General features: G+C 36.1%; 226 protein-coding genes, 5 tRNA genes and 1 pseudogene (2 of these 232 only partly in view). 99 read left to right on the forward strand and 133 right to left on the reverse strand.

Annotated features, from left to right (window positions below):
- The 9 genes from ACY2RS_RS00275 to ACY2RS_RS00315 form a co-directional block, all read right to left on the reverse strand.
- Nucleotides 1-289, reverse strand: the 5' end (the start) of a protein-coding gene (locus ACY2RS_RS00275; RefSeq protein ID WP_490096597.1) for a sulfotransferase family protein. It extends 731 nt beyond the left edge of the window; the window shows 289 of its 1,020 coding nt (coding positions 1-289); the start codon lies at nt 287-289; its stop codon lies beyond the left edge, outside the window.
- A 9-nt stretch (nt 290-298) separates the two neighbouring features.
- Nucleotides 299-943 (reverse strand): sulfotransferase family 2 domain-containing protein, encoded by a 645-nt coding sequence (locus ACY2RS_RS00280; RefSeq protein WP_490096598.1) that lies wholly within the window; start codon nt 941-943, stop codon nt 299-301.
- 52 nt (nt 944-995) lie between these two features.
- Entirely contained in the window at nt 996-2,276 is a 1,281-nt protein-coding gene (locus ACY2RS_RS00285) for an ABC transporter ATP-binding protein (RefSeq protein ID WP_490096599.1), read from the reverse strand.
- Between the two features lie 9 nt (nt 2,277-2,285).
- Nucleotides 2,286-3,017 carry a sulfotransferase domain-containing protein gene (locus ACY2RS_RS00290; RefSeq protein WP_490096600.1) on the reverse strand — a complete coding sequence of 244 codons (732 nt, stop codon included), beginning with the start codon at nt 3,015-3,017 and terminating at the stop codon, nt 2,286-2,288.
- Between the two features lie 198 nt (nt 3,018-3,215).
- Nucleotides 3,216-4,079 carry an ABC transporter permease gene (locus ACY2RS_RS00295; RefSeq protein ID WP_490096601.1) on the reverse strand — a complete coding sequence of 288 codons (864 nt, stop codon included), beginning with the start codon at nt 4,077-4,079 and terminating at the stop codon, nt 3,216-3,218.
- A 60-nt stretch (nt 4,080-4,139) separates the two neighbouring features.
- On the reverse strand, nt 4,140-5,120 hold the full coding sequence (locus ACY2RS_RS00300) for an SDR family oxidoreductase (RefSeq protein WP_490096602.1): 981 nt from the start codon (nt 5,118-5,120) through the stop codon (nt 4,140-4,142).
- A complete protein-coding gene (locus tag ACY2RS_RS00305) occupies nt 5,120-6,406 on the reverse strand; it encodes a nucleotide sugar dehydrogenase (protein ID WP_490096603.1) in 1,287 nt (428 codons plus the stop codon). The genes ACY2RS_RS00300 and ACY2RS_RS00305 overlap by 1 nt, the downstream gene beginning before the upstream one ends.
- Nucleotides 6,407-6,561: 155 nt before the next feature.
- On the reverse strand, nt 6,562-9,021 hold the full coding sequence (locus tag ACY2RS_RS00310) for an exopolysaccharide transport family protein (protein ID WP_490096604.1): 2,460 nt from the start codon (nt 9,019-9,021) through the stop codon (nt 6,562-6,564).
- Entirely contained in the window at nt 9,021-9,815 is a 795-nt protein-coding gene (locus ACY2RS_RS00315) for a polysaccharide biosynthesis/export family protein (protein WP_490096605.1), read from the reverse strand. The genes ACY2RS_RS00310 and ACY2RS_RS00315 overlap by 1 nt, the downstream gene beginning before the upstream one ends.
- A gap of 107 nt (nt 9,816-9,922) precedes the next feature.
- Between ACY2RS_RS00315 and abc-f the strand changes: the two genes are divergently transcribed.
- The 3 genes from abc-f (at nt 9,923) to ACY2RS_RS00330 (ending at nt 13,390) form a co-directional block, all read left to right on the forward strand.
- Entirely contained in the window at nt 9,923-11,791 is a 1,869-nt protein-coding gene (abc-f, locus tag ACY2RS_RS00320; protein ID WP_490096606.1) for a ribosomal protection-like ABC-F family protein, read from the forward strand.
- On the forward strand, nt 11,791-12,561 hold the full coding sequence (locus ACY2RS_RS00325) for an O-methyltransferase (protein ID WP_490096607.1): 771 nt from the start codon (nt 11,791-11,793) through the stop codon (nt 12,559-12,561). Before abc-f ends, ACY2RS_RS00325 begins: the two co-directional genes overlap by 1 nt.
- Nucleotides 12,562-12,703: 142 nt before the next feature.
- On the forward strand, nt 12,704-13,390 hold the full coding sequence (locus tag ACY2RS_RS00330) for an ABC transporter ATP-binding protein (protein ID WP_490096608.1): 687 nt from the start codon (nt 12,704-12,706) through the stop codon (nt 13,388-13,390).
- 193 nt (nt 13,391-13,583) lie between these two features.
- Here the strand turns inward: ACY2RS_RS00330 and ACY2RS_RS00335 are convergent, their stop codons facing one another.
- On the reverse strand, nt 13,584-14,534 hold the full coding sequence (locus ACY2RS_RS00335) for a calcium/sodium antiporter (protein ID WP_490096609.1): 951 nt from the start codon (nt 14,532-14,534) through the stop codon (nt 13,584-13,586).
- A 254-nt stretch (nt 14,535-14,788) separates the two neighbouring features.
- On the opposite strand from ACY2RS_RS00335, the gene ACY2RS_RS00340 reads away from it, so the two are divergent.
- The 4 genes from ACY2RS_RS00340 (at nt 14,789) to ACY2RS_RS00355 (ending at nt 19,021) form a co-directional block, all read left to right on the forward strand.
- Nucleotides 14,789-15,436 carry a hypothetical protein gene (locus ACY2RS_RS00340; protein ID WP_490096610.1) on the forward strand — a complete coding sequence of 216 codons (648 nt, stop codon included), beginning with the start codon at nt 14,789-14,791 and terminating at the stop codon, nt 15,434-15,436.
- A 3-nt stretch (nt 15,437-15,439) separates the two neighbouring features.
- Complete coding sequence (locus ACY2RS_RS00345) at nt 15,440-15,796, forward strand: BlaI/MecI/CopY family transcriptional regulator (protein WP_490096611.1); 357 nt, start codon at nt 15,440-15,442, stop codon at nt 15,794-15,796.
- 4 nt (nt 15,797-15,800) lie between these two features.
- The gene (locus tag ACY2RS_RS00350; RefSeq protein ID WP_490096612.1) at nt 15,801-18,761 is read left to right on the forward strand and encodes a M56 family metallopeptidase; all 2,961 of its coding nucleotides are present in this window, start codon (nt 15,801-15,803) and stop codon (nt 18,759-18,761) included.
- Nucleotides 18,762-18,868: 107 nt separating this feature from the next.
- Nucleotides 18,869-19,021 (forward strand): SsrA-binding protein, encoded by a 153-nt coding sequence (locus tag ACY2RS_RS00355; protein ID WP_490096613.1) that lies wholly within the window; start codon nt 18,869-18,871, stop codon nt 19,019-19,021.
- A gap of 84 nt (nt 19,022-19,105) precedes the next feature.
- Here the strand turns inward: ACY2RS_RS00355 and ACY2RS_RS00360 are convergent, their stop codons facing one another.
- The 7 genes from ACY2RS_RS00360 to ACY2RS_RS00390 form a co-directional block, all read right to left on the reverse strand.
- Complete coding sequence (locus ACY2RS_RS00360; protein WP_490097085.1) at nt 19,106-19,618, reverse strand: adenine phosphoribosyltransferase; 513 nt, start codon at nt 19,616-19,618, stop codon at nt 19,106-19,108.
- 303 nt (nt 19,619-19,921) lie between these two features.
- A complete protein-coding gene (locus ACY2RS_RS00365; RefSeq protein ID WP_490096614.1) occupies nt 19,922-20,188 on the reverse strand; it encodes a hypothetical protein in 267 nt (88 codons plus the stop codon).
- Between the two features lie 52 nt (nt 20,189-20,240).
- Complete coding sequence (locus tag ACY2RS_RS00370) at nt 20,241-22,370, reverse strand: c-type cytochrome domain-containing protein (RefSeq protein WP_490096615.1); 2,130 nt, start codon at nt 22,368-22,370, stop codon at nt 20,241-20,243.
- Nucleotides 22,367-23,152 carry a chitobiase/beta-hexosaminidase C-terminal domain-containing protein gene (locus ACY2RS_RS00375; RefSeq protein WP_490096616.1) on the reverse strand — a complete coding sequence of 262 codons (786 nt, stop codon included), beginning with the start codon at nt 23,150-23,152 and terminating at the stop codon, nt 22,367-22,369. Before ACY2RS_RS00375 ends, ACY2RS_RS00370 begins: the two co-directional genes overlap by 4 nt.
- Nucleotides 23,149-24,192 (reverse strand): NHL repeat-containing protein, encoded by a 1,044-nt coding sequence (locus tag ACY2RS_RS00380; RefSeq protein WP_490096617.1) that lies wholly within the window; start codon nt 24,190-24,192, stop codon nt 23,149-23,151. The genes ACY2RS_RS00375 and ACY2RS_RS00380 overlap by 4 nt, the downstream gene beginning before the upstream one ends.
- A 1-nt stretch (nt 24,193) precedes the next feature.
- Entirely contained in the window at nt 24,194-25,651 is a 1,458-nt protein-coding gene (locus ACY2RS_RS00385) for a DUF1501 domain-containing protein (RefSeq protein ID WP_490096618.1), read from the reverse strand.
- A gap of 4 nt (nt 25,652-25,655) precedes the next feature.
- On the reverse strand, nt 25,656-28,007 hold the full coding sequence (locus ACY2RS_RS00390; RefSeq protein WP_490096619.1) for a PSD1 and planctomycete cytochrome C domain-containing protein: 2,352 nt from the start codon (nt 28,005-28,007) through the stop codon (nt 25,656-25,658).
- Nucleotides 28,008-28,181: 174 nt separating this feature from the next.
- Between ACY2RS_RS00390 and ACY2RS_RS00395 the strand changes: the two genes are divergently transcribed.
- On the forward strand, nt 28,182-31,907 hold the full coding sequence (locus ACY2RS_RS00395; RefSeq protein WP_490096620.1) for a metallophosphoesterase: 3,726 nt from the start codon (nt 28,182-28,184) through the stop codon (nt 31,905-31,907).
- A 213-nt stretch (nt 31,908-32,120) separates the two neighbouring features.
- Here ACY2RS_RS00395 and ACY2RS_RS00400 read toward each other — a convergent pair.
- From ACY2RS_RS00400 to ACY2RS_RS00440, 9 genes are all read right to left on the reverse strand, one after another.
- Nucleotides 32,121-32,194, reverse strand: a tRNA-Arg gene (locus ACY2RS_RS00400).
- A 125-nt stretch (nt 32,195-32,319) separates the two neighbouring features.
- Nucleotides 32,320-33,231, reverse strand: a complete 912-nt coding sequence (locus tag ACY2RS_RS00405; RefSeq protein ID WP_490096621.1) for a M57 family metalloprotease — start codon at nt 33,229-33,231, stop codon at nt 32,320-32,322.
- 348 nt (nt 33,232-33,579) lie between these two features.
- Nucleotides 33,580-33,858 (reverse strand): ATP-dependent Clp protease adaptor ClpS, encoded by a 279-nt coding sequence (locus ACY2RS_RS00410; RefSeq protein ID WP_490096622.1) that lies wholly within the window; start codon nt 33,856-33,858, stop codon nt 33,580-33,582.
- Nucleotides 33,859-33,916: 58 nt separating this feature from the next.
- Nucleotides 33,917-34,747 carry a 50S ribosomal protein L11 methyltransferase gene (prmA, locus tag ACY2RS_RS00415; protein ID WP_490096623.1) on the reverse strand — a complete coding sequence of 277 codons (831 nt, stop codon included), beginning with the start codon at nt 34,745-34,747 and terminating at the stop codon, nt 33,917-33,919.
- An 18-nt stretch (nt 34,748-34,765) separates the two neighbouring features.
- Nucleotides 34,766-35,515 (reverse strand): triose-phosphate isomerase, encoded by a 750-nt coding sequence (gene tpiA / locus ACY2RS_RS00420; protein WP_490096624.1) that lies wholly within the window; start codon nt 35,513-35,515, stop codon nt 34,766-34,768.
- 10 nt (nt 35,516-35,525) lie between these two features.
- Nucleotides 35,526-36,023, reverse strand: coding sequence for a TlpA family protein disulfide reductase (locus ACY2RS_RS00425; RefSeq protein WP_490096625.1), 498 nt, complete (start codon nt 36,021-36,023; stop codon nt 35,526-35,528).
- A 328-nt stretch (nt 36,024-36,351) separates the two neighbouring features.
- Nucleotides 36,352-37,425 carry an ABC transporter permease gene (locus ACY2RS_RS00430; RefSeq protein ID WP_490096626.1) on the reverse strand — a complete coding sequence of 358 codons (1,074 nt, stop codon included), beginning with the start codon at nt 37,423-37,425 and terminating at the stop codon, nt 36,352-36,354.
- Nucleotides 37,426-37,428: 3 nt separating this feature from the next.
- A complete protein-coding gene (locus ACY2RS_RS00435) occupies nt 37,429-39,090 on the reverse strand; it encodes a BT_3928 family protein (protein ID WP_490096627.1) in 1,662 nt (553 codons plus the stop codon).
- Nucleotides 39,091-39,110: 20 nt separating this feature from the next.
- Nucleotides 39,111-39,647, reverse strand: a complete 537-nt coding sequence (locus tag ACY2RS_RS00440; RefSeq protein ID WP_490096628.1) for a DUF1599 domain-containing protein — start codon at nt 39,645-39,647, stop codon at nt 39,111-39,113.
- A 106-nt stretch (nt 39,648-39,753) separates the two neighbouring features.
- Between ACY2RS_RS00440 and folP the strand changes: the two genes are divergently transcribed.
- From folP to ACY2RS_RS00455, 3 genes are read left to right on the forward strand one after another with little or no spacing between them, the layout of a single operon-like run.
- The gene (gene folP / locus ACY2RS_RS00445) at nt 39,754-40,533 is read left to right on the forward strand and encodes a dihydropteroate synthase (RefSeq protein WP_490097086.1); all 780 of its coding nucleotides are present in this window, start codon (nt 39,754-39,756) and stop codon (nt 40,531-40,533) included.
- A gap of 45 nt (nt 40,534-40,578) precedes the next feature.
- On the forward strand, nt 40,579-41,358 hold the full coding sequence (locus tag ACY2RS_RS00450; protein WP_490096629.1) for a diadenylate cyclase: 780 nt from the start codon (nt 40,579-40,581) through the stop codon (nt 41,356-41,358).
- A 12-nt stretch (nt 41,359-41,370) separates the two neighbouring features.
- Nucleotides 41,371-42,222, forward strand: coding sequence for a hypothetical protein (locus ACY2RS_RS00455; protein ID WP_490096630.1), 852 nt, complete (start codon nt 41,371-41,373; stop codon nt 42,220-42,222).
- On the opposite strand, the gene ACY2RS_RS00460 is transcribed toward ACY2RS_RS00455, so the two are convergent.
- Nucleotides 42,186-43,946 carry an ABC transporter ATP-binding protein gene (locus ACY2RS_RS00460; protein ID WP_490096631.1) on the reverse strand — a complete coding sequence of 587 codons (1,761 nt, stop codon included), beginning with the start codon at nt 43,944-43,946 and terminating at the stop codon, nt 42,186-42,188. The two genes, ACY2RS_RS00455 and ACY2RS_RS00460, sit on opposite strands and share 37 nt — an antisense overlap.
- 15 nt (nt 43,947-43,961) lie before the next feature.
- Entirely contained in the window at nt 43,962-44,708 is a 747-nt protein-coding gene (gene truA, locus ACY2RS_RS00465) for a tRNA pseudouridine(38-40) synthase TruA (protein WP_490096632.1), read from the reverse strand.
- 126 nt (nt 44,709-44,834) lie between these two features.
- On the opposite strand from truA, the gene ACY2RS_RS00470 reads away from it, so the two are divergent.
- Nucleotides 44,835-45,326: a metallophosphoesterase family protein gene (locus ACY2RS_RS00470; RefSeq protein WP_490096633.1), complete on the forward strand. Its 492-nt coding sequence runs from the start codon at nt 44,835-44,837 to the stop codon at nt 45,324-45,326.
- Nucleotides 45,327-45,384: 58 nt separating this feature from the next.
- Here ACY2RS_RS00470 and ACY2RS_RS00475 read toward each other — a convergent pair whose 3' ends face one another.
- Nucleotides 45,385-45,795 carry a DUF4293 domain-containing protein gene (locus ACY2RS_RS00475; protein ID WP_490096634.1) on the reverse strand — a complete coding sequence of 137 codons (411 nt, stop codon included), beginning with the start codon at nt 45,793-45,795 and terminating at the stop codon, nt 45,385-45,387.
- 196 nt (nt 45,796-45,991) lie between these two features.
- Between ACY2RS_RS00475 and rho the strand changes: the two genes are divergently transcribed.
- Nucleotides 45,992-47,641: a transcription termination factor Rho gene (gene rho, locus ACY2RS_RS00480; RefSeq protein WP_490096635.1), complete on the forward strand. Its 1,650-nt coding sequence runs from the start codon at nt 45,992-45,994 to the stop codon at nt 47,639-47,641.
- 312 nt (nt 47,642-47,953) lie between these two features.
- On the opposite strand, the gene ACY2RS_RS00485 is transcribed toward rho, so the two are convergent.
- On the reverse strand, nt 47,954-48,775 hold the full coding sequence (locus ACY2RS_RS00485) for a T9SS type A sorting domain-containing protein (protein ID WP_490096636.1): 822 nt from the start codon (nt 48,773-48,775) through the stop codon (nt 47,954-47,956).
- 132 nt (nt 48,776-48,907) lie between these two features.
- Here ACY2RS_RS00485 and ACY2RS_RS00490 point away from each other — a divergent pair, with 132 nt between their 5' ends.
- Nucleotides 48,908-50,674: a M14 family metallopeptidase gene (locus ACY2RS_RS00490; RefSeq protein WP_490096637.1), complete on the forward strand. Its 1,767-nt coding sequence runs from the start codon at nt 48,908-48,910 to the stop codon at nt 50,672-50,674.
- Here ACY2RS_RS00490 and ACY2RS_RS00495 read toward each other — a convergent pair.
- Entirely contained in the window at nt 50,642-51,265 is a 624-nt protein-coding gene (locus ACY2RS_RS00495; protein ID WP_490096638.1) for an NUDIX hydrolase, read from the reverse strand. The genes ACY2RS_RS00490 and ACY2RS_RS00495 overlap by 33 nt on opposite strands.
- Nucleotides 51,266-51,273: 8 nt before the next feature.
- Between ACY2RS_RS00495 and pyrE the strand changes: the two genes are divergently transcribed.
- A complete protein-coding gene (gene pyrE / locus ACY2RS_RS00500; RefSeq protein ID WP_490096639.1) occupies nt 51,274-51,918 on the forward strand; it encodes an orotate phosphoribosyltransferase in 645 nt (214 codons plus the stop codon).
- Nucleotides 51,919-51,940: 22 nt separating this feature from the next.
- Nucleotides 51,941-52,333, forward strand: a complete 393-nt coding sequence (locus ACY2RS_RS00505) for an SRPBCC family protein (RefSeq protein ID WP_490096640.1) — start codon at nt 51,941-51,943, stop codon at nt 52,331-52,333.
- Here the strand turns inward: ACY2RS_RS00505 and ACY2RS_RS00510 are convergent.
- Nucleotides 52,330-53,061 (reverse strand): biotin--[acetyl-CoA-carboxylase] ligase, encoded by a 732-nt coding sequence (locus ACY2RS_RS00510; protein WP_490096641.1) that lies wholly within the window; start codon nt 53,059-53,061, stop codon nt 52,330-52,332. The two genes, ACY2RS_RS00505 and ACY2RS_RS00510, sit on opposite strands and share 4 nt — an antisense overlap.
- An 84-nt stretch (nt 53,062-53,145) precedes the next feature.
- Between ACY2RS_RS00510 and rsfS the strand changes: the two genes are divergently transcribed.
- From rsfS to ACY2RS_RS00540, 6 genes are all read left to right on the forward strand, one after another.
- Nucleotides 53,146-53,517 (forward strand): ribosome silencing factor, encoded by a 372-nt coding sequence (rsfS, locus tag ACY2RS_RS00515; RefSeq protein ID WP_490096642.1) that lies wholly within the window; start codon nt 53,146-53,148, stop codon nt 53,515-53,517.
- 17 nt (nt 53,518-53,534) lie between these two features.
- Complete coding sequence (gene ftsH, locus ACY2RS_RS00520) at nt 53,535-55,544, forward strand: ATP-dependent zinc metalloprotease FtsH (RefSeq protein WP_490096643.1); 2,010 nt, start codon at nt 53,535-53,537, stop codon at nt 55,542-55,544.
- Nucleotides 55,545-55,654: 110 nt separating this feature from the next.
- Nucleotides 55,655-56,269, forward strand: a complete 615-nt coding sequence (locus ACY2RS_RS00525; RefSeq protein WP_490096644.1) for an LUD domain-containing protein — start codon at nt 55,655-55,657, stop codon at nt 56,267-56,269.
- A gap of 11 nt (nt 56,270-56,280) precedes the next feature.
- Complete coding sequence (locus ACY2RS_RS00530) at nt 56,281-57,084, forward strand: phosphatidate cytidylyltransferase (RefSeq protein WP_490096645.1); 804 nt, start codon at nt 56,281-56,283, stop codon at nt 57,082-57,084.
- The gene (locus tag ACY2RS_RS00535; RefSeq protein ID WP_490096646.1) at nt 57,074-57,724 is read left to right on the forward strand and encodes a phosphatidylserine decarboxylase family protein; all 651 of its coding nucleotides are present in this window, start codon (nt 57,074-57,076) and stop codon (nt 57,722-57,724) included. Before ACY2RS_RS00530 ends, ACY2RS_RS00535 begins: the two co-directional genes overlap by 11 nt.
- Nucleotides 57,725-57,739: 15 nt before the next feature.
- Nucleotides 57,740-58,012, forward strand: coding sequence for an acyl-CoA-binding protein (locus tag ACY2RS_RS00540; protein WP_490096647.1), 273 nt, complete (start codon nt 57,740-57,742; stop codon nt 58,010-58,012).
- Between the two features lie 172 nt (nt 58,013-58,184).
- Here ACY2RS_RS00540 and ACY2RS_RS00545 read toward each other — a convergent pair whose 3' ends face one another.
- Nucleotides 58,185-60,818, reverse strand: a complete 2,634-nt coding sequence (locus tag ACY2RS_RS00545; protein ID WP_490096648.1) for a valine--tRNA ligase — start codon at nt 60,816-60,818, stop codon at nt 58,185-58,187.
- A gap of 133 nt (nt 60,819-60,951) precedes the next feature.
- Between ACY2RS_RS00545 and ACY2RS_RS00550 the strand changes: the two genes are divergently transcribed.
- Entirely contained in the window at nt 60,952-61,350 is a 399-nt protein-coding gene (locus ACY2RS_RS00550; protein WP_490096649.1) for a DUF1573 domain-containing protein, read from the forward strand.
- A 53-nt stretch (nt 61,351-61,403) separates the two neighbouring features.
- Here the strand turns inward: ACY2RS_RS00550 and ACY2RS_RS00555 are convergent, their stop codons facing one another.
- Nucleotides 61,404-62,756, reverse strand: coding sequence for a retropepsin-like aspartic protease (locus tag ACY2RS_RS00555; RefSeq protein ID WP_490096650.1), 1,353 nt, complete (start codon nt 62,754-62,756; stop codon nt 61,404-61,406).
- A gap of 94 nt (nt 62,757-62,850) precedes the next feature.
- Here ACY2RS_RS00555 and ACY2RS_RS00560 point away from each other — a divergent pair, with 94 nt between their 5' ends.
- The 7 genes from ACY2RS_RS00560 to ACY2RS_RS00590 all read left to right on the forward strand — a co-directional run bounded on the left by ACY2RS_RS00560 (nt 62,851) and on the right by ACY2RS_RS00590 (nt 70,852).
- A complete protein-coding gene (locus tag ACY2RS_RS00560; RefSeq protein ID WP_490096651.1) occupies nt 62,851-64,041 on the forward strand; it encodes a pyridoxal phosphate-dependent aminotransferase in 1,191 nt (396 codons plus the stop codon).
- Nucleotides 64,041-65,054 carry a UDP-N-acetylmuramate dehydrogenase gene (gene murB, locus ACY2RS_RS00565; RefSeq protein WP_490096652.1) on the forward strand — a complete coding sequence of 338 codons (1,014 nt, stop codon included), beginning with the start codon at nt 64,041-64,043 and terminating at the stop codon, nt 65,052-65,054. Before ACY2RS_RS00560 ends, murB begins: the two co-directional genes overlap by 1 nt.
- A 272-nt stretch (nt 65,055-65,326) precedes the next feature.
- Nucleotides 65,327-65,704: a hypothetical protein gene (locus ACY2RS_RS00570; protein ID WP_490096653.1), complete on the forward strand. Its 378-nt coding sequence runs from the start codon at nt 65,327-65,329 to the stop codon at nt 65,702-65,704.
- 18 nt (nt 65,705-65,722) lie between these two features.
- Entirely contained in the window at nt 65,723-66,295 is a 573-nt protein-coding gene (locus tag ACY2RS_RS00575) for a cob(I)yrinic acid a,c-diamide adenosyltransferase (RefSeq protein ID WP_490096654.1), read from the forward strand.
- Nucleotides 66,296-66,506: 211 nt separating this feature from the next.
- Complete coding sequence (locus ACY2RS_RS00580) at nt 66,507-66,728, forward strand: DUF2795 domain-containing protein (protein WP_008272287.1); 222 nt, start codon at nt 66,507-66,509, stop codon at nt 66,726-66,728.
- 180 nt (nt 66,729-66,908) lie between these two features.
- Nucleotides 66,909-70,268: a preprotein translocase subunit SecA gene (gene secA / locus ACY2RS_RS00585; RefSeq protein ID WP_490096655.1), complete on the forward strand. Its 3,360-nt coding sequence runs from the start codon at nt 66,909-66,911 to the stop codon at nt 70,266-70,268.
- A 101-nt stretch (nt 70,269-70,369) separates the two neighbouring features.
- A complete protein-coding gene (locus tag ACY2RS_RS00590; RefSeq protein ID WP_490096656.1) occupies nt 70,370-70,852 on the forward strand; it encodes a DUF4199 domain-containing protein in 483 nt (160 codons plus the stop codon).
- Nucleotides 70,853-70,908: 56 nt separating this feature from the next.
- Here ACY2RS_RS00590 and ACY2RS_RS00595 read toward each other — a convergent pair whose 3' ends face one another.
- The 3 genes from ACY2RS_RS00595 to ACY2RS_RS00605 are packed head-to-tail and all read right to left on the reverse strand — an operon-like array spanning nt 70,909 to nt 73,448.
- Nucleotides 70,909-72,390, reverse strand: coding sequence for a hypothetical protein (locus tag ACY2RS_RS00595; RefSeq protein ID WP_490096657.1), 1,482 nt, complete (start codon nt 72,388-72,390; stop codon nt 70,909-70,911).
- A complete protein-coding gene (locus ACY2RS_RS00600; protein WP_490096658.1) occupies nt 72,362-72,970 on the reverse strand; it encodes a hypothetical protein in 609 nt (202 codons plus the stop codon). Before ACY2RS_RS00600 ends, ACY2RS_RS00595 begins: the two co-directional genes overlap by 29 nt.
- Nucleotides 72,954-73,448, reverse strand: a complete 495-nt coding sequence (locus ACY2RS_RS00605; protein WP_490096659.1) for an RNA polymerase sigma factor — start codon at nt 73,446-73,448, stop codon at nt 72,954-72,956. The genes ACY2RS_RS00600 and ACY2RS_RS00605 overlap by 17 nt, the downstream gene beginning before the upstream one ends.
- Nucleotides 73,449-73,625: 177 nt before the next feature.
- Here ACY2RS_RS00605 and ACY2RS_RS00610 point away from each other — a divergent pair, with 177 nt between their 5' ends.
- On the forward strand, nt 73,626-74,738 hold the full coding sequence (locus ACY2RS_RS00610) for a T9SS type A sorting domain-containing protein (protein ID WP_490096660.1): 1,113 nt from the start codon (nt 73,626-73,628) through the stop codon (nt 74,736-74,738).
- A gap of 76 nt (nt 74,739-74,814) precedes the next feature.
- Here ACY2RS_RS00610 and ACY2RS_RS00615 read toward each other — a convergent pair whose 3' ends face one another.
- Nucleotides 74,815-75,243 carry an Ohr family peroxiredoxin gene (locus ACY2RS_RS00615; RefSeq protein WP_490096661.1) on the reverse strand — a complete coding sequence of 143 codons (429 nt, stop codon included), beginning with the start codon at nt 75,241-75,243 and terminating at the stop codon, nt 74,815-74,817.
- Nucleotides 75,244-75,334: 91 nt separating this feature from the next.
- Here ACY2RS_RS00615 and meaB point away from each other — a divergent pair, with 91 nt between their 5' ends.
- Both meaB and ACY2RS_RS00625 read left to right on the forward strand, forming a co-directional pair.
- The gene (gene meaB / locus ACY2RS_RS00620) at nt 75,335-76,429 is read left to right on the forward strand and encodes a methylmalonyl Co-A mutase-associated GTPase MeaB (RefSeq protein WP_490096662.1); all 1,095 of its coding nucleotides are present in this window, start codon (nt 75,335-75,337) and stop codon (nt 76,427-76,429) included.
- A gap of 20 nt (nt 76,430-76,449) precedes the next feature.
- Nucleotides 76,450-76,875, forward strand: a complete 426-nt coding sequence (locus tag ACY2RS_RS00625) for a hypothetical protein (RefSeq protein WP_490096663.1) — start codon at nt 76,450-76,452, stop codon at nt 76,873-76,875.
- A 19-nt stretch (nt 76,876-76,894) separates the two neighbouring features.
- On the opposite strand, the gene ACY2RS_RS00630 is transcribed toward ACY2RS_RS00625, so the two are convergent.
- From ACY2RS_RS00630 to tgt, 6 genes are all read right to left on the reverse strand, one after another.
- Entirely contained in the window at nt 76,895-78,154 is a 1,260-nt protein-coding gene (locus ACY2RS_RS00630; protein ID WP_490096664.1) for an asparagine synthetase B, read from the reverse strand.
- 199 nt (nt 78,155-78,353) lie between these two features.
- The gene (gene dnaB, locus ACY2RS_RS00635; protein WP_490096665.1) at nt 78,354-79,904 is read right to left on the reverse strand and encodes a replicative DNA helicase; all 1,551 of its coding nucleotides are present in this window, start codon (nt 79,902-79,904) and stop codon (nt 78,354-78,356) included.
- A gap of 167 nt (nt 79,905-80,071) precedes the next feature.
- The gene (locus ACY2RS_RS00640; RefSeq protein WP_490096666.1) at nt 80,072-81,025 is read right to left on the reverse strand and encodes an acetyl-CoA carboxylase carboxyltransferase subunit alpha; all 954 of its coding nucleotides are present in this window, start codon (nt 81,023-81,025) and stop codon (nt 80,072-80,074) included.
- A gap of 59 nt (nt 81,026-81,084) precedes the next feature.
- The gene (locus ACY2RS_RS00645) at nt 81,085-81,993 is read right to left on the reverse strand and encodes a DMT family transporter (protein WP_490096667.1); all 909 of its coding nucleotides are present in this window, start codon (nt 81,991-81,993) and stop codon (nt 81,085-81,087) included.
- On the reverse strand, nt 81,980-83,059 hold the full coding sequence (locus tag ACY2RS_RS00650; RefSeq protein WP_490096668.1) for an LptF/LptG family permease: 1,080 nt from the start codon (nt 83,057-83,059) through the stop codon (nt 81,980-81,982). The genes ACY2RS_RS00645 and ACY2RS_RS00650 overlap by 14 nt, the downstream gene beginning before the upstream one ends.
- Before the next feature lie 201 nt (nt 83,060-83,260).
- The gene (gene tgt / locus ACY2RS_RS00655) at nt 83,261-84,391 is read right to left on the reverse strand and encodes a tRNA guanosine(34) transglycosylase Tgt (protein ID WP_490096669.1); all 1,131 of its coding nucleotides are present in this window, start codon (nt 84,389-84,391) and stop codon (nt 83,261-83,263) included.
- A gap of 308 nt (nt 84,392-84,699) precedes the next feature.
- Between tgt and ACY2RS_RS00660 the strand changes: the two genes are divergently transcribed.
- On the forward strand, nt 84,700-85,545 hold the full coding sequence (locus ACY2RS_RS00660; protein ID WP_490097087.1) for a transketolase: 846 nt from the start codon (nt 84,700-84,702) through the stop codon (nt 85,543-85,545).
- A gap of 56 nt (nt 85,546-85,601) precedes the next feature.
- A complete protein-coding gene (locus ACY2RS_RS00665) occupies nt 85,602-86,555 on the forward strand; it encodes a transketolase family protein (RefSeq protein WP_490096670.1) in 954 nt (317 codons plus the stop codon).
- An 89-nt stretch (nt 86,556-86,644) separates the two neighbouring features.
- On the opposite strand, the gene ACY2RS_RS00670 is transcribed toward ACY2RS_RS00665, so the two are convergent.
- On the reverse strand, nt 86,645-87,580 hold the full coding sequence (locus ACY2RS_RS00670; RefSeq protein ID WP_490096671.1) for an FKBP-type peptidyl-prolyl cis-trans isomerase: 936 nt from the start codon (nt 87,578-87,580) through the stop codon (nt 86,645-86,647).
- Nucleotides 87,581-87,660: 80 nt separating this feature from the next.
- Between ACY2RS_RS00670 and ACY2RS_RS00675 the strand changes: the two genes are divergently transcribed.
- Nucleotides 87,661-88,032, forward strand: coding sequence for an RNA-binding S4 domain-containing protein (locus ACY2RS_RS00675; RefSeq protein ID WP_490096672.1), 372 nt, complete (start codon nt 87,661-87,663; stop codon nt 88,030-88,032).
- A gap of 50 nt (nt 88,033-88,082) precedes the next feature.
- On the forward strand, nt 88,083-88,586 hold the full coding sequence (locus tag ACY2RS_RS00680; RefSeq protein WP_490096673.1) for a phosphoribosyltransferase family protein: 504 nt from the start codon (nt 88,083-88,085) through the stop codon (nt 88,584-88,586).
- On the opposite strand, the gene ACY2RS_RS00685 is transcribed toward ACY2RS_RS00680, so the two are convergent.
- Nucleotides 88,578-89,099 carry a shikimate kinase gene (locus tag ACY2RS_RS00685; RefSeq protein WP_490096674.1) on the reverse strand — a complete coding sequence of 174 codons (522 nt, stop codon included), beginning with the start codon at nt 89,097-89,099 and terminating at the stop codon, nt 88,578-88,580. The genes ACY2RS_RS00680 and ACY2RS_RS00685 overlap by 9 nt on opposite strands.
- Nucleotides 89,100-89,258: 159 nt before the next feature.
- Here ACY2RS_RS00685 and ACY2RS_RS00690 point away from each other — a divergent pair.
- The 9 genes from ACY2RS_RS00690 to ACY2RS_RS00730 all read left to right on the forward strand — a co-directional run bounded on the left by ACY2RS_RS00690 (nt 89,259) and on the right by ACY2RS_RS00730 (nt 95,275).
- Nucleotides 89,259-89,331 (forward strand) — tRNA-Lys (locus ACY2RS_RS00690).
- A 69-nt stretch (nt 89,332-89,400) separates the two neighbouring features.
- Nucleotides 89,401-89,483, forward strand: a tRNA-Leu gene (locus tag ACY2RS_RS00695).
- Nucleotides 89,484-89,646: 163 nt separating this feature from the next.
- A complete protein-coding gene (locus tag ACY2RS_RS00700) occupies nt 89,647-90,558 on the forward strand; it encodes a MerR family transcriptional regulator (protein WP_490096675.1) in 912 nt (303 codons plus the stop codon).
- 61 nt (nt 90,559-90,619) lie between these two features.
- Nucleotides 90,620-92,086 carry a phytoene desaturase family protein gene (locus tag ACY2RS_RS00705; protein ID WP_490096676.1) on the forward strand — a complete coding sequence of 489 codons (1,467 nt, stop codon included), beginning with the start codon at nt 90,620-90,622 and terminating at the stop codon, nt 92,084-92,086.
- A complete protein-coding gene (locus tag ACY2RS_RS00710) occupies nt 92,083-92,925 on the forward strand; it encodes a phytoene/squalene synthase family protein (protein ID WP_490096677.1) in 843 nt (280 codons plus the stop codon). The genes ACY2RS_RS00705 and ACY2RS_RS00710 overlap by 4 nt, the downstream gene beginning before the upstream one ends.
- 30 nt (nt 92,926-92,955) lie before the next feature.
- Entirely contained in the window at nt 92,956-93,405 is a 450-nt protein-coding gene (locus tag ACY2RS_RS00715; RefSeq protein WP_490096678.1) for a sterol desaturase family protein, read from the forward strand.
- Nucleotides 93,406-93,408: 3 nt separating this feature from the next.
- Nucleotides 93,409-94,110 carry a lycopene cyclase domain-containing protein gene (locus tag ACY2RS_RS00720; protein ID WP_490096679.1) on the forward strand — a complete coding sequence of 234 codons (702 nt, stop codon included), beginning with the start codon at nt 93,409-93,411 and terminating at the stop codon, nt 94,108-94,110.
- A gap of 18 nt (nt 94,111-94,128) precedes the next feature.
- Complete coding sequence (locus ACY2RS_RS00725) at nt 94,129-94,731, forward strand: LysE family translocator (protein WP_490096680.1); 603 nt, start codon at nt 94,129-94,131, stop codon at nt 94,729-94,731.
- Between the two features lie 43 nt (nt 94,732-94,774).
- Complete coding sequence (locus ACY2RS_RS00730) at nt 94,775-95,275, forward strand: DUF1761 domain-containing protein (RefSeq protein ID WP_490096681.1); 501 nt, start codon at nt 94,775-94,777, stop codon at nt 95,273-95,275.
- A 24-nt stretch (nt 95,276-95,299) separates the two neighbouring features.
- Here the strand turns inward: ACY2RS_RS00730 and ACY2RS_RS00735 are convergent, their stop codons facing one another.
- From ACY2RS_RS00735 to ACY2RS_RS00745, 3 genes are all read right to left on the reverse strand, one after another.
- Complete coding sequence (locus ACY2RS_RS00735; RefSeq protein ID WP_490096682.1) at nt 95,300-96,385, reverse strand: hypothetical protein; 1,086 nt, start codon at nt 96,383-96,385, stop codon at nt 95,300-95,302.
- Nucleotides 96,386-96,525: 140 nt separating this feature from the next.
- The gene (locus tag ACY2RS_RS00740) at nt 96,526-97,077 is read right to left on the reverse strand and encodes a TlpA family protein disulfide reductase (protein ID WP_490096683.1); all 552 of its coding nucleotides are present in this window, start codon (nt 97,075-97,077) and stop codon (nt 96,526-96,528) included.
- Nucleotides 97,078-97,177: 100 nt separating this feature from the next.
- Complete coding sequence (locus tag ACY2RS_RS00745) at nt 97,178-98,089, reverse strand: anti-sigma factor domain-containing protein (RefSeq protein ID WP_490096684.1); 912 nt, start codon at nt 98,087-98,089, stop codon at nt 97,178-97,180.
- Nucleotides 98,090-98,352: 263 nt separating this feature from the next.
- Between ACY2RS_RS00745 and ACY2RS_RS00750 the strand changes: the two genes are divergently transcribed.
- The 5 genes from ACY2RS_RS00750 to ACY2RS_RS00770 all read left to right on the forward strand — a co-directional run bounded on the left by ACY2RS_RS00750 (nt 98,353) and on the right by ACY2RS_RS00770 (nt 104,969).
- Nucleotides 98,353-99,516 carry a T9SS type A sorting domain-containing protein gene (locus ACY2RS_RS00750; RefSeq protein WP_490096685.1) on the forward strand — a complete coding sequence of 388 codons (1,164 nt, stop codon included), beginning with the start codon at nt 98,353-98,355 and terminating at the stop codon, nt 99,514-99,516.
- A gap of 12 nt (nt 99,517-99,528) precedes the next feature.
- The gene (locus tag ACY2RS_RS00755; protein WP_490096686.1) at nt 99,529-100,209 is read left to right on the forward strand and encodes a hypothetical protein; all 681 of its coding nucleotides are present in this window, start codon (nt 99,529-99,531) and stop codon (nt 100,207-100,209) included.
- A 43-nt stretch (nt 100,210-100,252) separates the two neighbouring features.
- Nucleotides 100,253-100,855: a Riean_0653 family protein gene (locus ACY2RS_RS00760; protein ID WP_490096687.1), complete on the forward strand. Its 603-nt coding sequence runs from the start codon at nt 100,253-100,255 to the stop codon at nt 100,853-100,855.
- A gap of 54 nt (nt 100,856-100,909) precedes the next feature.
- Nucleotides 100,910-101,563: a hypothetical protein gene (locus ACY2RS_RS00765; RefSeq protein ID WP_490096688.1), complete on the forward strand. Its 654-nt coding sequence runs from the start codon at nt 100,910-100,912 to the stop codon at nt 101,561-101,563.
- A gap of 283 nt (nt 101,564-101,846) precedes the next feature.
- Nucleotides 101,847-104,969 carry a hypothetical protein gene (locus ACY2RS_RS00770; protein WP_490096689.1) on the forward strand — a complete coding sequence of 1,041 codons (3,123 nt, stop codon included), beginning with the start codon at nt 101,847-101,849 and terminating at the stop codon, nt 104,967-104,969.
- Nucleotides 104,970-105,031: 62 nt separating this feature from the next.
- Here the strand turns inward: ACY2RS_RS00770 and ACY2RS_RS00775 are convergent, their stop codons facing one another.
- From ACY2RS_RS00775 to ACY2RS_RS00795, 5 genes are all read right to left on the reverse strand, one after another.
- Nucleotides 105,032-107,302: an aconitate hydratase gene (locus ACY2RS_RS00775; protein ID WP_490096690.1), complete on the reverse strand. Its 2,271-nt coding sequence runs from the start codon at nt 107,300-107,302 to the stop codon at nt 105,032-105,034.
- A gap of 232 nt (nt 107,303-107,534) precedes the next feature.
- The gene (locus ACY2RS_RS00780; protein WP_490096691.1) at nt 107,535-108,488 is read right to left on the reverse strand and encodes an AAA family ATPase; all 954 of its coding nucleotides are present in this window, start codon (nt 108,486-108,488) and stop codon (nt 107,535-107,537) included.
- A gap of 235 nt (nt 108,489-108,723) precedes the next feature.
- Nucleotides 108,724-110,178 (reverse strand): peptidylprolyl isomerase, encoded by a 1,455-nt coding sequence (locus ACY2RS_RS00785; RefSeq protein WP_490096692.1) that lies wholly within the window; start codon nt 110,176-110,178, stop codon nt 108,724-108,726.
- Entirely contained in the window at nt 110,156-111,010 is an 855-nt protein-coding gene (locus ACY2RS_RS00790; protein WP_490096693.1) for a peptidyl-prolyl cis-trans isomerase, read from the reverse strand. The genes ACY2RS_RS00785 and ACY2RS_RS00790 overlap by 23 nt, the downstream gene beginning before the upstream one ends.
- Before the next feature lie 2 nt (nt 111,011-111,012).
- Nucleotides 111,013-112,971, reverse strand: coding sequence for a peptidylprolyl isomerase (locus ACY2RS_RS00795; protein WP_490096694.1), 1,959 nt, complete (start codon nt 112,969-112,971; stop codon nt 111,013-111,015).
- A gap of 262 nt (nt 112,972-113,233) precedes the next feature.
- On the opposite strand from ACY2RS_RS00795, the gene ACY2RS_RS00800 reads away from it, so the two are divergent.
- The gene (locus ACY2RS_RS00800; protein ID WP_490096695.1) at nt 113,234-113,476 is read left to right on the forward strand and encodes a hypothetical protein; all 243 of its coding nucleotides are present in this window, start codon (nt 113,234-113,236) and stop codon (nt 113,474-113,476) included.
- 1 nt (nt 113,477) lies between these two features.
- Here ACY2RS_RS00800 and ACY2RS_RS00805 read toward each other — a convergent pair whose 3' ends face one another.
- A complete protein-coding gene (locus tag ACY2RS_RS00805) occupies nt 113,478-114,107 on the reverse strand; it encodes a 7-carboxy-7-deazaguanine synthase QueE (protein WP_490096696.1) in 630 nt (209 codons plus the stop codon).
- A gap of 59 nt (nt 114,108-114,166) precedes the next feature.
- Complete coding sequence (locus ACY2RS_RS00810; RefSeq protein ID WP_490096697.1) at nt 114,167-114,658, reverse strand: RidA family protein; 492 nt, start codon at nt 114,656-114,658, stop codon at nt 114,167-114,169.
- An 84-nt stretch (nt 114,659-114,742) separates the two neighbouring features.
- Between ACY2RS_RS00810 and ACY2RS_RS00815 the strand changes: the two genes are divergently transcribed.
- The 4 genes from ACY2RS_RS00815 (at nt 114,743) to ACY2RS_RS00830 (ending at nt 118,639) form a co-directional block, all read left to right on the forward strand.
- Nucleotides 114,743-116,269, forward strand: coding sequence for a helicase HerA-like domain-containing protein (locus ACY2RS_RS00815; protein ID WP_490096698.1), 1,527 nt, complete (start codon nt 114,743-114,745; stop codon nt 116,267-116,269).
- Nucleotides 116,270-116,519: 250 nt separating this feature from the next.
- Complete coding sequence (locus ACY2RS_RS00820) at nt 116,520-117,080, forward strand: hypothetical protein (protein WP_490096699.1); 561 nt, start codon at nt 116,520-116,522, stop codon at nt 117,078-117,080.
- An 84-nt stretch (nt 117,081-117,164) separates the two neighbouring features.
- Nucleotides 117,165-117,587, forward strand: coding sequence for a VOC family protein (locus tag ACY2RS_RS00825; protein WP_490096700.1), 423 nt, complete (start codon nt 117,165-117,167; stop codon nt 117,585-117,587).
- On the forward strand, nt 117,587-118,639 hold the full coding sequence (locus ACY2RS_RS00830; protein WP_490096701.1) for an AI-2E family transporter: 1,053 nt from the start codon (nt 117,587-117,589) through the stop codon (nt 118,637-118,639). Before ACY2RS_RS00825 ends, ACY2RS_RS00830 begins: the two co-directional genes overlap by 1 nt.
- Before the next feature lies 1 nt (nt 118,640).
- On the opposite strand, the gene ACY2RS_RS00835 is transcribed toward ACY2RS_RS00830, so the two are convergent.
- On the reverse strand, nt 118,641-119,330 hold the full coding sequence (locus ACY2RS_RS00835; protein ID WP_490096702.1) for a LytR/AlgR family response regulator transcription factor: 690 nt from the start codon (nt 119,328-119,330) through the stop codon (nt 118,641-118,643).
- A 6-nt stretch (nt 119,331-119,336) separates the two neighbouring features.
- Nucleotides 119,337-120,383, reverse strand: coding sequence for a sensor histidine kinase (locus ACY2RS_RS00840; protein WP_490096703.1), 1,047 nt, complete (start codon nt 120,381-120,383; stop codon nt 119,337-119,339).
- A 213-nt stretch (nt 120,384-120,596) separates the two neighbouring features.
- On the opposite strand from ACY2RS_RS00840, the gene ACY2RS_RS00845 reads away from it, so the two are divergent.
- Nucleotides 120,597-120,953, forward strand: coding sequence for a MotA/TolQ/ExbB proton channel family protein (locus ACY2RS_RS00845; RefSeq protein WP_490096704.1), 357 nt, complete (start codon nt 120,597-120,599; stop codon nt 120,951-120,953).
- Between the two features lie 2 nt (nt 120,954-120,955).
- On the forward strand, nt 120,956-122,209 hold the full coding sequence (locus ACY2RS_RS00850) for a serine hydrolase domain-containing protein (RefSeq protein ID WP_490096705.1): 1,254 nt from the start codon (nt 120,956-120,958) through the stop codon (nt 122,207-122,209).
- A gap of 70 nt (nt 122,210-122,279) precedes the next feature.
- Here ACY2RS_RS00850 and ACY2RS_RS00855 read toward each other — a convergent pair whose 3' ends face one another.
- The 3 genes and pseudogenes from ACY2RS_RS00855 to ffh form a co-directional block, all read right to left on the reverse strand.
- A complete protein-coding gene (locus ACY2RS_RS00855) occupies nt 122,280-123,167 on the reverse strand; it encodes a bifunctional 5,10-methylenetetrahydrofolate dehydrogenase/5,10-methenyltetrahydrofolate cyclohydrolase (RefSeq protein ID WP_490096706.1) in 888 nt (295 codons plus the stop codon).
- A gap of 37 nt (nt 123,168-123,204) precedes the next feature.
- Nucleotides 123,205-123,573, reverse strand: a pseudogene (locus ACY2RS_RS00860) (four helix bundle protein).
- A gap of 81 nt (nt 123,574-123,654) precedes the next feature.
- A complete protein-coding gene (gene ffh, locus ACY2RS_RS00865; RefSeq protein WP_490096707.1) occupies nt 123,655-124,983 on the reverse strand; it encodes a signal recognition particle protein in 1,329 nt (442 codons plus the stop codon).
- A 188-nt stretch (nt 124,984-125,171) separates the two neighbouring features.
- Between ffh and ACY2RS_RS00870 the strand changes: the two genes are divergently transcribed.
- From ACY2RS_RS00870 to ACY2RS_RS00885, 4 genes are all read left to right on the forward strand, one after another.
- Complete coding sequence (locus tag ACY2RS_RS00870) at nt 125,172-126,476, forward strand: metal-dependent hydrolase family protein (RefSeq protein ID WP_490096708.1); 1,305 nt, start codon at nt 125,172-125,174, stop codon at nt 126,474-126,476.
- Nucleotides 126,477-126,646: 170 nt separating this feature from the next.
- A complete protein-coding gene (locus ACY2RS_RS00875; protein ID WP_490096709.1) occupies nt 126,647-127,156 on the forward strand; it encodes an RNA polymerase sigma factor in 510 nt (169 codons plus the stop codon).
- Between the two features lie 53 nt (nt 127,157-127,209).
- On the forward strand, nt 127,210-128,118 hold the full coding sequence (locus tag ACY2RS_RS00880) for a FecR family protein (protein WP_490096710.1): 909 nt from the start codon (nt 127,210-127,212) through the stop codon (nt 128,116-128,118).
- Nucleotides 128,084-130,666 carry a TonB-dependent receptor plug domain-containing protein gene (locus ACY2RS_RS00885; RefSeq protein WP_490096711.1) on the forward strand — a complete coding sequence of 861 codons (2,583 nt, stop codon included), beginning with the start codon at nt 128,084-128,086 and terminating at the stop codon, nt 130,664-130,666. Before ACY2RS_RS00880 ends, ACY2RS_RS00885 begins: the two co-directional genes overlap by 35 nt.
- A gap of 298 nt (nt 130,667-130,964) precedes the next feature.
- Here ACY2RS_RS00885 and argS read toward each other — a convergent pair whose 3' ends face one another.
- The gene (gene argS / locus ACY2RS_RS00890; protein ID WP_490097088.1) at nt 130,965-132,734 is read right to left on the reverse strand and encodes an arginine--tRNA ligase; all 1,770 of its coding nucleotides are present in this window, start codon (nt 132,732-132,734) and stop codon (nt 130,965-130,967) included.
- 96 nt (nt 132,735-132,830) lie between these two features.
- Between argS and ACY2RS_RS00895 the strand changes: the two genes are divergently transcribed.
- The 3 genes from ACY2RS_RS00895 to ACY2RS_RS00905 all read left to right on the forward strand — a co-directional run bounded on the left by ACY2RS_RS00895 (nt 132,831) and on the right by ACY2RS_RS00905 (nt 135,609).
- On the forward strand, nt 132,831-133,202 hold the full coding sequence (locus ACY2RS_RS00895; RefSeq protein ID WP_490096712.1) for a VOC family protein: 372 nt from the start codon (nt 132,831-132,833) through the stop codon (nt 133,200-133,202).
- Nucleotide 133,203: 1 nt separating this feature from the next.
- On the forward strand, nt 133,204-133,635 hold the full coding sequence (locus ACY2RS_RS00900; protein WP_490096713.1) for a hypothetical protein: 432 nt from the start codon (nt 133,204-133,206) through the stop codon (nt 133,633-133,635).
- Between the two features lie 186 nt (nt 133,636-133,821).
- Entirely contained in the window at nt 133,822-135,609 is a 1,788-nt protein-coding gene (locus ACY2RS_RS00905; protein ID WP_490096714.1) for a hypothetical protein, read from the forward strand.
- A 49-nt stretch (nt 135,610-135,658) separates the two neighbouring features.
- Here the strand turns inward: ACY2RS_RS00905 and ACY2RS_RS00910 are convergent, their stop codons facing one another.
- Nucleotides 135,659-135,829, reverse strand: a complete 171-nt coding sequence (locus ACY2RS_RS00910) for a hypothetical protein (protein WP_490096715.1) — start codon at nt 135,827-135,829, stop codon at nt 135,659-135,661.
- Nucleotides 135,830-136,097: 268 nt separating this feature from the next.
- Here ACY2RS_RS00910 and ACY2RS_RS00915 point away from each other — a divergent pair, with 268 nt between their 5' ends.
- Together ACY2RS_RS00915 and ACY2RS_RS00920 are read left to right on the forward strand one after the other, a co-directional pair.
- A complete protein-coding gene (locus ACY2RS_RS00915) occupies nt 136,098-137,522 on the forward strand; it encodes an SDR family oxidoreductase (RefSeq protein ID WP_490096716.1) in 1,425 nt (474 codons plus the stop codon).
- A gap of 108 nt (nt 137,523-137,630) precedes the next feature.
- On the forward strand, nt 137,631-138,014 hold the full coding sequence (locus ACY2RS_RS00920; RefSeq protein WP_490096717.1) for a group III truncated hemoglobin: 384 nt from the start codon (nt 137,631-137,633) through the stop codon (nt 138,012-138,014).
- A 101-nt stretch (nt 138,015-138,115) separates the two neighbouring features.
- On the opposite strand, the gene ctlX is transcribed toward ACY2RS_RS00920, so the two are convergent.
- The 39 genes from ctlX to rpsL all read right to left on the reverse strand — a co-directional run bounded on the left by ctlX (nt 138,116) and on the right by rpsL (nt 163,109).
- Entirely contained in the window at nt 138,116-139,060 is a 945-nt protein-coding gene (ctlX, locus tag ACY2RS_RS00925; RefSeq protein ID WP_490096718.1) for a citrulline utilization hydrolase CtlX, read from the reverse strand.
- A gap of 85 nt (nt 139,061-139,145) precedes the next feature.
- Nucleotides 139,146-139,958, reverse strand: coding sequence for a transporter (locus ACY2RS_RS00930; RefSeq protein ID WP_490096719.1), 813 nt, complete (start codon nt 139,956-139,958; stop codon nt 139,146-139,148).
- A 55-nt stretch (nt 139,959-140,013) separates the two neighbouring features.
- Nucleotides 140,014-140,928 carry a dimethylarginine dimethylaminohydrolase family protein gene (locus tag ACY2RS_RS00935; RefSeq protein WP_490096720.1) on the reverse strand — a complete coding sequence of 305 codons (915 nt, stop codon included), beginning with the start codon at nt 140,926-140,928 and terminating at the stop codon, nt 140,014-140,016.
- A 66-nt stretch (nt 140,929-140,994) separates the two neighbouring features.
- Nucleotides 140,995-142,281 carry a citrate synthase gene (locus ACY2RS_RS00940; protein ID WP_490096721.1) on the reverse strand — a complete coding sequence of 429 codons (1,287 nt, stop codon included), beginning with the start codon at nt 142,279-142,281 and terminating at the stop codon, nt 140,995-140,997.
- Nucleotides 142,282-142,569: 288 nt separating this feature from the next.
- Complete coding sequence (gene eno, locus ACY2RS_RS00945) at nt 142,570-143,856, reverse strand: phosphopyruvate hydratase (protein WP_490096722.1); 1,287 nt, start codon at nt 143,854-143,856, stop codon at nt 142,570-142,572.
- Nucleotides 143,857-143,885: 29 nt separating this feature from the next.
- Nucleotides 143,886-144,401: a DcrB/PsbP domain-containing protein gene (locus tag ACY2RS_RS00950; protein WP_490096723.1), complete on the reverse strand. Its 516-nt coding sequence runs from the start codon at nt 144,399-144,401 to the stop codon at nt 143,886-143,888.
- Nucleotides 144,402-144,489: 88 nt separating this feature from the next.
- Nucleotides 144,490-145,596, reverse strand: a complete 1,107-nt coding sequence (gene carA, locus ACY2RS_RS00955) for a glutamine-hydrolyzing carbamoyl-phosphate synthase small subunit (protein WP_490096724.1) — start codon at nt 145,594-145,596, stop codon at nt 144,490-144,492.
- 183 nt (nt 145,597-145,779) lie between these two features.
- A complete protein-coding gene (rplQ, locus tag ACY2RS_RS00960; RefSeq protein WP_490096725.1) occupies nt 145,780-146,256 on the reverse strand; it encodes a 50S ribosomal protein L17 in 477 nt (158 codons plus the stop codon).
- Nucleotides 146,257-146,346: 90 nt separating this feature from the next.
- On the reverse strand, nt 146,347-147,339 hold the full coding sequence (locus tag ACY2RS_RS00965) for a DNA-directed RNA polymerase subunit alpha (RefSeq protein ID WP_490096726.1): 993 nt from the start codon (nt 147,337-147,339) through the stop codon (nt 146,347-146,349).
- Nucleotides 147,340-147,361: 22 nt separating this feature from the next.
- Entirely contained in the window at nt 147,362-147,967 is a 606-nt protein-coding gene (gene rpsD / locus ACY2RS_RS00970; RefSeq protein WP_490096727.1) for a 30S ribosomal protein S4, read from the reverse strand.
- Between the two features lie 199 nt (nt 147,968-148,166).
- Nucleotides 148,167-148,565: a 30S ribosomal protein S11 gene (rpsK, locus tag ACY2RS_RS00975; RefSeq protein ID WP_490096728.1), complete on the reverse strand. Its 399-nt coding sequence runs from the start codon at nt 148,563-148,565 to the stop codon at nt 148,167-148,169.
- Between the two features lie 11 nt (nt 148,566-148,576).
- Nucleotides 148,577-148,951 carry a 30S ribosomal protein S13 gene (gene rpsM / locus ACY2RS_RS00980; protein WP_490096729.1) on the reverse strand — a complete coding sequence of 125 codons (375 nt, stop codon included), beginning with the start codon at nt 148,949-148,951 and terminating at the stop codon, nt 148,577-148,579.
- 3 nt (nt 148,952-148,954) lie between these two features.
- Nucleotides 148,955-149,071 carry a type B 50S ribosomal protein L36 gene (ykgO, locus tag ACY2RS_RS00985; protein ID WP_114676954.1) on the reverse strand — a complete coding sequence of 39 codons (117 nt, stop codon included), beginning with the start codon at nt 149,069-149,071 and terminating at the stop codon, nt 148,955-148,957.
- A 12-nt stretch (nt 149,072-149,083) separates the two neighbouring features.
- Complete coding sequence (gene infA / locus ACY2RS_RS00990; protein ID WP_068589225.1) at nt 149,084-149,299, reverse strand: translation initiation factor IF-1; 216 nt, start codon at nt 149,297-149,299, stop codon at nt 149,084-149,086.
- 2 nt (nt 149,300-149,301) lie between these two features.
- Nucleotides 149,302-150,636 carry a preprotein translocase subunit SecY gene (gene secY, locus ACY2RS_RS00995; RefSeq protein WP_490096730.1) on the reverse strand — a complete coding sequence of 445 codons (1,335 nt, stop codon included), beginning with the start codon at nt 150,634-150,636 and terminating at the stop codon, nt 149,302-149,304.
- Between the two features lie 12 nt (nt 150,637-150,648).
- Nucleotides 150,649-151,101 (reverse strand): 50S ribosomal protein L15, encoded by a 453-nt coding sequence (gene rplO / locus ACY2RS_RS01000; RefSeq protein ID WP_490096731.1) that lies wholly within the window; start codon nt 151,099-151,101, stop codon nt 150,649-150,651.
- A gap of 11 nt (nt 151,102-151,112) precedes the next feature.
- Entirely contained in the window at nt 151,113-151,292 is a 180-nt protein-coding gene (gene rpmD / locus ACY2RS_RS01005; RefSeq protein WP_490096732.1) for a 50S ribosomal protein L30, read from the reverse strand.
- An 11-nt stretch (nt 151,293-151,303) separates the two neighbouring features.
- Complete coding sequence (gene rpsE / locus ACY2RS_RS01010; RefSeq protein WP_490096733.1) at nt 151,304-151,828, reverse strand: 30S ribosomal protein S5; 525 nt, start codon at nt 151,826-151,828, stop codon at nt 151,304-151,306.
- Between the two features lie 5 nt (nt 151,829-151,833).
- The gene (gene rplR, locus ACY2RS_RS01015; RefSeq protein WP_490096734.1) at nt 151,834-152,190 is read right to left on the reverse strand and encodes a 50S ribosomal protein L18; all 357 of its coding nucleotides are present in this window, start codon (nt 152,188-152,190) and stop codon (nt 151,834-151,836) included.
- A gap of 14 nt (nt 152,191-152,204) precedes the next feature.
- On the reverse strand, nt 152,205-152,747 hold the full coding sequence (gene rplF / locus ACY2RS_RS01020) for a 50S ribosomal protein L6 (RefSeq protein ID WP_490096735.1): 543 nt from the start codon (nt 152,745-152,747) through the stop codon (nt 152,205-152,207).
- 19 nt (nt 152,748-152,766) lie between these two features.
- Nucleotides 152,767-153,168 (reverse strand): 30S ribosomal protein S8, encoded by a 402-nt coding sequence (rpsH, locus tag ACY2RS_RS01025; protein WP_490096736.1) that lies wholly within the window; start codon nt 153,166-153,168, stop codon nt 152,767-152,769.
- A 92-nt stretch (nt 153,169-153,260) separates the two neighbouring features.
- Nucleotides 153,261-153,530 carry a 30S ribosomal protein S14 gene (rpsN, locus tag ACY2RS_RS01030; RefSeq protein WP_298239217.1) on the reverse strand — a complete coding sequence of 90 codons (270 nt, stop codon included), beginning with the start codon at nt 153,528-153,530 and terminating at the stop codon, nt 153,261-153,263.
- Between the two features lies 1 nt (nt 153,531).
- Nucleotides 153,532-154,083: a 50S ribosomal protein L5 gene (gene rplE, locus ACY2RS_RS01035; protein WP_490096737.1), complete on the reverse strand. Its 552-nt coding sequence runs from the start codon at nt 154,081-154,083 to the stop codon at nt 153,532-153,534.
- 2 nt (nt 154,084-154,085) lie between these two features.
- On the reverse strand, nt 154,086-154,400 hold the full coding sequence (gene rplX / locus ACY2RS_RS01040) for a 50S ribosomal protein L24 (protein ID WP_490096738.1): 315 nt from the start codon (nt 154,398-154,400) through the stop codon (nt 154,086-154,088).
- A gap of 13 nt (nt 154,401-154,413) precedes the next feature.
- Complete coding sequence (gene rplN / locus ACY2RS_RS01045) at nt 154,414-154,782, reverse strand: 50S ribosomal protein L14 (RefSeq protein ID WP_490096739.1); 369 nt, start codon at nt 154,780-154,782, stop codon at nt 154,414-154,416.
- A gap of 3 nt (nt 154,783-154,785) precedes the next feature.
- The gene (gene rpsQ, locus ACY2RS_RS01050; protein ID WP_151675189.1) at nt 154,786-155,049 is read right to left on the reverse strand and encodes a 30S ribosomal protein S17; all 264 of its coding nucleotides are present in this window, start codon (nt 155,047-155,049) and stop codon (nt 154,786-154,788) included.
- A gap of 15 nt (nt 155,050-155,064) precedes the next feature.
- Nucleotides 155,065-155,256: a 50S ribosomal protein L29 gene (gene rpmC / locus ACY2RS_RS01055; RefSeq protein WP_490096740.1), complete on the reverse strand. Its 192-nt coding sequence runs from the start codon at nt 155,254-155,256 to the stop codon at nt 155,065-155,067.
- A 16-nt stretch (nt 155,257-155,272) separates the two neighbouring features.
- Nucleotides 155,273-155,692 (reverse strand): 50S ribosomal protein L16, encoded by a 420-nt coding sequence (gene rplP, locus ACY2RS_RS01060; RefSeq protein ID WP_490096741.1) that lies wholly within the window; start codon nt 155,690-155,692, stop codon nt 155,273-155,275.
- Nucleotides 155,693-155,712: 20 nt separating this feature from the next.
- The gene (rpsC, locus tag ACY2RS_RS01065; protein WP_490096742.1) at nt 155,713-156,441 is read right to left on the reverse strand and encodes a 30S ribosomal protein S3; all 729 of its coding nucleotides are present in this window, start codon (nt 156,439-156,441) and stop codon (nt 155,713-155,715) included.
- 7 nt (nt 156,442-156,448) lie between these two features.
- Nucleotides 156,449-156,856 carry a 50S ribosomal protein L22 gene (gene rplV / locus ACY2RS_RS01070; RefSeq protein WP_490096743.1) on the reverse strand — a complete coding sequence of 136 codons (408 nt, stop codon included), beginning with the start codon at nt 156,854-156,856 and terminating at the stop codon, nt 156,449-156,451.
- A gap of 6 nt (nt 156,857-156,862) precedes the next feature.
- On the reverse strand, nt 156,863-157,141 hold the full coding sequence (rpsS, locus tag ACY2RS_RS01075; protein ID WP_490096744.1) for a 30S ribosomal protein S19: 279 nt from the start codon (nt 157,139-157,141) through the stop codon (nt 156,863-156,865).
- A 3-nt stretch (nt 157,142-157,144) separates the two neighbouring features.
- Nucleotides 157,145-157,969: a 50S ribosomal protein L2 gene (gene rplB, locus ACY2RS_RS01080; protein WP_490096745.1), complete on the reverse strand. Its 825-nt coding sequence runs from the start codon at nt 157,967-157,969 to the stop codon at nt 157,145-157,147.
- Nucleotides 157,970-157,994: 25 nt separating this feature from the next.
- A complete protein-coding gene (rplW, locus tag ACY2RS_RS01085; protein WP_490096746.1) occupies nt 157,995-158,288 on the reverse strand; it encodes a 50S ribosomal protein L23 in 294 nt (97 codons plus the stop codon).
- Nucleotides 158,289-158,295: 7 nt separating this feature from the next.
- The gene (gene rplD / locus ACY2RS_RS01090) at nt 158,296-158,925 is read right to left on the reverse strand and encodes a 50S ribosomal protein L4 (protein ID WP_490096747.1); all 630 of its coding nucleotides are present in this window, start codon (nt 158,923-158,925) and stop codon (nt 158,296-158,298) included.
- Entirely contained in the window at nt 158,925-159,536 is a 612-nt protein-coding gene (gene rplC / locus ACY2RS_RS01095; protein WP_490096748.1) for a 50S ribosomal protein L3, read from the reverse strand. The genes rplD and rplC overlap by 1 nt, the downstream gene beginning before the upstream one ends.
- A 249-nt stretch (nt 159,537-159,785) precedes the next feature.
- Nucleotides 159,786-160,091 (reverse strand): 30S ribosomal protein S10, encoded by a 306-nt coding sequence (gene rpsJ / locus ACY2RS_RS01100; RefSeq protein WP_007094989.1) that lies wholly within the window; start codon nt 160,089-160,091, stop codon nt 159,786-159,788.
- A 10-nt stretch (nt 160,092-160,101) separates the two neighbouring features.
- Nucleotides 160,102-162,228, reverse strand: a complete 2,127-nt coding sequence (gene fusA, locus ACY2RS_RS01105; RefSeq protein ID WP_490096749.1) for an elongation factor G — start codon at nt 162,226-162,228, stop codon at nt 160,102-160,104.
- A gap of 5 nt (nt 162,229-162,233) precedes the next feature.
- The gene (gene rpsG / locus ACY2RS_RS01110; RefSeq protein ID WP_490096750.1) at nt 162,234-162,710 is read right to left on the reverse strand and encodes a 30S ribosomal protein S7; all 477 of its coding nucleotides are present in this window, start codon (nt 162,708-162,710) and stop codon (nt 162,234-162,236) included.
- A 24-nt stretch (nt 162,711-162,734) separates the two neighbouring features.
- Nucleotides 162,735-163,109: a 30S ribosomal protein S12 gene (gene rpsL, locus ACY2RS_RS01115; protein ID WP_151675177.1), complete on the reverse strand. Its 375-nt coding sequence runs from the start codon at nt 163,107-163,109 to the stop codon at nt 162,735-162,737.
- Nucleotides 163,110-163,291: 182 nt separating this feature from the next.
- On the opposite strand from rpsL, the gene ACY2RS_RS01120 reads away from it, so the two are divergent.
- From ACY2RS_RS01120 to rlmB, 5 genes are all read left to right on the forward strand, one after another.
- Entirely contained in the window at nt 163,292-164,986 is a 1,695-nt protein-coding gene (locus tag ACY2RS_RS01120; RefSeq protein ID WP_490096751.1) for a POTRA domain-containing protein, read from the forward strand.
- A 119-nt stretch (nt 164,987-165,105) separates the two neighbouring features.
- The gene (locus tag ACY2RS_RS01125; protein ID WP_490096752.1) at nt 165,106-168,363 is read left to right on the forward strand and encodes a SusC/RagA family TonB-linked outer membrane protein; all 3,258 of its coding nucleotides are present in this window, start codon (nt 165,106-165,108) and stop codon (nt 168,361-168,363) included.
- A gap of 79 nt (nt 168,364-168,442) precedes the next feature.
- Nucleotides 168,443-170,053 carry a SusD/RagB family nutrient-binding outer membrane lipoprotein gene (locus ACY2RS_RS01130; protein ID WP_490096753.1) on the forward strand — a complete coding sequence of 537 codons (1,611 nt, stop codon included), beginning with the start codon at nt 168,443-168,445 and terminating at the stop codon, nt 170,051-170,053.
- Between the two features lie 25 nt (nt 170,054-170,078).
- Nucleotides 170,079-170,654, forward strand: a complete 576-nt coding sequence (locus ACY2RS_RS01135; protein WP_490096754.1) for a hypothetical protein — start codon at nt 170,079-170,081, stop codon at nt 170,652-170,654.
- Between the two features lie 70 nt (nt 170,655-170,724).
- The gene (rlmB, locus tag ACY2RS_RS01140; protein WP_490096755.1) at nt 170,725-171,462 is read left to right on the forward strand and encodes a 23S rRNA (guanosine(2251)-2'-O)-methyltransferase RlmB; all 738 of its coding nucleotides are present in this window, start codon (nt 170,725-170,727) and stop codon (nt 171,460-171,462) included.
- Here rlmB and ACY2RS_RS01145 read toward each other — a convergent pair.
- Nucleotides 171,455-172,216 (reverse strand): rhomboid family intramembrane serine protease, encoded by a 762-nt coding sequence (locus ACY2RS_RS01145; protein ID WP_490096756.1) that lies wholly within the window; start codon nt 172,214-172,216, stop codon nt 171,455-171,457. The genes rlmB and ACY2RS_RS01145 overlap by 8 nt on opposite strands.
- A gap of 86 nt (nt 172,217-172,302) precedes the next feature.
- Between ACY2RS_RS01145 and ACY2RS_RS01150 the strand changes: the two genes are divergently transcribed.
- The gene (locus ACY2RS_RS01150; protein WP_490096757.1) at nt 172,303-173,601 is read left to right on the forward strand and encodes a replication-associated recombination protein A; all 1,299 of its coding nucleotides are present in this window, start codon (nt 172,303-172,305) and stop codon (nt 173,599-173,601) included.
- Here the strand turns inward: ACY2RS_RS01150 and ACY2RS_RS01155 are convergent.
- From ACY2RS_RS01155 to radC, 7 genes are all read right to left on the reverse strand, one after another.
- Complete coding sequence (locus tag ACY2RS_RS01155) at nt 173,598-174,407, reverse strand: hypothetical protein (protein WP_490096758.1); 810 nt, start codon at nt 174,405-174,407, stop codon at nt 173,598-173,600. The genes ACY2RS_RS01150 and ACY2RS_RS01155 overlap by 4 nt on opposite strands.
- Nucleotides 174,404-175,822: a DUF5723 family protein gene (locus ACY2RS_RS01160; protein WP_490096759.1), complete on the reverse strand. Its 1,419-nt coding sequence runs from the start codon at nt 175,820-175,822 to the stop codon at nt 174,404-174,406. Before ACY2RS_RS01160 ends, ACY2RS_RS01155 begins: the two co-directional genes overlap by 4 nt.
- A 12-nt stretch (nt 175,823-175,834) precedes the next feature.
- Complete coding sequence (locus ACY2RS_RS01165) at nt 175,835-176,383, reverse strand: hypothetical protein (RefSeq protein WP_490096760.1); 549 nt, start codon at nt 176,381-176,383, stop codon at nt 175,835-175,837.
- Nucleotides 176,384-176,449: 66 nt separating this feature from the next.
- Nucleotides 176,450-177,139 carry a YjjG family noncanonical pyrimidine nucleotidase gene (locus tag ACY2RS_RS01170; RefSeq protein ID WP_490096761.1) on the reverse strand — a complete coding sequence of 230 codons (690 nt, stop codon included), beginning with the start codon at nt 177,137-177,139 and terminating at the stop codon, nt 176,450-176,452.
- Complete coding sequence (locus ACY2RS_RS01175; protein WP_490096762.1) at nt 177,136-178,422, reverse strand: polysaccharide deacetylase family protein; 1,287 nt, start codon at nt 178,420-178,422, stop codon at nt 177,136-177,138. The genes ACY2RS_RS01170 and ACY2RS_RS01175 overlap by 4 nt, the downstream gene beginning before the upstream one ends.
- 71 nt (nt 178,423-178,493) lie before the next feature.
- Nucleotides 178,494-179,654 (reverse strand): PAS domain-containing sensor histidine kinase, encoded by a 1,161-nt coding sequence (locus ACY2RS_RS01180; RefSeq protein ID WP_490096763.1) that lies wholly within the window; start codon nt 179,652-179,654, stop codon nt 178,494-178,496.
- 24 nt (nt 179,655-179,678) lie between these two features.
- Nucleotides 179,679-180,380, reverse strand: coding sequence for a RadC family protein (radC, locus tag ACY2RS_RS01185; protein ID WP_490096764.1), 702 nt, complete (start codon nt 180,378-180,380; stop codon nt 179,679-179,681).
- Between the two features lie 108 nt (nt 180,381-180,488).
- Here radC and ACY2RS_RS01190 point away from each other — a divergent pair, with 108 nt between their 5' ends.
- The 3 genes from ACY2RS_RS01190 (at nt 180,489) to ACY2RS_RS01200 (ending at nt 183,521) form a co-directional block, all read left to right on the forward strand.
- Complete coding sequence (locus ACY2RS_RS01190) at nt 180,489-180,932, forward strand: DUF1569 domain-containing protein (RefSeq protein ID WP_490096765.1); 444 nt, start codon at nt 180,489-180,491, stop codon at nt 180,930-180,932.
- A 441-nt stretch (nt 180,933-181,373) separates the two neighbouring features.
- On the forward strand, nt 181,374-181,979 hold the full coding sequence (locus ACY2RS_RS01195) for an FMN-binding negative transcriptional regulator (protein ID WP_490096766.1): 606 nt from the start codon (nt 181,374-181,376) through the stop codon (nt 181,977-181,979).
- Nucleotides 181,980-182,087: 108 nt separating this feature from the next.
- A complete protein-coding gene (locus ACY2RS_RS01200) occupies nt 182,088-183,521 on the forward strand; it encodes a choice-of-anchor B family protein (protein WP_490096767.1) in 1,434 nt (477 codons plus the stop codon).
- 50 nt (nt 183,522-183,571) lie between these two features.
- On the opposite strand, the gene ACY2RS_RS01205 is transcribed toward ACY2RS_RS01200, so the two are convergent.
- The 6 genes from ACY2RS_RS01205 to ACY2RS_RS01230 form a co-directional block, all read right to left on the reverse strand.
- Entirely contained in the window at nt 183,572-184,927 is a 1,356-nt protein-coding gene (locus ACY2RS_RS01205; protein ID WP_490096768.1) for a UDP-N-acetylmuramate--L-alanine ligase, read from the reverse strand.
- 96 nt (nt 184,928-185,023) lie between these two features.
- Nucleotides 185,024-185,980 (reverse strand): tetratricopeptide repeat protein, encoded by a 957-nt coding sequence (locus ACY2RS_RS01210; protein ID WP_490096769.1) that lies wholly within the window; start codon nt 185,978-185,980, stop codon nt 185,024-185,026.
- 43 nt (nt 185,981-186,023) lie between these two features.
- Complete coding sequence (locus tag ACY2RS_RS01215; RefSeq protein WP_490096770.1) at nt 186,024-186,578, reverse strand: DUF4136 domain-containing protein; 555 nt, start codon at nt 186,576-186,578, stop codon at nt 186,024-186,026.
- Nucleotides 186,579-186,618: 40 nt separating this feature from the next.
- Entirely contained in the window at nt 186,619-188,538 is a 1,920-nt protein-coding gene (locus ACY2RS_RS01220; protein ID WP_490096771.1) for a T9SS type A sorting domain-containing protein, read from the reverse strand.
- 75 nt (nt 188,539-188,613) lie between these two features.
- Entirely contained in the window at nt 188,614-189,627 is a 1,014-nt protein-coding gene (gene obgE / locus ACY2RS_RS01225) for a GTPase ObgE (protein WP_490096772.1), read from the reverse strand.
- Nucleotides 189,628-189,699: 72 nt separating this feature from the next.
- On the reverse strand, nt 189,700-190,272 hold the full coding sequence (locus ACY2RS_RS01230; RefSeq protein ID WP_490096773.1) for an adenylate kinase: 573 nt from the start codon (nt 190,270-190,272) through the stop codon (nt 189,700-189,702).
- A 687-nt stretch (nt 190,273-190,959) separates the two neighbouring features.
- On the opposite strand from ACY2RS_RS01230, the gene ACY2RS_RS01235 reads away from it, so the two are divergent.
- The 9 genes from ACY2RS_RS01235 (at nt 190,960) to ACY2RS_RS01275 (ending at nt 197,959) form a co-directional block, all read left to right on the forward strand.
- The gene (locus ACY2RS_RS01235) at nt 190,960-192,117 is read left to right on the forward strand and encodes a 5-(carboxyamino)imidazole ribonucleotide synthase (RefSeq protein WP_490096774.1); all 1,158 of its coding nucleotides are present in this window, start codon (nt 190,960-190,962) and stop codon (nt 192,115-192,117) included.
- A 3-nt stretch (nt 192,118-192,120) separates the two neighbouring features.
- Nucleotides 192,121-192,612, forward strand: coding sequence for a 5-(carboxyamino)imidazole ribonucleotide mutase (gene purE, locus ACY2RS_RS01240; protein WP_490096775.1), 492 nt, complete (start codon nt 192,121-192,123; stop codon nt 192,610-192,612).
- A gap of 115 nt (nt 192,613-192,727) precedes the next feature.
- Entirely contained in the window at nt 192,728-193,078 is a 351-nt protein-coding gene (locus ACY2RS_RS01245; RefSeq protein ID WP_490096776.1) for a GIY-YIG nuclease family protein, read from the forward strand.
- Between the two features lie 5 nt (nt 193,079-193,083).
- Nucleotides 193,084-195,123, forward strand: a complete 2,040-nt coding sequence (locus ACY2RS_RS01250) for a M3 family metallopeptidase (protein WP_490096777.1) — start codon at nt 193,084-193,086, stop codon at nt 195,121-195,123.
- 1 nt (nt 195,124) lies between these two features.
- Nucleotides 195,125-195,562: a hypothetical protein gene (locus ACY2RS_RS01255; protein ID WP_490096778.1), complete on the forward strand. Its 438-nt coding sequence runs from the start codon at nt 195,125-195,127 to the stop codon at nt 195,560-195,562.
- Between the two features lie 91 nt (nt 195,563-195,653).
- Nucleotides 195,654-196,157, forward strand: a complete 504-nt coding sequence (locus ACY2RS_RS01260; RefSeq protein ID WP_490096779.1) for a GbsR/MarR family transcriptional regulator — start codon at nt 195,654-195,656, stop codon at nt 196,155-196,157.
- Between the two features lie 95 nt (nt 196,158-196,252).
- Entirely contained in the window at nt 196,253-196,570 is a 318-nt protein-coding gene (locus ACY2RS_RS01265; RefSeq protein ID WP_490096780.1) for a hypothetical protein, read from the forward strand.
- Between the two features lies 1 nt (nt 196,571).
- Complete coding sequence (locus ACY2RS_RS01270) at nt 196,572-197,495, forward strand: TIGR01777 family oxidoreductase (RefSeq protein ID WP_490096781.1); 924 nt, start codon at nt 196,572-196,574, stop codon at nt 197,493-197,495.
- The gene (locus ACY2RS_RS01275; RefSeq protein WP_490096782.1) at nt 197,492-197,959 is read left to right on the forward strand and encodes an SRPBCC family protein; all 468 of its coding nucleotides are present in this window, start codon (nt 197,492-197,494) and stop codon (nt 197,957-197,959) included. The genes ACY2RS_RS01270 and ACY2RS_RS01275 overlap by 4 nt, the downstream gene beginning before the upstream one ends.
- Nucleotides 197,960-198,063: 104 nt before the next feature.
- Here ACY2RS_RS01275 and ACY2RS_RS01280 read toward each other — a convergent pair whose 3' ends face one another.
- Nucleotides 198,064-199,509, reverse strand: coding sequence for a M20/M25/M40 family metallo-hydrolase (locus tag ACY2RS_RS01280; RefSeq protein ID WP_490096783.1), 1,446 nt, complete (start codon nt 199,507-199,509; stop codon nt 198,064-198,066).
- A gap of 133 nt (nt 199,510-199,642) precedes the next feature.
- Here ACY2RS_RS01280 and ACY2RS_RS01285 point away from each other — a divergent pair, with 133 nt between their 5' ends.
- Both ACY2RS_RS01285 and ACY2RS_RS01290 read left to right on the forward strand, forming a co-directional pair.
- Nucleotides 199,643-200,194 (forward strand): sigma-70 family RNA polymerase sigma factor, encoded by a 552-nt coding sequence (locus ACY2RS_RS01285; protein WP_490096784.1) that lies wholly within the window; start codon nt 199,643-199,645, stop codon nt 200,192-200,194.
- Between the two features lie 8 nt (nt 200,195-200,202).
- On the forward strand, nt 200,203-200,445 hold the full coding sequence (locus tag ACY2RS_RS01290) for a glycine dehydrogenase (protein WP_490096785.1): 243 nt from the start codon (nt 200,203-200,205) through the stop codon (nt 200,443-200,445).
- On the opposite strand, the gene ACY2RS_RS01295 is transcribed toward ACY2RS_RS01290, so the two are convergent.
- Entirely contained in the window at nt 200,422-201,180 is a 759-nt protein-coding gene (locus ACY2RS_RS01295; protein ID WP_490097089.1) for a UbiA family prenyltransferase, read from the reverse strand. The genes ACY2RS_RS01290 and ACY2RS_RS01295 overlap by 24 nt on opposite strands.
- A 325-nt stretch (nt 201,181-201,505) precedes the next feature.
- Here ACY2RS_RS01295 and gcvP point away from each other — a divergent pair, with 325 nt between their 5' ends.
- From gcvP to ACY2RS_RS01330, 7 genes are all read left to right on the forward strand, one after another.
- Complete coding sequence (gcvP, locus tag ACY2RS_RS01300) at nt 201,506-204,355, forward strand: aminomethyl-transferring glycine dehydrogenase (protein ID WP_490096786.1); 2,850 nt, start codon at nt 201,506-201,508, stop codon at nt 204,353-204,355.
- A gap of 158 nt (nt 204,356-204,513) precedes the next feature.
- The gene (locus ACY2RS_RS01305; RefSeq protein WP_490096787.1) at nt 204,514-205,572 is read left to right on the forward strand and encodes a 3-oxoacyl-ACP synthase III family protein; all 1,059 of its coding nucleotides are present in this window, start codon (nt 204,514-204,516) and stop codon (nt 205,570-205,572) included.
- Nucleotides 205,573-205,574: 2 nt separating this feature from the next.
- Nucleotides 205,575-206,096, forward strand: a complete 522-nt coding sequence (locus ACY2RS_RS01310) for a class I SAM-dependent methyltransferase (protein ID WP_490096788.1) — start codon at nt 205,575-205,577, stop codon at nt 206,094-206,096.
- On the forward strand, nt 206,093-206,941 hold the full coding sequence (locus ACY2RS_RS01315; protein ID WP_490096789.1) for a glycosyltransferase family 2 protein: 849 nt from the start codon (nt 206,093-206,095) through the stop codon (nt 206,939-206,941). Before ACY2RS_RS01310 ends, ACY2RS_RS01315 begins: the two co-directional genes overlap by 4 nt.
- 28 nt (nt 206,942-206,969) lie before the next feature.
- Nucleotides 206,970-208,088, forward strand: a complete 1,119-nt coding sequence (locus ACY2RS_RS01320; RefSeq protein WP_490096790.1) for an alkaline phosphatase — start codon at nt 206,970-206,972, stop codon at nt 208,086-208,088.
- Nucleotides 208,089-208,153: 65 nt separating this feature from the next.
- Nucleotides 208,154-208,894: an MlaE family ABC transporter permease gene (locus tag ACY2RS_RS01325; RefSeq protein ID WP_490096791.1), complete on the forward strand. Its 741-nt coding sequence runs from the start codon at nt 208,154-208,156 to the stop codon at nt 208,892-208,894.
- A complete protein-coding gene (locus ACY2RS_RS01330) occupies nt 208,891-209,658 on the forward strand; it encodes an ABC transporter ATP-binding protein (RefSeq protein ID WP_490096792.1) in 768 nt (255 codons plus the stop codon). The genes ACY2RS_RS01325 and ACY2RS_RS01330 overlap by 4 nt, the downstream gene beginning before the upstream one ends.
- Here the strand turns inward: ACY2RS_RS01330 and ACY2RS_RS01335 are convergent.
- The 10 genes from ACY2RS_RS01335 to porU form a co-directional block, all read right to left on the reverse strand.
- The gene (locus tag ACY2RS_RS01335; RefSeq protein ID WP_490096793.1) at nt 209,655-211,106 is read right to left on the reverse strand and encodes a DUF389 domain-containing protein; all 1,452 of its coding nucleotides are present in this window, start codon (nt 211,104-211,106) and stop codon (nt 209,655-209,657) included. The two genes, ACY2RS_RS01330 and ACY2RS_RS01335, sit on opposite strands and share 4 nt — an antisense overlap.
- A gap of 10 nt (nt 211,107-211,116) precedes the next feature.
- Entirely contained in the window at nt 211,117-212,187 is a 1,071-nt protein-coding gene (locus tag ACY2RS_RS01340; RefSeq protein ID WP_490096794.1) for a mannose-1-phosphate guanylyltransferase, read from the reverse strand.
- Nucleotides 212,188-212,190: 3 nt separating this feature from the next.
- Entirely contained in the window at nt 212,191-212,787 is a 597-nt protein-coding gene (locus tag ACY2RS_RS01345; protein ID WP_490096795.1) for a SprT-like domain-containing protein, read from the reverse strand.
- A 3-nt stretch (nt 212,788-212,790) separates the two neighbouring features.
- Complete coding sequence (locus ACY2RS_RS01350; RefSeq protein WP_490096796.1) at nt 212,791-213,474, reverse strand: SDR family NAD(P)-dependent oxidoreductase; 684 nt, start codon at nt 213,472-213,474, stop codon at nt 212,791-212,793.
- On the reverse strand, nt 213,471-213,977 hold the full coding sequence (locus tag ACY2RS_RS01355) for a hypothetical protein (protein ID WP_490096797.1): 507 nt from the start codon (nt 213,975-213,977) through the stop codon (nt 213,471-213,473). Before ACY2RS_RS01355 ends, ACY2RS_RS01350 begins: the two co-directional genes overlap by 4 nt.
- A gap of 89 nt (nt 213,978-214,066) precedes the next feature.
- Nucleotides 214,067-215,671 carry a pyruvate dehydrogenase complex dihydrolipoamide acetyltransferase gene (locus ACY2RS_RS01360; RefSeq protein WP_490096798.1) on the reverse strand — a complete coding sequence of 535 codons (1,605 nt, stop codon included), beginning with the start codon at nt 215,669-215,671 and terminating at the stop codon, nt 214,067-214,069.
- Nucleotides 215,672-215,674: 3 nt separating this feature from the next.
- A complete protein-coding gene (pdhA, locus tag ACY2RS_RS01365; protein WP_490096799.1) occupies nt 215,675-216,673 on the reverse strand; it encodes a pyruvate dehydrogenase (acetyl-transferring) E1 component subunit alpha in 999 nt (332 codons plus the stop codon).
- A gap of 126 nt (nt 216,674-216,799) precedes the next feature.
- A complete protein-coding gene (locus ACY2RS_RS01370) occupies nt 216,800-217,285 on the reverse strand; it encodes a cytidine deaminase (RefSeq protein WP_490096800.1) in 486 nt (161 codons plus the stop codon).
- Nucleotides 217,286-217,392: 107 nt separating this feature from the next.
- Nucleotides 217,393-218,550, reverse strand: a complete 1,158-nt coding sequence (porV, locus tag ACY2RS_RS01375; RefSeq protein WP_490096801.1) for a type IX secretion system outer membrane channel protein PorV — start codon at nt 218,548-218,550, stop codon at nt 217,393-217,395.
- A gap of 37 nt (nt 218,551-218,587) precedes the next feature.
- Complete coding sequence (gene porU / locus ACY2RS_RS01380; protein WP_490096802.1) at nt 218,588-222,469, reverse strand: type IX secretion system sortase PorU; 3,882 nt, start codon at nt 222,467-222,469, stop codon at nt 218,588-218,590.
- 218 nt (nt 222,470-222,687) lie between these two features.
- Here porU and gldJ point away from each other — a divergent pair, with 218 nt between their 5' ends.
- A complete protein-coding gene (gldJ, locus tag ACY2RS_RS01385; protein WP_490096803.1) occupies nt 222,688-224,370 on the forward strand; it encodes a gliding motility lipoprotein GldJ in 1,683 nt (560 codons plus the stop codon).
- Nucleotides 224,371-224,445: 75 nt separating this feature from the next.
- Entirely contained in the window at nt 224,446-225,732 is a 1,287-nt protein-coding gene (locus ACY2RS_RS01390; protein WP_490096804.1) for a UDP-N-acetylmuramoyl-tripeptide--D-alanyl-D-alanine ligase, read from the forward strand.
- Between the two features lie 11 nt (nt 225,733-225,743).
- Here ACY2RS_RS01390 and ACY2RS_RS01395 read toward each other — a convergent pair whose 3' ends face one another.
- Complete coding sequence (locus tag ACY2RS_RS01395) at nt 225,744-226,808, reverse strand: YncE family protein (RefSeq protein ID WP_490096805.1); 1,065 nt, start codon at nt 226,806-226,808, stop codon at nt 225,744-225,746.
- Between the two features lie 76 nt (nt 226,809-226,884).
- Nucleotides 226,885-227,229, reverse strand: coding sequence for a pyruvate kinase (locus ACY2RS_RS01400; protein ID WP_490096806.1), 345 nt, complete (start codon nt 227,227-227,229; stop codon nt 226,885-226,887).
- Nucleotides 227,230-227,520: 291 nt separating this feature from the next.
- On the opposite strand from ACY2RS_RS01400, the gene ACY2RS_RS01405 reads away from it, so the two are divergent.
- The 3 genes from ACY2RS_RS01405 to ACY2RS_RS01415 all read left to right on the forward strand — a co-directional run bounded on the left by ACY2RS_RS01405 (nt 227,521) and on the right by ACY2RS_RS01415 (nt 227,969).
- Nucleotides 227,521-227,595, forward strand: a tRNA-Val gene (locus tag ACY2RS_RS01405).
- A gap of 37 nt (nt 227,596-227,632) precedes the next feature.
- Nucleotides 227,633-227,878 (forward strand): GIY-YIG nuclease family protein, encoded by a 246-nt coding sequence (locus ACY2RS_RS01410; RefSeq protein WP_490096807.1) that lies wholly within the window; start codon nt 227,633-227,635, stop codon nt 227,876-227,878.
- Nucleotides 227,873-227,969, forward strand: a tRNA-Leu gene (locus tag ACY2RS_RS01415). Before ACY2RS_RS01410 ends, ACY2RS_RS01415 begins: the two co-directional genes overlap by 6 nt.
- Nucleotides 227,970-228,024: 55 nt before the next feature.
- On the opposite strand, the gene ACY2RS_RS01420 is transcribed toward ACY2RS_RS01415, so the two are convergent.
- The 3 genes in view from ACY2RS_RS01420 to ACY2RS_RS01430 are tightly spaced (at most 57 nt apart) and all read right to left on the reverse strand, a layout consistent with a single transcriptional unit that may run on beyond the window.
- Entirely contained in the window at nt 228,025-229,197 is a 1,173-nt protein-coding gene (locus ACY2RS_RS01420; RefSeq protein WP_490096808.1) for a bifunctional folylpolyglutamate synthase/dihydrofolate synthase, read from the reverse strand.
- A gap of 57 nt (nt 229,198-229,254) precedes the next feature.
- The gene (locus tag ACY2RS_RS01425; RefSeq protein ID WP_490096809.1) at nt 229,255-229,947 is read right to left on the reverse strand and encodes a hypothetical protein; all 693 of its coding nucleotides are present in this window, start codon (nt 229,945-229,947) and stop codon (nt 229,255-229,257) included.
- A gap of 21 nt (nt 229,948-229,968) precedes the next feature.
- Nucleotides 229,969-230,686 carry the 3' end of a T9SS type A sorting domain-containing protein gene (locus ACY2RS_RS01430; RefSeq protein WP_490096810.1) on the reverse strand. It continues 1,769 nt past the right edge of the window, so 718 of the gene's 2,487 nt are visible here — the last part of the coding sequence; its start codon lies beyond the right edge, outside the window; its stop codon occupies nt 229,969-229,971.

Consider the following 230,686-nt stretch of genomic DNA (forward strand, 5'->3'; position numbering starts at 1 on the left):
ATTGATGGCCCTCAAACAAGGGAGTATATAATGATAAAAGAAACTGTTTAAAGTCTTTTCTAAAATGATACGATGGGTTCTTTTCTAAATAATCTACAAAAGCTTTATGCGCCATTTTTGCATCGAAGCGACCAGAAACCAAATCGGGTTTTATTGCTTGCGCAAAATGTAACATTGCCCAATGTTCACTTGTAGTATTTACATTTTCTGCATTAGAAAGTAATCTCTGAAGATATGTGGATCCACTTCGTGGTTGAGATATAATAAAAACAAGTGCTTCTTCTTTCATAAATACATTTTAGTTTTTCTGAAATGTATAAGCTCCATGCGCTATTTCGAAGGAGAATTTATCAGCTACTTTTTGAATAAGTTCATCATCATAATAGATAGAATAATGATTTCTTTTGGATTGATTCCTTTTTGGCAGTGCCTCATAAGGGATATCAATTAAAGCACATAATTTTTTAAAGTCTTCATCTAGATGCTCAAATCGAATTACAAAATCTAAGGCATCGTGACTCGAAGTATCTTTCTTTTTGAATAGAAAAAATCTTTTGGAAGGAGCATTCACTTTCGTAAAATGACTAAAAGTTGGTACTGTATCTAATAATTCTAAGAAGCCATCTCTATTCCACTCTGTAACTCCTCTATGAGGGGAGAAAAAATAGGATATCATCATATCCCAGGGATTTCTAATCGTTGCAAATTTAAAAAGTGACGGATACATCTCCTTGCTAATAGCAGTTTTATAATCACTTAATGTAGAATGCTTCTCTAAAGAAGGGTACTCAATATTTCTTACTTCAAAACGCTCTTTACCATCTTGATGCGCTCCTAAAATTACAAGTTCATCATCGGAATACTTTTGCAAAATATTTTGGATACTATTCCCTCCTGTCTTTGGGATATGGATAAACAAGAATTTTTTTTGAATAGAAATCATAATAATCTAATTAAGCGTGCTTTTTTAGGGTTAAAAATCGTTTGCGAACGATTTAATTAATCTTCCAATCAATTTTGGGTGCAACCACTCCAGGAAGCACTGTAGCATAAATGGTTCCAGAATCTGAAATTTTAAGTACATCAAAACTAAGCACTTTCGTTGCAAACAACAAATGTTTCACCTCAGGTATCCCAGCTTGTAATTGTATACGATAGGTTCCTTGGTTTAGCAAATAGGCAGGAATTATTACTTCATAATGATACTCTCCGGGTTTTTTATCTGTCATCTCATATAAATGTGAGCTAGATGAAAAAACAATGATGTCCTTTTCATTAAATAGTTTAAAGCTCATTCTCATGTTTCTGATGGGCTCTAACACCTCTGTATCAATAAAAACATGAATAGATTGATCGTCTGTAAAAGAACCAATTATCTCACCAGCACTATTTTTTGTTGTAATACTTTTTAGTTTGAATTCTTCACAACCTGGCGCATCTTTGACATCCCAAGAGATGTGTTTGGTACTTCCAGACATCTCATCTTCATTTTTAAGGTAATGTTTAAGACAAGCATCTACATCGCCTTCAAAAGCTATGGATCCATGCTCCATTACCAAACCACGAGAACACAATTTTTTTACACTTGCCATATTATGACTTACAAACAAAACAGTTCTTCCTTCACTTGAAGAAATATCTTTCATTTTCCCAATGGCCTTTTTTTGAAAGTCGGCATCTCCTACAGCTAGTACTTCATCAATCACTAATATATCTGGTTCTAAGTGTGCGGCAACAGCAAAAGCAAGACGAACAGTCATACCACTACTGTATCTTTTTGTGGGAGTATCAATATACATTTCACAGCCTGAGAACTCAATAATCTCGTCTATTTTTGATGTTATCTCAGCTTTTGTCATTCCCAAAACAGCACCATTTAAATAAATGTTTTCACGACCTGTTAATTCGGGATGAAATCCAGTTCCTACTTCTAGAAGGGAAGCAATTCTACCATTAAATTTAATAGTTCCAGTTGTGGGGCTCGTAACTTGTGATAAAAGCTTTAACAAGGTAGATTTTCCTGCACCGTTTTTACCAATGATTCCTATTACATCTCCTTCATTAAGCTCGAAGTTGATATTTTTTAATGCCCAAACATATGAAGCAGATGTTTTTTTGCTTCTATCATTAACAGCACCAATTTTTAAATAAGGATCTTCTTTACCGCGAATGCGATGCCAAAATCTATTAAGGTCATGTTTTAACGAGCCAGAACCAACCAATCCCAATCGGTATTGCTTAGATACATTCTCTACTTTTAATATTACCTTACTCATTTGTTACTTTTATAATTCGTATCCCATTCTAAGAATATCTTCGCCCATTTCTTCTTTAAAGATACGTTGTTCTTCTTGAGACATTTCATCTTTATACCTACCCACTTTTGCCTTATTAAAATGCAACGCATTTAAAATTGCATTAGGATTGTCTTTGTTATACTTTAATAACACCTTTGAAACAAGTTCTTTTGATGGATTTATTTTTAAATAAGAACACACTTTTTTTACTGTTTCTTCTGGAAATAAATATAAATCTTCATATTTAATTGTCAGTGTGTTTTTGCTCTTCTTATAAGCATCATAGACCCCTACCCAATCTTTAACATTTAAAAAAGCATCTTTAAAGTTTACCATCTCTGCAAAAGTATGCGACTCTCCTTTTGCTAAAATTTTATTTCCATGATCAACAGCAGACAATAATACATCTCTTGGATCTCTATGAATGTATACAGTTTTCAAAAGCCCAATTGACATAAAAAACTTCTGAGCAAATGTTGGAGCATTATGCGTTTTTATCGCAAATGCGCCATCCTTTTTACCAATTTTAATTAAGCGCCTGGCTATTTTAAAATCAAGATGCTCTATATTATTATTTTGCCATCGTAAGATAGCATCTAATGAATAGTTCTTGGTGATCTCTCTTGCATCACTTCCTCCACATTCAATCAGTAAATCGTTGATGATATTATAAATATATGCACTTCCAGATTTTTGCATCCCTGCCGAAACTATTAACATCTCAACTTAAAATTAAACAGGATATTTATAAAACATCCTTTATTATTACACACGAGTACTTCAATAAAAAACAATTATTAAATGTATCAATTATTAGTTATTATAACTAATCAAAGCCACCTTGGCTACGGTCTCCCTTATAAAAAAGTGTCGTTTTCTAACATTTCAGAAAAAAAAATCAACCCTATTAAAATATCATTATACGGTATCTATAAATGTCTTTTCAGTTCTATTAAATAAAATGAGCCCGATAAAAAAGACAACAAAGGTGATTCCGCAAATCATGAAAAAGGAAGCCCATTCGAACACTAACATTTCAGTAGCAAATAAACTACGTCTAAATCCTTCAATTAAATATGCTATGGGGTTATAATCTACAATCCAGCTATACTCGGCAGCTTTTTCTTTTATTTCTCTCATTGGATATGGCACCGCAGACACATACATTAACAACTGCATTACAAAACCCACTAAAATAGATACATCTCTATATTTTGTGGTCATGGTTGAGAGTATCATACCAAACCCTAATCCCATCACAGCCATTAAAATGACATATACAGGAAAGAGCAATAAATTAGCATCTGGAGTTATGGTTGCTCCTGTGCTAAAAACGTAGTAAAGGTAAAACCCTAGAATAATTAAACATTGAATTCCAAAACGCACTAAATTTGATATCACTTTTGAGAGCGGCACAATAAATCTTGGGAAATACACCTTTCCAAATAGCCCCGCATTAGCTCTAAAGGTTCCTGAAGTAGTAACCAAACAGGTTCTAAAATAGTTCCAAGCAGTAATTCCTGAAAGGTTAAAAAGAAAAGAAGGAATAGGATCTGTTTTAATTTCTGCAATATTATTAAAAACTAAGGTGAAAATTACAGAAGTAAATAAAGGTTGTATAAAAAACCAAAGAGGCCCTAAAACAGTTTGCTTGTAAACTGTTACTATATCTCGTTTTACAAACAAAACCAATAAGTCTCTATACCGCCAAATCTCTTTAAAATTTAAATCTATAAGAGGTCTTTTTGAGGATATTTCATATAACCATTCTTCTTGTTTCATAGATTAAGTCTTAGCGTTTTTAGAGCATTATCCTCAGACTAAAGATATCACATTTAGAGGTTATGCTATAAAATGTTCCCAGGTAACTTTTAACCCATCTTGTAATGAAAATAATGGATCATAGCTTAAGAGTTTTCTTGCTTTCGATATATCTGCTAGAGAGTCTTTAACATCACCTTGTCTTGGTGGCCCATAAACAGCAGCCAGCTTTTTATTAGATACTTCCTGTAATGAATCCCACAAATTGTTTAATCCAATTCTATCTCCAAAAGCAATATTAAATACTTCGTTTACTGCAGCATCTTCTGCAAAGAAAGAACGAATATTTGCCTGTACTGCATTCTCCACATAGGTGAAATCGCGTGTCTGTGTTCCATCACCATTAATTGTTGGAGCCTTTTCATCTACCAATGCCTGCATAAATAATGGAATTACTGCTGCATAAGCTCCTGTCGGGCTTTGCTTTGGTCCGAAAACATTAAAGTAACGCAATCCAATAGTGGCCGTTCCATAGGTTTTATGAAACACATCTGCATAAATTTCATTCACCAATTTAGTGACTGCATATGGCGAAATTGGCTTACCAATATTCGCTTCTACTTTAGGAAGTGCTTTGCTGTCACCATAGGTAGAACTAGAGGCTGCGTATACAAGTCTCTTTACAGAACTACTCTCATTTTGTGCGACCAACATATTTAAAAATCCACTTACGTTTACTTCATTAGATGTAATTGGATTATTGATAGATCTCGGCACCGAACCTAGTGCGGCTTGATGAGAAACATAGTCAATTCCGTCCATTGCTTTTTTACAGGTCTCTAAATCACGTATATCCCCTTCCATAAACTCAAAGGATGGATGATTTTTAAAAGCTGAAATATTAGCCATATGGCCCGTTGCTAGATTATCCAAAACACGAACTTTTTTCGCACCGTATTTTAATAAGTAGGCTGTAATATTGCTTCCAATAAAACCAGCACCACCTGTGATTAAAAATTGTAGTTTAGATAAATCTGCTGTATGATAGGGAGTTGTAAACATTATAACCTTCCGTCTGTTTTATGTGATGGGTAAAATGATTTTACATCAAATACCACTGCATTTTTTGCGCTATATTTTGTTAGATCAAAATTTTGAAACTCTTCATGAGATACTGCAAGAATAATCGCATCATACGATTCTTTCAATGTATCCTGATGAGTATGAAGAGAAAGATCAAACTCTCTAGAAACCTCTTCTTGGTTTGCCCAAGGGTCGTAGACATCAACACCTAAGTTAAATTTCTTAAGTTCGTCTATGACATCTATTACCTTACTGTTTCTTATATCTGGGCAATTTTCTTTAAACGTGATGCCCATTACCAACACATTTCCATTTTTGACTTTAGCGTCCTTCTTAATCATTAATTTAATGACTTCACTGGCAACATAAGCGCCCATTCCGTCATTCATTCTTCTACCTGCTAAAATAATTTCTGGATTATACCCTTCTTCCAATGCTTTTTGCGCAAGATAATAAGGGTCAACACCTATACAATGTCCTCCAACCAAACCAGGTGAAAATTTTATAAAATTCCACTTAGTTCCGGCCGCTTCTAATACATCTTGTGTATTGATATCTAACAATCTAAATATTTTTGAAAGCTCATTTACAAAGGCAATATTGATGTCTCTTTGAGAGTTTTCAATAACCTTAGCTGCCTCAGCAACTTTTATAGTAGGTGCTAAGTGTGTTCCTGCAGTAATTACCTTTTTATATAGATCATCTACATACCTTGCAATTTCTGGTGTAGAACCTGAAGTAACCTTTAATATTTTTGTAACCGTGTGCTTTTTATCTCCTGGATTGATTCGCTCTGGCGAATACCCAGCGAAGAAATCTTGGTTAAACTTCATTCTAGATACTTTTTCTAGAATTGGCACACAAACATCTTCTGTAACACCAGGATATACTGTAGATTCATAAATCACTACATCTCCATCTTTTAAAACGGCTCCCACAGTTTCACTCGCTTTCACTAGGGGTGTTAATACTGGTTGGTTGTATTTATTAGTAGGGGTTGGCACGGTTACTATAAAAACAGTAGCGTCGGCAATTTCTTTAGTATCTGCAGTCACTACAAGACCAGCATTAGCAGAGCCTTTTAATGCCTTTTTTAATTCATCATCACTTATTTCTAAGGTATGATCTTTTCCAGATTTTAATTCTAAAATACGTTGCTCATTGATGTCAAGACCAATTACTTTAAATTTTTCTGCAAAGGCAACAGCTAAAGGCAGGCCTACATAACCTAAACCTATGATTGCAATCGTTGGATTTTCTTTCATATTATATAAAAACAAGTCTTAAATTACTTGTGAAGCATCTTTCGCTTTTAACGGGGCAAAATTAAGCCTTTTAATTAAAATATTTGAACTAAATTCTAATTATAAAATTTTAATTAAAACAGGATTGATGCATTACATTTCCGAAGCAAAAGTACTCAACTTCGCTTCTTAAAAATCTTTTGCCATAAGCGCTTTAAAAATGAAGGGGTTTCTTCATTTTCATGGTAGCCATTTCCATAGGATCCATAGCCATATCCGTACCCATAGCCATATCCGTACCCATAACCATACTTGGCTTTGTCTTCAAAAAAATTGAGCACAAAACTAATATTGCTTATTTCTCCTTTTTTATATTTTTCGTTAATAAGTGAGAACATTCCTTTCTTAGTATAATTTTGACGTACCATATAGATGGTTGCATCTGCAAACTTGACAAGCTCCAAAGAATCTGAAACAAGACCTAGCGGCGGAGAATCCAAAACAATATAATCATATCTATCTTTTAACTCATTGATCAGCATTTCCATCTGATCACTGATTAATAGCTCTGATGGATTTGGAGGAATCGTACCAGAAGTAATAATATCTAGGTTATTTACGTGGGTTTTTTGTATTACTTCGTCCAAATTTTTATCTCTGATAAGATAATTCACAACACCCACTTCATTTTTAATATCAAAATCACCAAATATTTTCGGTTTTCTTAAATCAAGACCAAGAAGTACAGTCTTTTTTTCACTCAATGCGAATACAGATGCAATATTAATAGAACAAAATGTCTTTCCTTCACCACTTACAGAAGATGTTACTAATACTGTTTTTGCCCCTTCAATACCTTGTTTCTTATAAAAAAATTGTAGGCTCGAACGAATGGCTCTAAATGATTCAGCTATAGAAGATTTAGGTTTTGTTAAAACTGCCAAGTTATTTTTAACTGTGCTCTTTCCAACGGCACCTAGAATTGGTATTTTAGAAAGGCTTTCTATGTCTTTTACAGTATCTATTTTATTATTGAAGAATGATTTTATAAAAACAAGAACAAATGGAATCAAAAATCCAAAAAGCAAAGCCATCATATAGTTTAGCTGCGTATTAGGACCAATTTTACCTCCTCCGGTATCTTTTGCATAATCTATAACAAGCACATCACTCACATTAGCAGCCTTCACCAACTTAGCCTCACTTAGCTTAGACAGAAACAAGTTATATGTACCTTGATTTATGTTATACCTTCGTTCAATTTTAAGAAGCTCTTGTTGTTCTTTTGGCAATTTACTTATCTTATAGTCATAGGAGCTTATGTCGCTATTAATACGTGATAATTCTCTAGAAATTAAACCCTTTGTCGAGCTAATGTTTTCTAACAAAACTCTTTTTATTGCATTTATTTGCCTATCCAAATCGGCAAACACAGGAGCGCCATCTTTAAAAGAATACTCCATGTTTTTTCTTTGTTCTGCCAAAGAAACAATTTTAGAAACACTTGAAGAAATACTTGATTCTGTGATCCCAGCAACAGAAGGTGCAGGAACCTCTCTATAATCTGTTCTTTTATTTAAATAAGCTTCTAAGGTGTTATAATAATCTAACTCACGCTCTTTTACTTGCTTTTTTACATCTAATACACTTAGTTTGTTTTTGATCTCAGTACCTTCTTGTTTAAGATCGTATATTTTTGTTTTATTTCTAAATTCGTCTAGTTCTTTTTCTACGTCACGAATATCATCCGATTTTTCTTCTAGACTATTATTTATAAAGTCTATTGTTTTAGTAGCAAACAAGTTTTTTTGATTTAGCATGTTATCGCTTAACACCATAACAGATGTATTCAAAAAATCGACCAACTTATTCTTATTATGGCCATTCATTCTCATTGTAAACACAGAGGAACCTTTAGACTCTGGGACCACATACACACTAATTCCCTTTACTGTAGCATCAAAATCTGAAAAGGAAATAAAAAATTCTTTACCAGGTTTTACCTTAACAGCAGGATTTAGAAAAAAAGTGCCATGAAAAAAAGGCAACTCAATTTTCTGACCTATATTAAACGTCTTTTTAAATGCTTCTTGTTGTCGATAGAGTACACTTCGCTCCTTTGTAGCATAATTAAACAAGGAAACATTTCCATCTTTAAATGTAGTTTCTAAGGTAAAAGACACACTATCCAGAAAAACAACCTTCATATCCTTGTACAGGAGCTGTGGTTTGTCTTTTTCGGTTTCAATTAAAAAAGGAGTTTTCTTGTAGGCATCTATCATTTGATACTCACCTTGTTTTTTATACTTAAGGTAGTATTGCATTTTTTCAACCACCTGCTCATTGTGAGATCTAGATTTTAAAGTGATAATAGCTGTATTCACTTTATCTGTAGTACCTCCCCAGTTAAAAGTTAAACTCGTATTGGTAGTAAAAAATGGATTTTGATCGTCTTTTATAGACACCAAATTTGTCATCGTATAGACTGTTTGCTTTCTAACATTTATATAGTAAGCTATGCCTAAACCAATTGCTAATGTGATTAAAAACAAAGGCCAATGCGCCAATAATTTGTACAAAAAACCTTTAAAATCAAAAGTAGATTGTGCTTCATGTATGTCAAATTCGTCGCTCATTATAACCTAATAAATAATAAAATAGTTGTTGTTAACGCTGTGACAACAGATAAAATAGTTGTGAAAGATTGTAACCCTGTAGTTCCAGTTCCAATAGATTTTTGAGGTAATGGATTAATTAAAATTAAATCATTAGGCTGCACATAATAGTAGGGAGAACTCATGGCATCAATAGAGGTTAAATCTATGTGATGAATTTTTTGCCCTAAAGGATATTGTCGTATAATAACAATATTCTCTCTATCACCTGTTACTGTAATATCGCCATTGTTTGCAATAGCCTCCATTAAAGTAACCTGATCTCTGTAAATAATACTAGAGCCCGTTCTATTTATTTCTCCATTTATAGTATATCGAATACCCGCAAGTTTTACCGTTACAAAAATATTAGCCTCTTCTTTAAAATAATCTCTTTTTAAACGACTCTCAATATCTTTTCTCACCTCTTCAACAGTATAACCCAATACTGGAATCTCTCCTAAACTTGGCATTCTAATATTTCCGTGAGGGTCCACTACAAAACCATCGTAGTACAAACGTTGTTCTCCAGTGGCATCTAAATTAGATTCTGCAACAGGATTAAAAATACCCACTGTATTTTGATCTAAGGCTTTTATTCGAATACTCAAAAGATCGTTGACTTGAAGTCGATACGGCTCCTGCATTTTACGAATAGACACTAAGCTATCTTCTGAAATATTATTTTCTTGTAAATACGTTAATTTCTTGGTAGATATACAAGATGTGGCACTTACCAAAGCTAAGAATAGTAGTAGCACGTAGGAAAATTTCATATGTATAGGGGGTTGTTAAAGAGCAAATATAGCGTAAGCAGGACAATTATAAAATATATTTCATTTTAAGTAATCAAAAACACCGTAATTTGCACAAAAAACATCCTGTGAACTACCTTTCTGTTGAACAAATTGCAAAATCGTATGGCGAACGTGTCTTATTTAAAGACATCTCTTTTGGTATTAATCAAGGCCAAAAAATTGGTTTTGTAGCAAAAAATGGAACGGGAAAAACATCCCTTCTCAACATTCTTTCTGGGACAGATGCTCCAGATAAAGGAAATGTAGTTTTTAGAAAAAACCTAAAAGTTGCCTTCCTCTCTCAAGAACCAAATCTAGATCCAACTTTAAGTATAGAGGAAACCATTTTTGCTAGTGACAACCCTATCTTAAACATCATTGCAAACTACGAGAAAGCTATTTTAAACCCAGATGATACAGAAAACTACCAAGCTGCTTTTGATGCAATGGATTCACACAATGCTTGGGATTTTGAAACACGCTACAAACAAATTCTTTTTAAACTAAAACTAGAAGATCTCAACCAGAAAATTGGAAATTTAAGTGGCGGACAAAAGAAACGGCTCGCCCTTGCCAACGCTCTTTTAACCCAACCCGATTTACTGGTCATGGATGAGCCTACCAACCACTTAGATCTTGAAATGATTGAATGGCTGGAAGCCTTATTTGCCAAAGAAAATTTCACCTTATTCATGGTGACACACGACCGTTATTTTTTAGAACGTGTCTGTAATGAAATTGTAGAACTCGATGAAGGAAATCTCTACAGCTACAAAGGAAACTACAGCTATTACCTAAACAAAAGAGAAGCTAGAATAGAAACAGAAACTACCGAAACTGGCAAAGCAAAACAACTCTACAAAAAAGAACTAGAGTGGATGCGTCGCCAACCCAAAGCGCGTACCACCAAAAGCAAATCTAGAATGGACGACTTTAGTGAAATTAGAGCCCGAGCACACAAACGCCGCAACGATCACGAGGTACAACTTGAGCTCAATATGGAACGCCTGGGCACCAAAGTAGTCGAGATTCATAAAATATCGAAAGCCTTTGAAGGAAAACAACTCTTCGATAAATTTGAATACAACTTCTTACGTGGAGAACGCGTGGGCATTATTGGTAAAAACGGAACTGGAAAATCTACCTTCCTAAATATCATGACGGGAGCTTTACAACCCGATGCTGGTAAAGTTGTAATTGGCGATACTGTAAAGTTTGGCTACTACACCCAAAAAGGAATAAACATCAAAGAAGGGCAAAAAGTAATTGATGTTATTCGAGAATTTGGAGATTATATTCCGCTAAAAAAAGGGCGTCAAATAAGTGCACAACAACTTCTTGAACGCTTTTTGTTTGATCGTAAAAAACAATACGATTTTGTAGACAAACTAAGCGGAGGGGAACGAAAAAGACTGTATTTATGTACCGTACTTATCCAAAATCCTAATTTTTTAATCCTCGATGAACCTACAAACGATCTTGATATTGTCACCCTAAATGTACTCGAAAGCTTTCTGCTAGATTTTCCAGGCTGCTTAATTGTAGTAAGTCACGACAGGTATTTCATGGATAAAATTGTAGATCACTTATTTGTGTTTCAAGGCAATGCCGAAATATTAGATTTCCCTGGTAATTATAGTGATTACAGAATTTATGAGGACAGTAAAATTTCAGAAAAAAGAAATACAGAAACCCCAAAAACTGAAAAGAAAAACTGGAAAGCAGACGAGTCTAAAGCCAAACTAAGCTACCAAGAACAAAAAGAACATAGCAGATTAGAAAAAGATATTGCTAAGCTAGAACGCGAACGGGAAGCATTACAGGCAAAATTTGCGACCGAAAATTGGGATACAGATGAGATTAACAAGCAATCCAAACGCTTGCAAGAAATGATAGATGCTATCGAAGAAAAAGAAATGCGCTGGTTTGAATTGTCTGAAAAACTAGAAGGATAGTGTTATACCAAATAACATCGTACCTAAAATTTCTACTTCGCTCCACCAACCAACATGGAGTCCACTCCCCTTTTGTGTACGATTTACTCACCAAATGCATTTATAAAAAACAAGAAATCCCACCTGCACTACATCGTTTCAAAAAACGCTTCAGCAATAGTATTGAAACCATCAAAATCACAGATTTTGGTTCAGGGTCACGCGTGTTTAAAAGCAATACTAGAAATATTAAAGACATCGCCAAACATGCGGGCATTAGCAAAAAAAGACAACATTTATTGTTTAAAATAACAAAGTACTTAGGAGCTTCGGAAATATTAGAGCTTGGCACTTCTTTAGGTATCGCTACTGCTGCACTCTCCTTGGCAAATCCAAAAGGGCATATTACCACAGTAGAAGGCTGCCCGAATACCGCAGCAGTTGCTACAAAAGGTTTTGAAGTATTTGAATTAAACAACATAAACCTCATCAATCAAAAGTTTGAAGATTTTTTTGCTGCTCCAGCTTTTCAGAAAAAATTCGATCTTGTGTATGTAGATGGCAATCATAGTAAAAAAAATACCCTAGACTATTTTAACAAACTACTTTCTAATGTTCATAACAATACGCTTCTTATTTTTGATGATATTTATTGGAGCCAAGCCATGACAGAGGCTTGGGAAGAAATTTGCACACATCCAGAGGTAACTATAAGCATTGATAGTTTTTATTGGGGACTGGTGTTTTTTAGAAAAGAACAGGAAAAGCAACATTTTACGCTACGTATGTAACATAGTAGGCCTCGCTGCGTCTTATGCACTGAGTGTAATTTAAGTGCGCTAATTTGTGATAGGTTTAACACCCTAACAAATACATAAAGCAGTTACGAATACTAAAATTTCGGCTATATTTATACCATAACCAATAAGACACATGAGTTTAGTTATCGACATTAAAGGAATACGAAGAGATTTCCCATTAGGACAAGAAATTGTAAAAGTGCTAAAAGGTATTGATTTGCAAATTGAAAAGGGTGAATACGTTGCTTTAATGGGACCTTCAGGTTCTGGAAAATCTACACTAATGAATTTACTAGGTTGTCTTGATACGCCTACTGCAGGTTCGTACCTTCTTAACGGACAAGATGTAAGCAACATGACAGATGACGAGCTCGCGGAGATACGCAACAAAGAAATTGGTTTTGTATTTCAGACCTTTAATTTATTACCTAGAACTACGGCATTAGACAATGTAGCACTTCCTATGGTATATGCAGGGTCTTCAAAATCGCAACGCAACAAAAGAGCCGAAGAAGTCCTTACCGATGTTGGATTAGCAGACCGTATGGATCACAGACCCAATCAACTTTCTGGGGGTCAAAGACAGCGTGTAGCAGTTGGAAGAGCTCTCGTAAACAAACCTTCTATCATTTTGGCCGATGAGCCAACTGGAAACTTAGATTCTAAAACCTCTTTAGAAATCATGGCACTTTTTGATGCCATTCACGCACAAGGCAATACCGTAATTCTCGTAACGCATGAAGAAGAAGTTGCGCAACACGCGCATCGTGTTATTAGGCTTCGAGATGGTATGATAGAAAGTGATATTAGAAATAAATAGTGAGTAGTGAGTAGTGAGTAGTAAAAAAAAAATCACAAACACTTCGACTCCCGAAACTTCGGGACAGTGTGACAACTAAATACAATTTTTGGAATTCGGACACTTTGCTATTATTACTTCTTACAGCGAAGTGGTCTAACATCTATCAATGAGCGCAGCGAATGGTCTAACAGCGAAGCGGTCTATCTTCTATTTACCCTAAAAACGCCAAACTAATAAAAGCACAATAGGCTACCACAATAATAAGACCTTTTACACGTCCTATCTCAAAACGTTTGGGCAAGAATGCTAAGGGTATTAATACGGCAGCAAAGCCTAGCATCCACCAAATATCATTACTGAGTATTTTCTCACTATTGACAACAATAGGCTGAATAATGGCTGTAATTCCTAACACAGAAGCAATATTAAATATGTTGGATCCTATTAAGTTTCCTAAAGACAAGGCCTTTTCTTTCTTAAGCGCAGCAATAACAGACGCTGCCAATTCTGGAACACTCGTACCTACCGCAATCATGGTCACAGAGATAACGCGCTCACTCACACCTAAGGCAGTTGCTAAATCTATAGCACCATCTACTAGCCATTTACTTCCAAAATACAAGGCAGCGGCACCAATGAGTAACCAAATAATAATTTTAAAATTAGAAACCTGAGCAAGTGCATCGTCCACCTCATCTGACACCACAGCTTTTGTACTTTTTCTTGCTCTTTGGATTAAGAGTACTAAATACACCACTAACATACCCACCAAAGCAAACCCTTCTAAAGAAGAAATTTCGTTGCCACTTTTGAGTATAAAATACAAGCCAACCGAAAGTAACATCATCACTGGCCAGTTAAACTTATAAAAATCTTTGTCGATTGTTAAGGGAGCAATGATAGCGGTAACTCCCAATACCAAACCAATGTTGGCAATATTAGACCCAATGACGTTTCCTAAAGAAATATCACTAAAGCCATCCATAGCGGCTTGGATACTTACCAATAATTCGGGTGCCGAGGTCGCAAAAGAAACAACCGTTAACCCAATAATCATTTTAGAAAGTTTCAGCTTAAAAGAGAGTCCGACTGCAGCTCTCACCAAGAACTCACCACCTACTACCAATAGTGCTAATCCAATAAAAATAAACAATACGCTCATAGAAAATAGATAAGCTGCGAATATACCAATCGAATTACGAATTACGAATCACGAACACCGAATTCTTTCCACAAGAACAAAAAAAGATATTAAAAATGCTTACTGCCAACTGAAACTGTTTACTGATTACTACGCTTTTTTTCACTTCGGAAATACTAAACAACTGAATATTTAGTTGTATAACTGAAAAAATAGTTGTATAACTAGAAAATACGTTATATATTTACATCTCATCAATCATCAAAATAACAATTATGAAAATCAACACCTTATTTTTTGCACTCCTTCTTAGCAGTTTTTGCTTAGCACAAATGCCAGCTCCCAAAGAAATTAAAATGACATCAGAATACCTTTCTGAAAATCCAGACATTAGTGATCTCATGTTTTTTAAAGGGATAGAATTCTACAAACTGAAATTTAAAGGAGATCATTTAAAAGGAGCAACTTTTAAAGTTACTGCCAAAGAAATTTGGAATGGTAAACTCAAAAAAGAAACACTCATCACCAATTCGGCTGAAATCGATATTCCAGAATTTGCTCAAATTCAAAACAACGAATTTAGTATGAAGGTAATTTCTGAACTTACGGCAGATAACGAATTAAAAATGTCCTTCAAATTTCCGAGGTATGGAAGAGAGCTTAAATTTAAAGCTACTAAAAGTGAAGACTATAGTTTGCGAAATATCCCAGAAGCAACAGCAGCTCCAATACTCCTAGATGAAACCTTCTATTTATTTGCTTACATCCTGCCTTATGAAAAAGACGGCGCCAAGTATTGGTGTGCGTTAGAAAATAGCGGAAAAGACATCGAAAACTGGGGAAAAGAGTTTAATATAAAGCACTATCTTGTGTTAGAAATGACCTTCGAATCTCCTAAAAACATAGCATCTAAAACAAAATAAGAAATGGAAAAACTAACTAACAAAGAAGAAGAAATCATGCAAGTGCTTTGGCAATTAGAAAAAGCCTTTGTGAAAGAAATCGTTGCCGCACTTCCAGAAGAAAGTCATTACAACACCATTTCTACCATCGTGCGTGGTTTAGAAGAAAAAGGCTATGTGGCCCATACTGCCTTTGGAAAAACACATCAGTATTATCCTGCTATTACCAAAGAAACTTATGCTAACAAATTTTTAAATCTTGCATCACAGCGATTTTTTAACAATAGTTACAAAAGTATGGTGTCTTTCTTTGCAAAAGAACAAAAAATTAGTGCCGAAGAACTACGTGAAATATTAGAAATTATAGAGCAGAAAAAATAAGCAGATGGAAGCATTTATATACCTTTCAAAATCCATGGCCATACTCTCTATTTTCTATGGAGTATATGTATTATTTTTTAGAAAAGACACTTTATTTAAAGCCAAGAGACATTTCTTTTTAGCGGGTATTATAGCTGCTATTATTTTACCCTTTGTAACATTTACTAAAACTATCTACATAGAAAAGGCGAGTCTTCCGGCAGTAGATTTTGAAATGACGGACCTCATACCGATTGCACAAACTACCGCTGCAACTCCATTAGAAACCCCGCTTAATTGGTGGCTTGTTTTATATGCTGTTTATACCATAGGACTTTTGGTATTGCTCATTCGTTTTTGCATCCAACTTCTCTCTTTGCAAAAGGTATTAAAACATGCAACAAGTACAACAGTTGGAAACTATCATTTTGTAGAGACCCAAGATCATATTTCGCCTTTCTCCTTTTTTAAATACATCGTTTACAATCCAAATCAACATAGCAGAGAAGAATTAGAGATGATTTTAAAACATGAAAAAATTCATGCTTCCCAATGGCATTCTATAGACATTCTAGCAGCTAATTTGCTTAGAGCCATGCAATGGATCAATCCTTTTTCTTGGTTATACAAGAAAAGTTTAGAGGAGAACCTGGAATTTATTGCTGACCAAGAAACCATCACACAAGTAGCATCAAAAAAACAATACCAGTTAACGCTCGTAAAGAATTCATCACCTTTAGCAGCACCTGCGTTAACGACTCAATTTTATCAATCATTCATCAAAAAACGAATCATTATGTTAAACAAAAGCAATTCACAAAAACGAAACACCTGGAAGCTAACTTTTGTGCTTCCACTACTCTGCATCTTTCTTTGGAGCTTTAATGTAGTAGAAGAAATAAAGTACATAGAACCAGAAACAACAACTTCTAAACTAGGAGTAAAACTAACTATTTTACCAACATACACAGATGCAGAATTAGATCAACTAGAAACCTATTTTAGAGATAGCGCCCCGGTAGAAATGAAAATAAGCAACCGAAAGCGAGATGCAAATGGTCACATCATTGCCTTCGATTTCCAGACCAAATTTGAAGGACAAGACACCTTTTACACACGCTTCTCTCAAGTGACAAAAGATGAAGACCCTAGCAGCAGTTATAACGGACATTCCCTTCAGTACCATAATGGCGCAGTGCATATTTCTGAAATAGGCCCAAAAGCCACCAGTTTTAAAATAACAAAAGATAGGATTTCTTTCATCGATGAAAGATTTGTGACACCTATGTCTCCACTACCAAATGATAAACATGATGCCATAATAATCACTTCGGAAATTTCCGAAGACCAATTAAATGCTATTGAAAAACAACTTGAGGCTCAATCTGAAGTCTTTGAAATTGTATTTAAAGACAGAAAAAGAAATGCTGCTGGAGAGCTTGTTGAATTAAGCATTGATACAAAATATGAGGGGCAACCACGCTTTTATAAGAATGTCACCTATGGAGATGCTGAAGACAATAAGACCATTAGTACTTTGAAACTTCAAGTTATAGACCAGCAATTACACTTTGGAAATGAGGATGGTTCTATGCTCCATAAAATTACTCCAGAAGGTGTGGTGGCATTAGCATTTCAGAAAAAAGAAAACATTACTCATAAGGAGCTTCAAATAGGAGAAAACCCATTATATCTTATGAATGGAAAAGAGTACTTTAAGAAAGACTTACCAGCAAACACTAATTTTGAGGTTGCTGATGGTATAGAGATATTATATCCTAAGGAAGCCATAAAAAAATACGGAAACAAAGGAAAAGACGGTGTCTTTATTTTTAAAGGAATTACAACATTTACAAAAGATGAAGTAATACAGGAAACCAACAATCCAAATCAAATAACCGCAAACATCACAAAAACATCACCTCCAGCCGTGTTTAAAAAAATCAAGCAAGAGCTCCTAGATTTCTATGGAGTAGAGCTACGTTATATTGACCAGCGCAATGAAAAGGGAGAAATTAATAACTTAGAGTTTTACTTTTTTCAAGATGATAAAGAAATTGGCACACTTGGTTTAGGTTTGTATGACCCAGCACCTATTGAAACCTCAACGTTTTACTACACAAAAAACGGACGCTTTAATTTTTGGAACACTACAAAACACGAAAAACTAAAACAAAGACAAGCGTCAAGAAATCAATATAGTGAAGAGTATCTTAAAAGCATGGAAGCCAGAGTACCCTCAAGCTTTAATTTTAGAATTACTAATAACACTTCAGATAAAGAATTAGAGAAAATCAAAGTGATGCTCAAAGAAAAACTTGACATTACTTTTGAATACCAGGTAAAAAGAAACAGTTCCAGCAAAATAATAGCCATTAGCCTTAGTCATAAAGACCAAGATGGTAATACTGGCAGTTACAATAGAAGTGGGAGTTCTCCCATTAAGGAAGTAAATTTCTTCAAAAACAAACAAGGCATTGGGTACGCAGATATGCCCTATCAAAATAACGAGATACAAGAAATTGAAGAAGTTGAAGAAGAAATCAAAGAAGAAAGAATTCAAGAAATTAGAGAATTAAAAGAAATACAGGAAGAAAGAGAAGAAGAAGTTGTTAAAATGAAGGAGAAACAAATCAAGGAAAAAAAGGAGCTAAAGGAAAAACAGAAACAACTTCACAAAATGCAACACAACATCCAAAACACACAACAAAATACAGTACAAAGCTATTATCATCTAGAAACTGGATCTCATCATGCTGGAAATCTTTATATCAATAAGGACACTAGTGATGGAGATTTATTAAACCTTAAAAAAGATCTGCTTGAAAAAGGAATCACGTTTAAATTTAAACGTGTAAAAAGAAATAGCAAGGGAGAGTTAACCCGAATTAAAATACTTATCGAAAATTCAAAAACGGGTAAACAAAGTATCCATGCCACTGCAGAAGATGACCAACCCATTGAAGAAATTGTGATTGTATTATAGAGAATAACAAAAATTATCTGGTTGAGCGGATTCGAAACCTGTTTGCTAAAAGTAAGTTTAGTTCTCGACTGCGCTCGAACAGACACTAAATTTAGTACTTTTACAAAGTGAAACAATCTATTTTTAAAACACTCGCCAAGATTAATAAAGCTATACTTCCTAGCTTTACTAAACAACGATTAGATTTGGCTAAAGCTTCCAAAATACAATTGGCTATTTTTGGATATAAGTTATGGGTGACTAAAAATGCCTTAGATTGAAAACAAACATGATCCCGATAGCTATCGGGATGAAAATCTGAACCTACCAGCACGAAGTGCGTCCTACTCACTACCAACTACCGACTAATAATGCAGTATTGCCTTTACTGGATACGGCTGTAGTTTTTCTGCCCCTTTTAAAAAATCTAGTTCCATTAAAAAGTTGCATTGTACAATGGTACCTCCTAATGCTTCGATGAGCTTACAAACAGCACTTGCAGTACCTCCGGTAGCCAGCACATCGTCATGCACCAACACACGATCTCCTTTTTGAATGGCATCCTTATGAATCTCTAAACTATCAGTTCCATATTCGAGTTGGTAACTTTCTGACAGTGTTTCATAAGGTAATTTTCCAGGCTTACGAACGGGTACAAATCCAGCGCCTAATTGTTGCGCTAGGGTATTTCCGAAGAAAAAACCACGTGCTTCGACACCAACAACTTTATCTATTGCTTGTTCTCCTACTAATACTAATAATTGCTCTAGACAAGCTTGCGAAGCTTTTGGGCTTGCTAATAAAGGTGTAATATCTTTAAAAACAATACCCGGTTTTGGAAAGTCTATGATGTCCCGAATATACTCTTCTATGTGTATCATTAAAATAAATGAATTAAAAAACTGTTTGAAAAGTAGTTACTAGAAATCTGTCTGGTTGAGCGCTCCCGAAGCTTCGGGAGCGCTCGAACGGACATCTAGAGTTGCTTTACAAACAGTCTATTTGTGTTCGGTATAATTCTTTACTTGAAGCTCTCGCTTATCATTGCCATAATCGCTAACACAGCACATACTGCTACTGTTCCGATAACTAATCCACCTACTCCCATAGTATTATTTTTTTAAGTATTAATAAAGCACTAAAATAATTGATTCTTGCAAATTCTCAAGCAATGCTTCTAATTATTTTTGAACAGCAGGAACATCTTCGGCTGTATCTGCAACGTTTCGCCATTTTAAATACCCACGTAGCATGAGTAAAAAATTGATCCCGTGCATCACAGCCAAAAACCACAGAGATGCCATCACACATACAATGGTTGCCAATACTTGCCCAACCGCCATGACAGAATAGCCTTTAATACTTTTACGATTTAGCAACTCGAAAGCCACAAGAATAAGAATGGCTGAAGCAATTTCAATTACTGTTTTTGGGAATTCAAAAGTCATATAGGTGGTTTTAAAATATATACATCACATCAAACAAGATACAACTATTGTATTACCAAAGATAGATTTCATCCACAAAAAGCCAAGAAGGATTCCCAGCACTTGGGTGCCAGTCTGGGAGTTTTTTATGGTTCTTAATATGTACTTTATAATATCGCGCTTTGGTTTTTGGTAACCTAAGGGTCACTTTTTTAGATTCCACATCTCCTCCTTCGCCTTCTCTAGAAACGGCAATAGCTCCTATTTTTTTGAATCCTCCATTTTTAGTATTTGACGCATACACTACAAAGTCTGTTGGATATAAAATCCAACTTCCAACATCTTCAATACTACTAAAAGAGATGTTCTGTATATTCTTTTGTTCCACAACATCTATTGTGGTAACGAGATCTGTACCAAAATACCCAGTCCAATTACCATCTTTAAAATCTAAGCTACCCTCTTCTAAATCGAATAGTTTATTAGCATCTGGATAGCGCTCATCTGGGCCCTGCTGTACCGAAAAATTAGTGACTTTATGCTGCACTCTTGCATACTCTCTAGCTAACACCTCACTAGGCAACCAGCCTTCTTTAAAAGCTGCTACTTTGAGTGTTTTTGAGGCGTCAAGAACCAAGGTTTCCTTAAAAAGTTGTGAGGTGCTATCGGGAGTTTTCCCATCGAGGGTATAACGTAGCACTACATCTTTAATTCTACTCTTTGCAGCCACATGTATGGTGTCAAGAAATAAAGTCTTCGGAGGACTAATCTCTGGCATTTCAAGTCTACTCTCTTTTACAAAACCATCTACAATACTGTGTTGTATAGCAACACCATGTGTCGCTTCAAGTTCTAAGGCAGTTACTTTGTCTACTCCAGTTTGCCATGCATATATTTTTTTTGGTTGTATTTCACTTAACAAATCCCGAAGGCCGTCATTAGTAATGGCAGTATTGTAAACATTTAAAACCTCTAAATTTGTTAGTTTTTTTAGGTTGATAATGCCAATATCTGTAAGTTTCGGACTATTGACACGCAGTGATTTCAGGTTTTCAAACTTCTTAAAAACGGCCGTCATATCATCTGTGATGGGAGCATTACCAAAATCTAATTCTACGATTTGTTCGGCTAAATCTTTAAGTTGTGATACAGTTTGACTCGTAGGAGTCCTTCCTAGGTATTTTACATTGAGTGCGCCTTTACCTGGCACCAATGGCAACACTCTAAAATCAGCTGCCTTAACACTTTCAATAGTTTCTTGCGATGCTTTGGCAATCACAACTTCGTTAAAGACTAAATAGTCTTTGAGCCTCTTTCGTAAATTATCATTTGTCGCAACTCCTTCGGCATAGTTTTTAAAATCGGCTCCATTGTTAATCCAATGACCCAGCAACCAAATTTCATCTTTGGTGAGCTGTTCTTTTCCTTCTGGGGGCATGTGTTCCTCATTGGTAATGGGAAGCAACAATCTCGAATACAATAAACTTTCCGAAGCATTTCCAGGAAGCACACTAGCACCATGCTCACCTCCCTTTAAAATAGCGGCTTCTGTAAGTAGTGACAACTCCCCTTTTTGTTTGCTATTGTTATGACATTGCACACATTTTTTATCCAAAATCTTTACCACAACGTCTTGGTAAAGTCTCAAACTATCGACCACTTCAATCGTTTTTTCTTGTTCTGGGGCTATAGCATATTGGGTTAAAAAAGTATCTCCATGTGTAAGTACAGATCCAAAGTGACCAGCTACACTTATACAAATGAGCGACCCAATAAACAAAGGCAAGAATACTTTATGGCTATCAAAAGCAGGTTTCAGACTCATTAAAAAAAGTACACATGTCAAAACCGCTGTGCCAATTCCAGTGTAAAAATGCAGGTCTAAGGTTTCTGCTTCATAGCCGCCTTCTAAAGACAAGAAATATCCAATAAAACAAGTAATAATTGCAAACACGGCTGTAAATCCTAGCAGGTTTCTAATCACTGCATGCGGATATGATTTCTGAAACCTTCCTAATACATCTAGAAAGAATGTCACTACCAAAGCCCCAATAGGTAAGTGCAATACCAGCGGATGAAACCTTCCTAAAAACAAAATAAATCGAGGAGCTTCCTCTGTTCTAATGGCATATAAAGTAGCCATACCAAAAAGAAAAAGAATCACTAGAAAGATGCTTTTGTATAATTGATTTGGTTCTTTCATTCGTTAAAAATCCATTCGTCCATAAATAACCACGCCTTTAATCCGGCACCGGGATGCCATGCTGGGAGTTGTGTTGTGTTGTGTACCTCCAAGGCAATTGACTGCACGTCACGTTGCAATGGAATGTGAACATCATCTATTTTTTTTAGTTCTTTCTCTACTATCTTCGGAAATGTTAGATGTATGGTATCTGTTTTGTTAACAATAGCAGTAATGGCTTCTGGAGGGAAAATCCAAGATTTTGTATCTATTAAATAGCCAATTTTTAAACTCTTTAAAAACCTAGGAGTTTCAAAATAAGCATTTGCCTTAACAACTGTATCAAATCCTTGCCATTGGGTATCTCTAAAATGAGTACTGCCTTTTTTATGATTTAATAAAGTCAGCTCACCAACTCCAGGATACGAAGCATGTGCTTTTGTATTCCAATCAATACTTGTAGGTACAATTCCCTTTTTGTACAATTTTACTTCTGAGATACTACTGGGAGCAAAGTCTGGATGAAAAGCTCTAAATAAGTACACACCTGCTTTTTGTGTAGTAAAATGATCTGTATATCTTATAGATTCTTGGGTAGGTATTGTGCTATCGTTAGTATAAAAAATAGCTGCATTTTCTAGGCGCAAAGCAGCTGTTACTTTTGCTGAATTTTCAATAATAGTAGTTGTTGCACTTATTCTAGGCGCTACCAATGAAATCTCCTTGTCTTGCACATAAACGCTCTTCTCTTTTTTTGCACATCCTACAAGCAACAAGATGAAAAGTACTACTACCGTTCTCATACGCGTGTCAATTTTGTAGGATAGCTTTGCCCAGAATTCCATTGCGCTACATATAGATTATCATCATCATCTACACAAACATCATGCGGATGCTGAAACAAACGTATGGTTTGGTATAATTCGTCCAATTTTTTATTTTTATAGGAAGGCGCTGTTGCTCCTGGGCAAGAAACCACTTCATTGTTTTTATTCATGATGAGCACAAATCCTGAGGCTTCATGAGCTGCATTTTTAGAACGCAACACCGCAAAATAAAGATCCTTTTTATGAATCACCGGACGACAAATTAATGCCCCTGGCACCGAAATCGTTTCTAAAAATTCTCCCTGCAAACTAAATCGCTTTAATTGATTCATCTCTCTTGCCGAAACTAATAACGACAGGTTTGCAGCATCTCTATTATCGTAACAAATTCCATGTGCATTTAAAAACTGCCCGTCTTCTTGTCCTTGCCCACCAAAGACATTGAGCAATTCTCCTTTATGATTGTAATGAATGATGTGTTGTTTCCCATAGCCATCGGCAACATAAATATCGCCACTTTCTGTGACGGCTGTCTCTGTAGGTTTATAAGACTCCTTAGTATCGTACACTAAAGTTTCCGAAGGAACATCCAACGTCATTACTACTTTACCATCGATAGTCGTTTTAATCACTTGATGGCGTTCATAATCTGTAATCAACAAGAAATCTTCTCCGTTTTCTTTAACTAAAGTAAGTCCGTGGGCCCCTGGATACTCGGTTCCCCAAGTTTCTATGAGCTTCCCCGACTTGTCATACACAATGACATTGTTCTTGGTATGATTGGTAAGTAGCACAATACGACCTTTAGAGTCTTGCACCATTTCGTGACAATCTTTAACCGGCGTTTGTTTTGGGTTCAAATTTCCCCAATTAAGATCTACTTTATACCTATGGCTGTTATGCCCTACAATAATATCTTTAGTACCACTTACCGAAAAAGCACCACTATACATAGGTAAGGACACCAAACCTAAGGCGGCAAAAGACGATTGTTTCAAGAATTTTCTTCTGCTCATCTTAACTTAAGATATCGTTAACCACATGTCCAGAAACATCGGTGAGTCTAAATCTTCTTCCTTGGTGTTTGTAGGTAAACTTGGTATGGTCTATCCCCATCAAGTGCATCATGGTAGCCTGTAAATCATGCACATGCACAGGATCTTTTACAATATTATACCCAAAATCGTCGGTTTCACCATAGGTAAATCCTGGTTTCACACCGCCACCTGCCATAAACATGGTAAAGCATTTTGGGTGGTGGTCTCTTCCGTAATTGGTTTCAGTGAGCGTACCTTGGCTGTAATTGGTGCGTCCAAATTCGCCTCCCCAAACAACTAAGGTATCTTCTAATAAACCACGTTGTTTTAAATCCATAATCAAAGCCGCTGTGGCTTGATCAATATCTTTGGCTTGCTTTTCTATTTGCGATGGTAGGTTTTCATGTTGGTCCCATCCCATATGGTAGAGCTGCACAAAACGCACATCTTTTTCTACCAAGCGTCTTGCCAATAAACAATTGGCGGCATAGGTTCCTGGTACGGCAGCATCTGCGCCATACATCTGTAAAATATGATCGGGTTCACCCTCAATATCCATGGTATCTGGAACAGAGGTTTGCATTCTGTAAGCCATTTCGTACTGTGCGATTCTACTATTTATTTCAGGATCTCCAAATTCTCGTTCTTGTTGTTCATTGAGCTCTGCTAAATGGTCTAACATTTTTCTTCGCTCAGAACGTGTCATGCCTTCTGGGTCTTTTAGATACAATACTGGATCTTTTCCAGAACGAAATTGCACGCCTTGGTGTAGAGAACTTAAAAAACCATTTCCCCAAAGTCTCGAATATAGAGGTTGCGCTAAGGGTCTTCCTGTTCCTCTTGATAACAATACACTAAAGGTAGGTAGGTTATTATTTAAACTTCCCAGTCCATAACTCATCCAGGAGCCAATACTAGGCCTCCCCGCTTGCTGAGATCCCGTTTGAAAAAAAGTAATCGCTGGATCATGGTTAATCGCCTCGGTATGCATCGATTTAACGAAACACAATTCATCTACAATCTTAGCGGTATACGGCATTAAGCTACTCACCCATGCTCTAGACTCCCCGTATTGCTTAAATTCATAGCTACTTCCCACCAATGGAAAAGATGCTTGCCCAGAAGTCATTCCTGTAAGACGTTGTCCTTTTCGTACAGAGTCTGGCAAATCTTGTCCGCGCATTTTAGTGAGTAATGGTTTGTAATCAAACAACTCTAACTGCGAAGGCCCGCCGCTCTGAAACAAATAAATGACACGCTTTGCTTTGGGCGCAAAGTGCGGGAGGTTCATTCCTTTTAAAGGAGAATCTGCAGCCTCTACAATAGATGAAAAAGGATCTAACATCGAAGCCGTTGCCAAGCCTCCAATTCCCAAACCGAGCTTTTTGATAAATTCTCTTCGAGTATTATTTAAAAAATGTTTTCCTAATTCTTCCATGAATTTATCCTTTTACAATGGCTTCATCTAGATTAAAAATAAGGCTTGTAAGCATACTAAAAGCATATAATTTTTCTTCGGAAATGTTAGTAGCATTCATCTCTTTAGGTGTTTCAAAAGAAGGTTTCTTTGTCTCGTCATAACCTGCAATCGCATTGTCTAAGTACATAGTGAGATTTTCTATTTCCGAAGCAGAAGGCATACGCGATGTAATTTTTCTAAAAATGGTTTGAATACGCGCCGTATCTGTTCCTTCGATAGCTAATACTTGGGTCGCAAGTGCATTTGAAGCTTCTAGTAATTGCGGATCATTAAGCATGACCAAAGCCTGCAAAGGTGTGCTAGTTTTTTGTCTTTCTACGGTACAATAATCTCGGGTAGCCGCATCAAAAGTCATCATTGCTGGAGGTGGCACGGTTCGCTTCCAGAAGGTGTATAAGCTTCTTCTGTAAAGATTATCGCCAGTATCCATGATGTATTCGGTAAGTCCTTGTCCTGAGGTGGTTTCTGCCCAAAGTCCTGGCGGCTGATACGGTTTCACACTAGGTCCTCCAATTTTTTCAACTAACAATCCGCTTGCTGCCAAGGCATTATCGCGAATCATCTCTGCCGATAATTTTTCTCTAGAACTTCTAGCTAACCATTTGTTATAAGGGTCGATTTCTAAGAGCTCGGTAGTGGTTTTAGAAGTTTGCTGATAGGTGTTAGAGAGTACCAGTCGCTTCATCATTTTCTTCACATCCCAGCCTTCTTCTCTAAAGGTAATGGCCAACCAATCTAATAATTCTGGATGCGAAGGTAAGGCACCTTGATTCCCAAAATCGGAACTCGAAGCAACAATACCCGTTCCAAAAACCTGCTGCCATAACCTATTGACTGCGACTCTAGCTGTAAGGGTGTTTTTATCATCAAAAAGCCATTTTGTAAGCCCTAAACGATCTTTTTCAAACCCATCAAAAGACAATACCGCATTGGGTGTTCCCGATTGTACCTCTTCTCCATGCGCATCATAAGCACCTCGTTTTAAAACATAAGTCTTACGGTCGGGCTTGTCGTCTTTCATTACCATCAAACTCACCTCGGCAATAGAATCTGGCATATTGATAAAGGAAACCAATTCATCAATTTCTTTTCGGGTAATTTTTACATTGGGTTTCGGTATTTCTCCATAATCCATACGCCCCTTTTCATTTACCTTATTGAAGAAGCCATAAAAACTAAAATACTCTTTTTGAGAAATAGGGTCGTATTTATGATCATGACATTGGGCACACTCCATGGTTAATCCCAACATGGATTTTGATACGGTATTGGTCCTGTCTAGCACGTATTCTACGCGATACTCTTCATCAATAACTCCTCCCTCTTGGGTGATTTTATGGTTTCTATTAAAGCCAGTTGCTATGATTTGTTCTAAACTAGCATCTGGCAATAAATCTCCTGCCAATTGCCAGGTTACAAAATCATCATACGGCATATTTTTATCAAAAGCGTTGATCACCCAATCACGCCATGGCCACATCACACGTTCTAAATCGTCTTGATATCCATGCGTGTCAGAATACCTTGCAATGTCTAACCAACTGGAAGTCATATGCTCTGCATATTGTTTAGAATTCAATAAACTATCTACAACTTTTTCGTAAGCCTTCGGACTCGTATTTGCTAGAAATGCGTCGAGTGCTTCTATACTTGGGGGTAATCCAGTAAGATCAAAATAAACGCGACGTAATAATTTTTCTTTGGAGGCTCTTTCTGAGGCAGATAGACCTTTACTTTCTAATTTTTTTACAACAAAATTATCTATTTCATTGGCAGCTAGGCTGGTGTTTGTTATTTCAGGAACTTTATGCTTTACTGGAGCTACAAATGCCCAGTGATCTTTCCAGACAGCGCCCTGAGCAATCCATTTGGTGAGCACTTCTTTCTCATAGCTATTGAGGCTCAAATTAGAATCCTCTGGAGGCATGAGTCTTTGTGTATCCTGTTCATGAATTCTCTCTACTAACAAACTAGCTAACGTATCACCTGGAACTATGGCAAATTTATCTTTGTTTACACCAATGGCAGCATAGGCGCCTGCTTTGGTATCTAATCTTAAATTAGCTTCACGTGTACCTTCGTCTGGACCGTGACATAGGTAACATCTATCTGACAGGATAGGTTTTACATCAAAAATATAATCTATTTGCTCGGGAATTACTTTATCTTCTAAGCTACTTTCTGCTGCGGAGTCTAGCGCGACATAGTCTTTTTTATCCTCTTTTGTTAGGTATTTTACAAATAGTACCAAGAAAAAAGGGATCATGAAGTACAATAACGTAACGTAAAATCGATGTTGCTTTTTCTTTTCCAAAGTATGAGTGTGAGATTTTCTTCCAAATTTAAGAATCTCATTGCTATATCTTCAAAAAAATCATTATAAAAATAATATCATGTATCAAAAACTATTTTCAATGTTAAAGTACTTCTAGCAAAGGCATAAAAGTGCTTTAATTTTCATACTTTAGCTATAAATTGACCAAAAAAGATGACTCATAAATTAGTCTTTACACTGTTAGCGCTTCTCGTTCTAGAATCTTGCGCTACCTATGCCCCACAATATACTTCTGAACAAGAAAAAACTTCACAAAGAGATGAAGCAGCTATTGCACATAGTTTCTATTTAATTGGAGATGCAGGAAACTCGCCTTTAGGAGAAACCTCTGTGGCTTTGGAAGCTTTTAAAGAAGCTTTAAGTAAGGCACCAGAAAATAGTACCGCTATTTTTTTAGGAGACAATATTTATGAAAAAGGACTTCCAAAAAAGAACCACGAAGATCGAGCTTTTGCAGAACACCAACTCAATGTTCAAACGGGCACTACTAAAAACTTTAAAGGGCAAACTATTTTTATTCCTGGAAATCACGATTGGTATACCGATGGCGTGGAAGGGCTTAAACGACAAGAAAAATACATCGAAAAAGCATTAGGAAAAGACACCTTTCTTCCTGAAAACGGATGTCCGATAGAGAAAATTCATATTTCTGAAGACATCGAACTTATCCTTATCGATAGTCAGTGGTACTTAACAAATTGGGACAAACACCCAACTATTAATGACGATTGCGAGATTAAAACCAGACATCATTTTTTTGATGAATACAGCAGCCTTATCAAAAAGGCAAGAGGCAAAACTACCATTGTTGCATTACACCACCCTATGTATACCAATGGCCCACATGGAGGGCAATATGCTGCAAAAACACATTTAATTCCGCCAGTAGCAGGAACTGTTTTTAACGTATTAAGAGAAACTACAGGAGTGAATGCTAGTGACTTGCAAAACAAGCGTTACAACGAGTTCAAGAAGCGTTTGGTAACGATTTCTCAAGAAAACAAGAAAGTAGTTTTTGTGTCGGGACATGAGCACAGTTTGCAATATATCATAGAAGACAATTTACATCAAATTGTGAGCGGATCAGGGTCTAAAATTTCTCCAACTCGAAATATTGGTGGTGGGCAGTTTTCTTATGGAGCTCCGGGATATGCTCGATTGGATGTATATCAAGATGGTTCTTCTACTGTGCAATTTTTTGCTACATCAAAAAACAAATTGGTTTTTGAAACCGATGTGTTCTCACCAAATAGTCCTGAGAAAACAGCAGACTACCCTCTAACATTTCCGAAGGAAGTAACAGCTTCTATCTACACTGAAGAAGAGACAGACAAATCTGGGTTCTATCGTTTTTTATGGGGAGATCGCTATCGAAATGCCTACAGCACGCCCGTAACCGCTCCAACGGTGAGATTAGACACCTTATATGGCGGATTAAAAGTAGTACGAAAAGGAGGTGGAAACCAGTCCAAATCCTTACGTCTAGAAGATAAGAACGGAACCCAATATGTTATGCGAGCGCTTCGTAAAAATGCAGTGCAATACCTACAAGCAGTGATGTTTAAAGACCAGTACATCAAAGGTCAATACGACAATACCGCAACAGAGGACTTAATCTTAGATGTTTTTGCCGGGGCACACCCTTATGCTCCTTTTGTTATCGGAAAATTAGCAGATGGCGCAGCGGTGTATCATACCAATCCGACTTTGTATTACATCCCAAAACAAGAAGTAATTGGAGCTTATAATGATGAATTTGGTGATGCTTTATACATGATAGAAGAGCATACTTCTGAAGGGCATAGTGATTTGGCAAGTTTTGGATACAAAGACAAGATTATAAGTACCGATGATGTGATTAAAAAACTACATAAAGACGAAGACATTATCGTAGATGAAGCCGCCTATATTCGTGCGCGTTTGTTTGATATGCTTATTGGAGATTGGGACAGGCATCAAGATCAATGGCGCTGGATCGAGTTTAAAGAAGATGGTAAAAAAGTCTACCGCCCTTTGCCCAGAGATAGAGACCAAGCCTTTTCAATAATGAGTGACGGGTTTCTTCTCGGCGCAGCAGTAACCATTGCACCTGCTACAAGATTGCTTAGAAAATATAATGACGACCTATTAGACATGAAGGGAGTAAATGTAGAACCGTATCCATTAGACATGGAATTTATTCAAAGGTCTACTAAAGAGGTTTGGGATGCCCAAGCAAAAATGATTCAAGAAGGAGTCACAGATGCTGTTATTGAAGATGCCTTTTTAGAATTTCCAGAAGAAGTAAGAGACCATAACATTTCAGAAATAAAAGCAAAATTAAAAGCACGTCGTGGAAATCTTCAAAAAATGGCGGACCGATATTATAGTCTTGTCAATAAATTTGCAGTTCTTAAAGGCACCAATAAAGATGATTGGTTTGACATAGAACGACTTCCAAACGGTGAGACTAAAGTTACTGCCTACCGCATAAAAAAGGGTAAGAAAGATGATATCTTTCATGAGCGCACGTATACTAGTGACGAAACTAAAGAAATTTGGATCTACGCTTTAGATGATGATGATACGTTTCATGTGTTTGGTGAAGGCACAAAAAAACATATTAAAGTACGCCTTATTGGAGGACAAAACAATGACACCTATACCATAGAGAATGGCAAGGCAATAAAGATGTACGATTACAAGTCTAAAAAGAACACATTTACCACCAATAAAGGGACTAGAAAACTCACCGACGACTATGAAACGAATGTATATGACTACAAAAAACTAAAAAACAACCTCAATCAAATCATCCCAACCATAGGCTCGAATCCAGATGACGGACTTAAAATTGGTGTTACTGACATTTATATTACAAACGGCTTTGAGCGCAATCCTTTTACTAGCTTACACGCTATATCTGCTGCCTATTATTTTGCTACTTCTGGATTTGAGGCGAGTTACAAAGGGGTTTTTGCAAATGTATTCGGAAATTTGAATCTCGGTATTGACGCCCATTTTAACAGTCCGAATTACGCCGTTAACTTTTTTGGCTTCGGAAATACTACACCCAACCCTAATGTGTTAGAAAACGACGGATTGGATGTGGACCTAGACTACAACAGAGTGAAGATAAGACAACTAAAAGTAATGCCCTCTCTTAGTTGGAATGGTGATTTAGGCGCTACGATCACGGCAGGTATTTTTTACGAATCAAATGAAGTAGAGCGCACTAGTGGTCGTTTTTTGGATGATGTTTTAAATACAGCCACTACCAATACTGCACTAAACGAAAGTGTTTTTGACAAGCAAGACTTTTATGGCGTAGAAGCTTCCTATCATTTTGAAAACAAAGACAACAAAGCCTTCCCAACCATGGGCATGCAATTTCGATTGGATACAGGATATAAAAACAATGTGAGTACTAGCAAAGGATTTGGTTATGTGATTCCGCAATTAGGGTTTGATTATAAATTGATTCCAAGCGGTCAGCTGGTGTTAGCAACCAACCTAAAAGGACATTTTAATTTGGGTGATGGTTTTGAGTTTTACCAAGGAGCCACTCTAGGAGCAAATACCGGCTTAAGAGGCTACAGAAACGAACGTTTTACTGGTAAAAGTGCCTTTGTACAAACCACCGATGTGCGTTGGAATTTATTAGACTTAAAAACTGCCATATTACCAATTAGTCTAGGTATTTATGGAGGAGCCGATTATGGTCGTATATGGATTGATGATGGGTTGGCTTTAGACCCTATGTTCAATGAAGACCGATGGAACACTTCTTTTGGTGGTGGACTCTTTGTAAACATGACCAACATTATTGCCGCTAACATTTCAGCATTTAATAGCGATGATGGACTGCGTATTGGATTTAAGCTTGGGTTTGGGTTTTAATTTTTTCACTAATCACTTACAAAAGCTTTGGCTTTTGACGTTCTAAAGACAGGATTACAGATCCTTTGAGATCACGCCTTACAATGAAAAGTAAACATCGCTGAAAAAGCGATGTACTTTTTTTGTTCCTAATCACTTACAAAAGCTTTGGCTTTTGACGTTCTTAGAAACAAAAAAAGTCTGCATGTAAACATGCAGACTTTTCGCTCTAAGTGACCTCGACAGGATTCAAACCTGTAACCTCTTGAGCCGTAATCAAGTGCGCTATTCAGTTGCGCCACGAGGCCTTGTAAAACAAACTGTGTTGTTTTGGGGTGCAAATATAAATAAATAGATCATACCAATCCTAGTAAATTATATAAAAAAATCGCCTTCTTTTCAGGAGGCGATTTTAATTCTCAATTAAACTCAATTAATAAATAGCCCTTAATGCTATTATATCATTATTATTAAACTCTCCATCTTCATTATTGCTAAAACAAGCTAGCATTACAGAAGTTGGATCGTATCCAGAAGGAGTACCATTTACATAATTGGCACCTACACCAGCGGTTCCTTCATTGGTGTTTTGACCACAGCTTTGGCGACTAAACCAATCGGTATGTCTAAATCCAACAGAGTGTCCTATTTCATGCGTAATTACATGTTCTACAACGTTTGTATTGTAGCCATTTAAACCGTAAATCTGTACAAATTTATTGGGACGTCCATTACTTGGAAAACCAGCACTTCCTCCAGCACCACCCTGGTTTGGGTTATGATACACTACCATATCTTTAGTCTGGTAGTTAGTTCCAAAGGTTAGCGTAAAACTAATGGAAACACCACTTAAACGGTTGTAATTATTTACCGCCCATTGTAAAGCAGTTCTTTCTTTATTTGAAAGTCCAAATCCGCCACCACCAGTGTAACCAATAATAGAAATATTTCTACCTTGGCTTACTAGGTTGTTGGTGACATATTGCCTTCCAAGCGCCGCCATTTGGCCTAGCTCTTCTAGAGTAACCACCATATCATCTTCAATAAAAATTCTTTTTTCACTGCTGCCATCAGGAAAATAAAAGTCTTTGTACTCAACATGGGCTGGATTCATTTGAGCACTTCGTACCATATCAATAATTTCTTGAGGTACTTGTTCACTTACAAAACTTTCTGCACCGGCAAAAGATTGACCATTTTCAGTAATGTTGGGTGGTACGGGAACATCTTCTTGAATCAAATTTGTCTCAACTGATTCTGTTTCTAAGGAGTTTTCTCTTTGACAAGAGCTTACTACAAGTGAGATTGCTGCGGCCCCTAAGAGCACTAATTTCAATTTTTTCATAATTATGAGGAGTTAATTAATAATTATCACAAATTTAAGTTAATTTTTATTAAATACTTAATTAAAATATGTTAAAATTAAATATTTCTTAATAATTAACTAATTAACATAGCAATATGATAATGAAAAAATTAACAATAGTTTATTAAAACCCTTAGAAAACTTAAGAAAACTTTGGTATTATCCCGGTAAAAAGCATCTTAATTTTGCGACAGCAGTTTTATTAAATAAACAGAAATTTAGAAAATGAAAAGGTTTGAAGAAGGAAGCAAATTAGTCATTGCTATGATCATTATTCTCATAGCAGGCATGTTAATTTCTGGAATGTTTTTTAATTGGTAAGTTCTATTAGTGAATCTCTGCACTAAGGCCTGCATCCAACAACATACTGCAACGTGTTTTTAGCTCTTCATAAGGCCCCGTTTTTACCGTACACTTTCCTTTGTAATGTACAATTATAGAACATTGTTCTGCTTGTTCAGGGGTATGATCACAAGCATAGATCAGTACATTAATAACATGATCAAAAGTATTCACCTCATCATTGAATAAGACGATTTGGTTTTCGATTACCTCTTGCTCGAGTACCGCAACCTCTTCTTCTGTTTGTTCTTTGGTAAAATTCACAACCTAAAAAATAAATTCAAAACTAATTTACACGTAATCAATTGAATATCAAAAATTTCTACAAAATAAATTTTGCAGCTACCCAATTGTTTTGTTCTTTATTTCCAACGAAGGTAAATCCCAATTTATTGCAAGCATCTGTTATAATTGGCAAATCATCTGTGTAAAATCCGCTTAAGTACAATTCGCCATCAGGCAATAAACTTTCTTTGTATATCGCCATATCATTCAACAAAATATTTCTATTGATATTCGCAATAACAGTGTGGTATTTATTTTTTGGAATTGCAGTTGCATCACCTAAAGATACTGAAATATTTGTACATCCATTACGTGTTACGTTTTCTTCACTGTTCTCAACGCACCAAGCATCTATATCGATAGCGTCTAAGGCAGTAGCTCCTCGCATTTCGGCTAAAATTGCCAATACTGCAGTACCACAACCCATATCCAACACCGTTTTATTAGTATAGTCATTCTCTAAAATATGCTGCATCATCATAAATGTAGTTTCATGATGCCCAGTACCAAATGACATTTTGGGTTCTATTACAATTTCAAATTCGCAATGGTATGGTGAGTGAAAAGGAGCCCGTACTGCACAGGTTTCATCCACCACGATCGGATCAAAATTCTTTTCCCATTCTGCATTCCAATTTACCTGGGCTATTTCTTTTTGCTGAAATGTGATCTCAAACTCAGATGAACCTAACACATGGATATCTTCTAAAATTTCCGAAGACCACATATCCTTTTGGATATAAGCTTTCACACCTGTTTCATGCTCCACAAAACTCTCAAAACCTGCATAACCCAACTCAGCTATTAAAATTTCGGTGCCCGGTTGCAAGGGTGTAATGGTAAAACTGTATTCTATATATACTGACATATTGTGTATGAAAGACGTTTAAAATGCATTAATAATTGCCATGAAATCTGCTGCCTTTAAAGCGGCTCCGCCAATAAGGCCCCCATCGACATCTTCTTTCCCAAAAATTTCTTTGGCATTGGCAGGTTTTACGCTTCCGCCATATAAAATTGAAACGCCTTCAGAAACATCTGCATCATACACGTCTTTTAAACTATTTCTAACAAAAGCATGCATTTCTTGGGCTTGTTCTGGGCTTGCAGTCTCCCCTGTTCCAATAGCCCAAACTGGTTCATAAGCTAAAATCACATTGTTCCAGTTTTCTTTTTGTATATGAAAAATACCTTCTTGTAATTGATTTTTCACCACATCAAAATGACTCCCCGCTTTTCTATCTTCTAGTTCTTCTCCAAAACAAAAAATGATGGTCATTTCATTTTCTAGTGCTGTATTCACTTTAGCAGCTAAGATTTCATTAGTCTCCCAAAACATAGCGCGACGCTCACTGTGACCCAAAATAACAGTATCTACACCTACTCCTTTTAGCATCTTTGCAGATATTTCGCCGGTAAAAGCTCCTTTCTCTGCTTGGTGCATGTTTTGAGCAGCTACCAAAATTTCTGTATCTAACAATGCCTGATTGGCACTTTGCAAGTTGGTTAAAGGCGGTGCAACAATTACAGCTACATCATCTGGCATTTCTTGCTCTTTTAATGCATCTAACAATTGATAGGTCTCTGCGATATCGCAATTCATTTTCCAATTTCCTGCTACTATGTTTTTTCTCATGGTGTATATATTACTCAATTATCCTTTTTAAGGATTCTTGGATTCTAAAATCGTTTAATGTTTCGGCCCGGTATAAGGTAATCACTCCTTTTTTATCAACCACCATATAACGGGGTATCCAATCTAAATCTATGGCTTTTCCAAAGGTACCTTTCCAACCCGAAGATACAAAGTAATGATCTCCTTCTAATTGGTATTTTTTAATGCCTCGCTTCCATGCCTTTTCACTTCTGTCTAGGGATAAAAACAAGAAGGTGACTTTTGGATTATCTTTTTGTAATTGTTTTAGCGTAGGCATTCCTTCAATACAATCTCTGCACCAACTTGCCCATACATCTATTAATAATACTTCTCCGTTATGGGCTTCTAAAATACTTGAGAAGCGCTGTTCATTTCCGTTTGGAGAAAGAAAAACATCTTCCATTGCTTCTTGAGGAAACGCTACCAAATCTTGACCTTTTGAGCAGCTTACCGTTAGTAAAAGCACTAAAATAGAAATGTATTTCATTTTTAAACAATTAAATATAATCCTTCTTAAAACATCTCCTCCCAACCTCCTCTTCTAGGAGGAGGATCTAAAAAGTCTCCCTTTCAGGGGCAAATTCCTATAATGTGGCAATAACAAATGTATCATCGTGAATTTTCATTTTCCTCGCCCTTCCGCGTGTCGCAGGAGCTTTAGCGGAGGCGCAAAGGGTTTGAAAATTCACTAAATTAAGAAAAAACCACCCTTTAGTCCCGAAGCTTCGGGAGGGTAAAAGTTTTTGCTTAGATTTTTGCCACTAACTGAAAAATCTCCCTTCAAGGGAAAGTTAAAGGGATGTTTTTTCAATTAACTATCCTCTAATTTTTGGATCCAGCCAACCATATAAAATATCTACAAAGATATTGATTAGTATGAACAAGCTCGCTATTACAATCACAGTTCCCATAATAACTGGCAGGTCACTTTTATTTAGGGCATCTACAATCTCTTTCCCTACACCATTCCATCCAAAAATAAACTCCACAAACACAGCTCCTGCTAACATGGAAGCAAACCATCCAGAAATTGCTGTCACCACAGGATTTAATGAATTTTTCAAGGCATGTTTTCGTATCACTGCCCCCATAGAGAGTCCTTTGGCTTTGGCTGTAGTGATGTAATCCTGATTTAAAACTTCTAATAATGAATTTCGCATTAACTGGCTCACTACCGCCAATGGACGAATTCCCAACACAACAGCGGGTAATATTAAATTCTTCCATTGAATGTAAGTGCCATTCCCAAAATCGTCTACTTCATACAAACTTCCAGTCATTTGTAGTCCGCTGTACTCATGCCATAAAAAACCAAAGATCCAAGCAAATAAGATTGCGCTAAAAAAAGAAGGTACACTCATCCCTAATGTACTTACCAATTGTATTAACCTATCCACCCAACGGTCTTTAAACAGCACCGATGTAACACCCAATAAAACTCCCAAAAACATAGCAATTACGATAGAAGATACTGCCAACACAACAGTATTAGGCAAGGTTTCTGCGATAACAGCACTTACTTTTTTCCCACTTTTTTGAAACGATTCTCGTAAATACGGAAATTTTAAAACGGCGCTAACATTTCCGAAGTCGAACAAAGCAATGGCATTGTATTTCTTTGGAGCTTGAAAAGTGTAATCTGAAGCAGTTTTACTATGAAAAGAAAGTGGAGAAAGATCGTTGAGATATAACAGATACTGTTTTGCAATAGGTCTGTCTAGACCATACTTCTTCTTCACAGCTGCTACCTGCTCGGCATTTTGATTTTGCCCCAACATCATTTTTGCGGGATCATCGGGCAGCAAAGTAAACAACATAAAAATAACGGTAACCACGCCAAAAAGGGTGAGGATAGCATATCCTAGTTTTTTAAGTGTGTACCCAATCAAAATTTATTGTTTTATGTCCTTCATAGAAAGTACCTTGTACTCAAAATCTTCACCAAACAATAGCTTTGCGTATTCCTCTACGGTTTGGGTAAAGCCAGCTTCTACTCGTCTCTCATTTACTTTTTCAGGATTTTCTATAGGCCAAATAAAAGGCCCTTGTCCTGCATAGCTCATACCTTGTGTTCCATAGACTTGAGGCTTGTCATTTTCCATTAAAAAGCGATCTTCCATCATTGCTACCAACCTAAAAGGCAACTCACCAGCTTTACCTGCTTTTTTGACCAATGGCAAATAGGTCTCAATTTTATCTGAATGCTGTAATACCGACCAAGCCACCATATTTGTAGGCTCACCAACTACTGACTTACCTGGATATCCTTTGGTGTTAAAATAGTCTGAAATAAATTTTATGTTAGCCGCATCAACCACATTTTGCATTTCCCATAAACTATCGTTTGAAGCGCTTTGTCCTTGTTGTAATAACTTTCTATAGCGCTGGTCTAACTCGCCAATACTATCTAGTTTCTTTTTTAAAGAGAAGTCTAAGGTTGGATTAGCACCTTCAAGAGTTTTAAGTTCCAACAAGTCTAGATCATTCCAATGCAATTTCTGCATGATGGTTCCCTTTTCGAGTCTCATGATACTTGGATTGCTACGAATGATGGTTTTAAGGGCAGTCATATCACAGAAATAAAACTTAAAATTAAGATCGTATTTGGCTGTAAGTATTTCGGTTTCTTCAGTAGAAGAGGCTGACATTCCAATGACTTTATACCCATTTTTAATGGCCTTATTGGTAGCTTCTCGAACAGCAATAAAGCCATCATTTTCTGCCACATCTAGGTTGTATGCAATCACTACCACTAGGTTTTCTTCTTCCAATAATTCTAGCGTGTAATCATTCCCATCTCGCTCAATACTAAAATCATGAATTGGTGGCTCGTATCCTTTTTGAACTACATTGGTTTCTACACCCAACAACTCACCATCTACTTTGGGGTCTTCTCCCATGTTAGTGACAATCTTTTCTTGACCATTTACATTAAACTTCCAGTTGTATTCATACACTGCCTTTGGTGCATCTGGTGGCGTTTCCATGCCTTCCTTTATATTGTTTCCTACCTTGTACGCTCTAAAGTCTACCACAGGCAAATGCTGCAATACATGATAGCCCAACCAAAGACATAAAATCAAGGACACAAACACTATAATACTGCGCACACCAGCTGTAAAGAACGGTTGTAGATATTTTTTACCTGCAAACAAAAATAAAATAAGAACAAGCAACACAACGTCCTTAGTAAATGACTCCCAAGGCGTTAACTTTAAGGCATCTCCAAAACATCCACAATCTGTTACTTTATTAAAATACGCCGAATAAAATGTAAGAAAGGTGAAAAACACGATCATAAGCAGCAAGCTCCATAGTGTAAATTTCCTGGCATATCCAATAATAAGCATGACCCCTAACACCACTTCAAATATCACCACTAAAACAGCAATACCCAGGGCAAAGGGTTCTAAAAAAGGAAGGTTTAACACTTCTGACGCAAAGTAATCGCCCAGCTTGAAAGAAAAACCAACGGGATCATTTAGTTTTATTAATCCGCTTATTATAAATAAGATTCCTACAAATATTCTGGAAACTCCTACTAGTACTTTCATAGACTTAAAATTTCTTTTTATTATGCTTCTAGATGAATCATCGCAAAGACCGCATAGTTAATCATATCCTGATAATTAGCATCAATACCTTCACTCACCAATGTTTTGCCTTGATTGTCTTCAATTTGTTTGACACGTAATAGCTTTTGTAAAATCAAATCGGTTAAACTGCTTACACGCATGTCTCTCCAAGCCTCACCATAATCATGGTTTTTATCTAACATCAATTGTTTGGTGACTGCAATTTTTTCATCGTACAAAGTAATGGCTTCTTCTAAAGACATATCTGGCTGCTCAACCACTCCTTTATCCAATTGTACTAATGCCATGATGCTATAATTGATAATTCCAATAAATTCGCTTACTTGACCTTCATCTACTCGTTGCTCTTTATTTTGCTGCAAACCACGTATGCGCTGCGCTTTTATAAAGATTTGATCTGTTAAAGAAGGCAGTCTCAAGATACGCCAAGCGCTTCCATAATCTTTCATTTTATTCATAAAGAGCGTTCTACACGTCTCAATCACGTCATTATATTGTTTGGAAGTATCTGCCATATTATGTGTAAGATTTTGCGTAAATTTCGGGTAAATAAATCAATTTAAAAAATTGCAAACAATCAACTGTAAAGGTACGCTAATTGACTTGTCTACGCCAAAGGTGATGGGCATAATTAATGTAACACCAGATAGTTTTTATGATGGTGGTGTTAGTACTTCGGAAATGTTAGTACTCGAACAGGCTTCCCGTATGTTACAAGATGGTGCTACCTTTTTGGATATTGGCGGGTATAGTTCAAGACCTGATGCTACAGATATTTCAGAACAAGAAGAAATAGATCGTGTGGCTCCAGCCATTAGTGCTATCGTTAGGAAATTTCCGAAGGCAAACATATCCATAGACACCTTTAGATGCAAGGTTGCCAAAGAAGCCATTGCTGCTGGAGCTTGCATGGTTAACGACATTAGCGCCGGAAAACTTGATAGTTCCATGTTGGGTGTTGTGGCTACCGCACAAGTTCCCTACATCATGATGCATATGACAGGTACGCCTCAAACTATGAAATCGCTTACCGCATATGAAAATATCACAAAAGAAGTATTGTTTTATTTCTCTGAACGTCTTGCTGCAGCGCGAAGTTTTAACATAAACGACCTCATTGTAGACCCTGGCTTCGGATTTGCAAAAACTACAAAACAAAACTTTGAACTATTACAACATCTAGAACTTTTTGACACGCTTGGTGTACCATTATTGGCAGGAATTTCGAGAAAATCTATGATTTATAAAACCCTAGATGTTTCGGCAAAAGAAGCACTAAACGGCACCACCGCACTGCATATGGTTGCCTTAGAAAAAGGAGCTTCTATACTAAGAGTGCACGATGTAAAAGAAGCGGTTGAATGCATTCAACTGCATGAACAACTCAAGTTATACACTTAAATAAAATTTAATCCTACATTTACATAACCAACTAAGACAGACCTTTTGGATTTATTTGAACTCACAGATTTTAGAATTATAGATGCTATAGACATACTCTTGGTAGCTGCACTTTTATACTACTTGTATCGATTGGTAAAAGGCACTGTAGCCATTAATATTTTTATAGGGATTGTTATTATTTATGGTATTTGGTGGCTTACAGACTTACTAGAAATGGAGCTGCTAAGTAAAATCTTAGGTGGCTTTTTGGGTGTTGGTATGTTTGCCTTGATTGTGGTTTTTCAACAAGAAATTAGAAAATTTTTATTGATGCTTGGTTCCACCAATTTTAAAGCCAATCGTATTTTTAGGCAGTTTAAGTCCATTTCAAGCGATGCTATCGCTACTACAGATATGACTCCCATTATTGCTGCCTGCAAGAACATGAGTGCCAGTAAAACGGGAGCACTTATTGTTATTAAAAGAAATAACAGCTTAGAGTTTGTAAAATCAAGTGGTGACGAAATGAATGTAGCGGTCAACCAACCTATTTTAGAAAGTATTTTTTACAAAAACAGTCCCTTACATGATGGCGCTATGCTTATTGAAGGTAACACCATTACAGCAACGCGTGTGATATTACCCGTGTCTAATGACAAGAAAATACCGCTACGCTTTGGTCTTAGACACAGAGCTGCGGTCGGAGTGAGTGAAAAAAGTGACGCCGTTTGTTTGGTTGTCAGTGAAGAAAGCGGACAAATATCGTATCTTAAAGACGGAGATTTTGTGCTATTTGAAACCTTAGAAGAACTCACCGAAATTATCAATAAAGATTTAAGCTAATCCCAATATGTTATGAATTGTAAGAATTGCAATCAGCCCTTAAGTCCAGACGACAAATTTTGCAGCAAATGTGGTGGAAAAATTGTAGACGAAGTTATCTCCTACGCCTATGTTGCCAACGATTTTAGCAACCGTTTTTTAAACATTGAAAACAATTTAATTGCAAGGACGTTTAAAGACATGTTTCGAGATCCAAAAAAAGTAATTGATGGGTACATCAATGGGGTTAGAAAAAGGCACCTTAATTTTGCAAATTATCTAGCCTTAGCCTTATCTATATCTGGGGTACAATTATTTTTAATGAAGAAGTTTTTTACAAATAACATGGATATGTCTTGGATGATTGCTGCAGATAATCCCGCTGCAAATATGGAAGGCAGTTCTTATATGAATGCAATGTTCGAGTATCAAGGTATTTTATATCTTCTTATCATCCCAATTTATGCTCTTATTGCTAAGATTGTATTTCTTAACAAGAAAGAATACACCTATCTCCACCAAAATATCATTGCAGGATACACACAATCACATTTAAGCGTCTTCTTATTTGTACCCACAATTCTTTGTTTAGCACTAGGAATGAACTTTTTTAAATTCAGTTACTTCTTTGCCTATCCAGCTATGGTATGCTACTTTGCATATGTATATAAGAAAGTGTTTCAATTATCATTAAAACAAATCATTCTAAAAACACTACTTTTCTTGTTGATTGGAAGTGTTATTTATATAGGGACATCGATTTTGGTATTCATCATTATGCTTGCAACGGGAGCTGTAGATTTAAAAGATTTTGCACCACCACCTAAAGAAACAAAGGAAGTAATAAGTTATATTGCTTCTTCGGTTGCGAATTGGACTTCATAAAGACTGCGATAATATCCATCTTCTTTCGTAAGCAATTCTTGGTGGCTGCCAGACTCAACAATCTTTCCAGCATCCATCACCAAAATTTTATCTGCCTTTTTTACGGTAGCCAATCGGTGTGCAATCACGATAGATGTTCTGTCTTTGGTTATTTTCTCGGTAGCCGTTTGAATCATTTCTTCAGAGTAACTATCTACCGAAGAGGTGGCCTCATCTAAAATTAGAATTCCAGGATTGCTTACATAGGCTCTTAAAAAAGCAATTAATTGTCGCTGCCCAGAGGAGAGCATCACACCGCGTTCTTTTACGTTGTATTGAAACTTTCCTGGTAATGAGTCAATAAATTTCTCCACTCCAATTTGTTTGGCAGCTTCTGCTATTTCTGCTTCGGAAATGTTAGTGCCATTTAAACTGATATTATTAAAAATAGTATCTGCAAAGAGGAATACATCTTGCAAGACCACAGCAATCTGTCCTCGTAATGAAGCTAAGGTATAGTCCTTTATTGAAACCCCATCAATCAAAATTTCACCTCCATTGATTTCATAAAAGCGATTCAATAAGTTAATAATGGTTGATTTACCAGCTCCTGTAGCACCTACAATTGCGATGGTTTCTCCAGGCTGTACACTAAACGAAATATCTTTTATGACATCTTCTCCTTCTACATAACCAAAACGAACATTTCTAAATTCGATAGCTCCTTTGGGATTTTTCAATTCCTTAGTACCGGTATTTACGATATGCGACTCGGTATCTAAAATTTCAAAAACACGATTGGCGGCCACCATTCCCATTTGTAGCGTATTGAACTTATCCGCAATTTGACGCAAAGGCCTAAACAACATTTGTGATAATTCGATAAAGGCTACAATAAGTCCGAGGGTAATTATGCCATTTTCTGCAGCATTTAAGCCTCCAAACCATACCAGTAAACCTATAGCCACAGAGGATGCCATCTCTGCAATAGGAAAAAAGATCGAGTTATACCAAACCGTTTTTATCCATGCTTTTTTATGCTTCTCATTAATGGCATGAAACTGTTTGTACTCGGTATCTTCTCTGGCAAAAATTTGAACGATCTTCATTCCAGTAATTCGCTCTTGTACAAAAGAATTTAAGTTTGCTACCTGCGCTCTTACTTCTTCAAAAGCAACTTTCATGGCACGTTGAAAGATTCGCGTAGCAATAAGAATAATAGGTAAAATAGTAAATACAATGAGAGACAAGCGCCAGCTTTGATACAACATAAAGCCTGCAATAGCTCCCATTTTAAGCAAATCTGCAATGATCATAAACAAACCCTGACTAAAAATACTCGAAATGGTTTCTATATCATTTACAGCACGCGTAGTCAATCTACCCACGGCACTCGTATCGTAATACTGCATTTTAAAGCGCATCATCAAGCTAAAGAGCTTTACACGCATGTCTTTTACCACATGTTGCCCCAACCAATTTGCGTAAAAGATAAAAGCAAATTGAAAAATCACTTCTAACACCAACACCCCGAACATTATACAAACAAAAAACACAAGTCCTTCTCCATCTTGAGGCACAATTGATTCATCTATAGTGCGCTGTAAAAAATAGGGACGTAATACTGCCAAAGCAGACATTACAATAGCTGCACATGCTACGAAATAAAAAATAAGACGATAGGCATTGGTAAACGCCAACAACCGTCTAAACAATTTAAAATCGAATGCTTTTCCTGAAGCCATGTTTTGTTTAAAATATTATGGGTTAAAAATGGTACTTGGATACACCACTTCTGTTAAATACAACCCTTTTGCTGGGGCAGAGGCTCCCGCCTTTCTCCTGTCTTTTGATGCTAAAATACTGGCAACTTCAGCGACTGTAATTTTCTCGAATCCTACATCTAGCAAAGTACCAACAATAGCACGCACCATATTACGTAAAAAGCGATCTGCTCTAATATGAAAAACCAAACTGTTCTCTTGTTGTTCCCAGATGGCTTTGTGCACGGTACAATAATACGTTTTTACATCTGTATTTGATCTAGAAAAGCATTGAAAATCTTGATGACCCAATAGCAATTCTGCAGCTTCATTCATCAATGCTAGATTAGGCGTTTGATAAAGCTGATGCGCTAGATCGATACGAAAAGGATCTTTTCGTAAAGAGACGTGATATTGGTAGGCACGTTCTGTTGCATGAAACCTAGCATGAGCATCTGCTGTAACAGCATAGATTTTTACTACTGAAATATCCTTGGGTAACAATGCATTTAGTCTGTATGCAGTTTCTTCACAATCTCCTAAAGTATCGATATCAAAATGTGCGAATAATTGCTTTGCATGCACGCCAGCATCTGTCCTTCCTGCTCCCATGACCGTGATGGGTACTCTTAAAAAAGTACGCATTGCCTCTTCCAAAACTTCTTGTACAGCCAAGGCATTAGGCTGTCGTTGCCAGCCGCAATACTGAGTTCCAAAATAGGCTATTTCAATAAAATATCGCACGTTGCATTTTTTCACAAAGGTACACGTAAATACCTTTCTGCATAAAAATTCAGTTCCTTCTTCTTGGATACTTGCTGAAATTTTAATGGATTAAACGTATTTTTGAACCACTAAAATTTCCGATAGGTGACCAAGATATTATTACTAAGTGATACCCACAGCCATATAGATGATACCATCTTGAAATATGTGAAACAAGCAGATGAAGTATGGCATGCAGGCGACATAGGCGACCTAACCGTAACCGACGCTATTGCGGCACTAAAGCCACTGCGCGCGGTGTATGGTAATATTGATGATGATAAGGCAAGAGCGACATTTCCGTTAGACTTACACTTTATGTGCGAAGAAGTTGCCGTGTACATTACACATATTGGTGGCTATCCTGGCCGCTACAACAAAAGAATTAGAGAAACTATTTATGCCAATCCGCCCAAGTTATTTATTACAGGCCACTCTCATATATTAAAAGTAATGCCTTGCAAAAAAACGGGCTTATTACACATGAACCCTGGGGCTATTGGCAAACATGGTTTTCATCAGGTACGCACCATGTTGCGTTTTGTTATCGATGGAGCTAGCATTAAGGATCTTGAAGTTATTGAATTAAAGCGATAAAAAAAGACCTCAAAGTTGGCATACTTTGAGGTCTCGCACTAATAATACTAAGTTCGTGTTATCGTAAACGATCTACAGATTTTACGAGATCTTCATCCTTTTTGATGGCTTTATTGGCCATCACTAAAAAAACGATAGAAATGATAGGAAGTAACACCCCAATACCCTTCTCAGAAACCAATGTTTCTCCGGATACGCTTAGTGATCTGTAAACGAAAACTCCCAGTAATACAAAATTTAATATGATATTTAAACGATTTAACACAAACTGTGTTTGTCGTTTTTTAAAAGTCAAAATAGCAATAATAGTAAGTGCAATAGAACCAAATATCAACCCAAAAACCAAAGGTTCCTGGTTGCTAATTACGGTAGCACCTTCTTCATTTGTCACAACAGGAAACCAAATATACAATCCAGCCATCACGAGGGCAGCTAAGATAAGATATACAGTTTGTATGCGTTGTAACATTAGATTTATAATACAATGATGAAGCAAAAATAAGGTTTCTTTTTAAAAATTGTAGGTAAGAATTTAATTTATTGTTGTATACTTGCAATATCAATTCGTAACCATTTCAATCTAGGTTACTTATCTTCAAATTATTTTCAAACACAAATCTTTCTCAAAAGATTTTCCTCATTTTAATCATATTATCATTCTCTAGATGTTAGAAATTTCAGAATTAAAAGCAAAAAAGCTACCTGAATTACAGGAATTAGCAAAAACCCTAAAAGTTCCTAAATTCAGAACTTTAAAAAAATTAGACTTGGTCTATCAAATTTTAGATTACCAAGCAGCCAACCCAAATGCTGTAAAAGCTGTTGTTGTTGAAGAAACTAAAGCCACGCCTGCTGCGCCTAAAAAGCAAGAAAGAGCACCCCGTCAACCTAAAGAGCAACAAGCTCCAAAAGAGAACAAGGCACCACAAAAACAACAACATCGTACTAAGAACGAAGAGAAGTCAAACGCTAACGAAGACAAGCGTCCTCAAGAAAATCGTTCGAAAGACAACAAGCCGCAACACAAAAACAACAAAAACGACAACCGCCAAAACAACGACAATCGTCAAAATAATGATAACCGTCAAAAAGGTGGAAATGATGCTAAAAAACAGCATCGCGATAACAAACAAAAACACGACAACCGTAATAACGGAAATAAAGACAGTCGTAACAGATACAAAGAACCAGACTTTGAGTTTGATGGTATCATAGAAAGTGAAGGTGTTTTAGACATTATGCAAGACGGCTACGGTTTCTTGCGCTCTAGTGACTACAACTACTTATCTTCTCCAGATGATATTTATGTATCTCAATCTCAAATAAGATTGTTTGGTTTAAAAAGCGGTGATACCGTTTTAGGAGAAGTTCGCCCTCCAAAAGAAGGTGAAAAGTACTTCCCACTTATTAAAGTAAACAAGATTAATGGACAAAACCCAAATGTGGTTCGCGACAGAATTGCTTTTGAACACTTAACACCATTATTCCCTCAAGAAAAATTTAATATTGCTGACAAGCAACCTACTATTTCTACACGTATTATCGACCTGTTCTCTCCAATTGGAAAAGGACAACGTGGTATGATTGTAGCACAACCAAAAACGGGTAAAACAATGTTGTTAAAAGACATTGCCAATGGTATTGCTGCCAATCACCCAGAAGTATATCAAATGATACTACTAATTGATGAGCGTCCAGAAGAAGTTACTGACATGCAACGTAATGTGCAAGGAGAAGTAATTGCTTCTACCTTTGATAAAGAACCTTCTGAGCACGTACGTATTGCAAATCTTGTGATTGACAAAGCAAAGCGTTTGGTAGAATGTGGTCATGATGTAGTGATCTTATTAGATTCTATTACGCGTTTGGCAAGAGCCTACAACACGGTACAACCAGCCAGTGGTAAAATACTTTCTGGAGGTGTAGATGCTAATGCATTAAACAAACCAAAACGTTTCTTTGGAGCTGCACGTAACATCGAAAATGGTGGTTCATTAAGTATCATTGCAACAGCATTAACAGAAACAGGTTCCAAAATGGACGAAGTAATCTTTGAAGAATTTAAAGGTACTGGTAACATGGAACTTCAGTTGGATAGAAAAATATCAAACCGTCGTATCTTCCCTGCTGTTGATTTAACATCATCTAGTACTCGTAGAGATGATCTATTGTTAGACGATAAGACCATACAACGTATGTGGGTATTGCGTAAATACCTAGCAGATATGAATCCTGTAGAAGCTATGGAGTTTATTAACGACCGAATCAAGCAAACGAGAAACAATGATGAGTTCTTAATATCTATGAACGGATAAGACGCTAAGACTAGCGTATTTAAACATAGAATCCCAAAAAACCTTACTACGTTTCAGTAGTAAGGTTTTTTTGTTTTATCATAAGGAGGATAGGAATCAACTAATAAATAGCTAATTGCTTACAAATAAGTACTCAAATAGTGTTGGACATTATAAACATTAGAATTGTACATAAAGCAGAACTCAAGTACTATTTTATATTCAACATTCTATCTTAAAAAAAAGTTTAGGGTATAATAGTTAATGAAATAGTAAACAAAAAAAAGCCTCGCAAATGCGAGGCTTTCCTAAAATTATATATAAGTTATATAATTATTTTTTTACAACTTTCGTAGTTAAAGAACCAGCGTTAGTTTCGATGTTTAAGATGTAAACACCTGTTGCAAGATCAGCAATGTTTAATTGACCGTTCTCGATACGAACTCCTGTGTTTTTTCCTAATACATCAAATAAAGATACATTTTCTAATTCAACGTTTCCAGGAACAGAGATGTTTAAAACATCAGTTGCAGGGTTTGGAGAAACAGATACTGCATCAGCAAGGTTATCGTTAACAGATAAAAGCTCATCAACAGTTAATGTTAAGAAAAATTGAGCATCTGGAAAACCAATAGAGTTTGCAGTTACGTAATCTGGTACAGCACAAGTTTCAGACTTAATCCAAGACTCTTTACCTTCTGTGTTACCAGCAGCACCACCAATGAACATAGCATCACCCGGATCTACAACTTCCATGAAGATAGCTTCAGTACCGGCAGGAATAGAGATAGGAGCATCAAAATCGAATTCTAAAGCACCAGGTGCTACGAAGTCAGACTCTACCTCTACTGTTTGAGAACCTAATAAAGTTAAATCAAACTCATCAAAGAAAGCTGGTCCAGCGTATACATTTACTGTAACTTCACCACCATTTAAAGATTGAATTCCGAAAGATCCAGAAAAGATTCCTTGATCACCATCTGGTACAGAAAACTCAGATAAAGTAAAGTTTCTACCCCAGTTGTTATCAGATCCACAACCTACAGCGTTGGTTCCAGTAACAGTAGTGTCACCATCATTGTTATTTAGTGTAATTTGTGCAAAAGAAAAAGCAGTGAACAAAAGCGCACCAGCTAATAATGTAATTTTTTTCATAATTGAAATTTTTAAAAGTTAAATAAAGTTTAATTTTGAAACACAAATATAGAAAAGCAATCCAAACAACACACATGTTTTTTAAAAAAAATGGTATTTAGCATCTTTTTAGGACAAACTACATCTTCTACTATGAAAAACGTAATATTAATTATCCGCATCATTATAAGTATAACAATAACAGGTTGTCATCAACAAAAAAAAGAAAAAGCAACCCCCACAGACTTTACAACATTATTCGAGAGATCTCAGGGTATGGAGACCCCAGAGTATGCCGCAGTGATTCAATACTACAAAAATCTTTCAAATGCTTACCCTTCAATTTCAATTACAGAAGAAGACGTAACTGACAGTGGATTTCCGTTGCATGTTGTTTATTTTGGAGAAAACGGCAAAGAAATTTCTAACATTTCCGAAGCAAAAGAAAAAAATAAAAACATTTTACTCATTAATAATGGTATACACCCCGGAGAAAGTGATGGAATTGACGCCTCTATGTTGTTATTAAGAGATCTTGCTCAAGGTACCATTTCAGCACCAAAAAATACCATTATCGCAGTGATTCCTGTGTACAACATAGGTGGTGCGTTAAATAGAAACAGTACTTCACGCACTAACCAAGAAGGTCCAAAAGCTTACGGTTTTAGGGGAAATGCTAGAAATTATGACCTCAACAGAGATTTTATTAAAACGGATACTAAAAATGCAAAAGCCTTCTCTAAGATCTTTAGAGCTCTTGATCCGCAACTTTTTATAGACAATCACGTAAGTAATGGTGCCGATTACCAATATACCCTCACCCACTTATTTACACAACACAACAAATTGGGAGGAGACGCAGGTAGTTATCTTCACAATACACTCATGACTCAATTGCAAGATTCATTGGCTGCAAAACAATGGGACATTACACCTTATGTAAATGTTTTTAACAGGCAACCAGAAAAAGGATTCTCGCAGTTTATGGATTCTCCCAGATATTCTACGGGCTATACTACATTATACAACACCTTAGGAATGATGGTAGAAACTCACATGCTCAAACCTTACAAACAGCGTGTAGAAGGGACCTATGAGTTGATGAAAAGTTTTATCGCCATTGTAGATGCAGATGCTAAAAATATTCATGACATACACATCACCGCTAAGACAAGATTCACAAAAGGAGACCAGTACCCTATACAATGGACCATAGACAGTACAAAAACTCAAACGTTACAATTTAAAGGGTATGAGGGCACTATGATTCCTAGTGAAGTAACTGGTAGCATGCGACTTAAATTTGACCATAACAAACCTTTTACAAAACCAACCACCTATTACAACACCTTTAAACCAAGTAAAAAAATAACAATTCCAGCATATTACGCAATTCCTAGAGGACATTGGCATATCGTTGAACGCTTGCAACTGAATAAGATCAAATTATCTGAAATACAAAACGACACTACCCTTGCAGCGCAAGTTTATTACATAAAAGATTTTAATAGCAGACAAAATCCTTATGAGGGCCATTACCTTCATTACAATACTCAAGTTACTAGCAAACAAGAGGATGTAACGTTATATAAAGGAGACTATTTAGTAGCTACAGCGCAAGAAGGGATACGTTATATCTTAGAAACATTAGAGCCTGAAGCAATAGACTCTTTCTTTAACTGGAATTTCTTCGACACCGTATTACAACAAAAAGAAGGGTTCTCTCCCTATGTATGGGAAGACAAAGCAGCACAGTTATTACAAGAAAACCCATCACTCAAAACAACTTTTGATAGTATCAAAAAAGCTGATAAAAGTTTTAATAACAACTGGTACAGACAACTAGATTGGCTGCACAAAAACTCACCAAATTATGAGAAGGCACATTTAAGATATCCTATCGTTAGGGTGGGTGGTTAAGTATTCTTTTGGAAATAAAAGTTTAATGTTTTCGTAAGATTCTTTGAGCGCTTTTTGCGTTTTTTCGAAATTTTTCCAGCGTACTTTGGTAATGTCTTCTTCTGCTTGAGGAACTAAATCTCCTTTGTAGTTAGAAAACATTTCATACCAGTAAGTAACTTTTAGTTTAAACTTGTCGTTACGCTTAAATACGTGGTAGGTTTTGGTAATAAACTTTCGCACCTCAAGATGTTGCACTCCTGTTTCTTCTTGAGTTTCTCGAACAGCAGCTTCTTGATAACTCTCCCCTTTTTCTACCTTTCCTTTTGGTAAATCCCATTTGCCATTTCGTCGTATAAACAAAATTTCTTCTTTTGCATTAAACACCATGCCACCCCCAGCTTCAACAACGGGTATTTTTTTTAACAAAAACCGTTCGAGCTTTTCTTCATTCTTATGATATAAATTCACATACAACAAAGAACCCTCATTAATTTGATGGATTAGTTTTTTAAACTTCACATCTTTTAGTGGAATGGTCTTGTAATGCTTTCCAATTTTTTTCTTGGTAGACAAAATTATTGGCACGTCATTGACGAAAACTTTATACATTTGCAGCTATGATATTAAATAAGGAGACCGCCCAAAAGACAGCCGAATTATTATTGCAAATTAATGCAATAAAATTACAACCACAAGAACCTTTTACATGGGCATCGGGATGGAAGTCTCCTATCTACTGTGACAATCGCATAACACTCTCGTATCCAGTTATTAGAAATTTTTTGAGAGAACACATTGCCTCGCAAATAGAAACATTGTACGGAAAACCAGATATAATCGCTGGTGTAGCGACTGGCGCAATAGGTATTGGAATGCTGGTTGCAGACTACCTCAACCTACCATTTTGTTATATACGCCCTGAAGCAAAAAAACACGGGAGACAAAACAAAATAGAAGGTGTTGTACAAGAAAATCAGACTGTAGTAATTGTTGAAGACCTAATAAGCACTGGAAAAAGTAGCTTACTAGCGGTAGAAGCATTACGAGAAGCCAACCTAAATGTAAAAGGGATGTTGGCTATCTTTTCTTACGGCTTTCCAGTTGCTGAAGAAAACTTCGACAATGCTAACGTAACACTCAACACCTTGAGCAACTATGAGCATTTATTGCTCAATGCAGAAAAATCAAACTATATTACCGCTTCAGAAAAAGACTTGCTAAGTGCCTGGAGAGAAAATCCAGCAACTTGGACTGGCAAATAATTAAGACCTAAAAAAAACCTACATGGAATTAAACAGCAAAAAAGTAATCGTACAAAAATCTGCAGCCGACCTATGTGCTCACCTTAGTGAGGTTAAAAATTTCGAGCAATTAATGCCAGACAACATCAGTAAATTTGAAGTGATTCGTGAAGATGCCTTTATTTTTGCTTTAAAAGGAATGCCAGAAATTGCCCTAGAGGTAAAAGAAGTTGTAGCTCCTTACAAAGTAACCTTAGGTGCTATAAGCGATAAAATCCCGTTTACTTTGGTTGGCCATATCGATGTTATAGACGACAACTCCTCTGCCATTGAATTATTATTTCAAGGAGATTTTAATCCCATGATGGCAATGATGGTCAAAGGACCTGTAACAAAATTTATTGACACACTTTCAACAAATCTTGAATCTGCTTAATAACAATACTGAATTTCTTTTAGGTTATATTGTAGTACTTGTTCCTCCTCATCTTCAAGAATCAACAAGCCATTTTCGGTAACCCCTTTTATCATTGCATTAAAGGGACCTTTTTCTTTTGTTGAGAAGACTGCTACTTTATTTAATCGAAATAAGTTTCGATTATAGGCTTCAAAAACAGCATCGAATTCTTGTTGTTCTATTTGCAGTAATCGTTTTTCAAGATGCTCTAGAAGTATTGTTAGCACTTCGGAAATTTTAAATACCTGTCCACTTGATAAGTGCATCGAAGTTGCATTAGGCAGCCTTGTAAAGGATGGTTCGTTTACATTTAATCCTATACCAATTACAGAAGTATCTAAATGCATTCCGCGTGCTGAATTTTCAATTAAAATACCACAGCATTTTTTATCACGTGACATAATGTCGTTAGGCCATTTTATGGTGACTTCAGGAATTTTTTGGTCCACTAACATTTCAGAAACCGCCAAAGAAACCGCCATGGAAGCATACCATTGTTGCGAAATAGAAAGATTTTTAAATCGCTTAAACACACTAAAAGTCAAGCTCTTACCTTGTTGAGATTGCCATTTTGCCTCCAACTGCCCACGACCTTTGGTTTGACTATCGGTTACCACCACAGTGCCATCTGCCAGCACACAAGTCTTTGCCAAATCTTTTAAGTACGAATTGGTAGATGGGGTGGCACTAAGTTTGATTATCTTCACAGGTGACAATTTAAGATTTTATTATAGATGCATGCGCTTATTAACAAACAAAAAGTAATAACTTTGCAGAAACGAAACGTTTGAATGACTAAGAAAGAAAAAAACACAGATCTTCTTATTACAAATATCATTAGAGGGATTGAAGAGGTAAAAGGACAAGACATCGAAATTCTTGACCTAAGAGAAATTGAAAATACAGTTACAGACTATTTTGTAATTTGTAATGGTACATCCAACACACAAGTAAATGCTATTGTAAGCTCCGTTCAGAAAACCGTTAGCAAAGCTATTAAAGAAAAAGCTTGGCATATTGAAGGTAGCGACAACTCTGAATGGATCTTAATGGATTATGTACATGTTGTAGTTCACGTTTTCCAAAAACACATTAGAGATTTTTATGACATTGAAGGCCTTTGGGGCGACGCAAAGTCAGTAAAAATTGAAACTTCTCATTAAAAAAATTTAACAGCCACATGGCAGACGATACAAAAAATTCTAAAGACAAAAAGGACAAAAAACCTGACTTAAAGAAACCTAAGTTTAGCCCGTATTGGATATACGGAGCTATTTTTGTGATTTTTCTTGGCCTTCAACTTTCTGGAGGTAGTAGCTGGTCTCAAGTTAAAAAAACGAGTCAAGCCGAATTTGAAAACTTCTTAAAACAAGGAGATGTTCAAAAAGTAGAGATTGTAAATAAAAAAGTAGCTAAGGTGTATTTAACACAAGAAGCTAAGTCACAAGATGTGCATTTAAAAAACAAGCCCAAAGGATTTTTAGCTCCAGGTCCAAACGACCCAAACTACGAATTTGAATTTGGTGATCTTCAAAATTTTGAAAACAACTTTCAACAAATAAAAAAAGACAACAGTCTTAACACCCAAATTATCTGGAACACCGAGTCTAATCTTTGGGGAGAAGTAATTGTTGGATTATTACCATTTATTGTCATTATCGGAATCTGGATCTTCATCATGAGACGTATGTCTGGTGGTGCTGGCGGTGGTGGTGCCGGGGGTCAAATTTTTAACATTGGAAAATCAAAAGCCAAGTTATTTGACGAAAAAATAGACGTCAAGACATCCTTTAAAGATGTAGCTGGATTAGAAGGTGCTAAAGAAGAAGTACAAGAAATTGTAGACTTCTTAAAAAATCCAGAGAAATATACTTCTCTTGGTGGAAAAATACCAAAAGGAGCATTGTTAGTAGGACCCCCTGGGACAGGTAAAACATTGTTAGCTCGTGCTGTAGCCGGAGAAGCTAAAGTACCTTTTTTCTCACTGTCTGGATCTGACTTTGTAGAGATGTTTGTGGGAGTTGGAGCTTCAAGAGTACGTGATTTATTTAAACAAGCCAAAGAGAAATCGCCATCGATTATCTTTATAGATGAAATTGACGCTATTGGTCGTGCTCGTGGAAAAAGTAATTTTTCTGGTTCTAATGACGAACGCGAAAACACACTCAACCAATTACTAACAGAAATGGATGGTTTTGGAACACAAACCAACGTCATTGTAATTGCCGCAACCAACCGTGCAGATGTATTAGATAAAGCCTTAATGCGTGCGGGTCGTTTTGATAGACAGATATATGTTGATCTTCCAGACGTTAGAGAACGTAAAGAAATTTTTGAAGTACACTTACGTCCATTGAAAAAAGAAGAAGGTTTAGATACCGATTTCTTATCAAAACAAACACCAGGTTTCTCTGGAGCAGATATTGCCAATGTGTGTAATGAAGCTGCCTTGATCGCTGCTAGAAAAGAGAAAAAAGCAGTAGGAAAACAAGACTTCTTAGATGCAGTAGATAGAATTGTTGGTGGATTAGAAAAGAAAAACAAGATCATCACTCCTGCAGAAAAAGAAGCAATTGCCTTCCACGAAGCTGGACACGCAACAGTAAGCTGGATGCTTGAACATGCAGCACCCTTAGTAAAAGTAACTATTGTACCGAGAGGGCAATCTCTAGGAGCTGCCTGGTATTTGCCAGAAGAACGTTTAATTGTCCGTCCAGAACAAATGCTTGATGAAATGTGTGCTACCTTAGGAGGTAGAGCTGCAGAAAAAGTAATCTTTAATAAAATATCTACCGGAGCATTGAGTGACCTTGAAAAAGTCACCAAACAAGCACGTGCTATGGTTACAGTTTACGGACTTAATGACAAGGTTGGAAATCTTACCTATTACGATTCTAGCGGTCAGTCTGAGTATAATTTCAGCAAACCTTACAGTGAAAAAACAGCCGAACTTATCGATAAGGAAATTTCAAACCTTATTGAGACACAATACCAACGTGCTTTAGATTTACTAGAGTTGCATAAAGACAAACTTACCGAACTTGCGAATGTCCTTCTAGACAAAGAGGTAATCTTTAAAGACAATCTTGAAGTTATCTTTGGAAAAAGACCCTTTGAGAAACTTACTAGAGAAGAACAATCTAAAGAAACTGAAAATCCAAAAGAAGACACTGAAGTTCCAACAAATTAAGTAACTCCCTTTGAAATAGCAGCCCAAAGATTAGTCTTGTTGGTTTTCTATGACGAGATTTTTACTATCTTTGAGTGTCATAGAAGTTAAACTCCTCCTAAAACCTGCACATGAGTCTATTTAAAAGACTTTTAAAAGGAAATATCAATCCCCAAAGCAAGCCTAAACAAAAAGGTAAAAGTAGCGAGCGCGGAAAATATTACCCAGAAGATGCCCTTCCCATTGACGAAAAGTTTACTTACAACTTTAAAAAAAATGGAGGAAAATTTTTATACTGCATAGACGCCCAAGAAATCAACGAGGCATTTGATAATATCCTTTTAGAAAATGATTGGTACGAAAAAGAAGTTTTTTGTATTAACAAAATGCTCTCTGAAAAATTTGATGGATACAATTTAAGTTTCTCCAAAAAGACATCGGCCACTTTTTTCTTAACTACTTGCGAATCGTTAGTTGCCAATAATGGCTCCATACTGCTTTCTTCAAATCAAATAAAAGAAAAGAAGTTACATGAACTCCCAGCAAACATTGTCATTTTTGCTACAACCAGTCAGTTTGTTGAAAATATAAGTGAAGGGTTACGTATCATAAAAAATACAGGCGGTAAATTTATACCAAGTAATATTACCACCATTCAAGACTTCGAAACCGAAAAAGAAAAGGATTTTATGAGCTATGGAAGTAGCACAAAAAACCTATATTTGCTGCTTCTAGAAGACCTATAGAAGCCAACCATATGAGAGAAATTATTGTACGAACTATTTCGGGGATTGTCTATATCCTTATCGTTATTTTTTCGATGTACACCTCTCGTGAACTCTTCATGGGGCTCTTTCTACTACTAGGATTACTCACACTCAATGAATTCAAAAAACTCATTCAACTTAAGTCGGTTATACCCTATTTACTACTACCAATAGCCTTGTATTTTTTAAGTTATACTATATCTGAAATATTAATAGTCTATGTGTATTTAGGTATCTCCCTACTAGTTTCATTGTTGTTAGCAAGAGATTTATTTGTTGTTGACAAACCTCACATTTTTAAAAAACAAAATTACATCCCTGCCCTATTTTACCTTATTAGTGGCTTTGTGTTCTTAACACTCATCCCTTTTTCTAAAGGCACATTTTTGCCCGAAATCATTGTAGGTATCTTTGTGCTAATTTGGACGAATGACACCTGTGCCTTTGTGTTTGGAAAATCGTTCGGGAAACGCAAGCTCTTTGAGCGCATCTCTCCAAAAAAGACAGTTGAAGGGTTTTTAGGCGGACTCATTGGCGCTATCGTTGCAGGATTTATTATCTTTAAGGTAACAAACATATACAATCTCCCAATTTGGCTCTCATTAGCTGTTATCGCTTCATTATTTGGAACCATTGGAGACTTAATACAATCAAAATACAAACGCGCAGCGGGTGTAAAAGATAGCGGAGCAATCATGCCAGGTCATGGTGGCGTATACGACAGACTGGATAGTATTTTATACGCCAGCCCATTTATTTATGCATTTTTAGAAATTGTAACACATGTTTCATAAAGAAGGTCACAAAATCATTTTAATCACATTATTTCTAGTGGTAGCCATAAGTTTGGCTTCAGATTATTTTATAGAGAACAACTATTTGCGCAGTGCTATTATGATTGTTGCTATAGTTATGCTTGTATTGGTATTACAATTTTTCAGAAACCCAAAAAGAGACTTTGCAATTAACGAATCACATGTACTATCACCCGTAGATGGAAAGGTTGTGGTTATTGAAGAGGTTTTTGAGAAAGAATTTTTTAATGAAAAAAGATTACAGGTATCTGTATTTATGTCACCCATAAATGTTCACGTTACTAGATATCCAGTGGCTGGAGATGTTGTTTTTAGCAAATACCATCCGGGTAAGTTCTTAGTAGCTTGGCATCCAAAATCTAGCGAAGAAAACGAACGTACTACCGTGGTTGTGAATTCTAAAAAATTCGGAAATGTCCTGCATCGTCAAATTGCAGGTGCTCTAGCAAGACGTATTGTAAATTACGCCAAAGAAGGACAGCAAGTAACACAAGCAAGCGACAGTGGATTTATTAAATTTGGATCTCGTGTGGATGTATTTTTACCCATTGGCACAAAACTTGAAGTAGGGCTCAACGATGTTGTAAAAGGAGGCATCTCTGTTTTAGCATCAAAATAACCAAACAAACATGTAATGACTTCTCAGGAAATAGACATAGCATTTAAAAAAGCTGTTGAAAGTGTAAATAACCATCAGGAACCCTTTCCAGCAGATGTATTGCTGAAACTTTACGCATACTACAAAAGAGCCACAAATTCGCCTTATAACCCAGAGAACAGTAGCAAGAAGAAACTAATAGCAGCCTTTAAAACAAACGCCCTTTTCCAAACACAGCACCTCACAGAAAATGAGGCAAAACAAGCCTATATAGAGACTGCAACTCATTACTTTTTGTATAGGAAGTAATCTTTGGTCATTAGAGGGTGGTAGGACGCCTTTGGCTTGTAGTTTGTAGAAGGTAGTATTTTTGACTTTTTAAATAGCCTTTAGCCTTTAGTCTTTGGTCTTTGGTAAAAATGTGAAATACTACAAAACATAAACATATAAACACTTAAACTTCTAAACCTATAAACTCATTTCAACTAAGACTTTTCAACGAAGCTTCAATAGTTTCAATCTTAGCTAAGGCATCTGCTTCTTTCTTACGCTCATTTGCCACAACTTGCTCTGGAGCACCGCTTACAAATTTTTCATTTTTGAGCTTCCCTTGAACACTTCTTAAGAAACCTTGGGTGTATTTTAACTCTTCTTGAAGTTTCGCAATCTCCTCTTCTACATTAATAGCACCTTCCATTGGAATAAAATACTCATTAGATTTTACTCTAAAAGTCAAAGCACCATCTACTGCTGCAGTAACTGTAGTCATTTCACTAATATTTCCGAGCTTCATAATTACCGAATCAAATTGCGTATTTGCCTTTTCTGCATCTAGCACAGAAAGTGCTATCGCATCTTTAAAAGCAATGTTCTTCTCTTTTCTGACGGTTCTAATTCCAGACACTACTTCTGAAGCAAAATCGAAATTAGACAGCAATTCTTTATCAATTGTACTCGTTTTTGGCCAGTGGTTTACGATCAATGCTTCTTCTGGAGTTCTGTCAGCAATTGTATGCCATAATTCTTCTGTCAAGAAAGGCATAAACGGATGTAGCATACGTAAATTATCTTCAAAAATGGCAATCACTGAATTATAAGTATGTCTGTCGATTGGCGCCTGATAAGCAGGTTTTACAATCTCCAACAACCAACCACAGAAATCATCCCAAACTAGCTTATAAGTTGCCATTAAAGCATCGCTTATTCTGTATTTGCTGTAATGATCTTCAATTTCTACCAATGTTTCTTGTAATCGAGACTGATACCAAGCTATCGCTATTTTTGACGATTCAGGCTGTGGTATCGTTGCATCGATATCCCAAGACTGTGTCAATTTAAAGGCATTCCATATTTTGTTTGAAAATCCTTTTCCTTGCTGACAGAGCGCTTCATCAAACATCAAATCATTCCCAGCTGCAGCACTTAACAACAAACCAACACGAACTCCATCTGCACTGTAGTCATCAATCAACTTCAAAGCATCTGGAGAATTTCCAAGAGACTTACTCATCTTTCGGCGTTGCTTGTCGCGTACCAACCCTGTTAGATATACATTTTTAAACGGACGTTTTCCTGTGTACTCATAACCAGCAATAATCATACGTGCTACCCAGAAAAACAAGATATCGGGTCCGGTCACCAAATCATTGGTTGGATAATAATACTTAAATTCTTCATTTTCTGGATTGTTTAATCCATCAAATACACTCATAGGCCACAACCAAGAAGAAAACCAAGTATCTAATGCATCAGCATCTTGGCGCAAATCTTCTGCCTTCAAGTCAGCACTACCTGTTTTTTCTTTCGCTAACACCACAGCGTCTTCTAATGTTTCCGCTACCACAAAATCCTCTTTACCATCTCCATAGAAATAGGCAGGAATTTGTTGGCCCCACCATAACTGACGCGAAATGTTCCAATCGCGAATATTGGTCATCCAATGACGATAGGTATTTTCAAATTTCTTTGGATGTAATACTACATCATCTTCCTCCAATACAGCTTTAATGGCAGGCTTTACTAAGTCTTCCATTTTCAAGAACCACTGGTCACTCAAACGTGGCTCGATAACCGCTTTAGTACGTTCACTGGTTCCAACCTTATTTAAGTGTTGCTCTGTTTTAAGCAAAGCACCCATGGCTTCCAGTTCTGCGGAAATTTCCTTTCGTACTACAAAACGATCTTTACCTTCATAGTGCATTCCAAAACTATTTAAGCTAGCATCTTCATGGAAAATATCTATCACCTCAAGTTGGTGTTTATCTCCTAGTACTTTATCATTTTCATCATGTGCAGGTGTTACTTTTAAGCAACCTGTACCAAACTCAACATCCACATAGGAATCTTCAATAATTGGAATTACTCTATTACAAATAGGTACAATTGCCTTTTTCCCTTTTAAATGAGTAAATCGCTCATCCTCTGGGTTGATACAGATGGCTGTATCTCCAAAAATAGTTTCAGGACGTGTTGTTGCAATGGTAAGCGTTTCATCACTGCCTTCTATTTTATAGGCAATGTAATATAAGTTTCCTTGCTTTTCAACATGGTTTACCTCTTCATCACTCAAGGTAGTTTTAGCCTCAGGATCCCAATTTACCATACGGTACCCGCGGTAAATCAATCCTTTATTATACAGATCCACAAAACTCTTGATCACTTGTTTAGACATAGCAGGATCAAGGGTAAACTTTGTACGTTCCCAATCACATGAAGCACCTAATTTCTTTAATTGTTCTAGTATTACACCACCATACTCCTCGGTCCAATCCCAAGCGTGTTTTAAAAATTCTTCACGAGTTAAATCAGATTTCTCAATACCTTGTTCTTTAAGTCTTGCCACTACTTTTGCTTCGGTAGCAATACTTGCGTGATCTGTACCAGGCACCCAACAAGCATTTAAGCCTTTTAAACGCGCACGACGAATGAGTACATCCTGTATGGTATTGTTTAACATATGCCCCATATGCAGTACACCTGTCACGTTTGGAGGCGGAATTACAATAGTGTATGGTTCACGTTCATCTACTTCGCTATGGAAGTAATTGTGCTCCATCCAGTACTGGTACCACTTTTCTTCAACGTTTTGTGCAATATAGGCTCCTGCTTGGTTCATTTTGGTATCATTTTTGAAATAAGAATGCAAAAGTAGGGATATCTCTAGTATTATGAAATGTTTAATGTGTATAACTTAACTTGTATAGTGTACTAAAGTTACTTAAATTAGCAAACCCTTAAATTTAAACGATATGAAAAAAATAGTATTAATTGCATTGGTAAGTCTTATTGGATATGCCGCAAATGCTCAGGCAAAAATCAGTTTCAAAAATGAAACTGTAGATTATGGTAAAATAGAAAAAGGAAGTGATGGAGTTCGTGTATTCGAATTTACAAACACAGGAGATGCACCACTTATCGTAACTGATGTTAAGTCTAGCTGTGGATGTACTGTACCAAAGAAACCTAAGGGTCCTATTGCAGCTGGAGCTACTGGAACTATTGAAGTAAAATACGATACCAATAGAGTGGGTCCTATTAGAAAGACAGTAACTGTATATTCTAACGCAGACGAGCCTATTAAAGCACTAAAAATAAAAGGTGAGGTCTTAAAACCTGGCGCTAGTGTTTTAGAAAAAACAGAAAAATAAAAACAATCTCAATTGTATTAAAAGCCGGTTTACTTTGTAAATCGGCTTTTTCATTATAGTACTTTTTCTAGCATAAAATCTGTTACTAGCAGTTTATCTCCACGTTCATATGCCACTTTAATTTTACGTCCTTCTCTACTACTCAGCAATGCGATAAGCTCATATAGTTTGTATTTATAGCAAAACTCCCCATTAATTTTAATAATACCATCTCCAACTTTTAACCCTGCTCTTTCAGCAGGCGAATCGGGTCTAATTTCAGCAATTACTACTTTTGGAGCGGTAAGTAGAGAATAAACTGGATCAACAAGAATAGAAGACTGTCCAGGATACGTATTTGACCCAGGTTTTGAAATAGAAATACTTTCACTTCGAATATCCTGAAGTTCTTTTACTTGAATAGAACCATCATAACTAAGGGTAAGTCCGCTTAAATTATAATAAAAAGGTTTTTTATAATTGCGATTCCTTTTAAGCGTCATCTGCTTCTCTTGGTAATTCATAGTGACCGTAAACCGCTTTAAAATTTCGCCCCCAATACTCCCTTTTCGATTCTTAAAAAATGCTACGGCATCTAACATTTCAACATCTGGAAACGCTACCGTTACATCACGAAACTCAAAAGCATTCATCTTAACTGTATTCATTTTGGACCGTTTCCCATAAATACTTCCACTAATACTTAAGCCCAAAAAATCATTAAAGTAATTTTTAGGGGTTTCTTCCATATATCCCTCCTCTTCAAATAACCAAAGCGCATCACTTGAACCAGAATCTACCAACAACCGTGTAGGTTTCTGTTCGTCTCCAATCATGGCTTCGATATAGGGTTTATTATTAAAAAAATCTAAGTCAAAATCCTGACACTTTCTACAGGGTTTCTTCTGAAATTTTAGAGGATCATAAAAGGTTAGTTTTTTCGAAGTATAGTTTGTCTTTACGACAAAATCTTTAAAAAATTGATAGCCCAAAATCCCGTGAATAGGTACTCCCATTCTTGTAGAGAAATCAAACTGCTCTTCAAAAACTACATAAATATCATGATCGCGATCTATCGCTTTTCCTACTTTAATGGTATTTGCATTACTTTTTAAAGCCTTTACTTCAAGTAAACCGCCTAGACCTCTAAGCGAAATAGGAGTTGCATTCTTAATGGCAATAGAATCTTTGGTTGTCACACCAAACAACAAGGTGTTACTCACGCCAGTATCTAATAAAAAGGATAATGAAACACCATTTAATTCTAGGGGTACCACAACCAGATTATTCACCAATTCAAAAGAAACTACACTTTTCTTTTTACCATCTTCTAGTTGAAACTGCGCCTTTACAAATTGCGGAAACAATAGCAATAAAACAATCATAAAAGACATAAAAAAAGAAATGGAAGTAGCGGTATTTTTCATTCTTTTCAATTTAAAAAAAAATCCACAAACCAAGGGCTACAATGCTGTATTTATAAACTATTTTTTGCAACTTTGTCATTCAAAAAATATTGTTATGCCAAGAATATCAACCAAAGGGCAGCACATGCCTGAGTCACCTATAAGAAAACTGGTACCTTTTGCCGAAAAAGCTTACAAAGCCAACAAAAAAGTATACCATCTTAATATTGGTCAGCCAGACATAAAAAGTCCGCAAATAGCTATGGATGCAGTAGCATCACACTCTCTGGATATTTTGGCATACACAAGATCTGAAGGTTCTGAAGCATACCGCTCAAAAATTGCTGCCTATTACCAGCGCAATAACATCATGGTAGACCACAATGAGATTATTGTCACTACTGGAGGTAGCGAAGCACTTCTATTTGCCATGGGTAGCATAGCAGATGCAGGCGATGAGATTATCATACCTGAGCCATTTTACGCCAACTATAACGGTTTTGCAACAGCTTCTGGTGTAAAGATTGTTCCCGTTATTTCTAAAATAGAAGACAATTTTGCGTTGCCTAATATTTCAGAATTTGAAAAACTAATTACTCCAAAAACCAAAGCCATTCTTATTTGTAATCCTGGAAATCCAACTGGATACTTATACTCAAAAGAAGAAATTCAGACCCTTGCTCAAATTGTAAAAAAACACGATCTGTTTTTAGTGGCCGATGAAGTATACAGAGAATTTGCATACGACAACCTAAAGCACTATTCTATTCTCGAAGAACCAGGTATGGAAGACTACGGGATCATTATCGACTCTGTATCGAAACGTTACAGTATGTGTGGTGCACGAATTGGTTGCTTGGTTACAAAAAACAAACAAGTTATAAGCACCGCTTTAAAATTTGCACAGGCGCGATTGAGTCCGCCAACCTTTGCGCAAATTGCCAGTGAAGCGGCATTAGAAACACCACAATCATATTTCGACGAAGTGATTGTAGAATATAAAGACCGTCGTGATACTTTGATTGAAAAATTAGAAGAAATTCCTGGTGTTACTGTTGGACATCCAAAAGGAGCATTTTATTGCATTGCGCAGCTTCCTATTAAAAATAGTGATGCTTTTGCCCAATGGCTTTTAGAAGAATTTGACGTAGACGGAGAAACCATTATGGTAGCTCCAGCTGCTGGATTTTATTCTTCTCCTGGCGTTGGATTAAACCAAATTCGTATTGCCTATGTGCTAAATAAAGAGAGTCTCTTAAAGGCTGTCTCGATTTTAAAACAAGCATTAGCAGTATACAAAGACTAATGCAGATACAAGAACACATTTCATTAAAGGCCTTCAATACCTTTGGCATTGAAAGCACGGCACGTTATTTTGTTTCTGTAACAACAATACGGGAGCTTCAAGAGGTGTTAGCACTCCCCGACTATCCTGAGAAATTTTTATTAGGTGGTGGAAGCAATATGCTACTCACAGGACCTATAGATGCGCTCGTCATTCATCTTCATTTACAGGGAATTTCAGTAACACATGAAACAGAAGATCACATTGAGCTCTCCTGTATGGCTGGAGAAAATTGGCACGAATTTGTCATGTATTGCATAGCTCATAATTATGGCGGTATCGAAAACATGTCATTGATTCCAGGAAATGTTGGTACTGCGCCCATACAAAACATTGGGGCCTATGGGGTAGAGTTAAAAGATGTATTTCTGAAATGTGACGCCATCGAAATTGCATCTGGAAAAGAAGTTTCCTTCTCAAATTCCGATTGTAATTTTGGCTACCGAAACTCTATTTTTAAGACCACTCATAAAGGAGAATACGTCATCACTAATGTCACCTTCAAGCTGAGCAAAAAAAACCACGAACTACATACTGGCTATGGCGCTATTAAAGATCAGTTAGCCACCAAAAACATTAGTAATCCCTCCATAAAAGATGTAAGTGATGCAGTGATTGCTATACGCCAATCAAAACTTCCTGATCCCAAAGAATTAGGGAACAGTGGTAGCTTTTTTAAAAACCCTATTGTAGACAGCGAAACGTTTAGAACTTTTAAAACGGCCTTCCCAGAAGCACCGTATTACGAGGTCTCTAACACCGAATTTAAAATTCCGGCAGGATGGCTCATAGAACAAGCAGGCTTTAAAGGAAAACGTTTTGGAGACGCTGGTGTTCATAAAAATCAAGCCTTGGTGTTGGTGAACTACGGAAATGCTAGTGGAAATGAAATATGGGAACTTGCCCTTAAAATTCAAGAAAAAGTTCGCAAAGACTTTGGTATTTTAATCGAACCAGAAGTAAATATCTTCTAAATTTCCTTCTAACAGCGAAGCGATCTAACATCTAGCAGCGTTAGCGGTCTGCCTACTTTTTTTAACACAACAGTGAGTTGTTTCTCACAAAAAATCCTTGTATTTTCACAGTATGGAATCTCTAGACTTTAGCAATCCGTTTTTACTCATTTTTGGTGGGCTCGTTTTATTGATAGTCCTTTATTTTTGGAACAAACAAAACCAACATAGTTTGCGCAAAAGAAAGAACAAATCCTTTAGAGAACGCTATCAAGAACGTAAAAAAGCTGAACATGAAAACAAGTTATAACATGAAAAATTATTGGATAGCATTCGTTTTTTTAGCAAGCAGCACGATGGTGTTTGGACAGTCTTTTCAAGGCAGTAAGAGTATATCGAGTCATTTTAACACGACCAACATACCATCCATACCAACACAAGATTTTAGTGTGGCTTTTACCAAAAAATCTGGAAACTCTTTTTACGTATACAATGAAGCTACGGGTCTTAATGATACGTTTACTGAATACAGAAACCAATACGCATACACTAGATCAACCCTCGTGTTTAGCAATCAATTTAGAAGTATTAAAGTAGATTCTTTTAATCCGTACGGGGTTGACAATCCTGGAGCCGCTATTGTGACAGGACTTTTACAATTATTATTTTAACACCTGCAGCATAACGCCATGAAAATATATACAAAAACTGGTGATGCCGGTACTACTGCCCTATTTGGTGGTACCCGCGTACCCAAACACCACATTCGCATTGAAAGTTACGGAACCGTAGATGAACTCAACTCACATATCGGACTCATAAGAGACCAAAAGGTGGATCCACGTACTTCGGAAATATTAGTGCACATTCAAAATAAGTTATTTACCGTAGGTGCTATTTTAGCGACACCTCCGGAGAAAGAAATTCTTAAAAATGGAAAGGAACGACTTAATATTCCTAAAATTTCCGAAGAAGAAATAGCGCTTTTAGAAACCGAAATTGATTATATGAATGAAGCGCTTCCTCCCATGACACATTTTGTATTACCGGGAGGACACCCAACGGTGTCATATTGTCACATAGCACGTTGTGTGTGCCGCAGAGCCGAACGAATCGCGACGCTTTTAGACGAGCAAGAAGCGATCGATCCAAGGGTTTTAAAGTACCTAAACAGACTATCTGACTACCTTTTTGTGCTGGCACGAAAGTTGTCACATGAGTTGCAAGCAGACGAAGTAAAATGGATACCAGAGAAATTATAAGTAGATCCAAAACTAACTTGCTTAGAAACAGCTACAACAAATTAAAATCTTAGGTTTTATTTAACAATTGGAGCTTAAAAATAATAATCGCAAATAATTGATTTTTAATTAGTTGCAAACGTTCTTAGAAATACAGCTTAAATAATTTGTTTTTTCCTTGACTTTTTCGACTAAAAAATTATTTTTGCACAAAATTAAAACATAGTAATATATGTACTGGACATTAGAATTAGCGTCGTATTTAAGTGACGCGCCTTGGCCGGCAACAAAAGATGAGTTGATTGACTACGCGATCCGTACTGGAGCTCCATTAGAAGTAGTAGAAAATTTACAAGCCATAGAAGATGAGGGAGACTCTTATGACTCTATTGAAGAAATCTGGCCAGATTATCCTACAGATGAAGACTATCTGTGGAACGAAGACGAATATTAAGACAAACGTTTTATATAACGTTATTATAAAACAGGCTTACTGTTATACGTACGCTATTTAAAAGTCTCTGTTTTCAGGGACTTTTTTAGGTTATAGGTATGTCGCCATACCGCAACAATAACCTAATCACACAACAAGAAATAAAACATATAGCGCTAGACGCTGCAGAATATAAGACACATGGGATTTTTAGACAACGTATTAAAGGTATTTGTAGGAGACAAATCCAAAAAAGATATTGGAGACATACAACCGTATGTAAAGGAAGTAAAATCGCACGAAGCTGCACTTGAAAAATTAAGTATCGATGAGCTACGTGCAAAGAGTGATACTTTTAGAGCCATTATCAAAGAGGATCAAAAAGAAGTACAAGCTAAGATTGATGCACTTCAAGTAGCTGCAAATAAAGAAGATGATATTGACAAGAAAGAAGATATCTACAACGAAATAGATGCCTTAAAAGATGAGCGCTATGCCATCGAGAAGGAAACGCTCAATAAAATCTTAGGAGAAGCCTTTGCTGTCATGAAAGAAACTGCAAAGCGTTTTAAAAACAACGAAACACTTCGCGTTACTGCAACTGCCTATGACCGTGAACTATCTGGAGAAAAAGACTATGTAACCCTAGACGGAGATCACGCCATCTGGAAAAACTCTTGGGATGCAGCTGGAAAGCAAATTACTTGGGACATGGTACACTATGATGTACAATTGATTGGTGGTGTTGCATTACATCAAGGAAAAGTAGCAGAAATGCAAACGGGTGAAGGTAAAACATTGGTAGCAACCTTACCGGTATACTTAAATGCCCTTGCTCAAAATGGAGTACACGTAGTAACGGTGAACGATTACTTAGCAAAACGTGATAGCGCATGGATGGCACCTATTTTTCAATTCCATGGCATGACTATAGATTGTATCGATAATCATAAGCCAAATAGTGCTTCAAGACGAGAGGCATACAACAGTGATATCACCTACGGTACGAATAACGAATTTGGTTTCGATTACCTGCGTGATAACATGGCACACAAGCCAGAAGATTTGGTACAACGTCCACATCACTACGCAATTGTCGATGAGGTAGATAGTGTATTAATTGATGATGCGAGAACGCCATTAATTATCTCGGGACCTGTTCCACAAGGAGATCGTCATGAGTTTAATGAATTAAAGCCAAAAATTGCAGACATTGTTGCTGTGCAGCAAAAATACCTTACTGGTGTATTGGCAGAGGCTAAAAAATTAATCAAAGAAGGAGATCTTAAAGAAGGTGGTTTCAAATTACTTCGTGTGTATCGTGGTATTCCAAAAAACAAAGCCTTAATTAAGTTCTTATCGGAAGAAGGGGTAAAACAAATTCTGCAAAAAACAGAAAACACGTACATGGCAGACAACAATCGTGAAATGCCAAAGGTAGATGCAGAGTTGTACTATGTTATTGAAGAGAAAAACAACCAAATAGAACTTACAGACAAAGGTGTAGATTACCTTTCTGGACCAGACAATCCAGATTTCTTTGTAATGCCAGAAATGGGGACTGAGATTGCCAAAATTGAAGCGCAAGGACTATCTAGTGAAGAGGAAGCAAATCTTAAAGAAGAATTGTTTAGAGACTTTGGTATTAAAAGTGAGCGTATTCATACGTTGAGTCAGTTACTTAAGGCGTACTCGTTATTCGAAAAAGACACCCAATATGTGGTGATGGATAACAAAGTTATGATTGTAGATGAGCAAACTGGACGTATCATGGATGGTCGTCGTTATAGCGATGGATTACACCAAGCCATTGAAGCCAAAGAAAATGTAAAGATTGAGGCAATGACTCAAACCTTTGCAACAGTTACCTTACAGAATTACTTTAGAATGTACCGCAAACTAAGTGGTATGACAGGTACTGCTGTAACAGAAGCAGGAGAACTTTGGGAAATCTACAAGTTGGATGTGGTAGAGATACCTACCAACCGCCCTATTGCCCGTCACGATCGCGAGGACAAAATTTATAAAACAAAAAGAGAGAAATACAATGCTGTTATTGATGAAGTAACAGAACTATCTGCCCAAGGAAGACCGGTATTGATTGGTACTACCTCTGTAGAAATCTCTGAATTATTAAGTCGTATGTTGAGCATTAGAAAGGTACCACATAATACCTTAAATGCTAAGATGCACAAAAGTGAAGCAGATATTGTTGCCGAAGCTGGTAATGCTGGCGTGGTAACTATTGCTACCAACATGGCAGGTCGTGGTACCGATATTAAACTAAGTGATGCTGTAAAAGCTGCTGGAGGTTTAGCCATTGTAGGTACAGAGCGTCATGACTCTAGACGTGTAGACAGACAGTTACGTGGTCGTTCTGGTCGTCAGGGAGATCCAGGTAGCTCACAGTTCTATGTATCGCTAGAAGACAACTTAATGCGTTTGTTTGGTAGTGAAAGAATTGCTAAGATGATGGATAGAATGGGACTAAAAGAAGGAGAAGTAATACAACACTCTATGATTTCTAAGTCTATTGAACGTGCGCAGAAAAAAGTAGAGGAAAATAACTTTGGTATTCGTAAGCGTTTGCTTGAGTATGATGATATCATGAACGCTCAGCGTGAGGTTATCTATAAACGAAGATATAATGCTTTGTTTGGTGATAGACTACGTGTAGATATTGCCAACATGATTTATGATACTGCAGAAATCATTGCAGAAACAAACAAAGGTGCTCAAGATTTCAAAAACTTTGAGTTTGAGTTAATTCGTTATTTCTCGATGAGTGCTCCTATTACTCAAGATGAGTTTGGTAAGCTAAGTGCCCAGGAAATTGCTGGAAAAGTTTACAAAGCTGCCTATAGTCATTATCAAGATAAAATGACTAAAAATGCAGCAATGGCATTTCCAGTGATTCAAAATGTATATGAAAATCATAAAGATCAATACAAACGCATCTTGGTGCCATTTACAGATGGTGTAAAAACATTAAATGTTGCTACAGATCTTGAAAAAGCATATGAAACCCAAGGAACAGAATTGATAAAAGATTTTGAGAAAAACATTTCGTTAGCCATTATAGACGATTCTTGGAAGACGCATTTACGTAAAATGGATGAGTTAAAGCAATCGGTACAATTAGCTGTACATGAGCAAAAAGACCCTTTATTAATTTACAAGTTTGAAGCTTTTGAGTTGTTTAAGAAAATGGTTGAAAACGTAAATAAAGATGTATTATCATTCTTATTTAAAGGGGAGTTACCACAAGAAAACCAGCAACAAATTCAAGAAGCTCGTGAGGTAAAGCGTAAAGAAAACCTAAGTGAGCAGAAAGATGAGATTCAAAATTTAGACGAACGCTCTATGCAATCAAGAGCAGCTGGACAAACACAACCGCAGCAACAACAAATTACGGAGACCATTACGCGTGAAATGCCAAAAATTGGTAGAAACGATAAAGTGACTATCAAGCATGTTATGAGTGGAGAAAGTAAAGAGGTGAAATACAAACAAGCCCTGCCTTTAATTACCAAGGGAGAATGGGTGTTGGTTAATGACTAATACTTAAAAGGTATCTGATAAGAAAACCCAAAGGCTACTGCTTTTGGGTTTTTTTATATCTTTAAAGTTGCTATTTTTCTGAAATTTTAAACCAACCAATTATGTTTAGTAAAATTAAAATAGAATTTAAATGGGCAATCATCTTTACAGTATTGACCTTAGCATGGATGCTATTAGAAAAAACACTAGGCTGGCATGATGAAAAAATTGCCGATCATTGGTGGCTTACGCTTTTCTTTATGCCTTTTGCTGTGGCAATGTATGTATTAGCCATTCGTGAAAAACGAAGACGCATCTTTGATTTTAAAATGTCTTGGAAACAAGGGTTTATAAGTGGTGTTACTTTGGCAGTTTTTATAGCTTTATTGTCGCCTGTTGCGCAATACATAACCCATAATTACATTACGCCAGAGTTTTTTGAAACGGTAAAGAATTATTCTGTAACCAATAACTTAATGACTATTGAGGCTGCTAATGACTATTTTAATTTTAATAGTTATTTAATGCAATCCTTTTTTGGAACGTTACTAAGTGGTATTGTAGTATCGGCTATTGCAGCCTTTTTCTTGAAGAGAAACGAATAGGTTTTGAAGATTGGGGATGAATGAAAGGGATCTGGGTTTCTAAAATTTCCGAAGTACTATTGCAAAATTAAATTGCTATACTCTGCATTTACTAAGAAGTTTCTGCTTTTGGTATTGCTTTTATTAAATCCTTTTGCCAAGACACGCTGTCCTTGATTGCTTGTGTTAATTTGCAATGATTTTGGATATTTCATGGTAGACTTTTTACCATTAAACAAAAACGAAAAAGAGGTATTTGGTAACGACACTGCCGCATCTGTATTACGCAATACAAGCTCTAATTGTTTAAAATCGCTATCCACTTTTCCAATAATTAAGGCACCAAAAGAACCCGTTACAAAGGCTTCCTTACCAATTCTACCCACACGCACATCGCTTGAATTTGCGTTGAGCTGAATACTCTCTGCAGTTTCAATATCACATTTATCTACAAACTTTACATATAGAGTTCCATACTGCCAATCTTTTACCACCACAGGCGCATAAGAAGCATTGATGAGGGTTTGCCCCCCATCAATACGTTCTGCTGTAAACGGTGTGTGATTTAATGTTGCTTTTACATTAAATGCATCTGCCATTTTTATTTCTCCATGACGTACATTAATTTCTGTCTTGGTGTCTTTTGGCATTTTAATAATAATCGTTCTTTTTGCCGCTGGTGTTTTCTTAGCGTTGTTGTTGGTAATAATGGTTTTGGTATTTCCATTTTCATCAACAACAGTCGTTTTAGAATACGAAGATCCATTAGCACCGTTCACACTGCGCTCTATTATTTTACCCATTTCTTCCATTTGCTTTCCGAAGTCTTCTCCAAAGTTTTCTCCAAACTGCTCTCCCCAGGCTTCCATTTCTTTTCCAAATTGCTCGCCCCATGCTTCCATGTCTTCTCCAAACTTCTCACCCCATGCTTCCATTTTTGCTTCCCATTCTGGACCAAAACGCTCTTCGTATTCTTGCTCTAGTTTTTTACCCCAAGCTTCCATATCTCTTTCAAAGTCTTCTCCAAAGTTTGCATCCATTTGTGCTTCAAACTTTTTCATGTATCCTTCTTCATCTTTCTTGTATTCTTCGTAATCGAAATCTACGGCACCTACACTGCGCATAATAGTTTCGGTAAATTCTGGCGAACTCACAGAGGTAATTACAGGTGTTAGTGCATTTTCAAGTAAGGGTCCCAAGAAATCTAGGTTTCCTAAAGATTCTAGACTAGATAGATTGTTTCCATTCCAATTACCTCTAGCATTAGAACTAATTACTACACTCTTAGAATTTCCAAGTACTTCAAAATTCCAGTTATCAAAAAGTTCTTGCTTTTGTTCTTTAGTAAGGTCATCTCCTTCTATAAAAGCTTCTACTTCTACTTTGTCTTTGTTCCAGGTTTCAAAAATAACATTGGTGTGTGACGTATTCACCGTTACAACCATATCATCACCTGCCTTGTAAGACTCTACAAATTTTTCTTGAGAAAAACCTGTAGCAACTACTACGAGCGCTAGGGCTGCAGATAGCTTATGCTTCAATACTGCTAATGTTTTCATTTGTTTGATTTTTTAGTTCTTTTAATTTTGTTTTTAACTTCATTAATAGCTCTAATCTCATCTTAAGGTTATCGACTAGTGCTGTGATGGTTTCTTCTGTAGGACCTACTTCAGTAAGTTCAGCATTTAAGCTCTCATACTCTTCGGTAAGTACTTTTAATTGTTGCATGTATCCGTCAATGACATCTTTATTATCTGTAGTGATTTCTAGAGATGCTAATTGTACATTAATACCTATCATGTAATAATCCTCAACACGTTTTAAATCTGGAGAGATATCTGCCAGACGCAATTGCTTTTCGTTTTTTGTTGGTTGCGTGGTAGGAGTACTTTCAACAAGTGAATCTTCCCCGTTATTTTTTGAAAATTGGTGATAGCCAAACATACTAACTGCTATAAATGCAATAGCAACAGCAGCAATTTTCATCCAAAAAATAAGTGGCCTTTGGGTTTGGGCCGTATCTTCCTCTGTACCAAAAGCAGCTTGCAAACGGGCTTCAAAACGTGCTTCATGTCCTACTGGTAATGAGGGCTCTTGCGATGGTTTCCCCTTCATGAGTTCTCTAATATCCTGTGCCATATTGTAGGTGTTTTAATTGTTGTTTTAATTGTATTTTACCACGATGTAAATTGGTTCTAGAAGCACTTTCTGTAATATCAAGAACTTGCGCAATTTCTTGATGATCATAGCCTTCTAATAAAAACAATTTTACTACCGACTTATAATTTGGACTTAACTTCTCTATTGCTCCATGAATCTCTTCCATGGTAGTGCCATCTTCTACTGCCCAATCGGTATCTTCTTCATCTTCAATACGTAATGTCTCGTCATTTATCTCCTCTAGATGCGCTTTTTTCTTTTTTAATGCATCTAAGCAAGTATTAATTACAATACGTTTTAACCAAGCTCCAAATGTAACATCACCCTTAAATTGTTCAATTTTTTTAAATGCTTTTATAAAGGCAACTTGCATGGCATCTTCGGCCTCGGCTGTGTTTTTCAAATACCTACTCGCTACGATAAACATACCATCACAGTATTGTTTATAGAGGGCCATCTGGGCTCTAGGATTTTGTGCTCTGCACTGTTCAACAAGTAATGAATTTGACACGTATGCTGATGGTTTTTTTTAGTGGTCGTTTAAGAGACGACAATTTAACAAGGCTGTTTCAGAAAAAATGATTTTTTTAGAAATAAATAGTATATTGGAGTAAATTCCTGAAAACCAACGGTTATGAAAAAAACTACATCATCTTCAATAGTATACCTTTTACTTGCGTACTTTATTTACACTACTTCTGTCTATGCCTTCACTTTTGGTGGAAATGACACTTGCAACACTGCCTTAGAAATTGTCTGTGGCGAAAGTTTAAATGGAACCACTTTAGATAAAACAGATACCAATGGCGTAAGTGGGCCCGATGCTTTTTACAAATTTACAGAGACTGCAACAGAAGCAAGGGACGTAACTTTTTCTGTGTGCACAGGATTTAATTATGATACCTATATGCGTGTGTATACAAGCTGTACTCTTACCAATCCATTAGAAAATGATGATACTTGTGATTTAGGTTCCGAAATCATTTTAACTACTACTCCGGGTACCACCTATTATATTGCTATTGAAGGATTTAATGGCGACACAGGAAATTTCACCTTAACAGCTGCCTGCGAAGGCCCTGCTATGCCACCACCAAATGATAATTTGATTAATGCAATAGATATTTCCAACAACGGTCAGGGATTATCCTATTATGCTGAAAACGTAGATACACCAAATGCTACAGAAGAGGGTGGAAATCCCATAAATTGTACACTAGATGGTTTTAATGGAGTTTGGTATACCTTTTATTCTTTTGAAGAAACAGGGAGAATAAACGCATCTATCCTTTCACCTAATGGAGTTCAAGCTGTTATTTTATTTGAGTCTCCTATTGCATCACCCACTATAAATGAACTTACGCGAATTGATGATCAACAAAACCCTTGCTTTACAGGTAACAATGCACAAGCAGGAACTGTTCCAGAGATGTATTATTTCGTATTTGTAACCAACTCTGGAAATATCACAGATATTTCGATAGATCAAGCCATACTTGGTGTTGAAAATTCTTTATTTGAAACATTTTCTTTTTCTCCTAATCCAACTTCGGAAATTTTAAACCTCAAAAATACGATCGCTATAGACCAAATTAGCATTAAGAATATGTTAGGAACAACAGTTTTAGAAACTACTATTAATGCAACGCAAGCCACTATCAGTACAGAACATCTTAGCAGCGGCACTTATATTTTAACCGCTACTGTAGAAGGAGTGCATTCTCATTATCAGTTGATCAAAAAATAATTGTTTCTAATATTTCAGAAAAACAAAACCCCAAACTTTTATAAGCTTGGGTTTTTTACTATGTGGAATTCACTATTTATTCATCCAGTAACAAATTAAGTGTAACTGTTATGTTATCTCTCGTTGCTTTTGAAAAAGGGCACATTTCATGCGCTTCGTTTACCAATTGCTCGCCAGTTTCATGGTCTACTCCAGGAACATAACAATCTAAAGTTGCCTCTAAAAAGAAACCATCTTCATCTTTGCAAAAACCAATCGTTGCATCTACACTAATTTTTGTAGCATCTATGTCTAATTTATGAATTCCAGCAACTGCTTGCAAGGCGCCTCCAAAACAGGCTGCATAGGCAGCGCCAAAAAGTTGTTCAGGATTAGTGCCTGTACCACCATCGCCACCCATACCTTTAGGTACAGACAATGGCATATCTATAGGTCCACCTTCACTTTGCACATGTCCTGCTCTTCCTCCTGTAGCGTTGGTAGTTGCTTCATATAATGTCTTCATGATCTATTTTTTAAGGTTATTCTGTTCAATATACAGCGCAAAAATGAGTTTCGAAAAATAGAATGTCATAAATTTGTCATAAATTCACTTTGTGAACAAGAAAGGAAAACATAGTAGCGCATTACACGAAAAAAAAGGTATTGAACAACCCAAAACCTTAAGTACAGACGCTGCCGAAAAACTAAAAAAAGCACGCAAACAAAAGCTAACCATTCCTGACTTAATTACACAGCTCCTTGCTGGAAACAAAACAGCATTAAGTAGAGCGATCACCATTATTGAAAGTACCGCCACCAAACACCAATTGCAATCCAAACAACTTATTGAAGGTTGTTTACCCCATGCAAATAAGTCAGTTCGAATTGGTATCACGGGTGTCCCTGGGGTTGGAAAAAGCACCTTTATCGAACAGTTTGGAACCTTATTAACCCAACAAGGTCATTGTGTTGCTGTCTTAGCTGTAGACCCAAGTAGTAGCTTAAGTAAAGGAAGTATTTTAGGGGACAAAACCAGAATGGAAGCTTTGGTGAAAAACGAACATGCGTTTATTAGACCTTCTGCTAGTGGAGATTCACTTGGAGGCGTTGCTAGAAAAACGAGAGAAGCTATTATTTTATGCGAAGCTGCTGGCTACACACATATCATTATAGAAACTGTTGGTGTAGGGCAAAGTGAAACTGCAGTACATTCTATGACAGATTTTTTCTTGTTATTAAAATTAGCTGGTGCGGGTGACGAATTACAAGGAATTAAGAGAGGCATTATGGAAATGGCAGATGCTATTTTAATTAACAAAGCAGATGGTGAGAATGTAAAGGCTGCCAAATTAGCCAAAACAGCATTTAATAGAGCCTTGCATCTCTACCCTCCAAAAGACAATGGTTGGATTCCAAAAACAATTACCTGTAGCGCACTTCAAAACGAAGGAGTCATGGATGCATTGAACCTTATAGAAGTTTACATAACACAGATGAAAGAAACAGGGCATTTCAGAAGCAAAAGAAATGAACAACAACAGTTTTGGATGCTACAAACCATAGAAAACACCTTGAAGAATGATTTTTATAAAAACCCAGAAATAAAAAAACTATTAAGAACACTCTCCAAAAAAATTGAAAGCAATACGATGTCTCCTTTTGAAGCAGCAGACATACTCATTAATGCTCACAAGGGTAGCGTTTTATAATTTTTTATACTTTTATAGCTATGGTATCCCCAGAACATCATCATATTGATAGCCACTTTATGCTAACTAACATAATTACAAGCAAAATTGCTATGGTCTATATTTACAACAAAAATATAGTTGTAGTGGAGGTAAAAAGTGGTATAAAGCTTTCTTACCTAGTAGGTGCTTCTTTACTCTTAAAGGGATTAGCAGTGTTAAAAAATCGCCCTTGGGTTTATATTTCAAATCGCGTCAACAGCTACTCTGTCGTACCTACAGATTATGATTACCTTCATAGAATAAAAACCCTAAAAGGGCTTAGTATTGTTACAAAAGAAAGTGTGATTAATTCTAATCCTCCAATAGAAGAAGTATTTTGCAAAAAACCATTTAAGCTTTCATCAGACTTAAATGACTCTATGATATGGGCAAAAAATGCGCTTAATGGCACGTTTGTTCTTTAACTCCATACTTAAATTTATATCAGGTTTTCTGCTTTTTCTTTTTCGCAGCTGGAAATAACACATTATTTAAAATCAAACGATAGCCTGGCGATTGCGGATGTAATGCCAATTCGGTTTTAGCATCACCAACGCGATGTTGGTAATCTTCTGGATCATGACCTCCGTAAAAAGTAAAGAAGCCTTTTCCTTTGATACCATGAATATAGCGAGCTTCTCCACTTGCTTTATGCTCTCCCATTACCAATACATTCGATTTAATAAGATCTCTTTTGTAGCTAGTTGTTTGACCCATAAAGCCTTTCACTAAAGATGTATGATTTTGCACTAACATACACGGAATTGGATCCCACTTAGCAGAATAATCCATTAATGAGAAATAATCTGTCTCTTTTCGAACTTTACGCTTCGTAGTCATATCAATAGAAGAAAACTCATAGACCATTGGGCTACGTTCCAAGATGTAATTCTTAAAAGCAAAGGTTTTTTTAAAATCAATTTTGTTTTGGTAATTGGCATCGCTAGCATCACCATCAAACATAGGTTCACATATATCAACTCCCTCGGCAGAAAGCGCAATATCAAAGCTATCAGTAGCACTACACATAGCAAACATAAAACCACCTCCTACGACATAGTCTCTAATTTTTAAAGCGACATCTCTTTTTTCTTCGGAAACTTTAGCATACCCTAATTTTGCTGCCAATGCCTCCGATTTCTTTTTTTCTTCTATATACCAAGGTGCCGAACGATAAGCTCTGTAAAATTTACCATATTGCCCTGTAAAATCTTCATGATGGAGGTGCAACCAATCATACAATAACAGCTCATCACCTAACACCTCTTCATCATAAATGGTTTCGTAGGGTATTTCAGCATAGGTCAATACCATCGTTACTGCATCATCCCAAGGCTGATTTCCTTTTGGAGAGTAGACCGCAATTTTAGGCGCTTTTTCTAAGACAACAGCCTCCATATTTTGAGAAGGACTACTAATTTCTTCAAGAATCTGAGCCGCTTTAGACTCGCTAATTACTTCGAATGAAACCCCTCTTATCTGACATTCTTTACGAATTTCATCACTATCTGGCAGTAAAAAAGAACCGCCTCTATAGTTGAGCAACCATTTTGCTTTTACTTTCTTTTCTAGGGTCCAATAGGTAATACCATAGGCTTTTAAATGCTCTTTCTGAGAATCGGCATCCATTGGGATTAAAATATAAGAGGCATAGCTTTGTATGCTAAAAAGAAATAAAAACAATAGGGTAAGAAACTTCGTCATAGTGTAAATATAACGACAAAATGTAAGCCAAAGTTTAGGAAGACTGAAAGAGTTTGAAATTTTAGAGGAAAGACCGTTCGCTTCGCTCTCAAATAGAGGCTAGACCGCTTGCTCCATCGCTAAGGCTTCGACAGGCTCAGCCTGACAAAACATCTTTGAAACTTTGGAGCTTTAGAGCTTTGCTACTTTAGAGCTTCCATTAAAAAGGAACATCATCTTCAGGAGGTAATGGATCGTTATTAAACGAGCTTCCAAAAGCGTCTTCTGCAGACGGGAAATTAGATGTTTTAAACGTGTCATCGTTAGCAGCCGCATTCATACTTGATGCAATTTCATTGCTAAATGGGAAGGTATCTAAATTTTCAAACTTACCTAAATGCCCAACAAACTTTAAACGAATTTCATCTAAGCCACCATTACGGTGTTTTGCCACAATAAATTCACCTTGTCCAGCGGTTGGCGTGTGCTCATCATCATCCCATTCTTCTATTTTGTAGTATTCGGGACGGTAAATAAAAGAAACAATATCTGCATCCTGCTCAATCGCTCCAGATTCACGAAGGTCACTCAACAAAGGTCTTTTACTTCCACCACGTGTTTCTACGGCACGAGATAACTGTGATAATGCAATTACTGGTACATTTAATTCTTTAGCTAAAGCCTTTAAGTTTCTAGAAATGGTAGAAATTTCTTGTTCACGATTTCCTCCATTTTTTCCTCCACCCGCTGTCATTAACTGTAAGTAATCAATCATGATCATTTTAACACCATGTTGCGAAGCAAGTCTTCTTGCTTTTGCACGTAAATCGAAAATAGAGAGCGATGGCGTATCATCTATAAACAAAGGAGCCTTTTCTAATCCTTTAACTTTTACGTTTAATTGCTCCCATTCGTGCTTCTCTAAATTTCCGGTACGTAATTTTTCCGAAGACAAACCTGTTTCAGAAGAAATAAGACGCGTAATTAATTGTACAGAAGACATCTCACAAGAGAAGAATGCTACAGGAACATTATGTTCTACAGCCATATTACGAGCCATTGATAATGTCAAGGCAGTTTTACCCATACCAGGACGAGCTGCAATAATAATTAAATCACTCGGCTGCCATCCAGAAGTAAGTTTATCTAATTCTGTAAATCCAGAAGGAATTCCAGAAAGGCCTTCTCTATTGGCAATTTCTTCAATTTTCTTCTTTGCCTGTATTACCAAATCTTGAGCCGTCTCACTAGAACGTTTAATATTTCCTTGGGTAATATCGTAAAGTTTGCTCTCTGCGGTGTCTAATAGATCAAAAACATCGGTTGTTTCGTCGTAGGAGTCTTCAATAATTTCGTTTGAAATTTTAATCAAACTACGCTGTATATATTTTTGAAGAATGATACGTGCATGAAACTCAATATGCGCCGAAGAAGATACTTTTTGAGTAAGCTGAATCAAGTAAAACTCACCTCCTGCTTTCTCAAGCATTTGCATTTTCTTTAACTGCTGCGAAACGGTTAATAAGTCGACAGGCTGACTATCAACGAACAAGGTATTAATGGCTTCAAAAATATATTGATGCGCCTCTTTGTAGAATACATCGGGATTCAAAATATCAATAACCTCATCTACTCCCTTTTTATCAATCATCATCGCTCCAAGCACAACTTCCTCTAAATCAGTTGCTTGTGGCGGTATCTTGCCTTTCTCCAAGTTAATTACTTGTCCGGGGCGTTTTTTATAAGGAGAGTTTGGCTGTACTTGTTCCATAAGGCGAATGTAAAGAAATTGTTATCAGGCGAGGCATTTTTTAAACGGTCTTCTGTCCACTAGTGATTAACATTTGAACTGTTAACAACTTGAAAATATTGTTAATAAGCATAAAAAAAATCTGAAGCAACAACTTCAGATTTTTTGATGTATTGCTATGACTAGGTTTATCCTTTAAAGACCCCCATGTCTGAATATTTATCCATACGTTGGGTGACTAAATCTTTTGGTGATAAGTCTTTTAATTGATTAAATTCTTTGGAAATAGCATTTGCAACAGTACTAAATGTTTTTTCTCTGTTTGCATGCGCACCCCCTAGAGGTTCTTTTACAACCACATCAACTAGCTTCATTTTTTTCATATCCGGAGCTGTTAATTTTAATGCTTCTGCTGCTTGTTCTTTGAACTCCCAACTACGCCATAAAATGGAAGAACAACTCTCTGGAGAAATCACAGAGTACCATGTGTTTTCTAACATGAGTACACGATCTCCAACACCAATTCCTAGGGCTCCACCACTAGCTCCTTCACCGATAATAACTACAATAATTGGCACTTTAAGGCGTGTCATTTCTAGAATATTTCTAGCAATTGCTTCTCCTTGTCCGCGCTCTTCTGCTTCTAAGCCTGGATACGCTCCAGGAGTATCAATTAAGCATACCACAGGAACACCAAATTTTTCGGCAGATTTCATTAAGCGTAATGCTTTTCTGTATCCTTCTGGGTTAGCCATACCAAAATTACGGTATTGACGTGTTTTGGTATTGTATCCTTTTTGCTGCCCAATAAACATATAACTCTGGTCCCCTATTTTACCAAGTCCGCCAACCATAGCTTTATCATCTTTAAAGCTTCTATCCCCATGTAATTCTAAAAAACTATCTCCGCAAATAGCGTTGATGTAGTCCATAGTATAGGGTCTGTTTGGGTGACGTGATAATTGCACGCGCTGCCAAGGTGTTAGGTTTTTATATATATCTTTTTTGGTTGCTTCTAATTTTAGTTCAATTTGCTTGCATGTGTTAGTCACATCTACATCACTCTCTTCGCCAATTTGGCAAGCCTTTTCGTATTGCTCTTGCAAGTCTTTTATTGGTAATTCAAAATCGAGGTATTCCATAGTGGTTTTTGAATAGGTTATATTGCTTCTAATGTACAAAGATAAAATTTTGTTTGGAGCTACGTATTGAACTCCTTTACAATTTTCGATTTCTTTTTGCTTCTGTTTTTTATAATTCCGTTAGCAATGACTGTTGCTAAGATGATAGCTGCTCCGTAATAAAACTGCGGCCCCATATTTTCTGAATCTCCTAAAATAAAAAGTGCCAACAAAATACCATATACAGGCTCCATATTAATAGTGAGCATTACTGTATATGGGCTTATCCACTTCATAACATGCACAGAGGCTATAAAAGCGTAAGCCGTACAAGCTGAAGCCAAAATAAACAAGTAGCCCCAATCTGCTTGGGATAATGTAAAGAAAGACGCATCAAAACTACCACTAGCTAATAGATATACTGTAATACAAGCAACTCCAAAAAACAATTCATAAAAAGAAATGGCACTGGCATTGTATTGTGTCGCTAATTTTCCATTGATAACTGAAAACAAAGCACTCAAAAAAGCCGATGTCAGTGCTAAAAGTATTCCCCAAGTATAATCACCTTCTACCTGAAAAATGATGTAGAGTCCGAAGACCACGATAAGACCAAAGAGCAATTCATACCAAATTACTTTACGCTTGTAGTAAATAGGTTCTAGAATGGCTGTAAAAAAAGAACCTGTAGCCATGATTGCTAAGGTTATTGAAACATTTGCAACCTTTATCGCACCAAAAAAAGTAAGCCAATGCACTGCAATAATAGCTCCGCAAAGCAAGAAAACAGCCATGGTTTTAGGCGCATATTTTAATGGTATTTTTTTATATCCAACCCACACTAATATTAAAAGAGAAGCAATACTCATTCTAAACCAAACCAATGGGATGGCATCAATACTTATTAAAGCACCCAAGACCGCAGTAAAGCCCCAAATAAAGACTATAAAATGTAAATGAAGGTAATTGAGAAGTTTAGCGTTTGGCATTTCGTAACAAGTAAATGGCTAAGATAGCAAATACAATATTAGGTGCCCAAGAGGCAACAAATGGTGAAAAGTCACTTTGTGCAGCAAGGGTTCCAAAAATCTTATCAAAGAAGATAAACACCATTCCTATTGCGATACCAATAGCAAGGTTAACTCCCATTCCTCCTCGTCGTTTTACCGAAGATACCGCTACAGCGATAATGGTTAAGATATAAGCAGAAACTGGCAAGCTCCATCTTTTATGACGTACCACTTCATAAGAACTTATAAAAGAAGATCCTTTTTTCTTTTCTCTAGTAATAAAATTATTTAGCTCTGGTAAATTAAGTGTCTCTGCAATATATTTCACAGGAGTTAAATCTTCAAGATCAAAACTAAAGACGGTATCTAACACCTTTTTACGTTCTATTATATCATCATTTTCACCTATAATACGCTTGGTATAATTTCGTAAGGTATAAGTACTATCTTTTTCGTTAAATTGTATACTATTTGCAGCCAACTTATAGGTCATTTTTTTGTTCTCAAAATGCTCTAGTGTAAAATTGCTCCCTCTTTTATCTGAAACATTAAAATAACTTACATAGATATAATCGTTATCATTTATTTGTCTGTAGACATTAGACTTTTCACGATCTTGCTTTCCTTTTTTTAGGTATTTAAACGAAAACTCATTATAGCCTAAACTTGCTTTGGGCGCTATAAACATTCCTAAAAAGAATGCTCCAATACACACGATGGTAGCACCAATCATGTACGGACGTAAAAACCTATAATAAGAAACACCACTACTTAAAAAAGCAATAATCTCTGTATTATTTGCCAATTTGGAGGTAAACCAAATCACCGATAAAAACAAAAACAGTGGAAAAAGTAGGTTGGCAAAATAGATAGTAAAGTCTAAATAATACACTACCACCTCCAAGAAGGGCACTTCATTATCGAGAATTTTATCAATCTTCTCTGCAAGATTCACAATAATTCCAATAGGTATAAATAACAATAAGAGCAACAAAAATGTTCCTATGTATCGTTTTAAAATATACTTATCAAGTATGCTTAGCATGTTTTAGTTCTTGGTATTTTGTCGTTAGTCGTTGGTTACCTATTTAAATGTATTCTAATATTTCCGAAGAGAAATGTGTTCAGTGTTCAGTGTTCAGTGTTCAGTGTTCAGTGTTCAGTGTTCAGTGTTCAGTGTTCAGTAAAAGTTTTAAAATAGTTCCCAGGTATAAACTCATAAACACCTATACTTATACACTGTTTTTTACAATCTTTTATCCATTTGTTTCACCATCATATTCTTCCAGGCAGTGAAATCTCCTGCTAAGATATGTTTTCTAGCTTCACGTACCAACCACAAATAGAACCCTAGATTATGAATGGTTGCAATTTGTCTTCCTAGCATTTCATTAACGGTAAATAAATGACGTAAGTATGCTTTACTATATTCTGTGTCTACCCACGTGATTGCCATGTCATCTATGGCGCTAAAATCTGCTTCCCACTTTTTATTTTTAATATTAATGGTTCCATGTGCTGTAAACAACATTCCGTTTCTTCCATTTCTGGTAGGCATCACACAGTCAAACATATCAATACCAAGGGCAATATTTTCTAGTAAGTTAATAGGTGTCCCTACTCCCATTAAATAACGCGGTTTGTCTTTAGGTAAAATTTCAGTAACCACCTCAGTCATAGCATACATCTCCTCTGCTGGTTCTCCAACAGATAAACCACCAATAGCATTCCCTTCTGCACCAACGCCTGCAATGTACTCTGCAGATTGCTTACGCAAATCTTTATAGGTACTTCCTTGCACGATAGGAAAAAATGTCTGACTATAATCATACATAAAAGGTGTCTTATCCAAATGTGTCAAACAACGCTCTAACCAACGATGTGTCATGTGCATCGAGCGTTTGGCATAGTTATAATCGCATGGATATGGTGTACACTCATCGAAAGCCATGATGATATCGGCTCCAATACTTCGTTGCACTTCCATCACATTTTCTGGCGTAAACACATGGTAACTTCCATCGATATGTGATTTAAATTTCACCCCTTCTTCTTTAATCTTTCTATTTGCAGAAAGTGAATAAACCTGGTACCCACCGCTATCTGTTAAGATGTTTCGATCCCAGTTCATGAACTTATGAAGTCCACCTGCTTTTTCAAGAATACCTGTTCCTGGGCGTAAGTATAAATGATAGGTATTTCCTAAAATGATATCTGGGTTTATTTCGTCACGCAGCTCTTTTTGATGCACTCCTTTTACCGTACCTACGGTTCCAACAGGCATAAAAATAGGCGTTTCAATGGGACCATGATCTAAGGTAATGGTAGCCGCACGAGCTTGCGAATTTGGGTCTGTAGCTTCAAGTTTAAAATCCATGGAGGCGCTTTAATGAATGGGCAAAGATACGGTTGATTTACGAATGAGGATTTACGAATGCCTTTTTTTTTGCTTATAGCATATAGCATATAGCAAAAATAAAAACTGAGAAACACATAAACTTTTAAACCCCTATGCTTATAAACTCTTAAACACCTCAACTCATAAACTTTTTTAAACTGTCTTCGGAAATATTACAAATCCAAATAATGTTAACTAAAACCTAAAAATCGTTAATAACCTCATTTCGCTCAGCTTTGCCTTAGGGCTTTAAAAAGGTATTTTTGAAGCAGAAACCAAAACATACCATGGCAGACATTCATCAACTAGAAGCATTTGTTACTCAGGTGCGTAGAGACATTGTAAGACAAGTACACAAAGTAAATTCTGGACACCCAGGAGGTTCATTAGGCTGTGCAGAATTTTTTGTTGCCTTATACCAAGAGATACTCGATCGCAAAGAGGGATTTGATATGGACGGTAAAGAAGAAGACCTTTTCTTCTTATCGAATGGACATATTTCTCCTGTTTTTTACAGTGTATTAGCGCGTTCTGGATATTTTCCGGTAGCAGAATTAAATACGTTTAGACTTTTAAACTCGAGATTACAAGGGCACCCAACAACTCATGAAGGTTTGCCAGGAATACGTATGGCATCTGGATCTTTAGGGCAAGGAATATCTGTCGCCATTGGTGCTGCCGAAGCTAAGAAACTAAACAAAGACAAACATCTTGTGTATGCCCTTTGTGGTGATGGTGAATTACAAGAAGGACAAAACTGGGAAGCCATTATGTATGCCGCAGGAAATAAAGTAGACAACTTAATTGTTTCTATTGATTTGAATGGGCAACAGATAGATGGATCTACAGATAACGTACTCCCACTTGGAAATGTAAAAAATAAATTTGAAGCCTTTGGTTGGGACGTTGTTACCATAGAAAAAGGTAATGACATGGCTGCTATTCTAGAAGGCATGGCAACTGCAAAAACGAAAGCTGGAAACGGAAAACCTATATGTGTTTTATTACAAACAGTAATGGGCAATGGAGTAGATTTTATGATGCACACACACGCATGGCATGGTAAAGCTCCAAATGATGAGCAATTAGCCACAGCATTAGCGCAAAACCCAGAAACATTAGGAGACTATTAAAACAAATAATTTAAAAAGATATTCGACACCTCGGATATGAAAAAATTAACATCTCTATGAAAACATATATAGACACAGGAAAAAAAGATACGCGATCTGGTTTTGGAGCAGGTCTTACCGAACTAGGACAAACTAATGAAAATGTGGTTGCCCTTTGCGCAGATCTTACAGGCTCATTAAAAATGGATGCCTTTAAAGCCAATCATCCAGAGCGTTTCTTCCAAGTAGGGATTGCAGAAGCTAATATGATGGGCATGGCAGCAGGGATGACGATAGGTGGAAAAATTCCATTTACAGGAACCTTTGCAAATTTTTCTACAGGTCGTGTCTATGATCAAATTAGACAGAGTATTGCCTACAGCGGGAAAAATGTAAAGATTTGTGCATCGCATGCAGGTATCACTCTTGGAGAGGACGGTGCAACACACCAAATTCTTGAAGATATTGGCTTAATGAAAATGCTGCCTGGTATGACGGTTATAAATACCTGTGACTATAACCAAACCAAAGCCGCTACCATTGCTATTGCAGCTTATGACGGTCCCGTTTATTTACGATTTGGAAGACCTAAAGTTGCGAATTTTACTCCAGAGAATGGTTCCTTTAAGATAGGCGAAGCAGTCCATTTACAAGAAGGGACAGATGTTACTATTGTTGCCACCGGACATCTAGTTTGGGAGGCACTAGAAGCAAGCAAGACACTTCAAGAGCAAGGTATTAGCGCTGCTGTTATCAACATACACACTATTAAACCTCTAGATGCTAATGCTATTTTAAAAAGTGTTGCCACTACAGGTTGTGTTGTTACAGCAGAAGAGCACAATTATCTTGGAGGACTAGGAGAAAGTGTTGCTAGAATTTTGGCCGAGAATCATCCAGCACCTCAAGAATTTGTTGCTACTAAAGACACCTTTGGAGAATCTGGAACTCCAGATCAATTAATGGAAAAATATGGTTTAAATGCTGCTGCTATTGTTGCTGCCGCAAAAAAGGTAGTTGCAAGAAAATAACGCTCCCTGTTTACCCATAAAAAAACCGCTTTAAGAATTCTTAAAGCGGTTTTTTTATACTAATATTTCCGAAGAAAATTAAAATACCATTAACTATCAGCATCTAGATAATCTACAATTCCGTCTCCATCTGTATCGGGAAATGTTATGTTTCCTTCTTCATCTATTTCAATTTCGTCTCTTGTAGGTCTTCTGTCTCCATCGTCATCTGGATCTGTATAGTTGGTTGCATTATCACCATCTGTATCATCATCTTCTTCTAAGCCATTTCCGTTAAGATCTTCAATTACAGAAGGAATACCGTCATTATCTTGATCTCCTATTTCAGTTTCAAAAAGTTGAAATGTGAATATAAGCTGAGAATATACAGGAATAGATACTGAGGAAGTAGGTGGAGGGTTTACATAATACCCCAAACCACTTTGCATAAACACAGCGCCAACACCAAAGTTTTCGTATTGAATGGTTCCATCTTCATTGGTATTAAATCCTGTAGCTGCTTTAAATTCTATAAGCGCATCTTGCAATCCATTTACGATAAGTGTTAAATCAAATTGTAAAGGTGATACAGAGCTATCAAACAATTTTATTCCTTCTTGACCATCTTCATCAACAAGATAGGTCCCCTCGTAACTTATTCTTACAATATCTGGAAAACTTGGCTGCTCCCCTTCTCCATCAATAACTTTTAGGTAATACAATTTATATTGCACCGCTTCATTAACTCTATCCTGAACCATTTTAAAATCAACTTGATCTATTAACGGAATCTTATCTGCATTTTCACCAGCTATGGTATCAAACACAATTCTAAAGTCGAAATCGGCTGGAGGGTTTTGGAATTCTTCATAGTTATAGAAGTGAGTGTTTAAGTATGTTTCTACTTCTTCGGTAGAATCAATAACTTCTATGGCACGATCACGTGCTGGAATAAAATTACCATCACCTTCATCATCGTCATTACATGCACTAACAAATAACAACACTAGGGTGAAGATAGGGACGAAATATTTTAAATTTTTCACTTTGTTTATTTTAGGGGTGCAAGATACAATTTTCCATTATTTTTGTTGTATTCTTTAACGCACAATTTAAGTTAAAATGTATGAGGGTCGATAAATATTTGTGGTGCATACGCTACTATAAAACAAGAAGCATAGCAACACAAGCATGCAAAAAAGGAGCCGTACGTGTTAACGATGCAACTATAAAGCCCTCAAGAGACGTCTATCCAGGTGATGTTGTTACACTGCGTAAAAATCAAGTCAATTATTCGCTCGAAATTATTGATATTCCTAAAAGCAGGCTTGGAGCTAAATTAGTAGACCTATACAGAAAGGACACTACCCCTATAGAAGCATTTGAACATCAAGAATTATTAAAATATTCTAAAACCTATTACAGAAAAAAAGGAATTGGAAGACCTACAAAAAAAGACAGAAGAGCAATTGACGAGTATACTGGTGAAGAAGAATAATCCATCACATCTTTTAGTATATTTGAAATAAATTTTGAATTCCTATCTACATGGCTCAAACAGAAACGCTCATACTTGACAAAAAAGAAATTGCTCATAAATTAAAACGTATTGCCTATCAAATTTATGAAGCTAATATTTCCGAAGAAGAAGTTATCATTGCTGGTATTAAAGAAAATGGATACACATTTGCTAAAAAACTAAAAGTAGCTGTCGAAAAAATATCTCCTATAAAAGCGACACTTTGCCAGGTTATTATAGATAAAAAAAATCCAATTAATTCCATAAAAACATCCTTACCACCCGAGTCATATCAAAACAAATCACTAATTCTTGTAGATGACGTATTACACTCAGGCACTACTTTGATTTATGGAGTTAAACATTTTTTGGATGTCCCATTAAAACAATTTAAAACCGCCGTACTTGTTGATAGAAACCACAAAAAATATCCAATTAAAGCAGATTATAAAGGCATTTCGTTATCCACTTCAATTAATGAAAATGTTGCGGTAATTTTTGAGGCAGGTAACACTCGCGCTATATTAGAATAATAGTGCTACAATTTCTTCTATTATTTGGCGCACTGATTTTTCATCAATTTTTATTTTAGCTTTTGCCTTACTGTAATAAAAACTTCGTTCAAAAAGGTGTTTTCTAATAAAATCATTTACTTTTTCTTTCTCTGAAATATGAGCAATCATAGGTCTTGCTTCTTTTTCAAGAAATAAACGCTCGGTTAAGGTTTTTAATGAAGCCGATAAATATATAGGAACTATTGTTTCATTTTCATTTAATAATTGCATCACATTTCCATAGCAAGGAGTACCACCTCCTAGCGAAATAACAGCGTCTGAATCATTTGCTAGCAAAGTATCTAGTATGTTACTTTCCTTTTTTCTGAAATAGATTTCTCCTTTGGCATCAAATATTTGTGAAATTGATTTTTTTTCATCTTCTTCGATAGCCTTGTCTAAATCAATAAAAGAATATCCAAGAGTAGCAGCAAGTTCCTTTCCTATAGTGGTTTTTCCACAACCCATGTATCCTAAAAGCACTAATTTCATAAAATTTTATGTTTGTTTTTAATTGTATTTTAAGGGTTTACAAATAAAGTTTAAATTTATTATAAAATGCTTTGAAATATAAATATAATGATAGTATATTTGCATCCGCTTAGCAAAACATCTTATGCTTTGTAAGGCAATTAATGTTTTTGACATTTTGACCAGTTAGCTCAGTTGGTAGAGCACCTCCCTTTTAAGGAGGTGGTCCTGGGTTCGAGCCCCAGACTGGTCACTTAAAAGTTAAGCCTCTTGGTTTAACTTTTTTTGTTTCAATGGGTTTCTAATGTTACAAGAAACAACTACCCGAGTGCTGGAATTGGTAGACAGGCACGGTTGAGGGCCGTGTGCACTTGTTGCGTGTGGGTTCAAGTCCCATCTCGGGTACTAAGTCATCTTATTTATAAGGTGACTTTTTTTTAGACACATGGAAGCCTTTACAAAAAGTCAAAAACCAAAAAAAAAAGCATTAATACAGTTTGTTTATAAGGCTTCGCAAATTTTTTCCGCTTTTTTTTTTGTAATTTACACCACCAACAAAGAGGAGAAAATGAGTGTGAAAACACATTTTAGTATAAAAGATCTTGAGAATTTGAGTGGTGTGAAAGCGCACACCATAAGAATTTGGGAAAAACGCTATGGTCTTTTGGCGCCAGAGAGAACTGGGACTAACATAAGACAATATAACTTAGAGAATCTAAAACGACTACTAGATGTTACTTTTATATACAGGAACGGGGTCAAAATATCAAAAATAGCAGAATTAGAACCCCAAAAAATAAAAGAAGTAATTCTCGAAAACGCAGCTGTTTACAAAGAATTTTATGCCATTAATAGCTTAAAAAAAGCAGTACTTAATTTTGATACAGATGAATTTAATAGTGTCTACAAATCACTTTTAAGCACAAAATCTTTTGATGAAATTTTTGAAACTGTTTTTATCCCTTATTTACAAGAGATTGGAATGCTTTGGCATTTAGGAACTATTGATGTTTCACACGAACGCTTTGCTTCAGAACTAATAAAAAGAAAAACAATTGCTCACATTGACTTGCACACATCGCAAAACATAGTATACAAAAATGATCTGAAAGCATGTTTATTCTTGCCTCATGAAGAGATACATGACATAGGTTTATTATATGCCAATTATCAATTAGAAAAGCATGGGATAAAAACAATTTATTTAGGCCCAAACATTCCTTTAGAAAGCCTATCAAAACAAATTCCTATTAAACAAAACATATTATTTTTAACCTATTTAACGGTAAAACCTGAAAATGGAAAAGTAAAATCATACTTAGATTCATTTCAAAAGTTGGTTTGTAAAGAAAAAGAGTATCCACTCTGGATCTTAGGACCAAAACACGCCGAGGTTATGAAAGAAAAGCTTCCTTCAAACATCAAATGCTTCAATTCACTGACTAGTTTCTTAGCATCTGTAAAAAGCTTAAATACATGATTTTTTTGAAATCTTTAACTAGTTTTTGTTTAGAATAAATATAAGTTTGCTAAACAAAATTATGCATAAAGAAATTATTATTATTGGTTCAGGTTTTTCCTCTCTTGCTGCTGCATCTTACTTAGCAAAGGAAGGATACAATGTAACTATCTTTGAAAAAAACGATTCTATAGGAGGACGTGCAAGACAATTTCAAAAAGAAGGTTTTACCTTCGACATGGGTCCTTCTTGGTATTGGATGCCTGATGTTTTTGAACGTTTTTTTAATGATTTTGGAAAAAAAACTTCAGATTACTACTCACTTAAAAAACTTAGTCCTGCTTATAGTGTTTATTTTGGAAACAATGACTTCATTACTATTGAAGACACCTTAGAGAAGATATGCAATACATTTGAAAGGGAAGAACCTGGAAGTTCCAAAAAGCTCAAAAAATTCATACAATCTGCCAAGAACAATTACAATATTGCCATAAAAGATTTAGTTTATAGACCAGGAGTATCACCTCTAGAACTAGTTTCTCCAGCTACCATTAAAAGAGTTGGTCAGTTTTTTAGCACAATTAGCAAAGATGTGCGCAAAGAATTTAAAAACCCAAGATTAATTTCAATACTTGAGTTTCCAGTTTTATTCTTAGGTGCAAAACCCTCAAAAACTCCTTCCTTTTATAGTTTTATGAACTATGCAGATTTTGGATTAGGAACGTTTCAACCGTATGGAGGAATGTTTAGCGTTATTAATGGAATGAAAAGTCTAGCAGAAAGTCTTGGAGTAATTATAAAGACCAAAGAAAATGTTTCTGAAATAGTGGTAGAAAATAAAAAAATAAAAGGGATTGTTTCTAATGATCAATTTTATTCAACAGATATATTGCTTAGTGGAGCAGATTACCATCATACCGAAACATTGCTTTCAAAAGAGTATAGACAATATTCTGAAGATTACTGGGACAAGAAGACCTTTGCTCCCTCTTCCTTATTATTTTATGTTGGTTTCAACAAAAAAATTAAAAATGTTGAGCATCATACATTGTTTTTTGATGTAGATTTCGAACAACATGCCAAAGAAATTTACGACGAACCTTCTTGGCCAAAAAGCCCCTTATTTTATGCTAACTTTACTTCCAAAACACAGCCAAATTTAGCACCTGAAGGTTGTGAAACTGGTTTTTTTCTAATCCCAATAGCACCAGGGCTTGAAGACACAGAACAACTTAGAGAAAAATATTATGAAAAAATTATGACACGTTTTGAAGCGCTTACAGGGCAAGAAATCAAAAAACATGTTATATTTAAGGAGACTTTCTGTGTGAACGATTTTGTGACTGAATACAACTCCTACAAAGGAAATGCGTACGGATTAGCAAACACATTACAACAAACTGCATTTTTAAGACCTAAACTAAAAAGCAAGAACGTAAAAAATTTATTCTTTACAGGACAACTAAGCGTACCAGGACCAGGAGTACCTCCTGCACTAATATCTGGAAAACTTGCAGCAGGTCTTATTGCAAAAAAGAAATATCAATGAAAGAAATTTTTGACATAGTATCTAGAGAATGTAGCAAAAAGGTTACGAATGCCTACAGTACTTCCTTTTCGTTAGCAACAAAAATGTTGGCTCCTAGCATTCGTCAAGACATTTACAATATCTATGGATTTGTTCGATTTGCAGACGAGATAGTGGACAGTTTCCATGGCTATGAAAAAGTAGCACTCTTTGATCGTTTTGAAGCAGATTTAGAACATGCACTTACTGATAAAATAAGTTTAAATCCAATCTTGAATGCATTTCAAGAAACTGTTCATACCTATGAAATAGAGAAACATCTCATCACTTCATTCATGAAGAGTATGCGCCTAGATCTATCAAAAACCGACTATCTAACAGATGAAGAATATAAAGAGTATATATACGGATCTGCAGATGTGGTTGGACTTATGTGCTTACAGGTATTTGTAAAAGGGGATCAAGAAAAATACGATAGCTTAAAAGATACTGCAATGGCGCTAGGGTCTGCTTTCCAAAAAGTAAACTTTTTAAGAGATTTAAAAGCAGACTTTGAAGGGCTTAGTAGAACATATTTTCCAAATACTAACTTAAATGCACTTGATGAAGCTTCTAAGCAGCAAATTATAAATGATATTGAAGAAGACTTTAAAAAAGGATACGAAGGCATTTTAAAACTACCAACAGAAGCCAAATTTGGTGTTTTTATGGCATATCGCTATTACAGAAAATTGCTGAAAAAACTACACAAAACTCCTGCGTTAGAAATTAAAAATGCAAGAATACGAGTTCCTAACTATGAAAAATTTGGACTCTTAACAAGGAGTTATGTTAAGTACCAATTAAATTTAGTTAGATAGTTTTTTTACCTACATTATACCATACATACAATGACAACATTATTCTGGATCATTCTATTTTTAGGAACTTTTGCCATGATGGAGTTTTTGGCTTGGGCTACTCACAAATATGTTATGCATGGTTTTTTATGGAGTTTACACAAAGATCACCATCATAAAGACCATAAAAGTTGGTGGGAGCGTAACGACTTCTTTTTTATTTTTTACGCGGCAGTTAGCATTATTTGCTTCGTTAGATGGCAGTATTACGGTTTTTGGGCAGGACTACCTATTGGCCTAGGAATTTTCTCATATGGTATAACTTATTTCATGGTGCATGACATATTTATTCATCAACGGTTTAAGCTTTTTAGAAATGCCAATAATTGGTATGCCAAAGGGATTCGTAGAGCTCACAAAATGCATCACAAACACCTAGGGAAAGACAAAGGAGAATGTTTTGGTATGCTAGTCCCACCACTTAAGTATTTTAAAAAATAGGATATGAAAAACTTGTACCTCTATTTAAATATAGGTTCTATACTCATTCCTTTTGTATGCAGTTTTTATCCGAAATTTCGATTTTATAAAAAATGGCCCTCTTTATTTCTCGCTATCTTTATCATGATGGCTTTTTTCATTTCATGGGATGTGCTTTTTACAAATGCTGGTATTTGGGGATTTAATGATACTTATATTACGGGATTCAAGATTTTAAATCTCCCTGTAGAAGAATGGTTGTTTTTTATATGCATCCCCTATGCATGCTTATTTACACACTATGCCTTAGATTATTTTTTTCCTGGTTTCGCTTTTTCAAAAAAGCTAACCGACATTATCTATGTTACGCTACTTTGTATACTAATTGTTTGCTTGTGGTATTTTTATGACAAATGGTATACCCTTATAAATTTCAGCTATGCTATTTTACTATTAGGTTTCGTATATAATTATAAGCGGCCCCTTTTGGCAAAATTTTTACCCACTTTTCTACTTATACTTCTGCCTTTTTTTTTAATCAATGGAATACTAACTGGGAGCTTTATTGAAGACCAAGTTGTTTGGTATAATAACACTGAAAATTTAAACATTAGAATGTTTACAATACCAATAGAAGATACAATCTATGCATTAGGAATGCTGCTAACTGTCTTTGTGTTGTTAGAATATTTTGAATCTAAAAAACAAGCCAGACACATCTTATAGATTCTCTATATTTACACTATGGAAATGGTAACGGGTGTAATTTTAGGTCTATCTACACTTCTCTTTGTGGGACCCGTTTTTTTCTACCTTATCGAAAGCACCCTTCTTTATGGAAAAAAAGCTGGCATTGTTGCAGCAATTGGTATTATTTTAGGTGATATCATTTATGTCTCACTCATACTAAAAGGATTTAGTTCTTTTTTTAATGACGAAACCTTTCAAAAATGGTTTGCTATTCTTGGTGGAATACTACTTTTAATCCTAGGCTTTTTATATCTCTTAAGACCAAAAAAAAATAACCCATCATCATTTAATCTTACTAAAAAAAGCAGCTTAGGAATCGGTTTAAAAGCTTTTCTTTTAAATTTCATTAATCCTTTTGTTGCACTCGTTTGGGTCGGTTTTTTAGTATATAACCAATCAAAATTTGATTCCCAAACTGGGATCATCATTTCTTTAACGGTGTCTCTATTCGTTATATTTATAACAGACATTATTAAAGTGATACTAGCTTCTAAGATCAAAAAATTAATGAAACCCAATAGCTTTAAAAAAGCACAGAAAATACTTGGATTTCTATTAATCTTGTTTGCAATTAGACTACTGTTTGCTGCTATATAACTAGTTATTAGTATATTTAAGTCAATTTCAAAACAACCAACCTATGTTTCCTAAGATTTTAATTGTTGCACTTGCTGCACTAGTACCCCTTGTAATGGGCTTTATTTACTACCATCCAAAAGTTTTTGGAACCAAATGGATGAACCTTTGTGGACTCACCAAAGAAAAATTAGAAAGCGGCAATATGGGTGTTATTTTTGGCACCTCATATGTTCTTAGCTTTCTATTATCTTTTTTCTTATTTACCTTAGTAGTGCATCAAACCGACCTATATTCTACCCTCATAAATGAACCTGGTTTTGGAGAAGAAGGTTCTGCTATTATGAATTATATTAATGACTTTATGACCAACTATGGTGATCGTTTTAGAACGTTCAAGCATGGCGCTTTACATGGTGGCCTTGTGGGTGGCTTTGTTGGGTTACCAATACTCTTAACCAATGCTTTATTTGAAAGAAAAGGGTTTAAATATGGTTTTCTAAATGCTGGTTATTGGATTATCACATTAACCCTCATGGGAGGCATTTTGTGCCAATGGGCATAACAATTTCTATTTTGAAATTCTGAGCTATGCCTCAGAATAGTATACAGCTTTAAAAGGTTTTCTTAGTTCGAAAGGACTTGAGGAAACCTTTTTTAATATAGAAGCCATAAGTATATGTGTGATTTTTGAAGTATGTTTTGCGTATAATTTCATGCGAGTTGGCTGTGCTCCTAAAGAACTCTTCAAAAGCTCACTAGTTCTGCCAAAATGAAGGATTTCTACCCTGTTTTCTATGGCCAAAGCTACATAATCATATAACAATCTTTGATATATAGCATAGGTGCCATTAATAGTATAATCGATACCTACATAATTAGCTTCAAGCACATTGCTATGGATAAAAGACGTACTAAACCCTACCAAAATATCCTCAAAAAAAACCGCTCTAAATACAAATTGATCATCAAGCGCTTCTTTTATTGCAGCAAAACCTTTAGCTGTCATAATCCCAAATTCATACTCCGACTTACCAATAACATTTCCAAACAGTGTATTGATGGTGGTTTCATGTGCTTCTATTTCTGCAGTAGAAAAAGAACAAATTCTTAGTGACTTTGCTTTAGCGTATACACTATTCGCTTTGGTTCTAAACTTTGCTTTAAAACTCTCAAAATAAGTTTCCATAGAATTCCAACGTTCTAAAATTGGCAACGACATATACATATCAATTTCAAAATCTTGATACCCCTTAGTTTCTAAATAGGCGCTGCTAGATAAGGTCTCAGGTGCAAATTCTTTAAAAAGTTGTACTGAAATTTTAGTTTCCTTTTTTTCGCTTAGCATTTTTTGAGCCTTTTGCATTCCTTTTGCTACTAACTGAAATGCCATCTCAGTATCGATAGCATTACTAGCAACAAAACCATGCTCACCAGCCATAAAAACATTTCCGCAAACCAACATTTGAAGCATAAAATATCCTTTTTCATTTTTAGAGCAATGCCGTAAAATTTTAGGAGGTTGGTTATCGCCTTTGTACACAAAAGGAACCAATTGAAAAGAAGCTATTAAGACTGGCTTTGCGGTAGCATCCTCTAAAACCAGTAGGTAACAAAAATCAAGTGTATCCTTAAATGCACTTTCTATAGCAGAAAGATAAGGAAAAGATAACAAACAATTTTGATCTTGCTGTACTTCGTTCCAAAGAGCAACAGGTATAGCGCCCGTGGTGGTTTCAAGAATATAGGTGTAGGTTGCGATTGCGGTAGTATTTTAAGTAAAAATAACGAAAAAAATGTGGCTATATAGCTAGATTATTCTTTTAATAACCTTTCGAGAACGTCATGCATCATGCTACTATTCCAATCTGCAGCTCCAGTTTTCTTTATAATGAGACCTCCATCTTTTGCTATCACATAGGTTGTTGGCAATGCGTTAGTATGTAGTAACTCTGGAGCAGTTCCTTGAGGGAGATATATGGGGAAGGTATATGCATTCTTTTGCATAAAAAGCTCCTGTTTTTCAATTGGGTCTTGGGAGATAAAGTAAAAATCAACACGATTCCCATAAGTGCTATAAAGGTCTTGAAGTGAAGGCATTTCGGCAATGCAGGGCGGACACCAGGTTGCCCAAACATTAATAACAATGACATTTCCTTCAGAAGAGGTCAAGTTTGTATTGGTTCCATCCATACCAGACAGTGCCCAATTATAATCTTTAAGGACGACTCTTTTTTCTTCGGAAATTTCCGAAGGACTAAAAGAAAAGATACGATGTACAAATACTTGAATAGGAGTTCTTGTTTGTGGAATAAGCATCATTGCTAAGAGTACCACAAATAAGATATTTCCTTTATTCTTTTTCAAAAAAGAGATCATTCCATAAAAATAAGGTTTTAAAAAAAGAAAGGGTGTAATACATTTCATAATACACCCTCTCTACTAACAAAAAAAAACAAATCTTAATTTATTGTCTTGTAACTACACCTATTGGAAATGATCCAGCATTTACCGTAAAATCATTGGTTGATGGTGCAGTATCTTGTCCAGACACTCCAAGTAATGGTTTTAATAAAAATGGTGCTGGACTATTATCTGGCACAGGCTCTACACTTATTACTACAGTTCTTCCTCTAATATCTAGCGGGAATGTTTCACCAGTTGGTTCATTGTTAAAGAAATCTTCTCCTGGAAGTGGTGGTCCAATTCTTTCTGTACCGCTAAAGCTTGTTGCAGTACCAGCATTGTTATCTACCATATCGAAACTTGTAAATGTTCCAGTAGATAATGGCCCAGCATCTCCAATTACCCATCCTTCATAGGTCCAACCCGTTGGAAGTGTTGGTAAAATTAAATTTGACATTGGAGGCATTCCTGGTAATCCAAACCATACTCCATATTGGTCATTTCCATTATTCGGAGCTCCCTCAGCCTCGTCTGTTGGTGTACGCAAGAAAAAAGTTCCAGCGGCTCCGCTTAAATCTCCTAAGGCTGGAGCAACATCGATTCCTACAGTAGCTGTATTTCCAGAGAAATCCCCAGCAATTAATTTTTGGTCAGATGGCGCAGGATCTTGATCTGGGCTTGGCTCAATACTTAATACAAATTTTGTTGCAGCATCTAATGTTGCTTGCGGTACTTCAAAAACAGTTTGAGAAAGTGCTCCATCTGCATTCACAGTAAATGTTCCTGTTGTAATAGGGGTTCCGTCAACGACAACCCAACCTTCATAGGCAAATCCTGATCCTAAATCTTCTAATCCATCAAAGTTTAATGTAAGATTTGCAGTTGCTGGTACTACTGTCGTATTATCATCATCGTTATTACATGATGCAACTACCAATCCTAGAGCAAGTGCTCCTAAAATTACTTTTTTCATACTTCTTTTTTTTAGTTAATTTTTTTTTTAAATAAGACATTTGTCCTTTTCAATACACAATAAGACGGGATAGCATGCAGCAACTTACAAATGGCACTTACTTTTTATTTTTTCGGAAAGATTATGGGGTAAATTAAGGGGTTAAATTCATGAATTCGCAGTTATAAACTCCTCAAATTCAGCCAAAAAATTTGTTTACAGCATTTTTTTGTCTAGTTTTAGGATAAGAAAACTTCCCAATATGCATTTAAAAACATTTGTTTATGCACCCTTTAAAATTTCTTATTTCTGCTTTATTCCTCTTTTTGTCTTTTAATAGTTATAGTCAAATAGTAGACATCCCAGATCCAATTTTTAAAACAAGGCTTTTAAATCATGACCCCGTTATTGATCTAAATAACGATGGAGAGATTCAAGTAAATGAAGCATTAAATGTAGTATCTACATTAAGTGTATCTGGCAGTAATGGCTCTGATGAAATAGAAGATATGACAGGTATCGAGGCTTTCGCTAATATTACAACACTTAATGCTGGTAGAAATACTATTACGAGTATTGATCTTAGTCAAAACACAGCGCTTCGGACTTTAAATATTGGTGAAAATGAAATTTCAGAAATTAACCTCAGCCAAAATCCCATGCTTCGAACATTGGGTATTCACCAAAATATGCTCACCGAGTTAGATGTTAGCAACTTATTTGATTTAAGAGTGTTAACCATATATGAGATGCAAATTGACGCGATTGACCTAAGTCAAAACCCCTTATTAAGGACTCTTATAGCAGCAGAATGCAATCTTTCTATGCTAGATCTAACCAATAATCCAGCATTAAGAAGCTTAACACTTTTTTCAAATCCATTAGAAGCTATAGACCTTACCCAAAATACAGTGCTTGAAGAAATTATATTAGGAGACACGCTACTACAAGGTATTAACTTAAGTAACAATGCTCAATTAGAACTAGTAGACTTGAGAGGTAATCTTTTGCTGGAAGAAATCAATATAAAAAATAGTGATAATGACAATATTGATATTACAAGTACATTTCCTAGTAACTTTACCAATTTACCTCTTTTAGACCGAGTGTGCATCGATGATGTAACTTCAGATTTAGCAGCATTTATCTTAGATCAAGTTGGGCATCCTGTTCAATTTTCTGAGGATTGTGCTTTTCTTGGCACACCAGATATTGAGGTTTTTGATGTGGTACTAAGCCCAAATCCAACCTCCAATTTTTTCACCATTCAAACTAAACATAATATTTCGTCGTTATCTATGCATACAATTTCTGGAGCTACAATACTAGAAAACAATAAAATACAAAATAATAATGTAGACATTACTTCTTTGGAGAGTGGTGTATATATTGCTCGAATTGTTTTTAGTGATGGAACAGTAAGCTCTCAAAAGATTGTGAAATTTTAAAATTGAGTTATCATGAAAAATATTTTTAAAACTTTTGCAATTTGTATAACCATTTTACTTTGCAATGGATGCTCGATTGATAATGAGGAACCAATAGACAACACACCTTATTACCAATTCACCGAAGAAGACGCAGCATATATTATTGATTATGAATACATGCCTGGACAAATAATTACCTACCAAAATCAGAATAAGGAAACGCTTCGCTTCAAAATAATTTCAAATGAAATCCAAAAAAGTGGATCTTACTCAAATGGAACTTTTTCGGGAGGTGGTGGACTATTAGAAAATTATTATGATAGTAAAATTATAGCATTTGAAATTTTAGAACATGAAAGCCTTGAAGAGGCATCTAAACTCAAATACATATTTTCAAGAAATAATAATGAATTTAGAAATGTACTTAATTTCCCCATGTGGAATATTTGGTCAGCTACCTTTTTAGATGAATTACAAAACAACTACAACATTAATGTCACTCCCTTTAATACAACTCCAAAAACCTCAATAAAAGTAAATGAACGCCGATTTGAAAATGTAATTATTATCAATTCAAATTCTGATGATACTATTAATACGTTCGGCTCATTACCAGGCAACGTTAATGAAGTTGTTTATGATTATAACTTTGGAATTATACAATTTAAAGAATCTAACGGAACTGTATGGAGTGTTTTACTTACTGAATAACCAATTTATATAAATAGGCTTAAAACCATTGAAATATCAAGTCATGAAAAAAATAACAGTTTTAATATGCGTCCTAATAGCATCAATAAGTTGTATTAACGATGATGATACGACTAGTGAAAATATTTTACCAGAAGCTACACTAATTGGTGCCAATACCTTTGGAGCTTATGCTAATGGTATTTTAATTAAACCAAGAGATGGAACCGGTACTTTTGGAGGCGAAGACAAAGGAATGAGAAGGTACATTGGCCCTAGAGAAGATAATATAGAATATCGTGAAATTAGAGTGAACGATTTTAAAAGCGACAGAACTTCAAGTATGACCCTTCATTTCACCCAATTAGACAGCCTTGGTATTGGAGAATACACAGTACTTGAGAGTAATTGTTTCGAGGGATCTTTTAACATTCAAACAAACAATATACAATGCAGAATATACAATACAGCATCAAATCTATATGCATCGTATTGTTCCATACCAAATTCTGGATTTATAAGTGTAACTAGATTCGAAGATGGATACTTATCTGGAACTTTTTATTGTAAGGCAGCAAACATAGAAGATCCAGAAGACATTATTGATATTACAGATGGTAGGTTTGACACCTATGCTCCCACCTTGCCAACAACTCAATTTCCGTAATGAGCTAAACGAATAAAATTTATTTCTACTATGAAAAACACATTTAAATACATAATGTCTTGCATTCTTCTCTTAGTTGTTTTTGCTTGTGACATTGATGAAACGAATGACAATGTTCCTTATTATACATTTACAGATGAGGATCGTTCTCTCATTATTAATTATAATTACACCCCCAATCAAATTATTACATACCAAAATCAAGATGGAGAGCTGTTACATTTTAAGGTGCTTTTTAATGAAACTAAAAAGGCTGCTTTCTATTCCAGAGGAACACTTGCAGGAGGAGGAGGAATTTTACAGAATCACTATGATAGCAAGATTATTAGAATGGAAATTTTAGAGAACCCAAGTGAATTAGAACGTGCCAAAGTAAATTACATCTTTTCAAGAAATAGTAACCGTTTTAAAATTGGTTTAAATCTGCCGATGTGGAATGTATCTAAATTTTATTTTATTGATCAATCACAAAATGATGCCAATATAATTATAAGTGATTACAATTTGGAACCTAAAACCTCAATGACAATAAATGGGCATCAATTCAACAAAGTAGTTTCAATCACCTCAGGAAGTAATGAGAGTAAGGAAAGCTTTCAATTTGGACCCCTTGTCCAAAATGTGAATGAAATTCTATACGACTATGATTTCGGTATCATTCAATTTAAAGATGTTTTAGGAAATGAATGGAATGTTATCTATCCATAATTAGATAAAACTCCCCAATACCTGATAGTTAGCCTACTATCAACCACACTTTTTGGCACCTACACTAACTTCGCTTTTTCTCTATTAGAGACTCCCCAAAAGAAGAAGACGGGATTTCTATATCCTACTCTTAATACAAAACCTCCCCAGCATTAGATTATAGCACTTAAAAAACTCAATTATGACATAGCTATCCAATAAAAAAGGATGCCATTGCAGTGGCATCCCAAACATAATAAATAAAAAATTTTACGAAAGTTTCACTTATTAATACTACAAAATTATGAGAAATCTATCTCTTTATGCAATATTATTGCTACTATTTTTTCAAACCAACGCACAAAATCACCTTCCAACCAAAATAGACAGTATGCTCGTCGATATAGACCAAACTGAGTTTACTTCTGGAATACTATATGACAGAACCGTTCCTTGGGCTTCTTTATATTCTTTTAATGAGTCCTTTAATCATTCAAATAAAAACCATTTTGAGCAAGCACTTCTTGAAATCCATAATGCCTCAAACAATGAATTATTTATGGATCAAAATCAATTACGATTACTATCAACATCCAGTACTATAAAAAATGTTGTTGACGTAGGGATTCTAAATGTATCATTTCATCAACTCAACTATATTAAAAACCATGAAAATGATGGCGCATTGAGGACTAATGACTCTAAATTTGAAAAAATCAACAACGATAAAGAAGAGTTTCTTAAACGCCATGCTTTGGTTTTTTCTCCTCTCAAAAAACATGTAAAAGGAGCATCTATAACATTCAATTTTAGTGAAAATTTCTTATTTCAAAGCACACAAAATAAAGATGTACAAATACTCGATGTTGATTTTGGAACTGGAGAAATACACAGAATTATTGAAAATGGGGTGATTTTGCAGGAGCAGGTTGTTATTTCTTATACGAATAATGGAAACAAGACACTTGAGGCATTTGTTACTTTTGAGGACAATACAACAATAACCACAAAGTCATCTCTTTATGCAGGAGGTCTGGGGACAACTCCTCCACAAACAAATTTTGTTGAAGATTTTTATGAGTTTGAATCAAATTACGCTTTTGTAGGATATGAACCTGGTGATGTTCCTATAAAAGGAAAGCTAGATTATAGAGTCTTTTACCGAACAACAGCTTCATCACCAACACTAAAGAAGCCAATCATTATTATTGACGGATTTGACCCTGGAGACAAACGACAAATACAAGATTTTGATTCAGACCTTGCTCCAGAAGAACACAATTCTATTGAAGAAATGATGGAATATATTGCACCAAGTGGCAATGTTGTTAGCCTAATTTCTTTGCTTACTGATGAAGGTTATGATGTAATTATTGTTAATCATCCCCATTATACAAGTAGCAATGGAATTGAAATAGACGGAGGAGCAGACTATATTGAACGTAATGCCTTAACACATGTATCTCTGTACGAGTATATAAATGAACTACTCATCGAGAACAATAGCAGTGAGGAATTAGTAATCATTGGCCCTAGTATGGGTGGACAAATATCAAGGTATGCATTAGCTTACATGGAAGCAAATGGTATAAATCATAACACTCGCTTGTGGGTGAGTATCGATAGTCCTCATTTGGGAGCTAACATACCAATTGGATTACAAACGCTTGTAAGACAAGTAATGCCTGACAATGCAATGGCTCAAGAATTTGTGCATAAGCAATTAGGTTCTCCAGCAGCAAAACAACAATTGATCGAACAGTTAGATGGCTGGAACATAAGTAATGTGCATCAATCTTTCTTAAACGGGAAAACCATAGCCCAGGGATTTTCCGAGACAAGAGGTCATCCTTATTTTATTAAATACTATAACAATCTTTTTAATAATGGTCTTGAGGGAAGTAACGGATATCCACAAAATCTGAGGAAGATTTCCTTAGTTAACGGCTCTCTTAAAGGAGTTAAAAACTATGATATTCCAACTGTTGAAAATGTTGGCTCCTATGCAAACGATGGTCAAATAGCTTTAAACATACGTGCTTTTCAATCTATTTGTGCTCCTTGGCCATTTCAGGAAAATTGCTGGGATGTACTTATTGGTAGCTTAGAGGCTTACACAATGCCTTCGTATGGAGAAAATGGTAAGATTTCACGCTATAAAAATGGATTTGATGACGATGACAAATTTGTTTTTAATAACAACACTAGAGGAAACATGGACAACGTTCCAGGAGGTTATTTTAATGGATATAGTCAACTTGCCGATCCAGTTGATGGAACTGACCCTATTGAATATGATAATTCTCATTGGCATTTATTCTTAGACCAAATCTCTGACGTCCTTGGAGATGCGGTTTCAACTGTCTATGCAAATGAACAAGTACATTCATTTATTCCAACGATAAGCTCATTGGGTTTTACCAATCCTGATATGAATTGGAATCAAAACCTGGACAGGAATTTAGTATGTACTAACGAAATACCTTTCGACAATTATTTTGGACCTAAAAACAATCAGCCACATACCTCATTTACCCAAAAAAGTGTGGATTGGATTCTAGCAGAGCTAGACGAAGAACCTTTACCCCCAACTGTATACAATGAAGAGGCCACTATTAATGGACCTAACATTATGTGCGTTAATGATTTAATGACCTATGATTTTGATCTTTGTAGTAGTGCAGATGTACAAGAATGGTTAGTATCTCCATCACTACAAATTATAACTTCTGATGAACAATCAATTACTGTTGCATCAATAAACACAAATGAGTATTACAATAATGAAGCATGGATAAAAGCAATTTATCAAGACCACGAAATACTAAAAGAGTTATGGATTGGGAGACCTGACAATCCTGGAGATATTTTAGGTCCAGAAGAGGTAAACGTAGGATCTTTTAATAATTATAGAGTCGCTCCTGCATATGGCGCAAGTACATACATATGGGGACTACCAGAACCCTTTGATCCAGAAATAGACATTGTAGATTACATAGATGGCACGAGCGATCATTGGCAAATGAAAACCAACGCAAACCTAAGAAACAATGGAGTATTTTCTGGAAATGGAGGATATGAAGGAGAAATACGTGTAAAAGGAGTTAATGAATGTGGAGAAGGGAATGACTCCTGGTTATATGTGTCTCAATTTTCAGATAGTAATTGCATCACTTGTTTAGACCCAATAGATGTAGTTCCATATCCTAATACATCTGATGTAGCTTTCAAACTTGATTTTAGACAACATGGAGAAGGCGTATATTATATTTATATATACGATGAAAACTCAAATATTATTTACCAAGGAGAAAGTAGCAATATTGAGAAAACAGTCTACACAGAAGACATTCCTCCTGGAACTTATTTCTTACATATTTACGAAGGAGAAAGAGTAAAGTACCAACAATTACACATAGATCATTAATAAAAAACAAAAAAGCTTCCGTTGTTACGGAAGCTTTTTAATATTCTAATATTTCAGAAACACTAAGCATTCTGCTTTTTAATTAAATTTAATGCAGATCCTTCTCTGTACCATTCTATCTGCGCATCATTATAGGTATGATTCAACATAATAGTATCTATACTTCCATCTGCATGAGTTACCTCAAGTGTTAATGGCTTTCCGGGCGCAAAAGATGCAATATCTACAAAATTAAATGTATCATCTTCTTGAATTAAATCGTAGTCTGCCTCATTAGCAAACGTTAATCCTAACATTCCTTGTTTCTTCAAGTTTGTTTCATGGATACGTGCAAAAGATTTAACAATCACTGCAGCAACTCCTAAGTGGCGAGGCTCCATTGCAGCATGCTCACGAGAAGATCCTTCTCCATAATTATGATCTCCTACTACGACTGTGTAAATTCCTTTTGCTTTATAAGCTCTTTGTGTATCTGGAACACCACCATATTCTCCATCTAACTGGCTCTTCACAAAGTTTGTTTTCTTATTGTATGCATTTACAGCACCAATCAAACAGTTGTTAGAGATATTATCTAGATGTCCTCTATATCGTAACCAAGGTCCCGCCATAGAAATATGATCGGTCGTACATTTACCGAAGGCCTTGATAAGTAATTTAGCACTTGCCAAATCTTCATCTTTAATAGGTGTAAATGGTGTTAATAATTGTAAGCGCTCACTTGTTGGACTCACTGTTACTTGAACACCGCTTCCGTCAGCAAGAGGTTCTACATACCCATTATCTTTTACTTCAAAACCTTTTGGAGGTAATTCCCATCCAGTTGGCTCTTCAAACTTCACTTCTTCTCCATTATCATTAATTAAGCTATCTGTTAATGGATTAAAATCTAAGCGTCCTGCAATTGCAATAGCAGCTGTTAATTCTGGAGAGGCAACAAAGGCGTGCGTATTTGGATTTCCATCGGCGCGCTTTGCAAAATTTCTATTAAATGAATGCACAATACTATTTTTGGGTGCATTCTTTGGATCACTGTAACGTGCCCATTGCCCAATACATGGTCCACAAGCATTTGTAAAAATAGTAGCATCTAGTTTTTCAAAAATATCTAGAATACCATCACGTTCTGCTGTGTAACGCACTTGCTCAGATCCAGGGTTAATTCCTAATTCTGCTTTCATGCTCAAACCTTTGTCAATGGCTTGTTGCGCAATGGATGAAGCTCTTGATAAATCTTCGTAACTAGAGTTGGTACAAGAACCAATAAGTCCCCACTCTACTTGTAAAGGCCAGTCATTACTTGTAGCCTTTTTAGTCATATCTGTTCCAACCTGAGTCGATAAATCTGGAGTAAAGGGTCCGTTTAATAAAGGTCCTAGTTCAGATAAATTGATATCAATTACTTGATCGAAATACTGTTCTGGATTTGCATATACCTCAGCATCTGCTGTTAAATACTCCTTTACTTGGTTGGCAGCATCTGCAACATCTGCTCTATCTGTAGCACGTAAGTAGCGTTCCATAGATTCGTCGTATCCAAACGTAGAAGTGGTAGCTCCTATTTCGGCTCCCATATTACAAATGGTACCTTTTCCAGTACAAGACATTGCGGTAGCTCCAGGTCCGAAATATTCTACAATCGCTCCGGTACCCCCTTTGGCTGTTAAAATTTCAGCAACCTTTAAAATAACATCTTTTGGCGCAGTCCATCCAGAAAGTTTTCCTGTTAAACGTACTCCTATTAACTTCGGAAATTTTAGTTCCCACGCCATACCAGCCATGACATCTACAGCATCTGCTCCTCCAACTCCGATGGCAACCATACCAAGACCACCTGCATTTACAGTGTGACTATCGGTACCAATCATCATACCTCCTGGGAAGGCATAGTTTTCTAGCACTACTTGGTGAATAATTCCTGCACCAGGTGCCCAGAAACCAATTCCGTATTTATTAGACACAGAACCCAAAAAGTCGAATACTTCATTACTTACTTCATTGGCGCGCTTTAAATCTTCTTTGGCTCCTTGTTTTGCTTGAATTAAGTGATCACAGTGCACTGTTGTTGGCACGGCAACTTTATCTTTTCCAGCCTGCATAAATTGCAATAAAGCCATTTGTGCAGTGGCATCTTGACATGCAATACGGTCTGGAGCAAAGTCTACATAATCTTTACCTCTCGTAAAAGCTTTGGTTGCAGCTCCGTCCCATAAGTGATTGTACAATATCTTTTCTGAAAGTGTTAATGGCTTCCCTACAACTTCACGCGCTTTATCAACACGCTCTGCCATTTGAGCATACACTTTTTTTATCATTTCTATATCAAATGCCATACTATTTAGTTTTTGGTTCTTTGTTCTAAAATTTCTTACAAACCCTTTATTTATAAGATTTGCGAAGGTACAAAAAATATAAAATATTTAAAAATATACAACGAAATTGATTTATTATTGCGAATTATTCAATAATTCGCAATAATAAATACAAGAAAAAACAAAATCGATAATTTCGGGGTACGAAAATTATCGATTTAAAAATTCTTAGCACTTTAAAAAGATAGGTTCTTTAAAACAAACTTGTGATTATTTCTTCTATAGAGAGACCTTCTGCTTCTGCTTTGTAGTTTTTAATTAAACGATGACGTAAAATACCAATAGCTACTTTTTGTACATCTGCCATATCTGGTGAAAATTTACCTTGTAAAGCCGAATGCGCTTTCGCGGCTAAAATTAAATTTTGTGAAGCACGTGGTCCAGCACCCCAATCTACATATTTCTTTACCAATTCTGGAGCAGCCTGACTTTTAGGTCTGGTTTTACCTACTAAAGTTACTGCATATTCTACCACATTATCTGCTACAGGAATACGTCGTATTAAATTTTGAAAATCTATTATTTCTTGAGCTGTGAATAAGGCATTTACTTTGTTAGAAACACCCGCAGTTGTTGCTTTTACAACTTCCACCTCTTCTGCAAAAGTTGGATAGTCTAAATTAATAGCAAACATAAAGCGGTCTAATTGTGCTTCAGGTAATGGATAGGTACCTTCTTGTTCGATTGGGTTTTGTGTAGCCAATACAAAATAAGGAAGATCTAATTTGTAGTTGTTTCCCGCAACGGTTACAGAGCGCTCTTGCATAGCCTCTAGTAAGGCTGCTTGTGTTTTAGGTGGCGTACGGTTGATCTCATCTGCCAATATAATATTAGAAAAAATAGGACCTTTAATGAACTTAAAGTTACGTGATTCATCTAATATTTCAGACCCCAAAATATCACTAGGCATCAAATCTGGCGTAAACTGAATTCTTTTAAAATCTAAACCTAAGGCTTGAGAAACGGTATTTACTAATAAGGTTTTAGCAAGTCCAGGAACACCTATTAAAAGTGCGTGTCCTCCAGAAAAAATAGACAACAGCACCTGTTCTACAACATCATCTTGACCTACAATTACTTTTTTAATTTCTTGGCGTAACGCTTCATATTTTGAAACGAGTTGCTGCACTGCTGCTACGTCTGACATATTTTTATTTCCTGAGTTTAATTGTAAAAATGAGATTAAAAAAATTAGTGCGGTTAGGTGTTGCTATTTTTTTTGTTAAATATAATAATTAAATAAAGTTTACAACAATAGTTTGTGTGTAGTTTAACGAACTGGATAGAGAAAGGTTCTAAAAAAGAAAAAAAGGATTAAAAAGTGATAGCTAATAGGCACTCCTTAATCCTTTCTACTATATTTTAGATAGTTCTTGCTCGTATTATTTTTTCACCCATCCACTAGCAAAATCACAATCTTGATAGTCTTGGTTTACATTTACATAGGTGTCCTTAATTTTTTTCTCTTGCCATTCTTCAATGGTCTTAATTTGTTTTTGACGCAAAGCTAGTTCTTTAATTTTTTCGTAATCCTTTACAAACTCTGCTGGATGCTCTTCGTATCTATTGGTTACCGTTAAGAACTTAAAGGTCTTTTTACCCGTTCTATCTTGATCGATAAATATTTTTGAGACCTCATCTTTTTCAAGATTGTATACTTGTGCACTTAAGGTAGGATCCATTTTGGTTAAATCAAAACGTGTGTCTAAATTAGATGGATTTACCAATTGCCCTCCATTATTACGCGTCACCTTATCATCTGAATACAAACGAGCGGCTTTGTCGAATGAAATACTATCATTTACAATACTTGTTCTTATTTTCTCAATACGATCGCTAGCCTCATCGATAGCATCTTGGGTTAATTCTGGGAATAATATAATGTGACGCACATCAATTTCTTGACCACGAATTTTATCTACTTTTAGAATATGAAATCCAAATTCGGTTTCAAAAGGTTCGCTTACTTCACCTTCTAATAATGAAAAAGCAACATCTTTAAACTCTTTGGCATAAGGATCTCCACGACGCATACTTGGTAACAAACCACCTTTTGCCGCAGCACCATCTTTAGAGTACAAAACTGCTTTGGTTGCAAAACTAGAACCATTTTCTACGATATCTTCTCTAAATTCATTCAGTCTATCTATTACTGCCTGTCTTGCTTCATTAGAAACTTTGGGTTCTACAACTATTTGGGCAACTTCAACTTCTGCACTAAATACAGGACGTTCGTCTTCTGGAATTTCATTAAAGAAAACACTTACTTCCTCTGGGGTAACCTCTACGTTTTCTACCACCTTGGCTTGCATACGCTTTGCCAATTCAATCTCTTTTTTTGCCTTTAACAAATCATTCTTTAATTGTAGTAAATTATCTTTTCTATAATAAGAAACCACTTTCTCCTCACTACCTAGTTGTCCAACCATGTATTGCACTAATTGATCCACCTGAGGATTAATCTCAGCATCAGAAATCATGATACTATCTTGCTTTGCTTGATGAAGGTACAATTTATCTTCCATCAACTTACCTAACAATTCACAACGGGTAACATCTTCTACAGAAATTCCATTTTGTTGAAATTCTAAGTAACTCTTATCGATATCACTATCTAGTACTACATATTCTCCAATAACAGCGGTTACACCTTCTGCTTTAAAACGCTTAAAAGGTTTAATAGAATCATTTTCTTTGGTATCTACAACCGTTTCTAACAATGGGTTTTCTCTAGCAACTCCTGTACTATCTACAGCAATAACTTCTTGAGCAAATAACATTGTTTGCATAAAAAGCAAAGCCAATAAAGCAATACTATTTTTGGGTGTAAATTTCAAAATTTTTGTTTTTAATGGCATCTTTTGTAATGTCTTTTTCTAGTTCTTTAATGAGATCTAGCGTTCTTTTGTTTAAAATAATCTCTTTTATAGTTGGCTTAATGTATTGCAAAGGTGCAATTTCATTGACAGAAAGCACCTCTTCAATTTTCAGCAAATATACTCCTAATGAATCTTCTAATTGTGAGAAAGCGGCTTTTTTTAATAGCCTTGATTCATTATTTCTAATCACTGGAAATTGCTTTAATAGCACCTCTTTTTTAACCCAAATAGAATCGTTTAAATTAGCGCTTTTAAACTGAAGGCTAATTGCATTTAAAGCAGCTTTGTCTTCAGTATTAAAACGACGTAATTTCTCCTTTGTTTCAGAAATAGTACTATAATTATGATCTACATGAATATATCGTAATCTAAAAATTTCTTCTTTGAGCGTGAAATTCTCTTTATGCTCTTCATAAAAGGAGCGATAAGTTTCATCAGAAACAAGACTATCTAGTTGTTTTGATACAATAGCACCTTTATACGCTTCAGCAAAAAGGTCATTTTTATAGTCTTCTACCATACGCTTGTAGGCATCAATTTGCTCTTGAGGTAAATTAATATTTGCCTTATCAATAAGCAGTTGTTGCGTTGCCCATCTTTGTATATAATTTGATACAATACTACTACTATCTTCCTTGGTGGTATTTTCGGTAATTAATCCTTGAATATCTTCTGCATACAAATAGGTGTCATTTACTCTAGCAACATATCCTTTGGTTCCTTTTGGCTCCAAATAATCGCATCCAACTAATGAAAACAATACTACTCCTATGCAAAGAAATTTGATCATTACTACTTCAACTCTTTTTTAATTCTCTTTAGTGTCTTATTATTAATTTTTACTTCATAGCGATCTCTTAAACTCTGCATCCATGATGCTTCAAGTTCTTTTTGATATCCGCTCATTACATTTCCTCTAACTTCATCAAAAGATTTAGGCCCTGCAGGTAACACTTCTTCAACATGCAATAAAGTATAGCCTACGCTGTCTACATAAATGGTAGAAACACCTTCGTTAAAATAAGTGTCTGCTGGAATTTTTGAAGATCCTTTTTCATAGGTTCCTTTTGATAAAAGCACTCTAACTTTCCCTTCTGTATTTAGCAGCTCTTTAACTTCTTCTGGTGTCTTTCCTGCATTTAATAGCACTTTTGCTTCATCTAATGCTTCTTTTTCTTTGCTTTTAAACACCGAAGCTTTCATTCTATCTTCCCAGTTGTATTGAGACACATGTGCGTTGTAATATTCTTGTAGTGCAATAGTATCTGTCTTTGCTTTATCCCAAATATTTTTTTGCATTACTTCAAAAATAAGCAGCCCATCTCGATACTCGCTAATCACTGCCGCATACTCTGGATTTTCGTCTTCTAATCTATCTTTAAAATATTCTTGGAGTATGTTTCTTTCAAACTCATCATACATATATTTAACAACTCCTTGACTGGTCTTAATAGATCTAGATACAGGTCTCTTTTGACGTTCTTTTACAAACGCAGCAAAATCTTTATAATACAAATCGTAATCACCAATAGTAAATAACAGTTTATCTAGCGATGCATTTTCTGTATCATAGTCCCAAGTTCTTTTTAAAATATCATCATTTACAAAGTCATAAAAGAATGTAGCATAATTCGCATCTCCTTTAAATCCGTATTTTTCTTTAATTTTATTGCTTATTTGATTCTCTACTTTTTTAGAACGTTCTCCTCTTTTTATTTGAGAAAGCAAGCGTTCTTTTTCTTCTTCATAGGTTTTCTCTTTGCTAATATTTTCTAATCTAATGATGTGCCAACCAAATGAAGATTGTATTGGTTTAGAAACCTCACCAGGGGTTTTTAATGCTAAGGCAGCATCTTCAAATTTTGGAGATCGTAGTTTTCCTTTTGTAAATGGCTTTAATTTCCCACCAGCAATCCCAGAGTTTTTATCATCAGAAAATTGCATAGCAAGCTCTTCGAATTTTTCTCCTTGCTGCAATAATTGATACAATTCATTAATACGTTCTTCTGCGTTAAAACTTGGATCATCTTTCTTTTCGGCCACCATAATATGAGATACTTCAATCTCATTCCCTACGAGTCTTCTATCCAATACTTTAATAACATGATACCCAAAACTAGTCCTAGTAATTTCAGAAATACCTCCTACGGCTGTATTATACGCAGCAGATTCAAAAGGATACACCATTGAAAAAGCAGTAAAATATCCTAAATTACCCTCTCTATCTTTAGCGCCTGGCTCTTCAGAATATTCAACAACTAAACTAGAAAAATCGGTTCCGTTTAATGCTTTTTGTCTCGCCTCATTAGCTTTGTTATACGCTTGTAATGTGTCCTGAGCTAATGCGTCATAACCAACCTTAATTAATATATGCTGTGCATTTATTTGTTCTTTTGATCGATCAAAAGCTTCGCGCATCATATCTTCTTCTATTTTTTGTTCGAACAAATAATTTCTAGATAATTGAGCACGATATTTCTTGTACTCTCTCTGGTAAATACGGTCTTTATCCAAACCCTGTGCATAGGCTTCCTGTACTTTTAGCTTATAGTCTATAAATAGATCTAAATAACCATCTACAGATTTTTGAGATTCATCTTTTACGAGATCTAAATTCTTTTTATATACTCGTAAAAACTCTTGCTTGTATACAGGAGCACCTTCAATAGTAAGTAAGATATCTTTTTTTGATTGTGCGTGTCCCAAAAAGACAAAGGCAATCATTGCACAAAAAACAGTAATTTTTTTCATAAGTAATAGGAATTTTTTTAGGTCTTTCTTTCTGAAATATTAATAACAACACTAAGCTGGCAAAAATAACAATTTGCCAATGGTATGCAAACCCAATCTATAACGCAAAGAGTCGTCTAAAAGTGTACTACATTTATTTTAAAACCAATACCTTTACCGCTGTAACAAAAAAGCTATTTTTTTTGAATACTTTTTAAGAGATTTCAAAAAATATGCCACCAAAAAAATAGCTGGTATCCCACTAAAATTTCAGAAAAAAGAAATGGAACAACGCATCAAATTAATATGGGATTTTAGAGGTCCAAATGCTGCACCCATTGCTGCACATCATATCATCCACTTAAAAGAATTTGTGGTCTCCGAAAAATTAGAACACACTATTTGCGATATTGAATCTGTCACAGACATGCATCACATTGCATTTTTGGTGGTAGAAAAAAAACACATGGACGACTTGAGAGAACGCCTAAAACCCAATCGCGGACAACTTTATACTGAAAAATAAACTACGGGATATTTAAATACTTATGGGTTTGCAAAGACACCATCCACTGGGGATTTGCCATTACATACTCTACAATCTGAGGAATCATCGTATCTCGTTTACTCCATTCTGGCTGTAAATATAAAATACAGTCTTTACCTACCTTTGCAGCCTGCTCTTCGGCAAACTTAAAATCGTTTTTGTTGTAGATAATCACCTTTAGCTCATGGGCAGCTTTGTATACTTCGGGAGTAGGAAGTTTTATTTTTTTGGGTGAGAGGCAAATCCAATCCCAAGTTCCAGATAATTTGTATGCTCCAGAAGTTTCGATATGGGTATTCATTCCTTTTTCTTTTAGCAAAGAAGTTAAAGGCCCCATATCCCAAGTAAGCGGTTCTCCTCCAGTGATCACAATAGTCTTTGAATACTTACTTGCATTTTCTGCAATAGCATCAATAGCCGTTGGCGGATGACTATTTGGATTCCAGCTCTCTTTTACATCACACCAGTGACAGCCCACATCGCAACCTCCTACTCTAATAAAATAAGCAGCAGTCCCTTTATGAAAACCCTCTCCTTGAATGGTATAAAACTCTTCCATTAACGGAAGCATCACCCCCTTATTTACTTGCTCTTGAATCTCTTTTTGCATACGGCGGCAAAGATACTATAGATTGGTGAATTGAGAATTACGAATCGATAATTAAAAAGCTATTGTTTCACAGCAATGACTTCAATTTCAATTTTAGACCCCAAGGCCAACCCTTCTGCTGCAAAGGTAGTTCTAGCCGGTTTCTGCGGAAAATATTGTGTGTAAATCGAATTAAATGCTGCAAAATCTTTAATGTCATCTAGCACTACCATGGCTTTCACCACATCTTTCATGGTCATATCATGTTGTGCTAAAACAGCCTTAATATTTTCTAGTGTTTGGGTTGTTTCGGCTTCAATCCCACCAGAGACCAATGTTCTTGTGCTGTGATCCATTCCTATTTGTCCAGATAAATAATAGGTGTTTCCAACTTGAACAGCATCACTAAATGTTGCTTGTTGTTTTTTGGGTTCATGTGAGGCATGAAAAATTGGAGTTGTAAGTACTTCTGAAATGTTAGCTTCATTGTCAGGCACTACTATTTCCGAAGAGGTATCTTTACAAGATATAAGACTACAAAACACAACAATTGAAAAAAGAATAAAACGCATAGGCATCATATTTAATGAAAAGTAAATTTCCGAAAATTTCCGAAGATACCCTACAATTACTATTTTTACCCAAAATATAAGATTATGGCAGATACACAGGCTTTTTTTGATCATATTACCGAAGGGTACAAAACCAAAGGTGAGTTTATAGCGATGGGAGCAGCCATGCTCGACGGTGAAACCGTTACCGATGCTTTGGTGAAAATCCCATTAAAAACTATCAATCGCCACGGTCTTATTGCTGGAGCTACTGGTACAGGAAAGACAAAAACACTACAAGTGTTGGCAGAGAACCTTTCAGAAAAAGGAGTGCCGGTATTGCTAATGGACATGAAAGGTGATTTAAGTGGTATTGCACAACCAAGTCCTGGACATCCAAAAATTGATGAACGCCATGCTAAAATTGGATTTCCATTTGAGGCTAAAAAATTTCCTGTTGAAATTCTAACTTTATCAGAACAAGATGGTGTGCGTATGCGTGCTACCGTCAGTGAATTTGGACCAGTATTATTATCAAGAATCTTAGACCTTACCGAAACCCAAAGTGGTATTGTAGCCGTGATTTTTAAATATTGCGACGACAATAAGTTGCCATTGCTTGACTTGAAAGATTTCAAGAAAATGCTCAACTATGTTACCGAAGAAGGGAAAGAAGAAATTCAAAAAGAATACGGCAGAATGTCTTCTAGTTCTACGGGTTCTATCTTACGTAAAGTAATAGAAATAGAACAACAAGGAGGTGATTTGTTTTTTGGAGAGAAATCTTTTGACACAGATGATTTATTACGTACCGATAGAAATGGTATGGGATACATTAACATCTTACGTCTTACCGACATACAGGACAAGCCTAAATTATTTTCAACGTTCATGTTGAGTTTATTGGCAGAGATCTATGCTACCTTCCCAGAGCAAGGAGATAGTGGGCGTCCAGAGCTTGTAATTTTTATTGACGAAGCTCACCTTATTTTTAACGAAGCTAGTGATGCTTTGTTAGATCAAATAGAAAGCATTGTAAAATTAATACGTTCTAAAGGAGTTGGATTGTACTTTGTAACACAAAATCCTACCGATGTGCCAGATGCGGTGCTAGGACAATTAGGTTTAAAGATCCAACACGCACTCCGTGCCTTTACTGCAAAAGATAGAAAAGCCATTAAACTAACGGCAGAGAATTATCCTTTGAGTGATTATTACGAAACAGACGAAGTACTTACTTCTATGGGTATTGGTGAAGCTATGATTAGCGCCTTGAACGAAAAAGGGATTCCAACTCCACTAGCTGTTACCATGCTTAGAGCTCCCATGAGTAGAATGGATGTCTTGGAGAACAATGAGCTAAAAGAACTTATTGACAATTCTAAGCTTGTAAAAAAATACAATGAAACCGTAGACAGAGAAAGTGCCTACGAGTTACTAAACAAGAAAATAGAAATCGCCGAAAAAGAAGAAGCGAAAGAAAAAGCGAAAAAAGAAAAAGAAGCTGCCGAAAAATCTAGTAGCCGAAAAAGAAGCAGCGGAAGACAAAGACAAAACCCTTGGATTAAAACACTTACCAGTCCAACTGTCATTCGAAGTGTCCTCGGGATCTTAGGAAAGATGATGCGCTAAAAGGTGAATAGTGATTGGTGATCAGTGATTTGCTTGAATACCAGCTTCATAAAAACCCTGCAAGGTGTTGTCGAAGACCCCCTTGTAGGTCTAAGCGAGTAATGCAACAAAAAGGTTGTATTTTAAAAAAATCAAAAAGGCATTTCAAGATTCATTTCTGCACCTAATTTTCTATTTTTGAAAATTCAAAATCAAGTATTATTCTAATAAAACTAAATTTAAACAACGAAACATTTGTTGCTTTTTACATATGAAAAAAACAATCATTATTACTGCAATACTATCTTTAACACTTTTAAATTGCACCACCAAAGCTGATAAATTCGCCATCAGCAATGGACAAATTGGCCTTGTAACTAACGAAACTTCTATCAAGCAACTAGATTCTATTTTTGCTAATGACAGTATTGTGCCTTTAAGCAATGTTAAAGACGCCTTAGGAACTCAAGGAGAAGTAGAAGTTTTTGCTAAAGATGGAACAAAATTATTGCGTTTATCGCCAGACGATGAAAGCAACCCAGATGCTGTGATTAATACCGTTCGTGTGTATGATGCACGTTACAAAACAGATAAAGGGCTTTCTATTAAAAGCACCTTTAAAGATCTTAAAGACTCCTATGAAATTGCAGGAATACAAACTAGTATTGATGCTGTAGTGGTATTCTTAAAAGATAGTGATGTATACATTACTATCGACAAAAAGGAATTACCAGAAAACCTGCGCTATAATGCTAGTTTAACGATAGAAGCTTCTCAAATTCCAGATACAGCAACCTTTAAATATTTTATGTTAGCCTGGGATGGCGAGTAATATATCATACAATATGATTTAAAAAACGCCTGCATTTATGCGGGCGCTTTTGTTATTTTTATAGTTCATTAAAACCTAATTGTTATGTCAGCACTATCACCCTTTCACCTTGCCATCCCAGTACACAATCTCGAAACCGCAAGAACCTTCTACAGAGATATTCTTGGTTGCGAAGAAGGAAGAAGTAGCGACCATTGGGTCGATTTTAACTTCTTTGGACATCAGCTAGTACTCCATGTAAAAGAAGAAACTCAAGAAAACGCACCTACCAATGCGGTTGATGGAAAAGAAGTCCCTATCCCTCATTTTGGAGTTGTTTTAGACATGGACACGTTTCATACTTTTGCAAATTCTTTAAAAAAACGTAACATTTCGTTTATTATTGAGCCCTATATACGCTTTGAAGGATTAGCAGGAGAGCAAGCCACCATGTTTTTTAAAGACCCTAGTGGTAATGCGCTAGAATTTAAAGCTTTTGCAGATATCAACCAATTATTCGCTACCTAATGAACAACACACAAATTTCTGCCAAAACCATTCGTCAAGTTTTTATACTTGTTATTATTGTCATTATTGGGATGCTTATTTTTAGGGAATTAATGCCCTATTTTTCTGGTGTCCTAGGCGCCATCACTATTTACGTTTTGATGCGCGGTTGGATGTTAAAACTAGTACGCAAAGGATGGAATCCTAACCTTGCAGCTTCGCTTATTTGTATCGTTTCTTTTGTGGGTATTTTATTGCCGGTTTCGGGTGTTATTTTAATGCTAGGAAACAAAATTGGGAATGCCGTTCAAAACTCAGAACGCGTGGTAAGTGCTTTTAAAACCCAAGTAGGTACCTGGGAACAAAAATTAGGCTACGACATAGCTTCGCAGATTGATGTGGGAGCTATTTCTGGATGGATTTCTAATAATCTACAAAGCATTGCCGGAAGCACATTTACCGTGGTTATTGCTATTGGAGTCATGTACTTTATCTTGTTTTATATGCTTACAGATCGAAGAATGATGCAGAACTCTATTGGAGATCTAGCTCCAGTAAGCAATGCCAACTTAAAACTCATTGGCAAAGAAATTCAAGCTATGGTTCGCTCAAATGCGTTGGGTATTCCATTAGTTGCTATCATGCAAGGAATTATTGCGCTTATAGGCTTTTTAATTTTTGGAGTAGACGATCCTTTTTTCTGGTTTATTATTGTAGCGGTAGGTTCTATGATTCCTTTTGTAGGTACGCTCGTGGGAATTATTCCTGTTTTTATTTTAGAACTCTCTACAGGAAATACCGGTGTTGCTTGGGGTATTTTAATTTATGGACTGGTTGTAGTGGGTTCTGCAGATAATATCATTCGTTTGGTAGTGCTCAAAAAGTTAGACAATGTACATCCACTTATCACCCTTATTGGTGTAATTGTTGGGGTACCGCTTTTCGGGTTTATCGGACTCATTTTTGGTCCCTTACTCATTAGCTTGTTTTTACTCATTCTTTCTATTTATAGAAAAGAATATGCATCAGAGACTCAAGAAGTTCAGCTTGAAAATAAAGAAGAGCCCTCATAGTTTATTGCAAGCTTCCTAAATGTTCTAGCACAGTTTCTCTATAACTTCTACTAATAGAAATTGCTTTTCTAGCGATAGTAATATGTTCGTTGGTATAACTATCTATTTTAGCAATGGCTACAATAAAAGAACGATGAGTTCTTAAAAATTGTGATTGGGGTAATTTCTCAAACACATGTGTCATGGTTTCTCTGGTAATTAACACGGTATCTTTTAAGTGGATTTTCAAATAATCCCCGCAGCCTTCTATATACTGTATGGCATCAAAATCTACTTTTACCATTTTACGGTCACATCTAAAAAAGGTAAAATTTTGAATTGACGCAGCTGGACTAGCAGATTGTGTTTTTTTAAATTTAGAGACTGCTTGCATTAAGCGTTCTAGAGAAATTGGTTTCAATAGATAATCTATGGCTTGCACATCAAAGCCTTCTAGAGCGTATTCTCTGTAGGCTGTCGTAAATATAATTGCAGTATTGCCTTGTATAGCTTTAGCAAACATAAGTCCGGTGACCTCTGGCATATTGATATCCAGAAAAATAAGATCAATCTTTTGCTTGCTTAGTTCCGAAAAACCTTCGGCTGCATTTTTACAACTTGCTACCACCGCTATCGAATCAATTTTAGAAAGATGACTTTCTAAAATATCTCTTGCCGTTGGTTCATCATCAATAATAAGTGCAGTATACATAGGCTATTAAATTATTGAAATTTTTAAAGACACTTCATACCAATCTGTGGTGTTGTTGACGTCTAAGGTGTAGGAATTTGGGTACAATACATCCAATCGTTTTTTTGTAGTTGCAATTCCCAAGCCATGACTTTCTTTGTGGTTTTGATTGGGTACGACTGTATTTTTTACATCTAACAAGATGTGTTGTCCGTCACATTTCAGAAAAACAACAACTTCCATCAACTCCGAAATAGGAGCTCCATGTTTAAATGCATTCTCTACAAAAGCCATAAACAACATAGGAGGCACCATAATTTCCTGATGGACTTCTTTGGTAAAAGTCACCTTTAACGTGTCACGAAAACGCACCTGTTCTAGACCAATATATGCATCAATATAATTGATTTCTTCGGAAATATGAACGCTCGTTTTATCTGTCTGATGCAACATATAATCTAGCATTGCCGACAACTTCAAAATAAGCTCGGGAGTATCTTTAGATTTTTTTAAAGCAAAGCCATAAATGGTATTTAAGGTATTGAATAAAAAATGCGGATGAATTTGCTGTCTCAGGTAATACAACTCCTTTTCCTTTAATTGAAGCTTTGTCTCTAGTACTTTATTTGCTAATAATTTATTATTTGTTTCGGCGGTATAATGATACCGAAGCAACTGAATAAAACTCACCACACCAGCCACTAAATAAACGAGTATAACGATAAAAATAATGTTCCGTGTAAGCAAAGGCATATCATCAACTTGCTGTTTTGACAACAAGACAAACAAGATAAAATTGATCAATAAAATAACATACACAGAGCTTATAATGGTTGCTATGCTATACAAGACAAAAGCAGTATATTTTTTTACTATGAGATAGTTAGGAATTAACACATAGGCAAACACATAGGTAACCGCCATAGCAATTGGTAGTAAACTGCTAGAAAACCAAAAAATAAAATAAGTATCACTACTGGCATAACTAAAAAAGTACACAAAAAACAACCACACCAATATCCAAAACAATAAATGTAATGGCGCGTATTTAAATTGCTGTAAGAGTGCTTTCATGTGGAGCAAAGTTCCATAAATTTAAGAAACAAAGTCGTTTTATAAGACAGATAACGTATTTAGATGCTTTACTTGCATACATTGAGTGCCTTTTGCAATACTAGGTGTTATTTTGGGTAGATAATGACTTAAAACAGACACTCATCGTTTTCTATATTTTAAAACCAACTATCGCAGTAGTTTTGATACCATAACCATTTAATTTAAAATAATATGATTTACTTTTCAAGCATTATTACAGACGGCGGACCCGTGTTTATGATTCCATTAGTACTACTCATACTAGTAATTCTAGTACTATTTGTACTCGCGTTAACGGGTAAACAAGAACACTCAAAAACATCTAAACTTATTGGGCATATTAGCTTATTTGCTATGGTTTGGGGATTTTTAGGCTCTACCATAGGCCTCATAACAGCCTTTGATGCTATTGAAGGAGCTGGAGGCGTGTCTCAACCAATGATGGCTTCTGGACTTAAAATTGCACTCTTAACCACACTATTTGGATTTGTTACTTTTTTAATAGGGAGACTATCAATAATTATACTTTCCGTAATAGAAAAAAAATAAAAATGAACGTATTTAAAAAGACTACTCTTGTAATTTTTACTCTTTTAATCTGGACTGCATTTATTGGTTATGGGTTTATAAGCGGGTTTCTACTAAAATCCATTTCTTCCAAAAACACCTCAGAAGCGTTTATTAATGCTATAAAAAGAAATATAGACGATGTGTTTGTTGGTAACTTAGCATTGACAATCATAGAAGACGGTGAAGTCTCCAGCAGTTATTTCTATTCTATTGATAAACCCATAAATGAAAACACAATTTTCCCCGTAGCATCAGTCAGTAAATGGGTAACCTCTTTTGGTGTCTTAAAACTGGTGAAACAAGGAAAATTAAATTTAGACACCCCTATTGATAACTACCTTACGAGGTGGCATCTTCCAGAAAGCGAATTTGATAATAAAAAAGTTTCTATTAGAAAACTGCTCTCACATTCGTCTGGTCTAATAGATGACCTTGGCTATTCCGGTTTTGCAATTAACGATACAATACAGACCATTGAAGCATCATTAAACAAAGCTTCAGATGCACCTTATTCAGAAGGAGTTGCAAGAGTAGGTTATGAACCTGGCAGCAAGTATATGTATTCTGGAGCTGGATACACCATACTACAATTAATAATAGAGGAAGTTACGGGGAAATCATTTCAGAAGTATATGAAACAAGAAGTATTTGAACCCTTGGGAATGAAAAACTCTACTTTCATTTTATCTGATGTATCATCCCCACAGTTAGTCAATATATATAAAGACGATGGAACAATAAGACCCCCTAAAAAATTTACTGCACTTGCAGCAGCTTCATTGTTAACCACGTCGGCAGATTTAACAAAGTTTCTAAAAGCAAATATTTCTAACAATCATGTTCTACAAGAAAAAACAATCAAGGAGATGAGCGTACCAGAAACATTTATAAATGATATAGGAGTTTACGGATTAGGACCACATCTTTACAGTCAGAATGATAAAAACTCTACCATTATTGGTCATGACGGAAGCGGTGGAAATGCTCTTAACACAGCGGCACGTATTAACCTTAGTTCAAAAAATGGGATTATTGTTCTAGAAACAGGCAATCACAGTTTAGCATCAGCGATAGCTGACGAATGGATTTTTTCGGAAGCAGGAATAGCAGATTATGTAGTCATGCAAAGAAATAAGCCATATATACTGAGCGTATTAGTAATAGGCTACATCACTATTATTGGAGTTTTTATATTTATCTTCAGGAAAAAACATAAAAAATCCCTCTCCATTTAAATGAAGAAGAATTTCAATATATGCTTCGGAAAAATTAGTCATTGAACTAGTATTTCCGAAGTATTAAATACTATCTTTTTGCTGCTGCGCGCTGTTCTCTTGCAAGCAATGTGTTTTTTAACAACATAGCAATTGTCATAGGTCCAACTCCTCCAGGAACTGGCGTAATATAACTTGCCTTTTTACTTACGGTGTCAAAATCTACATCGCCAACAATTCTGTATCCTTTCGGTCTAGACTCATCTTCTACACGAGTAATCCCTACATCGATTATTACAGCGTCATCTTTTACCATTTCTGCTTTCAAAAAGTTTGGAACTCCTAATGCCGAAATAATGATATCTGCCTGACTTGTAATTTGTGTAATATTTTTGGTGTTACTGTGCGTTAGCGTTACCGTACTATTTCCTGGCCATCCTTTACGACTCATTAAAATACTCATAGGACGTCCTACAATGTGACTTCTACCAATAACTACGGTATGTTTTCCTTTGGTATCTACATCATAACGCTCTAGTAATTCAAGAATACCAAAAGGTGTTGCAGGAATAAAGGTCGACATATCTAGCGCCATACGCCCAAAATTTTCTGGGTGAAATCCATCTACATCTTTACTTGGATCTACGGCCATTAACACACGTTGGGTGTTAATTTGTGGAGGCAAGGGTAATTGAATGATAAAACCATCTATGTTATCATCTTGATTAAGCTCTTCAATTTTATCTAACAACTCTATCTCACTTGTGGTGTGTGATAATCGAACCATGGTAGATTCGAAACCAACACGCTCGCAAGAACGGACTTTGCTTCCAACATAGGTCAAACTAGCACCATCATCCCCCACAATTACAGCAGCTAAATGCGGTACTTTTTCACCCGCATCTTTCATTTTTTGCACTTCTGCAGCGATTTCGTTTTTAATATCGTTTGAAACTTTTTTACCGTCGAGTATTGTCATATTTTTTTAGTATGCAGTGGCAGTGGCAGCGGCAGTTTTAACTGTTCACACCAAATTTACTTGGGTTATTAATCATATAATTTATGAGCTTTCCAACTTCTAAACTCATTAGATGTAACTCATTTTTATTTTCTTCTGAAATATAGTTACAGGATAATGCAAAATCTAACCAAACCTGAGTTTTTGAGTTTTCAGCATCACTGTCTGTAAGCTTACTTATAAAATGTTTTTTGTTTAATCTCTTTCGATATGCTTCTGCAATATTCGCACAAACTGATCTTGAACTTCTTCTAATTTGATCGGTTAGTGAGTATGTTTACTCTTTAGGAAATTGTTTTGACAGTTCAAAAATTCGCATTGATACATCAAATCCTTTTTCGTGAGCTAGCAAATTTTTAAAACTCATTACTATTTATAATAAAATCAAAATACTACTGCTACTGCGAACTGCTACTGTTGACTTTTATCTAATACTGCCAACTAAAACCTAGCGCATTTTCCCCATCATCTGCATCATCTTCTTTCCGCCGCCGCCTTGCATCATCTTCATCATCTTACTCATCTGGTCAAATTGTTTCAACAACTGGTTTATTTGCTGTACAGAAGTACCACTACCCTTTGCAATACGTTTTTTACGACTTGCATTTATAGTAGCAGGAACAGATCTTTCACCAGGCGTCATAGAATGAATAATAGCTTCAATATGCTTAAATGCATCATCATCTATATCAACATCTTTAAGGGCTTTTCCAGCACCTGGTATCATTCCAACCAAGTCTTTCATGCTACCCATTTTCTTTACTTGATTGATTTGCTTTAAGAAATCATCAAACCCAAATTGGTTTTTAGCAATCTTCTTTTGTAGCTTTCTGGCTTCTTCTTCATCAAACTGTTCTTGGGCTCTTTCTACTAAAGAAATAACATCTCCCATCCCCAAGATCCTGTCTGCCATACGTTCTGGATAGAACACATCAATCGCATCCATTTTCTCTCCAGTACCAATAAACTTTATAGGCTTATTGACAACACTCTTAATTGAAATAGCAGCTCCACCTCGTGTATCACCATCTAATTTGGTAAGAATTACCCCGTCAAAATTTAATCGATCGTTGAAGGCTTTTGCTGTGTTAACAGCATCCTGACCAGTCATAGAATCTACCACAAACAATGTCTCATCTGGAGAGAGTGCTCGGTGCACATTCTCTATCTCCTGCATCATCTCTTCATCTACTGCCAAACGACCTGCAGTATCGACAATGACTACATTATGTCCGTTAGCCTTTGCATGCGCCACAGCTTTAGTGGCGATATCAACAGGGTCCATATTTCCCTCATCACTAAATACCTCAACACCAATTTGATCTCCAACAACATGCAATTGGTTAATCGCGGCTGGACGATATACATCACAGGCAACTAATAAAGGTTTTTTCGTTTTCTTTGTTTTAAGATAATTGGCAAGTTTACCAGAAAAAGTAGTTTTACCACTACCCTGCAAACCAGACATCAAAATAACACTAGGCGATCCTTTTAAGTTAATCCCTGCAGCATCACCACCCATGAGTTGGGTAAGTTCATCTTTTACCAATTTCACCATTAACTGGCCAGGCTGTAAGGTCGTCAACACGTTTTGACCTAACGCTTTTTCCTTTACGGTTTTGGTAAATTCTTTAGCAATCTTAAAGTTTACATCGGCATCCAAAAGGGCACGACGCACTTCTTTTAAGGTTTCGGCAACATTAACTTCTGTGATGCTTCCGTGTCCTTTGAGGACGTGAAGTGCTTTATCTAACTTATCACTTAAATTATCGAACATAGGGTGTTATTTTATGCAGCATCTTTCTCGAAAATTTCGAAAGATTGAAGCGCAAATATACTAATTGCATAGGGAGTTTCAAAGCAGCTCAGCTATTAAAAGTGTAGAATTTTACTTCGGAAATATGAGTATTCAAAAGCCTTTTAAGTGTATCTTTAATGCACTAAAAACAACCTAAAATTTCAGTTATGAAACACCTCTTTTCATTTTTATGTATCGCAGTATGCATAGGCTCCTTTTCGTTAACAGCCCAAAACACAATTATTCATGCAGGAACCTTATTGGACGTTCCAGGATCCTCACCGAAAACGCAACAAACACTTGTTATAGAAAAAGGAATCATAAAAGAAGTAAGGAAAGGTTATCTAAAGCCATCACAGCTTGGATTAGAAAACTCTAAAACAACAATTATTGACCTCAAAGACAAATTTGTAATGCCGGGGTTTATAGACATGCATACACACATCACAAATGAACGTAACCCCAGTGCAAACCCACATGAATGGACTACCCTAGAAGAAGCAGATGCAGCTTACAAGGCAATTCCGTATGTAGAACGTACCTTAATGGCTGGATTTACAACCGTTAGAAATTTAGGAGGTGACCCGCATGTGATGAATGCCCTAAAAAGAGCTATAAAAAACAACCTTATTGTGGGGCCCTCGATTATGGCATCCAATGGAGCTGTTTCTGCCACAGGCGGACATGGTGATTTTCATGGCTACAATGATGCCATTCATGAAATGGTAGGACAAGATGTGAGTATATGTGACGGTAGTGATGATTGTAGAAGAGCCGTAAGAGCACTTGTAAAATCAGGCTCCGACGTTATAAAAATAACAGCAACTGGCGGTGTATTAAGCAACACAGCAGCAGGTGTTGGGCAGCAATTAACCAATGACGAGATGGAAGCTATTGTTGCTGCTGCTGCAAGCCTTGGAAGAAAAGTAGCAGCACATGCACATGAAGCCGATGGGGTAAATGCGGCATTAAGAGCTGGTGTACATTCTATAGAACACGGTTCGTACCTCAACGATGAATCTATTAAACTCTTTCAAAAAACAGGTGCTTATTTGGTACCAACACTCCTGGCTGGTGTTTCTGTGTATGAAGAACTTTCTGTAAACCCCAACATCCCACCTGCGATTATTGAAAAAATCAAAAAGGTGGCTCCAGTGGTAGAAGCCTCTTTTAAAAAAGCACTAAAAGGAAATATCAACATAGCATTTGGAACCGATAGCGGTGTAAGCAAACATGGCACCAACGCACGTGAATTTGAACTCATGGTACAATACGGAATGGACGAAAACCAAGCGATTAAAACGGCTACTATAAACGCAGCTACATTACTTGGAAAAGAAAAAACTATTGGGACTTTAACCCCAGGAATGCAAGCAGATATTGTGGCAACCAACGAAAATCCGTTAGAGGACATTTCAGTATTAAAAAACATTGCTTTTGTAATGAAACAAGGAGACGTCTACAAGGAATAATACAAATTACAGGTAAAAGAGAAAGCCGTTTTGATATGCAACAAAACGGCTTTTCTCATAGCAATCTAGAGAGTAACCAATAACCTCTCATAAAGTATAACAAGTTACCTACCAAAATACCACTACATCCAAAATAACTTTTTTTTACATAGTTTTACGACCCCACAATTATGGAAAAAGAAACAACTATTTGTAAAGAACAAGCCTTCGATGCTGTTTATAAAACACATGTACAATCGTTGCGAAATTTTATGTTTTTTAAGACTAAAGATCGTGATGCTTCCTACGACTTGGTACAAGAAGCATTTTTAAAATTATGGCAAAATTGCGGCAAAGTAACTCCTGGAAAAGCGAAGAGCTATGTTTTTACAATTGCCAACAACCTTTTTTTAAATACAGTTGCTCATAAAAAGGTTCAATTTAAATACATAGAAGGAGCGCAACGCAAATCTGATCATTATTCGCCTGAATTTTTATTGGAAGAAAAACAGTTTGGAGAGAAACTACAAAAAGCGCTAGACAACCTCACCGAATTGCAACGAACTGCTTTTTTAATGAGTCGTGTAGAAGGGAAAAAATACAAGGAAATTGCTGCGATTTATAATATTTCAGAAAAGGCAGCAGGCAAAAGAGTTTTAGATGCTTTAGAAAAATTAAGAGAGACCATAGAAAATTTATAACAATCGAGGTGGTATTTTAAGTAACCAACTGTTATATAGACACAAACAAGAACATGAAGGCGCAAGAATTATTAGAAAAATGGCTCAACAATGAAGCAACTCCAGCAGATATGGAGGTACTCAACGCTTGGCCTGATTTTGAATTGTATAAAAAAATAGATACGCATACCAAGCGTATTGAAGTACCTACACATGATATAGATGCAGGCATAAAAGAACTAAAGACGAATAGCGCTTTCAACGCACCTAAAGAAACAAAGGTTAGAACACTACCAATGCTCTTAAAAATCGCTGCTATTTTTGTTTTAATAGTAGTTTCTTATGTTTTTGTAGCAACAATACCTACCCAAATCAATGCACCATTAGCTAGCATTGAAACGGTAGCTTTACCAGATACTTCAAAAATCACCCTTCAAGAAAATGCAAGTGTAGCATTTAAAAAGTATGGTTGGCTTTTTAATAGAGAGGTGACCTTGGAAGGAGAAGCGTATTTTGAAGTCGCAAAAGGAAAAACATTTACAGTAGCTACCTCAAAAGGAACCGTGCAAGTTTTAGGAACGAAGTTTAATGTGAACACCAAAGACGATAGTTTTATAGTAACTTGTTATGAAGGCTTGGTTACAGTTACCGCAAATGGAGTTACAACAAAGGTTACTCCAGGGAATTCTTTCACATTTGGAACTACAGCTATACAGCATAAGGTGTATACAACCAAGCCTACTTGGATTTTTAATGAAAGTAGTTTTGCAGATGTTCCTTTAGACAACGTTCTAATGGAAATTGAAAATCAATACCAAGTTTCTATACAGACAAATAATATTGATGTAAATTTACGTTATACTGGTAGCTTTACGCATGCAAATCTAGACGAGGCTCTGCGCACTGTTACACTACCTCTTAACCTCAAGTATCGCAAAGATTTAGAAAATGACATACAAATCTATGATCCTAAAAACCAGTAATTATAGTGTACTATGTTACTTCTTTTTAGTTTTTATTTGTATGAGTAAGGGTATTGCTCAAAACCCATTAAAAAAAATTCCTTTTACAGAAGTTGCCTCTTTACTAGAGCAAAAATTTGAAGTTAAATTTTCTTTCAATAGTAAAACAGCGGCCAGAGTAACTATTGACACACCAGATATTTCAAATACTCTTTCTGAAATATTAGAGGTATACACCAAGCAAGATAATATTACTTTTACTGTCATTGGAAAACGCTACATTACAGTTCAATTTCCTAAAAAATATGTTCCTTTTTGCGCTACCTTTATTGAAACACAGTCTGGCAAGCCCATAAATGCGATCCTAACCGACACCAATAATAAGAGATATGTTGTTTCTAAAAGCGGTGTTTTATCTATTGATAGCATTGCAGATGATGAAATATTACAAGTGTATGTCAATGATCTATATGTAAAAGACATTCTGGTCTATGAATTTCTCAAAAACACAACCAATTGCCCCTTTGTTTTTATTACTACCAATTATGTAAACAAGCTACCAACAGTAACCCTTAAAAGCTACATTACCAAAGGAATTGACAAAACAAACAAAGGAGCAATTACCATAAAAAACAAAGATTTTAAAATTCTCCCTAGTCTGATTGAACCCGACGTACTCCAAATTGCACAAGTGATACCAGGTATCGAAAGTTATGATGAAACTGCTTCTAATATTAATATTCGTGGAGGCGCAAGCGATGAAGTAAATATTCTTTGGAATGACATACGCATGTATCAAACTGGGCACTTCTTTGGACTCATCTCTGCTTTTAATCCTAACTTAATAGACAATGTACTCATCTATAAAAACGGAACACATCCTAGATACAGTGAAGGTGTTTCGGGGGTAATACACATGTACCCAACCAATACAATATTGCCAGAAATAGATGGAGGTGTTGGCGTAAACCTTAGTAGTGCTAACGCATTTGCGAAAATTCCAATTTCAAATACATTTGCCTTGCATGCTTCAGGAAGGACTTCTATCAACAACGGCATTGGGAATCCTATTTACAAATCTTTTTTTGAACGCACCTTTCAGAATACAGAAATTACCAACTTAAATAACAATACTACAGAAGCAGTTCGAACTACCAATGAAGACTTTAATTTTTATGATATTAGCATTTCTGCACTTTGGGATATTTCTCCAAAAGACCGTATCAATTATCATTTTATGACCATTAATAATGCGCTTCAATTTACAGAACGATTATTTATGGATGGCATTTCTACGGCAACTTTTAATGAGGTAAAGCAGAACACATTATTAGGAGGTTTTAATTACCAAAGAGATTGGAACTCAAAACTAAGTACTGCGTTACATTATAGCGCAAGCACCTATAAAGCAAGTGCTAACAATAGACAAATTGAAATAATTACCGAAGCTTCACAAGCAAATGAAGTGAAAGAACAAACCATAAAATTTGATGCCAGTTATCGTATCGATGATCAATTTTCTCTAGAAGCCGGATACCAATACACAGACACATCTATCGAAAACAGCCAAGTGTTACCATCGAGCTCCATTCCAACTACAAACAATTCTAGTTTAATCACAAATGGATTTTACCTGCAGGGTATTGCAGCTTTTTTTGATGACAAAACGCTAGTCACACTTGGGGGCAGAATGACCAATCTATCGTCTTTTGACACTCAAATAGAACCTAGACTTACCCTATCTCACAAAATTAAAAAAAATTGGAATACGTTTCTAGCAGCAGAAAGAAAACACCAAAGTGTATTACAATTTACAGCAAATGAAAACCAAATTTTAGCCATCGAGAACAAACAATGGTTTATTGCAGATGGAACCACAAATCCATTAGTAAAGGGCACTCAAGTATCACTTGGATCAGATTTTTCAGAAAACAAATGGACACTTAGTGGGGAAGGTTTTTACAAAAAAGTAGACGGCATTAACACTCAAAATCTTGGCTTTCGAAATCAATTACAAAACACACAAGCTATTGGAGATTATACAGCGTATGGAGTAGAACTTTCTGTTGGAAAACAAATCAATAATCTGAGTACTTGGTTGAGTTATAGTTACACTAACAGCAATTACACATTTGCATCTTTAAATCCGCAAGAATTCCCTGCAAACTTTAATGTCGCACATGCACTCAATGGCATTGTCACGTATACACTAAAAAATTTCACATTTTCTGTTGGTGCTAATTACCATTCGGGACTTCCATTTACGACACCTATTAATGATACTGCTATTACAACAGATGGCACTTTGCAAATACAATACAATACTCCAAATAACGCAACCCTGAAACCCTATTTTAGAACCAATGTTTCTGGAGTGTATGAAGCAAAACTAGATGACACCTTTAGCACCCGAATTAACGTAGCCTTGCTTAATATATTTGATACCAGAAATGAGTTGGCTAGTTATTTCCAAGTAGAAACAAATCCAGAAGGAACTGCAACTATTAATCGCATCGATCAATTCTCTTTAGGTTTTACACCAAATGTTTCGTTACAGTTGTTGTTTTGATAGGGCTTTGTTATGTAGTCTACGACAAACTCAGACTGACAAACTTTTTTTAACTTCAATTTCGAACAAAACACCCCTTTAGTCCCGAAGCTTCGGGAGGGAAAAGTTTTTACTTAGATTTTTGCAACTAACTGAGAAATCGCCCCTCAAAGGGAGAATCATTTTCTTTGAGATTTGTAGAATCTATGAAACGCTACCATTTGTGCCTCGGCCGCCGCCATAGGCTTTTGCCGACGGCTGTCCGTTAAAGCTTCAACGACACGCGGAAGGGCTAGGGAAAAGCGTTGCAATTTCAACCCTACATCCTTGCTGGCACTTGAATTCCTAATAAAGAAAAGGCTGTTTTAATAACATCCCCAACCGCAGCGCATAAGGCAATTCTAAAATCCTTTTCTTCTTTGTTTTCTGCAGCAAAAATGGGTACGTTTTGGTAAAATGAGTTAAAGATTTTTACCAAATCGTAGGTGTAGTTTGCAATTAATGCCGGACTGTAATTTGACGCCGCTAACTGAATGGTTTCAGGAAACAATTGCAAAGTTTTAAGTACTTCTTTTTCTTTAGCATCTAATGCTACATTAGCAATAGTAGCGGTATCGGTTCCAGCTTTTCTTAAAATAGACTGAATACGTGCATAGGTATACTGTATAAAAGGCCCAGTATTTCCTTGGAAATCTACGCTCTCTTCTGGGTTAAACAAAATACGTTTTTTAGGATCTACTTTCAAGATGTAATATTTCAAGGCACCCAAACCAATGGTTTTGTAAAGCGCTTCTTTTTCTTCTTCTTTAAAGTCGTCGATCTTTCCTAACTCCTCCGAAATGGTTTTCGCCGTAGCCGTCATGTCTTTAATTAAATCGTCTGCATCGACCACCGTACCTTCACGAGATTTCATTTTTCCGCTAGGTAAATCAACCATACCATAACTTAGATGGAATAAATTTTCGGCCCAGGCAAAACCAAGTTTTTTCAAGATTAAAAACAACACTTGAAAATGGTAATCTTGTTCATTTCCTACCGTATAAATCATTCCCGTAATGTCTGGATAATCCTTTACACGTTGTATGGCAGTTCCAATATCTTGCGTCATATACACCGCCGTTCCATCTGCACGCAATACGATTTTACGATCTAGTCCCTCGTCTGTTAAATCGCACCAAACAGAACCATCTGGATCTTTTACAAACACACCAGATGCCAATCCTTCGGCAATAAACTCTTTCCCTAGTAAATAGGTATTGCTCTCGTAATAATTTTTATCGAAGTCTACTCCTATGGCTTCATAGGTGGCATCAAAACCTTCGTATACCCAGCCGTTCATGGTCTTCCACAAATCAACTACGGCTGTATCACCCGCTTCCCATTTAAGGAGCATGTCCTGAGCTTCTAGCAATAAAGGAGCTTGTTTTTTTGCATCTTCTTCGGAAATTCCCTGTGCTACTAACCTTGCAATTTCCTTTTTATATTCTTGATCAAATCTCACATAATAATCCCCTACTAATTTATCCCCTTTCTTTCCAGAAGTAGCTGGAGTTTCATTGTTTCCAAACCGTTGCCATGCCAACATACTTTTACAAATATGGATTCCACGATCGTTTATGATTTGTGTTTTGTATACTTTTTTACCACTTGCCTTAACAATTTGAGCCACACTGAAGCCTAATAACACATTTCGTACATGACCTAAGTGTAGAGGTTTGTTAGTATTGGGAGATGCATACTCCACCATCACGGCATCGGCACTAGGTGGAATGGTACCAAAGGTGTTCCAGTCACTAATATTTCCGAAGAACTCTAAATAATAAGCATCACTTAACACAACATTCAAAAAACCTTTCACCACATTAAATGCTGTAACATGTGCAACATGTTCGACCAAATAGTTTCCAATAGCTTCTCCAATAGCCACCGGATTTCCTTTTACCACACGCAGCATTGGGAAAACAACCACGGTGATATCGCCTTCAAAATCTTTACGTGTTGCTTGAAACTCTACCGTTTCAAGGTCTGCTTGATATAGATTTTTAATAGCTTCTTTAACTTTTTGACTAAGGATCTCTTGTAAGGTCATGGCTTTATTTTGAAGGTGCAAAGATAGTTTTTTTAACCTTTTTTTGAGAATACTTCTTTGTATCTTTAAGCGAACAACTACCAAAATTTAAAAACCATGACATTAGGAGCATTATCTATTAGTTTAAGTGTAAAAGATATTACCGCATCAAAAGCCTTTTATGAAGCCTTAGGCTTTTCTGTTTTTGGAGGAGCGCTAGAACGAAACTACCTTATTATGAAGAATGGAGAATCGCTAGTAGGTTTATTTCAGGGCATGTTTGAGAACAATATCATCACCTTTAATCCGGGTTGGAATACTAGCGCCGAAACTTTAGAAGAATTTGACGATGTAAGAACCATACAACAACACCTAAAAAAACAAGGCGTAGCCCTAGCAACAGAAGCCGATGAAAGCTCTTCAGGCCCTGCAAGTTTTGTAGTGATAGATCCAGATGGCAATACCATTTTAATAGACCAACACGTATAAAATGCTCGTAAACGTATCGTATAACAACAAACAAATTGCACAGAAAATTGATGCCGAAGTTGGCAAACCCTTTAGCCTGGCAGAACGGTTTAAAAGAAAAGGAATAGGATCTACAAAACTCATTATTACAGAGACGAGTGTTCAAATCCAGAACTTATTGATTCTTGACAACAATCGAAATCAGTGTAATATTGAAATGCGCCCTAATGGCATTATTGTAGGTTTTAGATCTTTGTTAGAGAGTTATGCTTTAGTAATTCCTTATTACAAATTGGTGTTATACAAAGGAAAAGCCGAAGAATACTCCATCTATCGTGACCAGTATTTTTTTAAAATTGAAGCGAAAGCAAAAGATAAAAGCATTCACAGGTTTATGCAAAAAGTCATGGACGCCAAAGCATTAGCAACTCCTACTCGACTCGAAGATTTATAGCTTTTAGTTCTTTTACACTTCACTGTTGCTTACAAAAAGTAAAGGGAAAAACAATTAATAATTTTGTTTCAACATCATTAAAAACAAATGCTATTGTTTTAGCAATTGAAAGTGAGGTTTCAGAAATATTTTTTATTGATAATTTGGAATATTTATACTTTTGGTTTTCAACCAATAAATTTTAGTATGAAATATTTAAAATCAATTGTACTTGCATTTTTAACTACAATGATATCCTGTTCTACAGCAGATGATTTAATACCCACAACCCAAGAATCTAATTTTACCACCCCTACAGGGCAACAAACTAGAGAATTTACGGGAAAGATAAAAAGAATTAAAATTAAAAAACGAAGAGTTGGAAGTGGATTTAAAATAACTGTAAATACACCTCCTACAGCAGATGCTTTTGGACAGTTAGTCTTTATAGAAACCAGAGTTGCTGCTGGACAAGGTATTGTAACAGACCCAATTGTTTCTGAGCTATATCTTCCACAAACGAATATTTCAGAAGATAAAATAACCTATAGTATTTCTAACTATGAATTTGAAGGGGAAGACCCCACAGGCAATTTAATGCTTGTAAAAGTGCAAGATACGGGTGAAGATGGAACTCCATTTGGAGAAGTTCAGGAATATTTAGTAACAGCAGACGACAACAATAAATTAAATACTAAACCCTTACTTATTACAGAAAATAGTAATCCAGAAACTGCACATTTAGGAACTAAATTAAAAGGAGATTTAGCGCCAGAAGTATCTTTTATAGAAGGTGAATTATACGGAGAAAATGGAGAGATTATTCCTTTTGAACTTGGACTAGTAGAAGGAGAGGAGACAAATTCTGTAAGCTTCGAAAATCCAACTTTTATAGGTGGTGACACTTCTATGAATAATGTAATTGCTGCAAGTATAAGACCCATTGGCCAAGATGGATCTATCCTTGAAACTACAGTAGTTGAAGCTCAATTTACTGCATACACTGGGCTTAATCTTGGCGCTACAAAAGTAGAAAGATTTCCAGACAACTCTTTAAACATTAGAGCGGTACTAAGAGGAGAACGACTGCAAGAAGTAACCGCTATGTATGTACAACTTTTAAATCCAGAAACTGGAGCTGTATCTGAACAAGCAACAATGGACGTGTATCGTAACAATGAAGATAGAATTGTATATAATTTTATTGGTTTTAATGAAGCATCAGAATTTATTATTGATGCAACTACAACGCTTATACTTATACCACATAATGGAGAAGGTAATATGGCAGACTACAGAAGAACAGAAGATATTATAGACGCTTCTGGTATAACTATTAATGCGCCAAACATTGCTTACAATCCTATAAGCAAATACATCAGAAAGGGGAAAGGAAAGATAAGAGCTGCGTATATCGAACAACTAAGAAGAGCAGAATTATCTGTCACTTTTAATAACAACACAACCATTGAAGCAGAATTAGTGTTAGAAGACAAAGGTGATTATTATGAATACAATATTGAAAATCCAATTTTTGTAAATGCAGATGATGCGTTAACAAATGCAATTGCAACCATAACAATATTTGATGATGACAACAATATAGCAGAGCAACAAGTTTTTGAAGTTGAGGTAAAAGAGGATTTTGGAGCTAAACTTAAATACTGTTTTAACAAAAATGAGGATGAAGATTTCTTTTCAGTAGAGGTTATTGTAAGGGGTGACGATAAAGAGTATATTAATGAAATTTCTTTGTCTTTAACTCCAGAAAATGAAGGATCTCCTACAGTAGAAAATGAATATCCTCTTGAGTTAACCGAAGTATTAGATACTAAGTTAATTTTCTCACTACAACAACTCACTTTTGAGGACATTTCAAATGTTGTAGATAAAGGATATAACATTTCTGCAAAATTAAATCAAAATAGTACAAATCGCGATTATACTCTTGATCCAGACACTTGTGTTTTAACAACTAGTGTGTGTCATTTATAAAATGACGTATTATTATACTCTAAAAGGCTCACTACATTGTGGGCCTTTTTCATGAACGCCTCTTTTTAATTGCTAATCCTGCTAGAATAGTTAATACCCCAACACCCATCATTCCAATTACTTGATTAACAGGTGTTTCCTGTTTACAAAACAAGGAGAACAATCCATAGCAAAATAATACAACACCTCCCAAAAGCAAGACCCATTTTAGTACTTTCATTTGCTGAAATTTTAGAGGACTAAGATACGGGATTTGAACTCGATCCCGATAGCTATCGGGACGAAGTTGAAACGCATTTCCTTAGCCCTAAAAGGTAGCGTTTCTTTAAAATAAAACATATATCGAAAATAATGATGCTCCACTCTTAGCGGAAGATATCCAAAGACTAACTACTAAAGAAAAAACCTAAAACCCTTAAAATCAAGTTAACACTTCACTAATCTTTTAACATTTCAGAAGTGATGTGTATCTTTAGTAAAAAAAACTATTGAAAATACTACTTACAGGAGCTAATGGATATATAGGCATGCGCTTGCTGCCACTTTTACTCGCAGAAGGGCACCAAGTAGTTTGCTCGGTGAGAGACGCCAATAGACTTTCTGTTCCAGAAGATTTAAAAAGACAGATTGAAATTGTAATCATTGACTTTTTGGAAGAGGTAGTTCCAAACAAACTTCCCAAAGACATTGATGCTGCGTATTATTTAATTCACTCTATGAGTTCTTCCACAAGTGATTTTGATGCAAAAGAAGAGCAAGCGGCCAAAAACTTTAATGCCTACCTATCAACAACAAACTGCAAACAAGTTATCTATGTAGGCGGTATTGCCAACGAAGAAAACCTCTCCAAACACCTTAGGTCACGTAAAAATGTCGAAACCATTTTATACAATGGCAACGCAGCGGTAACTGTTTTAAGAGCAGCAATTATTGTGGGAAGTGGTAGTGCCTCTTTTGAAATTATAAGAGACCTTTGCGAAAAACTTCCACTAATGGTAACCCCTAGGTGGGTAAAAACCAAATGCCAGCCCATTGCCATTCGAGATGTGTTAACTTACCTTACTGGCGTCTTAGGTAACAAACAATGCTATAATGAAAGCTTCGATATTGGAGGCCCCGATATACTTAGCTATCGACAAATGATGGAAGGCTATGCACGTTATAGAAAACTAAATCTAACCATTATTACCCTTCCGTTTCTATCCCCTAAACTTTCTAGTTACTGGTTGTATTTTGTCACCTCAACCTCATACAAACTTGCACTTAATTTGGTTGACAGCATGCGTATCGAAGTAATAACCAATGATACTAGATTACAAAAAATTCTAAAAATTAAACCTATTTCATACATGAAAGCCATAGAACTAGCTTTCAAAAAAATAAAACAGAATCAAGTTGTTTCTAGTTGGAAAGACAGCATGATTAGTGGCCGTTTTAGGAGAGACTTGAAACAATATGTAGAAGTCCCAGACCATGGTTGTGTAACCGACAAACAAACCATACCATTAATACATCCAGAAAAGGCTCTTGAAAATATTTGGTCAATTGGCGGCGAACGCGGTTGGTATTACGCCAACTGGCTCTGGCGGGTTAGAGGAGCTATTGATAAGCTTTTTGGAGGCGTTGGACTACGAAGAGGCAGAACACACACAAACAAAATATATGAAGGAGACGCATTAGACTTTTGGCGTGTTATTTTAGCAGACAAAAAACAAAAAAGGTTATTACTTTTTGCCGAAATGCGTGTTCCAGGAGAAGCCTGGCTAGAATTTAAAATTGATGAAAAGAATGTACTACACCAAACAGCCACTTTTAGGCCCAAAGGTTTGCTAGGAAGAGCCTATTGGTATAGTATGTTACCATTTCATTACTTTATCTTTGGAGGGATGATACGAAGGATTGCTGAGAATTGAATAAAAATAAGCAAAACACCCCTCTAAATATCCCTTGCGCCACCGCTGTAGCTAAAGCCCACACGGTCATGGGGAGACCTATATCGTATTAAGTTATAACATGAGTTTATGATTTCTAAAAAAGATATCACCAGTCCCGAGGACATCAAATTTTTGGTGGATACTTTTTATGAGAGCGTCCAAAAAGACACCAGTATTGGATATTTTTTTTCAGAAGTCGCAAAAGTACATTGGGAGAAACACTTACCTACCATGTATTTATTTTGGGAATCTATCGTGTTTAAAAACGCAGCATACAAAGGAAACCCAATGCTAAAACACATCGCGCTTAACAAAAAAGAGCACATGGATTCTAAACATTTCAAGCAATGGCTTTTACTATGGGAAATCAATGTGAATCATCATTTTTCTGGGAAAAACGCCACAGAAATTATAGAAAGAGCCAAACAAATTTCAGGCTTAATGGAGTTTAAAGTGACTGGGAGTCTTTAGTCTTTGGTCAAAATAATAAAACCATACTCATAAACTCATAAACACCTCAACTTCTTAACTATTTCAAACCGCTCACCAATCACAGCTCACTATTCACCAAATTAAACTTTAGCAACACCTTTAGGTAAGAAAACCTCAGCCATCATGCAACGAGCACTTCCGCCACCACAGGTTTCTATGGTTGTTAAATCGCTACTCAAAATTTTGCAATGTTTCTGAATGGCTTTTACTTGATCATTTCGCAAGCTCGTTCTAGCAGCTTCACTCATCACCATATATTTTTGGTTATTGGCTCCAACGACTTGCAACATGTTACCGGCAAATTGATGCATTTGTTCCTCGGTAATTTCTATAATTTCTTTCTTGGTTTCTTTTAAATGCTTTATCACATTTTTCTTCTCATGTTTGTCGTCAATAGTATCTAGACAAATCACGGCAAAGTTTTCGGCGAGCGCCATCATTACATTGGTATGGTAAATCTGCTCACGCTGATTTTTATGCGTTTGATTTGCGGTAAAAATCACAGGATCCATTTCAAAATCCTCACAAAACTCTACAATTAATTCTTCATGTGCTCTTGGTGAAATGGCGCAGTAGGCTTTTCCATGCACACGGTCTAGTAATAAACTTCCTGTTCCTTCTAAGAAATAGCCTTCGTTCTCTGCCTCTGTGTAGTCCATGAAGCCTTCGATTTGAAATCCTTCAGTTTCAAGTCTATCAATGATTTCTTCACGTCTTTCGCGGCGTCTGTTTTCTGCAAACATTGGGTAGAGACCAACCGTTCCATTTTGATGAAAGCTTACCCAATTGTTTGGAAAAATAGAATCGGGTGTATCTTGCTCAATCACATCATCTTCTACAATTACATTGACACCTACACCACGAAGTTTGGCTACAAAAGCATCAAATTCTTCTTGTGCTTTGGTATTAATTTCACTATTTCTCAAGTTTAATTCTTCTTGAAAATAGTTGTTTACTGCCGTTTCTTCGTTCATTCTAAATGCTACTGGACGTATCATTAAAATGGTATTGGTGATTTGTTTCATTTTTCGACTAAATTTTATAGGTGCAAAAATACCCTATTTTAGAAAAAAGAGTCTCTTGTCATCCTATTAAATTTATAAGTTGAAATTACTGTTGTTTATTCATAGTATATACTAATCCTATACCATAGCCTGGGCCTTGAAATACATTTCTTCCACTAAGCACGCAAGACAGACTTATATAGCCCCCAAATGTATTTGAAAAAGACCTATATAATGTGCCACCTACTTTATGAAAATTTACCCCAAGCTCTCTAAAATTTTGAGGAGCTGGTGTCCCCCTGTAGTCTATTCCTCCAAAAGAATATTGATAATTATAATATAAGTCGTAATACCATGATTTTAATGTTTGACCAACTTTAACAACAGCAGGAATGCTATGTGGAGTTTCATTAAATTTATAAGAATATCCGCTTTGCAAGGTCATAAACCAACCAGTTTGAATATGATAATTAGCAAGCACTCTACTTTCAATAATGGTAGCTTGCTGCCCAATATCATTTAACCCACCAACACTATAGTTACTTATAGGTGTCGAGAAACCTATTGCTAAGCTGGTATGAAAAGTATTATTTGCTATCTTTTTTTCTAATACTTTGTATTTAGCAAAAACCAGTAGATCCTGAAAATTCCTATTTTGATTACTCATTAAATAAGGCACCGAAACTGAAATATCAAAATCTTCATTGACACCTATAGCTCCATAAAGATTTGCATAATAGAGATTTCTACTGATATCTTCCTTCTGTGTTCCTACAAAATAAGATTTAGTATCTTCAAATCCTACTCCAAGTACTGTAGTTATATTTCCACTACCACGATAAAAACCATCAATTTTTCCTTGAGAAAAAACAGTGTTTGAACATATCAAAAAAGAAATACTTAGAAATACAATTCTCATAGAATACCATACATTTCAAAAGTCGAATTAAATCGCACAAAACATAGTAAAGAAATTACTCCCTCACCAAAGGCATTGTAGAACATCTCAATAAACCTTCCTGCTTAGATATTTCTGCATAAGGTACTTCTTCTACAGTGTATCCTTTAGAGCGCAGCCAAGTATTTAGTCGGGTAAAGTTTTTTTCTGAAATGATCACATCTTCACTAATGCTAAATATGTTACTATTCATGCGATACATCTCTTTTTTATCGATGTGAAAACAATTTTCCTCACCAAAGAAATTGACTAACCACTGATACTCTTCTTCTACTAAGAAACCATCTCTATGAATGATACATCTACCATGACCAATAGGTTGGAAACAACAATCTAGATGCAAGGCATTGTCTTCTGCAACGGTATTTGATTTTCTTAGATTAAAAGATTTTACCGTCTTGTTTGGAAACAAGGTTTGTAATGCATTTACAGCTGCCATATTTGTACGGGCTGTAATATAACTTGAGTAATCTTCACCATAATAGGTCCCTACAAAAATGTACTCACCATAGGGCATGACATCCCCGCCTTCTACATGAACTTCTTCAGGAAATTCAACGATGTTTTTAGGGTCTATTTGATCTATTACATACTGAATGGCCTCAATTTCGCGGGCTCTCTCTGGCAAAATATTGGCTTTAATAAACTTATCTTCAATCACAAAAGCAATATCACGAGAAAATATCTGGTTGTAATCTTCAATTTGGTTGGGGCGATACACGGTAACGTTATGCTTTTCAAAAACGGCTGCAACGGATTCCATTTCTAGAATCATATCCTCATTTTTAGGATAGGTACCTGCTTTGATATGCTCTGCAGATTTTGGATCGTAGGCCTCTTCTAAAGAAGGTGCAGGACCATTGCTTTTTGCAGTTCCTAATACGACAGCTTTTAGTTTTGAAAATTCGTTGGTGACGTTTAATTGTATCATGAAAGCAAATATAAAAAAAGCACCCCGACAATGGTGGGATGCTTTTAAAATTTCCGAAGGAAAAAATTATCTTTTAGAGATCTCTTTAAAGTCTCTGTGGTTTTCTCCAATATATACTTGTCTTGGACGACCAATTGGCTCTTTGCGAGCACGCATTTCTTTCCATTGTGCGATCCATCCTGGCAATCTACCTAGAGCAAACATTACGGTGAACATTTCAACAGGAATTCCCATGGCTCTGTAAATAATACCTGAGTAGAAATCTACATTTGGATACAATTTACGCTTTACAAAATACTCATCGCTTAGGGCTTCAGAAGAAAGTCCTTTGGCAATATCTAATACTGGATCTTCAATACCTAAATCTCCTAATACCTCGTCTGCTGCTACTTTAATAATTAAAGCACGTGGATCAAAGTTTTTGTATACTCTATGTCCAAAGCCCATCAATCTAAAAGGATCTGCTTTGTCTTTGGCTTTTGCCATAAACTTCTTTGTGTCACCACCATCTTCCTTAATTGCTTCTAGCATTTCAAGTACTGCTTGATTAGCACCTCCATGTAACGGTCCCCATAAAGCAGAAATACCAGCAGATAAAGAAGCATATAATCCTGCATGTGACGAACCTACTATGCGTACCGTTGAAGTTGAACAATTTTGCTCATGATCTGCATGTAATATTAGAAGTTTATCTAAGGCATTCACTAGAATATCATTTTGAACGTACTCCTCGTTTGGTTTTTCGAACATCATTTTTAAGATGTTCTCTACATATCCAAGGCTGTTATCACCATAATTTAATGGCAATCCTTTTTGCTTACGCATGGTCCAAGCTACTAATACTGGGAATTTACCCAATATTTTCACGATGGCATTATACATCTCTTCTTCGCTTTCTACGTTTACTGTAGAAGGATTAAACGCTGTTAATGCACTCGTTAATGAAGACAACACGCCCATTGGGTGTGCCGACTTAGGAAAGGCGTCTAATATTTTCTTTACGTCATCATCAACAACGCTTTCTGCTTTGATATCTGTATGAAATTTATCTAATTGCTCTGCTGTTGGTAGCTCACCAAAAATCAACAAATATGAAACTTCCAAAAAGTCTGCACGCTCTGCTAATTCTTCAATTGCATAGCCACGATATCTTAATACTCCTTCCTCTCCATTTAAAAACGTAATGGCACTCTCGCAAGAACCCGTGTTTTTATAACCAGGATCAATAGTAGTAATACCCCCTGTTGCTCCTCTTAGCGTTTTAATATCTATAGCAGTTTCATTTTCGGTACCGGTAATTAACGGAAACTCATACTTGTTACCATCAATTTCTAGTGTAGCAGTCTTTGACATATATCTTTTTCTTATTAAAATTTTTGCGAAGCGCTAAATTACGAAATATTGCGCAATTTTTTTAACATTTAGAGTTTCAGTTTGGTTAAATAAACCTTAATTTATGTAGAGATTCTTATAAAGATTGTTTGAATATCACTTCGGAAATATTAGAGAACAACGCTACGTTAGGAACACAAGTTATAAGACCAAGCCAATTTTAAGTGCTTAAATCAGAAATCATATTCACACAAAAAGCCAATGACACAGGATGCATCATTGGCTTCTCATATTTCAGATATAAAATTCTTAAATCTTAAAGGCGTTTTTGCCAGGAAAATACGCAACAGTATTTAATTGTTCTTCGATGCGTAATAACTGATTGTATTTTGCCATACGGTCACTACGTGATGCAGAACCCGTTTTAATCTGTCCACAGTTTAATGCTACCGCAAGATCTGCAATAGTATTGTCTTCTGTCTCTCCAGATCTGTGAGACATCACTGAAGTATATCCAGCATTATGCGCCATGTTTACAGCAGCAATGGTTTCTGTTAAGGTACCAATCTGGTTTACTTTGATCAAAATAGAATTTGCAATGCCTTCGTTAATACCTCTTGACAAACGGTCCACGTTAGTTACAAATAAATCGTCTCCAACCAATTGTACCTTGTCTCCTATTCTTTCTGTAAGGTACTTCCAACCTTCCCAATCGTTTTCATCCATTCCATCTTCTATAGAGATAATTGGATAGTTTTGAGAAAGCTCCGCTAAGTAGTCTGCTTGTTCTTTACTTGTTCTAACAACACCTGTAGCACCTTCAAATTTTTGGTAATCGTATTTCCCGTCCACAAAAAATTCTGCAGCAGCGCAATCTAAGGCTATCATAATTTGATCTCCAAAAGAATAGCCCGCATTCTCCACTGCCTTTTTAATCGTATCTAGTGCATCTTCTGTACCATCAAGCGTTGGTGCAAAACCACCTTCATCCCCTACGGCAGTGCTCAAATTTCTATCATGAAGGACCTTTTTTAAATGGTGGAAAATTTCAGAACCCATTTGCATCGCCTCAGTGAAAGAAGTTGCTTTTACAGGCATGACCATAAATTCTTGAAATGCGATAGGCGCATCACTATGAGAACCTCCATTAATGATATTCATCATAGGCACTGGTAGGGTCTTTGCGCTTACCCCGCCTACATAGCGATACAATGGCAAACCTAGCTCATGAGCCGCTGCTTTAGCACAAGCTAAAGAAACCCCTAAAATTGCATTGGCACCTAACTTTGATTTATTTGGAGTACCATCAAGATCTATCATAATTTGATCGATCTCTGCTTGCTCAAAAACCGATACACCTAGAAGTGTCCCTGCAATTTTACCATTTACATTCTCTACAGCTTTGAGCACTCCTTTTCCCATGTAGGCATCTCCACCGTCACGAAGTTCTACGGCTTCATGCTCACCTGTTGAGGCTCCAGAAGGAACAGCTGCACGGCCAATAAAGCCATTTTCTGTAACTACATCAACCTCTACAGTTGGGTTTCCTCTAGAATCAAAAATTTGTCTGGCGTGGATATCGATGATGACACTCATAATTCGTTATTTTTAGTATTAATCTATTATTATTTTATTGTAAATGTTGTAATTATTTTTTCGCCAAGCGCTTTGTAGTTTTCATACTCACTTTCTTGGCAGGTTAAGGTAACCACATAAGCCTTTTCATTGGCAACCCAGTAATACTGCTGTGTTTTAAGTTCCAAAACACCTTGCTTACCGGTAATGATATTTCTATGCGCTCCAAGTTCTGAAACATAGCTACTTTCAAGAAGTTTTGCATCTGTAATAACAGAAGCAAGTTGCTTTTTTGAAATTTCAAAGTAGGCTTCTTGATCAACATTGGCATCCTGTAAATCTTCAATGTAGAGATTGACATTTTCTTTAAAAACATCTGTAGAATCTTGCTGTGGACTAAACAAAAACAGGTCTACTCCAAATCGTCCAGAAGTATCTACGTTCCACCCTTTTGGATGTGCAATGCTATAGGCATCTTTTTCAAACAACAACCATCCTTCTTCAAGTAAGACTTCTTTATTTTTAGAGGTACTTTCTCCACAAGAAACGCTAATGGTTAGTAACAAAAATAGCATTGTATACTTTAATGCGTTTAATATGTGTTTGTTTTTAAACATTTCCAAAGAAAAAAGCCCAAAAAATGGGCTTCCATTACTATTGATTCTTAATATTTTCTACAAATTGATCAAACAGATAACTAGCGTCGTTTGGTCCCGGACTCGCTTCTGGATGGTATTGTACAGAAAATACAGGCTTATTTTTTACGCGTATCCCTGCGACTGTATTATCATTTAAATGCACATGTGTAATTTCTACATCTGGATGCGCTTCTGTCTCTTCTCTATTGATAGCAAAACCATGATTTTGAGAGGTGATTTCCCCTTTGCCTGTCAAGATATTTTTAATTGGGTGGTTAATCCCTCTATGTCCATTATGCATTTTAAAGGTAGAAATCCCATTTGCTAAGGCTAATACTTGGTGTCCTAAACAGATTCCAAACAATGGTTTATTTGAAGACAACATGTCTTTAGCAGTCGCGATAGCATCGGTTAATGGTTCTGGATCTCCTGGTCCATTGCTCAAGAAATAACCATCAGGATTAAACGCTGCTAGATCACTAAAAGGAGTATTGTAAGGAAACACCTTGATGTAACAATCTCTTTGAGCAAGGTTTCTTAAGATATTCTTTTTAATACCAATATCTAGTGCTGAAATTTTATGGGTTGCATTTTCGTTTCCGAAGAAATAAGGTGCTGTTGTTGACACTTTACTTGCTAACTCTAATCCTTTCATGTTTGGCACGGCAGCCAATTGTTTTTTGAGTCCGTCGATATTATCTACTTCTGTAGATATCACAGCATTTTGAGCACCGTTATCACGAATATAGCTTACTAAGGCTCTTGTATCAACATCACTAATGGCAAGAAGGTTATTTTGATCCAGAAAGTTTTCTAATGAGTCATCTGCACGGTCTCTTGAATAGTTGTAGCTAAAATTTCTACAAATGAGTCCAGCAATTTTAACGCTACCAGATTCTGATTCTTCATTAGTGATTCCATAGTTACCAATATGTGCATTGGTGGTCACCATAAGCTGACCAAAATAAGAAGGATCTGTAAAGATTTCTTGATATCCAGTCATTCCTGTATTGAAACATACTTCACCAAAAGCAGTTCCTTCTTTACCTCCTACTGCCTTTCCGTGAAAGATGGTTCCATCAGCAAGGAGGATTAGTGCCTTTTTTCTTGTTTGGTATTTCATCATTTTGTAAAAAGAGTTTCGCAAAAATACAATTCTAGTCTTTGTTTTTCTGCATTGGTTTATAAGAACTTTTAAACAATACCATAAAAAGTACTATTCAATAGATTTTTAAAATTTCAGTTATAAAAAAAGGGATAAACATTTAAAACGTTTATCCCTTTATATATAGTGAAGAACAATCATTTATTCTTCTTCTTTAGTTGCTTTGGTTTCAACTGGCGGGGTAGCAACTTTAGCAGCACCTCCACGACGGCTACGACGTGTTGATTTTGTTTTCTTTGCTTTTCCTGCGTTGTAAACTTCGTTGTAATCAACCAATTCTATCATTGCCATATCTGCGTTATCTCCAAGACGGTTACCCAACTTGATAATACGAGTGTAACCCCCTGGGCGGTCACCAATTTTTACAGCAACATCTCTAAATAATTCTGTTACAGCATCTTTTTGACGTAATCTAGCCATAACGATTCTACGATTGTGCGTAGTATCTTCTTTAGACTTAGTGATTAGCGGCTCAACAAAACCTTTTAAGGCTTTAGCTTTTGCAACAGTTGTGTTGATTCTTTTGTGTTCAATTAGGGAACAAGCCATATTCGCTAACATAGCTTTTCTATGTGCTGTTTTTCTTCCTAAGTGATTTACTTTTTTTCCGTGTCTCATGACATTTGTTTTATCATCTTGCTACCAAACTCGTGTATCGAGGAGCAAAATATGATTGTTTAATAATTATAGTGTAGACGAGTTGTACAACTAGTCTTTATCTAATTTGTATTTTGAAAGATCCATACCGAAGTTTAATCCCTTAACGTTTACAAGCTCTTCCAATTCTGTAAGAGATTTTTTACCGAAGTTTCTAAATTTCATTAAATCATTCTTGTTGTACGATACTAAGTCTCCTAAAGTATCAACTTCTGCAGCTTTTAAACAGTTAAGCGCACGAACACTAAGGTCCATATCTACTAATTTTGTTTTAAGCAACTGACGCATGTGCAATGACTCTTCATCATATGTTTCAGTTTGAGCAATTTCATCAGCCTCAAGGGTGATACGCTCATCACTAAATAACATAAAGTGGTGAATTAATGTCTTAGCTGCTTCAGTTAAAGCATCTTTAGGATGAATAGATCCATCAGATTGGATTTCGAAAACTAATTTTTCGTAATCTGTCTTTTGCTCTACACGGAAATTTTCAATGCTATACTTAACATTTTTAATTGGTGTGTAGATAGAATCTGTAAAAATAGTACCTAAAGGAGCGTTGGCTTTTTTGTTCTCTTCTGCAGGAACATAACCTCTACCTTTTTCGATAGTGATCTCAAAATTAAGATTCACTTTAGCATCCATATTACAGATTACTAAGTCTGGGTTCAATACTTGGAAACCAGAAATATATTTTTGGAAATCTCCAGCGGTTAATTGCTCTCCACCGTTTACTGAGATAGTAACAGTTTCGTTGTCGATTTCATCAATTTGTCTTTTGAAACGAACTTGTTTTAAATTCAAGATAATTTCAGTAACATCTTCTACAACACCAGAGATGGTAGAAAACTCGTGGTCAACTCCCTCAATACGTATCGAAGTAATAGCAAAACCTTCTAATGAAGAAAGTAATACTCGTCTTAGTGCGTTACCGATGGTCAAACCATATCCAGGCTCTAAAGGGCGAAATTCAAATTTCCCTTCAAAATCTGTTGAATTGATCATGATAACTTTATCAGGCTTCTGAAAATTAAATACTGCCATAGTGTGACTCGTGTGTTATTGATTATTTAGAATATAATTCGACTATAAACTGTACATTGATGTTCTCTGGAATTTGAATAAGTTGAGGAATAGAAACAAATGTTCCTTCCTTCTTATCTCCATTCCAAGTGATCCACTCGTATACGTGTCTAGCATTCGATAATGAAGCTTCGATTGCTTCTAGAGATTTTGACTTCTCTCTTACTGCAACAACATCACCTGGCTTTAATTGGTAAGAAGGGATGTTTACTTTTTCACCGTTTACAGTAATGTGTCGGTGAGAAACAAGTTGTCTTGCTGCAGGACGACTAGAAGCGATACCCATACGGTAAACAACATTATCTAAACGTGATTCAGCTAATTGCAACAATACCTCACCTGTAATTCCAGGAAGTGCTGTCGCTCTTTTGAACATGTTTCTAAACTGACGCTCAAGAATACCATAGGTATATTTTGCCTTTTGCTTTTCTGCTAATTGTATAGCATATTCAGATTTTTTTCCACGACGACGGTTGTTACCGTGTTGCCCTGGAGGGTAATTCCTTTTTTCGAAGTTTTTGTCATCTCCGTAAATCGCTTCTCCAAACTTACGAGCGATTTTAGTTTTTGGACCAGTATATCTTGCCATTTTTACTAATTTTTGAAGAGAAACTAAATTAAGGTCTTACGTTAATCCTCTAGTTTCTTATATCTTCAGATTGATATTTATTATTTACAACGTAAGATGCCCTAGAGCATCTTGATTTATAATTCTTATTACAGCCGGCAAAGGTAGTAATAAAAAAGTAAAGAGACGCCTTTAAAAAGCGACTCTTTACCAGTATGATTTATACACGACGTCTTTTTGCTGGACGACACCCATTATGTGGCATTGGCGTAACATCGATAATTTCTGTTACTTCAATTCCTGAGTTATGAATACTACGTATTGCAGATTCTCTACCATTACCAGGTCCTTTAACGTATACTTTACACTTTCTTAGCCCAGCTTCGTGTGCCACTTTTGCACAGTCTTCTGCAGCTAGCTGTGCTGCGTAAGGAGTATTTTTCTTAGATCCTCTGAAGCCCATTTTACCGGCAGATGACCAAGAGATTACATCTCCATTCTTATTCGTCAACGAAATAATGATATTGTTAAAAGATGCTGTAACGTGAGCTTCACCTACAGACTCTATAACCACTTTACGTTTTTTTGTGCTTTTCGCTTTTGGATTTGACTTTGCCATAACGCTATCTATTATTTAGTTGCTTTTTTCTTATTAGCAACAGTTTTACGTTTTCCTTTTCTTGTTCTTGAGTTATTCTTAGTACGTTGTCCTCTTAAAGGAAGACCCGCTCTATGACGAATACCTCTATAACATCCAATGTCCATAAGACGTTTGATGTTTAATTGAACTTCAGAACGTAATTCACCTTCGATTTTGAAAGACCCTACAGCTTCACGAATGTTCCCGATTTCTTCATCGTTCCACTCACTTACTTTTTTGTCTTCGCTAACTCCAGCTTTTTCCAATATAGCTTGGGCACGGCTTCTACCAATACCAAAGATATATGTTAACGCGATTACACCCCTTTTTTGTTTAGGGATATCTACACCTGCGATTCTTGCCATAACTTATCCTTGTCTTTGTTTGAACCTAGGGTTCTTTTTATTAATTACATATAATCTACCTTTTCTACGTACAATAACGCAGTCGGCACTTCTTTTCTTAACTGATGCTCTTACTTTCATCTGATTTTAATTTTAGTATCTGTATGTGATACGAGCCTTTGTTAAATCGTAAGGGCTCATTTCTAATTTTACTTTATCTCCAGGTAACAATTTAATATAGTGCATGCGCATTTTACCTGAAATGTGTGCAGTTACAATATGTCCGTTTTCTAACTCTACACGAAACATTGCATTACTTAATGCTTCTACAATGCTTCCGTCTTGTTCTATTGCGGGTTGTTTTGCCATAATTACGCTACTGCTTTTCTGTTTTTACCAGACTTCATTAAGCCATCATAATGACGGTTTAATAAGTATGAGTTAATTTGTTGCATAGTATCTATTGCTACACCTACCATAATAAGTAGTGAGGTACCTCCAAAAAACAATGCCCATCCTTGTTGCACACCTAAGAACTTAACTACGACTGCAGGAAATATTGCAATCAATGCTAAGAAAATAGATCCCGGCAATGTGATTTGTGACATGATTTTATCTAAAAATTCTGCAGTCTCACCACCTGGCTTAATACCTGGTATAAATCCACCACTTCTTTTTAAATCATCAGCCATTTTATTTGTTGGCACTGTAATAGCAGTATAAAAATATGTGAACACTATAATTAGGAGTGCAAATGTAATGTTATACCACAAACCAAAAATATCACTATAGTTAGCCAACATCCATTGACCAACACTAGTATCTTTCATGAAACTAACACCTCCTAAAAAACTAGGCACGAACATAATTGCTTGCGCAAAGATAATAGGCATTACTCCAGAAGCATTTAACTTTAAAGGAATAAACTGTCTAGCTCCAAAAATATTCTTCTCATATTCTCCAGTAGCAGTTCTACGCGCATATTGTACAGGTATCTTGCGAACAGCCATTACTAACAATACACTTAGTAGTATAATTACAAACCAAATTACCAATTCGATAAGAACTAACATCACAGAAGATGAGGCTAATTCCTGAGCAAATGATAATGGTAAGGTAGCAATAATACCTACCATAATTAAGATAGAAATACCGTTACCAATTCCTTTATCTGTAATCTTCTCTCCTAACCACATTGCAAAAACACAACCAGTTACTAAGATAATTGTAGAAGAAATAAAGAACATTGGCGTTTTACCAAGTATAAATGCTTCAGCAGGAACCCCTAAGGCTTCTAAACCGAACAAGTAACTTGGCGCTTGAATCAAACAAATACCTATGGTTAACCAACGAGTAATTTGATTGATCTTCTTTCTACCGCTCTCTCCTTCTTTTTGTAATTTCTGTAAATAAGGAACTGCAATCTGCATCAATTGAACCACAATGGAAGCAGAGATATAAGGCATAATACCTAATGCAAATACAGACGCATTAGAAAATGCACCTCCTGTAAAAGCATTAATTAACCCACCGATTCCACCAGCATCAAACTTGCCAGCAAATTCACTAAGTTTTGAGGCATCAATACCAGGTAATACTACTTGAGCACCAAAACGGTATACAAGTAATAAACCTAACGTTACCATGATACGGTTACGTAGTTCCTCTATTTTCCAAACATTTTTTAAGGTTTCAATAAATTTCATCCTTAGTATAGATTACAATGTTACTACTTCACCGCCAGCAGCTTCAATAGCTTTCTGAGCAGTACCCGTAAATTTGTGTGCAGTTACTGTTAATTTTGCTTTTAATTCTCCTCTTCCTAAAATCTTCACCATTTCATTTTTACCGGCAAGACCAAGTCCAACTAGTGTATCAAAATCTACAGTACCTTTAATTTTCTTTTCGTCAACTAACTGTTGTAAGGTATCCAAGTTGATTCCTTGGTACTCTTTACGATTAATGTTAGTGAAACCAAACTTAGGTACACGACGTTGTAGTGGCATTTGCCCACCTTCAAATCCTAATTTCTTAGAATATCCAGAACGAGACTTTGCTCCTTTGTGACCACGTGTTGCAGTACCACCTTTACCAGAACCTTGTCCACGACCAACGCGCTTTCCTTGTCTCTTAACCGAACCTTCCGCAGGTTTTAAGTTATTTAATTCCATGTGTCTTTATCTTAAACGGTTTCAACAGAAACCAAGTGTTTAACTTTATTTACCATACCAAGAATATTTGGCGTGTCATCATGCTCTACTACTTGACCAATTTTTCTTAGTCCTAAAGCTTCAAGCGTTCTCTTCTGGTTTTGAGTACGGTTAATCGCACTTTTCACCTTTGTTACTTTTATCTTTGCCATCTTAGTGCTGTTTATCCTTTAAACAATTTTTCCATTGAAATACCACGCTGTTTTGCAACAGTTTGAGCGCTTCTCATTTGTAGTAAAGCATCAAATGTTGCTTTTACTACATTATGTGGGTTAGAAGATCCTTGAGATTTTGATAATACATCATGTACACCAACTGCTTCCAATACGGCACGTACAGCACCACCAGCAATCACCCCTGTACCAGGAGCTGCAGGCAATAAGTTTACTCTTGCACCACCATATTTACCTTTTTGTTCGTGAGGTAATGTAGCTTTATTTAAAGGAATACGTACTAAGTTTTTCTTTGCATCTTCAATTGCTTTTGCAATTGCACTTGCAACATCCTTAGATTTACCTAATCCTTGTCCAACTACACCATTTTCATCACCAACTACAACAATAGCAGAGAAACCAAAGGCTCTACCACCTTTTGTTACTTTAGTTACACGTTGTACACCTACCAAACGATCTTTTAAATCAAGACCTCCTGGTTTTACTAATTCTACGTTTTTATAATTCTGATACATACTACTTAGAATTTTAGGCCACCTTCACGCGCACCTTCTGCTAATGATTTAACTCTTCCGTGATATAGGTAACCTCCTCTGTCAAAAGAAATGGTTTCAACACCTGCTTTTACAGCTTTCTCTGCGATTGCTTTACCTACTAACTTTGCTGCTTCAACTTTATTTACTTTTGAAGCATCTATATCTTTGTCTCTTGAAGATGCTGCTGTAATGGTTTTTCCATTTACATCATCAATCAATTGAGCATAAATTTCTTTATTACTTCTGAAAACTGCCAAGCGCGGACGTTGAACAGTTCCTGATACAGTTTTACGTATTCTGAAACGTAAACGCTGTCTTCTGTCTTGTTTTGATAATTTCATAACGTTCTTATTGCTTATGCAGATTTACCTGCTTTTCTTCTAATTTGTTCTCCTACAAACTTCACACCTTTTCCTTTGTAAGGTTCTGGTCTACGGAAACCGCGAATCTTCGCTGCAACCTGTCCAACCAATTGTTTGTCGTATGATGTTAATTTGACGATTGGATTTTTTCCTTTTTCAGAAACTGTTTCAACCTTTACTTCTGGAGCAATGTTCAATACAATATTATGAGAAAATCCTAAAGCAAGATCTAATTTTTGTCCTTGATGGCTAGCTCTATAACCTACACCAACCAATTCTAATTCTTTTGTCCATCCTCTTGAAACACCTTCAATCATGTTAAAGACTAAAGATCTATACAATCCATGTTTAGCTCTATGATCTTTATGATCTGTAGAACGCTCGACAACCACTTGGTCACCATCCACTTTAATTGTAACATCAGAGTACTCTTGTGTTAACTCTCCTAATTTTCCTTTTACAGTCACTATGTTTTCTTTAACATCAACTGTAACACCTGCAGGAATTGCTACCGGGTTTTTACCTATTCTTGACATCTGTTCTTGTCTTTAATGATTAATATACGTAACACAATACTTCACCACCTACATTTTGCGCTTGTGCTTGCTTTCCTGTCATTACCCCCGCAGAAGTTGAAACAATAGCAATACCCAAACCGTTCAAAATACGAGGCATCTCTTTTGAGCTAGCGTATTTACGTAAACCTGGTTTACTCATTCTTTGAATCTTCTTGATTACTGGATCTTTGGTAAGCTTATCATATTTCAAAGCGATTTTGATAGTTCCCTGAGGCCCTTTATCGTCTTCAAATTTGTAGCTTAACACATATCCTTGATCAAAAAGAATTTTTGTGATTTCTTTTTTTAGATTCGACGCCGGTATTTCAACAACACGGTGTCCTGCATGTACTGCATTTCTAACTCTCGTTAGGTAATCTGCGATTACGTCTGTATTCATATTTATTAAGTTGCGGTAGTGGTTTTCTGAAATAATAGATATTCAAAACCTTCTACCCATTTATAATTTTGTTAGCGAACTAACAGTTTGGTTTACCAAGATGCTTTTCTTACACCTGGGATAAGCCCTTGATTTGCCATTTCACGAAATGTTACACGTGAAATACCAAATGTTCTCATGTACCCTTTTGGTCTTCCTGTAAGTTTACAACGATTGTGCATACGAATAGGAGAAGCGTTTTTAGGTAATTTCTGTAATGCTTCGTAGTCTCCTGCTTCTTTTAAAGCTTTGCGTTTCTCAGCATATTTAGCTACCGTCTTTGCTCTTTTAACCTCACGGGCTTTCATTGATTCTTTAGCCATCTTAGTTCTTTTTAAAAGGTAAACCTAGTTCTGTTAATAATGATTTTGCTTCTTTATCTGTAGGAGCAGACGTCACAAAAGTGATGTTTAAACCTTCAATCTTTTTCACTTTATCGATATCGATTTCAGGGAAAATGATTTGTTCAGTAATACCCAAAGAATAGTTTCCTCTACCATCAAAACCAGTAGCTTTGATTCCGTTGAAGTCACGTACGCGTGGTAATGAAGAAGTTACTAATCTATCTAAGAACTCAAACATACGCTCACCTCTCAATGTTACCATTGCACCAATTGGCATACCTTTTCTTAATTTGAATGTCGCAACATCCTTTTTTGAAATAGTAGCAACGGCTTTCTGACCGGTGATGTTTGTCAACTCATCAATAGAGTAGTCAATCAATTTCTTATCGGCTACAGCAGCTCCAACACCACGAGACACAACAATGCGCTCTAGTTTTGGTACTTGCATTACATTTTTGTAACCAAATTCTTCTGTAAGAGCACCTATTACTCTGCTCTTATATTCTTCCTTAAGTCTTGGTGTATATCCCATAACTATAATACTTGATTCGATTTTTTAGAAAATCGTACTTTGTTACCATTTTCCATTTTATATCCAACACGTGTTGCAGTTCCTGTTTTAGGATCAACCAATGATAGATTTGAAATATGGATAGGAGCTTCTTTTTCAGTAATTCCACCTTGAGGATTCGCCGCACTTGGCTTCTCATGTTTCTTTACCATATTAACTCCTTCTACGATTGCTTTGTTTTTCTCAAGAAATACACGTAATATTTTACCTTCAGAACCTTTATGGTCTCCTGCAGTAACAACTACTGTATCTCCAGATTTTAATTTAAGCTTTGCCATTTTAATTTTCGTATTAAAGCACCTCTGGTGCCAATGATACTATTTTCATGAATTGTTTATCACGAAGTTCTCTTGCAACTGGTCCAAATACACGTGTACCTCTCATTTCACCTTGTGGGTTCAATAATACACACGCATTGTCATCAAAGCGGATATATGATCCATCTGCTCTTCTTACCTCCTTTTTTGTACGTACAACAACAGCCGTTGAAACTGTTCCTTTTTTTACTGTACCGTTAGGAGTAGCGTCTTTAACAGTTACCACTATCTTGTCACCAATTGAAGCATATCTTCTTTTAGTTCCACCTAGCACTCTAATGGTTAAAACCTCTTTAGCACCAGTGTTGTCTGCGACCTTAAGTCTTGATTCTTGTTGTAACATATCTTACTTCGCTCTTTCAATGATTTCTACTAATCTCCAACATTTAGTTTTACTCATAGGTCGTGTTTCCATGATCTTAACAGTATCACCTTCGTTGCAGTTATTTGTCTCGTCGTGCGCTACATACTTCTTCGTTTTTAAAACGAATTTTCCATACATAGGGTGCTTTACTTTTTTTACTTCGGCAACAACAATAGACTTGTCCATTTTGTTACTAGTAACTACACCAACACGTTCTTTTCTTAAATTTCTTTTTAATTCTTCCATCTTTCAGCTTGGTACTTATTGTACTTCTCTTTTAGTTAGTTCTGTCGCGATTCTAGCTACGGTTCTTCTATGAGAACGTAATTGAATAGGATTCTCTAACGGTGAAATGGTGTGAGCCATTTTAAAATCTGAATACACTTTCTTAGCTTCTGCAAGTTTTGCTTGCAAATCTGCTGTTGATGCTTCGTTTATCTCTGATTGTTTCATAATACAGTTTCAAAAATTAAGCTTGAAAATCTCTAGATACCACAAACTTGGTTTTCACTGGAAGCTTTTGAGCCGCAAGGCGCAATGCTTCTTTAGCTGTTTCCATTGGCACTCCAGATACTTCAAACAAAACTCTACCTGGTTTAACAACAGCTGCCCAATATTCTACAGCACCTTTACCTTTACCCATACGAACCTCAAGAGGCTTTTTGGTAATAGGTTTATCTGGAAAGATCATGATCCACATAGACCCTTCTCTTTTCATAAAACGTGTTGCTGCAATACGAGCTGCTTCAATTTGACGAGCCGTCAAGAAATTTGAATCTAAAGATTTAATTCCAAACGTTCCATAAGAAAGTTGATTTCCGCGTCCAGCATTACCCTTCATACGTCCTTTCTGTTGTTTACGGAACTTGGTTCTTTTAGGTTGTAACATTTTTCTTTTACTTTAAAAAATTACTTTCTACGACGTGACTTATTACCACCTCGTCCTTGATTTCCACCTTTTCCACCTTTTTTGTTACCCGTAGATAACCCAACTAATGGAGAAAGTTCTCTTTTGCCATATACTTCACCTTTCATGATCCATACTTTAACACCTAATCTACCATAGGTAGTATGTGCCTCAACTAAAGCATAATCAATATCGGCTCTAAATGTTGATAAAGGAATACGACCGTCTTTGTAGGACTCGCTACGTGCCATTTCAGCACCATTTAAACGTCCAGAAATCTGAATTTTAATTCCCTCAGCATTCATACGCATTGCTGCAGCAATTGCCATTTTGATAGCACGACGGTAAGAAATTCTATTCTCAATTTGTCTTGCTACACTAGCACCTACTAAATGCGCATCCAACTCAGGTCTCTTGATCTCATGGATGTTGATCTGTACTTCTTTACCTGTAATTTTCTTAAGCTCTTCTTTCAACTTGTCTACCTCTTGTCCACCTTTCCCGATAATAATACCAGGTCTTGCAGTAGTGATAGTAACGGTTACAAGTTTAAGCGTACGCTCAATAATTACTCTAGACACACTTGCTTTACTTAAACGAGCGTGAATATACTTTCTAATCTTGTCGTCTTCGGCTAATTTATCACCGTAGTCGTTCCCACCGTACCAGTTAGATTCCCATCCTCTGATAATTCCTAAGCGGTTTCCGATTGGATTTGTCTTCTGTCCCATTTATAATTTAGCTTTGTGTGTTATCGTTAGCTCCTAATACCAATGTAACATGGTTTGAGCGTTTTCTAATTCTGTGCGCACGACCCTGCGGTGCAGGACGTAATCTCTTTAACATAGCTCCTCCGTCAACACGAATTTCTTTGATAAAAAGATCTGCATCTTCTATAGAAGCATCTTCGTTTTTAGATTGCCAGTTTGCAATAGCAGACAATAACAATTTCTCTAAACGACGTGATGATTCTTTTGAACTAAACTTTAAAATGTTTAGTGCCTTGTCAATTTTCTCACCTCTTACTAAATCCGCCATTAAGCGCATTTTTCTTGGTGATGTAGGGCAGTTATTCAACTTAGCGAAGTACTGAGTCTTCTTAGCCTCTTTAATCTGCTCTGCTCTTTCTCTTTTACGAACTCCCATGGCCTATTATTTTTTACCTTTATTTTTTGCACCTGCGTGACCACGGAATGATCTTGTTGGTGAAAATTCTCCTAGTTTATGTCCTACCATATTCTCAGTTACATATACTGGCACGAATTGACGGCCATTATGAACTGCAATAGTTTGTCCTACAAAATCTGGAGTAATCATAGAAGCTCTTGACCAAGTCTTGATCACAGTCTTTTTATTAGACTCCACATTATCTTGTACTTTCTTATCTAACTTGTAGTGAACGTACGGTCCTTTTTTTAACGATCTTGCCATAGCTTATTTCTTTCTACGTTCGATTATGTATTTATTACTCTGCTTTGTCTTTGAACGGGTTCTAAATCCTTTTGCAGGAATACCGTTTCTAGAGCGTGGGTGTCCACCAGAAGACTTCCCTTCACCACCACCCATTGGATGATCGACCGGGTTCATAACTACTGGTCTAGTACGTGGTCTTCTACCTTGCCATCTAGAACGTCCAGCCTTACCAGATACAGTTAACTGGTGGTCACTATTAGATATAGCACCAATAGTTGCCATACAAGTGACTAAGATTAAACGTGTTTCACCAGAAGGTAATTTAACGGTAGCAAATTTACCATCACGCGCCATTAATTGTGCAAAAGCACCAGCACTACGAGCCAATACAGCTCCTTGTCCTGGACGCAACTCTATACAAGAGATAATGGTACCTAATGGAATGTTTGATAAGGTCATTGCATTTCCAATTTCTGGAGCTACAGCATCGCCAGAGACGATATTTTGACCAACTTGAAGACCGTTTTGAGCAATTACATAACGCTTCTCACCATCTTGATAGTTTAATAAAGCGATGAATGCTGTACGGTTTGGATCGTATTCAATAGAAGCTACGGTAGCAGGCACTCCTGCCTTTTCGCGCTTAAAATCGATAATTCTATACTTCTTTTTGTGACCACCACCTATGTAGCGCATGGTCATCTTTCCTTGACTGTTTCTACCACCAGACCTCTTTTTCGGAGCTAATAAACTTTTCTCCGGCTTATCAGTTGTAATGGCGTCAAATCCATTTACAACTCTAAAACGCTGTCCTGGGGTGATTGGTTTTAATTTTCTTACTGACATTTTTGTCTTTTTTTAATTGAAAAGCTTATTCAGCTCCTCCGTAAAAATCTATTGTATCACCTTCCGCCACCTGTACAATTGCTTTTTTGTAAGCATTTGTTTTACCAGTTTGAATTCCCGTTTTTGTGTAACGAGTTTTTCTATCTGGGCGGACATTTAATGTGCGAACTTTAAGAACAGAAACTTCATAAGCAGCTTCCACCGCTTTTTTGATTTCTACCTTATTCGCCTTTGGGTTTACTACGAATCCGTAACGGTTATTTAATTCCGCATCTGCCGTAGCTTTTTCCGTAATTATAGGTTTAATTAAGATACTCATCTTGTTTCTATTTACTTAAGTTTGACTCAATTCCTTCCAAAGAACCTTCAAATAGCACTACACTATTTGCGTTCAAAATTTTATAAGTACTTAATTCTGAGTTACTTACGACTTCAGTACCTTTTAAATTTCGCGAAGACAAATATACATTATTATTTGATTCACCCAACACAAACAAAGACTTTTTGTTTTCAAGACCTAAAGTCTTTAAAACTGCAGTAAAATCTTTTGTTTTAGGAGTATCAAATTTTAGGTCTTCTAACACAACGATTGCCTTATCATTTGCCTTCATTGTAAGGGCAGATTTACGAGCTAAACGCTTTAAGTTCTTGTTTAATTTAAACGAGTAGTTTCTTGGTCTTGGACCAAACATACGACCACCACCTTTAAAAACACCAGACTTAATACTACCCGCACGAGCAGTACCAGTTCCTTTTTGTTTCTTTATCTTTCTGGTAGATCCAGCAATCTCTGCACGTTCTTTTGCTTTATGCGTTCCTTGACGTTGATTTGCCAAGTACTGCTTTACATCAAGATATACAGCGTGATTGTTAGGCTCAATACCAAACACATCTTTAGAAAGCTCTACCTTTCTTCCTGTGTCTTTTCCTTTACTATCTAATACAGCTACCTTCATTATTTCTGAATCGTTACGTAAGCGTTTTTATGTCCAGGAACACACCCTTTCACAACAAGTAGGTTCTTTTCAGCAACTACTTTTAAAACTCTTAAATTTTGAACTTTCACCTTTTCGTTCCCCATTTGACCAGCCATCTTCATTCCTTTGAATACTCTCGCAGGATACGACGCTGCACCAATAGAACCTGGCGCTCTTAAACGGTTATGTTGACCGTGAGTAGCTTGACCTACACCACCAAAACCGTGACGTTTTACAACACCTTGAAAACCTTTACCTTTTGAAGTACCCGCCACATCAACGAATTCTCCTTCTGTAAAGTGCTCTACAGTAATTGTATCACCTAATTTAACTTCCTCATCAAAACCTTTAAATTCGGCGACTTTGCGTTTTGCAACGGTTCCTGCTTTTTTAAAGTGCCCTTCAGCAGCTTTTGTAGCAGTCTTCTTGTCATCGAAACCTAATTGAAGCGCAGCATAACCGTCAACTTCTTCAGTTCTGACTTGGGTAACAACACAGGGCCCACACTCTATAACGGTACATGGTATATTCTTACCATTCTCGTCAAAGATGCTGGTCATCCCTATCTTTTTTCCAATTAACCCAGACATAATTTATTATTTATTGATTTATACTCGAATGTAGCACTCACTACGTTCTTAATTATTATTTTTTTTCGCTTTGCCCCTCCCTAAAGGGTGGCGAAAAAAATTTCCTCCCTTTAGGGACGGGGAAAAGAAATTTTATTAAAAACAAAAGGGATCAAAATAAATTCGATCCCGAATATTACTTTGTTTTCCGTTTTTCCCTCGCTCGCAGCTTAGGACATGTCTACTGAAAATAAAATTTCAGAAATATACTTAGACTTTAATCTCTACTTCAACACCACTTGGCAACTCTAACTTCATTAGAGCGTCAATTGTTTTTGAAGAAGAACTGTAGATGTCCAATAACCTCTTGTAAGAGCTTAATTGAAACTGCTCTCTACTCTTCTTGTTTACGTGTGGTGAACGTAATACTGTAAAGATTTTCTTGTGTGTTGGTAACGGAATTGGTCCAGTTACAACAGCACCTGTTGTTTTAACAGTCTTAACGATTTTTTCAGCAGATTTGTCTACTAAATTATGATCGTATGATTTTAATTTAATTCTTATTTTTTGACTCATTGCTGAAATATTAAGCGTTAGTTCCTCTAGCGGCAGCGATTACTTCTTCTGAAATATTAGAAGGTGTCTCTGCATAGTGTGAAAATTCCATTGTTGACGTTGCACGACCTGATGACAATGTTCTTAATGTTGTAACATATCCGAACATTTCAGAAAGTGGCACTGTAGCTTTTACAGTTTTAGCACCTGCACGGTCACCCATATCACTTACTTGTCCACGTCTTCTATTTAAATCACCTACAATGTCACCCATGTTTTCTTCAGGAGTAATTACCTCAAGCTTCATGATTGGTTCCATAATAACAGCTTTTGCCGCTTTTGCAGAGTTTTTAAATCCAAGTTTAGCAGCCAATTCGAAAGATAACTGATCCGAATCCACATCATGGTAAGATCCATCTTTCAACGTTACTTTCATAGAATCAACTTCATATCCTGCTAATGGACCATTGATCATCGCCATTTTAAATCCTTTTTCAATAGAAGGGATAAATTCTTTAGGAACGTTACCACCTTTAATGATAGACTCAAATTGAAGACCTACTACTCCTTCGTCTGCTGGTTCAATCGTAAATACGATATCAGCAAACTTACCACGACCACCAGATTGTTTTTTATAAACTTCCCTATGATCTGCAGCTCTTGTGATAGCTTCTTTGTACTCAACTTGCGGCTGGCCTTGATTTACTTCAACCTTAAACTCACGCTTTAAACGGTCTACAATTACATCTAAGTGAAGTTCACCCATTCCAGAAATAATGGTCTGTCCTGAAGCTTCGTCTGAACGCACTGTAAACGTTGGATCCTCTTCAGCTAATTTAGCCAAACCAATACCTAATTTATCAACGTCCGCTTTAGTCTTAGGCTCCACAGCAATACCAATTACTGGATCCGGGAAGTCCATAGATTCTAACACAATTGGGTGTTTCTCGGCCGAAAGTGTATCTCCTGTTTTGATAGATTTAAATCCAACAGCAGCTCCAATATCTCCAGCTTCTATAAAATCGATTGCATTTTGCTTGTTAGCATGCATTTGGTAGATACGTGAAATACGCTCTTTTTTTCCTGAACGGTTGTTTAAAACATACGAACCTGCATCTAAACGACCAGAGTACGCTCTAAAGAATGCTAAACGACCAACAAAAGGATCGGTAGCAATTTTAAATGCCAATGCAGCAAAAGGCTCATCAACACTTGGCTTACGAAGCTCTTCTTGCTCTGTATTTGGATTCACACCAACGATACCTTCCTTATCCACTGGAGAAGGTAAGTAACGACATACAGCATCTAATAAGAACTGAACTCCTTTGTTTTTAAACGCAGAACCACAGATCATAGGTATGATAGCCATATCCATTACAGCAGCTCTAAGTGCTTTGTGCACTTCTTCTTCTGTAATAGAATCTTCGTCTTCCATAAATTTCTCTAAAAGATTCTCATCGTAACTTGCTACTTCTTCAATTAAAAGCGCACGGTACTTACGAGCTTCTTCTTTCATATCCTCAGGAATGTCAATCACATCAAATGTTGACCCTTGAGTTGCATCATGCCATACAATAGCACGGTTTTTTACTAAGTCAATAACACCTTTAAAATCTTCTTCATCACCAATGTTAAGTACAATAGGCACTGCGTTAGACTTCAACATGTCTTTTACTTGCTGACAAACACCCAAAAAGTCAGATCCTTGACGGTCCATTTTGTTAACGAAACCAATTCTAGGTACTTTATAGTTATCTGCCAATCTCCAGTTAGTTTCAGATTGTGGCTCTACACCATCAACTGCACTAAACAAGAATACCAAACCATCTAATACACGTAAAGATCTATTTACCTCTACAGTAAAATCTACGTGACCAGGAGTATCAATAATGTTGAAGTGATATCCTTTTGTTTCAGGTGTTGGTTCTCCGTTTTCAATTGGGAATTTCCACTCACATGTTGTCGCCGCTGAAGTAATCGTGATACCACGTTCCTGCTCTTGCTCCATCCAGTCCATTGTAGCAGCACCATCATGTACTTCTCCAATTTTGTGTGAAACTCCTGTATAATAAAGAACACGCTCAGTAGTGGTTGTTTTACCAGCATCAATATGAGCCGCAATTCCAATGTTTCTTGTGAATTTTAAATCTCTTGCCATTTCTGTTAGAATCTAAAGTGTGAGAATGCTTTATTTGCTTCGGCCATTTTGTGCGTATCTGTACGCTTTTTAACCGCTGCTCCTTCTTCTTTAGCTGCTGCTAGGATCTCAGATGCTAGCTTTTGAGCCATTGATTTTTCGTTACGTTTTCTAGCGTAACCGATCAACCACTTCATAGCAGTTGAGATCTTACGATCTGCACGAATCTGCATAGGTATCTGGAATGTAGCTCCACCTACTCTACGACTACGTACTTCAACGTGAGGCATTACGTTTGAAAGGGCATCCTTCCAAATCTCTAAACCTGTTTTTTCTTCGTCTGTCTTTTTTTCTTCTACGATGTCAATTGCATCATAAAATACTTTGAACGCCACCGACTTCTTACCGTCCCACATCAAGTTGTTCACAAAACGTGTAACTAACTGATCGTTAAATCTTGGATCTGGTAAAAGCGGTCTTTTCTTGGCTGCTCTTTTTCTCATGTCTTCGTTTTAAAAAAATTAAAATTACTTCTTAGGGCGTTTTGCTCCGTATTTAGATCTACGTTGTGTTCTTCCATCAACACCAGCGGTGTCTAAGGCTCCACGAACAATATGATATCTAACTCCCGGCAAATCTTTCACCCTTCCACCTCTAACCAATACTATCGAGTGCTCTTGAAGATTGTGTCCTTCACCACCGATGTATGCGTTTACTTCCTTACCATTTGTTAAACGAACACGCGCTACTTTACGCATTGCAGAGTTCGGTTTTTTAGGTGTGGTAGTATAAACACGCGTACATACTCCGCGGCGTTGCGGACATGAATCTAAGGCAGCCGATTTTGACTTCTTGGTTATTTTGGTCCTTCCTTTTCGTACTAATTGTGAAATAGTTGGCATAAAAATCCTTGTTATACTTAATTGTTATTTATTAATTCCCTCTTATTAGGGCGTGCAAAAATATAATAATTATTTGATATTTCAAACGTTAGCCTATTAAAATTTTACCTTTTTTATTATTTACAGTTTGAGATATTAAAAACGAAATGCTATCGTTAATTTTACAATACAATTTTCCCTTTTTGAAACAAATCTGCTACATATTTTTATACCTTAATATATATACTAGTTTTTTTACATTTGTAAAAGCTCAAGACATTAGCCTTACCATCTCTTCGGAAATACCCATCTCTAAAACACTTGAGGATTCACTTTTAACAAGTAAAAATCATCTTGATTACAAAAGCATTCAAGAAGAAGTAACTAACATTTCAAAAAGATTAGAACAATTTGGCTACATAGAAAATCAGTTGATCCAAATTGATAAAATAAACGACACGCTTTGCAACGCCCATTATTTTTTTGGAAAAAAGTACACCCTTATAAAAGTTTACTTCAACAAAACATCGTTCACAAAAAAACAACTTGAAACTATTTCAGATTCTGTCCAAGATACTTATTTCATACTTCCAATTTCAGAAACTCAAACTGCACTTCAAAAACTAAATGTGCTTCAAACCCAAAACGGAAATACATTTGGAAAACTACAACTTTCAGAACTCATCATCGATGGCACTAACATTTCAGCAACACTAAAAGTAAATTCACAATCCAAAAGAACCATCGATAGCATTACAGTAAAAGGGTATGAAAAATTTCCGAAGTCATTTATAAAATACTTTGCTGGCATAAAAAAAGGAGATGTATTTAACAAAGAAGAAATCTTAAAAAAAAATAACGCTTTACAAAGTTTAGGTTTTGTGAATAGCAAAAAAACTCCAGAGGCCTTATTTGAGAAAAATAAAACCACAGTCTACTTATATCTCGAAAAACAAAACTTCAATACTTTTGACGGTATTTTAGGATTTGCAACAAATGAGGAAACTCAAAATATTGAATTTAATGGCTATTTAGACCTAGCATTAAACAACAACTTAAATTTTGGCGAGAAACTCATTCTAAAATACAAAGCTGATGGAGGAGATCAACAAAACCTATCTATTAGAACAGAACTCCCCTATCTACTCAAAACACCCTTTGGCATAGCAGCCGAAATAAATATTTTTAAAAGAGACAGTACCTTCTCTTCTACCTCACAAGAAATAAACACCTCGTATCAAATTTCACCATCATCCAAAACATACCTAGGTTATAAAGGCAACACTTCTAGCAACTTACTAGAAAACAACCCTAATCCTGAAAGCTTGCAAGATTTTCAAGCAAAATCTATTATTGGCGGTCTACAATTCGTGAAACCACAAAACAACAGACTATTCCCATTTAAAACCAAGATAGACTTCGAAATAGGTATTGGAAATAGGGAGTCTAACACTTCAAAAGAAGACCAATTAAAAATCACCAATAACATATATCACATTTTTAAATTAAACTCAAAAAACAATGTATACGTCCAGAACACTACGAATGTGCTGCTAAGCGACAGCTATTTAACAAATGAATTATTTAGATTCGGAGGTATAAATAGTATACGCGGATTTACAGAAAACAGTATTGATGCATCACTAGTATCTGTTTTAAATACAGAATATCGTTTTCTACTCAATCAAAACACCTACATACATAGTATAATCGATCTAGGATATTTCGAAAACGATGTAATTGACCAAAAGGAAAATCTATACAGCTTTGGTATTGGTCTAGGACTTCTAAATAAAGCCGGTGTGCTAAAATTTAATATCGCTAACGGAAATATTGATAATCAAGCGTTTAAATTTTCTAACACAAAAATTCACCTTAGCCTCACTTCACGTTTTTAAGATAAAGTGCTTAAAAACCTCGACAGCCTAAGATAAAAAAGCAAAATTTAAGTTTAAAAAGTTGTGTAATTAAGTTTTTATTGTGATTTTTGGCATTGGCTAATTCAAATAATTATAAAATGAAAACAAAGTTTAGTGGAATTTTAACGCTATTGCTAGCGTTAGTAGTGCAACTATCGTTTGCACAAGAAAAAACAATCTCCGGTACGGTGACTGATGATTCAGGACTACCATTACCAGGAGTTAACATTATTGTAAAAGGTACAACAAATGGTACACAATCTGATTTCGATGGGAACTACTCTATCGCAACAGCTGTAGGCCAAACACTTGTATACTCTTACGTAGGATTTGACGCACAAGAAAAGCCTGTTACGGCTTCTTCAAGCAAAATGAATGTAACAATGGTTGCAGGAGAGGCTTTAGAAACTGTAGTTTTAACAGGATATGGTGGTGTTACTAAAGAACGTAAGTCTTTAGGATATGCCGTAACAACTCTTGAAGCTGAATCTATTGAAAACAAACCAGAATCTGACGTTGTTAGATCTTTAAATGGTAAAGTTGCCGGTGTACAAATTGTAGGTAACAGTGGTGCAACAGGATCTGGTACTAACTTTGTTATTCGTGGTAGAAGTTCTATTAACGGTAGCAACCAACCGCTATTTATCGTAGATGGTGTTCCTTTTGATTCTGGAACTAACCAACAAACTGGTTTTGCTGGTGGTAACACAGTTACAAGTAGCCGTTTCTTAGATTTAGATCCAAATAATGTAGAAAGTGTACAAATCTTAAAAGGTTTAAGTGCATCGGTATTATATGGTCAACAAGGTAGAAATGGTGTTGTATTGATTACAACAAAAAACGGAAGTAACAAGGACTTAAACAAGAAGTTTGAGGTAACTGTAAACTCTTCTGTATACCAAACACAAATCTCTAACCTTGCAGATTATCAAAACGATTACGGTCAAGGATCTGACAACACTCCTAACCCAGGATTCGTTGGAAACTGGGGTGCTCGTTTAGATGCAGGTCTTACTATTGCTCACCCATATGCGGGACAAGGAGATTTATTTCCTGAGTTTGACGGATTAGAGATTCCTTATGTTGCAGCTCCAAATAATGTATCAGATTTCTTTAGAACTGGTTTAGGTCAGTCTATGTCTGTTAACGTTGCTGGTTCTCCTGGAAACGAAGGAAACACTCGTTACAACTTAAACTTTGGTTATACTACTGAAGATGGATACATCAGAAACAACGGTTTAACTCGTTACAACATTGGTTTAGGTGGATCTACAAAGCTATCTAACAAATTCTCTTTCGATGGTACAGCTAACTTTAGTAGCACACGTGTAAACACACCTCCTATTGCTGCAAACAACGCAGGTGGAGCACTATCTATTTTTACTAGAACGTTGTTTATTCCTAGAAACTTAGATCTAACAAATTTACCATTTGAAAATCCAAATGATGGATCTAGTGTTTACTACAGAACAGATCAAGAAAACCCTTATTGGTTATTAAACTATGCAGGAAATGAGCAACAAACTAACCGTTTCTATGGTAAGTTAGGTGCTGCTTATGAAATTTCTGACAACACAACTGTATCGTACCGTTTTGGATTAGATACCTATAATGAAAATCAAGAATTTAGAGCTGCTCGTGGTGGTGTTACTGCACCATACGATACTGGTTACTTAAGAACTACAAGTGGAACTAACTTTATTTATGACCACAACTTAAACTTTAGCTTTAACAATATTGAGTTAGCTGATAACTTTAGCTTAACTACACAACTTGGTTTCAACGCAAGACGTGATACATATGAGCAATTTGGACAGTCAAGTCAAAATCAAATTGTATTTGGTTTCTTTGATCATGACAACTTTATTGACCAACAAATCAACGATCCTGTAGCAGGAAGTTTAACATTCCAAGCTGAGCAAAACATCTTAGGTGCATATGGTGAAGCTTCTTTTGACTACAACGGATACCTTTACTTAACTTTATCTGGACGTAATGACTGGGCTTCTACATTAGAGCAAGAAAACAGATCATTATTTTACCCTGGTGCTTCGATTTCATTTGTACCTACTTCAATCGAAGGTGTACGTAGCGAAACACTTGGTTACTTACAATTACGTGCTGGTTACGGTACTTCTGCGAGATTCCCTGGACCTTACAGTACAAGAACTCCTTTTAACTCTAACGCATCTGCCGTTATTGACCCAACAGGTACTGCTGTAACTACCAATGGATTATCAACTTTCCTTGGTAACAGAAACTTACAACCAGAACTTCAAAAAGAATTTGAGGTAGGTTTAGAATCTGAATTATTCAACAAAAGAATACGTTTAGACGCAACTGTTTACCAAAGATCTATTGAAGACCAAATTGTAAATAGACCAATTTCTCCATCAACTGGAGCAACTGTAACAGCAGATAACATCGCTGAAACTCAAATTAGAGGTGTTGAATTAGGATTAGATTTCACTCTATTAAAAAGTGATAACTTCTCATGGGATGTAAGAAACAACTTTACTGCTTTCGAAAATGAAGTTATTGACTTAGGTGGTGTTGAAGAATTTGCTTATGCAGGTTTCACTAACTTAGGAAACTTTGCCGCTGAAGGTGAACCTCTAGGTGTAATAAAAGGTGGTTATGCTGCTCGTTACTCTCCTGCTAACGTTACGGAAGAAAATCCTTTCGGAGTTGGTGTAGAAGGTGTTTTATTAATTGACCCTACAGACGGTACAATTATTGATTCTGAAGGTGATTTGAACTTACCAATCGAAACCATTGGTGATCCAAACCCAGACTGGACAGTAACTACAATTAACACATTGACATACAAACAACTTTCTTTGTCTGCACAACTTGAATATACTCACGGAGGTGATATCTATTCTCAAACTGCTTCTCAATTCTTCCGTCGTGGTGTAACAACTGTGAATGTTGATAACAGAGAAGGAAGTTATGTGATTCCAGGATTATTAGCGAACCCTACAACGGGTCAGTTAATTTTGGATGATGCAGGACAACCAATCGAAAATCAAATTCAAATTGGTGCTAACGACGTATACTTTATCAACTTAGTTGATCCTTCTGGACAGGGTATCTACGACGCATCTCACTTACGTTTAAGAGAAGCTTCATTGACGTACTCTTTAACTGAGAAAATGTTAGAGAAGACTCCTTTTGGAAATGTATCATTCTCTTTATCTGGTCAGAACTTATATGTAAAGGCGTTTAACATTCCTGATGCATTCAACATTGATCCAGAAGCATTAAGTGTTGGTACTGGTAACGGTCAAGGTTTAGAATTCCAAACAGGACCTACTTCTAAGCGTTATTCATTTGGTATTAAAGCAACATTCTAAAAAAAAGTGAAGCTAGTAAGGTGGTATTTTTAATACCACCTTGTTATACTAGCAAACACCAATAATTTAATTACGTATTATGAAAAATATTTTAAAAATAACTATCGTATCTGCTATGTTAGCTTTCTTCGCAGGATGTGAAACAGCAGAACTAGATTTACTAGAGAACCCTAATACAATTAGTGAGGATGTAGCTGATCCTAATTTTGTACTTAACCAAATTCAGTTAGCTTTTAATGGTATTACTAGTGGATTAAGAGGATCTTCTTCAAACATTACGCGTATGACTGCTCAATTCGGTCAATATGCAGGTGCTGTTACCAATACTACTTTAACAGGTATTTGGACTTCTTCATATAACATGTTTGCCAATGTAGATTTATTACAAGAAATAGATGCTGGTTCTGAAACTGGTATTCCTTACCATGTTGCCGTTGCAAACATTATAGAAGCATACACTTACATTACCTTAGTGGATTATGTTGGAGATGTTCCTTTCAGTGAAGCAAATCAATTTACTGAATTCCCAACTCCAAAACTAGATGATGCACAAACTGTTTACATGGCTCAATTAGCATTATTAGATGATGCGATTGCTGCTTTAAGTAGTGAATCAGTAGTGATACCACAGGATTTATTTTATGGTGAATTTGATACAAACAACTGGATTGCTGTAGCAAACACTTTAAAATTAAAAGCAAACCTAAACATGGGTAACGGCGATGCGATTGCCGCAATAGCATCTGAAAATTTCATAAACACTGAAGATGAAGATTTTCAATATGTTTATTCTACAGCTACTTCACCAGAATCTAGAAGTCCAATTTTCTTAGGAAACTATCCTAACGGTACTGGATTCTATATGAGTAACGGTTTTTACGATTACCTAAACGCTGGTGATACTGAAGCTCCTTTTGTTGAAAATGGAACAGCTGATCCAAGATTACGTTACTATATCTACCGTCAACGTGAAGGTGCACCTGATGGTTCAAACCTACCATGTGCAGGAAACTCTATTTACGATTACTGCTACGTAGGAAACTTCTACTGGGGTAGAGATCACGGAGATGATGAAGGTATTCCTAATGACAACACAAGAAGATCTACTTTTGGTGTATATCCAGGAGGTGGAGCTTTTGATAGAAATCAATTTGACAGAACAGATTCTCAAGGTATAGAAACACTTGATGGTGCTGGTATTAACCCAATCTTCTTATCTTCTTTCTCTCACTTCGCATTAGCTGAAGCTGGATTAGACTTAGGAGTTGCTGTTGATTCTAGAACTTTATTAATGCAAGGTATTCAATTAAGTATGGACAAAGTAACTGGTTTCTCTGGTGCTTTAGCTACTGAAACTGATGGTGTTGATTACGCTGCTACTTCTACAGATGTTAGTGACTATATCGCTAGAGTAATGGCAGAGTACGATGGTGCATCTGGTAACGAGGCTAAATTAGCTATCGTAATTAGAGAGTGGTACTTAGCTTCTTGGGGTAATGGTATAGAGCCGTACAACATGTACAGAAGAACAGGATACCCTAATTTACAAGAAGGTGTTATACCTGTAGGTGCTTTCCCAAGAACGTACAGATATCCAACTACTGAGGTTGAGACAAACCCTAACATCAGTCAAACACCTGCCTCAAACCAAGTATTCTGGGATACAAACCCTGCTGGTTTCATTAACTAATACATTTTAATTAAATACTTTAATTATGAAAAATATAAATAAAATATTCTCTCTAGGATTTGTAGCGCTTGTATCTGCATTTACATTTACTAGTTGTGAAGATGAAGATAAAGCACGTTTTCCTGAACTAAGCAATGGAGGATTTGTAAAATTTGTTGAAAGACCTGAATTTAACATGGGAGCTGATCCAGCTACCGCTTCTTTCAGTGCTATGACTGAAGACCCAAATGGAAACGTTGCTACTTATTCGGTTCGCGTTTTAGGAGACTTCACTGGTGCACCTACAGATACTTTAGCATTTAGATCTACCACAACATTCCCATTTGATGTAAGTTTCGCAACTGCAGATATGGCTGCTTTGTTTGGTGTTGATGCTTCTGTTTTTGAAGAAGGTGACGCTTTCGAATTCTTTGGAACGGTAACTACTGTAGATGGTGTTGTTTACGATGGTTCTGAAACGGGTGGAACATTCCCTGGTTCACTTGACCTAGATGATCCAGGTTCTTGGAACGGAGGAAACTCTAACGGACCTTTAACTGGAGCTATTGGCCTACTAAATGCCTTTAACTGGGAAACTGAATACGAAGACCCAGCAGAATAAATAATATATATTCTCAATATATCTTAAAAACCATCCTTTTCTAAGGATGGTTTTTTACTTTTACAATCTTATGAAGAAAGAAACACTACTTTTTGGTATTTATCCAGTAATAGAAGCTTTAAAAGCAAAACAAACTATAGACAAGGCTTATGTCCAAAAAGGTCTACAAAGTCCTAAAATTGATGCTATCGTGGCGGATCTTGAGCGTTTGAATGTTAGTATTTCATTTGTTCCTATTGAAAAGATGGATAAATTATGCCGTAGCAATCATCAAGGTATCATCCTTGTAAGCTCTCCTATAGAATTCATTCCTTTAGAAACCTTAGTAGAAACAGTTCTTGAAAGTCCAAAAACTCCTCTTTTCTTAATCCTAGATCAAATTAGTGATGTGCGTAATTTTGGAGCTATCTTAAGAACAGCAGAATGTACTGGTGTGGATGGCGTTATTATTCAAAAAAAGGGTGGTGCACCTGTTGGAGGTGACACTATTAAAACATCAGCTGGCGCTATTTTCAATATTCCTATTTGCAAAGTAGATCACATTAAAGATGCTATATACTATTTACAAGGAAGTGGAATTACAACCATTGCAGCAACAGAAAAAACCCAAGAAACACTCTATGATATTGATTTTAAAGAACCACTAGCGATTATCATGGGTTCTGAAGGTGTTGGTGTTCAGAAATCGGTTTTAAATATCGTAGACAAAAAAGCTGCGCTTCCATTATTAGGAGAAATTAATTCTTTGAACGTATCTGTTGCCTGTGGTGCCTTTCTTTATGAAACAGTACGACAAAGATCTAGTTAATATCTTCTTCCTGTTTAGTTATAATAGTATAAACAATCCGCACAGGATTTTCTGAAGTGGTGCTGAAATTTTCTTCAACAAACTCAGGTTGCTTTTCTATAAAATTTCCGTCGTCATCGAATTGCTGCATGAATGGATCATTTTCCGGTTTGTAATCATCGCGCTCCCATTCATATTTTTTTACAGGTACTGTGGTACTGCCTTTCATTAAAAAGGCTAACACTACTCCTACTCCAAAACCAGATAGATGACCCTCCCAAGAAATAGCTGGATCTATCGGAAAAACATACCAAAGCAAACTCCCGTATACAAAAACAACAGCAAAAGAAAGTGCTGTAAGCTGATATTGCTTAGAAATAATACCTTTAAAAAATAAAAAGGATGCCAATAAATAAACAATACCACTGGCTCCTATATGATTTGCAGGTCTGCCTATGAGCCATGTAATAATTCCTGTACTAAGCAGACCAAACAATAAAACTTGCCAGCGAATAGGTCTATAAAAATAAAATAAGGCAGCACCTAGTACCAGCATGGGAATACTATTATTAAACAAATGCTTTAAACTCCCATGAATAAAAGGGCTAAAAAGCACACCGCGTAATCCTTCATACTTACCAGGGTGAATCCCAAATCGATTAAAATCTGTTGCGAACCGAATTTCAAACCAAAAAACAACCCACATAATAAACACAAACAAGAGTGGATATAAGATTACATCTAATGAAAAATATAATTTTTGAGTTTTAGGCATACTTCAATATAGCAAAAACAAACCCATTTAAGAGGATATGATAAATTGTCAGTTTTATAGAACAATTAAAACTGTAACTTTACCTTATGAATGCACCGCTTGCCGAAAGAATTAGACCCAAAGTACTAGCAGATTATCTTAGTCAGCAACATCTTGTTGGCGATCAAGGAGCCTTAACACAGCAATTGGCTAGTGGCATGATTCCTTCTATGATATTTTGGGGACCACCCGGCATAGGCAAAACGACTTTAGCAACCATTATCGCCACACAGTCTGAAAGGCCTTTTTATCAATTAAGCGCTATCGATAGTGGCGTTGCAGCTGTTCGAGAGGTGATTGAAAAAGCAAAAAAATCGGACGGATTGTTTACTACAAAAAACCCCATCCTGTTTATTGATGAAATACACCGATTTAGCAAATCGCAGCAAGATTCTTTGTTAAGTGCAGTAGAAAAAGGATTAGTAACTCTTATTGGGGCAACCACGGAGAATCCAAGTTTTGAGGTCATACCTGCCCTACTCTCTAGATGCCAAGTATATGTACTAAATTCCTTTTCAAAACAAGATCTTGAAGACCTTTTAGAGAGAGCGATTGCTACCGATACTATCCTTCAGAAGTATGATATTGACTTACAAGAATCAGAGGCCATATTAAAACTCTCTGGCGGAGATGCTAGAAAGCTTCTTAATATATTAGAATTGGTAGTGATTTCGGAAATTTCCGAAGTGCAAAATGACACCAAACAAAAAGTTACGATCACTAATGAAATGGTACAGCAAAAAGTGCAAAAAAACACTGTACTGTATGACAAAACTGGAGAGCAACATTACGATATTATCTCTGCCTTTATTAAATCGATCCGCGGCAGCGATCCAAATGCTGCTGTTTACTGGTTAGCTAGAATGATTGAAGGTGGGGAGGATATAAAATTTATTGCAAGAAGATTACTTATTCTAGCATCTGAAGATATTGGAAATGCAAATCCAAACGCCTTATTACTGGCCAATACTACATTTCAAGCTGTTACTACTATTGGTTTTCCAGAAGCGCGTATTATATTAAGTCAATGTGTTATTTATTTGGCTACATCACCTAAAAGCAACGCTAGTTATCTCGCTATTAAGAAAGCACAGCAGCTTGTAAAACAAACAGGCGATCTATCGGTACCTTTCTCTATTAGAAATGCACCTACAAAGCTCATGAAAGAGTTAGGATACGGACAAAATTACCAATATGCCCATGATTTTGAGGGTGGATTTGTACCCCATGAATTTTTACCCGAAGAAATTAAGGGCACAACCTTATACAAACCAGGAAACAACGCTAAAGAAAATCAATTAAAAGTATATCTAAAAAGTCTCTGGAAAGAGAAGTACGATTTTTAATTCTGAAATACTAGTGTAATAGATTTATTTCTTCCTGTGGTATCTACAAGCATTACATCTTTGTTTTCTCGGAAAACACATTGGTATTGAGCTTCAAAAACGATAGCAGTATATCCTAAATTGCTTTTAATAATGGCACCTTTTAGTTCTAGACCTGTATCTGAACTATATGAAACTTTATAAACATTAAAACCGTTTTCTATCTTTTTCAACAAGTAAGAATCTCCATTATACACATAAGAATTAAATGTATTTTGAGGAGGATATTGATTGACCGATTTAACATCTTCAATTTGGGCAACATCCTTAAGAGATGTCTCAGTTACAGTTTCTTTTGAAAGCGTTTCTTTCTGTGAAGACAGTTGGTTATCTGCAATAATTATTTCAGTCTGCGGTTTTGGAAGCGTAGGAATAGCATTGAGTGTTTTCCTGAGAGCTTCTTGATAAGACTTTCTATAATCTTTATGTTTACTTGATCCTTCAATTCCTCTATAAACCTCAACTCCTTTACAATCTTTTAAGACCAATGTCATTTTTGTTCGTGTAAGGTTTGATTTTGTTTCAACATCTGCCCATAGGCCATCACAGTTTTTTACATCAGGCAACTCTTCAAAATAATAGGCGTTAAATCCTTTCTTTCCAAGAAAAAACTTCGTCATCGAATTTAATTGGTATTTATCATCCTCAGATAAAAAATCAAATCGTTCAGGAACAACCACAAAACCGTAATCACTAAGTGATTTTTGTGCTACTCCTTTTGATACTACTGTTAATACTAATAGTAACCCTACTATAACTTGCTTCATTTTTGATCTACTATATAATTAAATCCTAGCTGTAAAGATACACTTTTTGCTTTGGCAACATTTGCAAGATCCAGCAGATTATCTGCGGCCAAAAAGAAATTTACAGCACCCATATGTAATGACATCCCTGCGCCAATATTTTTTGCAGAATAGCTATCAACTGTATAGGTAGTTTTTAAAGAAAACCATTCTCCAAATTTTCTTCGATAGTACAAAGTTCCTGCCATTTGTGGTCCTCTAGGTCTAAATATACTGTAATATTGAATTCCAGCCTGTGATACTCTTTCTTCTCTACCACCTCTATTTTTACAATCACACTCATCTTTATTTCCCACTCTTCTTCCAAAGTCATAATGTATTCCAGCATTAATTTTGGTAGGACGAAATTGGGTATAACCCCTACTTAGCGTATCAATTGGAATCTCTCTCTCCACTTCATCTTCTAGGTCTTCATAATACGGAAATGTCAATTCACCATCTTCTATTTCAGGAAAAATAAGTTCAATACCATCTAAAGTATAATCACCACTTGCACGATATACTTCTGTATCTCTTGTGTGAAAAATTGCACCAAAATCTAGAACAGAAGCTGTAGCGGTAAGTTGTCTGTTAAATTGATACGTGACTCCTGCATCGATACCTAGCCCTAAATTTCCTCCAAAAAACGAACGCCCTATCAATCTATTTCGCACTTGAGATTGATCTAGATCTTGTAATGACAATACTCCAGAAGTTCTAACTTCGACATCTAAATCGTTAACTGTATGTTCGTAGATATTGTTTGTTCCTTCTCGTTGCGTTGTTGTAAATGTTCCTTTATTATTGGTACTACTAATACTCAACATACTCGAATACAGTTTTACACGTACTCCTGCGGTGAGTTTTTTTGACACTTGCTTATTTGCTCCAAAATGATACACTGTTAGTAAGTCTGCTCGCGCATTAATTTGGTTAAAATTAAAAGGCCTACCAATATAATCTCGATTTCCTTCCCAAGCTAGAATAGCAAAATCTCTTGGAAAATAGGCTATCACATCTGCTTCTTGATAGATCCCACCAGAAAAGAAATAAGGGTCTCTTCCTTTGGATTGCCACCCAAAATTTATGATATCAAGTTGTTGCGTAACGGTAAAGAAGTCTCTAGCACTAAGATCAAAAATGGTGTTTCTAATTTTTGTATTTATATCTACACCATCATTTGCAAAGACATCAAATACAGAAACTCCAGAAGAGCCTGCATTTATATGAAGTTGAGATAAAAAAGGAACACCAACATAATAGTTTTCATCCACAAGATTCCCTGGGTTTAAAAGAAGTGATTGCGGTGTTATATCCCAATTATAAAGCACTTGCTTATTTTGAGAAATAGCCATAGATAGTCCAAAGACTATATAAAAAAACAGGATTTTTTTCATAGTAGTTTTTTACTAATCTATTTCTAAATAATAGGTTGTTTTTGATTGTAGATTTAAGGTACCCACTAAATCTTGAGAAGACGATGGAATTGTTACCGTAACAACCACTTTGTTTGCTTTGGTTAGCTCTACAATTTCTTCTTCATCTACCTCTTCTATGAATGAGGTTAAAACTGGCGTTTCAAGTGTGCCTTCAACTACTGTTGTTTCTGAAAAGAATTTAGAATCATTTTGATCATTTAGAAAGTCAAAAGAAACATCAAATCCTCTTGGGATACTATTGGTAAACTCAAAAAGAAATTCGGCTCGCTTTAGTATATCTTTAATATCTCTACCATCCAAAAACTCCAGATTGGTTGTATCTTTTATCACTAAGTTTTCTGTATTGGTACCCGAGTCATAGAACTGGGATGCTTCTAGTGTAAAGAAGATAAGATCGAGTTCGATTTCGGGTCGTACTTCAATATCGTTTGCTTGATCAAAATCTGTGTCTTCAAAACAAGAAACACAAGCCAATAAGCCAAGTAAAAAAATAAATAAAAAACTGTTTTTGAGGAGCATAATAGTATGGGTATGTTAAAATAACGCATCCATTTTAACATTTAGTATACTAGCAGTTCAGTCTTTTTATAACAAGTGTTTAATTTCAAGTAGATGGTCTACTACTTTGTATCCTGGAGTTGGAACTTCTTTTCTGTAGTTAAAAAAAATTGTATCCATACCCACGGCTTCTCCACCCAAGATATCGGCTTCAAAGGTATCACCAATCATGACAGAATTTTGTGAAGATACATTGGCCTTTTTTAGGGCTTTTTGAAACACCAGAGGGTTTGGTTTTTTTACACCCACTTCTTCAGAACTAGTTACAGTATTAAAAAAAGGGTCTAGCTTACTCTTACTTAGTTTAATATGCTGTACTTCTGTAAAACCATTTGTGATGATGTGTAACGTATATTTTTCTTGTAAATAAGAAAGTAATTCTAGCGTGCCATCAAACAAGTAATTATTATTTGGCAACTCTTCTATATAAGCATCACTCATACCATCTATAATCGTTACTGGATATGTTAGTCCCAATTCCTTAAAACTATCTATAAGACGCCCTCTACGAAGTTCTTGCTTTGTAACGCGTTCTTCTCTATATTCCTTCCAATAAGCAAAATTTATAGGCTCGTATACTTTTAAAAAGGATGCTAAAGGGGTTTCTATTTGATACCGCTCAAAAACCTGTTGAAAAGCTAATGAAGAGTTTTTATCAAAATCCCATAGGGTATGATCTAAATCAAAAAATACATCGGTAATCTCTAAGTTTTTCATGTAGTTAAAGTTTCAGAAAATAAAGTACGCCATAGTTTGTTATTTGGGTCTGCAGAAAAATCTTTGTTTGAAAACAACACAGAGAAAGTACCATTAACTGCTTTTACTTTTGTTAACATTTCTTGGACTTTAAGGCTAGTGTCTTTTGGACTTTCTTTTAAAAAACCCTGCGTAGTACATGCTATGGGTTGAATAATCAATGGAGTAATACTTTCATAATCCAAATCGTAAAACAAAAAAGGTGTGCAAGTACCTGCCCTAAACCCAGGTTCATTTTCATAGACCATGGTATAGTCTTTTTCAATTTCTAGCGCTACTAGGTTTCTATAAATTTCTGGCAATCTTATAAGCAAATTACTATTCTGGCTGCTTTCAATAGTTCTATTTATAATCCCTTCTAAGGTACGCTTTTCAACTTTTAAAAGCTCTGGATTTGTTAAGGCAGCCATAGAGACCAAGAGCCCTACTTCTTTGTAATCTGCTACAAATTTTACAAGCATTTTAAATGCTCCTTTTTGTGTATTTATACTTTCCTCAAAAGTAACCGCCTCTCCTACCAAAAAGAACACAGTAAGTTTCATAGCACTATTTTTTGCTATGTTTACTATCCATTTATAACTGTCATACGGATCTCTCTTTAGTCCGAGTACCACCCTAAAACGCAGCAACAATTGTTTTAAGCGTAGGGTAAACAAATCGGAACTAAAGCCAATAAAAGATCTAAATATTCCTTTGTTTAAAAAAGCAAAAGCAGCTTGCGCATTTACTAAATTATGGAGGGTAGGGTTTCGCTTCGGAAATATAATTTCGGGAAATTCTTGCTGTAATAACGCTTTTAGTTTATAACTCCAAATATCTACCACTGGCGATGTTAAAAAATCATTTTTGTAGGCTAAACTTTCAGATGCTGAAAACCTTCCAAGGTGATCTTTTACATGGGGTAAATACTCTTCGTAACGACTTAAAAGATAAAATGCTGCCGCAAAAATATCGAAGGGCAATGCGCTTTTTTCACTCACCGAAAAAAAACATTTGGTTTCTTCCCAATCACGCACATTAACATCGATACTCTCGATACCCTGTTGTGTAAGTAAATCATGACTTTGAAAAAACAACTCATTTCCCAATGGCTGTTTGCCATAAGAAGCTTTTGGACCTTTATGCGCTAAGAAGACTTCTATTTCATTAGTAAAACCTACTTCTATACTAAGAACACGCGTACAGATGTATTTAAAAACATACGAAATTCTTGGAGTAAGTTGTTTGGTAAATATAAGTAGCATGACGTCTAAGCGAAATAAGATGCACTAACATTTCCGAAGTACACCCCTCAAATATAGGGTTAATTGCATTGCTATTTTTTTATTTTAAAATAAAAGGTACTTCCTTCTCCAAACTTAGACATTACCCATATATTTCCCTCATGCAACTTTACAATCTTCTCGGCATGCGCAAGACCAACACCTGTCCCGTTTTGTCTTTCGTGGTTAGGTACTGTTGAAAAAATGGTAAATACGCCATCGATATCTTCTGGTTTTATACCAATTCCGTTGTCTTGAATAGCAAACTCCCAAAAATCATTCTTTTCTTTAGCTGAAATTTTAATCTTTGGAGCTACTCGCTTTTTACTATACTTTAGGGCATTTCCTATTATGTTTTGAAGTAGTAAACGCAATTCTATTTTATACCCTTTTACTTTGGGTAAAGGCTCAGAAATGATAGTAGCCTGTGTTTCTTTAATACGTTTTTTAAGATCGTATTTTACTACCTCAAGTTGTTCTTGAAGATCTACTTTTGTTTTCTTTAGATCTTTACCAATTCTACTGTGCTCTAGCAGTCCCTTAATCTGCTCGGCCATTCTCCCAGAAGCATCGTGAATGTATCCTATATACTCTTTACCCTTTGGTGAGAGTTCATCGGTGAATTTTTTCATTAAAAAATCACTACTAAAACGTATGGTTGCCAAGGGCTCCTGTAAATCATGAGAACAAATTGATACAAATTGCTCAAGGTCTCTGTTAACACGTTCTAAATCCTTTTTCTTTTGCTTTGCTTTGCGTTGGGCTAATTTTATTTCAGAAATATCGACCAATGTTGATACAGATTTAACAATAACACCTGCCTCATTATAGATAGCTCTTGAGTTTAAAATCACAGGAATCTTTTTTCCTCTTTTACTTTTTAATGTTATCTCTTCACTTTTTATTGAACCAGTCTTTAAAAAAGTGGCTAGTAGTTTTTCAATTTTTGATATTGATTTATCTGTGTAAATTTTTGATATGTGAGACCCTATGATGTCGTCTTTACTTTTGTAATCTAGATTTGATACTAATGAATTATTACAATCTATTATGTATCCTGTTGCAGGGTTTAAGCTAGCATGCATTACAGGATCCTCATCATACACAAGATCAAACTTAGCTTTACTAATTCTAAGTTGTTCTTCCAGTTGTGCAATTTCTAATGCAAGAGAAGCTGCACTAGAATCTATAGGTATGTTTGTTTCTTTGCTCAAAGTTTTTTGTTGACTCTAAAATTACTACAATATCCCTGTATCGGCAAAACTAAAATAGCCTTTTTCGGTAATAATTACATGATCTAGCACTTTGATGTCTAAACCTAACCCTGCCGTTTTTACTTTTTGAGTAATAGTTTTATCTGCTGTACTTGGAGTTAGGGTGCCACTTGGATGATTATGCACTAAAATAATTGCCACTGCGCAAAGTTCTATTGCCTTCTTAAACAATAACCTAACATCTACAAGGGTACCTGTAATACTTCCTTTACTTAATTGAAATTTTTGAAGTATGACATTGGAGTTATTTAAATATAAAATCCAAAACTCTTCATGTGCTAATGCTCCCAAAAGGGGTTGCATACAATCAAAAACAGATTGGCTAGATTTTATTTTTTGTGAATCCATTAAAGGCGCTTCACGTTTCCTTCTTCCTAATTCTAGAGCCGCAACAATAGTAATGGCCTTGGCCTCCCCTATTCCTTTAAACTTCATAAGTTCATGAATAGATTGAGTAGAAAGTGTCGATAATTGATGTTGATTTGTCGCCAAAATACGCTTACTCAAAGAAACAGCACTTTCATCTTTGCTCCCACTTCCAATTAAAATGGCAAGTAACTCTGCATCGGTAAGTACTTCTTTGCCTTTGGCTAACATTTTCTCTCTTGGGCGATCTTCTTCACTCCATTGCTTTATTGAAAATGATGTTTTAGGTTGCTGCGACAAAAGAAATTTCGGTTTTGAATAAAGATAATTGTTATATTTATAACGGTAGATAATATACTGCGATTCACTAGTCGCTTTTCATGAATACGCACCTAAATATTTTAACATATGAAGTCACTTTTTACAGATGATGCCTTTAATGAAATTAAGACAAGGCTCAACAACTTAAATGAAAATTCTGAACGCCAATGGGGCAAAATGACTCCAGGTCAAATGGCACATCATTGTCAATTACCATTAAACATTATTCTTGAGAAAAAAGAGCTAAACCTAAAGCCTAATTGGCTGGTTAATTTGTTCTTTAAGAAATCGATGTACAGCGATAAACCCTGGCGTAAAAATTTACCTACCGCACCTGGTTTTAAAGAAGTGGAGCCAAGAGATTTTGCTGCAGAAAAAGCTGCTCTACAAAGTTTGTTAGAAGAGTTTGGCACTCAAAGAGATCGAAACGACTGGAAACCGCATCCCTCTTTTGGAAAATTCACCAAAGAGCAATATGGCAAAATGCAATACAAACATTTGGATCATCACTTTAGACAGTTTGGAGTTTGACTTTCGGCGGATGACGGATGACGGATGACGGGTGACGGGTGACGGGTGACGGGTGACGGAAAATAAGTACGCAGTGGTCAGTGGCAGTAAGCAGAATTATTTACTTTGAGGCTTTGGAACTTTCTAATTGCGAGAGACCGCAGACCTTCCATGAGTCGTAGGGGCTTTAGTGGAGTCACAAAAGATGCCTTTGTATTCTTAAAAATATAAACTTTTGCGAATTTAAATACACCAACGTCTAAAGACAAAAGACCAATGACTAAAAAAATGCTAAGTGGCAGTAGGCAGATTTTTTTTATTTGAAAATGTAATGATTTGAAAATGATACTTTTGAAATTTTACAACTTTGAACCTTTGCATCTTTGCACCTTTGCACCTTTGCATCTTTGCATCTTTGCATCTTTGAAACTAAGGAACACATAAACTTTCAAGAACAGGAACATGAACACAAACTACCCTCCTCCACACCATCAAAGCGACGACATTAAAAAAATGATTGCATTGATACAAGAGTATCCTTTAGCAATGTTGGTATCTGCAAAAGACGGAACTCCTTTTGTAACACATATTCCTATTATCTACAACGAGACTACGGGCAAACTAGTTGCGCACATAGACAAATACAATCCGCAAGTAGCGACCCTTATTAATGGTGCAGAAGTTACAGTTGTTTTTAAAGGACCTGACACTTATATTTCTCCAAGTGTATATTCCACCAAACAACTGCCCACTTGGAATTATATTATCGTGCATATTACAGGAACCATTACACAAATAAACGATACAGAAGCAGCCAAAGAAACCATGATTGCCATGACTACATTCTTGGAAGGAAAAGATCAGAAATATGTTTTAGAAAAAGACAATCCTAGAATGGATAGTGCTGTAAAATACATTCAAGCTTTTGATATCACCATTACAAACTGGGAAGGAAAGTTTAAACTCTCTCAAGATAAAAACAAAAAAGATCAAGCCGCTGCTAAAGAAGCTCTTGTAAAAAACAACCGACAAGATACCACAGATTTCATTGTATCAATGTACGGTTAAATGCTGCTTTTTAAGAAGTCGAAATACATAAAATTGGTATCACTTATTTCTCACATTGTTAGTTTTCGACACTATTTTACACTATCCTTGTTGATAAAAGAAAATGCTATGAAAAAGAATTTTTTCTATATCGTCCTTAGTTTTGCAACTACCTTAGCATTTGGGCAAACAGAATGTGTCAATGGCTTTGCTGGAAACTTTCCTTGCGAAAATTACGATCTCATGTCAGTGCTTACCCTTAATGACATGGATGCCGATAGCGGGAATGATTCCTGGGGTTGGACAGATCCAACTACTGGAAAAGAATATGCATTAATGGGATTAAATAACGGAACTGCGTTTGTAGATATTTCAGACCCCGTAAACATCATCTATCTTGGAAAACTGCCTACCCATAACAACAACTTAGATGGCGGTCAAATATGGCGTGATATTAAAGTTTACAACAATCATGCTTTTATTGTAAGTGAAATTTCAAATCATGGCATGCAGGTATTTGACTTAACAAGGCTTAGAAATGTTCCTAATCCGCCTGCTACATTTACCGAAGATGCCCATTATGATGGTTTTGGTAACGCACACAATATTGCGATTAACGAAGCTACAGGATACGCCTACGCGCTCGGCACACAAACTTTTAGTGGTGGAGGTCATTATATTGACATAACAGATCCAACAGATCCCATTGATGACGGAGGAAGTTCTCAAAATGGCTATTCACACGACGCACAAATTATTATTTATAATGGTCCAGATGCAACACATGTTGGTAAAGAAATTTACATTGGAAGCAATACCGATGAAATTGTAATATTTGATGTTTCAGACAAATTAAGTCCTATACTACTTGGTACTGCTTCATATACGCAAGAAGCTTATACACATCAGGGATGGATTACAGAAGACCACAAATACTTTCTTGTAAATGATGAAGCAGATGAAGTGGCTTTTGGCGTAAACACAAGAACTCTAATTTTTGATCTAACAGATTTAGATAATCCAACATTTAAATTTGATTACGAAGGACCAACACCCGCAACAGATCACAACCTATATGTAAAAGGAGACAGAGCCTATTTGGCAAATTACAGTGAAGGTGTTCGAGTGATTAATATTTCAGATATAGAAAATGAAAATATTACAGAAGTCGGTTCTTTTGACACCTTCCCAGAAAACAATACAGCAGGAACTGATAATGGAATTTGGAATGTGTATCCATTTTTTGAGAGCAACAATATCTTTTTAAGTGATTATAATAGAGGTTTATTTATCGTAAGAGAATCTAATACTCTTAGCACTCCAGACAATGCAACTCTTGATTTTTCTATTCAACCTAATCCAGCACGCACTTCTATTACCATTGCTACAAATCAAACTTCTCTAGAAAGTATTGAAATCTTTAACATCCTTGGAGAACGTATTAAAAACATACAATTGGAACAGCAGGTAAAGGAAACTACCATAGACATTAGTGATTTATCTTCGGGAATGTATCTCATGAAGACCAATCAAAATACAGTGAAAAGATTTATTAAAGAGTAATATTAAAACGTTACAATAAAAAAATCCAGCGATGACGTCGCTGGATTTTTTTATTGTAGTATCTCTTTCACTTCCTCAAAATCCAATCCTCCATAATTACCGCTGCTCATTAATAGCAAGGAAGTGTCTTTACACTCTTGTTTAAATAAGAAGTCTTTAAACGCAGCAGGATCTGTGAAAATTTCTAAATCGTCTCTTTGAAATGCTTCACTAATTTGATCGCTAGACACTGCTTCCAACTTTTTAATCTTTACTGCATGGGGAGAATAAAAAACCACGGCCTTATCTGCTGCATCAAGCGCTCCTTTATACTGCGATAAGAATTCTGGGTTTAAACTACTATAGGTATGCAATTCTAAGCAAGCTAATAAGGTGCGTTCTGGGTATTGATTTTTTAAAGCCTGGGTGGTTGCTTTCACTTTACTTGGCGAGTGGGCAAAATCTTTATAGGCAATACTACTTGCTCCTTCGCCTATTTTTTCAAGACGCTTACTTGCTCCTTTGAAGGTGGCAATGGCTTCATAAAAATCTTCTTGCTGCACACCCATGAGCTGACAAATCCAGCGGGCACCTTCTAGATTATTTAGATTGTGTTTCCCAAATACTTCGATAGGCATCGGACCTTCTTCGGTAGTCAATAATGTTTCCCCATCTTCCACGGTATACTCGGGAGTTTGATAGGCATATTTTTTAATTTGATTTTGTGCTGCTTCGACCACATTTTTCACCTCCACATCTTCTTCGTTGTAGACAATGGCTCCACCATTTGTGATTTCAGAAAGAAAAATACGAAACTGCTCCACATAATTATCAAAGGTTGGAAACACATTAATATGATCCCAAGCAATACCACTTAATAAAGCGATGTTTGGCTTATATAAATGAAATTTAGGGCGCCTATCAATGGGTGAAGATAAATACTCATCGCCCTCTAACACCATAAAATCATTTTCTTGGGTAAGATGCACCATGGTATCAAATCCTTCCAGTTGTGCGCCAACCATATAATCTACTTCCCTGTCATGATAATGCATGACATGTAAAATCATTGAGGTAATCGTTGTCTTTCCATGAGAGCCACCAATCACAACACGTGTTTTATTTTTAGACTGCTCATATAAAAACTCGGGATAGCTATAAATGGTAAGCCCTAAATCTTTTGCTCGCAAGAGTTCGGGGTTATCTTCTTTGGCATGCATTCCTAAAATAATGGCGTCAATATCTTCGGAAATTTTAGTGGGAAACCAACCATATTCCTCTGGCAACAAACCTTTGGCTGCTAGCCTTGATTTTGAAGGATCGAATATTTCGTCATCACTTCCGGTTACCTGCTCTCCTTTGTTGTGTAATGCTAACGCTAAATTATGCATGGCGCTACCGCCAATGGCTATGAAATGGATTCTCATCTAAATGCTCGTTATGGATGTATAGACACACATCGGTTCTAAAAAAGATAAAGATACTTGCAATTCTGATTTCAGAATTCAGAAATCAGTTTTTTTTTAAATTGCTTCTATTAATTCTTTTTCAGCAATAGCTTCTTTAAACGAAGGACGCACTTCTAGAGCCTTGTTGATCCATGAAAGTGCTTTGTCTTTATTTCCGCTATTCTTATAAATCTGAGCTAGCCTCAAATAGGCCCAATCTTTAGGAACTCCATCTTTTACAGAATGATTTTTTAAGTACTTTTTTAAACAAGCAATTCCTAAGCGAGCATTCAAATTGTACTGCGCTGTTATTTTACCTATTTGATAATGCAATGCATTTCTATCGCTATGCATCGCCAAACATTCTTTGGTGTTTTCTAATGCCTTTTCTGGCTGATTTGTATTTTCATACAAACTAGTTAACTTGTCATAAGTATGCACAGAACCACCTACTTTTATAGCTTGCTTGTAAAAGCGCTCTGCATCTTTCGGCCTGTCATTATACTCTGCAATGTAGCCATTGGCTAAGTGGCCATCAACTGGTGAAATTGAAGCGAGTTCGTTGGCATAGGCAATCGCTTTTTCTTCACTTCCACCAATGATACTCGGCAATTGAATGTAAAATTCTACCAAAGCCCATCGTACTTCAATATGTTTTGGATCTAATCGCGCAGCGGTTTCAAAATGTTCTTTAATATCTGAAATATAAAATGCAGCACGTAATTTATTAACCGACAACGCTTTCATACCTAACACACCTCCATATTTGAAGTGATAATTTGCACTTGTTGGATCTTTTGTTACCAACGTTTCAAAATAGTGCAATGCAGTATCCCAATTTTTGGCGTATCCAGCAATATCTCCTAAGTACTCGATAACTATAACATTTTCTGGATGCTCTTTTAAATATGCTTCAAATAGCGGTTTTGCTTTGCTGAAATTTTCTTCACGATAGAGCTGTTCAGCGCGTTCAAATTGTGTCTGACCAAGCACTGCAAGCGGGAATAATAGTAAAAAACAAATCAACTTCATAGGTTCATATTTCCGAAGTACCCTACTTAATATCTAGAGACACTTATTTTTTTTGAGGTGGAAAATTCTTTAAAAGTTTAGCAATCATTTCTTGATAATAGTCCTCCTTTTGTATTGGAGTGGCATTTTCTTTTCGTTCACCAATGGCGCTAGCTTCCCAAACCAATGCTCCATTTTTGGAGGCATCAAAAACTTCTAGGGTAAGGCGTTCTTGATAACGTGGGGAACCAATAGGTATTGCAACGCCAATACCTATGCCATTACCATAGGTTCCAAAATCACCACCAACAGCAACATTAGGCTGCGCATCTTCATAAAAAGGAGCTGCATGAAAACGTACGTAAAATTGATTATAATCGGTTTTTATCCATTCTTTTTTTTGAAGTACTGAGTCAATGGCGTGTTTTATTCTTTTGTCATCAAGTTGGTTTAAACCCGTTTCAAATGGATCTGGACCCAAGGCAGCTCTTCTAGTATGTGCATCATAATATTGATATGTTTTCATACTAAAATCTGTTTCGGGATCATAATCTACATGAACGTAAGGTCCGCAAGAAAGCAACAAAGTGCTTATACATAAAAAAGCGATGATTTTCATAGTAGCTATCGTATCAAAAAGTAGACCAAGAACCTAGAATTTATTCTTTCATAATTTTCTTTACAACACTTCCTGCATCAGTGTTTATTTCAAGAAAATATACACCACTTGCCAATACTGACACATCTATCTGTTTTGTATATGTTTCTAGCAATTTTTTACCCATCACAGAATAAATAGATGCCTTTTGGAACTCTAACATTTCAGAAACTGAAATCGTAAGGCTATTTGAAACTGGGTTGGGGTATATAGTTATATTAGTATCTAGTGAAATGATCTCATTACCATCTAACAGCAAACAATCTTCAACAAAAATGACTTGCGCATCAATATTAGTAAAGTTAGCCTCTGCATAAGCAATATCATCTACACAAATAGCAATTAAACTTGGACAACCCTGCCCCTCGAAAATCGTTATTGCTGTATTGTTACCATTTTTTAGATTTACACTTTTTAGCTGGGGATTATTATTTTGAAAACGCACACTAGTCAACGCGGTATTTTGAGACAAATCGAGTGTTTCCATGATGTTTGTTTGTGCTTCGATACCCGTAATAGCAGAAAATGCCTCAATTCCCGTAAAATCTGAAATACCAAGATTTGCCAACTGTAAAATTCCAGAGAAGTTTTGGGCCTCTCCAACTTGAATAAATCCGTCCTCATTCTGGTCAATGATTGGATCGTGATTGAGGAGTCCATCTAACATAAATGGATCTGGAATCCCAACAAATCCGCAGGCTATTACTACATCAACTTGGGTCTCACAGCTTCCCGTATTGTTAATAATGTTTGTGTTTCCTGTTCCCAAATCAAGATACTCACAAATAGAAGTAATGCTGCACATAGAAAGACTTTCATTGTCTGTAATAGTAACTGTAGTTAAATTTTCAGGTATTACAGATGTAAATAGAGAAATATCTGTTAATGAAACATTGTCAATTAGGGTTAAAGAGGATACATTTTCTAACCTATCATCACAAGCATCGGTTACAGAAATTAGCGAAGCGTTATTTGTAATATTGGCATTTGTTGCAGTTACCAATTCACAATGTTCAATTTCTGTGAGTGCATCATTATTTGTAATCGTATAGTTTTCTACTTCAAACAAACTAGCAGCTAAATCCTGTAAGTTTAATAAACTATCGTTATTATCTATCGTAAGCGTGTTTGGACTATTTAAATAAAACAAAGCGCTCATTGAGCTTAGCATAGGGTTATCCTTTACACTTACATTAGAAATTGAACTAGTAAAACTACCATCACCAAAAACAGGGTTACTCAAACTCTGCAATTGTGCGTTTCCTTCTACAATAAAATTACCTGTATTAGAAGAAAACATTTCAGAGTATAACATACCATCTGTATTTATTAGATTATCATTGTTTATTAAGTAAAAATTATTCATGGTGAAGTCTCCATCATCTGCAAAATTAAATGCGGTTAATGATGGGTTATTTTCTACACGAAATGTTCTAAAACCCCCATCGGCAGTTAAGGGACCAATAGATGTTAATGCATTATTATCTTTTATGGTCAAAGAAGAGGTTCCTAACGGAAATGCATTTAAAACTATGGTTTGTAGTGCCGCATTATTTTCTATTTGCATCGTTTCTACTTCAAACAAGGCAAGTCCATCTAGCGAGGTTAACAAGGGGTTATTGGTAATAACAACTTCATTGACACTTCGATCAAATTCTGAGAGATCAAGATTAGTTAACAAGGGGTTGTTGTCTATAGTTAAGGTACCTTCAATGACTTGCATGATACGAAGAGGAGAGATATCTACAATATCTGCACCAGATACAGTAATATTAAACGTTGTTTGAAAACAATTTATATAGTCTACCTCAAAAGCATCTACTTCAGCTTGGGTTGTTAATACAATATCTTGTGTGGGACACTGCCCCAAACCAACAAAAGAAACCAAAGTAAAAACTACAATAAGTTTATAGTACTTCATAAAACAAAAATTTGAAGCAAGATACTTAAAATAAGTCCCTGCTTCAAATTTTAAAATGTCACTTTTACTATTGAGTTAGTGCACCGATGTCTCGTTTAACATCTGCCACAAAGTGTCTTTTAATTCCATTAATCCTTGCTGCGCTACAGAACTAAAAAATAGATACGGTATGTTTTTAAAATCTTTATCTAAAACTTCTTTCATCTCTGCTTTTAACTCATCATCTAGCATGTCGCTTTTAGATATGGCCACTAACTTATCTTTATCGAGTAGTTCTGGATTATAACGCTTTAACTCGTCTAGTAAAATATCGTATTGTTTTTTAATATCATCTGCATCTGCAGGGATTAAAAACAATAGGGTTGAGTTTCGTTCTATATGACGTAAAAAATAATGTCCGAGTCCTTTTCCTTCGGCAGCTCCTTCAATAATTCCTGGAATATCGGCCATTACAAAAGTTCTGTGATCGCGGTATTCTACAATCCCTAAATTTGGCTTTAGCGTTGTAAACTCGTAATTGGCAATCTTAGGTTTTGCAGCCGTAATTACAGAAAGCAGTGTCGATTTTCCAGCGTTTGGAAACCCTACCAAGCCTACATCTGCAAGTACTTTCATTTCTAAGGTAAAATTTCCTTCTTCTCCTTCAAGACCTGGTTGCGCATAGCGAGGTGTCTGGTTGGTAGCCGATTTAAAATGATTATTTCCTAAACCACCTTTTCCTCCTTTAGCAATAATGAGTTCATCATCATGCTCTAGTAATTCTTTTAAACGCTCTCCAGTATCTGTATTTAGGACTACCGTACCAAGCGGCACTTCAATATACACATCTTCACCATCTGCTCCAGTACTGGTTTGCTTGCTTCCTGCACCACCATGACCTGCTCTAAAGTGACGTTTAAACTTTAAATGGTGGAGTGTCCACATATTACTGTTGGCCTTCAGGATGATATGTCCTCCACGACCACCATCACCACCATCAGGACCTCCTTTTGGGATGTATTTTTCTCTACGCAAATGCGCACTTCCTTGTCCTCCTTTACCAGAGGTTACATGGATTTTTACGTAGTCTACAAAATTTCCTTCAGTCATTATTTAAGTTTAAACGTTGAGGCGTTTATAAGTTTATGCTCCTCTCCCTCTGGGAGAGGCTGGGTGAGGGATTTAGAGCTTATCAATAACTGCACTCAATCGCTCAGAAATCTCTTCAATATTTCCTACACCATCTACCCCGTGGTATTTATCTTGTGCTTTATAGAAGTCTTTTAAAATATCGGTCTTTCTATAGTATTCTGCTACGCGCTCTCTAATAATAGATTCGTCTGCATCGTCTGCTCTTCCGCTTGTCTTTCCTCTCTCAAGCAATCTTCCAACAAGCACTTCATCATCTACTTCTAAAGCAACCATCGCGTTAATCTGACTCTCTTTTGCGTCCATTAAACTTGCCAAAGCTTCTGCTTGTGCTGCAGTTCTAGGGAAACCATCAAATATAAATCCGTTAGCATCGGCATTTTTTTCTACCTCTGCATTGAGCATGTTAATGGTCACCTCGTCTGGTACTAAATGCCCTTTGTCCATATACGACTTGGCTAGGGTTCCTAATTCGGTTGCGTTTTTTATGTTGTATCTAAATACATCTCCCGTAGAGATATGTACCAATTGGTATTTTTCTTTTAAAACTTCGGCTTGGGTTCCTTTTCCGGCTCCTGGAGGGCCAAATAATACGATGTTTTTCATCTTTTTAGTTTTCTGAAATAATGATTTTATAAAATCCCACATTTCAATAAGTGTTCCATAAAAATTAATCGCGGCAAAGATACCGCTTTTAAAGGGAAAAACGAAGAAAGAAGAACGACCATTGTTTCTAATTAAATAATTTAAAAATGAGTCCATTTGAAAATGAAATTATCGATTTCGGATTCATCACCTACCCCTTAAAAGAAAAGCGTTATAACACCTACTAACTATTTCTAACGACTAACGTCTAAAGACTAAGGACCAGAAAAAAGTTAAAATGTAAAAATTAAAAGTATAGTTTCTCCCAAAGTTTCGAAATCGATTTCGAACGAAACACCCCTCTTACTCCCCTCAAGGGGAGAATTCCTATAATCTGACAATGATAAATTCATCGTCGTGAATTTTCATTTTCCCCGCCCTAAAGGGTGAGAAAATTCACTGAATTAACAAGAAACCACCCTTTAATCACAAAACTTCGGGAGGAAAAAAGTTTTTGCTGAGATTTTTGCCAATAACTGAGAAATCGCCACTCAAAGGGAGAATCATTGTCCTAGTTTTAGAATACAAAAAGAAACGCTACCCTTTGTGCCTCCGCTAAAGCTACAGCGACACGCGGAAGGGCTAGGATAAAGCGTTTCAATTTCGATTTCAATTTCATTTTCGGTTTCAACAACGTATCTTTGTGTCATGGCAAATTATTTTTCTTCAAATTTCACACTCGGAATTTTAGGCGGCGGCCAATTAGGCAAGATGATGCTTTACGAAACACGCAAATTTGACATCACCACGCATGTGCTTGATCCAAGCCCAGAAGCTCCTTGTAAAATAGCGTGTGATTATTTTCAACAAGGCAATTTATTAGATTTTGACACCGTATACAACTTCGGAAAAAAGGTAGACGTACTTACTTTTGAAATTGAAGGTGTAAATATTGATGCCCTAGAAAAATTAGAGGCAGAAGGAACAAAAGTATATCCAAGTGCTGCCACCCTTCGAAACATTCAAGACAAAGGAATTCAAAAGCAGTTTTACGATACACATAATATTCCTACGTCACCATTTAAAGTGTTTCAGGATATTTCAGCATTAAAAGAAGCCGTTAAAAATGGTTCGCAAACACTTCCATTTGTATGGAAAAGTTGCACGGGTGGTTACGATGGTATGGGGGTAAAAATGATTCGTACTGCGGAAATTTTAGAGGAACTTCCCAACCGTCCTTGTATTGCAGAGGGTCTCGTACCTTTTAAAAACGAGTTGGCCGTTATTGTGGTTAGAAACCCTAGTGGTGAAGTAAAGACCTACCCCGTGGTAGAAATGGAATTTCATCCGGAAGCCAACCAAGTAGAGTATGTCATTTGCCCAGCCCGCATTGACGAAAGTGTCGCTAAAAAAGCAAGAGCCATCGCTACTCAGGTTTCCGAAGCATTTGAACATGTAGGGCTTTTGGCCGTTGAGATGTTTCAAACCGAAGACAACCAAATACTAGTCAACGAAGTTGCACCAAGACCTCACAATAGTGGGCATTACAGTATTGAAGCTAGCTACACCAACCAGTTTGAACAACAACTACGTGCTATTTTAGACTTACCGTTGGGTAATACAGCGAGTAAAGTGGGTGGCATTATGGTGAACTTAGTAGGTTCAGAAGGCCATACAGGTGAAGTAGTCTACCAAAACATAGAAAAAATCATGGCAATGGAAGGCGTAACACCACATATTTATGGCAAGAAACAAACACGCCCTTTCAGAAAAATGGGGCATGTCACTATTGTAAACAAAGATATTGACATAGCCAGAGCCATTGCACAAGAAGTAAAAGAAAGTATTAAAGTGATAAGCAAATAAACCATGAGCAAAGTAGGAATTATAATGGGAAGTACCAGTGATATGCCAGTGATGCAAGACGCTATCGATATCTTAAAAGGATTTGATATCGAGATTGAAGTAGATATTGTTTCTGCACATCGAACTCCTGAAAAATTATTTGAATACAGTAAAAATGCACACACACGAGGTATTAAAGTAATTATTGCTGGCGCTGGTGGAGCAGCCCACTTACCAGGTATGGTTGCATCACTATCCCCCCTACCAGTAATTGGCGTACCTGTAAAATCGAGCAATAGCATTGATGGTTGGGATTCTGTATTATCTATCCTTCAAATGCCCGGCGGTGTTCCTGTTGCAACTGTTGCTTTAAATGGTGCTAAAAATGCAGGGATTTTAGCGGCTCAAATTGTAAGTACGGCAGACAAATGTGTCTTAGACAAAGTCATTGCCTACAAAGAAGGCTTAAAAATGAAAGTGGAAGAAGGCGCTAAGAAAGTACGCAGTTCGCAGTAGCAGTTGGCTTTAGGTTGTAGGTTGTAGGTTGTAGGTTGTAGGAAAAACTAATTTAATAAAAATAAAGCAAGCTGTCCGGTCGAGCGCAGTCGAGACCTATGTTAATCTTAACTATATGAAATCTTATTACATTTATATTTTAAAATGTGCAGATGGATTACTATACACAGGATTTACAAATAACATAACAAGACGTTTTGAAGAACATAAAGAAGGCAGAAACAAAAATGCTTTCACATACAAGAGAAGACCAGTAAAACTTATTTTTCATCAAGAATTTAATGATGTTGAACAAGCTATTTACTTTGAGAAGAAAATTAAGAAATGGAGTGCAAAAAAGAAATTAGCATTAGCTAATGGTGACTTTGAAATGTTACAAATTTTAGCTGAATGCAGAAATTTAACACATTTTGAATTTCGTCCTACCGAAATGGAGGTCTCGACTGCGCTCGACCAGACACAGTAAAAACAATGAACAACAATCCATTACTAAATAATTTCAATCTCGCTCCATTTTCTGATATAAAAAATGAGCACTTCTTGCCAGGAATCACACAACTCATAGAAGATACCAAAGCAGAAGTAAATGCTATTGTTGAAAATACAGAAGCTCCAAGCTTTGAAAATACTGTTGAAGCACTAGAGAATACTGGAATGCGATTAGATAGAGCTACCAGTATCTTTTTTAACCTAAACAGCGCCGAAACCAATGAAAAAATTCAACAGATTGCTCAAGAGCTTTCACCATTGCTTTCTAACTTTTCGAATGACCTCCTTTTAAACGAAGCCTTGTTTAAAAAGGTAAAAGCAGTATATGACAGTCGTGCTTCTTATCAGCTTAGTGGAGAGCAGCAGATGTTGTTAGAAAAACAATACAAAGGATTTAGTAGAAATGGCGCTAATCTTTCCGAAGAGAAAAAGAAACAACTTCGTGAGATAGACGCACAATTATCGAAGCTAGCTTTGACTTTTGGTGAAAATGTATTGGCTGCCACCAACGCCTTTGAAATGCTACTCACCAATGAAGAAGATCTTGCTGGTTTGCCAGAAGGAGCCAAAGAAGCTGCCAAGCAAACTGCTTCAGAAAAAGGAAAAGAGGGTTGGATGATTACTTTGGATTATCCCAGCTACATTCCATTTATGAAGTACGCAGAAAATCGCGAGCTACGTAAAAAACTATCCTTGGCTTTTGGAGCGAGAGCGTTTCAAGATAACGAACAAAACAACGAACAAAACGTTCTTGATATCGTTAACCTAAGACACAAACGCGCCCAATTACTAGGCTATCAAAGTCATGCGCATTTTGTGCTAGAAGAGCGTATGGCAGAAACACCAGAGAAGGTGCACGCATTTCTAAATGAACTCTTAGTAAAAGCAAAACCTGCAGCGCAAAAAGAATTTAATGAATTGGAAGCTTTTGCAAAAGACCTAGATGGGATTGATGCCTTGCAAAAATGGGATAGTGCTTTTTATGCTGAAAAATTAAAACAACAAAAATTTAGCTTAGACGACGAGCAATTAAAACCCTACTTCAAATTAGAAAATGTCATTCAGGGAGTGTTTACTGTGGCCGAAAAATTATTTGGGTTAAAATTTGAAGAAGACAACAGCATTGACAAATACCACGATGATGTTAAGACCTACAAAGTGCTAGACGCTACTGGTGATCTTGTTGCAATTTTCTATGCAGATTTTCATCCGCGTCCCGGTAAACGCGGTGGGGCTTGGATGACGAGCTATAAACCACAGCAAATGATACCTTCCTCTAAAGGTATGACAAATGACAGACCACACATTTCTAATGTGTGCAATTTCACCAAACCAACTGCTACCAAACCATCGTTACTTACTTTTAATGAGGTAACTACTTTATTCCATGAATTCGGACACGGTTTGCACGGTATGCTAGCAAATACCCAATACAAAGGTCTAAGTGGAACAAATGTATATTGGGATTTTGTAGAGCTTCCTAGTCAGATACTAGAGAACTGGTGCTACGAAAAAGAGACCCTAGAATTATTTGCAACGCATTACGAAACAGGAGAAGTCATCCCAATGGAATTGATAGAAAAGATCAAGGCATCGGCGACCTTTCATGAAGGAATGCAAACGCTTCGCCAATTAAGTTTTGGGATGCTTGACATGTCTTGGCATGGAAGTGACCCAACCCATATTAAAAATGTAAAAAACTTTGAGAAAGAAGCGTTTGGAGATACTGCATTATATCCAGATACTCCGGAGACGTGCATGAGTACTGCGTTTAGTCATATTTTTCAAGGAGGTTATAGTGCTGGATATTACAGTTACAAATGGGCAGAAGTACTGGATGCAGATGCCTTTGCGTATTTTAAACAAGAAGGAATTTTCAATAAAAAAGTAGCGACCAAGTTTAAGGATCATGTTCTTTCACAAGGAGGCACGCAAGATCCTATGGATTTATATGTAAAATTTAGAGGCCAAAAACCCAATCCAGATGCCTTATTAGAGCGCGCAGGGTTATTAAAACAATAGTATGAAACACATCGTAATCTTTGCCTTTTTAATAGCTTTTGTTTCATGTAAGCAACCCACTTCGGAAATATTAAAAACCGAAACCACTTTAGAAGAAACTACTCCGGTTATAAATACAGAAAAGATTCCTGAGTCTGAAAATTTCAAATTATTACAAGGCACATGGGTGAATATAGATGACCCATTAAGCAGTTTAACTTTTGCAGGAAGAAAAGTTATTAATTTGTATGATGGTATCGATTCAAAAAAGAATATTGAATTTACCATGGCAGACAGCTGTCAAAATATGAATCCTGAAATAGAAAAAGAAGACGATAAGTATATTCGTACTACAGGCGATGCAGAAGAATGCTATTACATTGTAACACTAGACCAAGAAAACTTAATCCTTGGTTTTTGGGGTGTAGAAAGTGCTTTGCGATTTAGACGAGCACAATAACAAACATCTCATATTTCAACATAGAACAAAATACATGTCACAAACTTTCAATAATTATTGAAAGTTTAAAATATTTTTATATATTTACTCTATGGATTACAAAGAAGCAAAAAATAAATTTATTAGCACTTGGGGTACTTTAGGTAGTTTATGGGGGATTAATAAAGCTATGGCTCAAATACAGGCCTTGTTATTTATAAGTCCAGATGCCATGTCTATGGAAGACATCATGGAAGATCTGGGGATTTCTCGAGGAAACGCAAGTATGAACCTACGCCATTTAATGGAATGGGGCATTGTTTACAAAGTAAATGTACCCGGAGAACGCAAAGAGTTCTTTACTACCGAAAAAGACGTAACTGAGTTGTCAAGGCAGATTGCAAAGGAAAGAAGCAGACGTGAACTACAGCCTTCTATTAGAGTTTTAAAAGAGGTATCTTCTATTAAAGAAGACGGCACTAACAAAACCAAAGAATTTATCAAACAAACCAAAGCCATGCATGATTTAGCAGATACTGCCGATACCATGCTGAATAGAATCGTAACCCAAGAACAAAACTGGATTACCAAAACGCTGGTCAAATTTTTAAAATAAAGACCAAATAAAATCAAGAAACATTGGGGACGTAATACTCCCTTTTCTTTGAAAAATATGTTTCAATATTTATTGAAAGTTTTAAAAATAAAATCATGAATACAATTAAAAGTTTTATACCAATTAACTGGATACTCATTGGATTAACGATTCCACTCTATTTTGTCTTTGTTGGAATTTTAACACACATCCTCCTAGGGATATTCCAAGTCTCGGTTTTCGCATACATTCTTCTTCAAGGAGAATCTTATTCAAAAGCAATACAAATACAATTGTGGGCGTATGGTATGCTAACTTCACTTACACTCCTCACTCCTTTTATTCAAGAAAGTTGGTCATGGTATGCTTGGGTTTCCAGCTGTATCCTAGCTTTCTATTTCACCGGGATTTTATATCAATTAAAAAATAACTAGCATGAAAACAATGATCATCGCAGGGGGTACTGGTTTCTTAGGAACCGTTTTAAGCAACTACTTTAAAAACAAAGTAGACCACATCTACATTCTTTCTAGAACAGAAAAAAAGAGCATCGACAACATTTCATTCTTACAATGGGATGGAAAAACGAAGGGGCCATGGATGAACGTATTTGAAGGTGCAGATGTGCTCATTAATATGACAGGAAAATCTGTTGATTGCAGATACAACCAATACAACAAAGATTTGATTTTATCTTCTCGAATTGATGCTACAAAAATTCTAGGTGAAGTCATAAAAGAGTGTACTCATCCACCCAAAATCTGGCTTAACTCATCTACAGCAACTATTTACCGTCATTCTTTAGACAAAGAAATGAACGAAGACACTGGAGAGATTGGCGATGGATTCTCTGTTGGGATAGCAAAGGCTTGGGAGCAAGCATTTTTTGGCTTTCAATCTGAAAAGACAAGACAAGTCGCTTTAAGAACATCTATCGTCCTTGGAAAAAATGGAGGTGCATTTGTTCCTATTAAAAATTTAGCAAAAGTAGGCTTTGGAGGCACCCAAGGCTCAGGAAACCAAAAAGTAAGTTGGATACATGAAAACGATTTTGCTAGAAGTATCGAATGTATCATACACAATACTCATATCAGTGGCCCTATCAATATCGTCTCTCCAACTCCAACCACAAACGAAGGCTTAATGAGAGCCATTCGTAAAACAATAGGGATTCCCTTTGGCATCCCATTAGGAAAAACAATGTTAGAATTTGGTGCAAAAATCATCAAAACCGAAACAGAGCTTATTTTAAAAAGTAGAAATGTAGTGCCTAAAAAATTACTTGACAATGGCTTTATTTTTCAATATGGAACATTAGCGTCATGTTTAGAAAATCTTCTCAAAAAAGACACAAAATGACTACAATAACACTATATACTAATATAAATGCACCTATTCAGGAGGTGTTTGATCTCTCCAGAGACATCGATTACCATGTGCAGTCTGCTTCACAAACCAAAGAAAGAGCCATCGCAGGAACAACTTCGGGTTTAATAGGATTACATGAAACAGTCACCTGGAGCGGAAAACATTTTGGTATTTTTTTGAAACACACAAGCAAAATCATAAAGTTAGAAAGACCATATGGCTTTACTGATGTCATGATCAAAGGTCATTTTACCTATTTCTGTCATGAACATTTTTTTGAAGAAAAAGAGGGTATCACAGTCATGAAAGATATTTTAAAGTACAAAACTCCTTTTGGTATCCTAGGCAGATGGTTTGACACCTGTTTTTTAAAAAGACACTTACATCGGTTTCTACAACATAGAAATGAGATGCTAAAAGAAGAGGCACAAAAAAGAGGATTAAAAAAAACTTAGATGTCTGTTCGAGTGCTCCCGAAGCTTCGGGAGCGCTCAACCAGACAAAAGTTACTATTTCAATTTTTAGAGACCTACTTTTGATGGTTCCTATTTCAGAAATACTAATTCTTAATCAATATTTTTTTAGCAACAGCTCCCCTACCCTCAGTAACAAAAGAAGTTATGTATAATCCCGTTTGTAAATTTGCTACACCTATGGTGCCTGAATCACTAGGTATAGGCTGTGAAAGAACTCTTTTTCCAGTAATGTCATACAAAACCACTTCCGAAAAAGCCTGAATATTACCCGCAAATGAGTAGTGAATCACTCCTGAATTATAGCTAACAGTAACGGCTTCTAATGTGGCTTCATCTAATCCAAGTGGGGCATTACTTTTAGCAGTTTCTATTAAAAATTCAGCTGCTAGTTTTGCAAATTTGGCAGAGTGATCGGCATCTCCTGCTACATTAAAGGTATCACCAGGTGTATGTATATTGCTATTATGATCTCCAAAATTTGCTTCAAATGGAAACGTAGACATATACCCTTCTGCAGTCCAACTTGCATGGTCTGAACATCCATAATTACATAAAGAGGTACTATAGGTGATAGCATGGACTCCAGAACTATTATAATGATCTAGTAGCTCCATCATGTAGTCATTCAAGTCTGCATTTGTAAAATCTGTAATAAAAGAAATATCGGTTGCAGAACCGTTGTACAATGTCATATCAAATTGCGCCACGGCAGTTACATCGACATTAGCATCTGCATATGCTTCTGCAATCTCGGCAGATCCAACGAGTCCTATTTCTTCTGCGGCATAGGCCATCACTTCGATGGTTCTTTTAGGTACAAAACCAATTTCAAAAAGTGTCCTTGTCGCTTCTGTAATAGTAGCAATACCCGAAGCATCATCATCTGCCCCTGGAGCATTGGTAGTTGGTTCAAAAGAGGTAGAATCTAGATGCCCACCTATTACAATAAACTCTTCTGGCAACTCGGCACCTTCAATCGTCATAATTACAGAAGGCATATTGGTAGCACTATGATCGAATAAGCGCACACTAACGTCTGTTCTACCATAATCTGCAGCAATAGCTTCCCACTTTGCTTTTAAATCAATAGCAGATTGACTCCCACTCGAAGTGGTATGATGTCTGGTACCATAAGCTTCTAACTCTTGGATATGATCTTCAATATTTTCAGTATTGACAGCATTGATAGCTTCTTGCACTAAAGCGTCCTCTGTAATTGTAAAATCAATAGCAACCCTATTTTGTGGAGATTTTTGTAAACTTTCTAGAGCAGCCTCTTTATTCACCTTATACATATATCCTGGACCATGTACAAGCACTCTGTCATGTAATTTGTGACCGGCATGTTCTGTTAAGGAAACCGCTGCTTCATTTCCTTTTTTTGCTAAAATGGTTACTTCATCTGGGAAGTCATTTTTCAACTCCTCGGCATCATGCAATGCCATGGTTGCAAAAAAGCGTTCATTTTCAATTAATTGGGCTTGCAGTGAAATTGTAAAAAACAAAATCACATATAAGATTTTTTTCATTTCGATATTTTTACTAAAAGTACCTTGAATATGTTACATTTTTGGGTAAAAGTGATAAAATTATGAGCTTATTAAATAGGTTATTATGGCTGGAGATTATTTTTGAAGCACAAACTTTGCTATTTTTGTAGTCATGACAAACCATGTTATTAATGCAGACCAATGGGTAGATCGCTATAGTGATTATCTCTATAATTATACTATTGTTCGTGTAAATAATCATGAGATAGCGCAGGACCTTATTTCTGAAACTTTTTTAGCTGGACTAAAATCTGCTGCTAATTTTAAGGGAGAAGCAAGTGAACGTACCTGGCTTATTTCTATTTTAAAACGAAAAATTATTGATCATTACAGAAAAATAAACAGCAATAAAGGGAAAGCAGAAGTTCGAATGAACTATACAAGCGAAGATGCCGAAGGTGACTGGTTAGAAGAACGAGTAAGCGACCCTTACGACAAGACCGCTGAAGACGAAATGGAAAACGAAGAGTTAGGCAGCGCTATCCATAATTGTTTGGACACGTTAAACCCAAAACAAGCTTCCATATTTAAAATGAAAACGATTGATAATTTTGACACAGAAGCTATTTGTAATGAATACAACATTACTCCGTCTAACCTCTGGGTAATCATCCACAGAGCAAGAACAGCAATGGCAGATTGCCTAGAACAAAATTGGTTATAATAAGAGTTATGAAAATATTTTTAAAATGTGATGAAGCAAATCACACCTGTGATAAAAATCAATATAAGGAAGCTTCCTTTTTGGAACTTATTAAATTGAATATTCACCTAATCTATTGTAGAGCGTGTCGTAAATACACAGCTCGAAATACAAAATTATCAAATGCTTTCAAGAAAAGCAATGTTAAGACGATGCCACTAGACACCAAAGCAGCAATGAAAGAGCGCTTACGCCATGAAATGGCAAAATAAAAACACCATAACTCCCCACACAATCGGAATACTCTCTATCCAAAAAGAGGCAAAGTATTCCGATTGTTTTGTTTTAGAACCTATCAAACCAAATCCAACAAGGACGCATATTACAAATAACACTGCCACACTACAGGATGTAATTTGATCTTTAAAGCCCTCTAAAACAATCACAACAACAAGTAATAAAACTCCAATTCCTTTTGTTTTTTTCACGCCAAACAACTGCGGAAATGTTCTTAATTGATACCTGTCTTCCTGAACATCTCGTATTTCAAAAGGAAATATAAGTATGAGTACAAATAGGAAACGTTGTACAAAACTGAGCCAAATATCAACATCAAAATCTTGCTGTCCATAAACTGGAACTAACACAGATACACCAGCCCAAACCAATGCAACTATAAATATTTTAACTCCACCCAGATTTCGAAGGTTCTTGCTTTTTACAAACGGAAATACATATAATAAAGTAATGACGGCAAAAATGCTAAGCCCAAGAAGTGTTCTAGTTTCTAATTGAAGTAAAAAATAAATGAGTGCACAAAAAACTAGGAAAGAAAATACTTGTATTTGTTGTAAGCTTGAAATTAGCCCTTTGCGATGTAATCCTGCAATTTCTGCATACTTAATAAAATTATACCCTGTAATGGTCCCCAAGAAAGCAACCCAGAGGTATGAAAAAGAAATAGAAAGTTGAAACTCAAAAAATGTTACATACACCAGAGCGGTCACTGCCAAAGCAACATGCACGCTGCTTCGAATATAAAATTTAAAAAGAGATGTTAAGATACCCACTCTATAAAATTACATATTCTACTACGTCAAAAACAAAAGAAGTTTTGCTTTTTACTAAAGAATGTTAGTAACATCATTTTTTAGTTGAAAAGTAATAGGGTTCAAACTGTTAAACATGTAACATTTATTTCATTTATGTTGTATTTTTGGAAACCAATTTTAAAACGTTTTTTCAGGGCTATTTTTTCTGAAATAAGAACGTACTAAAATGTTTTAGACACATGTTCAATTAATACTATTTCCGAAGAAAAAGGAATATACTATGAATACAGATTCTTTTGCCCTTAGACATATTGGTCCACGAAGAGAAGACCTTCAAAAAATGCTTGACACTGTTGGTGTAGAAACCATGGAACAGCTCATTTTTGAAACCATTCCAGACGATATTCGTCTAGAGAACGACTTAACTTTAGATGCTGCTATGAGTGAGCAAGAGTATCTAGAACATATTACAGAGCTTTCTGCAAAAAACCAGGTATTTAAAACCTACATTGGTTTAGGATACCATCAGGCCATTACACCTCCTGTAATTCAAAGGAATATTCTTGAAAATCCAGGATGGTATACAGCCTACACGCCCTATCAAGCTGAAATTGCTCAAGGACGACTTGAAGCGTTGTTGAACTACCAAACAATGGTAACCGACTTAACAGGGATGGAGCTAGCAAATGCTTCTTTACTGGACGAAAGTACAGCAGCCGCAGAAGCCATGGCATTATTATTTTCTGTTAGAGAACGCCAACAGAAAAAAGATGGCGCTAATAAGTTTTTTGTTTCGGAAGAAATTCTACCACAAACCCTTTCTCTATTACAAACCAGAGCAACTCCAATTGGCGTTGAACTTGTAATAGGAAACCACGAAACATTTGATTTCGGTACTGGATTCTTTGGGGCTTTATTACAATACCCAGGAAAAAGTGGAAAAGTATTTGATTACAAAGCATTTGTAACAGCTGCAAATGAAAACAACATAAAAGTAGCGGTTGCTGCTGATATTTTAAGCCTAGTAAAACTAGAAGCGCCAGGCTCTTTTGGAGTTGATGTTGTAGTTGGTACCACACAACGTTTTGGAATTCCGCTAGGATATGGTGGTCCGCACGCTGCTTATTTTGCTACCAAAGAAGCGTACAAGCGAAATATCCCAGGACGTATCATTGGTGTTACCAAAGACACAAACGGAAACCGTGCCCTACGTATGGCATTGCAAACCCGAGAACAACATATAAAAAGAGATAAAGCCACGAGTAACATTTGTACTGCGCAAGTATTATTGGCAGTAATGGCTGGTATGTATGGTGTATATCACGGTCCAAAAGGTCTCACATATATAGCAGATAAAGTACATGACCACGCTGCCACACTAGCCGATGCTCTAGAACGTTTAGGTTTATACCAAGCAAACGACACCTACTTTGACACGATTGCTATTAAAACAGATGCAAGTAAAATCAAATTCTTAAGCGAATCGAAGCAAATGAATTTCTACTACCCAGATGCAGACACTGTTTCTATCTCGGTAAATGAAACCACAACATTAAAAGACCTTTGCAAAATTGTTGCACTTTTTGCTGAAGCAACCAATAAAGAGGCTTTTAAAATTTCAGAATTGAAAACTGGAAACGCAATACCAGATAGCATTGCTAGACATACGCCATTTTTAGAAAACGAAGTCTTTAACAGCTACCATAGTGAGACAGAATTAATGCGCTATATTAAGAGATTGGAGCGTAAAGATTTAGCGTTGAACCACTCAATGATATCTTTAGGAAGTTGCACCATGAAACTAAATGCAGCGGCAGAAATGCTTCCATTAAGTGACCCTATGTGGGGGAATATGCACCCATTTGTTCCTACAACACAAGCAGGTGGATACCAAGCAATGTTAAAAAAGTTAGAAGAGCAACTTACCGAAATTACTGGTTTTGCTGGAACTTCTTTACAACCTAATAGTGGCGCACAAGGAGAATATGCAGGTTTAATGGTTATTAGAGCCTACCACGAATCTAGAGGTGATCATCATAGAAACATTTGCTTAATACCCTCATCTGCACACGGAACCAATCCAGCAAGTGCTGTCATGGCAGGAATGAAAGTGGTGGTAACCAAAGCTACAGAAGAAGGAAACATAGACATAGAAGACCTCCGTGCAAAAGCCGAGGAACATAAAGAAAACCTAGCAGCATTGATGGTAACATATCCATCTACCCATGGTGTGTATGAAAGTGCTATTAAAGAAATCACAGGACTAATCCATGAAAATGGTGGTCAGGTATACATGGATGGCGCAAACATGAATGCACAAGTTGCCCTTACAAATCCGGGTGCCATTGGAGCAGATGTGTGCCACTTAAACTTACACAAAACATTTGCTATTCCACATGGTGGTGGTGGACCAGGCGTTGGCCCTATTTGTGTTGCCAAACAATTGGTTCCATTTTTACCAAGCAATCCAGTCATTGAAACAGGAGGTGAACATGCCATTACGGCTATTTCTGGAGCCCCTTGGGGAAGTGCTTTAGCGTGTTTAATTAGCTACGCATATATTTGCATGCTAGGGGAAAACGGACTTAAAAAATCTACCGAATATGCTATCTTAAATGCTAATTATATCAAAGAAAGATTAAACGGTCACTTTGATGTATTGTATGCCGGAGAACGTGGTAGAGCGGCGCATGAGATGATTATTGACTGTCGCCCATTTAAAGCAAACGGAATTGAAGTAGTAGATATCGCAAAACGTTTAATGGATTATGGATTCCACGCTCCTACCGTCTCTTTCCCAGTTGCAGGAACCATGATGATTGAACCGACAGAAAGTGAAAGTTTACAAGAGTTAGATCGTTTTTGTGACGCTATGATTTCTATTCGAAAAGAAATCGATGCTGCAGATAAAGACAATCCGAACAATCTATTAAAAAATGCGCCGCATACACAGGCAATGCTTACTGCAGATATTTGGGAATTACCATACACTAGACAACAAGCTGCATTTCCGTTAGACTATGTAAGTGACAATAAATTTTGGCCAAGTGTACGTCGTGTAGACGACGCCTATGGAGATAGAAATTTAATCTGTACCTGTGCGCCAATAGAAGCGTACATAGATGCCTAAAAAAAATCACATTAATAAATCCTCATTTTAGACGTTTTAAAATGAGGATTTATTAGTTTGAAAGCGTAAAATTAGTAATCCCTAAATGTGTAAATATTTGGGCAGTAATTAGTTCTGTTACTGCTTACTTTTTCCTAATTTAGCCAAAAAACAACACTATGGGTGTCACCATCACAGGCATAGGCAGCTACATTCCTCAAGGAGTTGCCGCAAACAAAGATTTTGAAAACAATGATTTTTACAATGAAGATGGGTCAAAATTCGGCCAAGAAAACAGCGTAATTATTGAGAAGTTCAAAGCCATCACGGGCATTGCCGAAAGAAGGTATGCCCAAGATAAGTTTTCTACTTCAAATATAGCTGCATTTGCCGCTCAAAAAGCAATTGACAATGCAAAAATTGACCCAGAAACCTTAGACTATATTATTGTAGCGCACAATTATGGAGACATCAAACATGGTAGTTCCCAAAGCGATACTGTTCCTAGTATAGGCTCAAGAGTAAAAAGTATTTTAAAAATTAAAAACCCCGCGTGTATTGCATACGACATGCTTTTTGGTTGCCCTGGCTGGGTAGAATCTATGATACAAGCCAATGCATTTATCAAAGCTGGTCTTGCAAAAAGATGCCTTGTTATTGGTGCCGAAACACTTTCTAGAGTAATCGATCCTCATGACAGAGATTCTATGATCTATAGTGATGGTGCTGGTGCTGCCATTGTTGAATACAAGGAAGACACAATAGGAATTATAACCCACAAATCTGCTACTCACGCCATCGACGAGGCCAATTACATCTATTTTGGTGAAAGTAATAATCAAGATGAAACCGATGCCCGAAAGTACATCAAGATGTATGGAAGAAAAATCTACAACTTTGCACTTACGCATGTGCCAGATGCCATGAAAAGCTGCCTAGATGAAAGCGGACACGATATTAAAGACCTCAAAAAGATTTTAATTCATCAAGCAAATGAAAAAATGGACGAAGCTATCGTAAAGAGATTTTATGATCTTTACGACACAGAAGCACCCCAAGACATCATGCCAATGACCATAAACAAACTGGGGAATTCTAGTGTTGCTACGGTTCCTACCTTGTACGATTTAATTCTTAGCAACAAACTAAAAGGGCATGAAATAAACAAAGGTGACATTATTATGTTTGCTAGTGTTGGCGCTGGCATGAATATTAATGCAATGGTGTATAAGGTATAATCATGTACGAAGGTAAATACCCTAAAAAAAGATATAAAATTACCCAGGCGTTTTTAAAAGAACTCGTCTCCAAAGAAGATCGCATACTAGATTTAGGAGTCTCTAATCCCTTTTCTGAAATTTTAAAAAACGATGGGTATTCCATTACTAATACTAAAGGAGAAGACCTTGATGTAGATACAACAGCAGTTCAAACAGATGTATACGATGTAGTAACTGCTTTTGAAATTTTTGAACACCTTGTCTCCCCTTTCAATGTATTGAATGATATCAAAGCGACAAGACTTGTTGCCTCTGTGCCTCTTAAATTATGGTTTGCTTCTGCTTATAGAAGCAAAACTGACCCATGGGATAGACATTATCACGAATTTGAAGATTGGCAATTTGATTGGCTATTAGAAAAAGCAGGATGGCGTATTAAAAAACGAGAAAAATTCACAAACCCTGTTAAAAAAATTGGCTTCAGACCCATCATGAGACGCTTCACACCAAGGTATTACCTTATCTATGCAGAACGTGTGTGAAAACTGCTATTATCATACCCGTATACAATGAAGAAGCATACTTAGACCAAATGCTTTCTTCTTTAGTGGCCCAAACCAAAACACCAAATCAAGTTGTTATTGTTGATGATAACTCTTTAGACAATTCTCCAAAAATCATTCAGAAATACGCAAACAAACATGCTTGGATTTCAAGCATCAAAACCAGCACTGTATCTAAACACAGTCCTGGAAGCAAAGTAATACATGCTTTTTATGAAGGTTATAATTCATTATCTAATGATTTTGATTTAATCGGAAAATTTGACGCTGATATCATACTACCACCCAAGTATTTAGAGACAATGTATAGCTTATTTAAAGAGCATCCCAAAGTTGGTTTGGCTGGAGGCAATCTCTATATTGAAGAAAAAGGAAGCTGGGTGTTTGAGAACATTTCAGAAAAAACAAAAGTACGTGGGCCCATTAAACTCTATAGAAAAGAATGCTTTGATGCCATTGGCGGACTTAAAAAATCGATTGGTTGGGACACTGTAGATGGATTGCTAGCTAGCTACCACGGCTGGGAAACCAAAACAGACACTTCCTTGCATGTAAAACACTTAAAACCAACAGGAAAAGTATATACAGAGGCAGCAAAACACAAACAAGGAGAAGCATTTTATAGAATGCGCTACGGAAAAACAATTACCAGAATTGCTGCATTAAAATTGGCCTTGGCAAAAAAAGAACCTTCCTTTTATTGGCATTGTATGCAAGGATATACTAATGCCAAAAAACAAAACATCCCTTTTATTGTCTCTGAACAAGAAGGAGCATTTATTCGAAAAGTGCGCTGGGAAGGCATTAAAAAGAAAATACTATAACGCACTCTTAACAGTTAGAAATAGGAATATGAGTACTTTTGATAAAAATACAACAGACATGAAAAAGAGTTTTAACATTGTAGTGAGTTTTCTAATAGTAGGATTGCTTTTAGGCTGTGGTTCTAACAAATCAAATAACGAAGCACCAAAAACACCTAAGAACATTATTTTACTTATTGGAGATGGCATGGGACTTAGTGAAGTTTCTGCTAGTTATTTCTTTAAAGAATCTACACCAAACTTTGATCGCTTCAATACGGTAGGACTTATTAAAACTTCTGCGGCAGATGCCTTAATAACAGATTCTGCTGCAAGTGCTACAGCCTATGCAACGGGCGTATCTACCTACAATGGCGCCATTGCAGTAGACATGCAAAAACAACCCGTTACAACCATTATAGAGCGCTTAACACCTCGTAATATTAGCACAGGAATTATTTCAACATCTTCGGTGATGCATGCAACTCCCGCAAGCTTTTACGCACATGCCGAATCCAGAAGATCTTATGAAGACATTGCCACGTATTTACCTACTTCAAACATCGATTTTATTGCTGGTGGAGGGACTCAATTTTTAAGTAAAAAGAAGAGAGAAGACAAGCGTGACCTATTCAAAGAACTTAAAGACAATGGATATAAAGTTGAGACCAAAAGACTCCCCAATAAAATTTCAAATAAAAAACAAGCCATCTTTCTAGCAAAAGACGAAATGCCAAAAATGAAAGACGGCCGTGGTGACTTTTTACCCACAGCAACTAAAATTGCACTGGAGAAACTTTCTAAAAACAAAGACGGATTCTTTTTAATGGTAGAAGGATCTCAAATAGATTGGGGTGGACACAGCAACGAAGCAGACTACTTAATTAGTGAAGTATTAGATTTTGATAAAACCATTGGTGTAGCCTTAGATTTTGCTGCAAACAATGGCGAGACTTTAGTAATCGTTACTGCAGATCATGAAACAGGAGGTTTTACACTTTCTGCAGATGGAGATGATTACAATACTATAAAACCTACCTTTTCTACAGGAGGGCATTCTGCTACAATGGTACCAGTATTTGCAAAAGGACCTGGGGAAGCCGACTTTGGAGGTATTTATAAAAACACATCCTTATTCCAAAAAATGATGGCGATCTACAATAAATAAATTCAAACGCATTTCTATTTTAAAGCAATCGTCATAATTTAGTACCTTAGCAATAGCTAGACACTATGAAATACCTTGAAGACATTGGATCATATTTTTTAATGCTAAAACGCACCTTTGGCAGTTTTACAAAAGGCGCAGTATTGAGAGAATTAATTTTCAAAGAGATCGATGACCTCGTCATGAGTTCTTTAGGTATTGTAAGTTTTATCGGCTTTTTTGTGGGAGGTGTAATAACACTACAAACGGCATTAAACCTCACCAACCCAATTATCCCAAAAGAACTTATTGGTTTTGCAACAAGACAGTCTATTATTTTAGAATTTGCACCCACTTTCATCTCTATTATTATGGCAGGTAAGGTAGGTTCGTTTATCACTTCTAGTATTGGCTCAATGCGCGTTACAGAGCAAATAGACGCTTTAGAAGTGATGGGAATTAACTCACTAAACTATTTGGTGTTTCCAAAAATAATTGCACTACTTACCTACCCATTTTTAATTGCCATTGCGATGTTTCTTGGAATCCTTGGAGGTTTGATTGCCGGTGTATATGGTGGATTTATCACTTTGGATGAATTTACAGGAGGAGTACAACAAGAATTTATTCCCTTTCACTTAGCCTATGCATTTATAAAAACATATGCCTTTGCCTTTATATTAGCAACCGTTCCTGCGTGGCATGGATACTATATGAAAGGTGGAGCCCTTGAAGTAGGAAAAGCAAGTACCAAGAGTTTTGTTTGGACAAGTGTACTCATTATCCTTACCAACTATATCTTAACACAATTACTCTTAGGCCAATGATACAAGTAGAAAATCTTAAAAAGCGTTTTGGTTCTGAGGAAATTTTAAAAGGAATTTCTACGGTTTTCGAACAAGGAAAAACAAACCTAATCATTGGGCAAAGTGGAAGCGGAAAATCGGTGATGCTCAAATGTCTTATTGGGTTATTTAAAGCCGAAGAAGGAGACATCTTATACAATAAACAGTCCATCCTAGAAATGAACGAAGAGCAGCAACGCATGCTCCGAGAAGATATAGGCATGTTATTTCAAGGAGGTGCATTGTTTGACTCTATGACCATAGAAGAGAACATCATGTTTCCGTTACGTATGTTTACAAAACAAAGCAAAGCTGAAATGTTAACGCGTGTCAATGAGGTACTAAGTCGTGTAAATCTTGACGGGGTCAATACTAAATATCCTTCCGAAATCTCTGGAGGAATGCAAAAGCGTGTGTCTATTGCACGTGCCATTGTGAATAAACCCAAGTACTTATTTTGTGACGAACCCAACTCTGGTTTAGATCCAAAGACGGCTACTGTCATCGACAACCTAATTCAGGAAATTACGCATGAAAATAACATTACTACTATTGTCGTGACGCATGATATGAATTCTGTAATGGAAATTGGAGAACGCATTAACTTCCTTAAAAATGGAGTGCTCGTTTGGCAAGGTACTCAAGACGATATCTTTAAAACCGATAACGAAGATGTAACCGATTTTGTGTACTCAAGCGACTTGTTTAAACAAATTAGAGATGTACAAAATAAGTTAAATACTTAATCTAATACCAAGGTATCTTCGGCCACTTTGTATTTTAACCATTGATACAGTCGTTTCTTAGCAGCATCTATTTTAGCAGGATCTATAGAATCATTCCATTTCGCTGTAAAAACTGTTAATGTATCTATTTGCTTAAAGTTAGACTCTAACTTTTTAGCATAGCTTAAGCTCTCAAGGCCTTCATAATTAAGTCCAGCCTCTACTGCAATAGATTGAAAAGGAATCTGACTCGCTTCTAATTTACTTAATTGAGCCACTTTTTCTTCTAGGAAAATTATTTTTTGATTTTTAGTCATTAAATCCAATGAATCTCTAGAACGAAGTTCTGCCATATATTTCACCTCATCTTGATAGGTATTATCTCTACTACTCTGATTTAACAATAAACTCGTTTCTTTTAAATTTGAATACGAAAGCAAGCGTTGCTTCAACACATTCATGGTCATCTCTTCAATTTGATCTGCACCAAATGAGGTTAGCTCTATCGTAGATATACCACCCGGATTGTATTGATAGGTTGCATACTTCTTTATATAATTTGCGTTGGGCAAACTATTCAATTCATTCTCAATATATTGTCTTGCCGAATTCTCGAAAGTACTTTCCTTATACACCTTATAAAAGGTATATGCTGGAAAAACCATCACCAAAATCGCCACCAAAGATGCAAACCTCGCTATGTTTTTTCGCCTCACAGAGTTTACATAACGTATCATTGGAAAACGTAATACTTTGAGCACTAAAAAGGTTGCAATGGCAATAAAAATAGTATTAATGATAAACAAATACATAGCACCACCAGCAAAAGCTAAGCCTTTAGAATTTCCTATTAACGCTTCAGAAAGACCGTAACCAACCGTACATAATGGAGGCATTAATGCAGTTGCAATAGCCACACCAAAAATAACACTGGCAATTGTTCCCTTTTTAGTTCTAGCTATAATCAATGCCAATCCACCAAAAAATGCTATGAGTACATCTCTAATGTCGGGTTGTGTTCTTGCTAATAATTCTGAGGATTCTTCACGTAAGGGGAAAAACCAAAAGAACATAAAGGCAGTCACCACACTTAGCACGACCATTACACCAAAATTAATAAGCGATTTTCTTAGCGTAAAAATATCATTAATGGCAAGCGACATACCAATTCCTAGAATAGGACCCATTAAAGGAGAGATAAGCATGGCACCAATAACTACAGCAGTAGAGTTTGCATTTAAACCAATAGATGCCACAAAAATCGAACAAATTAAAATCCAAGCAGTTGCACCTTTAAGCGGCACATCATTTTTAATAGCCTCAATAGTAGCTTCTCGATCTGTATCTGCTCTAAAATCTAAGAGCTCTACAAAGAATGCTTTTAAACTTACCCAAAGACCCTTTGCGTCTTCTTGTACATTTTTTTTGTTTTGATCTAACTCTTTATTTTGTTCATTTTCCCCAACCATCTATATAACATTAAGGTTTTATTTTCTTTGATGCGGCAGCCGCTAATTGTTTAATTTCTTGCTCTTTTTTCTTCGGAAATATGAGCAACACTTCTTTTTTATCTACAATGATATAATCGTTAATACCATCTACTACAATCACTTTTTCTGTTTCTGAATAGATCATATTCCCTTGAGCATCTTCTAAGTGAGGAATAGCTCTAACAACAGCATTCTCAGAAGCATCGTTGGTCATTTTATCATGTAAAGCTCCCCAAGTACCCAAATCATTCCAATCAAAAGTAGCTTTTTTAACGTACACTGTATTCGCTTTTTCCATTATCCCATAATCTATGGATATGTTTTCGGCTTTTGGATAATTTTCGGCTATAAAATGAGCTTCCTCTTTTGTATTTAATACAGAGGTTCCTGCAGCAAATAATGCATTCATCTCTGGTAAATAGGTTTCAAAAGCTTCACAAATACTTTTGGCAGACCACATAAAGATACCAGCGTTCCAAAGAAAATTGCCTTCAGCTAAAAACTGTTTCGCTGTTTCGTAGTCTGGTTTCTCTCTAAATTGTTGGACTTTTAATATTTCCGAAGTAGCATTTTTATCAGCTTCTATATAGCCATAACCTGTATTTGGAAAGGTGGGTGTTATACCTAAAGTGAGCAAAGTATCATCGCGTTGTGCTGCATCAAAACATGCCTGTACGTCATTCACAAAAGCGGTTTCATCTTCAATCCAATGATCACTTGGTGCTACGAGCATAAGCGCATCTGGGTTTTCTTTTTTAATTTTTAATGCAGACAATAAAATACAGGGTGCGGTATTACGCATAGCAGGCTCTAACACTACTTGTGCTGCTGTAATTTGAGGTAACTGATCCAGTGTAAGATCTAGGTATCGCTCGTTGGTAAGAATGTAAATATTCTCTTGCGGTATGAGTTTGTTGAGTCTAGAAAAAGTTTGTTGTAACAAAGATTTACCCGTTCCAAGCATGTCATGAAACTGTTTTGGAAATTCTGGAGTACTAACGGGCCAAAATCTTGATCCAATACCTCCAGCCATTAATACTGCGTAATAATTACTATTCATAGGTTATTTTAAAAATTCAACTTCAGCATTGGGCTGAAATAAATATATTTTTCCAGTAGCAACTTCTAGACATTCGTATCGCTTTATACGTTTGTTACCACGTTTAAAGATTTTGCCATTGTACAATCTAAAGAGTCCTCCCGCAGGTATCTCAAAGATATAATTTTTATCGTTTGCAGGGTCAAACTGTTTTAAGGCCAATGATAATCTTGCATCTGTATCACTACTCGCTCTAGGATTTTTGAAATGCATTGCTAGTACTGGCAACAACTGTGATGGAAAAATTTCGGGTCGAATAAAAGGTAGCATGAGTTGTTGAAAAGTAAATTTCCACTCTTTACCATGCGGTTTTATATTTCTGCCAAACTTTTGAAATGCTACCAAATGTGCTATTTCATGAATAAGTGTTACAAAAAAACGATACTTATTAAGACTCGCATTTACGGTAATTTGATGTTGCCCATTGGGCATTTTTCTATAATCGCCATGCCGTGTCACACGCTCATTTACAATCTTAAGATACACATTATTTGCTTTAATAAGATCAAAGGCAGGAATTACTGCAGCTTCTGGAATATATTTAGAAAGGGTCTCTGTCATTCATTAAGGAGTTGAACTCGACACTTCTAATATTTTTCCATTGTAAAATTGATTCCCTGTCAATGAGAAGTCAATAATATATTGTGCCATTTCTTTGGCTGTTAATGGTGCTTTAAATCCAGGGAATGCTTCTTCTAGCATTTCTGTTTGTACCGCTCCAAGGGCAAGGGCATTAAAGGAAGGTCCTGTCTCTTTATACTCTTCAGCCAAAACCTCAGTAAGTGTAATAATAGCCCCTTTACTGCTACTGTAGGCTGCAAGTCCCGGGAACTTTGTACTTCCTTGCACGCCACCCATACTGCTTATATTCACCACATGACTGCTTTTCTTAAAGAAAGGCATCACAGCTTGTGTTAAGGCAACAGCACCAAATACATTTACATCATAGCTGTGTTTAAAATCTTCTAATCTTAATTTTGCGAAAGGTTTGTTTACCAAATACCCTGAGTTATTGATAAGCACATCTACATGCTTCCACCCTTTTTCTTTTAAAAAAGCAGGCACTTTTTTGATGTCTTTCGCATCTGTAATATCACATGAAAAACAATAGCAGTTGGTAATCTCTAAGCCAGAAATAGGTGCCGCATTTCTAGACAATGCCAACACATTATGTCCTGCATCTGACAATAAAGCAACCATTTCATAACCAATACCTCTACTGGTTCCTGTAATAATAATATTTTTCATAATTGTTTTTTTAATGCTGAAATACTAGTTCCCAACTGTTGTGCAAAGGGTTGCAACGCATCTGGCAACGAACTCATACTTGTGTCTAAATAAAATTCTTTAAACGTATCTTTTTGTTTAAATGCAATATAATACCCACCCTGATCTGCACAATCTGGACATCCAAAGGTAGTGTCTGTTTTTCCAGTTAACAATTGAGAAGGAATACTTAATAGTAAAGAAACCACACTTGCATGCTGTTCTTTAGAAAGCCTACTATATTCCCCATCTGTCGTTGCATGTATGGGAAGTTTTGATGTAGCTTCTTTTATGAGTTCCTGAGGTGTTAGCGTAAATAAATTCACACAATCTCCTTGACACATTCCATAATACGACCCGAAAGTCAACATTGTTACTGCATCACCTATTTGTGGAACATTTTCACCTTCCTTTTTCTCTTTAGACTTCTTACAACCTATAGAAAAGAAAAGAAAAAAAACTAGCAAATAAGAGGTACGTTTCACGAAGTTCAATTTTCACTAAATATACAAAATCCCTTAGCCATCTTTTTAAGATTTCTAAGGGATTTTTATACTTTAAAATTTCAGAAAATCTAAACAAACATTGTGACAGGGTTTTCTATATAATTTCGTAAAGTCTGTAAAAATTTAGCACCTGTAGCACCATCTACTGTTCTGTGATCACATGCCAAGGTCACTGTCATGGTATTTCCAACAGCTAGCGCTCCGTTTTTTACAACAGGCTTTTGAATAATAGCACCTACCGATAAAATAGCCGAGTTTGGTGCGTTGATAATAGATGTAAATTCTTTAATACCAAACATTCCTAAATTACTTACCGTAAAGGTACTTCCTTCCATTTCTTGCGGAGTAATTTTCTTGTTTCTCGCCTTACCAGCCAAGTCTTTTACATTCGCGCCAATTTGAGAGAAGGTCATTTGGTCTGCAAACTTTAGCACAGGAACTAACAAGCCTTCATCTACCGCAACTGCAACTCCAACATGTATATGGTTGGCAATACGTGTCACCCCATCTGCCCACTGACTATTGACTTGCGGGTGCTTACGCAATGCCATAGCACAAGCTTTTACAATCATGTCGTTGTAACTAATCTTCACATTTGGATCGCTGTTAATGGCAGTTCTAGATGCCATTGCATTATCCATATCTAACTCAATGGTTAGATAATAATGTGGTGCTGTAAATTTAGACTCACCCAAACGTCTCGCAATCGTTTTACGCATTTGGCTGTTCTTTATTTCTTCGAAACTCTCTACCCCTACTGGAGTATAAGCAACTGCTCCTCCTGCCGATGGTTGGTAATTTTCGATATCACTTTTTACGATACGCCCATTTTCACCAGTTCCTTGTACCAATGAAAGTGAAATGCCTTTATCTTCGGCCATTTTTTTGGCCAATGGAGAGGCAAATATTCTTTTTGAAGATGAAGATGAAGATGAAGATGAAATTACTTCTTCTTTTTTAGCTTCGGAAATTTTAGTGGGTTCAGGTTTGCTTTCTGCTTTTGGTGCTTCTTGCTTTGGTGCGGGAGCAGCTTTTGAAGGTGCTCCAGTAACACCTGACACGTCTGTACCAGCAGGTCCAACAATTGCTAACAATGCATCTACCATAGCAGTTTCGCCTTCTTGTATTCCAATTTTTAAAAGCGTACCAGAATAGAATGATTCAAATTCCATCGTAGCTTTATCGGTTTCAATCTCGGCAAGGATATCACCTTCTTCTATGGTATCACCTTCTTTCTTTAACCAGGTTGCCACTGTGCCTTCTTCCATAGTATCACTTAAACGCGGCATCGTAATCACTTCTACTCCTTCAGGTAGCTCTTGCGAAGTTGCAGGTTCTGCTTCAGTTGTTTCAGGGCTACTAGCAGTAGTTGTTTCAGCAGCTACTTTTGGATCACTCATATTTCCGCCGTTAAGATGCGCTGAAATATCTTCTCCTTTTTCACCTATGATAGCCAATAAGCTATCTACGTTAGCAGTTTCACCCTCTGCAATACCAATATGTAATAAAGTCCCTTCATGAAAAGACTCAAATTCCATAGTCGCTTTATCTGTCTCAATTTCGGCAAGAATATCGCCTTCGGCAACGGCATCTCCAACTTGTTTTAACCAAGTTGCTACAGTTCCTTCTTCCATGGTGTCGCTTAGTCGCGGCATTGTAATTACTGTTGCCATAGCTTATAATTTATGCTGTAAAAATGGATAATTTTCTTGTTCGTATACGGTATCGTACATCACATTCTTATCTGGATACGGCGATTCTTCGGCAAATTTCTCACACTCGCTCACCAAATCTTTTACTCTTTTATCAATCACTTTGATTTCGTCTTCTGTAGCCCATTCCTTTTTATAGATATGATCTAGTACATAATCTATTGGATCTTCATCACGTTTTTTGGCTACCTCTTCTTTGGTACGATAGTGTTGGGCATCACTCATAGAGTGCCCTCTGTATCTATACGTACGTATTTCTAAGAATGTTGGCCCCTCACCTCTTCTTGCACGCTCCATCGCTTCATCCATTTCTTTTGCTACCACTTCTGGCTTCATTCCATCTACTGGCTTACAAGGCATTTCATAGCCTAATCCTAATTTATAGATGTCTGTATGATTTGCAGTTCTTGCAACCGAAGTTCCCATAGCATAGCCATTGTTTTCACAACAAAACACAACTGGTAATTTCCAAAGCATTGCCATGTTAAAAGTCTCATGTAAAGATCCTTGTCGTACAGCACCATCACCCATATAACATAAGGTTACGGCATTGTTCCCTTTGTATTTATCTGCAAAAGCAAGTCCAGCTCCTAGAGGAATTTGACCTCCAACAATACCATGGCCTCCATAAAAGCGGTGTTCTTTAGAAAAGATATGCATAGAACCCCCTAAACCTTGAGAGGTCCCGGTCGCTTTACCATATAATTCTGCCATTACTTTTCTAGGATCTACTCCCATACCAATAGGCTGTACATGGTTACGGTATGCCGTAATCATTTTATCTTGTGTCAAGTCCATTGCATGCAAAGCGCCTGCTAAAACTGCCTCTTGACCGTTATATAAATGTAGAAATCCTCGTACCTTTTGGTTGATGTAAACTTGCGCTAGTTTGTCTTCAAACTTTCGCCAGAACAACATATTTTCGTACCAATCTAGGTATGTCTTTTTGGTGATTTTTTTCATACGTGATGTATCTTATTTTCTTTACCAACAAAACGGCAAAGCAATAACAAAAATAACACAATAAATATTGATACAAAAGAAGTGAAAGGTTGAAAAATGGGTAATGAATTTAAAATTTCAGAAATACTACTTCAAGAAAGTACTGTCGAAGATTAAAGGAAGTAAATCTTTTACACTTTGCGCCTTTACTACCTGACCCGTTTCTCCCATAAAATAAACAGCCATAGGGGATTTTTGATTTACTTCGTACTCTGCCATTGCTTGACGGCAAGCACCACAAGGAGGCGTAGGCACAGACACAGTGTGATGCAGCGAACGAACCGTTAATGCAACATTTAAAATAGCTACACCAGGATAGGTAGCTCCTGCATGAAAAATCGCAACACGCTCTGCACAAAGTCCCGAGGGATAGGCAGCATTTTCTTGGTTGTTCCCTTCTACAACAACACCATTATCTAATTGCATTGCTGCTCCTACTTTAAATGAAGAATACGGCGCATAGGCGCGTTCTCTAGCCGCTGTTGCGGTTTTCATTAATTCTTGAATAGATGGAGGAAGTTCAGAAACGGAGTTAAATACTTCTAGTACAATGGAAACATCCAATTTTTTCAAAAGAAATAGCTTTAGTTATGTAAAGGTAAGGTAGGTGAAACTGTTAAAAAAACAAATTCCAAATGCGATGCACATTTGGAATTTGTTTTTACTGTTTTTTAATAGGTCTAGTACTCATCATACTGGTCTCCAAAATTGAAGGTAAGACCAAAACGAAGTGTCCCTTCTAATGGACTTACTACTTGTGATGTTGAGAATAAGTAAGACAAATCGATTCCGATGGAGGTGTACTTAAATCCTGCACCAACGGATGCAAATTTACGTGATCCTTTTTCGTCACTCTCATTAAAGTATCCTGCTCTAAAAGCAAATACTTCTTGATACGAATACTCGGCACCTAAAGCCCAAGTAAACTCTTTTAACTCTTCACTAAATCCGTCTGGAGCATCTCCAAAAGATGAAAAGATTCCTCCTACAAAACTTTCGTTAAAGTAGTCATCTTGACTATTAATTGTTCCATCACCATTAGAATCACTTGGTGTTGGCACTAGTAATTTATTTACTTCTATTAAAGCAGACACTTTGTTATATTCATCAAGAATAAAGTCGAAACCACCTCCTAATGCCATATTGGTAGGCAAGTTATTTTCTTGTCCTGTTTCATCATACTTTAATTTTGGACCAATATTAGAGAAGTTAAAACCAAATCTCCAACGACCGTCAAAGCTATCATAAGCAATTTCTTCACTTTGGTAGTATCCAGCAATATCTACTGCAAATGTATTTGCTGCGTTTGCATCTTCTACTGCAGTTTGTAATTTTAAATCACTTCTAATATATCTACCAGCAACCGCCATAGAAAATCGCTCACTTAATCGTAACGAATATGACAAATCGAATAATAATTCGTTAGGCTTTACCAATAATGGTTCTTGGTCTGCAGTTTCTCTTAATTCAATTTCACCATTACTAAAATATCTAAAAGAGGCTGCAACAGCACTACGTTCAGACAATCTATTATAATAACTAATATTTCCGAGGAAAATATCATTAACTAATTGACTTAGGTAAGGCGTGTATGTAACACCAACCCCCTGCTTATCTATAGAAAAGGCATATTTTGCTGGGTTCCATTGTTGTGAGAACACATCTGCAGAACTCACCACTCCTATATCTCCCATCCCTGCAGCTCTGGGGTCTGCTGCAATTAATATAAAGGGTACTCCTGTTGTAATAACACGTTGATCTACATTTGATGTATCGTCTTGTGCCATTCCTTTAAAGGCAACTAGAACCATTAGTACTGATAATAATACTTTCTTCATGAGGTAATAAAATTTTGACAAATATAATTTTTAATTTCTATAGGATGACCAATTTTTCAAATTTTTCGGTCTGCTGGTTAGTTAACGTAGATTTTACCGTTATCTTGTACACATAAACTCCTTTTCCAATTTTTTGACCAAAGTCATCCAAACCGTTCCAAGTAATATTTCTTGAAAGAAAACCATCGGTGTTCACCAACTGATTTTTTGTCCAAACCACTTTACCCGTCACAGTAAAAACTTGCACCTGAACATCTAAGGGCTCAAAGGGCCTGTTATGGTTAAACCAAAACTCTGTGTAGTCTACAAATGGATTTGGATAATTAAGCACTCTTGTAATCTCTAAGGAATCATCTCCAGCTACTCTAAATTCTATTTCTTGTGTAGAGGAGTTATTATAGGTATCCCAAGCTCTTACAGATAAGGTATGAAGTCCGTCTTCTAAATCGCGGAGTTTATAGGTAGCTGTTCCCCTCGTATAATCATCTACATTGGCTTGATAGTATTCATTTAGCTTAAAAGGATTTTCTTCATCACCATCTAAAATAGCAATTAGGTCATGACCAATACCACTAGCTGTATTAATACCATTTGCATCTTCTAATTTTATAATTAGGTTTGGGGAATCATTTGTAACGCCACCAGAAACAAAATTCTCATCGTTCATAAATAACTGAACGATAGGGCCGGTAGTATCTGTACCTGCATTTTCATTTAATCCTCCTACCTGTATATCTAGATTAAAGCCATTGTTATCTCTAAGCACACCGTTTTGTTTTGAGTAAAAACTTACTTTACCATTTCCTACTGGAATTTGCACATCACGTGGCACCACAAAATCAAACTCAAACTGACCATTTGTTACACTTGCTTGACCACTAAATATAGTTTCACCAAGGGTTGTAAAATTGAGGATTCCAAGTTGTCCACCAATTTGAACACCATCATTACCAAGCGTTTGCCTTTCTATTCGCTTATCAAACACTTTAGCTTCTAACACCCCATTGTAATTACTGGCAACACTACCATCTTGATTGAGAACCTGACCACCTAATCTAACAAAGCCAAGCCCCTCTAATACGTCGGCTGAAGCGCTTACAGGTGCTCCATTAATTGTAGTTAGGCGTATGTCTTTCTTCGGAAATGCAAGAGGCAATGCAGGATCTCCTACATAAAAAACAACACGTCTATTAATACTACTAACTTGATTTTTTGATTTTCTAAGTCCGACTGCTGGCAAATCCGGGAGATCTTGTCCGAAGCCAAATATTTCATCTGCAAGCAGTTCATTTAAAGCTGCACCTACATCTGCCAAAATTGAACGCGTAGTCGTTATTAAAGAAATAGCACCTCCTTCAGTATTCCAAAAAGTAAGTTCCCCTGCTGTAATTCTTGTAGGTAAATCAAATTTGGTAAATTCACAGGTTACAGTTACTACCATTGCTAAGGTATTCGGGTTCTTGAGAGTTCGGGCTGTCTCTTTTGTGAAAATAAATTCTTTTGCCAATCCATCTTCGCCACCATGCCCAAAGTAATTTACAATAAGTGCCCCTACCTCAATATCGTTTTTCACAATATTGTTTACCTCAGGATATCTATTTCCTCCAGCAGAAGTTTCTTGCTGAAAAGCATCCATGTGTATCTTTTTTACATTTACAAAAGGCTTTTCTGTACTAATCCTATCTGAAAGATTATCTAAGGTAAGTTGAAGCCTTTCGAATTCCCAACTTTCATCTACGTCATCAGAAATCATGAGGATGTTATTTCTCCAATTTCCATAGGATGCATCACTTTCATAATTAATAACTTTACTAACCATAGCATTGGCAAGCCCAACCTCATCTGCTAATATTCTTCCAAAAGCAACATCAACTCTATCACTATTTGCCATCTCCCCCTCATCATTGCCGCTTAATGGATCTGCATCCATCATACCAAAAAAGTCATCAGACATGTATCCACTAAACGTGCTCTCACTCGCTAAGGTGTGAAATGTTGGTACAATTAAATTGTTATTCGGCAATCTATCTTTATAATCTACAGAAGTATCCCCAAGAATTCCTACATAATCAATTTTGTTTTCTGGAGTAGACGCATTTTCATACACATACCTCACTAAATTCCGTATTGCTCCAATATCTTGTTTACCACTACTAAACTCCTCATATATCTTATCTGTAGTAACTACTTTCACATTTAAACCTCTCGTGTTTTTATGGTGCGTTGCCAAACGCAATGCTGGCTGTAGCAAAGAAGGAGCAGTAATGATTAAATAATCTATATCCTGAAAAGCACCATCTTCTCCTTTAAATATGGTCCCTTTAATATTTTGATTTGGAACTCTGGATTCTGCAATCTCTATGGGAGAAAAATAATCTGAAGCATTTACTGCTACATACTCTCTCAAATCTCCAAGTTGGGCTTTGAAAGAGAATGAGCCCGATGCAGTCTCATTATTTTTTATTTTAATTGCGCCAGTATCTGTAACATCCCAAACCTGAGATATTTGAGATGCATTACTAATAGTATACTCTCCAACACCAAAACTAGTGCTTGCATCGTTATAGCGGAAAGAAAACTGTTCGCTACCCGCTACTAGTTGTCGTAGTGCACTTACACGTATATAGTCTAAATAGCCAATACTAGAAGGATTACCTCCATTGTTATACAATATTTGAACATTCACATTTTCTCCACTGCTCGGAATACTATAGTCTATCGTTTCGTCTTTCAATAATGTTGTACCACTAATAGGTAGAAAGGTTAAAGGATCTACGGCAGTTCCATTAAGAGATATCGCCATGGATGTTGGCGCTTCAGAAGAGGAAGATGCTTTGACGGTTACCGCTACTGGTGTTCCTGCTACTATGTTTGGGAAAGCAAAATCGTACGATTGATCTTCTTCGATATCAAATCGGTTTCCATACCAACTACGCCCTACTTTTGCCGGACTTATTTCATCAATTTCATGAAATTGAGAGTCATTGTACATTGTAATTTGAGTTCCTACTGCAGAAGGTTCGCTCATTTGCTGTACTCGGAGTCCTGGATTCCCTCCATGCGTGATATAATAAAAGGCTTCATCACTGTATGGATTGATGTGAGAATCATTTTCTGAAACATACCCAATAGTGCTAATGCCATAAAATAAAATACGATCGCTAGTATCGAAAGAACCATCTTCTTCCCCAATAATCTGAATGCTGTTTTCTGGCAAATCAAAAAGATCATTGTTTTCAGAATTTAATAAAGGAAGAGATTTACCACCATGTCCATATATTTTTATCGTTCTTGGATCCACGCCAGCAGTATTCATTCCTATGTCATCTAAAAAGGATTTTGTAATAGCATGAACTCCTGTTTTCTCTATCTTGAACTTATACCAATCTCCAGAAGCGAGTACAGAATTACTCACAGGAATTCTAACAGAAGATGTCCTATTATTTGGATGATATGTATAAGAAGCAGAAAAAGACAGCACCTTTTTTAATTGCCCGTTAATCTTTACGATTGGGGAAATTGAGAGCATGGTATAAATTTGATTTCTCCCCTTTTTACTTATGATTTTTGGATTTAGACCACTAGGAATCATAGCAACTGCAACACGTTGTTTTTCTTTGGACAGCACATCACCATAACGAACATTTGTTATTTTTAAAGAGGCAGGATTTACAAAACCCGTGTCCTCCCATATGTCATCATATAAAATCGCCTCTTTTGTAAGTGTTAATTTTAATGTGTTAATGGCGTTCTCTCTTGCGAGTTGTTTTGCTGTAGTACTTTTTTCAGAAGGGGAGACCGTATTGGAAAATTTAGGGGTAGCAGCCTCATTTTCCCAAGAGATAGTAATGTTCTTCGTTTGAGAAAATGAAGAAATACTGCACAAAAACAAGCCTAGAAATATAAATATCTTTTTCATGAATAAATGTAACGCACTAAATATACACTTAGTATGGTGTATACCTAAAGTTTTTTTATCAAATTTAACGCTTCATATACTAAAATATGAATGAATTCGTTTTTGTAAAGTTAGTAGAAGAAAAAAGCAAAAGCTAACAATCAATTAATTATAAAATAATATTGCAATTTTGTCGTTAATTACTATATTGCGAACCCAATTTCTTCATAATTTAAACTATGAACTTAACTAAAAACCTAGCCTTTAGGCTACTTATTTTACTACTTACAACTACTTTAATTGTAAGCTGTAACAAATCAAGAGACTACAAAGACAGTTCTCGTGCTACTGGATGGAAACTAAACTCAAAAGAGGGAGGCCCACAAAAAAACAGCAAATACGCAGAACAAGAAACAGGACCAGGTCTTGTTTTTGTTGAAGGTGGTACCTTTACTATGGGTAAAGTACAAGATGATCCAATGCATGATTGGAACAATACTCCAAATCAACAGCATGTTCAGTCTTTCTACATGGATGAAACAGAAGTTACTAACTTCATGTATCTTCAATATCTAGATTGGATTAAAGAAGTATTTCCACCAGAAAACGAAGAATACCGAAGAATTTATGAAGGTGCTTTGCCAGATACTTTAGTTTGGAGAAACCGTCTTGGATACAATGAAGTAATGACGAACAATTACTTAAGACACCCTGCCTACGCAGAATACCCTGTTGTTGGTGTTAGTTGGGTTCAGGCAGTAGAATTTAGTAACTGGAGAACCGATCGAGTAAATGAACTTATTCTTGAAGAAGAAGGAGTAACTTCTAGAAATGCTCGTTACAACGTTGAGCCAGGGCAAACATTTAGTACTGAAACGTATTTAAATGCTCCTACACAAACATACGGAGGAAACGACTCAATCACTAGAGGAGGAAAGAAATCTAAATCTATTGAAAAAAGAAGTAAAGATAGCACCAACCTATACATCCAAAGAAAAGATGGTCTTTTATTACCATCTTACAGACTACCTACCGAAGCTGAGTGGGAATACGCAGCAATTGGTTTGGTAAGTTTACGTAACTACAATGTGTATAGAGGTAGAAAAAAATACCCATGGGACGGACAATACACTCGTTCTGGAAAAAGAAGATCACGTGGTGACCAATTAGCTAACTTCAAGCAAGGTGATGGTGATTATGGTGGTATTGCTGGATGGAGTGATGATGGAGCAGATATTACTGCTGAAATCAAATCATACGAACCAAACGATTTTGGATTATATGACATGGCTGGTAACGTTGCCGAATGGGTTGCTGATGTATACAGACCAATTGTAGATGATGAATTTAATGACTTCAACTACTACCGTGGTAATGTTTATACTAAAAATGCCATTGACGAGAATGGTAGAGTTAAAGTGGTTACTATGGATTCTATCGTATACGATACCCTAAGTAATGGTAAAATTGTCGCTAGAGACTTACCAGGTGAAATACTTCAAGTACCAGTTGACGAAAATGAAACGTACTTAAGAACTCAATTCTCTGAAAGTGATAACCGTGATTATAGAGATGGTGACAAGCGTTCAACACGCTACTACCAATCTTTTGGTGAAGAAGAGGAGGAAGAAGATCCTAACAAAAGAATGTACAACTCTCCAACACATAGAGTTGGTGCGGTAGAAGACAGTCTTGGTGGAGGAATGGATCGTCAATTTGACAAATCATCTAACAGAACCACGCTTGTAAACAACGAAGTGCGGGTTTATAAAGGAGGATCTTGGAGAGATAGAGACTACTGGTTAGATCCAGCGCAAAGACGTTACTTCCCACAGGATATGGCAACAGATTATATCGGGTTTAGATGTGCAATGTCACGTGTAGGTTCAAAATCTAAAAAATCTAAGAGAGCAAGACACTAAAAAATTGTTCGACATACAACTACAAAACCCTCTGAAGTAATTTTCTTAAGAGGGTTTTTTCATATCTTTATTTTCATGAAATTAGAGACCCTTTACTCACACTTTTTAGATAGTTCTGGTATTTGTACCGATACGAGAAAAATTACAAAAAATTGCTTATTTGTAGCTTTAAGAGGCGACAACTTCAACGGGAATAACTTTACCCAAGAAGCACTAAACCAAGGAGCTTACAAGGTAATTATAGACGATATATCACAGCACAAAAACACTGGAGAAACTATCTTGTGTAAAAGCAGCCTTGAATTACTCCAAAAACTTGCTACCTACCACAGACAACAACTTGGAATTCCCATTATAGCACTTACGGGAAGTAACGGAAAAACAACCACAAAAGAATTAATCAATGTAGTACTATCAAAAAAATTCAATACCACTGCTACAATAGGCAATCTCAATAATCACATTGGTGTTCCTCTTACATTACTATCGATGACCAAGGAAACAGAAATTGGCATTGTAGAAATGGGTGCAAACCACAAAAAGGAAATTGCAGCATTATCTCAAATTGCGCAACCCAACTTTGGTTATATTACAAATTTCGGAAAGGCACATATAGAAGGTTTTGGAAGTTTACAAGGAGTAATTGAAGGAAAAAGTGAATTGTACGCATACCTTGTCAAACATAAAGCAAACATCTTTTTAAATGCTGATGACCCCACTCAAAAAAAGTTGTTAGCCAACTATATTCCTAAAATTGGCTTTAGTGAAACCGATACTTCTTTTTATAAAATCACCAAAGTAAGTGCAGATCCATATGTGTCTCTAAAAATCGAAGACACCATCATTACTTCGCATCTTATCGGAGCTTATAATTTTACAAATATTTGCGCAGCCGCAATCATAGGAAAATATTTCAACATTCCTCTAGTAGCTATTAAAGAAGCGATAGAAAACTACATTCCAACCAATAATAGATCTCAAATAATCAACAAAGGCACAAATAGCATCACCCTAGATGCTTATAACGCTAATCCCACAAGTATGATGGCAGCACTAGAACACTTTAGCAGCACTAATGCGAGCTCAAAAATTGTTTTTTTAGGAGATATGTTTGAATTAGGGGATATTTCAGAAGAAGAACATCAAAATATTGTGACCTACCTAACGCAAAGCAGCATTAACGAAATATACCTCATTGGAGAACATTTCAGTAACACAAGTACAACTTCTCAAAACATCCATCAATACAAATCATTTGAAGCCCTTAAAGAGGCGCTTTTACAAAACAAACCCAAAGATAGCAACATTCTCATAAAAGCATCGAGAGGCATGGCTCTGGAGCGCATACTTGATGTTTTATAATTTCTGAAAAATTAGTTTGTAACTAGAACTTTAGTAGTTAACGACCGTCCGTTCATTCGTAACGTCAAGAAATAAATACCTTGTGATAAAGCTACATTTGAAATTGGAATACGTTGCAATCCGACAGCACTAGAGGTAGAAACCATTTGAGATAATTGTTTTCCTTCTATCGAACTTAAGGTCATGCTATACAAAGCGGGTTCGAATAACTCAAATTGTACAAAACTCGCGGCTGTAACAGGGTTTTCGGAAAGTTGAAAATTAATGCTTGTTGCATCCAAGTAATTGACTCCTGCAGTCTCTCCTAGGTTTACAAAAACAACATTGTTCCCAATAGGTATTGCCAAAACACCATCTGGATTTACTCCTATATCAGCAGGACTATTGATGGTAGGAGTTGTTATTATTTCAGATGAAGAAAAATCTGATGCATACTTAGTTATTCTCGACGGACCCCATGTAGAAATATAATACTCATTATTGTAGCGAATAATCCCATCTATATTCCCAAGTCCCGTAGAAATTATAGTACTTATACTATTATCTGTTAAATCTACAGCTTTGATTTTTGCATTTCCTTCCCATGTACCAAATAACAATCTGTTATTTCCTTCATCGTATAAAACACCATTAGGTGTTTGCCCAGTATTAGGAACTATTTCTGTTACTATGGGGTTGCTAAAATCTGTCACATTAATAGCATGAATTTTATTTTGACTAAAATCACTCACATACAGTATCTTATTTGCAGCATCGCTACCCATACCATTTAAGAACCCAGATCCAGGAATTGATACCGAAACTAATTCTTGCTGAGTTGTTAAATCATACCCCCTTATAGAAATGCCATTGATAGCAAACACTACATTATCTATTACCTCAAGCCCAAAAGAAGCCTGCGCATTTCCAAAGAAATCAAGATTACCATCACCATCATCTGTGACCATTTGTCCTCCATTAGAAACCAACCATTGATTATTAACAGGATCCCAATCAACACTCTCTGCTCCATTATAATTTTGTGCAGTAGTTAAAAAGGTAAGACATAACGTAAAAAAAGAGATTGTTGTTTTCATAATAGGCTGTTTTTCTTGTGAAGATAGCCTATCCATAAACTAAATAAAGGATCGTATGAGAAATTGATTAGATAAATTAGACTGAGAGCTGACTATAAATTTTCTTTTTTTCCTCAAAAGAAAACTCTTTGGTTTCAAACCAATCATGTATTGCAATTTTTTGATTTTCTATCTGTGCTTTTCTAATAACCTCTATCGTCAGCAAATGCCAATGGATCCCTTTTTTTTGAGAAACGCAATAGCCTATATCCTCTAAAAAAGAAGTCCGCGGTCTATTTACCAGACGAACACCGTTCTTAAGTACTGCTAAGGTCTTTGTAAGCTCAACAACTTCTGAAAAACTATAACGCACAAAGTCTTCAAAGCCATCTTGCTTTGCATTGTACATTTTATCTCCAATTTGTAGTTGTCTTGGTTCCATGAATCACTAACAAAAATAAAATTCGGGACCTATTTTCAGACCAAAAACACGGTGCATTTATTAACAAAATAATGATGATTTTTTGTTAAATACACAACCCTCTTGTAGCGTGACACTTAGCGTTAACATCTAAAAATATTTTATTTTTTTAGAACTATTTGTTTGTGGGTATTAAAATCTAGTTTATATTTGCACTCGCTAACAAAGTTAGAGCGCTTAGCTCAGTTGGTTCAGAGCATCCCGATGTAACATCGGGAGAGTCAGGTTTCCGAATCCTGAAAAAAAATAATCGGGCGCGTAGCTCAGTTGGTTCAGAGCACTTGGTTTACACCCAAGGGGTCAGGGGTTCGAATCCCTTCGCGCCCACTTAATCCTCACATATCATGTGGGGATTTTTTTTGCAATGAATTTCTACACCTACATACTATATTCTGAAACTTTAGATAAATACTACGTTGGTTATACCAAAGAAATAACTAAACGACTTGACAATCACATATGGAAACATAAAGGCTTTACAGGAAGAGCTAATGATTGGATTGTAAAACATACAGAACCATTTGAAACTAAAGCTCAAGCTATGGCTAGAGAAAAACAAATCAAGAAATGGAAGAGTCGAAAAATGATAGAAAAACTAATAAATGCGTAGCTCAGTTGGTTCAGAGCATCCCGATGTAACATCGAGAGAGTCAGGGGTTTCCCGAAGTAAATTCGGGACAGGCTGAATCCCTTCGCGCCCACAAAAAAGACTTCCAAATAGGAAGTCTTTTTTTATACATTTAACTCAAAAGAATCCTACACAACCTCAGCAACTACAAAGGTGCTTCCCCCCACATACACAACATCATCTCTATGAGCACTTCTTTCCGCGGCCTTGACTGCCTTTTTAACAGAAGGGTACTCCATCCCATTTAATTGATAAGCGCTTGCTTTCTCTTTCAAGGTCTTAACTGAGAGTGCTCTTGAAATGTTGGGTTCACAAAAATAATACGTTGCTTTTTGAGGCAATAAAGGAAGTACACTATCAAGATCTTTATCACCAACCACTCCAAAAACAATATGCAATGCTCGATGTGGCGTATTAATTAATTGCTTCATGGTTAATAAGAGCCCTTCTTTATTATGAGCAGTGTCGCAAATCACCAAAGGGAACTCCTTTAAAATTTGCCATCTACCTAACAAGACTGTATTTTTTATAACATTTCCGAAGCCATCCTTACGATGTTTTTCTAAAATATGAAATCCTTTTTTTTGAAGTTCGTTCAACACCACTTGAGCAGTACGTTGATTTACTTGTTGGTAACTTCCTTTTAAATCACAGTCATATACTTCACTATTTTGCTTCTCCGAAAAGACAATAGGGGCTTTCCTTTCTGCTGAAATATCTTTAAACACCTTTTTTGTTGCTGGAATGGTTTCTCCTATCACAACCGGCACTCCTTTTTTGATTATTCCAGCTTTCTCTGCAGCAATTGCAGTGTGTGTAGTGCCTAAAAACTGAGTATGATCTAGTCCTATATTTGTAATTACACTTATTTCGGGTGTAATAATATTGGTGCTATCGAGCCTACCTCCTAACCCTACTTCAATAATCGCAATATCTACTTTTTGCTTAGAAAACTCAACGAATGCTAAACCAACTGTCATTTCAAAAAAAGACAACTTTTGTTCTTTAAAAAAATCTTGATGTTTTGTTACAAAAGAGGACACCGATCGCTTGGCTATCATTTTGCCATTCACTTTAATACGCTCTCTAAAGTCTTTTAAATGTGGAGAAGTATACAATCCAACCTTGTATCCTGCTTCTTGCAATACAGAAGCCAGCATATGACTCGTAGATCCCTTTCCATTGGTACCCGCTACGTGGATGCTTTTAAAATCATGATGAGGATTCCCTAAATAGCCTGCCAATAACAAAGTATTAGACAAGTCTATTTTATAGGCAGCTTTCCCCACACGTTGATACATGGGCAGTTGATTAAAAAGCCAGTTTGTTGCTTCTTTGAAATTGATAACGCTCTAATTTTAAATGTAGTTTTTATTTAATTCTCTTTTTTCTGAAATGTGAATCATAAAATAAACAAAACTAAAAAATGTCATTATTTCTAGCATATTAATAACCAGAAGAAAATAAGGGGTTTGCATATAAAACACATAGATCATTGCACCTGTTCCTGCTAGTAGATTTAAAAGACCAGTGATAAAAAGAATAATTTTTTTTGGATGATCATTAAATGCAGCTATATAGAAACAACAACTAACAAATAATGAAAAAGCCAATGATAAAAGTCCAAAGAAAAAATACTCATTTAAACGGTCTGTCGACAGCGAAAAAACTTCAATAAGAACATAACCAAATACAAAAATTGATATACTAGCAAACAAGACATCTGTTCCTTTTATCCTAATAAGGGATTTTTTAAGCAATGGAAATAAAATAATTATTCCACCCACATAGCATTCGGTATAGCAAAGCACAAAGGGTACATAGTATTTTTCAAAATCAAGATCAAATAAATATTTTGCTAAAAAAGCTGCAAAAACACCAACCAATAATAATAGATGAATTTTTTTAGTAGCTGTATAATAATAGGTCATTAATACTATATAGAAAAGTACTTTGCCTATCGTATAAGGTTCATTTCCAAAAAAGAAACCTACTAAAACAGTTAATATTCCAACAAGAAGGGAAGAGATTTTAAAAAATTGTGTTGTCAAAAATTGTAAGTTTTAATACCATTAGTTTTTAATCAATTTTTTTGTGATCTGTCTATTATTCTGGTCAATAGAAACATAATAAACTCCATTGGGAAGAGATGCCACTGACAAACGAATTGTTTTTTCAATAGCCTTAAACACTTCATCTAGCACTACTCTACCTAATGCATCATAAATAGTAACAGACTGTATAGCTCCAGTCTCTTGAGTAGTTATTGTGATTGTATCATGCGCAGGATTTGGATACAACCCTATAGTATTTCCGAAGGTATTCTCGTTCGTATTTAAAATATCTTCAGCAATGTTAATTTTATAACTAGAGCGTCCATAGGTTGCCGCATACAAATATTCACTAGCTTCATGAATGTGCATGTCTGTTACAGGTACAGAAGGTAAATTAGGCGCTAGCACGTTCCAAGTTAGACCTTCATCTCCTGAAGCAACAACTCCAACATCTGTAGCAACAAATATATTTCCGTAACTATCTTTTACAATATCATTGATAGGGATATCAGGGATTCCTGCGGAAATATCCTCCCAATTAGCACCTCTGTCTTCACTTTTGTAAACATGTCCTTCGTTCTCGCCAAAACGGTATCCAGAATATGTGACGTACACCGTATTAATATCTTCACGATCTGCAAGTACGCTAGTAACCCAACGATCTGGTAAGGTTGCCGAGATATTATTCCAGTCTCCACCACCATTGGTTGTAATCCAGACATTACCGTCGTCTGTT

It is taken from the genome of Patiriisocius sp. 208BN25-11, assembly GCF_058147145.1.

Bases quoted from the DNA above. Each gene is read 5' to 3' on its own strand.
- ACY2RS_RS00280 (WP_490096598.1), bottom strand. From the start codon at position 943: ATGATTTCTATTCAAAAAAAATTCTTGTTTATCCATATCCCAAAGACA.
- ACY2RS_RS00285 (WP_490096599.1), bottom strand. From the start codon at position 2,276: ATGAGTAAGGTAATATTAAAAGTAGAGAATGTATCTAAGCAATACCGA.
- ACY2RS_RS00290 (WP_490096600.1), bottom strand. From the start codon at position 3,017: ATGTTAATAGTTTCGGCAGGGATGCAAAAATCTGGAAGTGCATATATT.
- ACY2RS_RS00295 (WP_490096601.1), bottom strand. From the start codon at position 4,079: ATGAAACAAGAAGAATGGTTATATGAAATATCCTCAAAAAGACCTCTT.
- ACY2RS_RS00300 (WP_490096602.1), bottom strand. From the start codon at position 5,120: ATGTTTACAACTCCCTATCATACAGCAGATTTATCTAAACTACAATTT.
- ACY2RS_RS00305 (WP_490096603.1), bottom strand. From the start codon at position 6,406: ATGAAAGAAAATCCAACGATTGCAATCATAGGTTTAGGTTATGTAGGC.
- ACY2RS_RS00310 (WP_490096604.1), bottom strand. From the start codon at position 9,021: ATGAGCGACGAATTTGACATACATGAAGCACAATCTACTTTTGATTTT.
- ACY2RS_RS00315 (WP_490096605.1), bottom strand. From the start codon at position 9,815: ATGAAATTTTCCTACGTGCTACTACTATTCTTAGCTTTGGTAAGTGCC.
- ACY2RS_RS00330 (WP_490096608.1), top strand. From the start codon at position 12,704: ATGAGTTTAGTTATCGACATTAAAGGAATACGAAGAGATTTCCCATTA.
- ACY2RS_RS00335 (WP_490096609.1), bottom strand. From the start codon at position 14,534: ATGAGCGTATTGTTTATTTTTATTGGATTAGCACTATTGGTAGTAGGT.
- ACY2RS_RS00340 (WP_490096610.1), top strand. From the start codon at position 14,789: ATGAAAATCAACACCTTATTTTTTGCACTCCTTCTTAGCAGTTTTTGC.
- ACY2RS_RS00345 (WP_490096611.1), top strand. From the start codon at position 15,440: ATGGAAAAACTAACTAACAAAGAAGAAGAAATCATGCAAGTGCTTTGG.
- ACY2RS_RS00350 (WP_490096612.1), top strand. From the start codon at position 15,801: ATGGAAGCATTTATATACCTTTCAAAATCCATGGCCATACTCTCTATT.
- ACY2RS_RS00365 (WP_490096614.1), bottom strand. From the start codon at position 20,188: ATGACTTTTGAATTCCCAAAAACAGTAATTGAAATTGCTTCAGCCATT.
- ACY2RS_RS00370 (WP_490096615.1), bottom strand. From the start codon at position 22,370: ATGAAAGAACCAAATCAATTATACAAAAGCATCTTTCTAGTGATTCTT.
- ACY2RS_RS00375 (WP_490096616.1), bottom strand. From the start codon at position 23,152: ATGAGAACGGTAGTAGTACTTTTCATCTTGTTGCTTGTAGGATGTGCA.
- ACY2RS_RS00380 (WP_490096617.1), bottom strand. From the start codon at position 24,192: ATGAGCAGAAGAAAATTCTTGAAACAATCGTCTTTTGCCGCCTTAGGT.
- ACY2RS_RS00385 (WP_490096618.1), bottom strand. From the start codon at position 25,651: ATGGAAGAATTAGGAAAACATTTTTTAAATAATACTCGAAGAGAATTT.
- ACY2RS_RS00395 (WP_490096620.1), top strand. From the start codon at position 28,182: ATGACTCATAAATTAGTCTTTACACTGTTAGCGCTTCTCGTTCTAGAA.
- ACY2RS_RS00405 (WP_490096621.1), bottom strand. From the start codon at position 33,231: ATGAAAAAATTGAAATTAGTGCTCTTAGGGGCCGCAGCAATCTCACTT.
- prmA (WP_490096623.1), bottom strand. From the start codon at position 34,747: ATGTCAGTATATATAGAATACAGTTTTACCATTACACCCTTGCAACCG.
- tpiA (WP_490096624.1), bottom strand. From the start codon at position 35,515: ATGAGAAAAAACATAGTAGCAGGAAATTGGAAAATGAATTGCGATATC.
- ACY2RS_RS00425 (WP_490096625.1), bottom strand. From the start codon at position 36,023: ATGAAATACATTTCTATTTTAGTGCTTTTACTAACGGTAAGCTGCTCA.
- ACY2RS_RS00435 (WP_490096627.1), bottom strand. From the start codon at position 39,090: ATGAAAGTACTAGTAGGAGTTTCCAGAATATTTGTAGGAATCTTATTT.
- ACY2RS_RS00440 (WP_490096628.1), bottom strand. From the start codon at position 39,647: ATGGCAGATACTTCCAAACAATATAATGACGTGATTGAGACGTGTAGA.
- folP (WP_490097086.1), top strand. From the start codon at position 39,754: ATGGGCATAATTAATGTAACACCAGATAGTTTTTATGATGGTGGTGTT.
- ACY2RS_RS00455 (WP_490096630.1), top strand. From the start codon at position 41,371: ATGAATTGTAAGAATTGCAATCAGCCCTTAAGTCCAGACGACAAATTT.
- ACY2RS_RS00460 (WP_490096631.1), bottom strand. From the start codon at position 43,946: ATGGCTTCAGGAAAAGCATTCGATTTTAAATTGTTTAGACGGTTGTTG.
- ACY2RS_RS00475 (WP_490096634.1), bottom strand. From the start codon at position 45,795: ATGTTACAACGCATACAAACTGTATATCTTATCTTAGCTGCCCTCGTG.
- rho (WP_490096635.1), top strand. From the start codon at position 45,992: ATGTTAGAAATTTCAGAATTAAAAGCAAAAAAGCTACCTGAATTACAG.
- ACY2RS_RS00485 (WP_490096636.1), bottom strand. From the start codon at position 48,775: ATGAAAAAAATTACATTATTAGCTGGTGCGCTTTTGTTCACTGCTTTT.
- ACY2RS_RS00490 (WP_490096637.1), top strand. From the start codon at position 48,908: ATGAAAAACGTAATATTAATTATCCGCATCATTATAAGTATAACAATA.
- ACY2RS_RS00495 (WP_490096638.1), bottom strand. From the start codon at position 51,265: ATGTATAAAGTTTTCGTCAATGACGTGCCAATAATTTTGTCTACCAAG.
- pyrE (WP_490096639.1), top strand. From the start codon at position 51,274: ATGATATTAAATAAGGAGACCGCCCAAAAGACAGCCGAATTATTATTG.
- ACY2RS_RS00505 (WP_490096640.1), top strand. From the start codon at position 51,941: ATGGAATTAAACAGCAAAAAAGTAATCGTACAAAAATCTGCAGCCGAC.
- rsfS (WP_490096642.1), top strand. From the start codon at position 53,146: ATGACTAAGAAAGAAAAAAACACAGATCTTCTTATTACAAATATCATT.
- ftsH (WP_490096643.1), top strand. From the start codon at position 53,535: ATGGCAGACGATACAAAAAATTCTAAAGACAAAAAGGACAAAAAACCT.
- ACY2RS_RS00525 (WP_490096644.1), top strand. From the start codon at position 55,655: ATGAGTCTATTTAAAAGACTTTTAAAAGGAAATATCAATCCCCAAAGC.
- ACY2RS_RS00530 (WP_490096645.1), top strand. From the start codon at position 56,281: ATGAGAGAAATTATTGTACGAACTATTTCGGGGATTGTCTATATCCTT.
- ACY2RS_RS00535 (WP_490096646.1), top strand. From the start codon at position 57,074: ATGTTTCATAAAGAAGGTCACAAAATCATTTTAATCACATTATTTCTA.
- ACY2RS_RS00540 (WP_490096647.1), top strand. From the start codon at position 57,740: ATGACTTCTCAGGAAATAGACATAGCATTTAAAAAAGCTGTTGAAAGT.
- ACY2RS_RS00545 (WP_490096648.1), bottom strand. From the start codon at position 60,818: ATGAACCAAGCAGGAGCCTATATTGCACAAAACGTTGAAGAAAAGTGG.
- ACY2RS_RS00550 (WP_490096649.1), top strand. From the start codon at position 60,952: ATGAAAAAAATAGTATTAATTGCATTGGTAAGTCTTATTGGATATGCC.
- ACY2RS_RS00555 (WP_490096650.1), bottom strand. From the start codon at position 62,756: ATGAAAAATACCGCTACTTCCATTTCTTTTTTTATGTCTTTTATGATT.
- ACY2RS_RS00560 (WP_490096651.1), top strand. From the start codon at position 62,851: ATGCCAAGAATATCAACCAAAGGGCAGCACATGCCTGAGTCACCTATA.
- murB (WP_490096652.1), top strand. From the start codon at position 64,041: ATGCAGATACAAGAACACATTTCATTAAAGGCCTTCAATACCTTTGGC.
- ACY2RS_RS00570 (WP_490096653.1), top strand. From the start codon at position 65,327: ATGAAAACAAGTTATAACATGAAAAATTATTGGATAGCATTCGTTTTT.
- ACY2RS_RS00575 (WP_490096654.1), top strand. From the start codon at position 65,723: ATGAAAATATATACAAAAACTGGTGATGCCGGTACTACTGCCCTATTT.
- ACY2RS_RS00580 (WP_008272287.1), top strand. From the start codon at position 66,507: ATGTACTGGACATTAGAATTAGCGTCGTATTTAAGTGACGCGCCTTGG.
- secA (WP_490096655.1), top strand. From the start codon at position 66,909: ATGGGATTTTTAGACAACGTATTAAAGGTATTTGTAGGAGACAAATCC.
- ACY2RS_RS00590 (WP_490096656.1), top strand. From the start codon at position 70,370: ATGTTTAGTAAAATTAAAATAGAATTTAAATGGGCAATCATCTTTACA.
- ACY2RS_RS00595 (WP_490096657.1), bottom strand. From the start codon at position 72,390: ATGAAAACATTAGCAGTATTGAAGCATAAGCTATCTGCAGCCCTAGCG.
- ACY2RS_RS00600 (WP_490096658.1), bottom strand. From the start codon at position 72,970: ATGGCACAGGATATTAGAGAACTCATGAAGGGGAAACCATCGCAAGAG.
- ACY2RS_RS00605 (WP_490096659.1), bottom strand. From the start codon at position 73,448: ATGGCCCTCTATAAACAATACTGTGATGGTATGTTTATCGTAGCGAGT.
- ACY2RS_RS00610 (WP_490096660.1), top strand. From the start codon at position 73,626: ATGAAAAAAACTACATCATCTTCAATAGTATACCTTTTACTTGCGTAC.
- ACY2RS_RS00615 (WP_490096661.1), bottom strand. From the start codon at position 75,243: ATGAAGACATTATATGAAGCAACTACCAACGCTACAGGAGGAAGAGCA.
- ACY2RS_RS00625 (WP_490096663.1), top strand. From the start codon at position 76,450: ATGGTATCCCCAGAACATCATCATATTGATAGCCACTTTATGCTAACT.
- ACY2RS_RS00630 (WP_490096664.1), bottom strand. From the start codon at position 78,154: ATGACGAAGTTTCTTACCCTATTGTTTTTATTTCTTTTTAGCATACAA.
- dnaB (WP_490096665.1), bottom strand. From the start codon at position 79,904: ATGGAACAAGTACAGCCAAACTCTCCTTATAAAAAACGCCCCGGACAA.
- ACY2RS_RS00640 (WP_490096666.1), bottom strand. From the start codon at position 81,025: ATGGAATACCTCGATTTTGAATTACCAATAAAAGACTTGCAAGAGCAA.
- ACY2RS_RS00645 (WP_490096667.1), bottom strand. From the start codon at position 81,993: ATGCCAAACGCTAAACTTCTCAATTACCTTCATTTACATTTTATAGTC.
- ACY2RS_RS00650 (WP_490096668.1), bottom strand. From the start codon at position 83,059: ATGCTAAGCATACTTGATAAGTATATTTTAAAACGATACATAGGAACA.
- tgt (WP_490096669.1), bottom strand. From the start codon at position 84,391: ATGGATTTTAAACTTGAAGCTACAGACCCAAATTCGCAAGCTCGTGCG.
- ACY2RS_RS00660 (WP_490097087.1), top strand. From the start codon at position 84,700: ATGGCAGACATTCATCAACTAGAAGCATTTGTTACTCAGGTGCGTAGA.
- ACY2RS_RS00665 (WP_490096670.1), top strand. From the start codon at position 85,602: ATGAAAACATATATAGACACAGGAAAAAAAGATACGCGATCTGGTTTT.
- ACY2RS_RS00675 (WP_490096672.1), top strand. From the start codon at position 87,661: ATGAGGGTCGATAAATATTTGTGGTGCATACGCTACTATAAAACAAGA.
- ACY2RS_RS00680 (WP_490096673.1), top strand. From the start codon at position 88,083: ATGGCTCAAACAGAAACGCTCATACTTGACAAAAAAGAAATTGCTCAT.
- ACY2RS_RS00685 (WP_490096674.1), bottom strand. From the start codon at position 89,099: ATGAAATTAGTGCTTTTAGGATACATGGGTTGTGGAAAAACCACTATA.
- ACY2RS_RS00700 (WP_490096675.1), top strand. From the start codon at position 89,647: ATGAGTGTGAAAACACATTTTAGTATAAAAGATCTTGAGAATTTGAGT.
- ACY2RS_RS00705 (WP_490096676.1), top strand. From the start codon at position 90,620: ATGCATAAAGAAATTATTATTATTGGTTCAGGTTTTTCCTCTCTTGCT.
- ACY2RS_RS00710 (WP_490096677.1), top strand. From the start codon at position 92,083: ATGAAAGAAATTTTTGACATAGTATCTAGAGAATGTAGCAAAAAGGTT.
- ACY2RS_RS00715 (WP_490096678.1), top strand. From the start codon at position 92,956: ATGACAACATTATTCTGGATCATTCTATTTTTAGGAACTTTTGCCATG.
- ACY2RS_RS00720 (WP_490096679.1), top strand. From the start codon at position 93,409: ATGAAAAACTTGTACCTCTATTTAAATATAGGTTCTATACTCATTCCT.
- ACY2RS_RS00725 (WP_490096680.1), top strand. From the start codon at position 94,129: ATGGAAATGGTAACGGGTGTAATTTTAGGTCTATCTACACTTCTCTTT.
- ACY2RS_RS00730 (WP_490096681.1), top strand. From the start codon at position 94,775: ATGTTTCCTAAGATTTTAATTGTTGCACTTGCTGCACTAGTACCCCTT.
- ACY2RS_RS00745 (WP_490096684.1), bottom strand. From the start codon at position 98,089: ATGAAAAAAGTAATTTTAGGAGCACTTGCTCTAGGATTGGTAGTTGCA.
- ACY2RS_RS00750 (WP_490096685.1), top strand. From the start codon at position 98,353: ATGCACCCTTTAAAATTTCTTATTTCTGCTTTATTCCTCTTTTTGTCT.
- ACY2RS_RS00755 (WP_490096686.1), top strand. From the start codon at position 99,529: ATGAAAAATATTTTTAAAACTTTTGCAATTTGTATAACCATTTTACTT.
- ACY2RS_RS00760 (WP_490096687.1), top strand. From the start codon at position 100,253: ATGAAAAAAATAACAGTTTTAATATGCGTCCTAATAGCATCAATAAGT.
- ACY2RS_RS00765 (WP_490096688.1), top strand. From the start codon at position 100,910: ATGTCTTGCATTCTTCTCTTAGTTGTTTTTGCTTGTGACATTGATGAA.
- ACY2RS_RS00770 (WP_490096689.1), top strand. From the start codon at position 101,847: ATGAGAAATCTATCTCTTTATGCAATATTATTGCTACTATTTTTTCAA.
- ACY2RS_RS00775 (WP_490096690.1), bottom strand. From the start codon at position 107,302: ATGGCATTTGATATAGAAATGATAAAAAAAGTGTATGCTCAAATGGCA.
- ACY2RS_RS00780 (WP_490096691.1), bottom strand. From the start codon at position 108,488: ATGTCAGACGTAGCAGCAGTGCAGCAACTCGTTTCAAAATATGAAGCG.
- ACY2RS_RS00790 (WP_490096693.1), bottom strand. From the start codon at position 111,010: ATGATCAAATTTCTTTGCATAGGAGTAGTATTGTTTTCATTAGTTGGA.
- ACY2RS_RS00795 (WP_490096694.1), bottom strand. From the start codon at position 112,971: ATGAAAAAAATTACTGTTTTTTGTGCAATGATTGCCTTTGTCTTTTTG.
- ACY2RS_RS00800 (WP_490096695.1), top strand. From the start codon at position 113,234: ATGGAACAACGCATCAAATTAATATGGGATTTTAGAGGTCCAAATGCT.
- ACY2RS_RS00805 (WP_490096696.1), bottom strand. From the start codon at position 114,107: ATGCAAAAAGAGATTCAAGAGCAAGTAAATAAGGGGGTGATGCTTCCG.
- ACY2RS_RS00810 (WP_490096697.1), bottom strand. From the start codon at position 114,658: ATGCGTTTTATTCTTTTTTCAATTGTTGTGTTTTGTAGTCTTATATCT.
- ACY2RS_RS00815 (WP_490096698.1), top strand. From the start codon at position 114,743: ATGGCAGATACACAGGCTTTTTTTGATCATATTACCGAAGGGTACAAA.
- ACY2RS_RS00820 (WP_490096699.1), top strand. From the start codon at position 116,520: ATGAAAAAAACAATCATTATTACTGCAATACTATCTTTAACACTTTTA.
- ACY2RS_RS00825 (WP_490096700.1), top strand. From the start codon at position 117,165: ATGTCAGCACTATCACCCTTTCACCTTGCCATCCCAGTACACAATCTC.
- ACY2RS_RS00830 (WP_490096701.1), top strand. From the start codon at position 117,587: ATGAACAACACACAAATTTCTGCCAAAACCATTCGTCAAGTTTTTATA.
- ACY2RS_RS00835 (WP_490096702.1), bottom strand. From the start codon at position 119,330: ATGTATACTGCACTTATTATTGATGATGAACCAACGGCAAGAGATATT.
- ACY2RS_RS00840 (WP_490096703.1), bottom strand. From the start codon at position 120,383: ATGAAAGCACTCTTACAGCAATTTAAATACGCGCCATTACATTTATTG.
- ACY2RS_RS00845 (WP_490096704.1), top strand. From the start codon at position 120,597: ATGATTTACTTTTCAAGCATTATTACAGACGGCGGACCCGTGTTTATG.
- ACY2RS_RS00850 (WP_490096705.1), top strand. From the start codon at position 120,956: ATGAACGTATTTAAAAAGACTACTCTTGTAATTTTTACTCTTTTAATC.
- ACY2RS_RS00855 (WP_490096706.1), bottom strand. From the start codon at position 123,167: ATGACAATACTCGACGGTAAAAAAGTTTCAAACGATATTAAAAACGAA.
- ffh (WP_490096707.1), bottom strand. From the start codon at position 124,983: ATGTTCGATAATTTAAGTGATAAGTTAGATAAAGCACTTCACGTCCTC.
- ACY2RS_RS00870 (WP_490096708.1), top strand. From the start codon at position 125,172: ATGAAACACCTCTTTTCATTTTTATGTATCGCAGTATGCATAGGCTCC.
- ACY2RS_RS00875 (WP_490096709.1), top strand. From the start codon at position 126,647: ATGGAAAAAGAAACAACTATTTGTAAAGAACAAGCCTTCGATGCTGTT.
- ACY2RS_RS00880 (WP_490096710.1), top strand. From the start codon at position 127,210: ATGAAGGCGCAAGAATTATTAGAAAAATGGCTCAACAATGAAGCAACT.
- ACY2RS_RS00885 (WP_490096711.1), top strand. From the start codon at position 128,084: ATGACATACAAATCTATGATCCTAAAAACCAGTAATTATAGTGTACTA.
- argS (WP_490097088.1), bottom strand. From the start codon at position 132,734: ATGACCTTACAAGAGATCCTTAGTCAAAAAGTTAAAGAAGCTATTAAA.
- ACY2RS_RS00895 (WP_490096712.1), top strand. From the start codon at position 132,831: ATGACATTAGGAGCATTATCTATTAGTTTAAGTGTAAAAGATATTACC.
- ACY2RS_RS00900 (WP_490096713.1), top strand. From the start codon at position 133,204: ATGCTCGTAAACGTATCGTATAACAACAAACAAATTGCACAGAAAATT.
- ACY2RS_RS00905 (WP_490096714.1), top strand. From the start codon at position 133,822: ATGAAATATTTAAAATCAATTGTACTTGCATTTTTAACTACAATGATA.
- ACY2RS_RS00910 (WP_490096715.1), bottom strand. From the start codon at position 135,829: ATGAAAGTACTAAAATGGGTCTTGCTTTTGGGAGGTGTTGTATTATTT.
- ACY2RS_RS00920 (WP_490096717.1), top strand. From the start codon at position 137,631: ATGATTTCTAAAAAAGATATCACCAGTCCCGAGGACATCAAATTTTTG.
- ctlX (WP_490096718.1), bottom strand. From the start codon at position 139,060: ATGAAACAAATCACCAATACCATTTTAATGATACGTCCAGTAGCATTT.
- ACY2RS_RS00930 (WP_490096719.1), bottom strand. From the start codon at position 139,958: ATGAGAATTGTATTTCTAAGTATTTCTTTTTTGATATGTTCAAACACT.
- ACY2RS_RS00935 (WP_490096720.1), bottom strand. From the start codon at position 140,928: ATGATACAATTAAACGTCACCAACGAATTTTCAAAACTAAAAGCTGTC.
- ACY2RS_RS00940 (WP_490096721.1), bottom strand. From the start codon at position 142,281: ATGTCAAAGACTGCTACACTAGAAATTGATGGTAACAAGTATGAGTTT.
- eno (WP_490096722.1), bottom strand. From the start codon at position 143,856: ATGAGTGTCATCATCGATATCCACGCCAGACAAATTTTTGATTCTAGA.
- carA (WP_490096724.1), bottom strand. From the start codon at position 145,596: ATGAAATACCAAACAAGAAAAAAGGCACTAATCCTCCTTGCTGATGGA.
- rplQ (WP_490096725.1), bottom strand. From the start codon at position 146,256: ATGAGACACGGAAAAAAAGTAAATCACTTAGGAAGAAAAACAGCACAT.
- ACY2RS_RS00965 (WP_490096726.1), bottom strand. From the start codon at position 147,339: ATGGCAGTATTTAATTTTCAGAAGCCTGATAAAGTTATCATGATCAAT.
- rpsD (WP_490096727.1), bottom strand. From the start codon at position 147,967: ATGGCAAGATATACTGGTCCAAAAACTAAAATCGCTCGTAAGTTTGGA.
- rpsK (WP_490096728.1), bottom strand. From the start codon at position 148,565: ATGGCAAAGTCAAATCCAAAAGCGAAAAGCACAAAAAAACGTAAAGTG.
- rpsM (WP_490096729.1), bottom strand. From the start codon at position 148,951: ATGGCAAGAATCGCAGGTGTAGATATCCCTAAACAAAAAAGGGGTGTA.
- ykgO (WP_114676954.1), bottom strand. From the start codon at position 149,071: ATGAAAGTAAGAGCATCAGTTAAGAAAAGAAGTGCCGACTGCGTTATT.
- infA (WP_068589225.1), bottom strand. From the start codon at position 149,299: ATGGCAAAACAACCCGCAATAGAACAAGACGGAAGCATTGTAGAAGCA.
- secY (WP_490096730.1), bottom strand. From the start codon at position 150,636: ATGAAATTTATTGAAACCTTAAAAAATGTTTGGAAAATAGAGGAACTA.
- rplO (WP_490096731.1), bottom strand. From the start codon at position 151,101: ATGGAATTAAATAACTTAAAACCTGCGGAAGGTTCGGTTAAGAGACAA.
- rpmD (WP_490096732.1), bottom strand. From the start codon at position 151,292: ATGGCAAAGATAAAAGTAACAAAGGTGAAAAGTGCGATTAACCGTACT.
- rpsE (WP_490096733.1), bottom strand. From the start codon at position 151,828: ATGTATCAGAATTATAAAAACGTAGAATTAGTAAAACCAGGAGGTCTT.
- rplR (WP_490096734.1), bottom strand. From the start codon at position 152,190: ATGAAATTATCAAAACAAGACAGAAGACAGCGTTTACGTTTCAGAATA.
- rplF (WP_490096735.1), bottom strand. From the start codon at position 152,747: ATGTCAAGAATAGGTAAAAACCCGGTAGCAATTCCTGCAGGTGTTACA.
- rpsH (WP_490096736.1), bottom strand. From the start codon at position 153,168: ATGAATACAGACGTAATCGCAGATTACCTAACGAGAGTTAGAAATGCA.
- rpsN (WP_298239217.1), bottom strand. From the start codon at position 153,530: ATGGCTAAAGAATCAATGAAAGCCCGTGAGGTTAAAAGAGCAAAGACG.
- rplE (WP_490096737.1), bottom strand. From the start codon at position 154,083: ATGGGATATACACCAAGACTTAAGGAAGAATATAAGAGCAGAGTAATA.
- rplX (WP_490096738.1), bottom strand. From the start codon at position 154,400: ATGGCAAAGCTTAAATTAAAATCTGGAGATACAGTAGTTGTTACTGCA.
- rplN (WP_490096739.1), bottom strand. From the start codon at position 154,782: ATGTTACAACAAGAATCAAGACTTAAGGTCGCAGACAACACTGGTGCT.
- rpsQ (WP_151675189.1), bottom strand. From the start codon at position 155,049: ATGGAAGAATTAAAAAGAAATTTAAGAAAAGAACGTGTTGGTGTAGTT.
- rpmC (WP_490096740.1), bottom strand. From the start codon at position 155,256: ATGAAACAATCAGAGATAAACGAAGCATCAACAGCAGATTTGCAAGCA.
- rplP (WP_490096741.1), bottom strand. From the start codon at position 155,692: ATGTTACAACCTAAAAGAACCAAGTTCCGTAAACAACAGAAAGGACGT.
- rpsC (WP_490096742.1), bottom strand. From the start codon at position 156,441: ATGGGACAGAAGACAAATCCAATCGGAAACCGCTTAGGAATTATCAGA.
- rplV (WP_490096743.1), bottom strand. From the start codon at position 156,856: ATGGGAGTTCGTAAAAGAGAAAGAGCAGAGCAGATTAAAGAGGCTAAG.
- rpsS (WP_490096744.1), bottom strand. From the start codon at position 157,141: ATGGCAAGATCGTTAAAAAAAGGACCGTACGTTCACTACAAGTTAGAT.
- rplB (WP_490096745.1), bottom strand. From the start codon at position 157,969: ATGTCAGTAAGAAAATTAAAACCAATCACCCCAGGACAGCGTTTTAGA.
- rplW (WP_490096746.1), bottom strand. From the start codon at position 158,288: ATGAGTATCTTAATTAAACCTATAATTACGGAAAAAGCTACGGCAGAT.
- rplD (WP_490096747.1), bottom strand. From the start codon at position 158,925: ATGAAGGTAGCTGTATTAGATAGTAAAGGAAAAGACACAGGAAGAAAG.
- rplC (WP_490096748.1), bottom strand. From the start codon at position 159,536: ATGTCTGGGTTAATTGGAAAAAAGATAGGGATGACCAGCATCTTTGAC.
- rpsJ (WP_007094989.1), bottom strand. From the start codon at position 160,091: ATGAGTCAAAAAATAAGAATTAAATTAAAATCATACGATCATAATTTA.
- fusA (WP_490096749.1), bottom strand. From the start codon at position 162,228: ATGGCAAGAGATTTAAAATTCACAAGAAACATTGGAATTGCGGCTCAT.
- rpsG (WP_490096750.1), bottom strand. From the start codon at position 162,710: ATGAGAAAAAGAGCAGCCAAGAAAAGACCGCTTTTACCAGATCCAAGA.
- rpsL (WP_151675177.1), bottom strand. From the start codon at position 163,109: ATGCCAACTATTTCACAATTAGTACGAAAAGGAAGGACCAAAATAACC.
- ACY2RS_RS01125 (WP_490096752.1), top strand. From the start codon at position 165,106: ATGAAAACAAAGTTTAGTGGAATTTTAACGCTATTGCTAGCGTTAGTA.
- ACY2RS_RS01130 (WP_490096753.1), top strand. From the start codon at position 168,443: ATGAAAAATATTTTAAAAATAACTATCGTATCTGCTATGTTAGCTTTC.
- ACY2RS_RS01135 (WP_490096754.1), top strand. From the start codon at position 170,079: ATGAAAAATATAAATAAAATATTCTCTCTAGGATTTGTAGCGCTTGTA.
- rlmB (WP_490096755.1), top strand. From the start codon at position 170,725: ATGAAGAAAGAAACACTACTTTTTGGTATTTATCCAGTAATAGAAGCT.
- ACY2RS_RS01145 (WP_490096756.1), bottom strand. From the start codon at position 172,216: ATGCCTAAAACTCAAAAATTATATTTTTCATTAGATGTAATCTTATAT.
- ACY2RS_RS01150 (WP_490096757.1), top strand. From the start codon at position 172,303: ATGAATGCACCGCTTGCCGAAAGAATTAGACCCAAAGTACTAGCAGAT.
- ACY2RS_RS01155 (WP_490096758.1), bottom strand. From the start codon at position 174,407: ATGAAGCAAGTTATAGTAGGGTTACTATTAGTATTAACAGTAGTATCA.
- ACY2RS_RS01160 (WP_490096759.1), bottom strand. From the start codon at position 175,822: ATGAAAAAAATCCTGTTTTTTTATATAGTCTTTGGACTATCTATGGCT.
- ACY2RS_RS01165 (WP_490096760.1), bottom strand. From the start codon at position 176,383: ATGCTCCTCAAAAACAGTTTTTTATTTATTTTTTTACTTGGCTTATTG.
- ACY2RS_RS01170 (WP_490096761.1), bottom strand. From the start codon at position 177,139: ATGAAAAACTTAGAGATTACCGATGTATTTTTTGATTTAGATCATACC.
- ACY2RS_RS01175 (WP_490096762.1), bottom strand. From the start codon at position 178,422: ATGCTACTTATATTTACCAAACAACTTACTCCAAGAATTTCGTATGTT.
- ACY2RS_RS01190 (WP_490096765.1), top strand. From the start codon at position 180,489: ATGAAGTCACTTTTTACAGATGATGCCTTTAATGAAATTAAGACAAGG.
- ACY2RS_RS01195 (WP_490096766.1), top strand. From the start codon at position 181,374: ATGAACACAAACTACCCTCCTCCACACCATCAAAGCGACGACATTAAA.
- ACY2RS_RS01200 (WP_490096767.1), top strand. From the start codon at position 182,088: ATGAAAAAGAATTTTTTCTATATCGTCCTTAGTTTTGCAACTACCTTA.
- ACY2RS_RS01205 (WP_490096768.1), bottom strand. From the start codon at position 184,927: ATGAGAATCCATTTCATAGCCATTGGCGGTAGCGCCATGCATAATTTA.
- ACY2RS_RS01210 (WP_490096769.1), bottom strand. From the start codon at position 185,980: ATGAAGTTGATTTGTTTTTTACTATTATTCCCGCTTGCAGTGCTTGGT.
- ACY2RS_RS01215 (WP_490096770.1), bottom strand. From the start codon at position 186,578: ATGAAAATCATCGCTTTTTTATGTATAAGCACTTTGTTGCTTTCTTGC.
- ACY2RS_RS01220 (WP_490096771.1), bottom strand. From the start codon at position 188,538: ATGAAGTACTATAAACTTATTGTAGTTTTTACTTTGGTTTCTTTTGTT.
- obgE (WP_490096772.1), bottom strand. From the start codon at position 189,627: ATGACTGAAGGAAATTTTGTAGACTACGTAAAAATCCATGTAACCTCT.
- ACY2RS_RS01230 (WP_490096773.1), bottom strand. From the start codon at position 190,272: ATGAAAAACATCGTATTATTTGGCCCTCCAGGAGCCGGAAAAGGAACC.
- ACY2RS_RS01235 (WP_490096774.1), top strand. From the start codon at position 190,960: ATGGCAAATTATTTTTCTTCAAATTTCACACTCGGAATTTTAGGCGGC.
- purE (WP_490096775.1), top strand. From the start codon at position 192,121: ATGAGCAAAGTAGGAATTATAATGGGAAGTACCAGTGATATGCCAGTG.
- ACY2RS_RS01245 (WP_490096776.1), top strand. From the start codon at position 192,728: ATGAAATCTTATTACATTTATATTTTAAAATGTGCAGATGGATTACTA.
- ACY2RS_RS01250 (WP_490096777.1), top strand. From the start codon at position 193,084: ATGAACAACAATCCATTACTAAATAATTTCAATCTCGCTCCATTTTCT.
- ACY2RS_RS01255 (WP_490096778.1), top strand. From the start codon at position 195,125: ATGAAACACATCGTAATCTTTGCCTTTTTAATAGCTTTTGTTTCATGT.
- ACY2RS_RS01260 (WP_490096779.1), top strand. From the start codon at position 195,654: ATGGATTACAAAGAAGCAAAAAATAAATTTATTAGCACTTGGGGTACT.
- ACY2RS_RS01265 (WP_490096780.1), top strand. From the start codon at position 196,253: ATGAATACAATTAAAAGTTTTATACCAATTAACTGGATACTCATTGGA.
- ACY2RS_RS01270 (WP_490096781.1), top strand. From the start codon at position 196,572: ATGAAAACAATGATCATCGCAGGGGGTACTGGTTTCTTAGGAACCGTT.
- ACY2RS_RS01275 (WP_490096782.1), top strand. From the start codon at position 197,492: ATGACTACAATAACACTATATACTAATATAAATGCACCTATTCAGGAG.
- ACY2RS_RS01280 (WP_490096783.1), bottom strand. From the start codon at position 199,509: ATGAAAAAAATCTTATATGTGATTTTGTTTTTTACAATTTCACTGCAA.
- ACY2RS_RS01285 (WP_490096784.1), top strand. From the start codon at position 199,643: ATGACAAACCATGTTATTAATGCAGACCAATGGGTAGATCGCTATAGT.
- ACY2RS_RS01290 (WP_490096785.1), top strand. From the start codon at position 200,203: ATGAAAATATTTTTAAAATGTGATGAAGCAAATCACACCTGTGATAAA.
- gcvP (WP_490096786.1), top strand. From the start codon at position 201,506: ATGAATACAGATTCTTTTGCCCTTAGACATATTGGTCCACGAAGAGAA.
- ACY2RS_RS01305 (WP_490096787.1), top strand. From the start codon at position 204,514: ATGGGTGTCACCATCACAGGCATAGGCAGCTACATTCCTCAAGGAGTT.
- ACY2RS_RS01310 (WP_490096788.1), top strand. From the start codon at position 205,575: ATGTACGAAGGTAAATACCCTAAAAAAAGATATAAAATTACCCAGGCG.
- ACY2RS_RS01320 (WP_490096790.1), top strand. From the start codon at position 206,970: ATGAGTACTTTTGATAAAAATACAACAGACATGAAAAAGAGTTTTAAC.
- ACY2RS_RS01325 (WP_490096791.1), top strand. From the start codon at position 208,154: ATGAAATACCTTGAAGACATTGGATCATATTTTTTAATGCTAAAACGC.
- ACY2RS_RS01330 (WP_490096792.1), top strand. From the start codon at position 208,891: ATGATACAAGTAGAAAATCTTAAAAAGCGTTTTGGTTCTGAGGAAATT.
- ACY2RS_RS01335 (WP_490096793.1), bottom strand. From the start codon at position 211,106: ATGGTTGGGGAAAATGAACAAAATAAAGAGTTAGATCAAAACAAAAAA.
- ACY2RS_RS01340 (WP_490096794.1), bottom strand. From the start codon at position 212,187: ATGAATAGTAATTATTACGCAGTATTAATGGCTGGAGGTATTGGATCA.
- ACY2RS_RS01345 (WP_490096795.1), bottom strand. From the start codon at position 212,787: ATGACAGAGACCCTTTCTAAATATATTCCAGAAGCTGCAGTAATTCCT.
- ACY2RS_RS01350 (WP_490096796.1), bottom strand. From the start codon at position 213,474: ATGAAAAATATTATTATTACAGGAACCAGTAGAGGTATTGGTTATGAA.
- ACY2RS_RS01360 (WP_490096798.1), bottom strand. From the start codon at position 215,671: ATGGCAACAGTAATTACAATGCCGCGACTAAGCGACACCATGGAAGAA.
- pdhA (WP_490096799.1), bottom strand. From the start codon at position 216,673: ATGAAAAAAATCACCAAAAAGACATACCTAGATTGGTACGAAAATATG.
- porV (WP_490096801.1), bottom strand. From the start codon at position 218,550: ATGAAGAAAGTATTATTATCAGTACTAATGGTTCTAGTTGCCTTTAAA.
- porU (WP_490096802.1), bottom strand. From the start codon at position 222,469: ATGAAAAAGATATTTATATTTCTAGGCTTGTTTTTGTGCAGTATTTCT.
- gldJ (WP_490096803.1), top strand. From the start codon at position 222,688: ATGAACTTAACTAAAAACCTAGCCTTTAGGCTACTTATTTTACTACTT.
- ACY2RS_RS01390 (WP_490096804.1), top strand. From the start codon at position 224,446: ATGAAATTAGAGACCCTTTACTCACACTTTTTAGATAGTTCTGGTATT.
- ACY2RS_RS01395 (WP_490096805.1), bottom strand. From the start codon at position 226,808: ATGAAAACAACAATCTCTTTTTTTACGTTATGTCTTACCTTTTTAACT.
- ACY2RS_RS01400 (WP_490096806.1), bottom strand. From the start codon at position 227,229: ATGGAACCAAGACAACTACAAATTGGAGATAAAATGTACAATGCAAAG.
- ACY2RS_RS01410 (WP_490096807.1), top strand. From the start codon at position 227,633: ATGAATTTCTACACCTACATACTATATTCTGAAACTTTAGATAAATAC.
- ACY2RS_RS01420 (WP_490096808.1), bottom strand. From the start codon at position 229,197: ATGTATCAACGTGTGGGGAAAGCTGCCTATAAAATAGACTTGTCTAAT.